This window comes from Roseococcus sp. (assembly GCF_965227005.1).
Lineage (GTDB): Bacteria > Pseudomonadota > Alphaproteobacteria > Acetobacterales > Acetobacteraceae > Roseococcus.
Genome location: NZ_CBDDFJ010000021.1, coordinates 1 through 224900, shown reverse-complemented (window position 1 = coordinate 224900; position 224900 = coordinate 1). Strand labels below are relative to the sequence as shown.

The following is a 224900-nucleotide window of genomic DNA, read 5'->3' as shown; positions in this document are numbered from 1 at the left end:
ATTCTCGGGCGCGTGGCGGGCCAGATCCTGCAGGAGGCCCTGGGCCAACCCTTCGTCATCGAGAACCGTCCCGGCGCCGGCTCCAACATCGCCGCCCAGGCCGTGCTCCGCAGCCCCGCCGATGGCTACACCCTGCTGCTGGGCTCGCCGGGCACCAATGCCATCAACCCGCATCTCTACAGCAATTCCGGCTACGACCCGCGCACGGACTTCTTGCCGATCGGCCAGATCGCGGAGGTGCCCAACCTCATCGCCGCGCATCCCAGCCTGGGCGTGCGCGACGCGGCGGGGCTGATCGCTCTGGCCAAGCAGCGGCGGCTTTCCTACGGCGAGACCAGCGTCGGCGGCTCCACCCATCTCTCGGCCGAGCTCTTCCGGCTGATGGCGGGGATCGAGGCGACCCACGTCCCCTATCGCGGCAGCGCGCCGATGATGGTGGACCTGCTGCCCGGCCGCATCGATTTCGGCTGCGACAACCTGCCCTCCATCCTGCCGCATATCCGCTCCGGCGCGCTGGTGCCGATCGGCGTGACCTCGACGGGCCGCTGGTCCGGCGCGCGCGAGATCGCCGCGATCGGCGAGACGCTGCCGGGCTACGAGGTCACCGCCTGGTTCGGAATCGTGGCGCCCAAGGGCACGCCGCCCGAGGTGATCCAGCGCGCCAATGCGGCGCTGCGCGCGGGCCTCTCCAGGCCGGAGACGGCGTCGCGCCTGCAGGAGCTGGGCGCGACGCCGCTGCCCGGCACGCCGGAGGAGTACCAGGCGCGCAACGTCGCCCAATACGACCGGATGGGCGAGCTGATCCGCCGCGCCGGCATCCGCGCGGAATAGGCAGGGCGCGCGGGACTTCGCGTCCCGCGCTTTCCCGTGCAGTCTTCGCCCGCTTTCACGGAGGAATCATCATGAAGCTGCTTCGCTACGGCCCCAAGGGCCAGGAAAAGCCCGGCCTGCTCGACGCGTCCGGCACCATTCGCGACCTTTCGGCGCTGGTCCCCGACATCAACGGCGATGCGCTCTCGCCCGGCGCGCTGAAGAAGCTCGCTTCCGTCGATCCCTCCACCCTTCCCGCCGTCAGCGGCAGCCCGCGCCTCGGCTCGTCCGTCACGGGCATGAAGAACCTGATCTGCATCGGCCTGAACTACGCCGACCATGCGGCGGAGACGGGCTCGGCCCTGCCGAAGGAGCCGATCGTCTTCATCAAGTCGCTCGGCGCGCTGAACGGCCCCTTCGACGACATCATCATCCCCAAGGGTTCGGTGAAGACCGATTGGGAATGCGAGCTCTGCATCGTCATCGGCACCACCGCCCGCTACGTGACGGAAGAGGCCGCGATGGACCATGTGGCCGGCTATTCCGTCGGCAACGACGTCTCCGAGCGCGAATGGCAGGCCGAGCGCGGCCCGACCTGGGACAAGGGCAAGGGCTTCGAGACCTTTGGCCCGCTGGGCCCCTACATGGTCACGAAGGATGAGGTCGCCGATCCGCAGAACCTCAAGATGTGGACCGATGTCGACGGCGTCCGCCAGCAGGACGGCAGCACGAAGACGATGATCTTCGGCGTGAAGCAGCTGGTGAGCTATGTCAGCCAGTGCATCACGCTCTTCCCCGGCGACGTGATCTTCACCGGCACGCCCCCGGGCGTGGGCCTCGGCAAGAAGCCGACCCCGTGGTTCCTCAAGGCCGGCCAGCAGCTCAAGGTCGGTATCGAGGGCCTGGGCGAGCAGGTCTCCAACACGGTCGCCTATAAGGGCTGATCGACGCGACCGGTCCGGCGGGATCCCCGCCGGACCGGATTCGAGACGGGAGCGGCCTGAGTTCATGGAAACGCCCGAGGGGCTGCTGGCCCGCCTCGCCGCGGCCGGCATCGAGATCCGCCACGTGGCGCACCAGGCGGTCTTCACCGTTGCCGAATCCGAATCCGTCCGCGACGGGATGCCCGGCGCGCATTCGAAGAACCTCTTCCTCGCTCCGGCAAAGGGGGAGGGCCCCTATGCGCTTGCCGTGCTGGAGGCCGAGCGGAAGGTGTCCGTGAACGCCCTGGCCCGGGCGGCCGGCTGGGGCAAGGTGAGCATGGCCCCGGCCGAGGCGCTGGTCGGGACCCTCGGCGTCACCCCCGGCAGCGTCACGCCCTTCGGGCTGGTGAACGCGCCGCCCGGCTCGGTCCGGGTGGTGCTGGACGCCGCCTTGGCCGAGGCGCCCGATCTCGCCTGGTTCCATCCGCTGGTGAACACGGCGTCGGTCGGTCTGCGCCCCGCCGATTTATTGCGATTCCTCAACGGTTTGGGCCATGACGTGGCCGTTCTTCGGCTGGACCCTTGAAGCGCGAGACAAGTCGCACGGCTTGTCTTATGCCCGCCCCCACAACATCTCTCTGCTTTCGCCAGGACCGAGCCCGATGGACGTGATCTTCGACCCCAACAAGCCAAATGCCCCCGCTGGCGCCCCCGGCGGCGTGGATCCCGTGAGCGACGGCGACCAGAAGACCTTCATGCAGGATGTGATCGAGGCCTCGCGCGAGGTCCCCATCCTGGTGGACTTCTGGGCGACCTGGTGCGGCCCCTGCAAGACGCTGACGCCGACGATCGAGAAGGTGGTCCGCGCCTCGGGCGGGCGCGTGCGCCTCGTGAAGATCGACATCGACAAGAACCGCCAGCTCGTCCAGCAGCTCACCCAGATGGGCCTGCCGCTGCAGTCGGTACCGACCGTGGCCGCCTTCTGGCAGGGCCAGATCGCCGACCTCTTCCAGGGCGCCCTGCCCGAGAGCGAGGTGAAGAAGTTCATCGAGAACCTGCTGAAAGTCGCCGGCGGCCAGATGCCCTCCGACGACCTCATCGGCGAGGCCAAGGAGCTCTTCGAGGCGCAGGACTTCACTGGCGCGCTCGAGGTCTATGCCGCCCTGGCCCAGCAGGAGCCCGAGAACGCCGAGGCCCTTGCCGGCCTCGCCCGCTGCCTCCTCGCGCTGGATGAGGAGGCCCAGGCCAAGGAGATGATCGAGGGCCTCGACGCCAAGCTCCAGGCGCATCCCGAGATTTCCGCTCTCCGCGCGCAGATCGAGCTGGCCGAGGCCGGGCGCATCGCCCAGTCGAAGTTCGGCATCTTCGAGGCGCGGCTGGCCCAGGACCCCGATGACCACGAGGCTCGCATCGAGCTCGCCGTGGCCCTCAACGCCGCCGAGAAGCGCGTCGAGGCCGCCCAGGAACTGCTGGAAGCCATCAAGCGCGACCGCGCCTGGAACGAGGAGGCCGCCCGCAAGCAGCTGCTGAAGTTCTTCGAGGCCTGGGGCTTCGACGACCCCGCGACGCTGAAGGCCCGCCGCGGCCTCTCGGCGCTGCTGTTCCGCTGAGGGCATTCGCCCGCCCGCCTGGACGAGGAGAGCTGAAGTGAGCATCCGCGAAAGCAAAAGGCTCTGACGATGAACCCCTTCCAGCCCGCACCGGAGCAGCTGCCGGCCGAGATCGCGGTCTTCCCGCTCTCGGGCGCGCTGCTCCTGCCGGGCGGAAAGCTGCCGCTCAACATCTTCGAGCCGCGCTATCTGGCCCTGGTGCTGGACAGCCTGGCCCAGGGGCGGATGTTCGGCATGATCCAGGCCGACCCCAATGGCGCCGGGGACGGGCTCTATCACGTGGGTTGCCTCGGCCGGCTGTCCTCCTTCGCCGAGACGGAGGATGGGCGCCTTCTCATCACGCTCTCAGGCCTGATCCGCTTCCGGGTTACCGAGGAACTGACCGCCTGCCGGGGCTATCGCCGTGTGCGGGCCGACTACACGCTCTATCTCGACGATCTTGACCCCCCCGAGCCCGGCGATTTGCCGCGCGAGGGCATCCTGGCGGCGCTGAAGCCCTATTTCACCGCCAAGGGCATCGACGCGAATTGGTCGGCGGTGGAGCAGATGAGCTGCCCCTCGCTGGTCACCACCCTTTCCATGGTCTGCCCCTTCGCGGTGGCCGAGAAGCAGGCGTTGCTGGAGGCGGCGAGCCCCGCCGAGCGCGCCCAGGACCTGATCGCCCTGCTGCGGATGGCCGCACTGGGCGGCGGGGAGCTTCCGCCCGGCGGGCGACCGAGCTAGGACTTCCCCATGACCGATACGCCCAGCAAAGCCGGCGCCGTGGATCCCCAGCTCCTGGAGATCCTCGTCTGCCCCGTGACCAAGCAGCCCCTCCGCTACGACCGCGAGGCGGGCGAGCTGGTGAGCGAGGCGGCGGGCCTCGCCTATCCCGTGCGCGACGGCATTCCCATCATGCTGCCCGACCAGGCCCGCAAGCTCGATTGATGGCGGTCACGGTCACCGAGCTGCGCTACCGCTCGGCGGACAGGACCCTGGATGTCGGCTTCGACGACGGCAGCCATTTCGCCCTGCCGGCGGAATTTCTGCGCGTGGAAAGCCCCTCGGCCGAAGTGCAGGGGCACGGGCCGGGGCAGAAGAAGCTCGTCGCCGGGCGACGGCATGTGGGCATCATGAAGATCGAGTCCGTGGGCAATTACGCGGTGCGGATCTTCTTCGACGACCTGCACGACACCGGGCTCTACACCTGGGAGACGCTGCACCGGCTGGGCCTGGAGCGGGACCGGCTCTGGGCGGAGTACGAACAGGCCCTTGCGGGCAAGGGCCTGTCGCGCGATCCGCCGCGCCGCTGAAAGTGCCGTGAGACCGCTTCACGGCTTTGGCGGAGACGCCTCCGCCGATCGGGCTCAGTAGCCGGCGGAGAAATCCACCAGATTGATGAGCTCGCGCCCCTCGCGGGCCCGGCGCAGATTATCCACCACCTGCGGCGCGGCGCTGGAGGGGATGGTGATGGCCGCCGCATGCGGCCAGACCAGCACGCGCGGATGGCTCCACAGCGGGTGCTCCGCCGGCAGGGGCTCCGGCTCGAAGACGTCGAGCGCGGCGGCTGCGATATGCCCTGAATCCAGCGCCGCCAGCAGGTCCTCGGCGACCAGATGCCCGCCGCGGGCCGAGTTGATGACGAAGGCGCCGCGCGGCATGAGGGCCAGGGTGCGGGCGTTGATCACGCCGCGCGTCTGGGGCGTCAGCGGCAGCAGGCAGCAGAGGATGTCCGTCTGGCGCAGCATCGCGTCCAGGCCATCCTCGCCGTGGAAGTTCGTCACGCCCTCGACCTCGCGCGGGGTGCGCGTCCAGCCCATCACGGGGAAGCCGAAGGACACCAGCGCGCGGGCCGAGGCGGCGCCCAGCTCGCCCAGGCCGAGGATGCCGATACGTCGCTCGGCCGTGACCGGCGCGGGCAGCTCGTTCCAGACGCGCGCGGCCTGCTGCGCGCGGTAGTCCAGGTCCTGCCGGTGGAAGCGCAGCACGTTCAGCACGACGAATTCGGTCATGCCCGTCGTGAGCATATGGTCCTTCAGCCGGGCCACCGGAATGCCCGGCGGCGGGCCGGGCTGGCGCAGCAGATGGTCCACGCCCGCGCCCATGGAGACGATGAGCTTCAGGTTCGGATAGCGCCGCAGCTCGCCCATGTCGTGCTGGTTCCAGCAGACGGCGGCCTCGATGTCGGCCGGATCGCCCGCTTCGGGGAAGAGGCGGATGTCCAGCGCTGGGTCCACGGCGAGCAGCGCGTCGCGCCAGTCGTTCATGGCGGTGGTCTTGGTGCAGAGAAGGATGGCCATCAGAAAATTCCGTAGAGGGAGCGAACGAAGACGCGCCAGTCGTCGCGATAGGCCGCGGCGCGCTCGGTGCCGTCGGGCAGCTTGGCGTAGAGGCTGAGCATGGCCCGACCCCACATCTGGTCGAAGTTGCGGTCGCTCTCGAGCACATAGGCCGAGGAGCGCAGGAACACCGCCTCGCGGATCTGCGGGAGGATCTTCCACACCCACCAGGTGCAGCCGACGGCCAGGATCACGGCGCCGACATAGAAATGCAGGAAGGCCGTCGCCGCGAAGGAGGCGATGAGGATACCGGCGGCGGGCACGACGTTCTCGGAGCTGCGGTACACCGGGCTGCCGGGCGAGTTCATCTTGCGGATATGGACGCCGAGCTTCACATGCTCCGCATCCATCAGCTCCTGCAGTTTCTGCCGCTCCTGGCCGGCCCAGGGATGGTCTTCGGTCTCGCTCAAGGCGCGCCATTCTCCTTGGCCGCGCGGAGTTCGAAGGCAGCGGCCATCAGGGCCCGCGTATAAGGCTCGCGGGGGTTTTGGGTAAGGGCTTCGGCCTCGCCGGCCTCCACGATGCGGCCGTTCCTCATCACGATGATGCGATGCGCCATGGCGCGCACCACGCGCAGGTCGTGGCTGATGAAGAGATAGGCGAGGCGATGGCGCTCCTGCAGGCCGCGCAGCAGTTCCACCACCTGCGCCTGCACGCTGACGTCGAGCGCGCTGGTGGGCTCGTCCAGTACGACGAGGCGCGGCTTCAGCACCAAGGCGCGCGCGATGGCGATGCGCTGGCGCTGGCCGCCGGAGAATTCATGCGGGTAGCGCTCGGCCATGGCGGCATCCAGGCCCACCTCCTCCAGCGCGGTGCCGACGCGAAGCGCGCGGCCGGCGGCGTTGAGGCCGGGCTCATGCACGGTAAGGCCCTCGCCCACGATCTCGCCGGCATTCATGCGCGGCGAGAGCGAGCCGTAGGGGTCCTGGAAGACGATCTGCATGCGGGCGCGCAACGGCCGCAGCTCGCCGCGCGAGAGGCCCTGGATGTCGCGCCCCTCGAAGCGGATGACGCCCTCGCTGCCCTCCATGCGGATGAGCGCGAGGCCGAGCGTGGTCTTGCCGCTGCCGCTTTCGCCGACGAGGCCGAGCGTCTCGCCCTCGCGCACGGAGACGTCCACGCCATCCACCGCCTTCACCACGGCGACGGTGCGGCGCAGGAAGCCCTTGCGGATGGGGAAGTGGACGCGGATCTGATCGCCCTCCAGAACCTCTACGGCATCGGGCGCGACGGGGGCGGGGCGGCCGCGTGGCTCGGTGGCCAGCAGCATGCGCGTATAGGGATGCTTGGGGTCGGTGAAGACGGTCTCGACCGTGCCCTGTTCGACCACGGCGCCGTCCTTCATCACGACCACGCGATCGGCGTGGCGGCGCACGATCTGCAGATCATGGGTGATGAGCAGCATGCCCATGCCGAGCCGCTTCTTGAGGTCGGCCAGCAGTTCCAGGATCTGCGCCTGGATGGTGACGTCGAGCGCGGTGGTGGGTTCGTCGGCGATGAGCAGCCTGGGCTCGTTGGCCAGGGCCGCGCCGATCATCACGCGCTGCCGCTGCCCGCCGGAGAGCTGGTGCGGATAGGCGGAAAGCCGCTCCTGCGCATTGGACAGGCCGGCGCGGACCAGCGTGTCGATCACCGCCTTGCGCAGCGCCGCGCCCCGCAGCGGGCGATGGAGGGTGATGGCCTCACTCACCTGACGCCCGACGCTGTGCAGCGGGTTGAGCGAGGTCATGGGTTCCTGGAAGATCATGCCCGCCGTGCCGCCGCGCAGGCGGCGAAGCTCCTCGCCGCTCGCCTTCAGAACGTCCACGCCGTCGAGGGTAATGCTGCCTTCGGGGTTGGAGCCGGTATTGGCCAGCAATTGCAGGATGGAGAGCGCGGTGACGGACTTGCCCGAACCGCTCTCGCCGACGAGGGCCACGACCTCGCCCGGATCGACGTGGAAGGAGACGCCCTGCACCACGCGCTTGCCGCGGAAGGCGACGGAGAGGTTCTGGACTTCGAGGAGGCTCATCTCCCGCCTCCCGGAAGTTTTCTCGGATCGAAGGCATCGCGCACCGCCTCGCCGATGAAGATCAGCAAAGTCAGCACGCCACCCAGCACCGCGAAGCCGGTGAAGGCCAGCCAGGGCGCCTGGAGGTTGTTCTTCCCCTGGCTCAGCAGCTCGCCCAGCGAGGCGGAGCCGGGCGGCAGGCCGAAGCCGAGAAAATCCAGCGTGGAGAGCACCGTGACGGATCCCGAGAGGATGAAGGGCAGGAAGGTCAGCGTCGCCACCATGGCATTGGGCAGGATGTGCTGGAACATCAGCCGCCCGTCGGCCACGCCCAGGGCACGGGCCGCGCGCACGTAATCGAGGTTGCGGCCGCGCAGGAATTCCGCGCGCACGACGCCGACCAGGCCCATCCAGGAAAAGAGCAGGAGGAAGATCAGCAGCGTCCAGAATCCCGGCTCGATCACGCTGCTCAGGATGATAAGCAGGAAGAGCTGCGGCATGCCCGACCAGATCTCGATGAAGCGCTGGAAGAGCAGGTCGGTCCAGCCGCCGTAATAGCCCTGCACCGCGCCGGCGAGGATGCCGATGGCCGAGGCGAAGATGGTCAGCGTGAAGCCGAAGAGCACGGAGATGCGGAAGCCGTAGATCACCCGCGCCATCACGTCGCGCGACTGGTCGTCGGTGCCGAGGATGTTCTTCCAGCTGGGCGGCGAGGGCGCGGGCACGCTGAGCCCCGTCACCAGCGTCGCGTGGCTGTAGCGGATGGGCGGCCAGAGGACCCAGCCGCGGCCTTCGACCTCGCGCAGGAATTCCGGATCGTGCCAATTGGCCTCGACGGGCAGGCCGTCGGGAACGATGTCCTCCTCGGCGTAATGGACGAGGACGGGGAAGCGCCAATGGCCGTCGATATGGCCGATCAGGGGGCGGTCATTGGCCAGCAGCTCGGCGAAGAGGGTCAGCACGAAAAGGATCGCGAAGATCACGAGCGAGATGGAGCCGCGCTTATTGGCGCGGAAATTCGCGGTGCGGCGGCGGTTCAGCGGACTCATGCGGGCGTCAGCCGGAAGCGCAGCGGGAAGCGGGGAGCATGGGCCAGGCCGCCATGCATGTCGCCCGCATCGGCGTAGCGGGACGGCAGGCGCAGCGCCTCCGTCTCCAGCGTGATCTCCGGCACGGCGAGCGGCCAGGGATCGAGGGTGGCCTCGAAGGGCGAGACGCGCTTCAGCTTCGCCTGGCCGCAGTCGAAGGCATCGCGGCCCCAGCACAGCCCCAGGGCGATGGCATCGACCAGCGCGATCTTCTTCGCGTTCGCGGCCACCTGCGCCTCACTGACTCCGAGTTTTTCCGCCAGCAGCGTGCTCCAGGCCTTCTCGCGGTCGATATAGCCCTGCATGGCGAGGAGGCTTTCGTCGCCGGGCGCCATGCGCTGATGCTCGATGCCGAGACGATAGATGAAGCTGCCATGGCGCAGGACCAGCAGGCCCGCCCAAAGCCCCCAATTCGCCAGAGCGAGGCGCACGCCCGCCTCCCACATGGGCACGTGCTTGGCGCCGGAGAGGGCATTGAAGGCGCGCGGCAGGCCGGTGTCGCCGTCGAATTCGGGGTCGGCCTCCCAGCGCATCCAGCCGCAGTCGTGCTGGGCGGCGGCGGTCACGACGGGCTCGAAGGGAACGGGCGGATCGGCCAGCACGCGCATGAGCTGGCCCGAAAGAATCGCATGCGCGGGCTGCGGCGTGGCGATGACGCTGCCGTCTTGCTGGGGCCAGAGGATCATGTCGCGTCCTGCCCGACGAGCGGAGCGAGGAGGATCAGCGGGCCGCGCATCATGCGTCCTGCCTCCGAAGCGGAGCGAAGGAGATCGGCAGGTCGCGCATCAGCGCCTTGCCTCGAAATCGATGCGCGGATCGACGAGCGTATAGGTGAAGTCGCTCACGATCTGCATCACCAGCCCGAGCAGGGTGAAGATGTAGAGCGTGCCGAACATCACGGTGTAGTCGCGCCGGATCGCGGATTCAAAGCCCAGCAGTCCGAGCCCGTCGAGCGAGAAGATGATCTCCACCAGCAGCGCGCCGGTGAAGAGGATGCTGATGAAGGCGGAGGGAAAGCCCGCGATGATGATGAGCATCGCGTTGCGGAAGACATGGCCGTAGAGCACCCGCCCTTCGCCCGCGCCCTTGGCCCGCGCGGTCAGCACATATTGCTTGTTGATCTCCTCCAGGAAGGAGTTCTTCGTCAGCATGGTCAGCCCCGCGAAGCCGCCGATGACCAGGGTGATCGTGGGCAGGACCATGTGCCAGGCGTAGTCGAGCGCGCGCTCCCAGAAGGGCCAGGATTCGCTGCCCGAGCTGGTCAGCCCCCGCAGCGGGAACCACTGGAAGAAGCTGCCGCCGGCGAAGAGCACGACGAGCATGATGGCGAAGAGAAAGCCCGGGATCGCATAGCCTACCAGCAGCACCGCGCTGGTCGCGACGTCGAAGCGCGAGCCGTCGCGCACCGCCTTGCGGATGCCGAGTGGGATCGAGATCAGATAGATGATCAGCGTCGACCACAGGCCGAGCGAGATGGAGACCGGCAGCTTCTCCAGCATCATCGTCCAGACCGGGCGATCCTGGAACAGTGATCGCCCGAAATCGAAGCGCAGATAGCCCCAGAGCATCTCGCCGAAGCGCACATGGGCCGGCTTGTCGAAGCCGAAGGCGCGCTCGATCTCGCGCACCACGGCGGGATCGAGGCCGCGCGCGCCGCGATAGGTGGAGCCGCCGCCCTCGGTTCTGGAAGGCGCCTGCCGGACCTCGCCGCCGCCCTCGCCCGTGAGGCGGCCCAGCGTCTGACCCTGGCCGCGGATCTCGGCGATCATCTGCTCGACCGGGCCGCCGGGAGCGAATTGCACCACGGCGAAGTTGATGAGGATGATGCCGAACAAGGTCGGCACGATCAGCAGCAATCGCCGGAAAAGATAAGCGGTCACTTCGGGCTACGTCACAGGCTGCGCTTGGCCTCGGCGAGCGCCCGGTCGAGCGCCGGATCGACCCACCAGGTGTCGAAGCCCAGGCCGAATCTCGGATTGCGCGCCGGCCGGCCGAAGCGGTTCCAATAGGCGATCCAGAAGGCGCGCAGATGCCATTGCGGGATCACGAAGGCGCCGTTCAGCAGCACCCGGTCCAGCGCCCGCGAGCGTGCGATCAACTCCTCGCGGTCGGGCGCGTTGATCACCAGCTCCACCAGCGCGTCGATCACCGGCGCGCAGATGCCCGCGATGTTCTGCGACCCGTTCTCCTGGGCCTTCGCGCAGGTGAAGAAGTCGCGCTGCTCGTTGCCGGGCGAGAGCGACTGCGGGATCACGTCCACCGTCATGTCGTAGTCGAAGGCGTCGGTGCGGACCTGGTACTGCGCCGGATCGACCGTGCGCACCCGCGCCTCCACGCCCAGGCGCTGCAGCCACTGCACATAGGGCAGCGCGATGCGCTCGAAGGTCGCGCCGTTGAGCAGGATCTCGAATTCGAAGCGCTGGCCCTGGGCGTTGACCAGCCGCCGGTCGCGAATGGTCCAGCCGGCCTCGCGCATCAGGCCGAGCGCGCGGCGCAGCCCGTCGCGGTTGTTGCCGCTGCCGTCGGTCGTGGGCAGGCGCGATTCGGCGGTGAAGACCGTGTCGGGCAGCTGCGCGCGGAAGGGCTCCAGCACCGCGAGCTCCTTGCCCGTGGGCAGGCCGGAGGAGGCGAGCTCGCTATTGGAGAAGAAGCTCGTCGTGCGCGTGTAGAGGCCGTTGAAGATATTGGCGTTCAGCCATTCGAAGTCGAAGACCTGGCCCAGCGCCTCGCGCACCCGCGCATCCTGGAAGAGCGGGCGGCGCAGGTTCATCACGAAGGCCTGCATGCCGGTCGGCCGCTCGTGGCGGATCTCGTCGCGCTTCACGAGGCCGCGGCGCACGGCGGGAAAGTCGTAGCCCGTGGCCCAGTTGCGCGCCTGGTTTTCGGTGCGGAAATCGATCTGGCCGGCCTTGAACGCCTCGAAATCGACGGTGGTGTCGCGGAAATATTCGTAGCGCAGGGCGTCGAAATTGTTGAAGCCGCGCTTCGTGGGCAGGTCGCGCGCCCAATAGTCCTCCACCCGGCGGTAGACGACGCTGCGCCCCGGCTCGAAGCGTTCCAGCCGGTAGGGGCCGGAGCCGAGCGGAACATCGAGCGACGGGCGCGAGAAATCGCGCCCGTCCCACCAATGCTTCGGCATCACGGCGAGCTGGCCGAGGATCAGCGCGAGTTCGCGATTCTCGTTGCTCTTGAAGCGGAAGACGGCGCGGCGCGGGCCATCGGCCACCACCTCGGACACATCGGCCCAATAGGCGCGGTAGAAGGGCCGGCCCTGGGTGCGGAGCGTGTTGAAGGTCCAGACCACGTCCTCGGCCGTGATGGGCTGGCCGTCATGCCAGCGCGCGCCCTCGCGGATCTCGAAAGTGACGCCCATGCGGTCGGCGGGCAGCTCCACCATCGAGGCGAGATGCGCGTATTCCGTGCTCGCCTCGTCCGGGCTGTCCATCAGCAGGGTGTCGTAGATGTTCATGACCCCCGGATCCGCGGTGCCGCGCAGGATGAAGGGGTTGAAGCTGTCGAAGCTGCCGAGCCGCGTCAGCGCCACCTCGCCGCCCTTGGGGGCCTCGGGGTTCGCCCAGGGGAAATGGGGGAAATCCGCCGGCAGGGCCGGCACGCCGAGCAGCGACAGCGCGTGGGTGCGCACGACCCCCAGCGGTTGCTGGGCAGAAGCGGCGAAGGACACGAGGCCGAAGCCGGCGGCGAAGAGGTCACGGCGTTGCATGGAAGGAGATTGGGCGCAGGCCGCGCCCAGGACAACCTTCGTCAGCGCAGCAGGCCCACGATCTCCGGCAGCAGCGCGGGATCGCCCACCGCGATCACGTCGCCGGGGCTCTCCAGGGTCAGGGTCTTGCCCTGCCAATCGGTCATGCGGCCGCCGGCGCCCTCGATGACGGGGACCAAGGCGGCCCAGTCCCAGGGCTTCAGCGTGGTCTCGACCACGGCATCCACGAGTCCGAGCGGGATCAGGCCATAGCCATAGCAATCGCCGCCCCAGCTCACCCGGCGGGCCGCCCTGCGGACCTTTTCGAAGCGGGCGGCCTCGGCGGGCGGGAAAATATCGGGCGAGGTGCAGGCCAGCTCCGCCACCGAGAGCGACTCGCAGGCGCGCGGGCCGATCGTACCGCCCAGCGGGCCGGTGAAGCGGGTGCCTTCGCCGGACACGCCCAGCCAGCGCTCGCGCGTGATGGGCTGGTCGATGAGGCCCAGCACCGGCCGGCCGCGATGCAGCAGGCCGATCAGCGTCCCGAAGAGCGGACGGCCGGTCAGGAAGGCGCGGGTGCCGTCGATCGGGTCCAGGACCCAGAGGTATTCGGCGTCGCCGCGCTCGGTGCCGTATTCCTCGCCCATGATGCCATGGGTGGGGAAACGCTCGCCCAGGAAGGCGCGCAGCGCGCGTTCGGCGGCGCGGTCGGCCTCGGTGACGGGGGAGGCGTCGCCCTTGGCCTCCACGAGGAGGGCCGAGCGGAACAGCGGTCGGATGATGCCGCCCGCGAGGTCGGCGGCGGCTTCGGCCGCCGCGACGAAGGCCGGGTCGATCAGGGGAGCGGCGCCGGGGTGCTGGCCAGGCTGCGCAGGAACGCAATCAGGTCGGCGCGCTGGGCGGTGCTGTTCATGCCGCCATAGGCCATGCGGGTGCCGGGGATGGCGCGGGCCGGGCCGGCGATGAAGGTGTTGAGCGCCTCGTAGTCCCAGGGCTGGCCTTCCTTGGCCTTCATGCCGGCACTGTAGTTGAAGCCCGCCATATGGGCATGGTGGTTGCCCACGATGCCATAGAGGTTCGGACCCACGCCGGCGCGGCCGCCGTCGGTGAAGGTGTGGCACGAGCCACAGACCCGCCCGGCGATGACGCGGCCGTTATCGGCACTGGCCGCGGCCAGCAGCGGGCCGATGGGCTCCAGCGCCGCGGGAGCGGCGGCCGGCACCGCGGTCGGCGCGACGGCACCCAGCGCGATCGCCGGCTCATGCAGGCGATGCGGCTTCACCAGCTGCGTGCCGATGACACCGGCGGCCATGAAGGCGATACCCGCGGTCAGCACCGCCGCGAACGCCTTGTTGAACTCCAAGCTCATGCCGAGCGGACCCTTCCGAGCGAGGGGCGCGGCGAGCGCGTTTGCGCGAAGCCGGACCCTGACTTATTCGTCCTTGTCCCATACAGGCGCCCGTGCGCTGCATCAACCGCCCCCACGTGAACGAAGCCCTGGATTTCAAACAGTGAACCCCATCGTCATCATTCCCGCGCGCATGACCGCGACCCGCCTGCCCGGCAAGCCGCTGGCCGATATCGCGGGCCGGCCGATGATCGTCCATGTGCTGGACCGCGCCCGGGAGGCCGGAATCGGCCCCGTGGCGGTGGCGGCCGGGGAGGCGGAGATCGTTGCGGCCGTGGAGCGGGCGGGCGGCCGGGCCGTCCTCGTCGCCGAGGACCTCCCCAGCGGCACCGACCGGGTCCATCGCTCCCTGGCCGAGCTCGACCCCCTCGGCGCGCATGACGTGGTGGTAAATCTGCAGGGCGACGTGCCGACCCTGGACCCCGAGCTGCTGAAGGCCGTGCTCCGGCCGCTGGCCGATCCCCAGGTCGATATCGCCACCCTCGTCTGTCCCATCGCCGACGAGCATGAGGCGACGACCTCTTCCTTCGTGAAGGCCGCCTGCGCCTTTGAGGGCGAGTCGGAGGTCGCGCCGGCCCTGTATTTCAGCCGCAACCCGATCCCTTGGGGCGAAGGGCCGCGCTGGCACCATATCGGCGTCTACGCCTTCCGCCGCAGCGCCCTGGAGCGATTCGTGACGCTGAAGGAATCCCCGCTGGAGCGGCGCGAGAAGCTGGAGCAGCTTCGCGCCCTGGAGGCGGGAATGCGGATTTCAGTCACCCGCGTCGCCCATGGCCCCTTTGGTGTGGACACCCCCGCCGACCTCGAGCGCGCCCGCCAGTTGCTGAGTTGAGAAGATAAAGAACATGTCCCAGACCATCGCTTTCCAGGGCGTCCCCGGCGCCTATTCCGACCTGGCCTGCCGCCACGCCTATCCCGGCTTCACGACGCTGCCCTCGCCCAGCTTCGAGGCGGCGATGAGCGCCGTGCGCGAGGGCCGGGCCGATATGGCCATGCTCCCTTGCGAGAACAGCCTCGCGGGCAGGGTGCCCGACATCCATCGCCTGCTGCCGGATTCGGGCCTTTCGGTCGTCGGCGAGCATTTCGAGCGGGTGGAGCACTGCCTGCTGGCCCGCAAGGGCGCCACGCTGCAGACCATCCGCCGCGCGCACAGCCATCCGGTGGCGCTGGGCCAGGTGCTCAACGTGCTGAAGGAGCTGAACCTCACCCCCGTCATCCAGGCCGACACGGCCGGCGCGGCGGAGATGATCGCCAAGGACGGCACCCCCGAGGACGCCGCCATCGCCAGTGAGCTGGCCGCCGAGATCTATGGGCTGGAAATCCTGCGCCGCAACGTCGAGGACGCGCTGCACAATACCACGCGCTTCTACGTCATGACCAGGGAGCCTCGGCGCGCGGCCCTCAGCGAGATGCTGAACCCCGTCACCACCTTCGTCTTCCGGGTCCGCAACATGCCGGCCGCGCTCTACAAGGCGCTGGGCGGCTTCGCGACCAACGGCGTGAACATGACCAAGCTGGAGAGCTACATGCTCGACGGCAACTTCACCGCCACCCAGTTCCTCTGCGACGTGGACGGCCATCCGGACGAGCCGCATCTGTTCCGCGCGCTGGAGGAGCTGCGGTTCTTCTCGCGCGAGCTGCGGGTGCTGGGCACCTATCCGGCGAGCCCCTTCCGCCTGGCGCGCGAAGGGGTCTGACCGGCCCCGTTCAGGCTGGCCCCGTTAGGCTGGCAGGACCGTCCGCTTGGGGAGAAGCATCTCGCAGACGAGCCCTTCCGGCCGCCAGTCGAATTCCGCCTGACCTCCATCAATCTCGTCATGGCCGATTTTCTCGATCAGCCTGACGCCTAGTCCCAGGCGGGTCGGCGCCTTCACCGGTGGGCCGCCCGTCTCTTCCCATCGCCAGGCCAGCCGGCCGTCGCTCCAGGCCCAGTGGATGGCGACGCGGCCGGCCGCGACGGAGAGCGCGCCGTATTTCGCCGAATTGGTGGCCAGCTCATGCAGCCCCAGCGCGAAGGATTGCGCGGCGCCAGGCTCGATCAGCACCCTGGGGCCGCTCATCGTCACGCGCGCCTCGCCGGAGAGCTGGAAGCCGGCAAGATCCAGCTCGATCAGCCGCCTCAGGTCTGCGCCGCGACCCGCCGCGGCCTCGACCAGATGCTGGGAATTGCCGAGGGCGGTGAGGCGCGACACCAGCTCGGCCCGGTAGGCCTCCACACTCTCCGCCTGGGACAGCTGCGCGAGGCTGGAGACGACGGCCAGCGTGTTCTTCGCGCGATGCGCCATCTCCGAGGCCAGGACGCGCAGGCGTTCCTCGGTCTGACGCCGCTCGGTGATGTCGTCGAAGACGATGGCCACCCGGTGCTGCGCCGGCGCCTCGACGCGAAAGGCGAAGACGTCGTACCAACGCTCCAGCGCGGCCGCCGGCGCCTGGAAGCGCGTCGGCTCGCCGGTCTTCGCCACCTTGCCGTAGATGTCGAACCAATGCTGCTCGTGGTCCGCCTTCAGTTCGCGCATGGACCGGCCGACGGCATCGGTCAGGCCGGTCTGCGTCACGAAGGCGGGATTGACCTCGAGGAAGCGGTAGTCGCGCGCCATGCCCTCGGCGTCGAAGGCCACCTCGACGACGCAGATCCCCTGATCGATCATCCGGACGATGTCATCATGGGTGGAGAAGGGTGGAGGGCCGCCCTGCGGCGAGTCGGTGTCCATCAGTCGCCGGTGATCGCAACCTCGCCGTTCGGCAGACCGTGCTCCATGGTCAGCGCCGGGAGCCCGCGGTGGCGGCCGACCTCGCGAGCGGGGACGCCGACCACCGTGGTGAAAGGCGCGACATCCGCCAGCACGACGCTGCCGGCGCCGACCTTGGCGCCCTCGCCGATGCGGATATTGCCCAGGATCTGCGCGCCCGCGCCGATCAGCACGCCGCGCTCGACCTGGGGGTGGCGCTGGCCGCATTCCTTGCCCGTGCCGCCCAGGGTCACGCCCTGGAGAATCGACACGTCATCGCCCACCGAGGCCGTCTCGCCCACCACCAGCCCGGTCGCGTGATCGAGCATCACCCGGCAGCCGAATCGCGCGGCGGGGTGGATGTCCACGGCGAAGACCTCGGACATCCGGGCCTGGATATGCCGCGCCAGATGCGCGCGCCCCGCGAGCCACAGCCCGTGCGACACGCGATGGGCCTGCAGCGCCAGATAGCCCTTGAAGTGCAGGAACGGGGTGAGGAGGTCCGGGCAGGCCGGGTCGCGATCCTGGACGGCGAGCAGGTCGGCGGCGGCCGAACTCACCAGCTCCGGCCGGTCGAGGAAAATTTCGCGGGCCACGTCGCGCAGGGCGGCGGCATCGAGCTCGGCATCGCCCAGGCGGGTCGCGATCCGGGCGGCCAGCGCTTCGGCCAGGCAGCCATGGGACAGCACGGCCCGGCTCACCGGCCCGGCCATGAGGCGGTCGGTGGTCGAAAGGGCCGTCGCCTCCGCGACCATGCGGTCCCACAGGCGGATGGCGGGCATCGAAGCCGCGGTGCAGGGGTGCCGAAGGATGGTTCCGGAGGGAACGGCCGTCCGGTTCGTGGTCTGGGGCATGTCTCGCTCCTCCGCCCTCGTCAGATGGCGCCCCGAGGGGATTTCACCAGGGGCGTTCGTCTAATTGGTCCGCAGGACCGGCTCCACCCCGCCGCCGAAGGGCCGGCCATGGGCCCGCATGCAGGTCTCGTAGACCTCGCGCAGCGCCGTGTTCCGGTCGGATTGGACCTGCCGCATATTGGCATAATTGTCGGAATTCGCCTCGCGCGAGACGAGGCGCACGTCGCGCGAGCTCGTCGCCTCGGCGCGGCACTGATCGTCCGTCATGATCGGGGGCGGGGCGATGGGGACCAGGCCGCCGCAGCCGATTGCCATGAGCGGGGCCAGGAAAATCAAACGCTTCATGCCGCCAGCCAATCCTCAATCAGGCGCCGCGCGATCGAGTCGACACGCGGCAAAGCGAAGCCATGGGCCGCGGGGTCGCGCAGTTCGGCGCGGCTGAACCAGCGGGCATCCTGCAATTCCTCGGGGTCGATCACGATCTGCTCGGTCAGGCCCTCGCCGTAGAAGCCGAGCATGATCGAGGCCGGGAAGGGCCAGGGCTGGGAGGAATGATAGCGCACGAGGCCGACGGAGATGCCGGCCTCCTCCATCACCTCGCGGCGGACGGCCTCCTCGAGGCTCTCGCCCGGCTCCACGAAGCCGGCCAGTGTCGAATACATCTTCACATTGGGGAAGCGCGTGGAATGGCCGAGCAGGCAATGGTCGCCGCGCACGACGAGCATGATGACGGCGGGGTCGGTGCGGGGGAAATGCTGGGCGGCGCAGCTGGGGCAGGCCAAAGCGTTGCCGGCGCTGCGCGGCTCGGTGCCCGTGCCGCAGACGCCGCAGAAGCGATGCTTCACCCGCCAGTGCATCAGCCCGCGCGCATGGGCGAGCACGCTGGCCTCGCCCTCCGGCAGCAGGCCGGCCACGCCGCGCAGGTCGCTGAAGGCGCCCATCTCGGGGGGCAGGAGGGGGAGGGGGTCGTCGGTGTGGGAGCAGTCCACCGCGAAGATCGGGCGCTTTTCCCACAGGCCGAGGAAGGCCCAGGGGCCGCCGGCCATGCGAACCGCCTCGGCGCCGGAGCGCGAGAGCAGCACCGCCTCGGGCTGGCCCTGCTCCACGCCGCGCATAAGGCTGCGCGAGCGCCAGACGGGCACGAAGAGCGCGGCCTCGTCGGCCAGCTGGGCTTCGATGAAGGCGGCGTCGTCGCGCTGGCCGGACAACCGGTCGAGCGGGCTGCCCGTATAGACGTTCTCGCGGCTGGCAGGGATCATGAGCATGGCCGCAACCTGCCATGCCCGCGCCGGGCCGCCAACTGAGGGGGCGTGCGGTTCAGCCGGCGGTCAGATACCAGGCGACGCCCAGGGCCGGAATCACCAGGACCAGTCCCCCGATCAGGACCCATCGGACGATGTTCGGGGTCGTTCCCTGGCGGGCCTCGGTCGCGGTAAGGACGTGCTTGTCTTCGGTCATGGGAATGGAACGCCCCCGGATCGTGCGGGTTTCGCCCGCACCGCGCCGGAGCCGCTTTGGGTTCCGGTCAGCCATTCGCATGGCGCGACGTTAACCTGCCCCACCCCCCATGCAACGGACGAGCGGGCATGCTATATGCACCCCCGGAAGGTCGGCGCGGACGGGCTCCTCGCCAAACCGGTCAGGTCCGGAAGGAAGCAGCCGCAACGGGTTCTTGCTCGGGTCGATGCCGGCCTTCCACCTCATGGCTCCCTCTTCGGTGCGGACGATGCCCAGCGATCTGATCGGCGACATCGGCCCAGAGGGGGCAGCAGGCGACGGGGCGAAGGTGCTCCCCTGGGAGGACATTCCCGAGCCGCCGGCCCCCGAGGGACCGGGCCTTTTCGGATTCGACGATCCGCCGCCCGCGCCGGTTCTCGCCGCGTCCATCCCCGCGGCCCCCATTCCAACGGCCCCCGTCGCCGCGAAGCCCATGCCCTATCGCGTCCTGGCCCGGAAATACCGGCCGCAGACGCTCGACGACCTGATCGGCCAGGAGGCGCTGGTCCGCACGCTGCGCAACGCCTTCGCGCGCGGCCGGGTCCACCATGCCTTCCTGCTGACCGGCGTGCGCGGCGTGGGCAAGACGACCACCGCGCGCATCATCGCCCGCGCGCTCAACTGCATCGGCGTGGACGGCAAGGGCGGTCCCACGGCCGACCCCTGTGGCGTCTGCCCGGAATGCGTGGCCATCCTCGCCGATCGCCACCCCGACGTGATCGAGATGGACGCCGCCTCGAATCGCGGCATCGACGATGTGCGCGAGCTGCGCGAGGCGCTGCGCTTCCGCCCTGCCCAGGGGCGCCAGAAGGTCTTCATCCTGGACGAGGTCCATATGCTGACGGAGCAGGCGTTCAACGCCCTGCTCAAGTCGCTTGAGGAACCGCCGCCCAGCATCACCTTCATCCTGGCCACGACGGAATTGCGGAAGGTGCCCATCACCATCCGCAGCCGCTGCCAGGTCTTCTCGCTGAAGCGCGTTCCCGAGGAGCGCCTGCGCGACCACTTCCGCGGCATCTCGGGGAAAGAGGGCGCCGAGATCGAGGAGGGCGCGCTGGCGATGCTGGCCCGCGCCGCCGATGGCTCGGTGCGCGATGGCCTTTCGCTGCTGGACCAGGCGATCGCGCTGGCGGGCGAAGGCGGCGGCGTCGCGGCCGAGAGCGTGCGCGACATGCTGGGCCTCGCCGACCGCGCTTTGGTCTTCGACGTGCTGGACGCGGTGCTTTCCGCCGACCTGCCGACCGCGCTGCGCCGGATGGACGAGGCGCATGAGCGCGGCGCGGACCCCGCGACCATCATGAACGACCTGCTGGAGCAGGTGCATATGCTGACGCGCTTCGCGGCCATCCCCGCGCTGCGCGAGGATGCCGGCATTCCCGAGACGGAGCGCGTGCGCGGCGCGGCCCTGGCGACGAAGCTCTCGGTGCCGATGCTCACGCGCGCCTGGCAGATGCTGCTCAAGGGCATCGAGGAGGTGCTGATCGCCCCCGATCGCCGCGCGGCGGCCGAGATGGTGCTGATCCGCCTCGCCCATGTCGCCGAGATGCCGACGCCCGGCGATATCCTCAAGCGCCTCGAATCGGGTGGCTCCGTGGCTTCCGGCTCGCCCGGTCCCGCGCCGAACGGCGGCGGCCTCCGGGCCATGGGTGGTGGCGGCGCGATGATGGCCGCCGAGCCCGCGCCTTTCGTCGAGACGCGCCCGCAGCCCACCGCCTGGCGCGAAGTCGTGGCGCTCGCCTCCGGCACCCATGCCCTGCTGCACGCGCATCTGCTGCATGACGTGCATCCCGTGCGCGTGGCCAAGCGCCAGGTCGAGATCCGCGTGCGGCCCCAGGCCCCGCGCGACCTCGGCGCGCAGCTTTCCGCCCTGCTCGAGGCCAAGACCGGCGAGCGCTGGACCATCGCGCTCTCCAATGCCGAGGGCGAGCCGACCATCGCCGAGCAGTCGCGCAGCGCCGAGACCGACCGGCGGACCGCGGCGCTCAACCATCCGCTCGTGCAGATGATCCTGCAGGAGTTTCCCGGCGCCACCCTCGATGCGGTGCGCGACGAAAACGTCGATGCCTACGGGCTGCTGCCGGTCCAGGCGCAGGACGAGCCGGATTTCCCGGACTTCGCCCCGCCCGAGGCCGAGCCGGCGGGCTTCGACCCCGATATCCCAGAGGAGGATTGATTGAAGAATCTCGGCAATATGCTGAAGCAGGCCCAGCAGATGCAGTCCCGCATGGCGGAGATGCAGGCCAAGCTGGAATCCACGGAAGTGCAGGGCCAGGCCGGCGCCGGCATGGTGAAGGTCCGGCTGACTGGCAAGGGCGACCTGCGCGGCATCTCCATCGACCCCTCGCTGATGACGGCCGAGGATCGCGAGGTCCTGGAGGATCTCATCGTCGCCGCCCATGCCGATGCGAAGCAGAAGGTCGAGGCCACGATGGCCGAGGCGATGTCGCAGGCCACGGCCGGCATGTCGCTCCCGCCCGGGCTGAAACTTCCCTTCTGAGGCGATGCGGCCCAACGATCCCGTCGAGCACCTGATCGCGCTTCTGGCGAAGCTGCCCGGCCTTGGCCGGCGCAGCGCGCGCCGGGCAGCGCTGCGGATGCTGATGGAGCCGGAAAGCCGCATGCTCCCTCTCGCGGAGGCGATGCGCGTGGCGGCGGCGGCGGTGAAGCCCTGCTCCAACTGCGGCAATCTCGACGCCAGCAACCCTTGCCACATCTGCTCGGACAACCAGCGCGACCAGGGCCTGATCTGCGTGGTCGAGGGCGTGGCCGAGCTCTGGGCGCTGGAGCGGGCGCAGGCGCATCACGGCGCCTATCACGTGCTGGGCGGCACGCTCTCGGCGCTGGGCGGGGTGGGGCCGGACGACCTCGCCATCCCGCAACTGCTGGCCCGCGCGTTGGGCGCGCGCGAGATCATCCTGGCGCTGCCCGCGACCGTCGAGGGCGCGAGCACGGCGCATTACCTCGCCGACCGGCTGGAATCCACGAAGGTGCCGGTGACGCGCCTCGCCCAGGGCGTGCCCATGGGCGGGGCGCTCGACGTGCTGGACGACGGCACGCTGGCCGCCGCCTTCAAGGCGCGGCGCTGAATCAGCCGGCCAGCGCGGCCTCCACCGCGTCGCCGAAGCGCTCGACGATCATCTCCACCTCGGCGGCCGTCACCGTATAGGGCGGCGCGAGGATCACGTGGTCGCCCTGCAGCCCGTCGATCGTGCCGCCCATCGGGTAGCAGCCCAGGCCGCGGTCATAGGCTTCCTTCTTCACGCGCTCGTTCATCTTGAGCTTGGGGTCGAAGACGGCCTTGGTGCCGCGGTCCTGCACCAGCTCGATGGCCCAGAAGAGACCGCGGCCGCGGATGTCGCCGATGTTGCGGTGATTGCCGAGGCGCTCGGTCAGCCGCTGCTCCAGCAGCGCGCCCATCGCCTGGACGTTGCCCAGCAGGTTCTCCTGGGCGATCACCTCCTGCACGGCCAGCGCGGCGGCGCAGGCCATGGGATGCGCCTGGTAGGTGTGGCCGTGCATGAAGCCGCCCGAGCCGGTGCGGATCGCCTCGATGACCTTGCCCTGCGCCAGGATGCCGCCGATCGGCTGGTAGCCGCCGCCGAGGCCCTTCGCGATGACCTGGATGTCGGGGACGATGCCCTCCTGCTCCCAGGAATGCATGGTGCCGCATCGGCCCATGCCCGACATCACCTCGTCGAGGATCAGCAGCGCGCCATGCCGGTCGCAGACCGCGCGCATCGCCGGGAAATAGCCGGGGAGGGCGGCGACGCAGCCGAGCGTGGCGCCGACGACCGTCTCCGCGCAGAAGGCGATGACGTTCTGGGGGCCGAGCCGCTGGAACTCGGCCTCCAGTTCGTCGGCGAGACGCTGGACGTAGTCGGCGTCGCTCTCGTGGTCGGCGCGGTCGCGATAGGCGTAGCAGGCCGAGACATGGCTGAAGGCCGGGCTCAGGATCGGCGCATAGGGCGCGCGGCGCATGGCGTTGCCGCCGGCCGAGAGCGCGCCGAGCGTGTTGCCGTGATAGCTCTGCCGGCGCGCGATGTAGTGCTTGCGCTGCGGCTGGCCGATCTCGACGAAATACTGCCGCGCCATCTTGATCGCGGCCTCCATCCCCTCGCTGCCGGAGGAGACGAAATAGGCATGGGTCAACCCGCCCGGCGCGTGGCCGACCAGCATGTCCGCGAGCTTCTCCGCGCTCTCGCAGGAGAAGAGCGCCGTGTGGGCATAGGTCAGCTGTTCCAGCTGCGCGCGCATGGCGGCGAGCACATGCGGATGGCCATGGCCCAGGCAGGCGACGGCCGCGCCGCCTGAACCGTCGATCACCTCATGGCCCGAGGACTCGCGCAGCCAGATGCCCTTGCCCGAGACGGCGATGGGCGGGGCCACGTTGAGATTGCGGTGAACGAGGTTGGACATATCGCGCTCCGGCTGATGCGCGAGCCTATCGCGATGCTAGGGCGGCGTCAGCACCCCGACCGCCGCGCCGAGCATGCAGCAGGCAACGGTGCCCGCCGCCAGCGCCGGCAGGCCGAGGGCCACGATCTCCGGCCGACGCTCCGGGCAGAGGGTGCACATCCCGCCCAGCATGATCCCGACCGAGCCGAAATTGGCGAAGCCGCAAAGCGCATAGGAGAGGATCAGCCGCGTGCGGGGAGCCAGCGCCTCGCCGCTGCCGCGCGCGAAGTCGAGATAGGCGACGAACTCGTTGATCACGAGCTTGATGCCGAGCGACTGGCCCACCGTCTGCGCCTCCGCGACCGGCACGCCCATGGCCCAGGCCAGCGGCCAGAGGAGCCAGCCCGCGATCTGCTGGAGCGTGAGGCCGAGGATCGGCTGCGCGATCTCGTTGACCAGCGCCACCAGCGCCACGAAGACGACCAGCGCGGCCATGATGCCGAGGAGGAGCTGCAGCCCGTCGGCGATGCCCTGGACCAGCGCCTCCATGCTGCTGGAATAGAGGCGCGGCGCCTCGGCCTCGCCCTGGGTGATGCCCGTCGAGGGGATCATGAGCTGCGCGGCCAGCACCGCCGCCGGCGCGCCCATGAGCGAGGCGGTGAGCAGATGCCCCGCCGCATCCGGCACGAGCGAGGAGATCATCAGCACATAGACCACCAGCATATTGCCGGAGATGGTCGCGAGGCCGGCGACCATGACGACGAAGAGCTCGGCGCGGGTGAGGCGACTCAGCCAGGGCCGGATGAGCAGCGGCGCCTCCACCATGCCCACGAAGACGTTCGCCGCGACCGAGAAGCCCGCCGCGCCGCCGAGGCCGAGCAGCCGGTTCAGCGCCACGGCCAGCACGCGCACCACGAAGGGCAGGACGCGCCAGTGATAGAGCAGCGCCGAGAGCGCGCCGACCAGCAGCACGATGGGCAGCGCCTGGAAGAAGAGGATGAAGCTCGCGCCCGGCGCCGTCTCGGCATAGGGCAGCGGCGCGCCGCCGAGATAGCCGAAGACGAGCGAGGTGCCCGCCTGGGTGGAGCGCGCCAGCGCGTCCACCATGCGGCCGAAGAGGGAGAAGAGCGCGCGCAGGGGCGGTACGTTCAGCAGCAGCGCGGCCACGCCGATCGTGCAAACCAACCCGCCGATCACGACGCGCCAGGAGACGTGGCGTTTGCAGCCGCCCATGACCCAGCACAGCAGGCACAGCAGGACGAGGCCCAGCGCCGACTGAAGCTGGGGGAGGCTCATGCTTCTTCGTCCTCGGCGATCTCCTGTTCGATCTCGAAGATCTGGTCGACGCGCTCGCCCGGCAGCGCGTCCATCCCGCGCAGCTTGCGCGTGATGGCCCGTGTGCGGACCTGCGCCTTGCCGATGGTATTGGCCACGGTGCCCACCTGCTTGCCGAGCGAGCTCAGCACGCCGTCCATCTTGCCCATCTCGGCCTTGGTCGCGGAGAGAAGTTCACGCACCGATTCCGCGTTCTTCGACAACGCCAGGGTGACATGGCCGAGCTGGATGGTCCGCAGCAGCGCCGGCAGCAGCGTCGGCCCGAGGATGAGCACGCGATGCACGCGGCCCACGTCGTCGATGAGGCCGGGGATGCGCGCCACCTCGGCGTAGAGACCCTCGGTCGGCAAGTACATCACGCCGAATTCCACCGTGCGCGGCGGGCAGATGTACTTCTGGGCGATCTTCTGGGCCTCGCCGCGAATGCGGTTCTCGAGGCCCTTGCGCGCCAGCGCCTCGGCGATCGGGTCCGCGGCCTCCCACGCCGTGAGCAGGCGCTCGTAATCCTCGATGGGGAATTTCGCATCCACCGGGAGCAGCACGCGCTCGCTGCCAGACATGGGCATGACCACGCAGAACTCGACCGAGTCCGAGCTGCCCTCGCGCAGGCGCACATTGGTCTCGTAGGAGCCCTCGGGGAGGATGTCGTCCAGCAGCGCCTTCACCTGGGTTTCGCCCCAGCCGCCGCGCGTCTTCACATTGCCGAAGAGCCGCTTGATGTCGCCGATCTGCGCGGTGACGGCCTGCACGTCCCCCATCGCCTTCTGCACGGCGGTGAACTGGTCGATGACGCGGTTGAAGCTCTCGTTCATCTGCTTCTCGACCGCGCCGGCGAGCTGCTCGTTCACGCTCTTCTGGATCTCGGCGAGACGCTTCTCGCTGTTCTCGCGCATCTCGGTGAGCTTCTTGTCGAGCACGTCGCGCGAGCGCGCCGTCTCGGCGCTCATCGCCTCCTGCGTGGATTTCGCATCGGCGGTCAGGCGCTCCAGCAGCGAGGTCTGCATGGTGGTGAGCGATTCCGCCTGCTTCAGCATCGCCGCGTTGACGGCCTTGGTCTGCGCGGCGGTCGTTTCCTGCGTGAGCGTCGCGCCGGTCGCGAGACGCTCGAGCAGCGCCTTCTCGGTCGCTGCCAGGGATTCCGCCTGCTTGAGCATGGCGGCGCTGACGGCCTTGGTCTGCGCGGCCGAGGCCTCCTGCGCGAGCGTCGCGCCGGCGGCGAGGCGCTCCAGCAGCGCCTTCTCCGTCGCGCCCAGGGATTCCGTCTGACGGAGCATCGCGGCGCCGAGTGCGCGGGTCTGCTCGGCGGTGAAGCCGGAGAGTTCCAGCGAAAGCTCGGTCTTCTGGCGGGCGATGTCGCCGGCCAGCGCTTCCTTCATCGTCGCCAGCGCCGTGGCCTGGCGCTCCTGTCCGAGCTGGAGCAGCGGCAGCAGGGGATCGGCGGGCGGGCGCCGCGTCAGCAGCACGGCGAGCACCGCCAGCAGGAGAAGGACCACCAGGCCCAGCAGCACCACTTCGACCGTCATCGCTCAGATTCCATCCGCGACCCGATTCTCGCGGGGGTCGCGGCGGCAGATGAACACCAATTGCGGCGTCGTGCGAACCCGTTCCGGGCCGAAGGCTCAGTGCCGGAAGTGGCGCATCCCGGTGAAGACCATGGCGAGCCCGGCCGCATCGGCGGCGGCGATCACCTCGGCGTCGCGGATGGAGCCGCCCGGCTGGATCACGGCCGTCACCCCAGCCGCCGCCGCCGTCTCCAGGCCGTCGGCGAAGGGGAAGAAGGCGTCCGACGCCACGACGCTGCCCTTGGCGAGCGGCTCGGACAGGCCGGCCGCCTTGGCCGCGGCCTCGGACTTCCAGGCGGCGATGCGGCTGCTCTCCACGCGGTTCATCTGGCCCGCGCCGATGCCGACCGTCGCCATGCCCTTGGCATAGATGATCGCATTGGACTTCACGTGCTTGCAGACGCGGAAGGCGAAGAGGAGATCGGCGATCTCGGCCTCGGTCGGCGCGCGCTGGGTCACGATCTTCAGCGTCTCGGCCGTCACGCGGCCGGCGTCACGCGACTGAGCGAGGAAGCCGCCCGCCACGCTCTTGAAGAACAGGCCGGGGGAGACCGGGTCGGGCAGCCCGCCGGTCAGCAGCAGGCGCAGGTTCTTCTTCTTGGCGAAGATGGCCATGGCGGCCTCATCGGCGTCGGGCGCGATCACCACCTCGGTGAAGATGGCCGCGATCTTCTCGGCCGCGGCCGCATCCAGCTTGCGGTTGGCCGCCACGATGCCGCCAAAGGCCGAGACGGGGTCGCAGAGCAGCGCCTTGTCCCAGGCGGAGGCGAGGTCCGCGCCCTCGGCCACGCCGCAGGGATTGGCGTGCTTCACGATGACGATGGCGGGCTTGTCGAATTCGGCGACGCATTCATAGGCGGCGTCGGTGTCGTTCAGGTTGTTGTAGGACAGCTCCTTGCCCTGCACCTGGCGCGCCGTGGCGATGCCCGCGCGGCTCGCGCCGCTCAGGTAGAAGCCGGCCTGCTGATGCGGGTTCTCACCGTAGCGCAGCGTCTGCTTGAGGATGCCCGCCACCGCGAGGCGCGGCGGGAATTCCTGGCCGAGCTGCCCGGCGAACCAGCCGGAGATGGCGGCGTCATAGGCCGCCGTGCGGGCGTAAGCCGCCGCCGCGAGCTCCTTGCGGAGCGCCAGCGACGTGCCGCCCTCGGCCTGGATCTCGGCGGTGACGCGGGCGAGGTGCGCGGGCTCCGTGCAGACCACGACGCCGGAAAAGTTCTTGGCGGCGCTGCGGATCATCGCCGGGCCGCCGATGTCGATATTCTCAATGCAGTCCTCGAAGGCGGCGCCCTTCGCGACCGTCGCCTCGAAGGGATAGAGGTTCACCGCCACCAGATCGATCGGGGCGATGGCGTGCTCGTCCATCTGCGCGAGATGCGAGGCTTCGTCGCGCCGGCCGAGGATGCCGCCATGGACCTGCGGCACCAGGGTCTTCACCCGGCCGTCGAGGATCTCGGGGAAGCCGGTGTGCTCGCTGACGTCCTTCACCGGGATGCCGGCGTCGCGGATGGCCTTGGCCGTCCCGCCCGTCGAGAGGATCTCCGCGCCGCGATCGGCGAGGAAGCGGGCGAATTCCACGATGCCCGTCTTGTCGGAGACGGAGAGAAGGGCGCGGCGGATCGGAAGGGATTCGGTCATGCAGACCTCCATCATAGCCCAAGGAGGTCGAGGGTGCGGTCCACCACGACCTGCTCGGTGAAAAGGGAGCGGGCGCGGGCCAGGCCCGCTGCGCCCATCCTCTGCCGCAGCGGGGCGTCGCCCGCCAGCCGTGCCAGCGCATCGGCGAGGCCCGAAACCTGCATGGGCGGCACCAGATAGCCGGTCTCGCCCGTTACCACCTGCTCGCGGCAGCCGCTGATATCGGTGGCGACGACGGGCAGGCCGGTCAGCATCGCCTCGATGACGGACATGGGCAGGCCCTCGAAATGGCTCGGCAAGGCGAAGATGTCGGCGGCCTGGAGCCAGCGCGGCACGTCGTGGCGGTAGCCCAACATCTTCAGGCGCGGGCCCATGATCTCGGCGGCACGGGCGAAATGGGGGGCCATGTCCTCGCCGTGGTCCGAGGCGAGCCGTTCGCCCACCACCCACAGATGCGCGTTCGGCACCCGTTCCATGGCCTGGAGCAGCTCCGGCCAGCCCTTGTGGCGGACGAGGCGGGAAATGCCGATGACGACGCAATCCGTCTCACCGACGCCCATCTCGGCCCGCAGCGCGGCGCGGGCCCCGGCATCGGGATGGAAGATCGCCGGGTCGCGCCCGTTGCGCGTGGCGGTCGCGCCGCGATGGATGAAGAGCCGTCGCGCATCGCGCGCCTCCTCCTCGGAAACCGTCAGGAAGGTGTCGGTCATCCGCCCGCCCAGCCATTCCACCCCCAGCGACAGCCCCCGGCGCCACCAGGGCCCGGGCTGGTTGAAGAGGAAGCCGTGGCAGGTATAGGCGATGTGGGGCACGCCCTCGGCCTTGGCGGCCGCGCGGGCCAGGATGCCGGCAATGGGCATATGCGCGTGGACGAGGTCGAATTTCTCCTCGCGGATGATCCGCCGCAGCTCGCGGAAGGCCGGCACGTGCCGGCGGGGGTCGTAGCTGCGCGCCATGGGCACGGGGATGATCCGGAAGCCCTCGGCGCGGGGGATGTCGAGCAGCGGGCCCTCGGCGCAGATGCCCACCACCTCATGCCCGCGCGCGCGGGCGCCCCGCATCACCGGCAGAAGGAAGTGCCGGAGCGAGAAATCGACATTGGTGAGCTGGAGGACCTTCACGGCGAGGCTCAGCCGTCCGTCGGCGTCTCGCTGGCTGGCGTGCCGCCCGAAATGACACGGCTGACGGCCCATTGCACCGTCTCGGCCTCGCCATCCGAGGTCAGGACGATCTGGCTCGTCCGGCGGGGATCGGCGGCGAGGTAGACGCTTTCCTCCAGCGCCACCCGCGCGCCGCGCGCCCGGAAGCGCCAGCCCTGGCCGCCCGGCAGGCGCATGAGCACGCCGCCCTCCTCCTCCTGCAGCACGGCGGTCACGCCCGGATGCAGGTGGAAGCGCAGGGCCCAGGGGACGGCCGGGCCGGGGAAGGGCTCCAGCGCATCCTCGCCGCGGAGGTCGTCGCCCGATTCCGACAGATAGAGGCGGCGGCGGTGGATCACGCCATGGGTGCGGCGGTAGCCGTCATGCCCGGCTTCGAGCCATTGGGCGCCATTGGCCTCCTGGCGCTCCAGCTCCACGCGCTCGGGACGCCGGCCGAGGCCTTCTTCCTTGAGCTCGCTGCTGTTGGTGTCGGACAGGATGAGCGTCGAATGGGCGGCCGTGCCGCGCATCGCGTCGCGCCAGCCGGCCTCGGCGGCCGGGGCCGCGCCGCAATTCACGATGAGGCGATCCCGCCCGATCGACATCTCGAAGGACAGGGTGCCGGCATGCGCCCCGCGATCGGCCCCGCGCGGCAGGCCTGAGGCGGGGTCCGGCGCGCGGCCGGGCGGCGGCGCGCCGCAATCGGCGATGATGAGGGTGCGGCCGGCGGCGAGGCGGTGAAAGCCGGTCTCCTCCAGCAGCATGGGCGCGCGGCCCTTGGCCTGGCCCTGGGTGAGGACGACGTCGACCAGAGCCGGCGCCTCCTCGCGGGTGCCGTTGAACAGCGCCAGCGCCATGTCCCCGTGGCGGAAGAGGCGCAGGGCCTGGCCGGCGCGGTCCAGCGCGGTGGAGAGCTGCGGGGGCGAGTTCACGCCGCAGCCGTTCAGCAGGTTGCGGATCTCGATGAGGTCCTGCAGGGCCAGCATCTGCACGGCCGGGCTGCGCTCGACATGGCCGCCATCGGTGTGGAACTGGCGCTCCAGCTCGCCGGGCAGGAAGCGCAGGGCGCGGGTGAGCCAGGCCTCTTCTTCCAGCGCGACAGCGGCGGCGATGGTGCCCTTGAGCACGACCAGCGCGCCGCGATGCGCGGCCTCGGCCGGCAGCGAGCCCGAGATGGCGCGCCCGTCCAGGGCCATGCGCTGGAGCAAGGCGCGGCGGAAGCCGTCCTCGGCCGTGGCGGCGAGGAAGTCCCAATGGCCGAGCCAGGAGGAGATGCGCGCGGCGGCGACCTCGGGCGCCAGGGCCATCGGCTCGGCGGTGCCGCGGGCCAGCCAGTCCTCGGCGAGGTCGCGCGCCTTCACCCGGGCGGCGTCGGTGCCCAGCATGCGCAGGTCCCGCAGCCAGGCGAAGCTGTGGGCAGCTTGGCGCCAGGGCGTCGGGCCGGAGGCGGGGCCCCAGCTGTCGAGCTGGCGGACGCTGCCCGCCACCTCGAATTCGCCGCGCAGCAGCCGCGCGCCGCGATTGGCGTCACCGGGCCAGAGGTCGCGGAAAACCCGTGCCGGGGCGTCGGGCACGCGGATGGGCTTGAGCTTGGAGAAGAGCTTTCGGGCGTTGCGCATCATGTCGGACATCAACGCACTCCCTTCAAAGAAGTGATCGCCGCCGCGTAATCCGGCGCGCCGAAGACGGCCGTGCCCGCCACCAGGACGTCCGCGCCGGCCGCGATGCAGTCGGGCGCGGTCTTCACGGTGACGCCGCCATCCACCTGGAGCGCGATGTCCCGGCCGGAGGCCGTGATCATCTGCCGCAGCGTGGCGATCTTGCTGAGCTGGCTCGTGATGAAGGACTGCCCGCCGAAGCCCGGATTGACCGACATCACCAGGATGAGGTCCACCAGGTCCATCAGATGGGCCAGCACATCGACCGGCGTGCCGGGATTGAGCACCACCCCCGCCTTCTTCCCCAGCGCCCGGATGGTCTGGAGGCTGCGGTGGATGTGCGGGCCGGCCTCGGGATGCAGGCTGATGAGGTCGGCCCCGGCCTCGGCGAAGGCGGCGAGGTAGGGGTCCGCCGGTGCGATCATCAGATGCACGTCGAAGGGCATTTTGCTGTGCGGCCGCAGGGCCTTGATGAGGCTCGGGCCGAAGCTGATGTTCGGGACGAAGTGCCCGTCCATGATGTCGAGGTGCAGCCAGTCCGCGCCGGCCTGCTCGATCGCGCGCACTTCCTCGCCCAGGCGGGAGAAATCGGCGGCGAGCAGGGAGGGGGCTATACGGATATCTGGCATCGGTCCTTGGGGGAAGATGTGACCCTTGGACCTAAACCATTCCCCTCCCCCTGCAAACCTGTAGGTCTCCCTGAATGTCCGGTCCTTCTCTTATTCCAGGGCTCGGCGTCACCGATTGCGCCGCCGGCCTCGCCTCTGATGCGGGTTTCGCCATGATCGAGATCGAGGAGGCGACAGTTCCTGGGACAGGATCCGGACGGCCAACTGATCCGTTTTGCCCAGGAGATGGACAGGTATCGGTCCAATCCGGGGTATTTCCCAACTCTTGTCCAGAATTCGGTGACTTCCGCATGCTTTCCCTGATGCTAGGCCGCGCCTAGTTTCCGGCCGCTTCACTGGAAAGACTCCGTTATATGTTTCGTCGCACCGCCCTTCTCGCCGGACTCGCGCTGCCGGCCGTCGCCCGCGCGCAGGACTGGCCGTCACGCCCCATTCGCGTGGTGCTGCCCTTCGCGGCGGGCGGTTCCTCCGACGTGGCGGCGCGCATGCTGGCGCCGCGGATCTCGGCCCTGCTCGGCCAGCAGCTTGTGATCGAGAACCGGGGCGGAGCCGGGGGCAATATCGCTGCCGATGCCGTCGCCCGCGCCACGCCCGACGGCTACACGATCTTCCAGGGCAATGCCGGCGTGATGACGGTCAATCCCACGCTCTTCCGCTCGCTGACCTTCGACCCGATGACGAGCTTCGCGCCGATCTCCCATGTCATGACGGTGGCCAATCTCTTGGTCTGCCCGGCGGACCGGCCCTGGCGCAGCGTGGCGGACCTGCGCGCCGCCCTCCTGCGGGATCCGGAATCCATCCGCGCCGGCAATTCCGGCACCGGCTCGATCGGCCATCTGGCGACGGTTCTCTTCGACCATCTGGCCGGAACCAAGACGTTGCATGTGCCCTATCGCGGCGGCGGCCCGCTCGCGACCGACCTCCTGGCCGGCCATGTCGATTACGGCTTCGCGACCACGCCCACCGTGCAGTCGGCCATCGAGGCCGGGCGGCTGCGGGCGCTTGCCATCGGCACCGCCACGCGCAGCCCGCTGATGCCCCATCTTCCGACGGTGGCCGAGGCCGGCCTCGAGGGCTACAGCGTCAGCAACTGGGATTCCTGGCTCTTCCCGGCCGGCACGCCCGAGCCGGTGGTCCAGCGCATGACCGCGGCGCTGACCCAGGTGCTGAAGGCGCCGGAGCTGCAGGCCGAGTTCGCCCGGCGCGGCCTGGAGGCCTATCCCTCCTCGCCGGCGGAGCTCGCGGCCTCGATCCGGACCGACACCCAGCGCTGGGCGCCGCTGGTCCGCGCGAGCGGCGCGACACCCGAGGGGTAAGACGGCGGGGGTAGCCGCAAGCGGGGCGCGGTCCTATGTCGGTCACAGGAGTGACCGACATGAATGCCCTGACCGACGACACCGCCACGCTGCTCGACACCGCCGCCCGCGCCGCCCGCGCGGCGGCCGTCCCGCTCGCGCGGGCGGATCGACCGGCCAAGGACGCGGCGCTGCATTTCGCCGCCGCCGCGCTGCGGGCGCGCGCCGATGAGATCCTTGCCGCGAACGCGGCGGATCTCGCTGGCGCGCCCGGCCTCTCCTCCTCCTTCCTGGACCGCGCCACGCTCACCCCCGCGCGCGTCGAGGCCATGGCCCTGGGCCTGGACGAGATCGCCGAGCTGCCCGATCCCGTGGGCCGCGTCCTCTCCGAATGGACGCGCCCGAACGGGCTGCACATCGCCCGCGTGGCCCAGCCGCTCGGCGTGATCGGCATGATCTTCGAGAGCCGCCCCAACGTCACCGCCGATGCCGGCGCGCTCTGCCTCAAGGCGGGCTCGGCCGTGATCCTGCGCGGCGGCAGCGAGAGCGCGCGTTCCGCCCATGCCATCGCGGACTGCCTGCGCGCCGGCCTGCGCCAGGCGGGCCTGCCCGAGGATGCCGTGCAGCTCGCCCCCACGCAGGACCGCGCCTTCGTCGGCGCCATGCTGCGCGCGGCGGGGCTGATCGACCTCATCATCCCGCGCGGCGGCAAGGGCCTCGTGAACCGCGTGATGGAGGAGGCGCGGGTTCCCGTCCTCGCCCATGCCGAGGGGCTTTGCCACACCTACATCCACAAGGCCGCCGAGCCGGAGATGGCGCGGCGCATCCTGATGGACGCGAAGCTGCGCCGGACCGGCGTCTGCGGCGCGACCGAGACGCTGCTGATCGACGCCGAGATCGCGCCCAGCCTGCTGCCGCTGCTGCTGGGCGACCTCGCCGCCGCCGGCTGCGCCTTCCATGCCGATGCCCGGGCGCGGGCGATCATGCCCGTCCTGCCGGCCGCCACCGAGGCGGATTTCTCCACCGAGTGGCTGGACGCGATCCTGAACGTGGCCGTGGTGGATGGCGTCGACGGCGCGCTGGCGCATATCCGCCGGCATGGCAGCGAGCACACCGAGTGCATCGTCACCGGGGACGCCGCGGCGGCGGAGCGGTTCCTGGGCGGCATCGATTCCGCCGTGGGGCTGTGGAACGCCTCCACCCAGTTCTGCGACGGCGGCGAATTCGGCTTCGGCGCCGAGATCGGCATCGCCACGGGGCGGATGCACGCGCGCGGCCCGGTCGGCCTCGAGCAGCTCTGCACCTTCCGCTACCGGATCACGGGGAACGGGCAGGTTCGCGGCTAGGATGCGGGGCGGATTTCCATGTTCACGCGGCGCGGCGAGGGATTAGGCTCACCCGAAACACGGGAGAGAACCATCATGCGCACCTTGCTCCTCGCCGCGGCGGCCAGCCTGGCGACCTTCGGCCCGGCGCTCGCCGCCTGTCCCTCGGCGGAGACGATGCAGGCGCTCTCGCGCTCCATCCTCGCCAATACGCCGGTGCCGGCGCTGACCGGCATGACGGGGCTGGCCGACGGGCAATGCGCGCAGGACATCCTGGTGCCGCTGATGGTGCCGCATCTGGGCCAGCCGGTCGGCTACAAGGTCGGGCTGACCAACGCCGCCGCCCAGCAGCGCTTCGGCGTGCCGCAGCCCGTGGTGGGAACGATCTATCAGCAGACCATCGCCCTGCGCTCGGGCGGCGAGGTGCCGGCGCGCTTCGGCGCGGTTCCCAACATCGAGGCTGATCTTCTGGTCCGCGTGAGCAGCGACGCGATCAATCAGGCGCGCACGCATCTCGACGTGCTGCGCGCCATCGACCTCGTGATCCCCTTCATCGAGATGCCCGACCTCGTGCTCTCCGGCGGGATGGACGGGCCGAACCTGCTCGCCATCAATGTCGGCGCGCGACTGGGCGTGGTGGGCGAGGCCATCCCCGTCCAGGCGACGGAGGACTTCGCTGCGCGGCTCGGCACCATGACCGTGACGCTGGCCAGCGACCAGCGGGAGCTGGCGCGCGCGCCGGGGACGGCGCTGCTGGGCCATCCGCTGAACGTGATCCCCTGGCTCGCCGAGGATCTCGCGCGGCGGGGCCTGCGCATGCAGGTGGGGCAGTATATCTCGCTCGGCGGTTTCTCGCCGGCCGTCGCGGCCGAGGCGGGCCGCAGCTATACCGTGCGCTATGACGGCCTGCTGGCCCAGCCGGTCGATGTGAGCATCCGAACGCGTTGAATCATGGACCGGGACGATACGGTGACGGGCGCCGGCGGCGCATCGGTCTCCTGGGCGGCAGCTTCAACCCCGCCCATCACGGCCATGTGCATGTCGCGCGCGCGGCGCGGCGCGCGCTTGGCCTGGACGAGGTCTGGCTGATGGTCTCGCCGGGCAATCCGCTGAAGCCCGCCAAGGGCATGGCGCCCTTCGCCGAACGCCTGGCGAGCGCGCGGAAGGCGGCGGATGGCGTGCGCGTGATCGCGACCGATATCGAGCGGAAGCTGGGTTCTCGCTACACGCACCGGACCCTGTCGCTGCTGCAGAAGCGGTTCCGGCGCGCGCGCTTCGTGCTGATCCTGGGGGCGGACAACCTCATCCAGCTGCCGCGCTGGCGGCGCTGGCGGCAGATGCTGCGCCATGTTCCGCTGGCGGTCTTGCCTCGGCCGGGCTACAGCAGGGCCGCATTGCACGGGCAGGCGGCTTCGACGTTGCGGCATCGCCGCCGACGCGCAGCTTCCCTGCTCAATTCGCGGTGGACGGCGGGGGCCCCCTGGTGCTTCGTGCCGGCCGCGGAGCGGGCCATTTCGGCCACTGCCATCCGGGCAGCCTCCAGCCCCATTGAATAGAAGAAAGATTTCGGCGCATGGCGCGGACCCCAGACGACACGAAGAAGCCGGCCCGCAAGGCCCCCGCACGGACCACGGCGGCGAAGCCCGCCCCGAAGAGCCGCGCCGCCGCCGCGAAGCCCGCCGCCCCCCGCTCGCGCGCCGCGGCTGAACCGGAAGCCAAGCCGGCCCGCGCCCGCACCGCCGCGCCGGTTGCGACGCCGACCCGTGGGCGCACCGCCGCGCCGCGTTCGCGCGCTGCCGCCGAGCCGGAAGTGAAGCCGGCCCGCGGACGCACCGCCGCTCCTCGCTCGCGCGCTGCCGCCGAGCCGGAAGCGAAGCCGGCCCGCGGACGCACTGCCGCTCCCCGCTCGCGCGCTGCCGCCGAGCCGGTTGCGACGCCGACCCGTGGGCGCACTGCTGCGCCCCGCTCGCGCGCTGCCGCTGAACCGGAAGTGAAGCCGACCCGCGGACGCACCGCCGCTCCTCGCTCGCGCGCTGCCGCTGAGCCGGAAGTGAAGCCGACCCGCGGCCGCACCGCCGCTCCCCGCTCGCGCGCTGCCGCCGAGCCGGTTGCGACGCTGACCCGTGGGCGCACTGCCGCGCCGCGTTCGCGCGCTGCCGCTGAGCCTGCCGCGAGGCCGACCCGCGCCTCTGCCGCCGCGACGCCTTCGCGCGCCCGCACCGCCGCGCCGAAGTCTCGCGCGACCGCGTCCGAGGATCGGCCGACCCGTCCCCGTGCGGCCGCCAAGCCGACGACGACCAAGACGCGTGCCTTCGCCAAGCCTGCCGCCGCCCCGGCCAAGCCGGCGCCGCGCACGACGGCCACGGTTCGCGCCGCCCCCAAGGCAGCGGCGAAGGCCGCCAAGCCGGTTGTCGCCAAGGTCAAGGCCGCTCCCAAGCGGCGTTCGGTCAAGACCGATCCGGATCGGCTGCTGCGTCTCGTCGAGGCCGCCCGCAAGAGCCTGGATGACGACAAGGCCGAGGACATCGTCGTCCTCGATGTCCGCACGCGCGCCAGCTATGCCGATTGGCTGATCATCGCCACCGGCCAGGTGGACCGCCAGATCCAGGCGATGGCCTCGCATATCGACCAGGCGCTGGGCGAGGAGGGGCTGAAGCTCCGCCGCGACTCCGTGCAGTCCAGCGAGGACTGGGTGCTGATCGATTGCGGCGACCTCATCATCCATCTCTTCAAGCCGGAAGCGCGCCTGAAGTTCGACCTGGAGAAGATGTGGGGTCCCGACAGCCCGGTGGGCGAGGCCGGACCGGGCGAGCAGTCGCCCATTTGAAGGCACGGCTCCTCGCCGTCGGGCGCTTCAAATCCGGCGCCGAGGGCGCGCTCTTCGCACAATACAATGCCCGGCTGCGGCCGCCGCTCGACCTCGTCGAGCTGGCGGATGCGGCCGGCAGCCCGCCGGAGATCCGCCGGCGGGAGGGTGCTTCGATCCTCGCGGCCTTGCCCGCCAACGCGCTGCTGGTCGCGCTGGACCTGGGCGGCGCCGCGCCGTCGAGCGAGGCTCTCGCCGCACTGACCAGTCGCTGGGAAGAGGCCGCGCGGCCCGTCTGCTTCGCCATCGGCGGCGCCGAGGGGCTGGATGAGGCCGTCACCCGCCGTGCCGAGCATCGCCTGTCGCTCGGCCCGCTGACCTGGCCGCATCTGCTGGTCCGCGCGCTGCTGACGGAGCAGCTGTTCCGGGCGCAGTGCATCCGGACGAACCACCCCTACCACCGCGCCTGGCGGCCCTGAGTCGTTTCGTCCGGAGCCAGGTGGACCGCGGCGAGATCCCGGCCCTCGTCCGGATCCTCGGCCCGATCGCCTGACTGGCCCTCCGACGGGGGCTTGATGCCGCGCCGCAGCGCGGTCATTCCTGTCCGAAATATGGAGAATCGGACATGCAGGAAGCGCTCACGGCGGAACACGCCGGCGACGATATCCGTTCGCGCGTGGCGCGCCTCGTCCTCTCGCCGAGGTTCCAGTACGTCATCACCGGGCTGATCCTGCTGAACGCGGTCACCCTCGGCCTCGAGACGAGCGCGACGGCAATGGCCAGCATCGGCCCGGCGCTGAGTCTGATTGACGACGTGCTGCTCTGGCTTTTCACCGCCGAGATCGGTCTGCGCATCTACGCCTTCCGTGGCCGCTTCTTCCGCGACCCCTGGGGTCTCTTCGATCTGGCGGTGGTCGGCGTCGCCTGGCTGCCGGGCAGCGGACCTCTCTCGGTGCTGCGGGCGCTTCGCGTGCTCCGGGTGCTGCGGCTGATCTCGGTGGTGCCCTCGCTGCGCCACGTGGTCGAGGCGATGCTCGGCGCGCTGCCGGGCATGGGTAGCATCGTGCTGCTGATGGCGCTGATCTTCTATGTCTTCGCGGTGATGGCGACCAAGCTCTTCGGCGAGGCCATGCCCGAGCAGTTCGGCGCGCTGGGCGAGAGCCTCTTCACGCTCTTCCAACTCATGACGCTGGACGATTGGGCCAATATCGTGAAGCCGGCCATGGAGGCCGTGCCCCTCGCCCTGGTCTTCTTCCTGCCCTTCATCATCCTCTCGACCTTCGTTGTGCTGAACCTTTTCATCGGCGTGATCGTGGACAGCATCCAGACGCTGCGCGAGGACCGCGATCGCGGCGAGATCGTGGCCGAGGAGGTTGCCAAGGGCGAGGAGCGACGGGAGATCCGCCTCCTCGTGCAGGAGGTGCGGGCGCTGCGGCAGGAGGTCGCGGCGCTGCGGGTGCGTTAGAGTCTTCTTCGTTCGCAAGGGCTCACTTCGAAGTCTCTAACTCTTTGTTTTTTCGATCATCTTTACCCGGCCAGACGATTTCGTCTGATCGGGTGATGCTCTTGCGCGGCCTCAGCCGCGCATCAGGTACTGCACGCGCTTGCCATTGCGCGGATCGACCGCCTCGCCGACAGGCTGGAAGCCCAGGCGCGCATGAAAGGCCTGGCCGGCGGGATTGGGCGGGTCGAGATTCACCTCGCAGGCCAGCGTCAGGCCGCGTGCGGCGAGGTCTTCGTAGAGCGAACGCGCCACGCCCTGCCCGCGTGCCTGGAGCGCGACGACGATGCGGTCGATATAGGCGAAACCCTCGCCCCGCCCGACGAACCAGGCATGGTTTGGTCCCTGGATGGGCGTCTCGGCACCGAAGGCCACGAGGAAGCCCGAACCATCGGCCGTCATTCGCGCCGAGAGGGCGAGGGCGACCTGTGCCGTCAACTCCGCCAGCGTGAGCTCGTTCACCGCCGCCGCCTCGGAGTTGTTGAGCGCGAGCAGGGCCGGCAGATCGGCCGCCTCGATGTCGCGGATCATGGCCTGCGCCAGGCCTCGGGCACGTGGCGGAAGGGCAGGGCCAGCAGGTCGAGCGCGGCCGGCCCCGGCGCGTCGCATTCCACGATGGCGCTGCAGCGTGATGCGAAGGCGGCGCGGAAGTGGTTCTTGGCCTTGTTGGCCAGCAGCCGCACCTGCGTCAGATCGATGCCGTGCACCTCGAAGAAGGCAGGGTCCACCGCCGCCTCCTTGCGGCTCGTCACCACCACGCGGAGCTTGCCCGAGCGCAGCAGCGCGGTCGCGCCCAGATCGACGGGCGCGCCGTGCTCCATTGGGCCGGTGTTCAGGAAGCGGCCATTGGTCAGCGCCTCGACCGTGCCGGAGAAGGGCACGGGCGGGCCGAAATCCGCCGTGGTCCGCCCGGCCAGCGGTCGCGCGAAGCTGCCGCCCAGGCCCGCCTGCTGCGCGGCCGCCACGGCGTCGGGGTCGTGCAGGAAGCAATAGACGCATTCGACGTCGAGCCTGGCGGCCACCAGCACCCGCAGCAGCCCGGGCGTGTCCGCCGCCCCGCCGGAGAGCGGGTTGTCCGCCGGATCGAGCAGCGCCACGAGGCCGGGGGGGGCGGCCAGCGCGGTTTGCAGCGCAACCTCGGGCGTCGGCAGGGTCACGGCGAAGCGCGCGCGCCGCACCTGGATCTCGCCGACGAGTTGGCGCGCGAGCGCGCGGGCCGGCGCATGCTCCTCCGCCCAGACCATGGCCGAGGGCCCGGCCGTCGGCGTGTCGCCCCAGGCGAAGCCGCCGAAGAGCGAGGCGTCCAGGATCGGCGCCTTCTCCGCCGCCCAGGCCTCGGCCCAGACCTCGGCCATCGGCCCTTCGGCGTCGCGCATGTGGAAGGAGTGCAGCACCACCGGCAGCTTCGCGATGGCCCCATGCACCGGCTTGCCCGCCAGCCCGCGCTCCAGCAGGCGCAAGGCGCGCATCGCGGCGCGGTCCATGTCGATATGCGGATAGGTGCGATAGACCGAGGCGCCGTCCAGCAGCCCGACCACCTGGGGCGAGATATTGCCGTGGAAGTCGAAGCTGGCCACCAGCTTCACCCTCGGGCCGATCAGCGCGCGCACGCGGCGGATTGTGGTGAGGTCGGCCTCGGGGTCGCTCTGCGTCAGGCAGGCGCCGTGCAGCGAGAGGTAGACGCCGTCATAGATCCCGGCCTTCAGCCCGGATTCCACCTCGGCGATCCAGGTGTCGTAGGCCTCGTCGGTCATGGGGCCGCCGGGCTGGGCCGCCGTGCAGCGCAGCACCGTCGCGCTCCAGCCGGGCCGCTCGGCCAGGAAGGCGTCCACGGCGCCGAGCTCGGTCGCCGTGCCGCGATAGCGCTCCAGCGCCTCGGGGCCCGCGACCCATTCGCGGCCCTGGAAGGCCGAAAGGGGTGTGGGCTCGGGCGCGAAGCTGTTTCCCTCGAACCAGAGGCGGGCGACGGCGATATGCGGCATGCGAGTCCTTGGTGAAGCGGCCGGGATGGCATCTAATCCCCAGACCCCAGCCCAGGATAGATGACGGATGATCATGCGCCGCAGCCTGCTCGCCACGCCCGCCGCTCTCGGTCTTGCCGAGGCGGCCCGTGCACAGGGCCATCCGGCCCTTGCCATCCACACGGCCGGGCAAGGCAGCCCTTTCGTCACCTATGGCCAGGCCATCGCGGCCCTGCTCTCGCGGCAGGGCATCACCGCCACGGTCGAGGCGAGCACCGGCTCGCTGCAGAACCTCACCGCCGTCGAGGACAATGCCCATGCCCTGGGCACGGCCTTCCTCGGCTCGGCCTGGGATGCGGTGCAGGGCACGCCGGCCGCCGGCAATCGCAAGCATGTGAACGTACGCGCGCTCTGGCCCATGTATGAGACGAGCTTCCAGGTCGCGGCGCTGACCTCCAGCGGGCTCACGAATTTCGCGCAGCTGAATGGCAAGCGCGTCGGCGCCGGCCCCGCGCGCGGCCCGGCCGAGACCTTCCTCCTCGCCGCCGCCGAGGCCGCAGGCATCCGCGTCGAGGTGGTGAGCGGCAGCCCGGCCGAAATGTCGGAGAGGCTGCTGAGCGGGGGCATGGACGCGCTCTGGCAGGGCGCGATCGTGCCGATCCCCTCGATCATGGAGGCGCTGTCGCGCGCGCCGGGCGTGGTCTTCGGCCCCGGCGCCGAGACGGTCGGCCGGGTCACGCAGCGCCTGCCCATGCTGGCGCCGACGATCCTGCCGCCGGGCACCTATCCGGGCCAGACGGCGCCGATCGAAAGCTTCGCGGCCTGGAACTTCATCGTCGCCAACAAGGCGCTGCCGGAGGAGACGGCCTATGCCATCACCAAGGCCGTGCTGACGGTGGCGGACCCGGCGCGCGACATCGGCCAGGTCGCCGCCACGAGCCGCAAGGAGGCCGCGGCGAACAACCGCGTCCTGCCCTTCCACCCGGGCGCGGCGCGTTTCTACCGCGAGGCGGGCGTGACGCTCAGCGCGCCCGCGGCGAATTAGGCTGCGGCGCGGAGGTCGGACGCCCGGTACCGCTGAAGTTCTGGCCGTGCTGCCGTTGGCGTTCGGCCCGCGCGGCGCGGTCGCCGGCCAGGGTGCCGGGCTGCGCCGCGGTGTTGCGGTTGTTGCTGAGGTCCTGACCCATGGTCCAGTTCTGGCCATGGATGGCGCCGCTGCCGCCGGGGCCCGATGCCGATTGGGCGAAAGCAGGGGCCGAGATACCGGCCAGGAGGGCGGTGGTGATGGCAAGGGCGCGCATGGATCTTCCCGTTGATGGGCGCCCTGTGGGGCGCACGTCCATCGCGACCCTAACGCGGCCCTCCAGAGCTTACCACCGAAGGATGCTCAGCGGCCGGCCTGGCGGATGGGCGCGCCCGAATAATGCTGGTTGAACTGGGCCTGGCGGCTGGCGCGGGCGGCGCGGTCGCGGGCCAAGGGCGAGTTCAGGCGGGTCATTGCATCCAGGCTGCTCAGGTTCTGGCCCATGTTCCAGGCCTGGCCGTGGATGGCGCCCCCGGAGGTCACCTGCTGGGCGGAGGCGGGGCTGGCGGCCAGGGCCAAGGCCAGGATCAGAGCCAGCGCGGGGAAAGCGATGCGGATCATGGCGGGGTGTCCTTCGTCTCGGGTGGCGGGGCCCTGTGCCCCGCCGCTGAGAGAAGGATTACCTGTTGCCTCGCCATAGGCGTGAGACCGAGAAATCTATCCCGGTCTTAGGCAGCACCTATCGTCAGACGGTCTGCAACAGCCCAGCGAGAAGCTTGGCGCGCGGCACCATGCTGCTCACCTGCACATGCTCTTCCAGCGTATGCGCCAGCGCGCCGATGATGCCGAGGCCATCCAGCGTCGGGATGCCCATCGCGCCCGTGAAATTGCCATCCGAGCCGCCGCCGGCGGACTGGTGCGGCAGCGCGAAGCCGAGGCGCCTGGCGATGGATTCCGCGGTCGCGTGCAGCGCCATGCCGCGCGCATCCGGCTCCCAGACCGGCCGGGTGACGCCGCGCTTCACCTCGAGCGACACGTCGTTGCCGCTGGCCTTCAGCGAAAGCATCGTCTGGACCGCCGCGTCGAGATCCTCCTGGCGCTTGGCCATGGAGAGGCTCTCGGCATCGCAATAGGTCGAGACGCAGTTCACCCACTGCCCGGCATGGATCACGCCGACCGAATAGGTGCAGGCCTCCGTGGTCAGGTCCTCGATGGCGACGATCTGCTTGGCCATCTCGCGGATGGCGCTGCGGCCCTCGCCGAGGCGCGCGCCGGCATGGCTCGGACGGCCCGTGGTGCGCAGGTTGAAGCGCGCGATGGCATAGCGGCCGGTGACCACGCCGCCATCGGGGCGCGCGGGCTCGGGCACCAGCACGACGGAGTGGCGCGAAGCCTCGGCCTCGATCAGGTCGCGCGTGGAGGGGCTGCCGATCTCCTCGTCGGAGGTCAGCAGCACGGTGACGGGCTTGGAGGTCGCGATGCCGGCGATGACGAGCTGGCGGATGGCCTCGATGGCGAGATAGGTGCCGCCCTTCATGTCCTGGATGCCGGGGCCATAGGCCTTGTCGCCCTCGCGCCGGAAATGCAGGCCGTTCTGCAGCGTGCCGACCGGATGCACCGTGTCGAGATGCGCCATCACGAGGATGCCCGGCTCCTTGCTCGGATGCGGGAAGCGGGCGCGGACGCAGTCGCCGAGGCCCATGCGGCCGGGAATCGTCTCGACCGAAGCGCCCATGATCGCGAGGTGGCGCGCGGCCAGGGCCATCATGCGGTTCACCGCCGCGGCGTCATGCGTCGGGCTTTCGCACTCGACCCAGGTTCGGAGGCCGGCGAGCATCTCCTCGGCGTCGAAGGGCAGGTCGAGCTTGGCTTCCATGGAATCCTCGTTTGGTATGGCAGAATCGTCAGGGGATTATCGTCAGGGGATTGAGGATGCGTCTGCTCGTCGCCAATGCCAACACCACGGAAGCTATCACGCAACGCTGTGCGGCATCGGCGCGCGCCGCCGCCGCGCCCGGCACGCAGATCATCCCCGCCACGCCGCGCTTCGGCGCGGAGGTGATTTCGACGCGCGCGGAGAACATCGTGGCGGGCCACGCGCTGCTCGAACTGCTCGCCGCGCATGCGGGCGAGGTCGACGCCGTGCTGCTGGCGGTGAGCCACGACACGGCGCTGGAGGCCGCCCGCCAGATGATGCCCTGCCCGGTCGTCGCCATGACGGAGGCCGCCTGCTTCGCCGCCTGCCTGCTGGGCGGGCGCTTCGGCCTCGTGACCTTCGGCGGCACGGAGACCTATCGCGAGCGCATCGCCGCGCACGGACTGTCCTCGCGCCTGGCCTCGCTGGTGGGGCTGGATGCGACGCCGCAGGAATCGGTGCGCGACCCCGAGGGCGTGGCGCGCAAGGTCGAGGGGGGCATCGCCCAGGTCGTGGCGGAGGGCGCGGATGCGGTAATCCTTGGTGGCGCGGCTCTGGCAGGCATGGCCGACCGGTTGCAGGCCGGGGCGCAGGTGCCGCTGCTCGACGGCATCGCCTGCGGCGTGAAGCTCTGCGAGATGCTGGTGTCGCTGAAGCTGCCCAAGCCGAAGGTGGGGAGCTACGCCGCGCCTTCGGGACGCCACACCACCGGCCTCTCGCCGGAGCTCGCCGCGCTGCTCAGCGCGACGCGCGCAGGTTGAACAGCCCCGCGCCGACCACCAGCGCCGCGCCCGCGACCGTCATGGGCTGGAGGTGCTCGCCGAAGACGATCACCCCGGCCGCCGAGGCGAAGATCAGTTGGAAATAGGCGAGCGGCTGCAGCCGGCTCGCCTCGGAGATCGAGAGCGCGCGAATGAGCAGGTAGTGGCCCATCGAGCCGGAGACGCAGAGCAGCCCCATCCAGAACCAGTCCTGGACGGCGATGGGCGTCCAGATCCAGGGCGTCGCCAAGGTGATCGCGATGGCACCTGCCATGCCGGTGTAGAAGAAGCTCGTCTCCGGCGTGTCGTGCAGGCCGACCACGCGGGTCAGCAGGCCATAGGCCGCGAAGTTCAGCGCGGCGAGCAGCACCAGCAGCGAGGCCGGCGCGAACAGCCCCGCGCCCGGCCGCAGGATGAGCAGCACGCCGAGCGCGCCCGCGCCGATGGCGAGCCAGCGCCGCATGGTCACATGCTCGCCGAGGACGGGGCCGGCCAGGGCCGCGATGATCAGCGGGTAGCAGGCGAAGATCGCATGCGCCTCGACCAGGCCGATCAGGGTGAAGGACGTCACCATCATCCAGACCTGCACCACCAGCATCACGCCGCGCAGCGATTGCAGGACCGGCCGGTTGCTGCGGACGACCTGGCGCCACCCGCCCGGCGCGCGTAGGGCGCGCACCACCACGAAGCCCGCGAAGAACCAGTAGCGGATGAGCAGCACGCCGAGGACCGAATAGCTTCCGGCCAGATAGCGCGAGAGCGCGTCCTGCGTGCCGAAGACGAACATGGCGCCGACCATCAGCACCATGCCGAGTGTGGATGGCTTCAACGCCTCATGCCGGCGCGGTCGGTTTCCAATTCGGGGAGAATCATGGGGGCGGCCATGCGCACGACCCTAGGAAGCAGGCAGGCGGGGCGCAACGGAGGAGGCGGCGGTGAAAACCGACGTGGCGCCGGCCTCGACGGGCTTCTGCACCGTCTCGCGCCATCTCGATCCGCTGCCCCCATTTCGCTTGAAAATTGATGACAACGCCTCCATGTTTTCGCGGCATGATGGAATTCAGACCAAATCGCAGACGCAAGGCGATCGGCATCGGTTGCCTCGCCCTCGGGCCCGTTGGCCTCATCCTGCCGATCCTGCCGGGCTTCATCTTCGTCGCCCTGGGGACCTTCATCCTGCGCGACCAATATGCCTGGGCCCAACGTGGCGTGGGCGTCGTGGATCGCCGCTGGCCGCATCTCCTGCCGATGGTCGAGGCGCGCGAGCACACGGCCATGGAATGGGGCAACCGCAGGATCGACCAGCTTCGCGGCTGGCTACCTCGCTTTCCGGGCCGATAACCGCCTCTGCCTCACCAAGCTGAAACTGCAACCATAAGGCGAAATTCCCGCGCGGAACTTCTTGTCTGAGTGTGGGGGCGGCGGTTAGCTTGCAACTGCAAGAGGTGGGATCAGCGGAATGTGTCGGGCGTTGTCGGCCGTGCTTTCGCTTGTTCAGGTCTGCCTGATCGTGTTGTGGGCCACCTCTCCCGCATCGGCGCAGGCCCTGGGCGGTCACCCGCAGGATCCCGAATGGCGCGCCTTCCGGAACCGGTATCTGGCGGCCGATGGCCGCGTCATCGACACGGCCAATAACGGCATCTCCCACAGCGAGAGCCAGGGCTATGGCATGTTCTTCGCCGCCCATTTCGCCGACCGGCCCAATTTCGAGCGCCTCTGGGGCTGGACGCAGCACAACCTTTCGCGCGCGCAGGACGGGCTTTTCGCCTGGCGCTACGATCCGCGCGGCAACTCCCCCGTGACCGACCAGAACAACGCCACGGATGGCGACATCTTCATCGCCTGGGCCCTGTTTGCGGCTGCCGAGCGCTGGGACATTCCCGAATATCGCGCCGCCGCGACGCGCATCGCCGAGGATCTCCTGCGATGCTGCGTGACGGAGGTGAACGGCCGGATGATCCTGCTGCCCGGGACCGCCGGATTCCGCAGCGCGGAAGGCACCGTCGTGAACCTCTCCTACTACGTCTTCCCCGCCTTCCGCGCGCTCTCGCGCCTCGTGAGCGACCGGCGCTGGGCGCGGCTGGAGCGCGACGGGCTGGAGCTGATCCGCGAAGCGGCCTTCGGCCGCTGGCGCCTGCCGCCGGATTGGCTGCTGCTGCCCGCGCGGGGCGGGCCGGTGGTGCCCGCGCCGTCCTGGCCCGCCCGCTTTTCGTGGGATGCGCTGCGCATCCCACTGAACCTGGCCTGGGGGCGGATGGACCACGAGGCGCTCGAGGCGGCGCGCCGATTCTGGAGCGATCCCGGCCATCCCCGGCGCCCGCCCGCCTGGGTCGACCTGCGCCAGAATCAGATTCCACCCTATGCCGGCCATGCCGGGGTGCGCGCGGTTCACGCCCTGATCCTTCTGCGCGAAGGCGAGGCGTCCGGCATCTCGATCCGCGTCGCGGATGCGCCGGATTATTTCGGGGCCGCCATCGTGCTTCAGGTCCGCATCGCGGCAACCGCGCCGGAAGAGCCGCCCGCGGAGGAGCCGGTGGAGGCGGCCCGGCGTCTGCCGTTACGGGACAGGATCGCGGAGATCGGGAGTTCGATCCTGGCCCGGATCCCCAAACGCGAGCGCGAGAAGACCGAATCTCCTCCTTGGGAGGAATCCCAGCAGGTCCGAGGCGTGGCGCCCGGCCTGCGTGGCCTGGTGCCGCCCCGGTGAGCGGGTCGTGTCGCCGCGCGCTGCTGGCCAGCGCCCTGGCCCTGCCCACGCTGCCTCTGGCCGGCTGGGCCGTGGCGCGGAGCGAGCCCCGGCGCATGCGCGTCTCGATCCCGCTCGAGCGCCTGACGGACTTCCTGCCGATCCTGCGCGCCTTCACGGCCTCGCAGCCCGATTTGTTCTTCGAGACGCTGGTCCGCGACGACGACAACAGCCTGGCCGTCTCGGAGATCCGGGAGGCGGTCCAGGCCAGGCGGCCCTATCCGGATGCGGCGCTGGCCGATGCCGGCAGCGTCGCCTGGGGGACGGAGCGCGGCGCCTGGCGGCGCCTGCCGGCTTCGTTGCGCGAGGCCGGCGCGGCCTCCGGGGGGCATCTGGCGCAGTTGATGCAGCCGTTGACGGGCGAGGAGGCGATGCTCGTCTCACCCGATCCCGGCGGGCCGGTTCTGCTGCACCGCGCCTCCGTCCTGCCCGATCCGCCCCGCAGCGCCGCCGCGCTGCTGGACTACGCCCGGCAGAATCCCCGCCGCTTCCTGTATCCGCGCCCGTCCGAATCCGCGCTCGGCCGGCAATTCCTGATGGCCCTGCCGCATCTGCTGAGGGACAGCGATCCGTCGGACCCGCAGCTCGGCTGGACCCGAAGCTGGGCCTGGCTGAAGGAAGTGGATTCCTTCATCGACTATTATCCGAGCGACGACGCGGCCGCCTTCGAGGAATTCGCCACCGACGGCATCGCCCTGATGCCGGCCTCGCTCACCGCCTATCTGCGCGGCCGCAAGGATGCGCTCCTGCCGGATGAGGCCAGCTTCGCGCTCTTCGAAGGTGCGCCCCTCATCCCCCAGGGCGTGTTCCTGGTCATGCCGCGCGACGCCACGGAGGAGAGCCTCGCGCTCGTCGAGACCTTCGCGCGGTTTCTCCTGCGCCCGGAGATCCAGTCCGGCGCCTTCGGACGTGGTTTCCTTCCGGGCTTCGCCGTGAACCAGCCTGCCCCGAGGACCGAGGCGGAGCGATCCGCCTGGAACCGGATCCTACCGGCGGAGATGGCGGCCCGTGTCGCCGCCGCCCCCCTGGCGCCGCCGCTGGGCCCCCAGCAGCTGGCCCTGATGCTGCGCCGCTGGGACGAGGAGATCGCGGCCCGGCACGGCGGGCGCCGCTGAGCGCCCCCGGCAGTGTCGGTGGCCGGCAGCGTCAGTGGAAGGTGCGGCCGGAATCGATGACCACGGTCTGGCCCGTCATCGTCTCGGTACGGCACATGGTCACCACCATATCGGCGCAGTCGTCCTTGTCGGCCGGCTTGCGGAGCAGCGAGCTGGCGGCCGAGCGCTCCACCTGCTCCGGCCGCAGGTTCGAGGTCGCACGCGTGCCCTCCAGCAGGCCGGGCGAGACGCAATTCACCAGTACCTCGGGCGCCAGCGCCACGGCCATGCACTTGGTCAGATGGATCAGCCCGGCCTTGGAGACGGCATAGGCGATGGAGGAGCCCGTCGGCCCCATGCCCGCGACGGAGGCGATGTTCACGATCCGCCCGCCGCCCTGCGCCTTCATCGCGGGGCCGGCCGCCTTGAGCAGGCGCATCGGCCCGGTCAGGTTCACGTCGATGATCTTGTCCCATTCCTCCATGGTCATGGCATCGAGGTCGGGGAAGGGGATCGACTTGTTGTAGGCCGCGTCGTTGATGAGGAGGTCGATGCGGCCGAAGCGCGCCACCACATCGGCGACCAGCTTCTGCACGGCCGCGCCGTCCGTGAGGTCGCAGGCGAAGGTCGCGGCATTCACCTGGTGGCTGGAGGTCAGCTCGCGCGCGACGCCCTCGGCCTGATCCTTGCTGCGCGCATAGACCACGGCGATATGCGCGCCCTCGCGGGCCAGCGCGTGGCAGATGCGTTGCCCCAGCCCGCCATTGCCGCCCGTCACCAGCGCGACCTTGCCTCTGAGATCCATGGATTTCCCTCCCGTTTTGAGGGCGGAAGAGTGCTCTTCAATCCGAAGCCTCGGCAAGACGGCCTATTTAAACCAACCGCCGCCATCCACGTCGATGACGGTGCCGGCGAGATAGCCGCCGCGGGGCGAGGCGCCGAAGACGGCGAGCTCCGCGATCTCCTTCGGCTCGATGGCGCGGCCGAGCGGCAGGCCGGTCAGCGTCTCTTCCCAGCGATTGGCATCGCCCAGCGTCACCTCGGCGCGCTGGCGGGCCATCGTCACCATGCGCTCGGTCCGCGTGGCGGCCGGGTTGATGCCGAAGACGCGCACGCCATCCGCCTGCGCCTCGCCGCCTACCGCCGAGGTGAAGGCGATGATCGCGGCATTGCCCGCCGTGCCGGCGATGTAGTTGTGCCGCCAGGCGCGCCCCGCCATGCCGACGACGTTCACGATCACGCCGGATTTGCGCGCGCGCATATCGGCCACGAAGAGCTTCGTCAGGTGGAAATAGCCGAAGACCTTGAGCGCCCAGGCCTGCTCCCAGGTCTCCATGTCGATCGAGGCGAGGCTGCCGGAGGGGATGGCGCCGGCGTTGTTCACCAGGATATCGGCGCCCAGCGTCGCCGCATGCAGCTTCACGCGATCAGCGGATTTCGACAGGTCGAGCGCCAGGGCCTCGACCCGCACCTGGTACTTCCGGCGCAGCGTGGCGGCCGCCTCATCGGGCGTGCGCGCGGCCAGCACGACATCGCAGCCCTCGGCCGCGAAGGCCTCGGCGCAGGCATAGCCGATGCCCTTGGACGCGCCGGTGATCACGACGCGCTTGCCCGCCAGTTCCATGTCCATCGATGTCAGCCCCCATCCCGTGCGGCGCGCATCGAGCGGGCCAGCGCCGCATCCTCGGGGCCCAGTCCGTCCAGCGCGCCTTTCCGATCCGCTTCGTTGCGGTTCTGGGAGAGTTTGCGCTTTCCGGTGAGGCTTTCAATGGTCAGCACCACGCCGACGATCCCCTTGAGCTGGCTTGCGATGAACTCGGCCGGCGCGTCGTCCACGGACCAGGGGGCGGCGGACTTCGCCTCATGCTGGTCGGTCAGGGCGGTCACGATCTCGCGCAGCCGCGCGGCATCCTCGACGATCTCGACCGGCCCCTCGGCATGGACGGCCTCGTAGTTCCACGTCGGCACCACGCGATGCGTCTCGGCCTTGGTGGGGTAGCTGTTGGGCGAGATATAGCCTTCGGGCCCGGGGAAGACCGCGATGGCGCGCCCGGCTTCGCGCAGCGCCTTCCAATGCGGATTGGCGCGCGCCAGATGGCCGACGACGCGCTTGCCGTCAGTTTGCAGCGGAATGTGGGAGATGTCCGGCACGCCGCCCGCGCCATTGCTGACCAGCAGGCAGAGGCGCGCCTCGCGCATCAGGCGGAGGACGACCTCGGGCCGTTCCTCCTTGAACAATGCGGGGGTGTAGAGCGTCATGGAACAACCTCGGCGATACCGCGCCGAGGCTAGTCCATCATTCCCGGTAGAACAAAGTCAGAGCGCGCCGCCCTTGCGGCCCGCCATCGCGCCGAGACGCAGCCGCAGCGCGTTCAGCTTGATGAAGCCCTGGGCGTCGAACTGGTCATAGGCGCCCTGGTCCTCGTCGAAGGTCACGTGCTTCATCGAGTAGAGGCTGTGCGGCGACTTGCGGCCGGTCACGATCACATTGCCCTTGTAGAGCTTCATGCGGACCGTGCCCTCCACGCTCGCCTGGCTGGCGTCGATCAGGGCCTGCAGCATGCGGCGCTCGGGCGAGAACCAGAAGCCGTTATAGATGACCTCGGCATAGCGCGGCATCACGCTGTCCTTCAGATGCGCGGCCTCGCGGTCGAGCGTGATGCTCTCGATCGCGCGGTGCGCCTGCAGCAGGATGGTGCCGCCCGGGGTCTCGTAGCAGCCGCGGCTCTTCATGCCGACGAAGCGGTTCTCGACCAGGTCGAGGCGGCCGATGCCGTTCGCCTTGCCGAGCTCGTTGAGCCTGGTGAGCAGGGTGGCCGGGCTCAGCGCCTCGCCGTTGATGCCGACCGCGTCGCCGTTCTTGAAGTCGATGGTGATCTCGGTCGCCACGTCGGGCGCGTCCATCGGGCTGATGGTGCGCTGCCAGACGATCTCGTCGGGCGCATCCCAGGGCTCCTCGAGGATCTTACCCTCGGAGCTGCTGTGCAGCATGTTCGCGTCGACGGAGAAGGGGGCCTCGCCGCGCTTGTCCTTGGCGATGGGGATCTGGTTCGCCTCGGCGAATTCGATGAGCTTGGTGCGGCTCGTCAGGTCCCATTCGCGCCAGGGGGCGATGATCTTCACGTCCGGCTTCAGCGCGTAATAGCCGAGCTCGAAGCGGACCTGGTCGTTGCCCTTGCCGGTCGCGCCATGGGACACGGCATCGGCGCCAACCTGCTCGGCGATCTCGATCTGGCGCTGGGCGATCAGCGGGCGGGCGATGGAGGTGCCCAGCAGGTACTGGCCCTCGTAAACCGTGTTCGCGCGGAACATCGGGAAGACGAAGTCCTTCACGAAGGTCTCGCGCAGGTCGTCGACGAAGATGTTCTCGGGCTTGATGCCGAGCAGCAGCGCCTTGTCGCGGGCCGGGCCCAACTCCTCGCCCTGGCCGAGATCGGCCGTGAAGGTGACGACCTCGCAGTTATAGCTGGTCTGGAGCCACTTCAGGATCACGGAGGTGTCGAGACCACCGGAATAGGCCAGCACGACCTTCTTGACGTCTTTGACCCGCATGTCCGGCACCTTTCGGGAATTCTTTCGAGAGGCTGGCTGGATGCCAGCGGATCGTAAGCCCTGCAAGCCCGGTGGGTTCTCCGATCGCGAATCCCCCGGCGGGACGGGGTTTTTCCATCACCCGGCATGTCATGGGCGCCGATCGGGTGAATCGATCCATCCGATAGGAACTGACGGATTGTCGGGCGGGCGGAAATTCCCGAATTTTCAACCATCAGGTGTCGGCGCCGGGCCCCGGACGGGCCGGCAGGGTTGAGGGAGAAGCACATGGCGAAAGTCTGGGTCTATTGCTGGGATCACGTCCGCGGCGGGGAGGGCGCCTCCTGGGGCCATTCCTCCGTCCAGGTCGAGGGGGGCGCCTACATCTCCTGGTGGCCTTCGGCCGACGAAGATCGCAACTACACGGTCAACGCCAAGAAGAGCCCCTTCCTGGCGAGCATGATGCGAAAGATCATCGGCACCACCAACGTCTACAAGGTGAAGCATCGCTGCAATACGACGCTCCAGGCCGATGTCACGCAGGAGGGTCGGCCGGCGGACAATGTGATCGAGATCGCCAACGGCGTGCTCGACACGAACAAGATCAGCCTGTGGTGGCGCGGCTATGCCTATGAGACGGCGAGCTACCACACGATCAAGAAGAATTGCTCGACGACGGTGATCCGCGCGCTGCGCGCCGGCGGCTCGGACAAGCTGCTGGGCAAGAAGACCATCGACTTCTTCTCCAAGCAGTCCGGCTGGGAGCCGACAGACATCATGGCCTATCTGCGCCTGCTGAACCGGAGCCAGGGCGATACCAAGGTGAACCTGACGGGTACGCCGGCCACCACGCCGCCGCGTCGGAACACGATGGTGGAGGGGACGGGGGTGGCGATGTGCGAGGAGCATGGCGAGCCGCTGCTGACCTGCGGGTCCTGCTGATCCGTGCCGTGGCCGGCGACGGGATCGCGCCGGCCCGCCCGGGAAGCGCCGAAGGCCTGATGCCGTTCGGCCGCTACTTCACGTTCCGCATCCACACGGCGAAGGCCACCATGCCGGCCGCCGCCAGCCCGAAGCACATGCGATAGCCGCCCCCGGCGATCACGCCGGCGAAGACCAGCGAGCCCGCCGTCTGCCCGAGGAAGAGGGACATCGCGAAGCAGGAAACCGAGGTCCCCCGCGCCTCCGGCAGGGCTTCGGTCGCCCGCGCCTGCAGCACCCCATGGAAGCTGTAGAAGCAGAAGCCCAGCATGAGCTGCAGGACCAGCACCATGCCCCAGACCGGGGCGGCCGCCGTCAGGCCCAGCCCCGCCGCGAGGCCGAGCCCGCCGCCCAGCAGCAGCCCGCGCTCGCCGAAGCGCCGCACCATCCGCCGGGCCAGCCGCGTGTAGAAGATCGCCCCCACGCCGAAGAAGGCCACGACCAGCCCCGCCTCACCGGCGCTCAGGAAAAAATCCTCGATCAGGTAGGAGGCGATGAAGGGAAAGGCGCCGCCGAAGAGCAGCGCGCCGTCCAGGAAGGCGGCGAACATCAGCCGCCGCGCCGAGGGGCTCTTCAGGATCTTCGCATAGGCCATCAGCCCGCTCTGCCCGCGCGGGCCCTCGGGCAGAGCCTGGAACATCCGCGGCCCCAGCAGGCTCGCCATGATCACGCCCACGCCGAGGGTGAAGGCGCCGAAGGCCATGTAGCTGGCCTGCCAGCCGTAATGCTGCCCGATCACGCCCGAGATCGGGCCCGTCATCAGCTGCGCCATCACATTGCCGATGAGGAACTGGCCGATCACCGCCTGGCGGTCGGCATAGGGCACGGTGTCGCCGATATGGGCGAGCAGCAGGGGAATGATCGCCCCGGCCACCAGCCCGCTTGCCGCCCGCAGCACCGCCAGCTGGGTCACGGTGGTGGCGAATTCCGCGAGGACGGTCAGCAGGCCGAAGAGAATCAGCGCGACCGCCACGACGCGCAGCTTGCCCAGCCGGTCGCCGAGCGGCCCCGTCGCGACCTGGCCGCTGCCGTAGAACAGCATGAAGATCGCGACGACGACGGCGATGTTCGAGACGGTGACGCCGAAATCCGCGGCCACCATGGGCATCAGCGGATCCATGATCCGCATGCCGGCGGCCGAGCCGAAGGCCGCCAGGGAGAGCAGCCAGATGGCCACCTGCGGGGGATTGCCGGCGCGACCTTCGGTCATTTGGATTCAGTTCTCGGACGGGGTGGTGTGGGGATATTCCGGTCGGCCAGGGCGGCCACGGGAACATCCGCGCCTCACGCGGCGGTGGTGCGCCGCGCGCGCTCGCTTTCGGTCTTGAGCTGACCGCAGGCGGCGAAGATGTCACGCCCGCGCGGCCGGCGGATTGGGCTGGAATAACCCGCATCGTTGAGGATCGCGGCAAAGCGCCGCACGGCCTCGGGCGTCGAGGTCAGGTAGCTGCTGCCCGGCCAGGGGTTGAACGGGATCAGGTTCACCTTGGCCGGCAGGTCGCGCAGCAGGCGGACGAGCTCATGCGCCTCGGCCTCGCTGTCGTTCACGCCGCGCAGCATCACGTATTCGAAGGTGATGCGCCGCGCGTTGGAGGCGCCGGGATAGCGCTTGCAGGCCGCCAGCAGCTCCGCGATGGGATATTTGCGGTTCAGCGGCACCAGCTCGTCGCGCAGGTCGTCGCGCACGGCGTGCAGCGAGACGGCCAGGTTCACGCCGAGCTCCTCGCCGCATTTGTCCATCATCGGCACGACGCCCGAGGTGCTGAGCGTGATGCGACGGCGCGAGAGGGCGATGCCCTCATGGTCCATGATGATGGTCAGGGCGCGGGCCGTGGCCTCGTAATTGTAGAGCGGCTCGCCCATCCCCATCACGACGATGTTGGAGACGCGCCGGCCTTCCTCGCCCTTGGGCGTGGGCCATTCGCCGTAGCTGTCCCGCGCGGCCATGAACTGGCCGACGATCTCGGCCGTGCCGAGGTTGCGCACCAGCTTCTGCGTGCCCGTATGGCAGAAGGAGCAGCTGAGCGTGCAGCCCACCTGGGTCGAGATGCACAGCGCCCCGCGATCGTCCTCGGGGATGTAGACGGTCTCGACCTCCTGCCCGTCGCGCCACTTGAACAGCCACTTGCGGGTGCCGTCGGTGGAGGTCTGCTCGGTGGTGATGCCGGGGCGGCCGATGGAGAAGCGATCGGCCAGCTTTGCCTGGAGCGGCTTGGCGATGGTGTTCATCACCGAGAAGTCGCGCGCGCCCTGGTGGTAGATCCAGTGCCAGAGCTGCTTGGCGCGGAAGGGCTTCTCGCCGATCGCGAGCATTTCCTCGGCCAGCTGATCGCGGGTGAGCCCGACCAGCTCGCGCCGGCCTTCCTCATCCGTCATCGGCGGCGGCGCGAAGATCGCGGATTTGGCGAGGATGCGCAGGCGCTCGGCCTCGGTCAGGCCGTCCGGCGGCTGCGCCACGCGCGTGGAGGGCTGAAAGGCGTTGCTCACCTGCGGGCCGCCGGGCATTCGCGCGAGATGGCGTCATAGGCCTGGCCGAAGCCGTTCAGCCCGAAGGTATCCGTCGCCTGGCCGCGGCCGTTCGGGCCCGGGCCGCGGCCCAGCGCCTCGCGCCCGCCGCGCAGGGCGGCGACCACGGCGCGGCCGTCGCGGGCGAAGGCGGTGTCGCCGGAGGTGTAGAAGGGCAGCTCGGTCGAGCCGACGAAGAGGCGAGCCTCGGCGTTGCGCGGGAAGGCATAGGCGGCGCGGAAGGCCACCTGGTCGCGGCCGCCGGGGCGGTGCGTGACCACGAGCATGACGTTGTTCTGCTCGCGTCCGGGCACGCCCTCGATGCTGCGCGCGCGGGTGAAGGCATAGCAGACCTTCTGGCCGCCCTCCATGTGGGTGGCGGCCGTCCAGGCCTGGAAGGCGCCGAGCTGCGCCGGCCTGGCGCCGGGCGCGCGGGCGGGCTGCGCCTGGGCGGCGGGCAAAGCGAGCGTCAGCAGGATGGCCAGGGAGGGGGCAAGGGCAAGACCGCGCATGCCGCTAGATACGAGCGCTGGGCCCGCACCGCAACAGCAGCCCCACGCAAGGCTGCCCGGCAGGGCGCACTTATGGGGGCCACAAGCCCCATCGACGGGCCACAGGCCCGGCGCTTCAGCAGATCGTCAGCGCGGGATCGCGCGGCCGAGGGCGAAAGTCAGCCCTCTTCCTCGCGGTCGGTCTCGACCTCGATCTCGTCGGCGATGGCCTCGTCCTCGTCCTCGAGGTCGTCGGCATCCTCGACGCCGGCATCGGCCTCGACGTCCTCCAGCTCGACATCGTCGCCATCGGCCTCCGTCGTGGCCGTGGCGCGCTTCTTCAGCTTCTCGTCCGGGACGATATTCGCCGAGCGGCGGGGGCGGGGCTGCTCCGCCGGCTGCTCCGTCCCGCATTTGGGGCAGACGGCCGGCTGCTTGCCCATGTCATAGAACTTCGCGCCGCACGAGACGCAGACGCGCTTCAAACCGAGATCCGGCTTTGCCATGGGGGCCCTCTGATTCCTTCTGCCCCGTTGGGCAGCGGCGCGCATTGCCACGGGGCGCGCGTCGGTGTCAAACGGGGCCTCCATGTCGCACGATCCAAATCCCACTCCCCTGCGCTCCAGCCCGGCCCCGAAAGGGCTCTCCGGCCGGCTCACCGTGCCCGGTGACAAGTCGATCAGCCACCGCGCGCTGATGTTCGGCGCCCTGGCCGTCGGCACCACCGAGATCGAGGGATTGCTCGAAGGCGAGGACGTCCTGCGCACCGCGGCCGCCATGCGCCTGCTGGGCGCGACCGTCGATCACCTCGCCCCCGGCCGCTGGCGCGTGTCCGGGCGTGGCATCGGCGGGTTGACCGAGCCGGAGGATGTCCTGGACATGGGCAATTCCGGCACGGCCGCCCGGCTGATCTGCGGGCTGCTGGCCGGCCATCCCATCTTCGCGGTCATGACGGGCGACGGCAGCCTCCGCCGCCGGCCGATGCGCCGCGTCACCGACCCGCTGGCCGCCTGCGGCGCCCGATTCTCCTCCCGCGAGGGCGGCCGCCTGCCCCTCGCCATCGAGGGGGCGCGCAACCCGCTGCCGCTGGACTACACCCTCCCCGTCGCCTCGGCGCAGGTGAAGAGCGCCTGCCTGCTGGCCGGGCTCTGCGCCTCGGGCATCACCCGCGTCGTGGAGCACGAGGCGACGCGCGACCATTCGGAGAACATGCTCCGCCACTTCGGCGCGACGGTGCATGTCGAGACCAAGGGCCATGGCCGGATCATCGAGCTGGTCGGCCAGCCGGAGCTGCGCGCGGCGGCGGTGAACGTGCCGGGCGACCCCTCCTCGGCCGGATTCTTCCTGGTCGCGGCGCTGGTCGTGCCTGGCTCGCGCCTCGTGATCGGCAATGTCGGGCTGAACCCGCTACGGACCGGCCTCTTCGATTCGCTGCGGGAGATGGGCGCGAAGCTCGAGGTCGGCGATCCGCGGCTGGAGGGCGGCGAGCCGGTGGGCGACCTGACCGTCGAATTCACCGGGCTGCGCGCCGTCGATGTCCCGGCCGAGCGCGCGCCGAGCATGATCGACGAATATCCGATTCTTGCCGTCGCGGCGGCCTGCGCCACGGGAATCAGCCGCTTCCGCGGCCTCGCCGAGCTGCGCGTGAAGGAAAGCGACCGCCTCATCGGCACCGCCGAGCTGCTGCGCCAGGCCGGCGTGCGCTGCGAGATCGAGGGCGACGACCTGATCGTCCATGGCTGCGGCGGGCCGCCGCCCGGGGGCGGCCTCGTCGCCACGCAGATGGATCATCGCCTGGCGATGAGCGCGCTGGTGCTGGGCCTGGCCTGCAAGGCGCCGGTCTGCATCGACGACGGCAGCTTCATCGCCACCAGCTTCCCCAACTTCCTGCCGCTGATGCATGGCGCCCTCGGCGCCGAGACCATGGTTCCGGCGTGACCCCGCCTCTGGTCATCGCGGTGGACGGCCCTGCCGCGGCCGGCAAGGGCACGCTCGCCCGGCGGCTGGCCGCGCATCTGGGGCTGCCCTATCTCGATACGGGGCTGCTCTACCGCGCGACGGGGCGCCGCGTGCTGGACGCGGGGGGCGATCCCGCCGACCCGGCCGCCGCGCAGCAGGCCGCGCGCGGCCTGACGCCCGCGGACTTCACCCGCGCCGATCTGCGCGACGCCGCGGCCGATGCCGCCGCCAGCAAGGTCGCGGCGATCCCCGCCGTGCGCGCCGCCCTGCTCGACTTCCAGCGCAACTTCGGCGCGGCGCATGGCGCGGTGCTGGACGGGCGCGATATCGGGACGGTCGTCTTCCCCGAGGCGCCGGTGAAGCTCTTCGTCACCGCCAGCCCCGAGGAGCGCGCGCGCCGGCGCCATGCGGAGCTCGCGGCGCGCGGCGCCTCGCCGGGACTCGACGAGGTGGCGGCCGAGATGGCCGCGCGCGACGCGCGCGATGCGGCGCGCGATGTGGCGCCGCTGGTGCCGGCCGGGGATGCCGTGCAGCTCGACACCACCGGCCTCGATGCCGATCTGGCCTTCGCGGCGGCGCTGCGAATCGTCGAATCCATACAGGGCAAGTGATTTCCGCTTGACGGTCGGGGCATCAAGGCAGATGTAACGCGCGCCGCTTTGTGCGGCCGGATCGGTGCGGACCGTACGCGCGCCAATGACCGGCGGATCTCTCCGCAAGCCGTGATCGCCTGGACTCCGGGAGATGGCGCAAGACCCGGAATGCGGGGCCATCGCCCCGCGCTCGACTCAGGACAACATCGCCACATGGCATTTGCCAACAGCCCCGCCACGAGCGGCGGCTCCGAAGATTTCGCCACGCTTCTCGATGAGATGCTCGGCGCCAACACCGGCTTCGCCGGCTCCGTCGTCTCGGGCAAGATCATCCGCATCGATGATGACTTCGCCGTCGTGGACGTGGGCCTCAAGAGCGAAGGCCGCGTCCCCCTCAAGGAATTCGCCCCCCAGGGCATGAAGCCTGAGATCAAGCCGGGCGACGTCGTCGACCTCTTCGTGGAACGCTACGAGGACCGTGACGGCTCGATCGTGCTGTCGCGCGAGAAGGCTCGCCGCGAGGAAGCCTGGACGAATCTCGAGAAGGCCTTCGCCGCCAACCAGCGCGTCAACGGCGTTCTCTTCGGCCGGGTCAAGGGCGGCTTCACCGTCGACCTCGGCGGCGCCGTGGCCTTCCTGCCCGGCTCGCAGGTCGATATCCGCCCCGTGCGCGACGTCGGCCCCCTGATGGGTCAGTCGCAGCCCTTCCAGATCCTCAAGATGGACCGCGCCCGCGGCAACATCGTTGTCAGCCGCCGCGCCGTGCTCGAAGAGACGCGCGCCGAGCAGCGCGCCGAGCTGGTGCAGGGCCTCAAGGAAGGCATGGTTCTCGACGGCGTCGTCAAGAACATCACCGACTACGGCGCCTTCGTGGATCTGGGCGGCGTGGACGGCCTGCTGCACGTCACCGACATCGCCTGGCGCCGCATCAACCACCCGAGCGAGGCCCTGACGATCGGTCAGGCCGTGAAGGTGCAGGTCATCCGCTTCAACAGCGACACGCAGCGCATCAGCCTCGGCATGAAGCAGCTGATGTCCGATCCGTGGGATGGCGTGGCGATCAAGTACCCGGTCAACGCCAAGTTCTCCGGCCGCGTGACCAACATCACCGACTACGGCGCCTTCGTGGAGCTGGAGCCGGGCGTCGAGGGTCTCGTGCACGTGAGCGAGATGTCCTGGACGAAGAAGAACGTCCACCCGGGCAAGATCGTCGCGACCTCCGAGCAGGTGGACGTGCTGATCCTGGATGTGGACGAGCCCAAGCGCCGCATCTCGCTGGGCCTCAAGCAGGCTCAGGGCAATCCGTGGGAGGTCTTCCTGCAGGATCATCCGCTGGGCAGCGAGATCGAAGGCGAGATCCGGAACATCACCGAGTTCGGTCTGTTCATCGGCGTCGGCCCGGATGTGGATGGCATGGTCCATCTCTCCGACCTCAGCTGGGATCTGCCGGGCGAGTCTGCCATCGGCGCCTACAAGAAGGGCGACATGGTGAAGGCGAAGGTTCTCGACGTCGACGTCGAGAAGGAGCGCATCTCGCTGGGCATCAAGCAGCTCGAGGCCGATCCGGCCGCCGAGGTGCTGGACAACGTGAAGAAGGGCGACATCGTCACCTGCACCGTCACCAAGATCGAGGCCAATGGCATCGAGGTGAAGGTCAATGACGTGCTGACCGGCTTCATCCGCCGTGCGGAACTGGCGCGTGACCGCCAGGATCAGCGCCCCGACAAGTTCGCCATCGGCGAGAAGGTCGATGCGAAGATCACCGCCGTGGACCGCGCCGCCCGCCGCCTCTCCCTGACCGTCAAGGGCAAGGAGATCGAGGAGGAGCGCGAGGCCGTGAAGGAATACGGCACGGCCGATTCCGGCGCGTCGCTGGGCGACATTCTCGGTGCGGCCATTCGCCGCCGCCGCGAGCAAGCCACCGAAGAGTGAGATCTCAGGCCGGCTTCGGCCGGCCTGGTTCTGAAGGAAGGGGCGCGCCTGTTCAGGGCGCGCCCCTTTTTCGTTGCGGAGGAACGCCTCAAATGGCGATGCGATTCCCCTGGTGTGAGATTTTTGCGGCGACGGATCGGATTTTCGTCACGATCGCAAGGATCGGATGAATTCGGGGGCTTCAACCGCCAAAGGTGCTGCAAATTGCCGCGTTAAGTCGTGATTAATGACTATTATTTTTTTAAATACACATCAATCACTGAAAATTCCTTGGGAGACACACGCAGGAGTGGTATTCCTCCACACGCAAAACGTGTGTTGGAGAGCCCCCCGATGCGTATCCTCCTGGTCGAAGATGATCGCTCCGCCGCCCGCGGCATCGCCTTTCAGCTGCAGCAACACCGGATGGTGGTGGATTTGGCCGATTGCGGGGCCGAAGCGCTGGAGCTGGCCCGCCTCTACGACTACGACGCCGTCGTGGTGGACCTCATGCTGCCGGATATGGAGGGCTATGAGGTGGTCTCCAAGCTCCGCGCCTCGCGCGTCGAGTGCCCGGTGCTGATGCTCTCGGCCGTCTCGCGCACCCAGGCCAAGGTGCGCGGCCTCTCCGTCGGTGCCGACGACTACCTCTCCAAGCCCTTCGAGCCCGATGAGCTGGTGGCGCGCCTGCAGGCCATGATCCGCCGCTCCAAGGGCTTCTCCCAGCCGCGCATCCAGCTCGGCGCGCTCTCGCTGGATCTCGGCGCCAAGGAGGTGGCGGTGCAGGGCCAGGCGGTGCACCTCACGGGGAAGGAATATGCCATCCTCGAGCTGCTGCTGATGCGCCGCGGTACCGTGCTGTCGAAGGAGAATTTCCTCGACCACCTCTATGGCGGCATGGACGAGCCGGACAGCAAGATCATCGACGTCTTCGTCTGCAAGCTCCGCAAGAAGCTGCAAGTCGCCGGTGCGGCCAATGTGATCGGCACCGTCTGGGGGCGCGGCTACATCGTCCGCGACGGCAGCGGCCCTGCGGCCCATCGCGCGATCTTGCCCGAGATGCGGCTCAGCGCCGCCTGATCGGAGAGGAGGTCAGGCGGCTTTGACCGCGCTGCCATCGGAGAGGTGGACGCCACCTTTCCGCAACCCGGCCTGAAGCTCCCCGATCGGCACTGCGCGCGGGGCGATACCCCGGTTGGCTGCGATGGCCGCCGCCACGCCGGCCGCCTGGCCGGTGAGCCAGCATTGCGGGATCTCCCGCAGGAAGGAGTGGCTGTTGGTGTCGCAGCTCAGATGGCGGCCCGGCGCGAGCAGCCCATCCAGCGTCTCCGGCACCAGCGCGCCATAGGGCACGGAGACATTGGCGAATTTCGGCGCGAGGCTCGGGGAGACGCCGATTTCGTCCGTCCTGACGCGCCCGTCCCAGTCCGAGCGCAGCACGCTGCCTATCCCGCGAAGGCGGCGGGCATGGCGGATGCCGATCTGGGGGGCGGAGAGCATCATCCAGGCGTTCTGGAAGCCGGGCGCTTCGGACCGGTAGTGATCGAGATGCTGCGCCATCAGGCGATGGCTCTGGATTTCGACGGCGGTGAGGTCGTCGACGTCCACGGCCGAATAACCGGAGAGGCGAGGGCCCAGAAACAGCGCCACGTCCTCGCGCCAGGAGGCGAAGGCGCGCTCGAAATAGCGGAACCGCTCGCGGCCGCGCTGCATGAAGGCGCCGAAGGCCTCCGGCTCCTCGGCGCGCCAACGCTGGTAGGCCGGCATGTTCACGCCGCCGAAGAGCCAGCTCGTATTCATGCAATGGTGGATGTCGGCCTCGTCGATATCCGCGTCATAGGCCGCGCCGGCGCGGGCGAAGAGGTCGCCATCGCCGGTCGCGTCCACCACGCAGGCGGCGCGGATGGCGCGGCGGCCCTGCTTGGACTCGAAGAAGGCGCCGCGCACGGCGCCGCTCTCGAGGATTGGCTCGGCGCCCCAGGCGTGGAAGAGGATTTCCGCGCCGGATTCCAGCACCATCTCCATGGCGGCGAGCTTCATCACCTCGGGATCGCAGGTCGGCGAATGGGTCACCACGCCATGAAAGGCGGCGGTGCGGAGCTGCCACCAGGCGGCGGTCGCGGCATCGCGGCTGCCCCAGGCGGCGGGCGGAGGGCCGGCGACGGCCTCGCGGGGGAGGCGGTCCAGGAACTCCTCGGCGAAACCGCGGATCACCTTGCGGCCGGACCAGTCCGTCATCCGGTCGATCCAGACCACCAGCCCGCCGGTCGAAAGCCCGCCCAGATGATTGTACCGCTCCAGCAGGATGGTCCGCGCGCCTTGGCGGCCGGCAGCCACCGCCGCGGCCACGCCCGCCGGGCCGCCGCCGACCACCAGCACGTCGCAGTTCGCATGGACCGGGATGCCGCGCGCGGCTTCGGTTACCGTCTCGCCCGTCGGCGGGCGGCGGTGACGCCTGGTGTCCCCCGCGAAGGTTTCGCTGCGGAAGAAGAGGCGACCGCCATCGGTCTCGGAGTTCGTGCCCATGGCTGAAGAAATAGACCGTCTTGCGGCGGATGCCAGCCTTTGGCAGACAGGCCGACGTGTTGCGCCTCCTGTCTTTGCTCCTGTTGCTGGCCGGTTGCGCGGCCCAGCCCCAGGTCGCAACCATCCCGCCGCCGCTGAGCTATCCGCCAGCGGCCCGCGAACGCATGATCCGCCTGGCGCTCGGCGAATGGCGCGACTGGGGCTGCGTCGTCACCGGCCTCCCCACGCCCAGCGTCGCCACCTGCGAGAACCCCGGCATCCCGCGCCCCGAAAGCGCGATCGAGAATTTCCCGCGCGTTCTCGCCTATTGGCGTGTCGTTCCGAACGCGGAAGGGGCCATTCCCGCCAATCGCGGCCGTTATGCCGCCGCCCTGCGCGGCGAGGCGACGGCGCCCGCCCTCTGGGCCGAGCCCTATTGGTCGGCCGCCTTCATCTCCTGGGTTCTGGCCGCCGCCGGGGTGGACGCGCCGGAATTCGCGCCCAACGCCGCGCATTCCGGCTATCTCGACCATCTCGACGCCCTGGCCGCCGCCTGGCCGCGCCTCGCGCCCTTCCTGCCGCGCGATCCGGCGGCCTATGCGCCCCAGCCCGGCGACCTCGTCTGCCGCGACCGTTCGCGTCGCCCGCTCACCTCCTGGGCGGAGCGCGCCGGCGAACGCGGGCAGTTCCGCCCCATGCATTGCGACATCGTGGTCGCGGTCGGCGCCGGGGTGGTCGAGGCCGTGGGCGGCAATGTGTCCGACAGCGTGACCCTCTCGCGCTGGGCCGCCGACGAAAGCGGGCGGCTGGTGCCCGGCGAGCCCCGGGCCCTCGTCATCATGGAAAGCCGGCTCGGCCGCACACCCCCCTGGTTCCCGGAGACGCGTTCATGACCGACCTGTTCAGCCCCCTCACCCTTCGCGGGGTCACCTTCCGCAACCGCATCGGCGTCTCGCCCATGTGCATGTACTCCTGCGCGGAGGACGGGCTGCCGACCGACTGGCATCTGGCGCATCTCGTCTCCCGCGCCGTGGCAGGTCCCGGCATGACGATGGTCGAGGCTTCGGCCGTGGTGCCCGAGGGCCGTATCACGCCGCGCGACGTCGGTATCTGGAGCGATGCGCATACCGCCCCGCATGCCCGCCTCGCGGCCGCGATCGCGGCGATGGGCTCGGTTCCGGCCGTGCAGATCGCCCATGCCGGCCGCAAGGCCAGCCGCGCCCGCCCCTGGGACGCGCCGGCGCCGGCCGAGAATGGCTGGCAGACCTATGGCCCCAGCGCCGCGGCCTTCGGCGATTTCCTCGCGCCCCAGGCCATGAGCGAGGCCGATATCCGGGCCGTCATCGACGCCTTCGTGGCCGCGGCGAAGCGTTCGGTCACGGCGGGCTACAAGCTCATCGAGATCCACGGCGCGCATGGCTACCTGATCCACCAGTTCCTCTCGCCCCTTTCCAACCAGCGCAATGACGGCTGGGGCGGCGATTTCGACGGCCGGACCCGCCTGGCCCGCGAGGTCACCCAGGCGGTGCGCGCCGCCATCCCCGACGAACTCGCGCTGTCCATCCGCATCTCGCACACGGACTGGGCCGAGGGCGGCTGGAACACCGAGGAGAGCGTCGGACTGTCGAAGATCCTGAAGGGTCTGGGCGTGGACATCGTCGATGTCAGCTCGGGCGGGCTCGATGCCGGCCAGAAGATCCCGATGGGTCCGGGCTATCAGGTGCCCGGCGCGGCGGCAGTGAAATCCGGCGCGGCGGTGCCGGTCATGGCGGTCGGCCTCATCACTGAGCCGGCGCAGGCGCAGCAGATCCTCGACGAGGGCAAGGCAGATATGATCCTGCTGGCCCGCGCCTTCCTGCGCGATCCCTACTGGACCTTCAACGCGGCCGTTGCGCTGGGTAAGACGGCCTCGGTGCGGATTCCGCCGCAATACGACCGCTCCTGGAGCTCGGGTGGGGTCGGCCGGCTGGTGCTGGACCAGAAGATCGGCGACCCGCTCCCCGCGCTGTAAGGCGATTCCCGCCGCGCTGCAGGGGGTTATCCAGGACGAGGGCTTGGAAAGCCTGCGACGGCAGCCGACCATGGCGTCTATGGAATCCGTGGATCTGGCCCTCGTGCTGGCGATCGACGTCTCGGCGAGCGTCGATTACGACGAATTCGCCCTGATGGTGAACGGCCTCGGCCGTGCCTTCCTCGATCCGGACGTGATCGCCGCCGCGACTGGCGGGCCGCGCGGCGCAGTGGCCGTCTGTGCCCTCTTCTGGTCGGAGGGGCAGGACGTGGCCGTGCCCTGGCAGCGCATCGCGGGGGCCGGGGACGGCGCGCGCGTCGCCGAGGCGCTGGAGGCCGCGCCCCGCCTGCCGCGCCCTGGCGCCACCGCGCTGGGCGAGGGCCTGGTCGCCGCGCTCCGGCTGCTGGCGCAATGCCCGGCCGAGGCGACGCGGCTGGTGGTGGATGTCTCCGGCGACGGCGCCAGCAATCGCGGCCGCGCGCCGGGGCCGGTCCGCGACGTGGCGGTATCGGGCGGGGCAACGATCAACGGACTCGCGGTGCTGAACGAGGAGCCCGATCTGATGGACCATTACCGCGAGGCGGTGATCGGCGGCCCCGGCGCCTTCGTCATGGACTGCGCGGACTACGCGGATTTCGCGGAGGCCATCGGGCGCAAGCTGGTGCGGGAGATGCGCGGGACCTTCGGAACCGTCTGATCTCAATCCAGCCGTGCGCCGGCGAATTCCACGATGCCGCGCCACCGCACCAGCTCCGCCTGGATGAAATCCGCGAAACGCTCGCGCGAGACGCCGATCAGCCGCCCGCTGTCCGTTCGCGCGGCCCAGCGCTCGGCCTCCGGCTCGGCCAGGATGGTCTCGATCGTATCGGCCAGTCGGTCGACGATCGCCGTGGGCACCCCGGCCGGAAGAAAGAGGCCGGACCACACGTCCAGCACCGCATCCGGATAGCCGGCCTCGCCCACGGTCGGCACGTTCGGCAGTTGCGGGAGGCGCCGCTGCCCCGTCACCGCGAGGGGGCGGATCTGCCCGGCCTCGATCAGGGGCATGCTGGTGACGGCGTAGTCGAACATCAGGTCAATTCGCCCTGCCGCGAGGTCGGCCAGGGAGGCGGTGGTGCCGCGATAGGGCACGTGCAGGATGTCGAGGCCCGCGACCTTCTGGAACTGCGCCCCCGCCAGATGCACCCCCGATCCGACGCCGCCCGAGCCGAAGGTCAGCTTGCCCGGGTTCGCGCGGGCATAGGCCACGATGTCCGCGAGGCTGCGGAAGGGGCTGCGCGTGCTGGTGACGGCGATGTTGTTGTCGGCGAAGAGCGCATGCACGGGCGTGAAGTCGCGCACCACGTCATAGGGCGTGCTGCGATAGATCGCGGGATTGGAGCCATGGGTGCCCATGGTGCCGAAGAGCAGGGTGTAGCCATCCGGCCGGGCGCGGGCGACGGCCTCGCTGCCGATGGCGCCATTGGCGCCGGGCCGGTTCTCGATCACCACGGGCTGGCCGAGCTTTTCCGCCAGTTTCTGGGCGATGAAGCGGGCGTTGGTATCGGGCAGCCCGCCGGGGACATAGGGAACGATGACGGTGATCGGCCGGCTGGGCCAGGCCGGGGTTTGGGCCTGGGCCGCGAAGGGGGTGATGGCCGCCGCCCCGAGCAGGGTCCGCCGTTGAAGCGTCATCGCGCGATCCTCCGGGCGGTCCTTCTTCGGGCTGCCTTGGGAGGGATGCTCCCACCGGTGCCTGTCCGATGGCAAGCGCGAGGCTCAGGCCGGCAGCTGGTAGCCGGCCTTGGCCTCGATCTCGATCGTCTTTCGCACGGCATCGCGCGCCATCATGCGGTCGTGATGCGCCTCGAGGGCCGGGAAGGTGCCCGGCGGCTGCTCCAGCGAACCGCGGAAGCGCCAGAACAGTCGGAAAAGGTGGATATCGGCGATGGAATAGGACCCCACGCACCAGTCCCGCCCGGCCAGCTTCCGCTCGACGATGCGATACACGCTCACCGCGTGCTCCACGCCCTGGCGCCGGGCCGGATGCACGGTGGAGGCACAGAAGGACATCCAGGAGACGACCTGGGCCTGCGCCTCGATATCCTCCGGCAGCAGCCCCGCGGCCGGGAAGCGGCGCGCGAGGTAGAAGAGGATGCCCGCGACCTCCGTCAGCGGCCGGCCGTCGATCAGCAGCGTCGGTACCTTGCCGGCCGGGTTGATCGCCAGGAATTCCGGCGTCTGCGTCTCCTTGCGGTCGAAGGAGAGCGGGATGGTCGTGAACGCCGCGCCGGCCTCGTGCAGCGCGATATGCGCCGCCATCGAGCTGGAGCCGGGGGAGAGGTAGAGGGTCAGGGTCATCAGGCGTCCGCGCGGATGTCGTGGGCGCGAACCAGCTCGCCCCAGCGGTTGTAATCGACGGCCATCATGCGGGCCATCTCGTCGGGCGTACCGCCACCGGGCTCGTCGCCACGACTGGTGACACGGCCGCGCAGCCCGGCCTCGGCCATCACGGTGTTCAGCGCCGCGTTCAGCCGCGTCAGAACCGGAGCCGGCGTCTTGCGCGGGGCGAAGAGACCGATCCAGGAGGTGAAGGTGAAGTTCTCCAGCGCCTGCTCCTGCGCGGTCGCGATCTGCGGGAAGGCGGGGCAGCGGTTGGCGCCCGTCGCCATCAGCCCGGTCAGCGCCCGGGCGCGCAGCGCCGGCGCCACGAAGGAGACGGCATCGAACATCAGCTCGGCGCGCCCGGCGAGAAGTTCCTGCAGGGCCGCCGCCGAGCCGCGGCAGGGAATGTGCGTCATGGGCGGGCCGCTCAGCCGGTCGTGCAGCAGCTCCATGGCCAGGTGCGGCAGGCTGCCCGTGCCGGGCGAGACATAGGAGAAGGGGCGCCCCTTCCGGTCCAGGATCCAGCGTCGCAGGCCGGCGAAGTCGCTCAGACCGAGCGAGGGATGGGCGCAGAGGAGGAGCGAGGCTTTCCCGACCAGGCCGACGGGCGCCAGCTCGCGCGGGTCGATCGACATGCCCTCGATGATGTGGGGGTTGATCGCCATCGGCCCGATGCTGCCGAAGAGGAGGGTGTAGCCGTCATGCCGGGCGGACATCACCGCCTCGGTGCCGAGATTGCCGGAATCGCCGCTGCGATTGTCGATCTCGATGGGCACGCCGAGCGCGGCCTGGAGGCTGGGAACCAGCATGCGGCAGGCGACGTCGGTGCGGCCGCCCTGGGGGAAGCCCACCACCAGGGTGATGGGGCGGGTCGGATTCCACACGCCCTGCGCCAGGGCAGGTGAAGCGAGGCTCCCGGTCATGAGGGCCAGGGCCGAACGGCGCGAGATCGCGCTCATCAGGGCGGTTCCTCCCGCATCAACGGGATGTAGCGCAGACACGGGGGCAACTCCAAGGCATCGGGCGTCCGGTTTGACCGACCGATCAGGCTTCGATGTCGGAACAGCGGGGGGCCGATGCGAAGCGGAGATGCTAGGCCCTTTACCGTTTCCGAGGGATGTCATCACTGTAACAAAGCAGGGAAGAGCTTCAGGAACAACGTATTCATTAGAAGGTAATTTTGCCTTGGTTCAGGCGCCGGTCACGCGCCAGATCACGTCGCCCACGTCATCGGCCATCAGCAGCGAGCCGTCCGGCCCGAGCGTCACGCCGACCGGCCGCCCGTAGGACACCTTCTCGTCGGGCGCCAGGAATCCCGTGAGAATGTCGCGCGAGGGGCCGGAGGGCCGGCCATTCTCGAAGGGGATGAAGGCGAGCTTGTAGCCGCTGAGCTTGCTGCGATTCCACGACCCGTGCTGGCCGATTGCCATGCCCTCGGGGAAGCCCGGCAGCGTTCCGGCGGGCACCCAGCACAGGCCGAGCGAGGCGGTGTGGCCGCCCAGTGCATAGTCGGGCGTGAACGCGCTCGCGACCATGGCGGCGTCCTGCGGCACGCGGTCGTCCACCACGCGGTCCCAATAGCAATAGGGCCAGCCGTAGAAGGCACCGTCGCGGACGGAGGTGAGGTAGTCGGGCGGCGTCTCGTCGCCGAGGCCGTCCCGCTCGTTCACCACGGTCCAGAGCATCTCCGTCCGCGGTTCCCAGGCAAGGCCGACGGCATTGCGCAGCCCACCGGCGAAGACGCGGTTGATCCCCGTCTCGAGGTCGAGCTCCCAGACGGCGGCGCGGCCTTCCTCGTCGGCCATGCCGTTATCGGCGATGTTGGTGAGCGAGCCGACGCCGGCATAGAGCTTCCGGCCGTCCGGGCTGGGCAGCAGGCTGCGCGTCCAGTGGCCGCCGGGCTTGAAGTCGACGATCTTGCGGCCCGCCGCCGTGATGCGGTCCGCCCCGGCCTCATAGGGGAAGACGACCACGCCGTCCGTGTTGCCGACATAGAACCGGTCGCCGAGCAGGGCCATGCCGAAGGGCTGGTTCAGCCCTTCCATGAAGACGTCCTGCACCTCGGCGACGCCATCGCCGTCGCGGTCGCGCAGCAGGGTGATGCGGTTCGCGCTTTCGCCCACGGCCCCGGCGCGGCGCATGGTGCTGACCATCGCGTAGTCGAAGACGCTGCGCATCTCCGTGCGCGGCACGACGCGCGCCTCGGCGACCAGCACGTCGCCATTGGGCAGGACGTGGATCCAGCGGGGATGTTTCAGCCCGCGCGCGAAGGCGTTGACCTTGAGGCCGGGCGCGGCGATGGGGAGCTGGCCCTCGGCCCAGCCCTGGGCGGTCGGCATCTTGAGGGTCGGGATGGCGCCCTGGGGCTTACCGGCCGGAATGGCAGGTGTCTCGCCCCAGGCCGGGGTCGGATTTCCGTCGCGCAGGCGGCGCAGGCGCAGCGCCGTGCCGCCGACGAGAGCGACACCGCGCGCGAAGATGCTGGAAAAACTCAAGATGTCTCCTCCGCTGGCAAAAGCTTGCCCCGAAGGGACCCAGACCGGCAGGGTGACTCGTCACGCCCGATCACGCCAGACGGCATGATCGGGATGAGGTTCAGCTCCGCCCGTGGCAGTGCTTGTACTTCTTGCCGGAGCCGCAGGGGCAGGCCCCGTTGCGCGGCGTGGCGGACCAGGTCGTGGGGTCGTTGGGATCGACCTCCTCGGCCAGGAGGCGCGTCTCGCCGGCCAGCGCCACGCCGTAATCCGCGTTCGGCGCGTCGATCGGGGCATAGCTCTCGGTCGGAAGCGGATCGTGGCGCATGTCGGTGACGCGGATGGGCTCGGGCTCGGGCAGCGGCGCGTTGGGCTGCAGCTCGATGCGCAGCAGCAGGGCCGTCGTGCGCTCGCGCAAGTCCACCAGCATGTTGTTGAACAGCGCGAAGGCCTCGCGCTTGTACTCGTTCAGCGGGTCGCGCTGGCCATAGGCGCGCAGGCCGATGCCCTGGCGCAGGTGGTCGAGCGCCAGGAGGTGCTCCTTCCAGACCTGGTCGAAGATCTGCAGCAGCAGCGACTTCTCGACCATCCGCATGAAGTCCGGGCCGAGATTGGCGGCCTTGGCGGCGGCGACCTGGTCGGCGGCGGCCATGATCCGCTCGCGGATCTGGACCTCGTCGATGCCCTCCTCCTTGCCCCAGGCGATGACCGGCAGCTCGACGCCGATCATGTCCTGCGCGCGCTTCTCCAGGCCGGGGAGGTCCCACTGCTCGGGATAGGCGTTCTCGGGGATGGCCTTGTCGACCATGCCGTCGATGGTCTCCTGCCGCATCTCCTGGATGGTCTCGGAGAGGTCGCTGGATTCCATGAAGGCGCGGCGCTGCGCGTACACTTCGCGGCGCTGGTCGTTCATCACGTCGTCGTATTTCAGGAGGTTCTTGCGCGTGTCGAAGTTGCGCGCCTCCACCTTCTTCTGGGCCTTCTCCAGCGCCTTGTTGATCCAAGGGTGGATGATGGCCTCGCCTTCCTTGAGGCCGAGCTTGGTGAGCATGCCGCCCATCCGCTCGGACCCGAAGATGCGCATCAGGTCGTCTTCCAGCGAGAGGAAGAACCGGCTGCCGCCGGGGTCGCCCTGGCGGCCGGAGCGGCCGCGCAGCTGGTTGTCGATACGGCGACTCTCATGCCGCTCCGTGCCGATGACGAAGAGGCCGCCGGAGGCCTTCACGGCCGGGCGGATGGCCTCGACCTCGCGCTTGTGGCGGGCCAGGGCCGCCTGATAGTCCTCGCCGAAGCCCTCGGGCACATCGGCGCGCGCCAGCATGTCGGCATTGCCGCCGAGCTGGATGTCCGTGCCGCGGCCGGCCATGTTGGTGGCGATGGTGACCGCGCCCGGCCGGCCGGCCTGGGCGACGATGCCGGCCTCCTGCTCGTGGTAGCGCGCGTTCAGCACCTGGTGGGCGACGCCGCGCTGCGTGAGCAGGCTGGAGATCAGCTCGGACTTCTCGATGCTCGTGGTGCCGACCAGGCAGGGCTGGCCGCGCTCCTTGCACTCGCCGATGAGCTTGATGACGGCCTCGTACTTCTCCATGGCGGAGCGGTAGACCTCGTCATCCTCGTCCAGGCGCGCGACGGGCACGTTGGTCGGGATCTCGACGACTTCGAGCTTGTAGATCTCGGCGAATTCGTCGGCCTCGGTGGAGGCCGTGCCGGTCATGCCGGAGAGCTTGGGGTAGAGGCGGAAATAGTTCTGGAAGGTGATGCTGGCGAGCGTCTGGTTCTCGGGCTGGACCGTGACGTGCTCCTTGGCCTCCAGCGCCTGGTGCAGCCCGTCGGAGTAGCGGCGGCCCTCCATCATGCGGCCCGTGAACTCGTCGATGATGACGATCTTGTCGTTGCGGACGACGTATTCGACGTCGAGCTTGAACAGCACATGCGCCCGCAGCGACTGGTTCACATGGTGCACGATCGAGACGTTGTGGCTGTCATAGAGGTTGCCCTCCACCAGCACGCCCGCCTCGGTCAGCAGGCGCTCGATATCCTCGCCGCCCTTCTCCGTCATGGAGGCGGTGCGCTGCTTCTCGTCCTTGTCGAAGCGCTCCGGGTCGGTGACGAAATCGACCATCACCAGGTCCACCCGGCGATAGAGGTCCGAGGTGTCGTCGGTCGGGCCGGAGATGATGAGGGGCGTGCGCGCCTCGTCCACCAGGATGGAGTCCACCTCGTCGACGATGGCATAGGCGAAGGGCCGCTGGACCATCTCGTCCAGGCGATACTTCATGTTGTCGCGCAGATAGTCGAAGCCGTATTCGTTGTTGGTGCCGTAGGTGATGTCGCAGGCATAGGCCTCGCGGCGCTGGTCGTCGCTGAGGCCCTGGACGATGCAGCCCGTGGTCAGCCCCAGGAAGCCATAGACCTGGGCCATCCACTCGCTGTCGCGGGTGGCCAGGTAGTCGTTGACCGTGACGACATGCACGCCTTTGGCGGGCAGCGCGTTCAGATAGACGGGCAGGGTGGCGACCAGGGTCTTGCCCTCGCCGGTCTTCATCTCGGCGATCTTGCCGTCGTTGAGGACCATGCCGCCGATCATCTGCACGTCGAAATGGCGCATGCCCATGACGCGCTTGGCGGCCTCGCGCACGGTGGCGAAGGCCTCCTCGAGGATGTCGTCCAGCTCCTCGCCGGCCGCGAGGCGGCCGCGGAATTCGGCGGTCTTGCCCTTCAGCTCCTCGTCGGAGAGGGCGGCGAGCTTGGGTTCGAAGGCGGCGATGGCGGGGATGCGCGCCTCGTACCGCTTCAGCGAGCGCTGGTTCGCGGAACCGAAAAGGGCACGGGCAAGACGGGCGAACATGGGTGGTGGAACTCTCCGGGCGCCGCACACGGGGCGCGGATAGGGGGCGGGTGACAGGTAGGCGCGGCATGCCCCCCGGTCAACGTGTCTCGATATGACGGTGGGGAATTGCTGCCTGTAACCCCGCCGGAGGCCGCGGGTTGTGGGGCGCATAGGCATCCGCCATTGTTCGCCCAACGAATGGACCCTGACCCATGATCCGCACCTCCCTTGCCGCCCTGCTTCTCGCGACCGTCGCTTTTGGCGCCGGCGCGCAGACCGTGGCGCCCGTCCCGACCGCGCCGGCCCCGGCCGCCCCTCCCGCCGTCGTCGTGACCCCCGGCGAGGATCAGAATCCGGTTCTCGCTAGGGTGAACGGCGACGAGATCCGCCTCGACGAGGTGATCGCCACGGCTGCCGAGGCCATGCCGGCCGAGCTGCGCCAGGTTCCGCCGCACCTGCTGCGCTCGATGCTGCCGCCCCAGGTCTTCGCCCAGCTGGTCGACCGGGCCATCACCGATCGCGTCATGGTCCAGGCCGCCCGCGCCGCCGGCCTCGACCGCGATCCGGACGTCGTCCGCCGCCTGCGCCTCGCCGAGGAGGGCGAGCTGCGCGACCAGATGCTTCGCCGCGAGGTCCTGCCCCGCGTGACGGACGAGTCGGTCCGCGCCCGCTACGACCGCGACGCCGCCGGCCGCCCGGCGGAGGAAGAGGTCCATGCCCGCCATATCCTGGTGCCCAACGAGGCCGATGCGCGGGCCATCCTCGCCGAGATCCAGCGCGGCGCGAGCTTCGAGGAGGTGGCACGCCGCCGCTCGACCGACCCCGCCGCCCGCAACGGCGGCGACCTCGGCTTCTTCCGCCGGGGCGACATGGTGCCGGAATTCGCCAACGCCGCCTTCGGCCTGCAGGCGGGCCAGCTGGCCCCGAATCCGGTCCACACCCAGTTCGGCTGGCATGTGATCAAGGTGGAGGAGCGCCGCAGCTCGGCCGGCCCGAGCTTCGAGGACAGCAAGGACACGCTGCGCCAGACCATGATCGAGGAGGAGGTCCAGGCCGCCGTCCAGCGCCTGCGCGCCGGCGCGCGGATCGAGCGGCTCGACGCGCCGCCGCCCCCGCCCGCCCCGGTCGGCGTCCAGGCCGAGCCCCCCGCGCCCGCCACGCCGCCCGCCGGCCGGGCTCAGCCCCGGCGGTGAAGGTCCTCGCCATCTGCGGCAGCCTCCGGAAGGGCAGCTACAACCGCAGCCTCCTGCGCGCCGCCGCGGGCGCCGCGCCGGCCGGCATGGAGGTCGAGATCGTCGGGATCGAGGGCATCCCCGTCTTCAGCGAGGACCTGGAGAAGGAGGGCATGCCCGAGGCCGTGGCCGCGCTCCGCCTCAAGGGCAAGGCGGCGGACGGGATCCTCTTCGGCTGCCCCGAATATAATTACGGCATCGCCGGGCCGCTGAAGAACGCCGTCGACTGGCTCTCGCGGGCGCATGGGGAACCCAAGACGCCCTTCGTCGGCCGGCCGGTCGCCATGATGGGCGCCTCGCTGAGCATGATGGGGACCGCCCGCGCCCAGCTCCAGCTCCGCCAGACGCTGCAGGCCTGCGGCGCCCTGACGATGCCCACGCCCGAGGTCTATGTGATGCGCGCGCAGGACAAGTTCGACGCCGAGGGCCAGCTGACCGACAAGCCGACGCATGACGCGGTGGCCCGGCTGATGACCGCCTTCGACGCCTGGATCGCCAAGCTTAAAGGCTGAGAGAAACTCCATATGAGCATTCCCGTTTCCCCCCTGGCCCTTCCTTTGCCGGAGATGCCGCCGATCGCCGGCGTCGCCTGCGCGAGCCATGCCGCGGGCATCCGATACAAGACGCGCGACGACCTCACGGTCTTCCGCTTCGTTCCCGGCACGACGGTCGCGGGCGTGTTCACGCGCAACCTGTGCCCCGGCGCCCCGGTGGACTGGTGCCGCGCCGCGCTCAAGGGCGGCAAGGCCCAGGCGCTGGTGGTGAATGCCGGCAATGCCAATGTCTTCACCGGCCGCGCCGGCCGCGAGGCCTGCGAGCGCACGGCCGCCGAGACGGCGAAGCTGCTGGGCTGCAAGCCGAAGGAGGTCTTCATCGCCTCCACGGGCGTGATCGGCGAGCGCCTGCCGACGGACGTGCTGGTGGGCGCGCTTCCCGCCGCCCTCGCCAAGCTCGACGCGGATGCCTGGGCCTCGGCCGCCAGCTCGATCATGACCACCGACACCTTCCCCAAGGGCGCGACGCGCACGGCGAAGATCGGCGAGGCGACGGTCACCATCTGCGGCATCGCCAAGGGCAGCGGCATGATCGCGCCCGATATGGCGACCATGCTCTCCTTCGTCGCGACCGATGCGAAGATCCCCGCCGCGGCCCTGCAGAAGCTGCTGTCCAAGGGCACGGCCAAGAGCTTCAACTGCGTCACGGTGGACAGCGACACCTCCACCTCCGACACGCTGCTGCTCTTCGCCACGGGCCAGGTGAAGCATCCGCGCGTGCCGGCCGAGGGCGGCGCGATCCTGAAGGACTTCGCCCGCGCTTTGGGCGAGGTGCTACATGAGCTCGCGCTGATGGTCGCGCGCGACGGCGAGGGTGCGCAGAAGCTCATCACCATCGACGTGACCGGCGCGGTCAGCGCGAAGTCGGCCTATCGGATCGCCATGGCGGTCGCGAATTCGCCGCTGGTGAAGACTGCCATCGCCGGCGAGGACGCCAATTGGGGCCGCATCGTCATGGCCGTCGGCAAGGCGGGCGAGCCGGCCGATCGCGACAAGCTGTCCATCGCCGTGGGCGGCACCTGGATGGCGCGCGAGGGCGGCGTGATCCCGGGCTACGACGAAACCCCCGTCGTCGCGCATATGAAGGGGCGTGAGGTGGAGATCACCGTCGATATCGGCCTGGGCACCGGCAAGGCCCGCGTCTGGACCTGCGACCTCACGCATGGGTACATCGACATCAACGGGTCGTATCGATCCTAGCGACGCAAGACTGGCCGACGCAGGTCCGCCGTCGCCCAAAAGCGGACCGGCGGGACTGTTTTTGCCGCCATTCCAGGACTATCTAGGCAGCTTCGGTGCGTCGGCGTGATGGGCGCATCCCTCGCCGAGAGATGTCATGGAAAACAGTGCCCGCTCCGAAAGAACGCGCAACGCCGCCATCCAGGCGGCGCTGACCATCATCGCGCGTGATGGCCCGGGGCGCCTCACCCTCGACGCGATCGCGCGCGAGGGCGGGCTGAGCAAGGGTGCCCTCATGCATCAGTTCCGCACCAAGGAGGCGGTGCTGAAGGCGCTGCTCGAATACCAGAACGACTACCTCGAGAAGTTCTCCGAGCATTATCTCGCGACGACCGGCGTCGGAAAATCGGAACCGCAGCTCTCGGCGCAGATCGAGACCATGCGCGAGGCCACCACCAATCCCATCACCGTGGCCTCGGCCTTCCTCGGCGTGGTCGCCGAGGATCCGGCCCTCTTTGCCAAGGTTCGCGAGATCGACGCGCAAAAGGTCGAGCTGCTGAAGGCCGAAGCTGCCGATCCGGATCTCGCGACATTGCGCTGGGCCGCCGCGCGCGGCTTGGCCGTGACCGCGATGCTCGGCTTTTGCCCGTTGTCGGAGGAGGTGCGGACGCGCCTCTTCGATCGCCTGCTGGACAGCGAGCGATGGCCGGCTCCCGCGAAGGCCGGGAAGACGGTTTCGGATCGAAAGCGCGCCAAAGGGTGAAGGCGCCTTCGGCGCATGGATAAAAATAAACCGACTAGACGGTTTGTAAATACCCTAACATCTGGCTAGATGCCCCCGGCGCATGGAGCGTCGGGGGTTGGACATGGCGTCGCTCACTCCAGCATCGGCGCTGGACCACGGCATCGGCGGCACCGGGGCACGGCTGAACCGGCCGCGTGGGGCCCCGTGCTGAACGCCGCGACGTTCGGCGCGCGGTGCCGCGACGCAGCGCCTGCGGCACTGGCGTTCCGTGGCGGCTTCCGGGCCGGCCTCTGGATCGCGGTGCTGCTGGTGCTGCTCGCCGGTCCGCCGCTCTGCGCCCTCATCCTGACCATCCCGCTCACGGATCTGCCGGACGCCCCGTCGTGACTGCGGCGCTGGGGCGCCGCGGCCGGCCGAGCGCCTTTTACGAACTCATGAACAACGGAGACTGAAATGCATCGCTCGATCAAAGTCCGTGCCTTGCCCACCCTCGCCTTCGGCGCGGCGCTCACCGCCGTCTGCGCGGGACTCACCGCCTGCGGCACGGCGGAACCCGTCGCCTATTCCGCCATCGCGTCCTCGGCGCAGCTGGCGCCGAACACCCAGGGCGATGCCGCGCGCATTCCCTTCCGCTATTCCGCCGCATCGGATCTGCGGAGCTACAATCGCGCCATCATCGAGCCCGTGGCGATCTATCGCGGCCCCGACCATCAGTTCGGCGACCTCTCGGAGAGCGACAAGGCCGCGCTCGCCGCCTACATGCAGGCGCAATTCGCGGAGCGGCTGAGAACGCGCTTCGCGATCGCGAGCGATCCCGCGCCGAACACGCTGCGCGTGCGCCTGACCTTGACCGGCGCGGCCACCAGCACGCCGGTTCTCGCCCCGCTGTCGCGCGTCGACCTGGCGGGCGGCATCTACAACGGCGTGCAGAGTCTGCGCGGCGGCGAGGGAACGCTGACCGGCGCCGTGATCTATGCCGTCGAGATCTACGACGCGCCGAGCAATCGTCTCCTCCGGGCCTTCGTCTCGAAGCAGTATCCGAATGCGTTGAACATCATGGCCAGCATGGGCAGCCTCGCCGCCGCCCGGGCCGGGATCGAGAAGGGCGCCGATGCCCTCATCGCCCAACTGCGCTGAGCGGTCCGGTCGCTCCGGGTTACCCGGTGGGGCGCCGTGGAGTATCCTCGATTCGCGAGTGGAGCTCGAAGGGACCGCAGCAGCAGGCGGTGCGATCCCGGGCTGCGACCGCGCTCTCGTGCAAGGGTACATCGACATCCATGGCCGTCACCGCAGCTGATCTTCCCATCGCCACGGCGCGGCTGGTGCTGCGCCGGCTGGTGCCGGGAGATGCGCCCGCCGTCACGCGGCTGGTGAACGACTACTCGGTCGCGGGCAATCTGGCCCGCGTGCCCTTTCCCTATCGCGAGGAGCTCGCGCTCGACTGGATCGGCTCGGCGGGGGAGCAGATCGATTCGGGCGATGCCTATCACCTCGCGATCACGCGGGAGGGCGCGCTGGTCGGCTGCATCGGCCTCACGCTGAAGCGCAACGCCCTGCCCGAGATCGGCTATTGGATCGGCCGCAAGTTCTGGGGCGAGCGCCTCGCGCGCGAGGCGGCCCAGGCCCTGCTGGACTGGGCGGAGCGGAAGCTCGGCCTCACCGAGATCGAGGCCAGCGCGCTGACCGATAATATCGCCTCCCAGGCCGTGCTGCGGCATTTGGGCTTCGTCGAGACGGGGCCGGGCTCGCAGCAATTCCTCTCGCGCAACCGCCACATGCCGGTGGTGATGTTCCGCCGCGTCGCAGGCCCGCCGCCGCCGCCCGCGCCCAAGCCCATCCTGCTCGTCGTCGCCTGCGCGCTGGTCGATCCGGAGGGACGCATCCTTCTGGCGCAGCGTCCGGAGGGAAAGAGCCTTGCCGGGCTGTGGGAATTCCCCGGCGGCAAGCTCGACGAAGGCGAGACGCCCGAGGCCGCGCTGATCCGCGAATTGCGCGAGGAACTCGGCATCGAGACGCGCGAATCCTGCCTCTCGCCGCTCTTCTTCGCGAGCCATTCCTACGAGAAGTTCCATCTGCTCATGCCGCTGTTCATCTGCCGCAAGTGGGAGGGGCGCGTGGTCTCGGCCGAGGGGCAGGCGCTGGCCTGGGTGCGGCCCGACAAGCTCGCCGACTACCCCATGCCGCCGGCGGACGTGCCGCTGGTCGCGCTGCTGCGCGACTTCCTGTAGCCTGACGCCGATCGCGCAAGAGAGATGGCCATGAATCCCACCGCCTGCCTGCTCATCATCGGCAACGAGGTGCTCTCGGGCCGCACGCGCGACGCCAATCTGCAATTCCTCGCGACCCGCCTCGGCGAGATGGGCATCCCGCTGCGCGAGGTGCGCGTCATTCCCGACGTGACCGAGACCATCGTGGACACGGTCAATGAGGTCCGCGCGAAATACGACCATGTCTTCACCACGGGCGGCATCGGCCCGACGCATGACGACATCACCAGCGAATGCGTCGCCCTGGCCTTCGGCGTGCCATGGACCGTGCATGAGGAATCCCGCGCGAAGATGGCTGCCGACTACGCCCGCCGCGACCCGCCGGTCGAGATGAACGCCGCGCGGCTGCGCATGGCGACGCTGCCGCTGGGCGCCGTGCCCATCGTCTGCCCCATGACCAGCGCGCCGGGCTTCTCGATGGGCAATGTGCATGTGATGGCCGGCGTGCCGCGCATCATGCAGGCCATGTTCGACGCGCTGGCGCCGTCGCTCACGCGCGGCGTGCCGGTGGTGTCGCGCGCCGTGCACGCGATCGGCGTCTTCGAGGGCAATATCGCCGAGGGGCTGGAGGCGGTGCAGAAGCGCTACCCCGATCTGGATATCGGCAGCTACCCCTTCTATCGGCAGAACACGGGCGCGGCGGGCTTTCCCGGCGGCGGGGTGTCGCTGGTGTCGAAGGGCGTGTCGCTCACGGACGTCGAGGCCGCGACGGCGGAGATCACGGCGATGCTGGTCGCCATGGGCGCCTCGCCGATCCAGGGCGAGCCGCCCGTCTAAACCGGATCGAGCCTCGCCAGGCGGACCGCCGTCTGGCCTGGCTGCGACAGCAGCATCGGCATCACCAGCAGGCAATCCGCGTGCGGCGTGCGGACCTGTGCCTCGCCATCCATCGCCAGGAGCGTGCCCGCCTTCGGGATCACCGCGCCGCCGCGCCAGGCCTGCACGAAAGCGAAATCCACGCTGCGGGCCGTGACGCGATGCGTCACCTGGGCGAAGCGGGGCGCGGGCACGGGCGGCGCCACGCCCGGCGTCACGCCGGTGAGCATCAGGAGCCGTCGCGCGGTCTGCTCCATGCGCGTCACGGTCTCGGGTTCCCAATGCCAGCCGGCTTCCATGAGCAGCGCCCTGGCGCCGCGTTGGGCGGCATAGTCGATCAGCCGTGGGCCGGCCTCATGCCCCGCATCGGCGATGACCATCGGCACCACCCGCCGAGGCAGGCGGCAAGCGGTGCGGAGGCGCTGCCCTCGCCCATCAGGAAGAGCGGGTCGGCGGGCCAGAGCATCGAATGCAGGTCCAGCACCACATCGGCCGAATCGATGATCGGGCGCAGCGCGCGCGCGCGGCGCAGCTCGCTGGAGCGGCGCGGGCCCTCGAGCACGGCGGGATCCCAGACGCGGTTCAGATCCTCTTCCAGGAAGCGCGAGGCGGTGGGGTCCTCCGGCTCGAAGCGCGAGAAGGCGTCGAGATTGGCGAAGACCAGGGTGAGTCGCCCGCGCGTGGGCCGCAGTCCCTCGCGCAGCAGCCGGTCCAGCAGGATGGCGCCGGCGATCTCATTGCCATGCGTCAGCGCGACGAGGCAGGCATGGGAACCGGGCAGGCCGCTGTCGAAGCTCCAGACGCCGGGCAGGACATTGCCCGCGCGCCAGCGGGTGAGATCCGGTGCGGGCGAGCCGCATGGTGGGCCAGACGGTGCCCGCATCGCGCAGCAGGGCGTCCAGCGAGGGCGGCAGCCGCAGCCTCATCCCGCGCCTCGTCCCCCGTCGCGTTCCTGGTTCTCGATGAGGCGCGCGAGAAAGTCGCAGCAGGCCTCGATCTGGGAGAGGGCGATCCATTCCTCGGGCTGATGCGCCTGGGCGATATGGCCGGGGCCGCAGACGATCGAAGGGATGCCGGCGCGCTGGTAGAAGCCCGCCTCCGTGCCGTAGCTGACGACGCCGAAGGAGTTGCTGCCCGAGGCGCGCTGCGTCAGCTCCAGCAGCGGATTCGCGGGATCGAGCGCCAAAGCGGGCGCGACGGTGCGCGGCGAGACGGTCATCGCGCTGTCCGGATGCACGGCGCGCAGCTCCGGCAGGATCGCGGTTTCCACATGCGCCACGAATCGCGCGAGGAGATCTCATCGGCCAGATCGCCGGGCACGCTGCGGACCTCGAAGGAGAATTCCGCGCGCGCGCGGGCACGATGTTCAACACGCTGCCGCTGCGGAAGGTGCCGGCATGCACGGTGGTATAGGCCGGGATGAAGCCCTCGACCCGGCGGCCTTGCGTGGCGAAGCGGCGCGCCTCGGCCTTCAGCCAGGCCACGGCCTCGGCGGCGGCCATCAGCGCATTGGCCGTCTCGTCCGCGCGCGAGGAATGGCCCGAGAGGCCGGTGATCGCGACGTCCCCAACTCGCATAGCCCTTATGGGCGATGATGGGCTCCATGCCGCTCGGCTCGCCGACGATGCAGAGCGCGGGCGGCGGGCCTTCCACGCCGAGCTCGTCCATCAGCCGGTCCGCGCCGCGGAAGGTCGTTTCCTCGTCATGGGTGAGGCAGAGGTGGAAGGGGCGTGCGAGATCGGCCGCCAGCATCGTCGGCAGCATCGCGAGGATGCAGGCGAGGAAGCCCTTCATGTCCGTGGCGCCGCGGCCGATCAGGCGGCCATCTTCCTGGCGCAGCACGAAGGGGTCGGCCAGCCAGTCCTGGCCTTCCACCGGCACGACGTCCACATGCGCCGAAAGCGCGATGCCTCCGGCCACGCGCGGGCCGATGATGGCGTGCAGATTGGCCTTGTCACCCTCCATCATCACGCGCGAGGGGACGCCATGGGCGGCCAGCTCCGCGCGCACGAATTCGATGAGCGGGGCGTTGCTTCGCGCGCTCGTCGTGTCGAAGCCGACCAGGCGTTCCAGGAGCGAGACGGCGCGGGCGGTTGACGTCATGGGACGGGAGCTTATCCACTCACCGCTTCGCGTCCATCCGGGGGGATTGTTCATTGAGTCGAGCGCCGCGCATTGCCGTACTGGGCCTGCATCTGGAGGCCAATGCCTTCGCGCCCGTCACGCAGTTCGACGATTTTTCCCGCCAGTGCATCGCACGCGGCGCGGAGATGACGCGCATGGCCCGGGCCGAGGCCTCGCCCATGCCCGCCGAGATCGGCGGCTTCTACCGCCGCATGGACGCCACCGGGGCCTGGACGCCCTGTCCCGTCCTGGTCGCCGCCGCGCCGCCGGGCGGGCCGATCGACCAGGCGCTGTTCCTGAGCTTCCTCGACGAGATGCGCCGGGGCCTTGCCGCCGCCCTGCCGCTGGACGGCGTGTACGTCGCGAGCCACGGCGCCAGCAGCGCGACGGGCGACGAGGACAGCGACGGCACCCTGCTGAAGATGGTGCGGCAGGTCGTGGGCATGGCCGTGCCGGTCGTCGTCACGCATGACCTGCACTGCAATGTGAGCGAGACGCTCATCGACAATTGCGATGTCTTCATCGCCTATCGCACCAACCCGCATGTCGACATGGCGGCGCGCGCGGCCGAGGCCGCGGATGCGATGCGCGAGCTGCTCGGCGGGATGCGGACGGCCAAGGCCTTCCTGCGCCTGCCCCTGACGCCGCCCAGCGTGACGCTCCTCACCGATGAGGGGCCTTATGCGGACCTGGTCCGCGACGCCGAGGCGATCATGGCGGCCGAGCCGGCCATCCTGAACGCCAGCGTCACCGGCGGCTTCACGTTCAGCGACCTGCCCAAATGCGGCATCACCGTCACCGTCACCGCGCGCGACGGCGACGAGGGCGCGGCCAGGCGGGCCTGCGCGAAGCTCGCCCGGCGCGGCTGGGCGGAGCGCACGCGCCACACGCGGCGCCTGCTGAGCCTGGACGAGGCGGCGGCGCTCTCGGTCTCGGCCGGGAAAGGCGAGGTGGCGCCGGTGATCTTCTCGGATGCCGGCGACAATCCCGGCGGCGGCGGGCGCGGCAGCACGGCCTATACCTTGCGGGCGCTGCACGAGGCGCGGGCGCAGGGCGTGGTGCTCGGCCTCTTCGTCGATCCCGCGTTGGCGGCCGAGGCGCAGGCGCTGGGCGAGGGCGCGCATTTCCACGCCGTCTTCAACCGCGAGGAGAGCGAGTTCTCCCGGCGCTTCGAGAGCGGCGCGCGGGTGGTGAAGCTCACCGACGGCAAGGGCCAGGGCCGGCGCGGCACGATGGCCGGCCGTCTCTTCGACCTCGGCCCGACGGCGCTGCTGGAGCTCGACGATTCCGGCATGCGAATCGTGGTGATCAGCCTGCGCCGGCAGTGCCACGAGCCGCGCACGCTGGAGATGCACGGCATCGACATCGCCGCGGCGAAGACCGTCGTGGTGAAGTCACGCGGGCATTTCCGCGCGGGCTTCGACGAGTTCTTCCCGAACGGGCGGATCTTCGAGGTGAACAGCCCCGGACTTACCAGCCCGGTGCTGACCAATTTCTCCTGGAAGCGGCTGCCGCGGCCGACCTACCCGCTGGATCCGGATGCGACCTGGACGGATCCCGGCTGGAACTGATCCGCAGGGCCAGGGTCGTGGGATCCAGGCCCACCTGCCAGATGCGGGCCGGCGAGCGCGCCGACCAGACTTCCACCATGGGCGCGCTCTTCATCCACTGTGGCGAGGCCCAGGCCCGGAGCCTGGCGAGAAGCCGCGTTCCGAGCCCGTGCGAGGCGCGGTCCGCCGGCGCCGGGACCCAGGGACGTCCGCCCTCGACGTTGCCTCGTGCTGTGCTGCGGATGGCCATGATCTGCTCCTGCGGGAGGGGAATGCCCCTCCATCGCAGGCGCCACTGCAGGCGGCGTGCCAGTCGCCCTTGCGCCAGTCGCCCTCAGGTCCGGGCGGCGGCGATCAGTCCCTTCATCCGCGCGATGGCGGCGGGCAGCCCCTCGAAGACCGAGGTGGAGATGAGGAAGTGGCCGATGGAGACCTCGCTGATCTCGGCGATGGCGGCGATGGGCGCGATCGTCTCGTAGCTCAGCCCATGGCCCGCATGGCATTGCAGACCGAGCGACTTCGCGAAGCGGGCCGCCTCGGCATGCTTCGCCGCCAGAGCCGCGCGGGCCGCGGCCGGGGCTTCGGCATAGGTGCCGGTGTGAAGCTCGATGGCCTGGGCGCCCAGCTCGGCCGTTCTTGCAATTTGCGACGCATCCGGCTCCACAAAAAGCGAGACCTCGATGCCGAGCCCGGACAGGCGGCGGATGGCCTCGGCCAGATAGGGGCCGGCCTTGATGGCGTCGAGGCCGCCTTCGGTGGTCAGCTCGGCGCGCTTCTCGGGGACGATGCAGCAGGCGGGCGGGCGCAGGCGCTCGCAGAGGGCGACCATCTCCTCGGTGGCGGCCATCTCGAAGTTGAGGCGGGTGTCCACCTCGGCGGCGACGCGTTCGATGTCGCGGTCGCGGATGTGGCGGCGATCCTCGCGCAGATGCATGGTCACGCCGTCGGCGCCGGCGGCCATGGCCACCTTCGCGGCCTCGACCGGGCAGGGGAAATGGCCGCCGCGGGCATTCCGCAGGGTGGCGACGTGATCCACATTCACCGAGAGGCGCATCAGGCCTTTTTCCTTCGATTGTCAGCGAGTTGAGCAGCCAGGCGGATCGCCGCGATCAGGCTGGCCGGGCTGGCCACGCCCCGGCCGGCGATGTCCAGCGCGGTGCCGTGATCCGGGCTGGTCCGGATGATCGACAGGCCCAGCGTCACGTTCACGCCGCCCTCCATGTCCAGCGTCTTGATCGGGATGAGCGCCTGGTCGTGATAAAGACAGATGGCCGCGTCATAGGTCGGGCGGGCATGCGCGGTGAACAGGGTGTCCGGCGGATAGGGGCCCGTGGCGTTGATCCCCTGATCCCGCAGCATCTTCACCGCCGGGGCGACGATGGCGTCATCCTCCTTGCCGAGCGTCCCGGCCTCCCCGGCATGGGGATTCAGCCCGGCGATGGCGAGGCGGGGCTGGGCGATCCCGAAGTCGCGGACCAGCGCCGCATGGGTGATGGCCGCATGTTCCACGATGAGCTCGGGCGTCAGCCGGGCGATGGCGTGGGCCAGAGGCTCATGCACGGTGACCGGCACGACCCGCAGTTGCGGCGAGGCCAGCATCATGACGGGCGGGACGCCGGTGCCTGCCAGCTCGCCCAGGAATTCCGTGTGGCCGGGATGCGGGAAGCCCGCCGCGGTGAGCACGGATTTCTGAATGGGATTGGTGACCATCCCGCTGATCTCGCCGGATTTCGCGAGCGCCACGGCCTCCTCGATGGCGGCCAGGACGGCGGCCGCGGTGGCCGTGCTGGGATGCCCCGGAGTGGCCTGGACGGGGAGGGGGCGATGCAGCACCGGAAGGGCGCGGGGGAAGACCTCGCCTGCCTCGGCGGCCGAGGCGATGCGGATGACGGGCACGCCGGAAATCCGGTCCGCGTCGTCGATCAGGAAGAAGGCCGGGCCGCCGTCGCGCAGCGCCTGCCAGGCCTTCGCGGCGATTTCGGCGCCGATCCCGGCGGGCTCACCCATCGTCAATGCCAACATGGCGCGAATCTAGCAGAGCACGCCTTGTCGCACGATAGGCGCCGCCTGGGCTTCGCACTGAAAGCATCGATTGGCGCGACGACGCGCCCCGGAGCAAATCCTGGGCGACGAGAAGGAGCTAATCCATGGCCAATCTGTTTCCCGTGATCGCGATCTGTGTGACCGCCGCGGCGACGAGCCTGGGTGCGGGTGTTCTCGCCGCTGCCGCCCCCAGTAACGGCCGTGCGTGCCAGCCCGAGGAGCTCATGGCGGAGCGATTCTTCGCCATCGCCACACCGGATGACGACGGGGGGCGTCGGGTGTCCTATTTCGTGGAACTCGCCAATCCGCAGGCCCGCCCGCAGGTCTTCAACCTTGCCTTCGACCTCGCCGATGCGCCGGACCGCCGGACCGGCGACCGGGCGGTGAGCCTCACGGGCGGACAGACCATGCCGATGCTGCTCGGCCAGCAGAAGCTGGAAGGCCATGCCGCGCCCTTGCCGGCGGAGGCTATCGCCGAGGCCGTCCGGATGACCTGCCGCGGCTGGTAGCCTCGCCGGCCTTTATCCTTTCTTCATCATCGCCGGAGCAGTCTGCGGCCACGACCAAAACGGCCGGGAACGATGCGATGACCATACTGGTGACGGGCTCGATACCGGGCCTCATCAATGAGAACACGCCGCTGTGGGAATGGATGGGGCAGCTCCGGCTCACGATGGATCCCGGACTGATCCGCTATGTGGACATCACCGGCATGGGCGGCAATTTCTTCGATGCCACGCTCAACCGCAGCACGGGCATGATCGCGATCACGCCGATCGCGGTGCTGGATTACGAGTGGCTGGCCGCGAACCGCATCTCCCCCGTGCTCGACCTCACCCTTCGCTTCTTCATGATGGACGGCACGATCGAGACGAGCAGCAGCAGCTACAGTGTCCAGGTGCTCGATCTCGACGACACGCCGCCGCAATCGCTGACCTTCTCCTCCGGCGGGAAGATCGAGGCGGGCAAGGCCGGCGCCGTCATCGGCAACCTGCTCGTCGCCGATCCGGACACGGCCTCGGGCTTCACCTTCACGGTGCGCGAGGACGATCAATGGGTCTTCGAGGTGGTGAACGGCGCGCTCAAGCTGAAAGCCGGCGTGTCGCTGTCGCTGAGCGACGGCCCGACCCGTTCCGTCGTGATCGAGGTTTTGGACGGAAGGCAGTCCTCGGCCTTCATGCTGGACGTGACCGTCCTGCTGCCGGGCTCGACCGACGGCCGGGGAGTTGATCTCTTCGAGCCGCATGAGCGCCAGGGCGGCTTCTACTGGTCGAGCCAGACGGTGCTGGTCGGCGACCACATGTCCTATGAGATCGCATCGCTAAAGCATCAGGGGCAGTTCCAGACCCTGGTGATGCGCGACGGCATGGAGCTGATCTTCAACACGCCCAATACGCTCCAGCTGCTGGACGGCACCGTCTATTACGGCGCCCTGACCCAGGCGAGCTGGATCTGGAACGCCTATCAGGCCGCGCTTCACCGCGACCCGAGCAATTCAGAGATGTTCGCCGTCAGCCAGATCCTGGACAGGTCCTATTCGCAGGCGACCTTCTTCAGGAATCTGGTCGAATCCTCGGAGTTCACGCAGAAATATGGCGTGCTGGACAACCGGCATTTCGTGGAACGGCTCTATCTGAATTCGAGCGGCGTCCTCAACGCTTCCGGCATCGAGTTCCACACCGGCCGACTCGATGCGGGCTATGCGCGCGCCGATCTGCTGAAGGACTTCATGTTCTGGCGGATGGACACGCTCGGCCTCATGAAAATCCGGGCGGAAGACGGCATTTTCGTCCCGCGCGCCAATGCCCACATCGTGGACCTGCTGTATCACGTGGGCGGCGGCTACGACCCCATCGGCGACTTCGCCTGGTGGAGCAATGCGATCACCTCCGGCATCACCACGCCCGCCACCCTCGCTCAGGCGATCTACGCCTCGCCCGGCTATGCGGCGCGTTGGGGACAGGCGGATAATCGCACCTTCGTGACGCAGTTCTTCACCGACGCGATCGGCAAGGCGCCCGATGTCTCCCTGGTCGACTTCTTCACCCACGCCCTCGATGGGGGCGCCTATTCGCGCGTGGCCTATATGCAGCAGGTCGCCGCCAATGTGACCGACGCTGAAAGCTATATCTTCCAGCGTCCGGACGGCGCGGCTTTCGCCAATCCCTGGTAGCCGTCAGGCGGGCAGGGGCGTGAAGAGCTGCTTCAGGCAGCGCAGGCCGAAGGCGGTGCGCGTGTGGCGCACGCCGGGAAGGCGGTAGATCTTCTCACGCAGCAGCCGTTCGTAGCCGGCGGTGCCGCTCACCGCGGCTTTCAGGATGTAGTCGTACTCGCCGGTGGCGAGCCAAGCCTCGATCACCTCCGGCATTTCGGCGATGGCCTGCTCGAAGCGCTTCAGCTGCTCCTCGTCATGCTTCTCGGTCATCACCTCGATGATCACGGTGTCGGGGAAGCCGAGCTTCGCCTGGTCCAGCTCGGCACGGTAGCCCCGGATGATGCCGGACTGCTCCAGCCGCCGCACGCGCGACCAGCAGGGCGAGGGAGACAGGCCGACGCGCTCGGCCAGCTCGGCATTGGTGAGACGTGCTTCCTGGTGCAGAGCACGGAGGATACGGCGGTCGATGGCGTCCATCGCGGAAGATCCTTCTGCCATTTCGGCGGTGCACAACAGAATGCGGCAGGAACTCTTGCGCAATCCGGCTCAAGCTTCCAGCCTATCATCCGACTTCCGGAGGCGTCTCAATGAACAGCATTATCCGGCCCGATATCTCCATCGAGGAGCGCTGGGACGCGGCCGGGCGCGAGACGCTGCTGACCGGCACGCAGGCGCTGGTCCGCCTGCCCCTGATGCGACGAATGCTGGACGACGCGCAGGGGCTGGACACCGCGGGCTACATCACCGGCTATCGCGGCTCTCCGCTGGGTGGCTACGACAAGGAGCTCTGGAAGCAGAAGGCGCGGCTGCGCGCGGCCAATATCGTCTTCGATCCGGGCCTGAACGAGGACCTCGCCGCGACCGCCTGCTGGGGCACGCAGCAGGTGGCGCTGCTCCCGGGCGCGAAGCAGCAGGGTGTCTTCGCCATCTGGTACGGCAAGGGTCCGGGCGTGGACCGCAGCGGCGACGTCCTGCGCCATGCCAACGGCGCCGGCACGGCCCCGCAAGGCGGCGTGCTGGCCCTGGCGGGCGATGATCCGGCCGCGAAATCCTCGACCGTCACGAGCGGTTCCGAATACGCCTTCGCCGATCTCGAAATGCCGATGCTCGACCCCGCCGATGTGGGCGAGGTGCTGGAATACGGCGTGAAGGCCATCGCGCTCTCGCGCTTCAGCGGCCTCTGGGTCGGCATGAAATGCGTTGCCGAGACCATGGATGCGACGATGAGCCTCACCGTCGATCCGGCGGCCTTCGCGACGCTGATACCCAACGGCGTCGAGATGCCACCGGCCGGCCTGCACATCCGCCTGCGCGACACGGCGCTGGCCATCGAGGAGCGGGTGCGCCGCTACAAGATTCCGGCCGCGCTGGCCTTTGCGCGGATCAACGGCTTCAACCGCATCGTGCAGGAGGCGCCGAATGCGCGCCTGGGCATCGCGGTCCGCGGCAAGGCCTGGTCGACGCTGCGGCAGGCGCTGGCCGATGCCGGCATCTCGCCGGAGCTGGCGCGGATGGGCGGGCTGCGCATCTGGAAGGTCGGCATGGCCTGGCCGCTCGATATCGAGGGCGCGCGCGAGTTCACCCGCGGGCTGGAGAAGGTGCTGGTGGTCGAGGACCGCCGCTCCTTCCTGGAGATGCAGCTGCGCGAGGCGCTCTACGCCGATGCCGTCCGCCCCGAGATCCACGGCAAGGACGTGCTGAGCGATGTGTCGGAGCTCGACGCCGCCATGATCCTGCGCGGCCTCGCGCGCGTGCTGCCTGAGGCGCTGCGGACGGAGAGGCTCGCCGCGCGAATCGCCGAACTGGACGCGCTGGCCGCCTCCGCCGCCGAGCCCCTTGCGCTGCGCCAGCCCTATTTCTGCCCGGGCTGCCCGCACAACACCTCGACCCACCTTCCCGAGGGCAGCCACGCGCTGGCCGGCATCGGCTGCCACTATCTCGTGAAGGACATGAATCGCGAGAGCGAGCTGTTCAGCCATATGGGCGGCGAGGGCGCGGCCTGGATCGGCCAGCGGCACTTCACCGGGACGACGCATGTCTTCGCCAATATGGGCGACGGCACCTATGCGCATTCGGGCGCGATGGCGATCCGCGCGGCGATCGCAGCCAAGGCGAACATCACCTACAAGATCCTCGTGAACTCCGCCGTCGCCATGACGGGCGGCCAGCCCGCCGAGGGCGAGGTGACGGTGCCGCGCATCGCGGCGCAGGTCTGGGCCGAGGGCGCGCAGCGCGTGGTCATCGTCGGCGACGATCCGGAGCGCCATCAGGGCGATCCGCTGATCCCCGTCGGCACCAGCTTCTTCCCGCGCGCCGAGCTGGACGAGGTGCAGCGCATGCTGCGCGAGATCCCGGGCGTGACGGCGCTGATCTACGACCAGCAATGCGCGACCGAGCGCCGCCGCCAGCGCAAGCGCGACCTCGCGCCCAAGGCGAGGAAGCGCGCCGTCATCAACCCGCGCGTGTGCGAGGATTGCGGCGATTGCTCGCGCGCCTCGAACTGCATCGCCGTGGAGCCGGTGGAGACCGAATGGGGCCGCAAGCGCCGCATCGACCAGTCCGCCTGCAACCAGGATTTCTCCTGCGTCGAGGGCTTCTGCCCCTCCTTCCTCACGCTGGAGGGCGCGGAGCCCGTGAAGCCGGCGACACCCATCATCGCGATCGAGGCCACGTTGCCGGTCCTGCCGGAGCCCGTGGCCGGCGAGGCCTGGAACATCCTGCTGGCCGGCGTGGGCGGGCAGGGCGTGACGGCGCTGTCGGCCATCCTCGCCATGGCGGCCCATCTGGAGGGGCGGCCGGTCCGCACGCTGGACATGCTCGGCCTCGCGCAGAAGGGCGGCGGCGTCTATGCGCAGCTGCGCGTCGGCCGCCCGGGCGAGGAGGTGTCGAGCCCGCGCATCGGCCAGGGCCAGGCCGATGCGATGATCGCCGCCGACCTGGTCGGCGCGCATGGCCGAACGGCGCGGCCGCTGCTCGGGCCGGGGCGCTCGCGCGTGGTGGTGAGCACGGAGGTCATGCCGACCGGCCGCTTCGTGCTCGACCCGGAGACGCGCGAGAATCCCGCGGGCATGCTCGCCAGCCTGAAGGCGGCGGCGCATGACGTGGTGGCCTTCGACGCCGCGCATGAGGTGGAGCGCGATTTCGGCGACCTCATCTTCCTGAACATCTTTCTGCTGGGCGCGGCCTTCCAGCGCGGCCTGATCCCCATGTCGCACGACGCGCTGCGCCGGGCGATCGAGCTCAACGATGCGGCGGTGCCGAAGAACCTCGCGGCCTTCGAGGCGGGGCGGCTTGCGGTAGAGGCCAGGCCCGCCGCGCCGGAAACGCTGGACGCGCTCATCGCGCGGCGCGTCGACGACCTGCGCGGCTACCAGAATGCACGCTACGCCTCGCGCTATGCCGATTTCGTCGCGCGGGTACGCGCGGCGGAAGAGTCGGTGATGCCGGGCGAAGCCCGCCTCACGAAGGCCGTGGCGACGCAGCTCTACCGGCTCATGGCCTATAAGGACGAATACGAGGTCGCGCGGCTGCACGCCGATACGGAATGGCAGCAAAAACTCCAGGCCGGCTTCGCGGGGACGACGCGGATCAACATGCATCTCGCCCCGCCGCTGCTGACGCGCGAGGGCCGCGACGGCCGTCCGCAAAAGATGACCTTCGGCCCGTGGATGCTGAAGGCCATGGGCGGGCTTCGCCACGGCAAGGTGCTGCGCGGCACCTTCCTCGATCCCTTCGGTCGCACCGAGGAGCGACGCACCGAGCGTGCCCTGATCGGCGAATACCGCGCGGGCATCGAGCGTCTCATGGCCGCCCTGCATCCCACCAACCACGCGAAGGTCTGCGACTGGGCCGAGGCGGCGGCCGGCATCAAGGGCTTCGGGCCGATCAAGGCCCGTAACATCGTGGCGACCCGCGCGCGCTGGGCGATGCTGGACTCCGCCGCGGCGGCGGAGTGACATCGCGCGCATGTTCGACCTGACGCCCGACACCAAGGCCCTGCGCGAGACGGCGCAGGACTTCGCCCGCGAACGCATCGCGCCGCACGCCCTCGAATGGGACCGCGACCGGCACTTCCCGCTCGACGTCTTTCGCGAGGCGGCGGCGCTCGGCATGGCCGGGCTCTATGTTCGCGAGGAGAGCGGCGGCGCCGGGCTCTCGCGCCTGGACGCGGCCGTGGTCTTCGAGGCGCTGGCGACGGGCTGCCCGACCATCAGCGCCTTCCTCTCCATCCACAACATGGTCGCCTGGATGACCGATCGCTGGGGCACCGACGCGCAGCGCGCGCAATGGCTGCCCGCGCTGCTGACCATGGAGAAGATCGCCTCCTACGCCCTCACCGAGCCGGGCGCCGGCAGCGACGCGGTGGCCCTGGCGACCAGGGCCCGCCGGGACAACGAGGGCTATGTGCTGGACGGGGCGAAGCAGTTCATCAGCGGCGCCGGCGTGTCGGACCTGTATCTGACCATGGCGCGCACGGGCGGCCCCGGCGCGGATGGCGTCTCGGCCCTGCTCATCCCGAAGGAGACGCCGGGCCTCAGCTTCGGCGTGAATGAGCGCAAGATGGGCTGGAACGCCCAGCCCACCCGTCAGGTCGTCTTCGAGGCGGCCCGCGTCCCGGCCGGGGCGCTGCTCGGCGAGGAGGGGCAGGGCTTCCGCTATGCCATGGCCGGGCTGGATGGCGGGCGGCTGAACATCGCGGCCTGTTCCCTGGGCGGGGCGCAGGCGGCGCTCGACATCGCGCTGGACTACGTGAAGTCGCGTCGCGCCTTCGGCAAGGCGGTGGTGGAATTCCAGGCCACCCAGTTCCGCCTGGCCGACATGGCCACGGAGCTCGAGGCCGCGCGCAGCTTCCTCTGGCGCGCCTGCGCCAAGCTCGACGAGCGCGCGCCCGACGCCACCACCTTCTGCGCCATGGCCAAGCGCTTCGTGACGGACACCTGCCACCGCATCGCCGACGAGGCGCTCCAGCTGCTCGGCGGCTATGGCTACCTGGCCGATTACGGGATCGAGAAGATCGTGCGCGACCTCCGCGTCCACCGGATCCTGGAGGGGACCAATGAGATCATGCGGGTCATCATCGCCCGCCAGATCATCGGCAAGCCGGGCTGATGTCGTTTCACCTTGCCGCCATGGCAGGGATACGCCATCGTGAAACGATGCGGTGCGTCGTCATCACGCTTTTCGCCTTTGTGGCGAGCCAGCTCGTCTCGGGCCCGGCCTTGGCGCAGCAGCGCGTGGTCGTTGTGCCGGCCGGCGTCGATGTCGTGGTGCCGGCCCGCGGCGCGGCCGGGCCTCGGATGGTGAATGCGCCGCGCCCCCGGATCCCGTCACGCAACGCCCCCCGGCCGATGCTGGAAAGCGGCAGCTCGCTTGGCGGCTCGGGCCTGGCGGCCCCCGCACTGATCGCGCTGCCCCTCGCTGCCATCGCGGCGGTGGCGGCGGGCGTCCCTGGCAGTGGCGGCGGCGGCAGCAGCACCTCGGCGCCCGCGCGCACGCGCTGATTCCCTTAAGCCTCGCGAAAGCCTTTCCCGCCAGACTTCGCGAATGGCGTCTCTCGACCCAATCCATGCCCACACCCACTCCGCCTTCCGCGGCCCGCTGGCGGAACGGATGGCCCTGGCTCGGCAATGGGATACGGCGCCGGAACTGCTGGTCCTGCTCGCGACCGACGAGGTGGAGGCCGTGCGTTGCGCGGTTGCCGGGAATCCCGGGGCTCCCTCCCATGCGGACCGGCTGCTGGCGCAGGACGCGGACGCCCCCATCCGGACCTGTCTGGCCCGGAAACTCGCCGCCCGGGCGGGCGAACTGGCGCTGAGCCTGGCCGACCGCCGGGGCCGGCTGGCCTGGGACGCGCTCCTGCTTCTCGCCCAGGATCCGCGGAACGAGGTGCGCCACGCGGTGGCCGATACCCTCGCCGATCTCACCGACGCGCCGCACGACCTTGTGCTCGCCCTGGCACGGGATGCGGTGCTGCTGGTCTGCGAGCCGCTGATCCGCCTGTCCCTCGCCTTGACCCCGGAGGACCTGCTGGCCCTGGTGCGCGAGCCGCCGGGCGTGGGCTCGCGCCTGGCCGTCGCGCGGCGGCTGCGGCTCAGCGCGTCGCTCTGCGAGGCGGTGGTCGAGAGCGGAGATCTCGCGGCCATGGCCGCCCTGCTGCGCAACCCGACGGCGCAGATTCCGCTCGTCACGCTCGAGGCGCTGATCGGGATGGCGGCCCGGCACCTGGCCTTGCAGGAGCCTCTGGTCTGCCGGCCGGGGCTGCCGTCGGCGCTGATCCCCTTGATGGCGGCGATGCTGGCCGACGAAACCTTGTCACAAATCGCGACGCAGCCGGAGATGCAGCCGCTTGTGGAGGCCCTATCGCGAGCCCGGGACCCTGCCTGGAACCTCCACCGCACAGAGGCGCACCGTACGATGTGACCGACAAGTTAGCTGAAAGGTCGGTGTCATATAAGCTTCACAAATCTGAAACTCCGGTGTCTTCCTGGCCGCCTATCCGCTGCTCCCAGAAGTGATCCGGCTTCCCTGCCGGCGCTTGAGTACCGATGGAGACGCTAGTGAACCGACGCAATCTTTTGGCCCTCGCCGCCGGCGTGGCCGCTACCCCGCTACTCTCTCGCCCCGGTTTCGCGCAGCTCGCGCCCCTCACCGGCGCCGGCGCCAGCTTCCCCCGCCCCGTCTATGAGCGTTGGGGCCAGGCCGCCCGCGAGGGCGCCGGCGTGCAGCTGAACTACCAGTCCATCGGCTCGGGCGGCGGCATCAACCAGATCACCAACCGTACCGTCGATTTCGGCGCCTCCGACGCCCCGCTGGCGGCCGCGCAGCTCACCGAGCGCAACCTGCTCCAGTTCCCGACGGTGATGGGCTCGGTCGTGCTGATCGTGAACCTGCCGGGCGTGGCCGACAATGCGCTGAAGCTGACGCCGGAAGTGGTCGTCGACCTCTTCATGGGCCGCATCACGCGCTGGAACGACGCGAAGATCGTCGAACTCAACCGCGATCTGCGCCTGCCGAACCTGCCCGTCTCGCCGGCCTATCGCGCCGATGCCTCGGGCACGACCTTCGTCTTCACCACCTATCTCTCGCGCGTGTCCGAGGCCTGGAAGTCCGGCCCGGGTGCCGCGACCTCCGTTCAGTGGCCGGTCGGCAACGGCGCCCGCGGCAATGAGGGTGTCTCCAACGCGGTCCGCAACACGCCCGGCGCCATCGGCTACACCGAGAACGCCTATGCCACGGTGAACCGCCTGATCACGACGCAGCTGCGCAACAAGGCCGGCAACTTCGTGCGCCCGACGATGGAGGCCTTCCAGGCCGCCGCCGCCGCCGCCGACTGGTCCGCGCCGAACTTCGCCGCCGACATGGTGGACCTGGGTGGCGCGACCGTGTGGCCCATCGTCTCGCCGACCTTCATCCTGCTGCCGACCAACCCGGTCGCGGACCGGGTGGCGGGCAGCGCGAATGCGCTGAAGTTCTTCGACTGGGCCTTCAAGAACGGCGGCGATGCGGCCCGCCGCCTGGAGTACATTCCGCTGCCGGATGCGGTACACACCGCGATCCGTGCGGCCTGGAGCGCGGTGAAGAACCCCTCCGGCGCGCCGATCTGGACCGCCTGAACTTTGGCTTAAACCGGGGGTGGGCCAGCGCCCGCCCCCCTTCGTGAGGTTCCGGCGTGCAGCAACCCGTCACGTCCCAAGCCGCCCGCACCAGTGGCGCCTTCGGCGACAAGCTCTTCGAATGGCTTTGCCGCGGCGCGGGCCTCCTCGTCCTCGCGCTTCTCGGCGCCATCATCCTGACGCTCTTCATCGGCGGCCTGCCCGCCTTCCGGGAGTTCGGCCTTCCCTTCCTCTGGTCCACCGACTGGAACCCCGTCGAGGGGCGTGAGAGCTACGGCGCGGCCGTGCCGGTCATCGGCACCATCGTCACCGCGATCCTGGCCATCCTGATCGCCGTGCCGGCCGCCTTCGGCATCGCCTTCTACCTGACCGAGCTCGCGCCCGAATGGATCCGCGGGCCCGTCGGAACCGCCATCGAACTGCTGGCCGCCATACCCTCGATCATCTTCGGCATGTGGGGCCTCTTCATCCTGGTGCCGATCATCCAGAACTACATCCAGCTCCCCTTCGGCGAAGTTCTCGGCAGCATCCCGCTCATCGGCGTCATCTTCGACAGCAACAACTTCGCCGGCACCTCGCTCTTCGCCGCCGCCGTCGTGCTCGCGATCATGATCCTGCCCTTCATCGCGGCCACCATGCGCGACGTCTTCATGACCGTCCCCGCCGTCTACAAGGAGAGCGCCTACGGCCTCGGCTGCACGCGCTGGGAGGTGATGAACAAGGTCGTCATTCCCTATACCCGCATCTCGGTGGTGGGCGGCATCATGCTGGGCCTCGGCCGCGCGCTGGGCGAGACCATGGCGGTGACCTTCGTCATCGGCAACGCGAACCGCATCGCGACCTCGATCTTCGATCCCTCGACCACCATCGCCTCGGTGGTCGCCATGGAGTTCCCCGAGAGCCTGATGGGCAGCCTGAAGCAGTCCTCGCTGCTGGCGCTCGGCTTCCTGCTCTTCGTGATCTCCTTCATCGTGCTGGCGACCTCTCGCTGGCTCCTCCGCTCGCGGCTGAAGTGAGGCGCCCCCAATGAGCTCCACGACCTTCGACATGGCGACCGCGCCAGCGCGCGACGAGGCGATCGCCCGGGCGCTGGGCCGCCGCCGCAGGATGGTGGACCGCATGGTCCGCTGGGCCTGCGTCGGATCGACCATCATCGGCCTGATCTTCCTGGCCTCGATCCTGATCACGCTGATCTATCGCGGCTTCGCCGCGCTGGATCTCACCACGCTCACCAAGGAATTCGAGCCGACCACCTATGGCGACCCCGACGCGCTGCGCGGTGGCCTCTACCATGCCATCGTGGGCTCGCTGATCCAGACGGGGATCGCCACGGCCTTCGGCACGCCGATCGGCCTTCTGGTGGGCACCTATCTCGCGGAATATGCGCGCGGCTCCAAGCTGGGCGAGGCGGTGCGCTTCGTCTCCGACGTGCTGCTCTCCGCGCCGTCGATCCTGATCGGCCTCTTCATCTACCAGATGGTGGTGCTGCCGATGGGCGGCTTCTCGGGCCTCGCCGGCTCGCTGGCGCTGGCCATCATCGTCATCCCCGTCGTCGTCCGCACGACGGAGGACATGCTGACGCTCATCCCCAACACGCTGCGCGAAGCGGTCGTCGCCCTTGGCGCGCCGAAGTGGAAGATGATCACCCTCGTGACCTGGCGCGCCGCCCTCTCGGGCATCGTGACGGGCGTGCTGCTCGCCTTCGCCCGCATCACCGGCGAGACGGCGCCGCTGCTGCTGACCAGCTTCGGCAACAGCGTGACCAACTGGAATCTCGGCCAGTCGATGGCCAGCCTGCCGATCGCCATCTACCAGCAGGCCAATTCCGGCTTTCCGGACCTCGTCAACATTGCCTGGGCGGGAGCGCTGCTCGTGACCCTGGGTGTCCTCTCCGTCAACGTCGTCGCGCGGGTCCTCCTGCGCAAGCGCAAGTAAGCCAGGGGGAAGACCCATGAATTCCGAAACCCAGACGAGCCTCGACACCAGCGGGAGCTTTGGCGGCATGCAGGTGCGGTCCGATGCCACGCTGAACACGCGCAACCGCATCGAGATCCGCGATCTCAACTTCTTCTACGGCCCGAATTTGCCCAAGGCCCTGAAGGGCATCAGCCTCAATTTCCCGGATCGTCAGGTGACGGGCCTGATCGGCCCTTCGGGCTGCGGCAAGTCCACGCTGCTGCGCGTGATGAACCGCATGTACAGCCTCTATCCCGGCCAGCGCGCCGAGGGTCAGGTGCTGCTCGACGGCCGCAATCTGATCGACGGCGAGATGGACCTGAACGAGCTGCGCGCGAAGGTCGGCATGGTCTTCCAGAAGCCCACGCCCTTCCCGATGACCATCTATGAGAACATCGCCTTCGGCGTGCGCCTGCACGAGAAGCTCTCCAAGGCGGAGATGGACCAGCGCGTGGAATGGGCGCTGACGCGCGCCGCCATCTGGACCGAGGTGAAGGACCGGCTGAACGCCTCCGCCATGGGGTTGTCCGGCGGGCAGCAGCAGCGCCTGTGCATCGCGCGCACCATCGCGGTGCGGCCGGAAGTCATCCTCCTCGACGAGCCGACCTCCGCGCTCGACCCGATCTCCACGCTCAAGATCGAGGAGCTGATCGACGAGTTGAAGCGCGACTTCACCATCGCCATCGTGACGCACAACATGCAGCAGGCCGCGCGTTGCGCCGACCAGGTGGCCTTCTTCTATCTGGGCGAGCTCATCGAGGTGGCGCCGGCCGCGACCATGTTCACGGCGCCGAAGCATTCCAAGACGCAAGAGTACATCACCGGCCGGTTCGGCTGAGGAGCGGCGAGATGTCCACCAACACGCGAACCCATATCGTCACCAGCTTCGGCGAGGACCTCAAGCGCCTGCGCGAGATGATCGCGCGGATGGGCGGGCTGGCGGAACGCCAGGTGGCCGATTCCGCCCTCGCGCTGGTGCGTCGCGACAGCGTTCTCGCCGCCGAGGTCGTGGCGCGCGACGCGCAGCTCGACGCCATGGAGCGCGAGGTCGAGCAATACAGCGTCCGCCTGCTGGCGCTGCGCCAGCCGATGGCGGCCGACCTGCGTCTCATCATCGCCTGCATGAAGATCAGCCAGGATCTGGAGCGCATCGGCGACTACGCCCGCAACGGCGCGAAGCGCGCGATCGTCATCGCGCAGCAGCCGGTGCTGGGCAGCCTGAACGGCTTCGAGCGCATGGCCGAGCTGGTGCAGGAGAATCTCAAGGGCGCGATCGACGCGCTGGTCGAGGACGATGCCGCCAAGGCCGACGAGGTCTGGGGCAATGACGAGCCGATCGACGGCATCTACAACGGCATCTTCCGCGAGATGCTGACCTTCATGATGGAGGATCCGCGCAACATCACCGCGGCGACGCACCTCCTCTTCATCGCGAAGAATCTCGAGCGCATCGGCGACCACGCCACCAACATCGCCGAGCGCGTCCACTTCGCCGTCCTCGGCGAGCCGCTGACGGAGGAGCGTCCCAAGGCGGACACTTCCTCTTCGGCCGTGGTCAACCCACCGAGCTGAGGAGGCGATGGCCATGCCCGAAGGCTTCAACGGCGGCGGCAAGCCGACCATCCTCATCGTCGAGGACGAGGCGGCGCTGCTTGCGCTGCTGCGCTACAATCTCGAACGCCAGGGCTTCAACGTTGAAGAGGCGACGGACGGACAGGAGGCGCTGCTGCGGATCGCGGAAGCCAAGCCGGATCTCGTCCTGCTCGACTGGATGCTGCCCGCCATGTCGGGCATCGAGGTCTGCCGCCAGATCCGCCGCCGTCCCGCGACGCGCGACCTGCCGGTCATCATGGTCACGGCCCGCACCGAGGACCAGGACGCCGTGCGCGCCTTGGATACGGGCGCGGACGACTACATCGCCAAGCCCTTCGCGATCGAGGCGCTGCTGGCCCGCATCCGCGCGCTGCTGCGCCGGGCGTCCAACGTCTCGGCCAAGGGCAGCATCTCCTACCTGGATCTCGCGATGGACCAGGACGCGCATCGCGTGACGCGCAACGGCCGCGCGCTTCACCTGGGCCCGACCGAATACCGGCTGCTGGAGTTCTTCCTGTCGCATCCGCGCCGCGTCTTCACGCGCGAGCAGCTCCTGGACGCCGTGTGGGGACGCGACATCCATGTGGAGCTGCGGACGGTGGACGTGCACATCCGCCGGCTGCGCAAGGCGATCAACAACGAAGGCGAGGTCGACCTGATCCGCACCGTGCGCTCGGCCGGCTATGCGATGGATGCCGATAACGGCTGACCGGCATCGGGCGCTTCAGTCGAGCGTCGCGCCGGAAGCCTGGATCACCTCCACCCAGCGGGGAATCTCCCGCGCCACGAAGGCGCGGAATTCCTCGGGGCCGAGCCCGCTCGGCCGCAGGCCCTGGGCGGCGAGGGAGGGCTTCACCTCCGGCGAATCCAGCGCAGCGCGCGCGGCGGCGAAGATCCGCTGGGCGATCGGGGCCGGCAGGCGCGCGGGGCCGAAGAGGCCGATCCAGGGTTCGACGATGAAATCGCCCAACCCCTGCTCGCCGGCCGTCGGCACGTCGGGCAGCTCGGGCACGCGGGATTGGGAGAGCAGCGCCAAGGCGCGCATTCGCCCATCGCGCAGATGCGGCAGCACGCCGGTCACGCCATAGACCAGCATGGGCACCTGGCCCGCCAGCACGCCCGTCAAAGCCTGGGCGGCATCGCGATAGGGCACGTGGTTGAGCTGCGCGCCCGTCTTCACGCGCAGCAGCTCGCCCGCCAGATGGCTGGAGCTGCCATTGCCCACCGAGGCGTAGTTCACCCCTCCCGGCTGGCTCTTCGTATAGGCGACGAACTCCGCGAGATTCCGTGCCGGGACGGAGGGATGCACCACCAGCACATTGGGCAGGCTGGCGGCGAGCATGATCGGCGTGAAGTCGCGCAGCACGTCATAGGGCGCAGTGCGCACCAGCGAAGGCACGATGGCGTGGGAGGCGATGCTGCCCATCACCAACGTGTGGCCATCGGGCACGGATTTCGCGACGAAGTCGGAGCCCACGATCCCGGTTGCGCCGGACCGGTTCTCGACGACCACCGGCTGACCGAGCGCCTGGGCCATGGCAGGTGCCAGCAGCCGCGACAGGATGTCGGTCGCATTGCCGGCGGCATAGGGCACGACCATGCGGATGGGCTGGCTCGGAAAGGCCTGGGCGCGTCCGGTGCGGGTATGCAGCAGCGGCAAGGCCGCCAGCCCAGCCAGGGCGCGGCGTCCGGGATATCGGGTCTCGTTCATTCGCTTGTCCTCGTTCCACCCAGTTTTTATCGTCGTTGTTATTCGGCGAGCCCGCGGCTCTCTGGCTCGCCCAGGCGCGGCGCGGCGCCGCTGATGCGCGGCCGCTCCCCCTCGAAGGAGATCGGCATGGCCACCAGGGAGAAATCCTCGCCCGGCACGGGCTGGAACATCCCCGAGGCGACCATCTGCTCGTCCTCCATCAGCTCCGCGATGCTGTTGATCGGCGCGCAGGGCACGCCCGCACCGGTGAGGCGCGCCAGCCAGTCGGCGCGTGGCCCGGCGGCCAGGATTTCGGCGATCATCGGAAGCAGCGTGGCCTGGTTGGTCAGCCGCGCGCGGTTGGTGGCGAAGCGCGGGTCGGTCGTCCATTCCATCCGGCCGAACTGCCCGCAGAGCTTGGCGAAGAGCCGGTCATTGCCGCAGCAGATCAGCAGCGGCCCGTCCGCCGTCTCGAAGCCCTGATAGGGCACGAAGGCGTGATGCCCGGAGGCGTGGCGCCGCGGCTCGCGTCCCTCATTGGCGAATTCGTTGATCTTCTGCCCGGCCCAGAGCACCGCCGTTTCGAAGAGCGAGGTCGTGACGACGCCGCCGCGCCCGGTCTGCTCGCGCCGCCGCAGCGCGGCCAGCGCGCCGATCACCGTCCACATGCCGGTGCCCTGGTCGACGACGGAGGCGCCCATGCGTATGGGCGGCCCCCCCGGTTCGCCCGTGATCGAGGAGAGGCCGCAATAGGCCTGCAGCAAAGGCTCGTAGCCGGGCCGGTCCCGCAGGGGGCCGAACTCGCCGAAGGCCGAGATGGCGCAATAGATCAGCCGGGGATGCCGCGCGCAGACCGCCTCCGAGCCGATCCCCAGGGCCTCGGGCACGCCGGCGCGCAGATTGTGCAGCAGGATGTCGGCGTCTTCGAGCAGGCCATGCAGCGCGGCGATGCCGTCGGGCGATTTCAGATCCAGGATCACCGAGCGCTTGCCGCGGTTGAAGTCGTGGAACATCAGCGCGTCGCCGTGGCGGAAGGGCTGGCCCATCTGGCGCGCGTCGTCGCCGCCTTCGGGCTTCTCCACCTTGATGACCGTGGCGCCCAGATCGGAGAGAATGACGCCGGCGAAGGGCCCCGCCAGCACCTGGCCGAGTTCCACCACGCGAAGGCCGGCGAGGATGCCGCTCATGCCGCGCGGCTCCCGGCGGCGCGCCAGGCGGCGAGGGAGCCGGCATGCATCAGCCGGCCGTTGAGCCGCCGGCCGAGGATGCGCTCGGCCAGCTGCGCCGCCTCCACGAGCCGCTCCAGGTCGATGCCGGTCTCGATGCCGAGCTCGTGGCAGAGAAAGACCATGTCCTCGGTGCAGATATTGCCCGCCGCGCCGCGATCGCCATGCTCGGCGAAGGGGCAGCCGCCCAGGCCGGCGACCGAGCTGTCGAAGCGGTCCACCCCCATCTCCAGCGCGGCCATCACGTTGGCCGCACCCAGGCCGCGCGTGTCGTGCAGGTGCAGGCCGATGGCGATGTCGGGCAGGGCCTCGCGCACGAGGCCAACGAGCCGTCGGACCGCCAGGGGATTCGCCCAGCCGACCGTGTCGGCCAGGGTGATCTCGGGAAGGCGCTGACCGCGCTCGCGGCAGAGGCGCTCGATCGCCACCGCGGTCTGTACCGTGCGTTCCGGCGCGATCTCGCCCTCGAAGCAACAGCCGAAGGCGGTGACCAGGATGGCGCGGGAGAGGGGCACGCCCGCCTCGGCATATAGGTCGATCCAATGCGCCTGGCGCGCCAGCATCTCGGCGGCGGAGCAGTCGTTGTTGCGGCGCGCGAAGGCGTCGGAGACGTAGGCCAGCAAGGTGCCCGCGAGATCGACGCCCTGCGCCGCGCGGGCGCGGGAAAAGCCCCGCTCGTTCAGCCAGAGCCCGTCGTAATGCACGCCCGGCCGGCGGCGGATGGCGGCGAAGAGCGCCTCGGCATCGGCCATCTGCGGCACCTTCTTCGGATGCACGAAGGACGAGACCTGGATGCTGGCGAGGCCGGAATCGGCCAGGGCCTCGACGAGGGCGGCGCGGTCGGCGAGCGGAAACAGCTGGCTCTCGATCTGGAAGCCCTCGCGCGGGCCTTCCTCGCGAAAGGTGACGCGCTTGGGGCGGTCGCCGCTCATGTCTGTTCCTCCTCGAGCGCCCCTAAGGGGCTTGTCATTGGCGCCGTGTTTCCGGTATCCGGAATAACATCCGCTATCCGAATAACCGTAGGAAAGGGGCCTTGCCCTGTCAACGCGCTATGCCGGGCTGCACGACGACCTGCTGCAATCCCTGGCGAAGGGGCTGGCGGTCATCGAGGCCTTCGGTCCCGACACGCCCCGCATGACCCTGAGCGAGGTCGCCCGCCGCATCGGCGTGACGCCGGGCTCCGCGCATCGCGTGCTGCGGACGCTGCTGCATCTGGGCTATGTGGGGCAGGAGGGGCAGCAGTTCTCGCTCCGTCCGCGCGCGCTGATGCTGGGCTACGCCTATCTCTCCTCGCAGCCTTTCACGGCCGTCGTGCAGCCGATGCTGAGCGCGCTGACGGAACGCACGGGCGAATCCTGCTCGCTTGCGCTGCTGGACGGCGCGGACGTGGTCTATGTCGGCCGCGCCGCCTCCAAGCGCCTGCGCCGCGACTACGTGTCGGTCGGCTCGCGCATCCCGGCGCACACGACCTCGGTCGGCAAGGTGTTGCTGGCGGCGCTGCCGGAGCCCGAGCTGGACGCCTGGCTGGCGCGCACCTCGCTCCAGCGAGTCACGCCCCATGCCATCGCTGATGCGGAGGTCCTGCGGGCGGCATTGCGCGAGGTCCGCGCGCAGGGCTTCGGCGTGAACGACCAGGAAACCATCATGGGCATTCGCTCCATCGCCGTGCCCTTGCCCTTCGGCGACCGCGTGGAGGCATCGCTTGGCATGAGCAGCGAGGTGAGCCGGATGGAGATGGGCGAAATGACGGAGCGGCTGGTGCCTGTGCTGCGTGAGGCCGCGGTGGCGATCGGCGCCACCATGGCGGCCCGCGAGCGCGGCGAAAGCCTCGGCATCGCCTTCTGGCGCGGCTAGGCCCGACCTTCCGGTCGGTCGGGCATCGTGACGAGGCGGGCCTTTTAGCTGGGTTTCCGGCCCTCCTCTCAAATTGCCGGCCTCCGGGCCGTGCCGAGCCGTTGACAGCGACGTTGCCCCGGCAGGAAAGTCGACCCAACGAAGTTTTAGAACGAGGAAGCCGGTTCATGGCCGAAGAGCGCTTTGTCGAACACGCGCGCGACGGGGATATCCACATCCTTCGCATCGCGAATCCGCCCGTCAACACGCTGCGGACCGGGGTGCGCGAAGGCCTGCACCTGGGCATCCGGGCGGCGGTCAAGGAAGGCGCGCGCGCCATCGTCCTGATCGGCGACGGGCGCATGTTCTCCGCCGGCGCGGAGATGACCGAATTCGGCAAGCCACGTCAGCCGCCGAGCCTCCCGGAGGTCTTCGACGAGATCGAGAACTGCAAGGTTCCCGTCATCGCCGCCATCCACGGCTCGGCGCTGGGCGGCGGGCTGGAGCTCGCGCTCGCCTGCCATGCTCGCGTGGCCCTGGCCTCGGCGCAGGTCGGCCTGCCCGAGGTGAAGCGCGGCTTCGTGCCCGGCGCCGGCGGCACGCAGCGTCTGCCGCGCCTGATCGGCGGTGAGGCGGCGCTCAAGATCATCGTGACGGGCGAGCCCATCTCGGCCGGCGAGGCGGTGAAGCTCGGCTTCATCAATGCGATCGTGGACGAGCCGCTTGAGGCCTCGGCCGTGGCCTGGGCGCGCGCCCATGCGGGCGACACCTTCGTGCTCGCCCATCACCGCACCGACAAGATCAAGGGCGCCGACATGGCGGCCTTCGACGCCGCCGCGGCCGCGCTGCTGAAGCGCGCGCGTGGCCAGGAAAGCCCGAAGGGTTGCGTGACGGCGGTTCGCGCCGCGCTCACGCACAGCTTCGACGAGGGCCTCGCCGTCGAGCGCGAGCAGTTCACCCGCCTCGTCTCCGGCGAGCAGAGCCAGGCGCTCCGCCACGTCTTCTTCGGCGAGCGCGAGGCGCAGCGCATCCCCGGCATGCCCGAAGGCACGAAGTCCCTGCCGGTGAAGAACGCGGTCGTGATCGGCGGCGGCACCATGGGCGGCGGCATCGCGATGAACTTCGCGAACAACTACATCCCCGTCACCATCGTGGAGACGACGCAGGAGGGGCTCGACAAGGGCCTCGCCCGTTGCGACGCCAATTGGCAGCGCACGCTCAAGAGCGGCCGCCTGACCCAGGCCGAATACGAAAAGCGCCGCTCCTTCCTCAAGGGCAGCATCGACCTCAACGTGGTCAAGGACGCCGACCTCGTGATCGAGGCGGTCTTCGAGAACATGGAGGTGAAGAAGGAGATTTTTGCGAAGCTCGACAAGCTGGCTCGCCCAGGCGTCGTGCTCGCCTCGAATACCTCCACGCTCTCCATCGACGAGATCGCCTCGGCCACGAACCGGCCCGAGCTGGTGATCGGGATGCACTTCTTCTCGCCGGCGAACGTCATGCGCCTGCTGGAAAATGTGCGTGGCGCGAAGACCAATTACGACGCCATCGCGACGGCGACGGAAGTGGGCAAGCGCATCGGCAAGCTGCCGGTACTGGTCGGCAATTGCGACGGCTTCGTCGGCAACCGCATGACCGGCAAGCGCACGCCGCAGGTGGAGAAGCTGCTGCTGGAAGGCTGCCTCCCGCAGGACATCGACCGCGTGATGGAGACCTATGGCATGGCCATGGGCCCGCTCGCGACCGGTGATCTCGCCGGCCTCGACATCGGCGCCGCGGTCCGCAAGGCGCGCGGCACGGTAGCCCCCATCGCCGACGTCCTCGTCGCGCGCGGCCGCTTCGGCCAGAAGACCAGCAAGGGCTGGTACATGTACGACGAGAAGCGCACGCGCCTTCCCGACCCCGAGGTCGAGGCCGTCATCCTCGACGTCGCGGAGAAGATGCAGGTCCGCCGCCGCAAGATCGAGGATCAGGAGATCCTCGAGCGCATGCTGCTGCCCATGGTGAACGAGGGCGCGCGCATCCTGGAGGAGGGCGTGGCCTTCCGCGCCATCGATATCGACATCGTCTTCTGCAACGGCTTCGGCTGGCCCGCCTGGCGCGGCGGCCCGATGTTCTGGGCCGACCGTATGGGGCTGAAGAACGTCCGCGACCGGCTCCAGCATTATGCCGAGCTGACCAACGACGCCAATCTGATGCCCGCCAAACTCATCGAACAGCTCGCGGCCGAAGGGGGCACCTTCGCGGCCCTCGGCGTCAAGCGCGCGGCCTAGGAGACGCCCCCATGGAACTCCGCTTCACCGACGCCGAGGTCGCCTTTCGCGCGGAGGTTCGCGCCTTCCTCGCTGCCCAGCTGCCGGACGCCGTGCGCCAGCACCTCATCTCCGGCAAGACGCCGACCAAGGAGATGGTCGTCGACTGGCAGCGCAAGCTGAACAAGCGCGGCTGGGCCGCCCCGGAATGGCCGGTGGCCTACGGCGGCCCCGGCTGGTCGCCCGCGCAGAAGTACATCTTCCGCGAGGAGCTGCAGATGTGGCCGGCGCCCTCGCCGCTCGGCTTCAACATCAACATGTGCGGCCCCGTGGTGATTCAGTTCGGCACGGAGGAGCAGAAGAAGCGTTTCCTGCCGCGCATGCTCAACCTCGACGATTGGTGGTGCCAGGGCTTCTCCGAGCCGGGCGCGGGTTCCGATCTCGCGGGCCTCAAGACCAAGGCCGTCCTCGAGAACGGCGAATGGGTCATCAACGGCCAGAAGACCTGGACCACGCTGGCGCAGCATGCCGACTGGATCTTCGTCCTCGCCCGCACCGATTTCACGGCGAAGAAGCAGGAGGGCATCTCCTTCTTCCTCGTCGACATGAAGACGCCCGGCATCACCGTGCGCCCGATCATCACGATCGAGGGCGGCCATGAGGTGAACGAGGTCTTCTTCGACGACGTGAAGGTTCCCGCGAACCTGCTCGTCGGCGAGGTCAACAAGGGCTGGGATTGCGGCAAGTACCTGCTGGGCAACGAGCGCTTCGGCCAGGCCCGCGTCGGCGCCTCGCGCGAGCGCATCCGTCGCCTCAAGGCCATCGCCAAGGAGACGATGGATGGCGGGCGCCCGCTCAGCGAGGACCCCGAATTCCGCCGCCAGGTGACGGAGATGGAGGTCGAGCTCAAGGCCCTGGAGATGACCGTCATGCGCGTCATCGCCAACGAGACCAAGCGCGCCGGATCGGGCAAGCCCGACCCCACGACCTCCGTGCTCAAGATCAAGGGCACCGAGATCCAGCAGGGCGTGTCCGAGCTGCTGATGAAGGCCGCCGGCCCCTATGCCTGGGTCGATGGCGACCCCGATGCCGAGGGCAGCAACGAGTGGGACGTGGCGCCGGACTGGGCCTTCGGCCTCGCCGGGATCTACTTCAACTGGCGCAAGCAGAGCATCTACGGTGGGTCCAACGAGATCCAGCGGAACATCATGGCAAAAGCGTTCCTGGGGCTCTGAGCACACATGGATTTTGATCTCAACGAGTCCCAGGCCCTCCTGCAGGACAGCGTCCGCAAGAGCCTGACCGCGAAATACGGCTTCGAGAACCGCAAGGCCTATATGGCCAGCGAAACCGGCTGGAGCCGCGAGCTCTGGGCGCAGTATGCCGATCTCGGCCTGCTGGGCCTGCCCTTCTCCGAGGAGGATGGCGGCTTCGGCGGCGGTCCCGAGGAGACGATGCTCGTCGCCGAACAGATGGGCCGGCACATCACGCTGGAGCCCTGGTTCAGCACGGTCGTGCTGGGCGGCGGCCTGCTGCGTCACGGCGCCGATGCGGCGCTGCGCGGCGAGCTGGTCCCGGCCATCGCCTCGGGCGAGGCGCTGATGGCGTTGGCCCAGGTCGAACGCCAGTCGCGCTACGATCTCTTCGACGTGACCACCACTGCGAAGAAGGACGGCACGGGCTATGTCATCACCGGCCGCAAGGGCATGGTGCTGCATGGCGACACGGCCGACTGGTTCGTCGTCTCCGCCCGCGTCTCGGGCGGCCAGCGCGACAAGGGCGGCATCGGCCTCTTCCTCGTCTCGGCCAAGACGCCGGGCGTCGAGGTCCGCGGCTTCCGCACCGTCGATGGCGGCCGCGCGGCCGAGGTGGACTTCACCAATGCCCGCAGCCATGCCGTGCTCGGTGCGCCGGAGGGCGGCCTGCCCATCCTCGACCGCGTGGTGGACGAGGCCATCGCGGCCCTCGCCGCCGAGGCGGTGGGCGCGATGGAAGTCGTCCACAACATGACGCTGGACTACATGAAGACGCGCCAGCAGTTCGGGAAGGTCATCGGCACCTTCCAGGCGCTGCAGCACCGCGCGGCGGACATGCTGGTGGCGCTCGAGCAGTCGCGCAGCATGGCCTTCTTCGCGACCATGGCGGCCCAGGGCGACAACGCCGTGGAGCGGCGCAACAACATGCACGCGGTGAAGGCCCAGATCGGCCGCTCGCAGCGCTTCGTGGGGCAGCAGAGCATCCAGCTTCACGGCGGCATCGCCATGACGATGGAATACGGCGCGGGTCACTACTTCAAGCGCCTGACGGTGAACGAGGCGATGTTCGGCGATACCGACCATCACCTCCGCGCCCTGGCCGATGCCGGGGGCCTCATCCAGGCGGCGTGATCCGAAGCCCGCTATCGCCGGCGGGAGGCTTCGGGCCTTCCGCCGCGTCGGATCGGTAAGAGACCATGCCTAAAGTGCTGATTTTCGGCATTTAACATTGCAGCATGGACCGGCTCTTGCTTGGATGCGCCCGCCAGCCATCCGGAGCCTCGTCATGAATTTCGCCCTTCCCCGTCGCACCGCCCTCCTGGGCGCCGCGGCCACGCTGGCCACGCCGGCCATCGCGCAGGAGGGGCCGATCCGCATTGGCGAGGTCAATTCCTACTCCTCCCAGCCCGCCTTCCTCGCTCCCTATCGCAACGCCTGGATGCTGGTACAGGACGAGGTGAACGCGGCCGGCGGCATCAACGGCCGCCGCATCGAGACCATCTTCCGCGACGATGCCGGCAAGCCCGAGGACGCCGTGCGCCACGCCGGCGAGCTCCTGAACAATGAGCGCGTGCACCTGCTGGCCGGCGGCTTCCTCTCCAATGTCGGCCTGGCGCTGGCGGATTTCGCCAATCAGAACCGCCGGCTCTTCGTGGCCTCCGAGCCGCTGACCGATGCGCTCGTCTGGGCGCGGGGCAATCGCTACACCTTCCGGCTGCGCTGCAGCACCTACATGCAGGCGGCGATGCTGGTGGAGGAGGCGGCCAAGCTGCCGCCGATGCGCTGGGCCACCGTCGCGCCGAACTACGAATACGGCCAGTCCGCCGTCCGCTGGTTCAAGGAGCTGCTGCTGCGCGCGAAGCCCGGCACCACCTTCGTCGCCGAGCAGTTCCCCGCGCTGGGCCGCATCGATGCGGGGGCGACCGTGCAGGCCCTGGCCAGCGCCAATCCGCAGGCGATCTTCAACGTCACCTTCGCCCAGGACCTCACCAATTTCGTGCGCCAGGGCAGCACGCGCGGGTTGTTCGAGCGCCGCACCGTCGTCTCCATGCTGACCGGCGAGCCGGAATACCTGGACGCGCTGGGCGACGAGGCGCCGGAGGGCTGGATCGTCACCGGCTATCCGTCGGCCGATATCGCCAATCCTGGCCATGTGCGCTTCCGCGAGGCTTATCGCCGCCGCTTCAACGAATTGCCCAAGCTTGGCAGCATCGTCGCGGCGGATACCGTGGCCGCGATCGTCGCCATGCTGAAGAAGGCCAATTCCACCGAGACGGATCCGATGGTCGCCGCCATGTCCGGCCTCACCTTCGCGGGCCATTTCGGCGAGGCCGAGACCGAGTTCCGCGCGATCGACCACCAGGCCACCATGGGCGCCTATGTCGGCAAGACGGCGCTGCGCAACGGCCGCGGCGTGATGGTCGACTGGCGCTACGCCGACGGGCGCAACTACTTGCCGACCGACGAGGTGGTGCGGACGCTGCGGCCCCAAGGTTAGGCGAAGGGCTGACGCGCGCTTGCTGGAGAACCTACTGGTCCAGGGATTGAGCGGGTTGGCCTCGGCCTCCTCGCTCTTTCTCGTGGCCTCCGGCCTGACGGTCATCTTCGGCGTCACGCGCATCGTGAACTTCGCGCATGGCAGCCTCTACATGCTGGGCGCCTATCTCTCCTGGATGCTGGTGACGAACCTGCCGCGCGGCCATCTCGGCTTCTGGGGCGGGGTGCTCGCGGCGGCGCTGATCGTGGGCGCCATCGGCGTGCTGATCGAGCTGCTGCTGCTGCGCCGGATCTACAAGGCACCTGAGCTGTTCCAGCTTCTCGCCACCTTCGGCGTGGTGCTGATCGTGCAGGATCTCGCGCTGTTGACCTGGGGCGCGCAGGATCTGCTCGGTCCGCGCGCGCCCGGCCTGCGCGGCGCGACCGAGATCCTGGGCGTCCGCTTCCCGCTTTACGATCTCTTCCTCATCGGCGTCGGGCCGGTGGTGCTGGGCCTTCTCTGGCTGCTCTTCCACCGCACGCGCTGGGGCACGCTCGTGCGCGCCGCGACCGCCGATCGCGAGATGGTCGGCGCGCTGGGCGTGAACCAACGCATGCTCTTCACCACCGTTTTCTTCCTGGGCTCGGTGCTGGCCGGCCTGGGCGGGGCGCTGCAACTCCCGCGCGAGAGCGTGAACCTTCAGATGGACCTCGCCGTCATCGCGGAGGCCTTCGTGGTGGTGGTGGTGGGCGGCCTCGGCTCGCTGCCCGGCGCCTTTCTCGCGGCCCTGCTGATCGGCGAGCTCCAGGCCTTCGGCATCCTCATCTTCCCGCGGATCACGCTGGTCCTGGCCTTCCTCGTGATGGCCGTGGTTCTGGTGATCCGCCCGCATGGGCTGCTCGGCCGCGCGCCCGCGACGGCGCATGGCGCGGCGGCGATCGAGCCGCCCTATCCGCCGCCTTCGGCCTGGATGCGCCGTCTCGGCCTCGTCGCGCTGGCGCTGGCGGTGGTCGTCCCGCCCTTCCTTGGCGACTATGCGCTGATCGTCTTCACCGAGATCGCGATCATGGTACTCTTCGCGGCCAGCCTGCACTTCATCATGGGCCCGGGCGGCATGGCGAGCTTCGGCCACGCGGCCTATTTCGGCTTCGGCGCCTATGGCGCGGCGCTGCTGCTGTCGCACTTCGCCGCGCCCATGGAGCTCGGCCTGCTCGCCGCGCCCTTCGCCGCCGGGCTGGGGGGCGTGGTCTTCGGCTGGTTCTGCGTGCGGCTTTCGGGCGTCTATGCCGCGATGCTGACGCTGGCCTTCGCGCAGATCGCCTGGTCCACCGCCTTCCAATGGGTGGAGCTGACCGGCGGCGACAACGGCATCCTCGGCGTCTGGCCGAGCGCCTGGGCGCAGTCGAAGCTGGTCTATTACTACCTCGCTCTGACGCTCTGCACGGGGGCGACGCTGCTGCTGCGCCGGGCGATCTTCGCGCCCTTCGGCTATGCGCTGCGGGCCGGGCGCGACAGCCCGTTGCGCGCCGAGGCCATCGGCATGGACGGCTTTCGCATCCGTTGGGTGGCCTTCATCCTGGCCGCGATGGCGGCGGGCATCGCGGGCGGGCTCTTTGCCTATGCCAAGGGCAGCGTCTTCCCGACCTATATGAGCCTCTCGCGCTCGGTGGACGCGCTGCTGATGGTGCTGCTCGGCGGCGTTCAGACGGTGATCGGCCCCATCCTCGGCGCGCTGGCCTATACCTGGATGCACGAGCAGCTGATGCGCGCCTTCGATCTGTGGCGGCTGTTCCTGGGCGTGATCATCCTGGTGCTGGTGCTGTTCTTCCCGCGGGGGCTCGCGGGGGCTTTGCAGCGCGGGGAGAAGCGGACGTGACGCTGGAAGTCCGCGACCTGCACAAATCCTTCGGCGGCGTGGACGCCGTCTCCGGCGTGTCGCTCTCGGTGGCGGCGGGCGAGCTTCTCGCGCTGATCGGCCCCAACGGCGCGGGGAAATCCACCTGCTTCAACATGCTGAACGGCCAGCTCCGCCCCGATCGCGGTTCGGTGAAGCTGGGCGGGCGGGAGATCACCGGCCTTGCGCCGCGGCAGATCTGGCGAATGGGCGTCGGCCGCACCTTTCAGATCACCGCCACCTTCGGCTCCATGACCGTGGTGGAGAACGTGCAGATGGCGCTGCTCAGCCACGCGCGGCGCCTCTTCGACGTCTGGAATCCGGTCGCGAAGGAAGACCCGGCGCGCGCCATGGCGCTGCTCGACCGCGTGGGCATGTCCGCGCAGGCCGCGCGGCCCTGCGGCGTGCTGGCCTATGGCGATCTCAAGCGCGTCGAGCTCGCCATCGCTTTGGCCAATGACCCCGCCCTGCTCCTCATGGACGAGCCCACCGCCGGCATGGCCCCCGCCGAGCGCGTGGCGCTGATGGAGCTCACGGCGAGGATCGCGCGCGAGGGCGGCATCGCCGTGCTCTTCACCGAGCACGACATGGATGTCGTCTTCGCCCATGCCGACCGCATCCTGGTGTTGGACCGCGGCAAGCCCATCGCCGAGGGCATCCCCGACGAGGTCCGGCGCGACCCGCGCGTGCGCGAGGTCTATCTCGGCACCGGCGCCACGCACGGCTACAGCTGATGCTCGACGTCACGAATCTCCACGCCCATTACGGCCGCGCCCACATCCTCCAGGGCGTCACCCTGGCGCTGCGCGAGGGCGAGGTCCTGGCGCTGCTGGGCCGCAACGGCGCGGGCAAGAGCACGACCATGAAATCCGTGATGGGCCTGGTCCGCCCGACCTCCGGCACGGTGCGCTTCTGCGGCGACCAGCTGGCCGGCCGCGAGCCCTTCGAGATCGCCCGCCGGGGCATCGGCTACGTGCCGGAAGAGCGCCGCATCTTCACCGAACTTACCGTGATGGAGAATCTGGAGGTCGGCCGCAGGCCCCCGCGCCAGGGCATCCAACCCTGGACGCCCGAGCGTGTCTTCACCCTCTTCCCCAGCCTCGGCGCCATGCGCGGCCGGGCCGGCGGACGCATGAGCGGCGGCGAGCAGCAGATGCTCACCATCGGCCGCACCCTCATGGGCAATCCGCTCCTCATCCTGCTCGATGAGCCGAGCGAGGGCCTCGCCCCCGTCCTCCTCGAGCGCATGGCCGAGGCCATCCTCGCGCTCAAGCGCGAGGGCATGACCGTCCTCCTGAGCGAGCAGAACCTGCACTTCGCGCGACTGGTCTCCGACCGCGCCTGCGTGCTGGAGAAGGGCGCGATCCGCTGGGAGGGCAGCATGGCATCGCTGATGACGGATGAGGCGGTGCGGGCCCAATACCTCACGGTCTGACCTCCAGCACCTTGCCCGTGAAATGCGTGATGCCGTGCTGCCAGGCCCAGGCGATGGCGGCGGGAGTATCGGCGCCGAGCAGGATCACCCGCGCGCGATCTTCCGGCAGCGCCGCATCCCAGGCCGCGCGGGCGGCGCCGTCGCCCGACAGCAGCGCCGACCGGAAGCGCAGCCGCAGCATCGGCAGGTCCAGCCTTCGCGCCGGTAGCAGCGGCAGCAAGACGGGCTCCATCTCGTCCAGGCCGAGCCGCCAGCCGCGCCGCTGCGACAGGCCGCGCGCGAGCGTGAAGCCCGCGGGATCGGCGAGGAGTTCGTCCACGCCCACGCAGACCAGCAGATGGCTCCGGCCCTGCGCGCCCAGCACGGCCTCGAGCCGCAGGAACTCGACCTCCGTGATGGAGCCCAGGCCGAGGAGGAGGCAGGCCTCCCCCAGGTTCCGCGCCTCCTGCGGGCGAGCCAGATCCGCCAGCATCCGGCGCTCCGCGGCGTGGCGGAAGCGCCGCGCATAGCCTGGCGCGCCGGCGAGCGAACGACCCGGCAGCAGGGCCGCCGCGATATCGGCCATATGCGGCCGGAGCTCGGTCCAGACCGGTTGGGCCTGCTCGTCGCCCGAGGCCAGCCGCCACACCGTCTGGCGCCGCAGATAGGAGGCCAGATTGGCCGTCGCCATCGCCCGCAGGGCGGCATCCATCTCGGCTCCCGAGGGGGGCGGCAGGCGGGGAGCGCGATCCGGCAGTGGCGTCGGGAGACCGTCGACCCCAAGCGCGCCCTCGACCAGCGTGAGCAGCCGCGCCGCCTCGGCCGGCAGGCGCAGGGTGGGTAGGAGCCGATCCGCCGCGATCTCCGGCAGCAGGCGGGCGAGGCTGCGCCGCACCTCGTCCAGATGCTCGCCGGGCGGGGGCGACAGCACGACGAGATCCCCGCCGGGCAGCTCGTAGAGGCGCGCGCGCGTGGGGCGGAGCACGGGCGCCAGGGCCTCGCGGACCAGGCGCAGATGGCGCGGCTCGCGCAGATGCGCGGGCAGGAGCGACAGCCGCAGATACAGCGCGCGCCGCTCGACGCCGGAGGTGACGCATTCGCGCGCCAGGGTCGCGAGCGCCTGGGCGTCGCGCATGGGCTGGCTGCCGTCCCATCCCAGCTCCGCCGTGGCGAGGCTCATGGCGCGATGCCCTCGTGCAGGACGCCCGGCGCGCGGCACCAGCCCGGCACGTCCCGTCCGAGCGCGACCAGCAGGTCCGGCCGGTGCCGGGGCGGTTCCGCGCTGATGGGCGCGGCCCAGGCCAGTCCCCGCACCTCCACCCAGTCCAGCGCCCGCGCCTCGGCCGTGAGGAGCCCCACGGCCCAGCCGGCGGCGCGCAACCCGGCCTCCAGCGCGGCGAAGCGCGCGGGATCGGCGCGCGAGGAGAGAGGCAGCAGCGCGAGGGGCCGGTTTGGGTCGTCCTGCGCCGCGCCGCGCAAAGGCGCCCCGCTCGGCAGGCCACCCAGCGGCAGGTCGAGGATCAGCCGAAGGCCGGGCCGCAGCGGGGGGAGGGCGCCGCGCTGCGAGGGATCGGCGAGGGCGGCCAGGAGCCGGCCGCAGAGCCACTCGCGCGCCAGGGCCTCCAGTCCCGGATCGGAGAGTCCCAGCGGGGTTGGCCCGAGCCGTTGCGCCACCGCGCTTTGACCGGCCCCCTCGGCAAAGAGCGTGAGGCAAGCGAGATCCGGCACGGCCATGGCGGCGCAGCGCGCCTCCAGCTCGGCAAGGCTTGGTGTCGCGGCCTCGGCCATCGCGTCGCGGCAGCGGGCCGCGGCCGACTCGCGCCCGAGGGGCAGGGTCCAGGATTCGGGCATCCGACCCGTGATCTCGGCGATCATCCGGCCGGCGCGTTGGCCCGGCGCGGCCTGCGCGCCCAGCAGAAGGTCGCCGCCGGGCAAGGTGAGCACCTGGCCACCGCCGAGCACCGCGGCCTCGTCCATCATGGCGCGCGCAATTCTCCGCGATGGCAGGGGCCCGCGCGCCGGGCTGAACAGGGCCAGCCCACCCTCCGGCACGGCGGCCAGGGCCGCATGCCAATCCATCGAAACCGGTTGCCCCATGATCGTCGCGGCCCTTCCTGCGCCACGCGGCATCCTGGATCGGCGATGGTTAATGAATCTCTACGATTGCGACGATGAAGGCCCTGCGCTACGCCATCAACGATGCCAGCGAGCCCCCCTTTGCCTGTCCACGATGCGGCGACCCCCGCCCAATTGTCTGAAGCGGTTCGGGGTTTTGCGCGCGGCGCCGTCCTCGTCGTCGGTGACGCGATGGTGGACCGTTATGTCTATGGCACCGTGAACCGGGTGAGCCCCGAGGCTCCGGTGCCCATCCTGACCGTCGAGCGCGAGGTCGCGCTGCCGGGCGGGGCGGGCAATGTGGTGCGCAACCTCACCGCCCTTGGCGCGGCGGTGGCCTTCGTCTCCGTGGTCGGCGACGACCAGGCCGGCAGCGACCTCACCGGGCTGATCGGCGGACAGCCGCGCGTCGAGCCCTGGCTGCTCGTCCAGGGCGGCCGCACCACCACGATGAAGACGCGCTTCCTCTCCGGCGGCCAGCACCTGCTGCGCACCGATCGCGAGCAATCCGCGCCCATCCATCCGCGCCTCGCGGATCGGCTGGTGAAGATCGCCTCCGACGCCGTGGCCGCGACCACGACCCTGGTGCTCTCCGACTACCGCAAGGGCGTGCTGGCGGGCGACATCCCGGCCCGGCTGATCGCCTCGGCCCAGGCCGCCGGCCGCCGCGTCGTGGTGGACCCCAAGGGCGGTGATCACGGCCGCTTCGCGGGCGCCGACCTCATCATCCCCGAGCCGGCCGAGCTCGCCGGCGCCACCGGCCTGCCCGTGCATGACGAGGCCAGCGTCGCCGCCGCCGCCAGCGTCTTGCGGCGGATGCACAATTTCGGCGCCGTGCTGGTGCCCCGCGCGCCCGACGGGCTGACCCTGCTCGAGGTCGAGGCCGATGGCAGCGAGACCATCCGCCACTTCCGCGCCGAGGCCTCCGAGGTCCATGACCCGGCCGGCGGCGGCGATGCCGTCGTGGCGGTCGTGGCCGCGGGCATCGCGACCGGGCTGTCGCTGGCCTCCGTTGCGCGGCTGGCGGCGCTGGCGCTGGGCATCGTCAGCCGCAAATCCGGCATCGCGCCGGTCCGTGCCGAGGAGTTGCTGGAGGGTCTGACGCCCGGGCGCAGCGCCGCGCGCAAGCTCGTCTCCCTGCCGCTCGCGGCCGAGGTGATCGAGCGCTGGAAGCATCGCGGCTGGCGCATCGGCCTGCTGCAGGTGAACGGCAAGGCCTGCCCGCCCGCCCTGACGGAACAGGCGCGTCGCTGGTGCGACCGGCTTCTGGTCGGCGTGGCGGGGGAGGGCGAGGCGGCCGACCGCCTGGCCGAGCGCCCCGAGGTCGATCTCGTCGCGATCGGCGCGGATCAGGGCGGCGAGGAATTGCTGCGGCTGCTGCGGCCGGACGTGCTGGTCGCGAACGACGCGGATGCCGAGCTGACCGCGCTGCTGCGCGAATGGGGCGGCGAGGTTCGCGCCGCCGTCTGACGACCGGCGGGATCGGATCCCGCCGGGTTCTCCGAAGAGCTAGTCCGGCGAGACCACGTTGCAGCCGTTGCGGCTGCGCAGCCGGTCGCAGGCCTGCGACGCCCCGCCCTGGCTGAGGCCGACGACGCGGGCGCGGAACAACGTGGCGCGCCCCACCGAAACGGGCATCACGACCACGCGGCCACCGACGGTGCTTTGCGCGCCCTGGGCTGCCGAACGTGCCTGATCGGGCGAGGTGAAGGCGCCGACCTGGACGCCCCAGGCGCCGTTCGAGGCCACCGCCGGTCGAACGCTGGCCGAGGAGAGGCTGCTGGCCTGGGCCGTCCCGATGAAGCCGAAGCGCGAAGCGCTGGGCGTCGGCGGGCGGCTGGCGACCAGTTGCGGCGGTGCGGCGGCGCGGCTGGGGACGAAGGGCGCCGGCGTTTCGGACCGCGCGGCGCTTTCGGCCAGGCGCGCGGCGCCCTCCGGCGTGGAGCCGTCGGGAATGGGGTCCATGCGGCCGACGATGATCCGGTCGCCCATGATCTCGCCGCCGCTCGCGCCATAGCTCCGCCCGCCGCTCTCGGCGAGGCGAGCCGCGCCCTCGGGGGTGGAGCCGTCGGGGATCGGCATCATCGCGACCACGCCGGGGCCGCCGGGGACCAGACCGCCGCCCGTGGAGGCGAGGCTGCTCATGTTGACCGGCGCGGCCGAGGCCATACGGACCGGGGCGGAGCTCGACTCGGCCGGCGGCAGCGAGGCGTATTGCGCGTTCTGCTCGCGGATGGAGCGGGCGTCGGCCAGGGCGGCGCGCATGGAGGCGTCCATGCGGCGGGGGCCCTGGGGCACGTTCAGCGGGATCTCAGCGGCCGCATAAACTTCGGCGGGCGCGCGGCGCGTCGGACTCGAGCGGATCACATTGGGTCCGACGCGGGCGACGTAGTTGCGCGTCTCGGCCGGCAATCCGCGATTGTTGTAGAGGTAGTCCTCCAGGCGGCGCGGGCCGGCGTTATAGGCGGCCAGGAAGGCGGGCGAGCCGTAGAGGTCATACATCTCGCGCAGATAGGCGGCGCCGGCCATCAGGTTGTCATAGGGGTGATAGGGGTCGTCGCCGAGGGTGTGGCGGCGCTGCAGCTCACGATAGGTGCCGGGCATCACCTGCATCAGGCCCATGGCCCCGACCGGCGAGGTGGCCCCGGCGCGACCGCCGGATTCCTGCCGCATCACGCTGCGGATCCAGGTCTCGGGGACGTCGAAGCGGCGCGAAGCCTCGCGGATCCAGGGGCCCCAGGGATCGCTGGCGGGACCGGGCGGATTGTAGCTGCGGGAGGCCGAGCGATAGGTGGAGGTCGTCGGGCTGCCACTTTGGGGCGAACTGCCGCAGGCGGCCAGCAGGGCCAGGACTCCGAGCGCGGCCAAAGGTCGCACCAGCCGAGACCCTCGGCGCAGGACGATAACGTGCATTCCCCAGAAACTCCCCCTGTCGCCGCGAAAATGGCGACCAGAACCACCCCCATGGAACTGGCCACCGCAGCGAGATATCGAGCCGCGCAGTGGGCATGGCTGAACCAGACCCTAGCGTCGACCCATCCAATCGAGCAAGCAAAGAAGTCCAATCTATGGCATGCGTCGCTTCTCTGTTGGTGGAATCCGGAAAGTTGCGGCATCATGGCCACATGCATCCTTTCCTCCGCAGCGGCGCGCGCATCGCGGTCCTGGCGCTCGCCATGGGCGCGGCCAGCTGCGGCCCCTCCAACACGCCCCGATCCGGCGCGACGCCCGATGAGCTCGCCGCACCGCTGGTCGTGCCGACGACGGAGCGCGGCGTGGTGGTGGGGCTGCGTCCCCTTGCCGCGACGACCGCCTCGGAGTCGCGGCAGCGGGCGATGGCGCAGATGCTGCGCGTCTCGACCAGCGGCGGGACTTCGGGCAGGGGGCCGGCCGTGGAAGTCGTCGTGCGGCTGGAGCGCGGCAACCGCGACGTGGCCTTCGTGCGCGGCGGCGACGAAGGCTTCCGCCTCGGCCAGCGCGTGACGCTGACCGGGGGCGATCACCCGGAGCTGCAGCGCGGCGGCTAGAGCCTTCTTCGTTCGCAAGGGCTCACTTCGAAGTCTCTAACTCTTTGTTTTTTCGAGCACATTTACCCGACCAGACGATTCCGTCTGATCGGGTGATGCTCTAAGCGGCGAGCCGCCGGGCGATCTCGAAGAGCGCCGGCTCGGTTCCATACCGCCCGACCAGCTGCACGCCGATCGGCCGCCCATCCGGATGCGGCCGTCCCGGCACGTTCAATCCCGGCCAGCCCATCGCATTCACCCAGGTGGAGAAGACGTTCATCGCGCGCGGATGGCCCGGTTTGCCGTCAATCTCGCGCGGGAACTCGTCCTCGGCGGGCCAGGCGGGGGCCGCGGCGCTGGGCAGGAGCAGCGCGTCGTAATCGCCCCAGCCGGCCGAGACATCGGCGCGGAAGGCGTTGAGGCGATCCATCGCATCCACCAGCTCGGGAATGCCCAGAGCGCGGCCGCGCTCGGCCATCGGGCGGAGCGACTCGGAGGAATCCGTGGCCCAGCGCTCGGGGAAGCGGCTCGCCATGCGGGCGACCCCGGCGGCGGGGATGATGCCCCAGATGTCGCGAATGGCGCCGAGGTCATAGGGCGGCGCGGCAGGCGCGACCTCGCAATCCAGCCCGGCGAGGCGCTGTGCGGCCTCCTCCACGGCGCGGCGCACATGCGGGTCCACGAGTTCCTCGCCATAGGTGTTCAGCCAGCCGATGCGGAACTTCCGGCCGGCGGCGACCGGCGGATCGGGCGGAAGGCGCTCCGAGGTCGGGTCGCGCGGATCGGCGCCGCTCAGCGCGGCATAGAGCAGCTCCACATCCTCCAGCGTCCCGGCGATGAGGCCCAGGGCCTGGAAATCCGCGGCCATGGGCGGGAAGCCGTGGCGGCGCGGGATGCGGCCGTTGGAGGGGCGCAGGCCGACGAGGCCGGTATAGCTCGCGGGCAGGCGGGTGGAGCCGCCGGCATCGGTCGCGACGGCGAGCGGGACCATGCCCGAGCTCACCGCCGCCGTGGCGCCGCCGCTGGAGCCGCCGGGCGTCAGGCGTGGGTCCATGGGGTGGCGCGTGTGGCCGGTGATCGGGCTGTAGGTGCGGCCAGAGAGCGCGAATTCCGGCGTGCTCGTCTTGCCCATGATCACCGCGCCGGCCGCGCGCAGCCGCTCCACCACGATGTCGTCGCGGTCGGGCACGTGGTCGCGGAAGAAGGTGCTGCCCCAGCGTGCAGGCATGTCCTTCACGAAGAGATTGTCCTTCACGCCGACGGGGATGCCGTCCAGCGGGCCGAGGCGCCGGCCCGCCTTCTGCCGCGCATCGGCCTGGGCCGCCGCGGCGCGCGCCTGGTCGGCGGCGACATGCGCCCAGGCGTGGAGCTCGCCGTCCAGCGCGGCGATGCGGCCCAGGCTCTCCTCCAGCAGCGCGCCGGGCGTGGTGGCGCCGGCGGCGAGGCGCGCGGCCATGTGGGCGGCGCTTTCGCGCGGATAGGTCTTCATCACCAATGTCCTGTGGGCTCGGGAGGGGGTTGGGTCGCCAGAAGGGCAGTGAGGGTGGCGGCCTCGCGGACCAGCAGGGCCAGTATGCGATCCTGCCGCTCGGGCTTGAGGCGCTCGGAGATGGCGATGATGCAGAGCGAGGCTGCGGGAACCTCGCCGCCGCCGAAGGGCACGGCCACGCCGCGATAGCGCGCGACGAAGCGTCCGGTGCTGACGGCATGGCCGCGCGCGCGCGTCGCCTCCAGCTCCCTGGCCACGCGCTCGGCCGTGAGCCGGTAGCGCGGATAGCGCGCGGCATTGGCGGCGACGGCCGCATCGCCCTCGGCGCGCGGCATCGCGGCGATGACGGCGAGCGCGCCGGCGCCGACGCCGAGCGGGCGGCGGTTGCCGATGTCGAGCGGCAGGGCCTTGATCGGGAAGCTGCCCTCGCAGCGGTCGAGGCTGAGCGCGTCTCCGCCGCTGCGGATGGTGAGATAGGCGGTGTCGCCGGTGCCCTCGGCCAGGCGCTGCAGGCTGGGCTGGCAGAGCTTTCGCAGGTCGAGCTGGGGCGCCGCGGCGAGGCCGAGCTCATAGAGCAGAGGGCCGGGGCGATAGGTACGGCTCGCCGGATCCTTCGCCAGCAGCTCCTCGTCGACGAGGGCCTGGAGCATGCGGTGGGCGGTGGAGGGGGCGAGCCCCGTCGCCGCCGCGAGCCGGTTGAGCGGCGCGCCGCCGCCGCGCGCGGCGGCGATCTCACGCAGCAAAGCGGCGGTGCGGTGGATGGTCTGGGCGCCGTCGCGGGAGCGTGGCGGTTCGGTCCCGCTAGATTCCGTCATGTGAAAGCGTCACTCGCATTCCGGAACGCAGCCTCGACGGTTTTTCGACGCACATCGCGCCGTCATTCTTGGCGTCAGTGGATGACCAGGAACCATCCGGCGCAAGGAATCTCTCGAAGATAATCCACAATGCGGAACTTAGGCTTGTCGGAACACGTGCCAGGGCAGTCCCTTGAGGGAAAGCGACCACGCGTCATGGAACTCGCGGAATGTCTTTCCGCGCGCTCCGCGACAGCCCGGGGCCGGCCATCCGGCCCCTGCAGGAGAAGATGTGATGCCCTTCGAGTCCCATGCGGCGCCTGGCCGCCGTCGCCTGATCCTCGGCGCGAGTGGTCTTCTCGCCGTCCCTGCTCTGGCGCCCGAGGCCCGCGCGCAGGCCCTGGCCTATCCGACGCGTCCGCTGCGCCTGATCGTGCCCTTCCCGCCGGCCGGCGCCGCGGATGTGCTCGGTCGCGTCCTCGCCGAGGCGGCGCGTCCGCTGCTCGGCCAGACCATCGTGGTGGAGAACCGCGCCGGCGGCGGCGGCTCCATCGGCACCGAGGCGACGACGCGCGCGGCGGCCGATGGCTACACCGTCCTGCTCGGCAACCAGTCGACCAACGCCATCAACCCCGAGATCAAGCGCCTCACCTACGACCCGGCGACGGCGCTGGCGCCCCTCGCGGCCGTCGGCAACGTGTCCAACGTGCTCTACGCGCGCAAGGACCTGCCGGCCCGCAACCTGGCCGAGCTGGTGGCGCTGGCCAAGGCGCGTCCCGGCGCGCTGACCTATGGCACGGCGGGCATGGGATCGAGCACGCATCTGGCGATGTTGCTGCTGGAGAGCCAGGCCGGGATCGAGCTGACGCACGTGCCCTATCAGGGGACGTCCCCGGCCACGGCGGCCGTGCTGGCGGGCCAGATCGACATGATGTTCGACACGGTGCCGACCGCCATTCCGCATATCCAGGGCGGCAGCGTCACGCCCATCGCCGTCACCTCGCGCGGCCGGCATGCGCGCCTGCCGAACGTGCCGTCCTTCGCGGAGTCCGGCTATCCGGATTACGAGGCCGTCCTCTTCTACGTGCTCTTCGCCCCGGCCGGGCTGCCCGAGCCCGTGCTGGAGCGTCTGGCCGATGCGCTGGAGGCCACGGTGGCCCTGCCGGCCGTGCGCGCGAAGCTGGCCGATATCGGTGCCGATCCCCTGCCGGTCCGCCGCCAGGATCTCGCCGCCCATATCGCCGCCGACCGCGCGCGCTGGGCCGGCGTCATCCGCCGCGCGGGCCTGACGCTCGAATAGTCCCGCTTTCCCGAATCTTCAGGAGGATCCCCCATGGAATTCGTCGATCTCAGCCGCGAGCTCTTCCACCGCACGCAGGCCCATCCCTCGCATCCGCCCGTCGTCATGACGGTGTGGAACGACCACTCCGAGCCGAAGAAGGCGGGCAACACCACCTTCTCCAGCAAGGCGCTGTCCATCGCCTTCTCGGACCATGCGGGCACGCATGTGGACGCGCCGGTGCATTTCGACCCGCGCCCCGAGGCGCAGTCGATCGAGCAGATGCCGCTCGAGAAGTTCTACACCTCCGCCTTCTGCATCGATCTCTCGCACGTTCCGCTGAAGACCGCGGCGACGCTCGAGGAGACGCAGGAGGCCGTCCGCAAGTCCGGCCAGACCATCCAGAAGGGCGACACGGTGCTGATCTACTTCGGCACCACGAAGCTGCTCGGCACGCCGGCCTATCAGCATGACTTCGCGGGTCTTTCGATCGAGGCGATCCGCTGGCTGGCGGCGCAGGGAATCGGCATGTTCGGCGTGGAGGCGATCAGCCCCTCGCCCGAGGGCGAGCTGAACTTCCAGGCGCACAAGGCCTGCGCCGAGCTCGGCATCACGCATATGGAATGCCTGACCAACCTCGACGCGCTGCTCGGCCGTGGACGCTTCACCTTCATCGGCTTCCCGCTGAAGATCCGGGGCGGCACCGCCAGCCCGATCCGCGCGGTGGCGATGTTCGCCTGATCACCCTGGCGGGACACCGCGTTTCATAGCCCAATGGGACGGTCAGGAGGCCGTCCCATGCATCTGCTGCAACCTGAATTCGCCATCCCGCGCGACGAGGCCCTTGCGCTGGCCGCGCAGCGCGGCTTCGGCCTGCTCACCGCCTTCGACGGGGCGCGACCCATCGGCTCGCATATCCCCTTCGTGATCCGCGACGGCGTCGTCCAGGCGCATGTCACCAAGGCCAATCCGCTCGCCGCGCTGGCCGATGGGCGGGACCTCCTGCTCGCCGTCACCGGGCCCGACACCTACATCTCCAACGACTGGTACGCGACGCCGGACAACGTCTCGACCTGGCTCTACGAGGCGGTCCATCTGACCGGTCCCGCGCGCCGGCGGGAGCTGACGCTGAACCGCGCGCATGGCGATGCGCTGCTCGCCACCGCCGAGGCGCGCGTCGCACCCAAGCCGCCCTGGGACCTAGCGATCATGGAGCCCGGCAAGCGCGAGGCCATGCTCGCCCATATCGTGACCCTCGAGATCGCGATCACGCGCGTCGAGGGGCAGCGCAAGCACAACCAGCTCAAATCCGACGCCGATCACCTCGCCATCATCCGCATGCTGGAGAGTCGGGGGGAGTCCAATGGCTGCGCCATCGCGGCGCGGATGCGCGCCGCGCGGCCGCATCTGCGGGACCGGGGCTCGGGCGGCTAAAAATCCTGTCGCGACCCTCTTGCCGCAATTGCGAATTAGTTGCAATCAAGCCGCGCCGGGGATAGGGGTCTCGGCAAGGACCAACCGGGGGCCTCAGGCGAGGCCCATCCCTTCGCGACTGTTGCAGGCAGCTCCCGCCGCTCGTGATCGCGTCGCTCGCCCGCCCCCGGTGGCCCTGCTCGAACCGTCCCTGAGGGAAGAGACGACTCGTGATCTTGGGTGCCACCGCCGCCATATCGAGCCGACGGATGTCCGGCGCCCCTTCGGCTTCCCGCCGCGATGTCGCGCGCCTGGGCCGCGGCATCCGGGCGACCCGGGCCCGCCCGTGGTAGTCGCGACAGCTTCCGCCTTGCCGGGTGCACGGCGCCTGTGGTCGCGCCTGCGCGACTGGCGCTGGCCGGGCGTCGCCATGCGGGCCGTCGCGGCGATCGGCGGCGGATATGCGATGGCCGCGCTCGCGGCGATCGTCTGCGCGACGCTGCTGCCGACCGAGCGCGGCGAGGCGGTGTTCACCGGCATGCTGCTCAGCTTCGCCGTCTATACCGGCGTGGTGATCTGGGTCTTCGCCGCCGCCACGGCGCTGCGCGCCTGGATCGGCATGCTCGTCCCCATGGCCGTGCTGGGCGCGGCCGCCTGGTTCTCGATGCCCGGAGCGGCCCCATGAAGAACGGCTTCCGGCAGTCGATGGCCTGGCTGCACACGTGGTCGGGCCTGCTGGTCGGCTGGATCCTGTTCGCCGTCTTCCTCACCGGGACCGCGAGCTATTTCAAGGGCGAGATCTCGCAGTGGATGCAGCCCGAGCTGCGCGCCTATTCGGCCGGTCCCGAGTCGGCGGCGGAGCTGGCCATCGGCACGCTGCAGCGCGTCGCGCCCCAGTCGCCGGCCTGGTTCATCAACCTGCCGCAGGAGCGCGACCCGTTCATCCGCGTCTTCTGGCGCGGCAATGGCCCGCGCCGCTTCCAGAGCGCCACGCTCGACCCCGTCAGCGGCGAGCCGGTGACCTCGCGCAAGACCATGGGCGGCGAGTTCTTCTACCGCTTCCATTTCGAGCTCCACATGCAGCCCATCTGGGGCCGCTGGGTGGTGAGCTTCTGCGCGATGATGATGCTGGTCGCGATCATCAGCGGCATCATCACGCACCGGCGCATCTTCGCGGATTTCTTCACCTTCAGGCCCGGCAAGGCGCCGCAACGATCCTGGCTGGACGCGCATAACGCGCTCGCCGTGCTCGCGCTGCCCTACCACCTGATGATCACCTATACGGGGCTCATCACGCTGATGCTGATGACGATGCCCTGGGGCGCGCAGGTGGCCTATCGCGGCAACGTGCAAGCCTTCTTCGCCGAGACGGTCGGGGTTCCCGCCCCGCCGCGTGCCGCGGGACGGCCCGGCGAACTCGTTCCCATGCGCCCGCTGCTCGCCGAGGCGATGCGGCATTGGGGCACGCAGGAGATCAGCCGCATCAATGTCCAGAACCCGTCCGACGCCAATTCGGTGATCCAGATCAGCCGGGGCGAGCGCGGGCGGCTGTCCATGAACCCGCAGACCCTGGTCTTCCAGGGGACGAGCGGCGAGCGCACCTATGAGACGAACAGCGACCGCCCCGCCGCCGCCACGCGTGGCGTGACCTATGGCCTGCATCTGGGCCGCTTCGCCGGGCCGCTGCTGCGCGCGCTGTTCTTCCTCTCGGGCCTCGCGGGAACGGCGATGGTCGCGACCGGCCTCGTGCTCTGGGCGGCCAAGCATCGGCAAAAGCGCGCCGCCCTCGGCAAGCCCGGCTTCGGGATGCGGCTGGTGGACATGCTGAACGTCGGCACCGTCGCTGGCCTGCCGATCGCCATGGCGGGCTTCTTCTGGGCCAACCGGCTGCTTCCGGTCGATATCGCCCTGCGCGCGGAGTGGGAGATCCGGATCTTCTTCGGGCTCTGGGTCGCGGCGCTGCTGCATGCGCTGCTCCGCCCGGTGCGGCGCGCCTGGATCGAGCAATTCGCCTTCGCGGCGCTGCTCGGCCTCGCGATCCCCCTGCTCAGCGCGCTGACGACGAACCGTCACCTCGGCGTCTCGATCCCCGAGGGCGACTGGGCCCTGGCGGGGATGGATCTCGGCCTCGCGGGGATGGGCGCGCTGCTGGGCGTCATCGCCTGGAAGCTGGCCCGCCGGCCGGAGACGGTGGCCTTCCAGCGCCGCAAGCGCGACGCGGCGATGCCCGCCCTGGCGGAGAGCGCCTGATGGCCATCCTGGCCTTCGCCCTGGCCTATGCCGGCTTCCTCGCGCTCTGCCTGTCGATGGACCGCCACCATCAGGATCTGATGGGCCGCCGGCCCAAGCCGCCGCGCCGCCATGCGCTGCGCGTCATGGGCTGGGCGCTGGTGGCGCTCTCCACCTGGCCCTGCATCGCCGCCTGGGGCTGGTTCATCGGCCCGGTGGGCTGGTGGGGCGTGCTGACGGCGGCGGCGATGCCGATCGTCTTCCTCATCCCCTATGCGCCGCGCGTGGCCCTCGCGCTCGGCCCTGCACTTCCCCTCGTCGCGGGGGGCGCGCTGCTCCTGTCCGGCGCGGTCTGAAAAAAGGAGAATTCCATGCGCAACGGTCTTTCCATGCTCTTGGCCACGGCGATGATGACGCTGGCCTCCACGGCCATCGCCCATCAGCTCTGGCTGGAGCGCGACGGCGATACGGCCCGGCTCTACTTCGGCGAGCCGGTCGACAATGTGCGGGAGCGCACGGGCGCCCTGCTGGACCGCATCACCGGCCCGCGCATCTTCGCGACCGATCCCGCGGCGGCCCTGCCGCTGACGCGCCGCGAGGACCACATCGCCGCCGCGCTGCCCGCCGGCACGCGCGACGTGCGCATGATCGAGGACACGCTCGCGCCCTTCGGCCGCCCCGGCGCGCCGGACCGCCTCCGCGCCGTGATGCTGGCGCGCGAAGGTCGCAGCGAGACCCGCGCGGCGATGGACCTCGAATTCGTGCCCGTGAGCGCCAATGGCAATGAGTTCACGCTGATGCTGCGCGGCCAGCCTTTGCCTGCCACCGAGGTCACGCTCGTCGCGCCGCCGCGCTGGGAGCGCAAGCTGCGCACCGACGCGCAGGGCCGCGTGAGTTTCGAGACGCCCTGGGCCGGCCGCTACGTGGCCGAGGTGATCCACACCGAGAACACGCCCGGCGGCACGGGCGACGGCGCCTATGCGCGTCTGCGCCAGGTCTCCACGCTGTCCTTCACGGTCAGCGACGGCATCGCCTGGACGGCGCGGTAATCCGCGCCTTCGAAGGAGGGCTCAGGCCCTCCTTCAAGGGGTGTCGCTGGAGCCGCGCTTGCCGACCAGCCGCTTCAGCGTCGCCACCTGCCGCAGGAAGAGCGAGGCGGGCTGCGCCGGGCTTCCGAGCAGGCGGGAATTGGGCGGCACATCGGCGATGACGCCGGCCTGCGCGCCGATCTGCGATCCCTTGCCAATGGTCAGGTGCCCCGCCATGCCGACCTGGCCGCCGACCTGTACGAAGTCCTCCACCGTCGTCGAGCCCGAGATGCCGACCTGGGCGACGATCACGCAGTAGCGGCCGAGCTCCACGTTGTGGCCGATCTGCGCGAGGTTATCGATCCGCGTTCCCTGGCCGATGCGGGTGTCGCGCGAGGAGCCGCGGTCGACCGTGGAGTTCGCGCCGATCTCGACATCGTCCTCGATGATCACCTGGCCCAGATGGGGGATGCTGAGGAAGCCCGTCGCGGTCTTGGCGAAGCTGAAGCCTTCCTGCCCGATGCGCGCTCCAGGGCAGATGTAGACCCGCGCGCCGATCCGGGCATGGCTGATGCTGGCCTGCGCCCCGATCCGGCAATCCGGCCCTAGCGTCACGCCCTCGCCCAGCACGGCGCCGGCGGCGATGCAGCAATGCGCGCCGACTTCGGCACGGGCGCCGATCGAGACGAAGGCGGCGATCGATGCCGTGGGATGGATCGCGGCCGTCGGATCGACCGAGGCCATGGGATGGATGCCGCCTTCCAGCGGCGCCGGCGGATGGAACAGCGCGGCGACGCGCGCCCAGGAGCCATAGACCGAGGGGGTCAGAATCGGCACGGTCCCCTTGGGCACATGCTCCGCGAGATCGGGATGCACGAGCACGGCGCCGGCACGCGTGTGTTCCAGCGCGGGCAGGTAGCGGCGGTTGTCGAGGAAGCTGACCTGGTCCGGGCCCGCCTCGTGCAGGGGCGCGACCCCGCGGAACAGGATGTCCCGCGAGCAGGCCGTGCCTTCCGCGGCTGCGGCGATGGAGGCCAGGGAATGCGGCCCCGAGCGCGCGAAGAAACGCGGGTCGCCGAGATTGGAAGTCACGTTCACGCCTTCGCTGTCGTACGGGAGGTAGTTTCGCATGCATGGCGGTTGGAAGCGATTCGCCTTTCCGGCGCTCCCGACGCAGACCTTCCCCGAAGCCTCGAGGCCGCTACCCGAGCGTGATCCCCGCCGAGCGCACCACCTCCACCGCCGTTCGCCGCTGGCCCTCCAGCCAGGTCGCGAAGACCTCCGGGGAACTTCCGGACATGATCGCGCCCGCCGGGTCCATGCGCGCGCGAACCGGGGCGGCGCGGGCGGAGACGGCGGCCGCGGCGGCGATGCGCAGGATCGGGCCCATCGGCGTGCCCGTCGCGGCGAAGACGCCGTTCCAGTCGTTCATGTCGTAGCCGGGGAAGCCGGACTCGGCGATCGTCGGCACGTCGGGCAAAGTGGGAATGCGCTCGAGGCTGGTGACGGCCAGGATGCGCGCCTTGCCGGACATGACCGGGGGGCGCACCGAATTGGTGGTGATGAGCACCGCGTCGATGCTGCCCGACATGATGTCGCGCGCGGCATCCGCCCCGCCCCGATAGGGCGCGTGGACCAGGCGCACGCCGGCCCGCTGCTCGAAGGCGGCGAGGGCCAGGTGGGCCATGCCCGCGGCCGGCGGCGTGCCCACGCTGACCGTGTTCGGGTTCGCCTTCGCGTATTGAATGAACTCGGCGAGGGTGCGTGCGGGGAAATCGGTCTTCACCGCGATCACCTGCGGGAAGGAGCAGATCTGCGTCACGGGCTGAAAATCCCGCTGATAGTCGAAGCCGAGGTCACGCATCAGCACCGGGTTGGTGAGCTGGTTCGCGGCATCCACCAGGAAGGTGTAGCCGTCGCGCGGCGATTGCAGCGTGGCATTGGCGGCGATGGTCGCGTTGCCGCCCGTGCGGTTCTCGATCACGATGTTCTGGCCGAGGGCTTCCTGCATATCCGCGGCGATGGAGCGCGCGGCGGTGTCGGCCGCGCCCCCGGCCGCGAAAGCGACGATGAAGCGGATCGGCCGGCTCGGCCAATGGTCCTGCGCGCGCGCGATCATGGGCGCCGCGAGGGCCGCGCCGAGGACGGCGCGGCGGCTGGTGATGATTTTCATTGTTGTTTCTCCCTGCAGGCGTGGTCCGGTTCAGTGGGTCAGGCGGGCGATCTCCCGGGCGACGGCATCGCCCATGGCATCGGTGCCGAGGAGGGTGGCGCCCTCCTCCATGATGTCGGCCGTGCGGTAGCCCTCGGCGAGGACGCGGCGCACCGCGGCCTCCACGTGATCGGCCATCTCGGGCTTGTTCAGCGAATGGCGCAGCAGCATCGCGGCCGAAAGGATCGAGGCGAGCGGATTGGCGATGTCCTTGCCCGCGATATCCGGGGCGGAGCCGTGCACCGGCTCATAGAGCCCGCGTGATTCCGCGTTCAGCGAGGCGGAGGGCAGCATGCCGATGGAGCCCGTCAGCATCGCCGCCGCATCGGAGAGGATGTCGCCGAAGATATTGCCGGTGACGATCACGTCGAATTCACGCGGCTTGCGGACGAGGAGCATCGCCATCGCGTCCACATATTCGTGCTTGAGTTCCACGTCCGGATAGTCGCGGCCGACTTCCGTGACGACTTCGCGCCAGAGCTGGCTGGTCTCCAGCACATTGGCCTTGTCCACGGAGCAGAGCTTCTTGCGCCGCTTGCGCGCGGCCTCGAAGCCGGCGCGGGCGATGCGGCGGACCTCGCTTTCGCTGTAGCGCATGGTGTTGATGCCGACACGCTCGCCGTTCTCCACATGGATGCCGCGCGGGGTGCCGAAATAGATGTCGCCGGTGAGCTCGCGCAGGACCACGAGGTCCACGCCCTCGATCGCCTCGCGCCGAAGGGTGGAGGCGCCGAGCAGCTCGGGGAAGGCGAAGACCGGGCGGAAATTCGCGAAGAGGTCCATGCGCTTGCGCAGGCGAAGCAGGCCGTGGCCGCCGCGCTGATGGGCCGGGCGCAGATCGCTCCCATAGGTGCCGGCGGCGCCGAAGAGGATGGCGTCGGATCTTTCGGCAAGCACGGCGGTGGCTTCCGGCAGCGGATCGCCGGTGGTGTCATAGGCGGCGTCGCCGATCTTGCCTTCCGTCATCTCGAATTGCGGGCCGTTGGCGGCGACGGCGCGCAGCGCCTTCACGGCCTGCGCCGTGACCTCGGGCCCGATACCGTCGCCGCCCAGGACTGCGATATGCATGTGTTCGTTGCTCCCTAAAGATTATGACGGCCGAGACGACGCTCGAAGGCCGCGATGTCCTCGGAATGGGTGAGGGTGAAGGCCAGCTCGTCGAGGCCTTCCAGAAGGCTGCGCTTGGCGAAGGGATCGATATCGAAGTGCCAGATCTTTCCTGTCGCCGAGGTGATCGTCTGCGAGGGCAGGTCGATGGCGATTTCGGCGCCGGGGGTGGCTTCCGCTTCCGTCATGAGCTCGGCCACGGCCTCGGCCGACAATGTGACCGCGAGCATCCCGTTCTTCACCGAATTGTTGGAGAAGATGTCGCCGAAGCTCGGCGCGATCACCGCGCGGACGCCGTGGTCGTACAGCGTCCAGACCGCGTTCTCGCGCGAGGAGCCGCAGGCGAAATTCTGACCCCCGAGGACGATGCGCGCCTCGCGCCAATGCGGCTGGTTCAACGGGAAATCCGCCACCTCGCTGCCATCGGGATTGAGCCGCAGGTCGCGGAAGAGGAAGGGCGCCTGATCCTCGTCGCGTGGCTTGGCGAGGTAGCGCGCGGGCAGGATCTGGTCCGTGTCGATATTCGCGCGTCGGAAGGGAACGGCGCAGGAGGTGAGGCGGATGAAGGGGTCCATCACACCTCTCCCATCAGGCGTCGCACATCGGTGAGATGACCTTCGACGGCGGCGGCGGCGGCCATGGCCGGCCCCATCAGATGCGTGCGCACGCCGGGCCCTTGCCGTCCCCGGAAATTGCGATTGGAGGTGGAGGCGACGCGCTCGCCCGGCACGCCGATCTCGCCATTGGTGCCGAGGCACATGGAGCAGCCGGCCTCGCGCCAGTCGAAGCCGGCTTCGCGGAAGATCCGGTCCAGCCCTTCCTCCTCGGCCTGCTTCTTCACGGGGGCGGAGCCGGGCACCACCCAGGCCGTCACGCCCGCGGCGACATGGCGGCCGAGTGCGACGGCGGCCGCGGCGCGGAGGTCTTCGATGCGGCCATTGGTGCAGGAGCCGATGAAGACGCGGTTCACCGCGAGGCTTTCCAGCGGCGTATCCGGCGTCAGGCCCATATACGAAAAATTATCGGCCATGACGGCGCGGCGACCGGCATCCGGCTCGTGCTGCGGATCGGGGATGCGCGCGTCGATGGGCAAGGCATCCTCGGGGCTGTTGCCCCAGGTGACCATGGGCGCGATGGCGCTTCCATCCAGCGTCACCTCGCGGTCGAAGCGCGCGCCGGGGTCGCTCGGCAGGCGTTTCCATCGCGCGACGGCGTCTTCCCATTCGATGCCTTGCGGGGCGTAGTCGCGGCCGGCGATATAGGCGAAGGTCGTCTCGTCCGGCGCCACCATGCCGGCGCGGCCGCCGGCCTCGATGGACATGTTGCAGAGGGTGAGCCGCCCCTCCATCGAGAGCCCCCGGATCGCGCTGCCGGCATATTCGATGACATGGCCCGTCGCGCCCGCCGTGCCGATCTTCGCGATGATGGCGAGGATCACGTCCTTCGCCGTCACGCCGAAGCCCAGCTCGCCCTCCACATTGATGCGCATGTTGAGCGGCTTGCGCTGCCACAGGGTCTGCGAGCCCAACACGTGCGCGACCTCGGTGGCGCCGATGCCGAAGGCGAGCGCACCGAGCGCGCCATGGGTGGAGGTATGGCTGTCACCGCAGACGATGAGCAGGCCAGGCTGGCTCAACCCCGTCTCGGGACCGACGACGTGCACGATGCCCTCATGCCCGCTCTTCAGGCCGAAGAGCTGGAAGCCGGATTCCGCCGCATTGCGCTCCAGTGATTCGACCATGAAGCGGTTCTCGTCATTGGTCATGGCCGCGCGCTCGACGGTGTCGGTCGAGACGTAGTGATCGGGCGTGGCGAAGGTGCGCTCGGGCGCGCGTGGCAGCATTCCGCGCTTCCTCAGCATCTCGAAGGCGGGTGCCGATCCGTCATGCACGAGGTGGCGGTCGACATAGAGAAGCGTCTGGCCATCCTCGCGCTCCAGCACGCGATGCGCGGCCCAGATCTTGTCGAACATCGTGCGGGGCTCGGTGGTGTCCGACATGCGTCAGTCTCCGGCATGGGCGGCGCGCAGCAAGGCGAGATATTCGTCGCGCGTGGCACGCCGTGGGTTGGTCAGATGGTGATGGTCGAGCATCGCGGCATCGGCGATGGCGGGCAGGATATCGGCCGGCACGCCGATCTCGCCGAGCGTCGCCGGCAGGCCGATCGCGCGGGACAGTTCGGCAATGGCATCGGCGATCAGCCCCGCATCCGCGGGCTCGTCCATCGCGGCGGCGAGGAGGGGCAGCACGCCCTCGATGGCCGATGCGTTGAAGCGCAGCACATGGGGCAGCAGCACCGCATTGAGCGTCCCGTGATGCAGCGGCACTGAAAGCCCGCCGAGCGGGTGCGACAGCGCATGCACCGCGCCCAGCCCCTTCTGAAAGGCCAGCGCGCCCTGCATGGAGGCGAGCATCATCGCCTCGCGCGCGGTCACGTCCGAGCCGTCGGCCACGGCTCGCGGCAGCGCCATCCAGGCACGTGCCAGCCCGTCGCGCGCGATGGCGTCTGCGATGGGGTTCATGCGGGGCGAGCACAGCGTCTCCACGCAGTGCGCTAGCGCGTCCATGCCCGTGCCGGCGGTAAGCATGGGCGGCAGGCCCAGCGTCATCTCCGGGTCGCAGATCGCCGCGCGCGGGATCAGATGCGGGCTGCCGATGGAGAGCTTCCGGCCGTCGCCGAGCACGATCAGCGCGCCGCGGCTCACCTCGCTGCCGGTGCCCGAGGTGGTCGGCACGGCCACGACCGGCGCGGCCCGCGCGGTGATCCGCGCCAGGCCGCCCTCGATCACCGCATACTGGGACAGCGGCCCATCATGCGTCGCCAACAAGGCGACGGCCTTGGCCAGATCCAGCGGCGAGCCGCCGCCGAGGCCGATCACGCCGTCCGCACGATGGTCCTTATAGGCTTTTACGGCGGCCAGGACGGCGGCCTCCGTCGGGTTGGGGGGCACGTCGTCGAAGACGGCAACCGCCATGCCGTCGGGCAGAACGGCGCGAAGCCGGTCCAGCAAGCCGGCCGCGATCACCCCTCGATCCGTCACCAGCAAGGGCCGCGCGATGCCCGCCAGCGCGAGCTCTTCCGCAAGGCATGCGACTGCGCCTCGCGCGAACTGCACGCGATTCAGATAAGTCATCAGCGCCAAACGGGTTTGCTCCCATGCATTGGCTTTTCTCCCCAGGCGCGGAGGATGGGCCAGATCGCCAGGCTCGGAAAGGTACCATCTGGTTTGGCAACGGAGCTTGTGATGCCAGAGGAGCTGACGGCCGCCACGCGCCGATTCTCCTGACGGACAACCGGATGGGCGCTCCAGCGTTCCACACCGGTCAGGAGATCCGAGGCATGGCGCAACGGCCGAGCTGGGAAGGTCATTTGCGGTTATCGCTCGTGGCCTGCCCCGTGTCGCTTTATCCCGCGACCAGCTACGCGAGGGACATCCACTTCCACCTCATCAACCCGGAGACGGGCAATCGCATTCGCCAGGTGGTTGTGGACCCCGAGGCGGGCGAGGTGGAGCGCAAGAACCTTGTCCGAGGCTTCGAATACGAGAAGGACCAATATGTCCTGCTCACGGAGGAGGAGATCCGATCCGTCCGGCTGGAGAGCACGCGCACCATCGATATCGAGCGCTTCGTGGACCAGAAGGAGATCGACCGGATCTGGTGGGATTCGCCCTATTATCTGGTCCCGGACGGCAAGGCGGGCCTCGACGCCTTTACCGTGATCCGAAGCGCCATGGAGGATGCCGGCAAGGTTGCTCTGGCGCGGGTCGTGATCGGTACGCGGGAACGCGTCGTGGCGATCGAGCCGCGCGGCAAGGGCATGCTGCTGACGACGCTGCGCAGCCATGACGAGCTTCGCGACGAGGATGTGCTCTTCGACGAGATTCCGAACGCCAAGCCCGATCGGCGCATGATCGAGATCGCCGACAAGATCATCGCGCAGCAGGCCGGCGCCTTCGATCCCCGGCAGTTCAACGATCGCTACGAGGATGCGCTGCGCGCGCTCATCGAAAGCAAGAAGGGCGGCGACGATGGCGGCGTGACGGCGCCCCCGCCCCGCAACGACAATGTCATCGACCTGATGGAGGCGCTCCGGAAGAGCCTGGAGCAGGGCGGCAAGCCCGCCGGCGGCACGCGCAAGGTTGCGGCCGTGAAGAAGGCGCCGGCGAAGAAGCCGGCGGCGAAGAAGGCCGCGCCTGCCAAGCGGCGTCGCTCGGGCTGAGGCGGTGGCAGTCGCGCCGCGCAAGCTTGAGACCTATCGCGCCAAGCGAGACTTCGCGCGCTCGCCCGAGCCGCAGGGCGGCGAGTCGGCTAGCGAGGGCCTCGCCTTCGTCATCCAGCAGCATGATGCGACGCGGCTGCACTATGATTTCCGGCTCGAATGGGAAGGTGTCCTGAAGTCCTGGGCCGTGACGCGCGGCCCCTCGCTGGATCCGGCCGATAAGCGCCTGGCGGTGGAGGTGGAGGATCATCCGCTCGACTACGGCGGCTTCGAGGGCGTCATTCCCGAGCCCGGCTACGGCGCCGGCACGGTGATGCTGTGGGACCGCGGTTTCTGGGCGCCGCTCGATCCCGAGAATGTCGATCGCGACCTCGCCAAGGGCGAGCTGAAGTTCGTGGTGTCCGGCGAGCGCCTGAAAGGCGGTTTCGTTCTGATCCGCCTGAAGCCCAAGCCCGGCGAGAAGTCCAAGCGGCACAACTGGCTGCTCATCAAGGAGAAGGACAGCATGGCGACGCCGGGCCAGGGCGATGCCGTGCTGAAGGCGGATAAATCCGTGAAGTCCGGCCGCACCATGGCCCAGATCGCGAAGAGCGCGCCGGGCAAGGACGAGGTCTGGCACTCCGCCCCGAAAGAGCAGCCCAAGCGCGCAGCGGTCCGGGCCGACAAGGCCGCGTCCATGCCGGATTTCATCGCGCCGCAGCTCTGCCGGCTCGTCGCCACGCCGCCGCAGGGCAAGGACTGGCTGCACGAGTTGAAACTTGACGGCTACCGGCTTCAGCTCCGCGTCGAGAAGGGCCAGGCGAGCCTGCGCACGCGCACGGGCCTGGACTGGACGAAGCGCTTCTCGACCATCGCGAAGGAAGCGGCCGGACTTCCCGACGGCATCATCGACGGCGAGGCGATCGCCCTCGACGCCGACAACCAGCCCAGCTTCGCCACGCTCCAGGCCGTGCTCGCCGGGGAGCGCAAGGCGCCCATCCTCTATTGGGCCTTCGACCTGCTGCATGACGGCAGGCGGGACCTGCGCGGCGAGACCCAGCTGGCGCGCAAGACGGCGCTGAAGGCGCATCTCGGCGACCAGGGAAAGGCGATCCTCTACCTCGACCACTTCACGCAGCCGGGCGAGGCCGTCCTGGCGAATGCCTGCAAGCTGCACATGGAGGGCATCGTCTCCAAACGGGCCGACGCGCCCTATGCCGCCGGGCGCGGCACCGCCTGGACGAAGGCCAAGTGCCGTGGCCGCGATGAATTCGTCATCGGCGGCTGGTCGCTCGACAAGAAGGGAAGGGGTCTTGGCTCGCTGCTGATGGGCGCGATGCGGGAGGGCAAGCTGGCCTATCTCGGTCGCGTCGGCACGGGCTTCTCGGGCGCGATGGGCGAGAGCCTGAAGAAGAAGCTGGAACCCCTGAAGCGCAAGACCTCTCCCTTCATCGGTGCGCAGCCCGCACGGCTCGTCGACGCGATCTGGGCGACTCCCAAGCTGGTCGCGGAAATCGCCTATGGCGGCTTCACCGAGGAGGGCATCCTGCGCCATGCGAGCTTCCAGGGCCTGCGCGAGGACAAGCCGCCCCAGGAGGTCACGCTCCCCCAGACACCGGCGCCGCCGCCCGCCGCGACGTCGAGGCGCGCCAGGCCATCCCTCTCGCTGACCCATCCCGAAAAGGTGCTCTGGCCCGCGACGGAGCACACGCCCGCCGTCACCAAGGGCGATCTCGGTGCCTATTATGCGCGCCTGGCCGACCGCATTCTCGCCGAGGTGGCGGGGCGGCCCATCTCGGTGCTGCGCGCTCCCGACGGGATCGAGCATCAGCTCTTTTTCCAGCGCCACGCCCTGCCCGGCCAATCGCCGCTGATCCGCGCCGTGCCGGTCGAGGGCCAGCCCAAGCCCTATATGCGCATCGACGATGCGGCCGGCCTCGCCGCGCTGGCGCAGGTCTCCGTCGTGGAGATCCATCCCTGGGGCGCCCAGGCCGACCGGCCGGAAACGCCGGATCGCCTCATCTTCGACCTCGACCCGGCGCCGGATCTCGATTTCGACGCGGTGGTGAAGGGTGGGCTGGAGCTGCGCCAGAGGCTGATCGCGCTCGGCCTCGCCCCCTTTGCCCGCGTCACCGGCGGCAAGGGCCTGCATCTGGTCGTGCCCATCGCTGTGCCGAAGCGCGGGGCGGCACCGGATTGGAGCCAGGCGAAGCAATTCGCGCGCCTCGTCTGCGCGATGATGGAGAAGGACGCGCCGAAGCTCTACACCACCACCCTCGCGAAGAAGGCGCGCACGGGTCGCATCTTCCTCGACTATCTGCGCAATGACCGCCTTTCGACCGCCATCGCCAATTGGTCGCCGCGCGGGCGTCCTGGGGCGCCGGTGGCGCATCCTGTCGCATGGTCGGAGGTGAAGCCGGGGCTCGACCCGGCGAAGCTGCGTCTGCCCGCGCTGCTCGACGCGCCGCTTCCCAAGGATCCGTGGAAGAATTTCGAGGCCTCGGCCGGCGCGCTGCGCGAGGCGATGGAGAAGGCCACGCGCTGATCTTCGCCGCCGGAACGGCTCGACAAAAGCCGACATGACGCGACACGACCACTGACACGCTTTGCGGGATAACGCGATCCGGATTGCACTCTGGGAGGTAGCCCTGACCCTCAATGCTTCATGGATGAAAGACATGCCCGCCACCGCGCTTGGCGCCTTCGAGCGCCGCCGGGACCCTTCGCTGTCCCGCTTCCCTCAGGTGACCCGATGGGTCCGCGACGGGCTGGCCCAGCATGTCGCGGCGGCCCGGCGGATCATGGCGGAGGCCGCCTGGGTGGAATCGGGATGGACCGGGCCGATGCTGGCGGACGACAACCTCCCCTCCTCTCGCTGAGCGCTCCCCACTTCCGTTTCCAGCTCCGCATGCGGCGATCCGTTGCCGGAACTGACGGGTTGATGCGGATTTATTGACTCCAGGTCACGGGGGTCAATAATCCGGGCCTTCACGAGGAGGCCCGACGGGCAGCCAGCGTGGCCCGTCCATGGCGCCTCCCGGCAGGGAGAGGCCATCTCATGCGTCGCTTCATCTTCGCGAGGCTTGCCCTCGCTTCCGGACTGGGGCTGGCTTCGGTCGCGGCCTATGGCCAGCCGGCCGAAGCGCCCGCGCCGCACCGGACGCTCGGCATGGTCAACTTCCCGGTGACCTGCAGTCCGGCGGCCCAGGCCGATTTCAACCATGGCATGCTGCTGCAGCACTCCTTCTGGTACCAGGTCGCCGGCGCGGCCTTCCGGCAGGTGCGCCAGCAGGATCCGGGTTGCACCATGTCCTATTGGGGCGAGGCGCTGACCTTGCTCACCAATCCCTACAGCCTGCCCCTGCCGCAGAACCTGCGCCAGGGCCGTGCGCTGCTGGAGGAGGCGGCGCGCCTCGGTGCGCGCAGCCCGCGCGAGGGGGCCTATATCGAGGCCCTCGCGCTTGTCTTCGCCGGCGATAACCCGCCGGGCCATCGCGCCCGGCTCGCGGCCTATCGCGATGCGATGGGGCGCCTGCACGAGCGCTTCCCCGACGACAAGGAAGCGATGATCCAATACGCGCTGCTGCTCGGCGTGGCCGCCGCGCCGAACGACCGCAGCCATGCCGATCCGCTGCGCGGCGCCACCCTGCTGGAACGCGAATTGCCGCTCCAGCCCGAGCATCCGGGAATCGTGCACTACCTCATCCATCTCTACGATTATCCCGCCCTCGCCGATCGCGGCGTGAGCGCCGCCGAACGCTACGGCTCGCTCGCGGCCGACGCGCCGCATGCGCTGCATATGCCTTCGCACATCTACACGCGCGTGGGCCGCTGGGCGGATTCGATCGAGAGCAACAGCCGCGCGGCGGAGGTGGCGCTGCGCAGCGGCGAGGCCGACGACACGCTGCACGCCTATGACTACATGGTCTACGCCTATCTCCAGACCGGACGCGACGAGGCGGCGCGCGCGGCGATGGAACGAGCCCTCGCCGCGCCATTCAGCGGCCCGACACGCAACGCCTATGCCTTCGCCATGGCCGCGATGCCGGCGCGCTATGTGCTGGAGCGCGGCGCCTGGGCCGAGGCCGCCGCTCTCCGGCCGCGCCCCGAGGCCAATTTCCTCTACACGGAGGCGCTGACCCATTTCGCGCGCGCGATCGGCCTCGCCCGCGCCGGCCGGCCGGGCGAAGCGGGGGACGACATCGCCGCGCTCAACCGCATCGCCCATGCCCTGGAGGGGCGCGACGCCTATTGGGCGGAGCAGGTGGCGATTCAGCGCGACGCGGCCGCGGGCCTGCGGGAATTCATGGCCGGACGGCAGGAGGAGGGGCTCGCCGCCCTGCGCGCGGCCGCCGATCGGGAGGGCCGCACCGACAAGCACGTCGTGACGCCCGGGCCGCTCGCGCCGGCGCGCGAGATCTATGCCGAGGCGCTGCTGGAGGCGGGCCAGGCCGGGGCCGCTCTCGCCGAGTTCGAGGCGGTGCAGCGGACCGAGCCGCGCCGCTTCCGCGCCATCGCCGGGGCGGCGCGCGCGGCGATGGCGGCAGGGCGCCCCGATCAGGCCAGGCAGCATTACGCGACGCTGCTCGATCTGGCGGAGGCCGGCTCATCGCGCGCCGAGGTGGTGGCGGCGAGGGCCTATCTGGGGCGGTGAAGGAGGGCTATCCTGCACCCAGGATACTCGCTGTCTGATAGGTCACGAAGGCGGCGAGATAGGCCAGCGCGAGCATGTAGCCGAAGGTGAACCAGGCCCAGCCCCGGCTGCCCGTCTCGCGCCGGATCACCGCCAGGGTCGCCGCGCATTGCGGCGCGAAGACGTACCAGGCAAGGAAGGCCAGGGCCGTCGCCAGCGACCATTTCCCGGCGAGCGCGGATCCAAGCTCCGAGGAATCGTCTTCCGAGGCCTCGATCGCATAGACGGTGCCGAGGGCCGCCACCGCCACCTCGCGCGCCGCCATGCCCGGGATCAGCGCCACGCCGATCTGCCAGTTGAAGCCGATGGGCCGCAGCACGGGCTCCACCGCATGGCCGATGGTGAAGGCGAAGCTGTATTCGATGGCCGGCTCGGTCGCGCCTTCGGGCGGGCGGGGCACGGAGGAGAGGAACCAGATCACCATCGTCATCGCCAGGATGATGGTGCCCGCGCGGCGCAGGAAGGCGCGCGCGCGCTGCCAGAGGCCGATCGCCACGTCGCGCACGCGCGGCCACTTGTAGTCCGGCAGCTCGAGCATGAAGGGATCGCTCGGCACGTTGCGCCAGAGCAGCCGGCGGAAGACGAAGGACATGCCCAGCGCGCTGACGATGCCGACCGCGTAGAGACCGAACATCACCAGCCCCTGCAGGCCGATCCAGCCCCAGAGGGTCTCGTCCGGGATGAAGGCGGCGATGATCAGCGTATAGACCGGGATGCGGGCCGAGCAGGTCATCAGCGGCGCCACCAGGATGGTCGCGAGCCGGTCGCGCCGGTTGTCGATCACGCGCGTCGACATGATGCCGGGGATGGCGCAGGCGAAGCTCGACAGCAGCGGGATGAAGGCGCGGCCGTGGAGGCCCGCGCCGCCCATGATGCGGTCCATCAGGAAGGCGGCGCGGGCCATGTAGCCGAAATCCTCCAGCAGGAGGATGAACAGGAACAGGATCAGGATCTGCGGCAGGAAGACGAGCACGCCGCCGACGCCGCCGATCAGCCCGTCCTGCAGGAAACTGCGCAGCAGGCCGAGCCAGCCTTCCTCCGGCAGCAGGGAGCCCACCACGGCCCCCAGGGCGGAGAAGCCACCGTCGATGAGCTCCATGACGGGCGCGGCCCAGGCGAAGACGGCCTGGAACATCAGGAACAGCACGGCCATCAGCACCAGCATGCCGCCCACCGGATGCAGCACCACCGCATCCAGCCTGCGCGTCAGCCCATCGCGCCGGTCGGGCACGCGGACGGTGGCGGCCACGATGCGGTCGGCCTCGCGCTGCAGGGCGCGCAGCCCGGCCGCGTCGGGTGCCATCCAGGCGGAGGTGGTGGCCGCGGGCGCATGCGCCTCTCGCCGGTCGATCTCGGCCAGCAGGGCGTCGGTGCCCCCGCGCCGCACGGCGACGGAGGTGACCACCGGCAGGCCGAGCTCGGCCGAGAGGCGTTCGAGGTCGATCTCGATGCCGCGATGGCGGGCGATGTCGATCATGTTGAGCGAGAGCATCAGCGGCAGGCCGGTCTGCTTGAGCTCCAGCACCAGGCGCAGGCCGAGCCGCAGATTGGTCGCATCGGCGACGCAGACCAGCAGGTCGGGCCGCGGCTCGCCCTTGCGATGTCCCAGGACGATGTCGCGCGCGATGGCCTCGTCGGGGCTGCGGGCGCGCAGCGAATAGGTGCCGGGCAGATCCGTCACGTTCACCTGGCGCCCGGCGGGGGTGGCCAGATGGCCGACCTTCCGCTCGATCGTGACGCCGGGATAGTTCGCGGCGCGCTGGTGGCTGCCGGTGAGGGCGTTGAAGAGCGCCGTCTTGCCGCAGTTCGGATTGCCGACCAGGGCGACCGCGAGGTTGCGCTGGGCGGGAAGAAGCTCGTTCATGACAGGGGCTCGACGAGAATGGCGGCGGCCTCGCGCCGGCGCAGGGCGATGGTGGCCGATTGCAGGCGGACGGCGATGGGGTCGCGGCCGAAAAGCCCCTGATGCAGGATCTCGACCAGGGCGCCTTCGACGAAGCCCAGTTCGATGAGCCGCCGTTCTAATTCCTCAGGCGCAACGGCACCGGCTTCGGGGGGCCGCAGGCCAAGGATGCGGCCACGAAAGCCGCGCGGCGCGGCGCCAAGATCGGCGGGGGTGGAAAGGGACATGCTGGACCCGCTTTGCGAGCCCGCCTTTTAGATGCGAATGCCATTCGATTGCAATTCGCCGCAGGCGCCGCCGTCTAACCGGGGGCCAAGGCTGCGGGAGCGAGGAGGAGGTCGGCGAGCGCGGCCAGCCGCTCATCCAGGGCCTTCTCCTCGTCCAGGGACCGCCGGAGGAGTCCGGCCGCCTCGGGTTTGCCCAATGCGGCGGCCCAGGCCGCCAGGGCCGCGTAGCGTGAAATCCGATGGTGCGCGGCGGCCTGGCCGCAAGCGATCAGCGCCGCATCCTGGATCGGACCGGGCTCGATGGCCGCATCGAGGAATTCCTCGCAGTCCTGCAGGAGGCCCAGAATCGCACTGGAGGTCTCGGCCCGTGGACGGCGGCCAAACAGCCGGAATACCTCGCCCAGCCGCTCCTGCCGGGACCGCTCTGCCGTGCCGTGATGGGAAAGGGCATCGCGCAGGGGTGCGCTGTTCGCGGCGCGGGCCATGCGAGGCAGGGCTTTCTCGAATTGCCGTTCGGCGAAGGTCATTTCCCGAAGGAGGTCGATAAAAAGGTCACTCATCGAGGGCATGATAAGTCCTGGGCATCGGGCCGATCCGGCGGCCACCCGAAAGGACGCAATTCACGAAAAAACAGGCCGACGGAATTTCCGCCGGCCTGTTCTCTGGAATGACGGGGACGCTTAGTGCGAGTCGTCGCGGAGACCGCCGCCATAAGCCGCGCCAACCGCCGCCATGAAGGCGCCGATCAGCAGGGAAAGGGCGGTGAACAGGGACAGCTGCGCCGCCGCCTTGCGGGCCGTTTCCGCCGCCTCGCGCGCCGCCTGGGCTGCCTCGCGAGCCTTGGTCACGGCCTGATCCACGCGAGCTCGCGCATCGTCCTGCGAGATGCCGGCGCGGGATGCCACCAGCTGCGCCAGATAGTCGCGATCCGCCGCCGGAAGCTGGCCCGCGGAGATCGCGTTACCAACGATGACCATGACCTCCTGGGCTGCCTGCTCGTTGCTCTCGCCGTTCGGATTAGCGGCGCCGGGGTTGGCCGAGCGGAACAGGCTGTCCATCTGGTATTGCGAGACGGACTCGACCGCGCTGGCCGCCGTCTGGCCGGCCGCGCCGGCCACCTGTCCGGCCGTGCCGATCGCACCCGTCACGGCGGAGGTCAGAATGCCCACGGTGAGAAGCGTGGCGACCGCCCAGGCCAGCATCCCGTGCGCGGTATCCCGGAAGAAGACCTCGTCACGATGGACGGAAATCCAGCGCGTGCGAAGGCGCCCGGCGACGTAGCCGCCCAGCGCCGAGGCAATCCATTGCACGACGATCAGCCAGACGACCGCCATGATCCCGAGGGTGGTGGCGGACACGCCTTCGTCATGCCAGGGCGAGATCGAGGAGAAGCCGAGGCCCGCCCCCACCGCCAGCAGGATCAGCGTGGCCGAGCAGGCGACGACCGCGCCCGCGAAGATGGCGGCCCAGGAGACGGCCGATTGCTCGGCCGGCACATGGTCCAGCATGGCAGCGCCTGGTCGGACGGGCGCTGCATCATAGGTGCTGTTCACCATGGCTTAGCGCCAGATTAGAGCGAGGAGGATGATGATCGGAATGGGGATTCCCAGAAGCCAGAGAAGAATGCCGCGGCCCATGTTTGCCTCCTGTGACGTGTTGTGATGAAGGGGCAAACGGCGAGAGGCGCCAGGGAGTTGCATGGCGTCGCGCCAAGCTGATCAACCTGTTGCGCGCAAGCCTCAGCTCCACCGCACGGCCGGCAATGTGCGGCCGGCAATGGTTCGGCCGAAAGGGCTTTGCCGTGATCCGTTCTGGGATCAGCATGACGCGACCCAGGACAAGGCTTCCTCCCCATGACTCAGACGATCGAGCCCTTTCCCCTCATCGAGCTCACGGGCGGCCCTGAGGCGCGCGGGCGGCTCTATGGCCGCATGGCCAAGGCGCGGGTCCACAAGTCGCTGTCGCATTACGGCACGCAGCTTGCCGGCCAGGGCCGCGATGCCGGCGCCGTTCGCGCCATGGCGCGCGACTTCGTCCCCCGCATCGAGGCCTTCGAGCCCGATTTCGTCGCCGAGATGCGCGGCATCGCCGAGGGCGCGGATGTGGCCTTCGAGGATATCGTGCTCATCAACTGCCGCACCGAGGTGCTGCAGCTCGCCAAGCGCGCCGAGGCGCTGGCGGCGATCCGCAAGGAGCCGGATGGCTGCACCGGCGCCATTCTCCTGCCCGAGGCGACGGCCGATGGCAGCGTCATCCACGGCCAGAACTGGGACTGGAAGAGCGAATGCGCCGAGACCGGCGTAGTGCTCCGCATCCGCCGCGAGGACGGGCCGGACGTGCTGACCTTCGTGGAGGCCGGCGGCCTCGCGCGCTGCGGTCTCAACGCTGCCGGCATCGCCATCACCGCGAACTACCTGGAGAGCGACCGCGACTACACGCAGGAGGGCATTCCGCTCTCGCTGCTGCGGCGCCAGGCGCTCAACCAGGAGCAGGTCGCGCTGGCGTTCCGCTCGCTCTACAGCACGCCGAAATCGGGTTCGAACAACCTGATGCTCAGCCATGCCAGCGGCTATGGCGTGGACATCGAATGCGCGCCGGACGAATCCTTCCTCGTCCAGGCGGAGGGCGGGATCCTTGTCCATTCCAACCATTGGCAGAGCCCGGTGGCGCTCGCCAAGCTCAAGGACATGGGCCTCGTCAGCACGCCCGACAGCGCCTATCGCGACCGACGTGTGCGCGACGCGCTGACGGCCAGGCGCGGCAAGCTCACTATGGATGACCTGCGCGCGGCCTTCTTCGACGACTGGCAGTCGCCCTGGTCGGTCTGCCGTCCGCCGCGGATGAATCTGGGCGGCAATCTCTCCGCGACGGTCGCGATGATCCTGATGAAGCCGGCCGAAGGGCTGATGGAGATCGCGCCGCTGCCCGCGTTGAACCGCAATTTCACGCGTTACACCCTGGCGGCGGAGGGAGCGGCGGTACGGGCGGCATGACCTTAAAATTCGCCGGCCTGTAACCGCGGTCGCCCGGATTTGTTGACAAGGCAGGAGGTAACTTCGACCGGTCCCCGGGCGAAGACGGCCTTGAACGGCTTGGAGAGACCCATGACAGGCGCGGCCGCATCCCTCCCCGACGCGACCGGCGTCTGATCGGCTTGACCGGCCCGACCCTTCGCCTTCTGGGCGTCGGCCTGGCGATCCTCGCTCTGGTCCTGGCCGGGCCTGTCGTGCATCGGCAGCTGGGCGACCTCGCCTTCGGCGCGCTCGCCATCGGGCAGGGGGCGCTGGTCATCTGGGCCATCCGGCTAGCGGCGCGCGCGCCCGAACGCCGCGCTTTGCTGATCATCCTGGGCATCGGGATCGCGCTGCGCCTCGCCTTGCTCTTCGTCGCGCCGCATCTGTCGAGCGACGCCTTCCGCTATGTCTGGGACGGGCGGGTGCAGGGCGAGTGGATCAATCCCTATCGCTATGTTCCCGCCGCGCCCGAGCTCGCCTTCCTGCGCGACGCGGCGATCTACCCCTTCATCAACCGCGCCGATTATGCGGTGACCATCTACCCGCCGGCCGCGGAAATCCTCTTCTTCCTGGTCGGTCGCATCGCCGACGGGCTGGTGCCGCTGAAGCTCGCCTATTTCGCGCTGGAGGTGGTCACGGTCGCCGTCCTGCTCGACCTACTGCGGCGGATCGGCCAGCCCGTGACGCGCATCGTCGCCTATGCCTGGCACCCGCTGGTGATCTGGGAGATCGCGGGCAGCGCGCATATCGATGCGGCGATGCTCTCGGTGATGGCGCTCGGCGTCTGGCTCGCCGTGGTGAAGCGCCGCCTGGTCCTGGCGGCCGGGGTGATCGCGGTCGCGACCTTGATGAAGCCGCTCGCCGCCCTGGCCCTGCCGATCGCCTGGAAGCCCTGGGGCTGGCGCGCGCCAGCCGTGGCGCTGGGCGTCGTGGCCTTGCTCTATATTCCCTATCTCTCGGTGGGGACGGGCATGTTCGCCTTCGTCCACGGTTATGTGCAGGAAGAGGCGCTGGAATCCGGCGAGGCCTTCTGGCTGGTCTGGCTCGTCACCAGGCTGTTCGGCCCGGTCCCGGGGCTGAGGACGATCTATATCGTGGCGGCCGCCGCGCTGCTGCTCGTCCTGGCGCTGCGCCTGTCCTTCGCGTCGGAGGAGGATGCGGAAAGCCGTCTGCGCCGGCTCTCCTGGCTCGTCTTCGCGGGGGTCTTCGCGCTCTCGCCGGGATACCCCTGGTACTACCTCTGCCTGATGCCGTTCGTGGTGCTCTTCGGCTCGCCGCATCTCTGGGCGGCCACGATCGCCGGATACCTTCTCTACAATGAGGTCCAGGGCGATCCGGAAGTCGCTTTCTGGATTCGAGACGGCGCGATGAACCTCGCCGTCTTCGGCGCGTTGGTGTGGACGGCGCTGCGGGCGAGAACCGGGCGCCCAGGCGAGGGAGCGGGCTGAATGGACGCGATCACATCGAGGAAGGGCCGCGCCATGGGGAAGGTCGCCGTCGCCATCATCTGCAAGACCCCCGCGCCGGGAAAGTCCAAGACCCGGCTCTCGCCGCCGCTACGTCCCGAGGAATGCGCGGCGATATCCGCCTGCTTCATCCAGGATCTGGCCCGCACCATCGGCGCGCTGGATCCTGCCACCGCGGCCGGCTACGCCGTCTATACGCCCGAGGGTTCGGAAGCGGAGCTGCGCCGCCTTCTGCCGTCCGGCTTTGGCCTGACGCTGCAAGGCGAGGGCGACCTCGGCGCCCGGCTGCACAAGGGCATCGCGGATCTGCTGGAGGAGGGCCATTCGGGCGCGATCCTGGTCAATTCGGACAGCCCCACTTTGCCGCCCGCCATCCTCCAGGCCGCCGTCGACGCCACGGCCGGAGGCGACCGCGTGGTGCTCTGCCCCGCCGTCGATGGCGGCTACACGCTGATCGGCCTGTCGGTCGCGCACCGGCGGCTCTTCGAGGACATTCCCTGGAGCACCGAGGTCGTCTTCCGCCTGACGCTGGAGCGCGCGACGGAGCTCGGCCTGCCGGTGGTGATCCTCGATCCCTGGTACGATATCGACGACGCCGCCTCCTATGCGACGCTCGAGGACGAGATGGCCGGCAACCGCCCTGACTTCGCCAGCTGGTCCGTGCCGCTGCACGACGCGCCCGCCACGCGCCGCTTCCTTGCCCAGCGCCGCGCCGGTACGGCCGCGTGACGCTGAGCCAGGTCTCCGTCGTCATCCCCTGCCTCAACGAGGAGGAGCCGATCGGCGAGGTCGTGCGCGAGGTCCTGGCGCAGGGAGTGGGCGAGGTGATCGTGGTGGATAACGGCTCCACCGACCGCACCGCCGAGCGCGCCGCCGCCTCCGGTGCGCGCGTGGTGAGCCAGCCGCGGCGCGGCTATGGACGGGCCTGCGCTTCGGGCGTTGCGGCGGCGAAGGGCGAGATCCTCTGCTTCATGGATGGCGACGGCAGTGACGTGCCGGAGTTCATCGCGGCGGTCGTCGGACCTGTCGCGGAGGGCCGCGCGGATTTTACGATGGGCTCGCGCCTGCGCGGTCGTCGCGAGCCGGGCAGCATGACGCCGCAGCAGGTTCTCGCTGGCCGAATCTCGGGCATGCTGCTGCGCGCGACCTATGGCGCCGCCTTCACCGACATGTCGCCGCTGCGGGCGATGCGCGCCGATCGTCTCGCCGCGCTGGGGATGCGCGAGGAGACCTATGGATGGAACCTCGAGATGCAGATGCGCGTCGCCGCGGCCGGGCTGCGCTGCCTGGAGATTCCCGTCGACCATCGCTGCCGGCGCGGCGGCGAGTCCAAGGTCTCCGGCAATCTCGTCGCCGGGGTGAAGGCGGGCTGGAAGATCACCACGACCTTCCTGCGTCTCGCCTGGGCCTTGCGGAAACACTGATCCGGAGAATCGCATGCGCGTCCTGCTGACCGGAGGGGCCGGCTTCATCGGCCAGCACGTCCTGGCCCGGCTGCTCCAGCGTGGCCACGAGGTCCGCGTCCTGGATTCCCTGCGTCCCGACGTGCATCGCGATGGCCGAGACTGGGCGCCGCCACCCGGGGTGGAATTGCAGCGCGGCGACGTGCGCGACGCGCGGGCCTGCGACGCGGCGCTGGCCGGGGTGGAAGCCGTGGTGCATCTCGCGGCCAAGGTGGGTCTCGGCGTCGATATCGCCGACATGCCCGACTACGCCTCTTCCAACGATGCCGGCACGGGCGAGCTGCTGGCCGGCATGGCGCGGCACGGCGTGTCGCGGCTGACGATCGCAAGCTCCATGGTGGTCTATGGCGAGGGCCTGGGCCTTTGCCCGGAGCATGGCGCCGTCTCGCCCGGGCCGCGCCTGGAGGCCTCGCTCGCGGCCGGCGATTTCGAGCCGCCCTGTCCCATCTGCGGGCAGCGTCTCGGCACCGCGCTGGTCGGCGAGTCCGTGGCGCTCGATCCGCGCAATGCCTATGCGACGAGCAAGATGGCGCAGGAATTCTACGCGGCGAACTGGGCGCGGGTGGTGGGCGGATCGGTGGCCGCGATGCGCTACCACAACGTCTATGGACCGGGCATGCCGCGCGACACGCCCTATGCCGGCGTGGCGGCCATCTTCACTTCGGCGCTGCGGGCCGGACAGGCGCCGCGCGTCTTCGAGGATGGCGGGCAGCGGCGCGACTTCGTGCATGTGCGCGACATCGCCTCGGCGACGGTGGCGGCCTGCGAGCAGGTGACCGAGGGCGTGCGGGCCTTCAATGTCGGCTCGGGCACGCCGCGCAGCGTGGGCGAGATGGCGCGGGCGCTGGCCCTGGCGCTGGACGGGCCGGCGCCCGTGGTCACGGGCCAGTACCGGCTGGGCGATGTGCGGCACATCACCGCGGATTCCGCGAAGCTGCGACGCGAGCTGGGCTGGGAGCCCTCCGTGGATTTCACGGAGGGCATGACGGAACTGGCCCGCCAGCCGGCCGGCTGACATCGCGGCAAAACTTGATCTTCCTCTTTGTCGGACCCGACCTTAACGTCGCGCGGATGATGCGCGGGCGCACCATGGTGGAGGTCTCTTGACGCAGCCAATGTGGGACGTGGGAACGGATATCGGCGGAACTTTCACCGATATCGTCGCCATCCGTTCCGGATCGACGGAAACCCGCACCGCGAAGGTGCCCTCCCGCCCCAAGGATCCCGTCCGCGCCATGCTGGAGGCGATCGCCGCCGTGGGGCTGGAGCAGAGCGAGATCCGGCGCTTCGTGCATGGGACGACGCGTGTCACCAACGCCATCGTCGAGAACCGGCTGCCGAGGGTCGCGCTGATCGCCACCGCCGGCTTCGAGGACGTGCTGGAGATCGGCCGCTACCGCCGCCGCGATCTCTATCGCCTCGACATCGCGCCCAAGGCGCCGCCGCTGGTGCCGCCGGAGCTCTGCTTCGGCCTGCACGAGCGCGTGGACCACGAAGGCCGGATGCTGACGCCGCTGGACCCCGCCGAGCTGGAGCGCCTGGCCGCCTGGCTGAAGACGGCGGATGTCGGCAGCGTCGCCGTCAGCCTGCTGCACGCCTATGCCAATCCCGCGCATGAGCGGCAGGTGCGCGAGCGCATCGCGGCGCTGGTCCCGCATCTCTGCCTCTCGCACGAGGTGAATCCGGAGGCGCGGGAATATGAGCGCGCCTCCTCCACCGCCTTCAACGCGGCCACCATGCCCATCGCGGTGGAATATCTGTCCGAACTGGAGGAGCGCCTGCCGCTGGGCCCCGGGCTGCAGGTCTTTCACTCGGCCGGTGGCATGGTGCCGGTGCCGGCGGCCAAGGCGCGGCCGCTGGTGATGGCCATGTCCGGCCCGGCGGCGGGCGTTTCGGCCTCGGCGCGCATCGCGCGGGATCTCGGCCTGCCGCGCATCATCACCTTCGATATGGGCGGCACGACCACCGATGTCTGCCTCATCGTCGACGGCATCGCCGAGATGTCGGACGCGCGCATGATGGGCGACCGCCCGCTGCGCCAGCCCATGCTGGCCGTGCATTCCATCGGCGCAGGCGGCGGCTCCATCGTGAAGATGGGGCCAGGCGGGCTCTCCGTCGGCCCCGAGAGCGCGGGCGCCGAGCCGGGGCCGGCCTGCTACGGGCTGGGCGGCGCGAAGGCCACCATCACCGACGCGAATGCGCTGCTGGGCTATCTCGACCCCGAGGCGCGGCTCGGCGAGCGCATCGCGCTCGACCTCGATCGCGCGCGGGCGGTGATCGAGCCCATCGCGTGGGAGCTCGGCCTCGGTCTTACCGCCACCGCGCTCGGTATCCTGCGCGTGGCCAATGCCACCATGGCCCGCGCCCTGCGCCGCGTGACGGTGGAGCGCGGCATCGACGGGCGCGACTGCACGCTGCTGGCCTTCGGCGGCGGCGGGCCCATGCATGCGGCCGGCATCGCGGAGATCTACGGCATCGCGCAGATCATCGTGCCCACGGCCTCCAGCGCCTTTTCCGCGCTGGGCTGCCTGACGGCGGATGTCAGCTTCCTGCAGCAGCGCACGGTGCGCCTGCCGCTCGCGGGCTTCGATGCCGCCGCCTTCGCCGCGCATCTGGAGGGCCTCACGCAGAACGCGATGGAGCCGCTCGTCTCGCACGACGTGCCGGCGACCTCGATCGGCAGGGAGCACACCGCGCTCATGCGCTATGCCGCGCAGAGCGACGCGCTGCCCGTGCCCTTCACCCTGCCCTTCGACCCTGCCGCGCTCGAGGCTGATTTCCACGCCCGTCATCACGAGCTCTTCGGCTATTCGACGAAGGAGGACTGCGTGATGGAATCCCTGCGCGTGCAGGCGCGCCAGCCTTCCAGCATGCGCATCGCGCGTCCCTCGGCGGGCGGCACGCCGCGCGCGGAAGGCACGCGCCTTTGCAGCTTCGACAGCGCCCTCGATGTCGAGACGACGATCCTCGATCGCGACAAGCTCGCCGGCGCCGTTGCGGGTCCCTCCATCATCCAGGACGCCTGGTCCACGATCATCGTCCCGCCGGGTTGGAGCGCGCGGCCGGACGACTTCGGAAACCTCTTCCTGTCGAAGGTGGCGGCATGACCCCCGATCTCGATCCCTTCGCCGTCGAGGTTATCCGCCACGGCCTTTCCGCCGCCGCGGAGGAGATGAGCCTGGTCATGACCCGCTCGGCGCGCTCGCCGCTGCTGCGCGAGGCCGGCGACCTCTCCTCCGCCATCATGGATGCCGAGGGCGGGCTGGTGGGGCAGGGGCGCGACATCCCCATTCATCTCGGCGCGATGGCCTATACGATCCGCGAATTGCTGAAGGTCTATCCGGCCGGGCGCCTGCGCGAGGGCGATGCGCTGATCTACAATCTCGGCATCCTCGGCGGGAACCATCTCAACGACGTGAAGGTGGCGCGGCCCATCTATGTGGACGGCCGGCTGATCGCCTTCGCGCTGAGCCTCGCGCATTGGCCCGATGTCGGCGGCACCTGGCCCGGCAGCTATTATGCCACGGCGATGGACACCTATCAGGACGGCATGCGCATCCCGCCCGTGCTGATCGCGACGCGCGACGGCGTGCAGCCCGGCGCGATGGCGATGATCCTCCACAACGTCCGCGATCCCGTCTCCTGCGAGGGCGACATGCTGGCGCAGATCGCCTCCACCGCCGCCGCCGAGCGCCGCGTCCGCGATCTCTGCGCGCAGCACGGGACGGAGACCTTCATCGCCGCCATGTCGCGCCTGCATGACCTCTCCGAGGCGGAGATGCGCGCGGCCATCGCCTCCCTCCCGGACGGCAGCTGGGAGGGCGAGGACTGGGTGGATGGCGGCGACCCCGGCACCGGGCCCGCGCGCATCCATGTCCGCCTGACCATCGCCGGCGATGAGGCGACCATCGACCTCTCCGGCAGCTGCGACCGGGTGAACAGTTTCTGCAACTGCACGCCCTATATCGCGCGCTCCGCCGTCATCTATGCGATGCGCGTGCTGAGCGGACGGGAGATGCAGCAGAACGAGGGTGCGTTGCGGCCGCTGACCATCGTCACGCGGCCGGGCTCGATCTTCGAGCCGGGGTGGAACGCGGCCGTCGCGGCCGGCAATCACGAGACCTCGGGCCGCATCGTGGATGCGATGTTCAAGGCGATGGAGCATGTGATCCCGCGCAACGTCTCGGCGGGCGGCGGCACCACGGCGGGCATGCTCACCTTCTCCGAGCGCATGCCCGATGCCAGCTGGCGGATGCTCTACGAGGTGCATGCGGGCGGCGAGGGCGCGCGCCACGATCGCGCCGGCAGCCCCGCGGTGCGCGTGCACCTGACCAACACCGCCAATACCCCAGCCGAGATGATCGAGGCGACCTATGCGATTCGCGTGGAGCGCCAGGCGATTCGCCGCGGCTCCGGCGGCGCGGGCGAGCATGCGGGCGGCGACGGGCTCGTGCGCGCCTATCGCGTGCTGGCGAAGGAGATGCTGCTCACCACCTGCTGCGAGCGGATGGTGGTGCCGCCCTATGGCATGAAGGGCGGGGCGGAGGGTATGCCCTTCGCCATCACGCTGGAGCGCGACGGGCGCACGGAGGCGCTGCCCGGAAAGGGCAATCTGGTGCTGCGCCAGGGCGACCTGGTGACCATCGAGACCTGCGGCGGCGGGGGCTTCGGCCGGGTGGCCTGATCGTCGGCCGGCAGACCTATCGTGGCGCGGTCGTTTGAATCGCGGTCAACGCCGGTGCGGCGGCCAGGGTTCGCAAGCCCAGCCGTCCCGATCGCGATCGAGGTGGCGCCAATAGCCCGGATCGCCGCGACGAGCTGGCGCCAGCCCGACCTGGCGCGCGGCGCCACAATTCGGCATGGCCCAGAAATGCCGCAGCGTTGCGCCTGGTGGCCAAGGACTGAACTGCAGGACGGCGAGATAGATCCAGAGCCCGGTAGACCCCGCACACAGCAGCCAGAATGCCCCGAACTTGAGGATATCGCGCATATTGTTCTCCCCGATCGACAGGAGAGTGGCGCGTCAGTTGTGCAAGGCCAAGGTCAGATCTTCGTCAGTCGCACCCTTGTGACGCAGGCACCGTGCAGGTCTTCGATACATTGTTCTGAAAGGGTGATGGTGGAGCTGAGCGGAATAGAAGTAATGAGTCCGGGCGTTCTGGACTAACCAAGGGCTTCCTCTAAGTTAGTCATAATTTCAATAGGTTGACGGAAGCACTGTTCGCGATCATTCTCAGTTGATCCGAGCCAGCCGGACCCTTTTGTTGGGTCGAATGTTGGGTCAGGAATTGGGTCAACGAGTTCGGTGGAGAACAGATGTGGCACTGACTACCAAGGCTGTTGAAGCGCTCGCCAAGAAGGGGAGCCATAAGCCTGGGCGTCACACGGATGGTCAGGGGATGCACCTCTTCGTGCGCCCGGACGGCGCGACAACCTGGGTGTTGAGGTTCCGGCTCCACGATCGCCAGCGCGACTTCGTCATCGGCGCCTTCCCCGAGATCTCTCTCAAGGAAGCCCGTGACCTCGCATATAATGCGCGTCAGCTGGTGAAGGCCGGCAAGGATCCGATCCTTGAGCGCCGGCGGGTGGAGCAGGAGGCAGCATTAGCCGCCAACGTCGATCACAGCTTCAAGGCCGCGACCGAGGAATTGATAGAGGCTCGCGCGGCGACCTGGCGCAACGAGAAGCACAAGTGGCAGTGGAAGCAGACGCTCGAGACGCACGCCTTCCCGATCCTGGGGAAGATGCAGGTGCAGGACATCGAGACGGACCATGTGCTCAGGGTGCTCAAGCCCCTCTGGGCCCGGATCCCCGAGACCGCCTCCCGTGTGCGTGGCCGCATCGAAGCGATCCTCGACTACGCTCGAGCCAGTGGATGGAGGCGTTCGGACGTGCTCAACCCGGCGCGCTGGAAGGGAAACCTCGCCGACCTCCTGCCGCGCATCGACAAGATCGCCAAGGAGAAGCACTACCCGGCTCTCCCCTGGCATCGTGTCCCGGCCTTCATGCAGGCGCTGCGGGCGCGGCCGGGTATGACGCCCGACGCCCTGCAGTTCTGCATCCTCGCCGCGGTGCGCTCCAACGAGCTCCGCGGCATGCGCTGGGGTGAGCTGGATGGTGATACCCGCACCTGGATTATCCCAGCCGATCGCATGAAGACCAAGGAGATCCACCGCGTCCCGGTCACCGACCAGATGCAGGCGATCCTCGACAAGGTGCGCGTGGGCAAGCCTCGCCGCGACGATCTGGTGTTCCACGGCCGCGACCTGAAGGCGCCACTCTCCGCGATGTCCATGGTCATGCTGGTTCGAGGGATGGCGTCCGATGGACTCGAGGAAGGTGACCTGCCGCGCTGGGCCGACCTCGAGGGCCGCGTCATCGTGCCACACGGCTTCCGATCCAGCTTCCGCGACTGGGCCGGCGAGACCCGCTCTGAAGGGCGTGAGGTGGCCGAGCGCGCCCTTGCGCACGTCGTATCGGGAGTTGAAGGCGCCTATGCCCGCAGTGACCTCTTGGAGCGCCGACGGCCGCTCATGCAAGCGTGGAGCACCTTCGCAACCGGGCCGACGAGCGCCGTCGTCGTGCCCTTCTCTTCCCCCCGCGTCGCCTAAAGGACCAATGTCATGTCGAACAACGAACCGATCGAATATCTGACCGTCAACGAGGCGATGGAGAAGGCCAAGGTTGGCCGAACCAAGCTCTACCGGCTGCTGTCCGAGGGGAGTCTGCGCGCTCGTAAGTCCGGCGCGCGGACGCTGATCGAGACTGAGAGTTTGGCGGCCTGGTCAAAGACGCTGCCGGTGGCGACCTTCAAGAAGGCGGCCTGAATTGGTACGGGAGGCGTAAGCGCGCCTTGCTGCATGGTTCACCATGCCCCGTCTTGAGACTGCCAGGCCCTAGGGCTTCACAGCCAGGCAGAATGAAAAAGGGCCGGAGGATCATCCTCCGGCCCCGCGCAATGTGCTCCTGATCTGGGGGCATCAGGCATTGCAAGCTGGTCTATGGTCGTCAGGCAGCCGCCGGCGCCATCCTATTCAGGATGAATCACCGTGATGTCCTTGGCTGGAGCTGGGGGAGGTTGCTCACCCCTCTCGAACCAGAGGATGAGCACGACGATAACGCCGGCGGCGGCAATATAGGGAGCCAGGGCAACGACAACCGCAGAGGCGACCAGAACTGCGGCGAAGGCCAGGATCCCCATGATGAGAACCCTGGCCATGATCGTCAGGTGCCTTGCGGGCGCTTCAGGCCCCTGAAGAGCGAGCGGCGCTCACCCTCAGCCGGCGCCGCAGCGGGCTCGGCAACCACCTCACCGGCCTCGGCGGCGACGGTCGTGCCGCCTTCGAAGGGCGGATCGCCGGCGATCGCCTCTTCACCGACCTCGGGCGCTGCAGGGGCTGCCGGGGTCACCAGCTGGGGGCGCGCGAAGATCTTCGGCGTGCGCGTGGGAGCTGCGGCCGGTTTCGTCGCGGGAGCTGCGGCGCTGGGCGTCTCGGGCTCAGCCGCAGGCGGCGTCTCCGGGACCGGCGCGGGCTCGGGAGCCGCGGCGGAAAGCGCAGGGGCGGAAGGCGTCTCGACCGGAGCGGACACCGGGATGCAAGGCTGCAGCCGGGTGCTCGGGAAGAGGTCTTCGTGGGCGATGTCGATCGTGGCGCGGAAGCCATCGCTGCCACGGGTGGCCGCCAGCTCGATGGCCATCGCGGTGTCGGGCTCGATGTTGAAGCGGCGGCAAAGATGCGAGCGGATGGCCGCGTCGATCTCAGCCTGGACGAGTATGATTTGCATGGGGTTCGCGTTCCCTGGCTCCGTAGAGCCGATGGAGGTTCTTGAAAGTTGGGGTGAGGACGCCGGCATGGATCGCTCCGACGGCGTCAGCTACGTGTTCGGCTCGGGACTGGAGGTCACCCTTCTTGTACCCTTTCCCGTTCTGTGTGTGCCGAGGCCACTCTGAGTCGGGATAAAGAGCCACTGCGGCCTCAATCTGCTGAGTTTTAGTGGCGTTCTTCATCCCAGACAAGGCAAGTTTAACCTCGCTCGCCGTGACTTCAATGATCTGAACCCCCTCAGAGCGCAATGCGGCAAGTATACCGACGCAAATTCCATAGCTACACATGGCTCTTGCGGATTGTGATCCCACTGGAACCTCAACGAAGGCGACATCGGCCTCTCTACCAGTCCGAAACGCAGCGTCAGCCAGCTGCTCAGCCACATGAAGGTCTTCGGAGTTCTGCCGAACCTGCTTGTGGTTGATCTTGGTGGGTTCGATGACACGCAGACGGGGCGTAGATAGATACCCCGTCTGCATATCGAGCTCGGCTTCGGCAATGCCCCAGTGGGTGAGACTGGGGTCAAAGCCTACAACCTTCAGGCTCACGCCGCCTTCTTGGCGCCGAACAGGCTCGGACGGGTCGCGCCCGCCTGGCCGCCGGCAACCGGGGCCCCGTTGCTCGACTTCGTGGCCACGGGAGCACCCGCGGCGCCGCCCTGGCCGTCCTTGATGGTGCGCTTGTCGCGCTCCTTGCCCTTGTTGCGCTCGAGCCAGGCATCCCAGAAGACGCCTTCGGACAGACCCTGGCGGGCCTCGGCGCAGGTCATCTTGGTCTCCGTGTGGAAGACCTTCTCGATGACGTTGGAGCTGCGCTCCTCGGCCGTCGGCACGTACTCGTTGCCCTCGAGCTTGGTCTTGTTCTCGAGCAGCTTGCCGATGCCGAGCGAGACCGTCAGGCCCAGCAGCTCGACGAGCACGGGGACGGACTTGGGCACTTCCTTCTTCTGGTCCGGGTCATAGACCTTGACCATCTTGGCCTCGGTGTCCTGCTCGGCCAGGCCCTTGCCGGACGTGACGGTGCAGATGTCATCCATCACGGTGAAGCCGGGCAGGGCGACGCGCTTCGTGGGGTCGTCCTTGTTGACGAACCAGTTCTCGCCCTTCTTGTTGGTGATGTAGATCGTCTCGCGGTACTCGCTGCCGCCGGGCAGGTCGAGGATCAGCGTCACGTTCTGGGCGCCGCCCTTCGAGGAGCCGGCGTAGGCCATCTTGATCGGGCCCGTGTAGATGTCGGTCTCGCGGACCTGGAAGCCGCCCAGACGATCCTGGGTCTCCTCGAAGCCATCGGACTTGAGCTTGGCGAAAATGCTCATGGCACTCTCTTTCATGATTTGGTGGAGGAAAGGGTGTGGAACGCAGATCACCACTGGTTCAATCAAAGACAGCCTGAGCTGACCCTCGATCCCAACCAGAAAACGCCTGCAGTCCGGTGATCAGGCGCCGTAGAAGGCCCGGATGTGGTTCATCAGGCGCATGGCGTCGTTGTCGATGTAGGTCATGGCCTTGGGGAACATGCCCATCGGCGCACGGATGCGCTCGCCGACCGTGTCCTTGGTGATGCGCGTCTGGAAGACGTGCTTGAAGCCGAGGTCCAGCTCCTCATCGGTGATCACGAGAAGGTCGTTCTCGAAGCCCTTCAGCTTCTTGAGGTCGAGCCGTTTCGCGGAGACGACGGTCGAGAAGTAGGCCTCGATGCCGTTGTTCTTCAGCGAGCCCTTCACCGGCACGCTGCGCCGGATGATGCCGGCTGCCTCGTCGAACTCGTCCTTGACGTGGCCGAGAATGATGACGGGCTTGTTCACCGCCGCCACCTTCTGCTGCATCAGGTTCTTCCAGAACTGGGCGTAGTTGGCCCAGCCCTTCATGGTGTCCGCGGCGCCGACGATGTAGCGGCTCTCGAACATCTCCATGAGCATGGTGGCGGTGTCGATGATGACGCCGTCGATCTCGGGGTTGCCGGTCGCGAAGTCGAGCGCCTCGTGGACCTGGAAGGGGTCCGTGATCACCGAGCCGCGGGTCTCGCCGCCATACCACGTCGCCTTGAAGGGTGGACGCTTGCCGGCCTCGCAGTTGGCGTAGATCCAGCGCTCCTTGTCGGGGATGTCCTTCAGCGAGGCGGACTTCCCCATCCCGCTTTCGCCGGAGATCAGCACGAGCAGGTCGTTCTGGACGTCGAGGGTGTCGCCCGCGCCGCCCACATTCATGTCAGGCATTGGTGTTCTCCATCTGCTCAGGGACGCCCCGAACCAGAGAAAGGCTCATTAAAAATGAATGGCCCGAGACCGCTATTACAGCGACCTCGGGCCGCGGCATTCTCTGCTTTGTCTGCAGACAGTAGCCGTAACTGAAGGGGTCAGCCCATTTATGCGGTTGGTCTATCCCTCATACGTCTTTCCACCTCTTAGGCCGCCAGCTTGAGCGAGCGCGACTGGATCCGCTTCGCCGCCGTGACCATGATGGTCTGAGCAATGCGATCGGCATCCATCGGGTTCGGGATCTTGCTGTTCAGCCCGTGGACCATCTGGTCCACGCTGGCCAAGTCGAGGCCGCTATCCACGAGGATGAGGGCGTACTTGAGCAGGGTGTTGTTGCGGTCCCCCTGCACCATGCGCCCGGCGAACCAGCGCTCGAGGTTGTCCATCGACGCCACCTCCTTCATCTCCTTCTTGAACACCTCGTTCTGCGAGGTCTTCGGGATGAAGGGGAGGATGTTGAAGAGCGCGCCCTCCTCGTTGATGTGGTAGCTGCCCTTCTCGTTGGTCAGCCACTTCTTACTGCGCTGGTTCGAGGAGACGTCCACGTCGGCCGAGGCCTCGAAAGGCAGCCAGGCGATGATGTCCGTGATCATCTCCTTGTACTCGTCGCGGTCGAGCTTCAGCTCGTAGTTGGTCGGGATCATCAGGCGGAACCGATCCACCCCGACCTCCTCGTTGCCGCTCTCGTCGAACACCGGAACCCGGTGGCGCTTCGTCGTGTAGGTCATGAACTTGATCTCCCGCAGGAGCTCATGGACCACGTCGAGCGAGATGCCGCCGTCCACGTCGATCACGATCATATTGAAGCCGGGGATGACGTTGTCCTCCGACCGGTGATCGTGCTGGAAGGCGTGGTTGGCCCAGTTCATGTCCGGCGCCTGGGTCATCTGGTGCAGCTCCGTGAAGGGCACCCGCTCCTGCGCGTAGTTGTAGGCATAGTGGTCGCTGTACGAGACGAGGATCTCATCCAGGTTGGTCGCCTTCAGCATCTCGCCCGAGAAGAACTCGATGTTGTTGGCGCCATAGGCCTTCTTGATGATGATGTTGTTCTTGTAGCCCCACGCGACGGCGTGGCTCATCATCGTCGCCTTGTCCTGCGGCCGGCCCTTGTAGAAGGGCAGGGAGGCCATCAGGTCCGGCTGGGTCAGCTCCGCGCCGGAGCCGGCGATGAACTTGGCCAGGCGCTCGTAGGGGCGCTCACGGGTCAGGATCTTCTCGAAGGCCTTGCCGGACTCCTCGACCATCAGGATGGCCTGCATCAGGTGATCCATCTCGACCTCGATCGAGCGATCGACGAAGGCGAATGCGCCGGCAAGCTTCAGGGCCTTGTCGTAGCGGTGCGCGATCTCGGCCGCTTTGATCTCGTTGGTGTCCTTGATCTCGATTGAAGCCTTGATGCAGGCCTGCTGGTACTCGATCAGCCGGATGGAGACGTCGCGCGGCACCTCAGAGGTCCAGCCGAACATCGCCGGGTCGGCCAGGTCATGGAAGATCGCTGACCAGTGCGCGATCGCCGCGTCGTTATTGGGTGCGATCGCGAGCTCGAAGATCTCCTCGGCCGTCAGGCCCGAAGACTCCTTGCCCACATGCCCGAGGCCGAAGAAACAGCGCCGCGCGTAGCCGGTCTCGAGGAGCGAGTAGAATTGATCCTCGGTGTCGCCGCCGTCGAACACCTTGGAGGGCACGCCGAAGAGGAGGCAATTCGCCGGCGTCTGGCCGCGCAGATCCTCCGTCCGGGTGTTCTCCTTGGTGTTCTTCACCAGCTTCGGCTTCAGGTAGCCGCGGTCATAGAGCTCGAGGAGCACCGCGAGGGCGGGGGCTGCGGCCGACAAGTTGAGGCCGATCTCGTCCACCTGCAGGTTCATCGCGCCGCACTCGGAGAGCAGGAGCTTGTTGCGCAGCTGGTCGATCGCCGCCGGCGTCGCCTCGTCGAAGGTGAAGAGGTAGTTGCCCTCGCGCTTATAGACGACTTCCATCGCGTCGCGCTCGACCTGGGGATCGGTGTTGTCCCGCAGGGCGCGTTCGTTGGCGATGCGCCAGAGGTTCTTGTCGGCCATGGCCGGCAATGTGTCGATCATGAAGCGCTCGGTGAAGCCGTGCAGGAACTCGTTCTCGATGATGTTCATCGAGGTGCCCTTGCCGAAGCCGGAGTCCGCGAGCGCCACGCCGTAGATGTTCACCGGCACGATGCCGCGGTCCATGGTCTTGATCCGGACGCGCATCGAGCTGGCCATCTTGCCGAGGAAATAGGCCGCCGCCGTGTTGAAGAAGCTGCGGTCCTTGGTTCGAGTCTTGCTGCAGACCACGTCCACGATGTCGGAGATCGCGGGGTGGTGAGTAACGCCGGTCAGGTCGATCATTGGAAGTTAAATCCATCTTTCTGACTGCAGATCGAGAACACGTTGCAGTAGCCGCAACGCTTGGGGACGGGCTGCGTCGTGATGATCACGCCCTTGCCGCCCTTCTCGCTCTGGAAGTTGCGGGCATCGCTCATGCTATCGAAGTTCTTCGTCGAGCGGCCGGAGGTCTTGGCCGGATCGGCGTAGTACTTGAAGGTCGGGTCGCTGAGCCAGAGCTCCTCATCCGTGCAGAGAGGGAGCTTGTCCTCCGGGGTGTTCCGGTGGCGCTGGATCAACTGGAGCTTGTCATGAACCCACGCCTCGGTCTCCTTGAGGGAGAGCAGGGGGATCTCTTTGTACTCGACCCGCTTCTGTGGGTACTTCGGGTTCTGGCGGGCCTGAGCGCGCTGCCAGTCCGTGAAGATGAAGTTGATGCGCCCCACGTCCTCCGTGATCTTGGGGAAGGGCTGGGCGCTGTCGATCCAGCGGTAGAGGCTCATCTGCAGCTGGTAGTCGTCATCCTTGCCGCCGAAGACCCAGGAATAGGCGCTGGTGCTCTTCGCGTCCTGGACGATGCCCTCGGTCACCAGGTCGAACTTGCCGCCGATGGTGAAGCCCTCGAACTCGCGGAACATGCGCTGCTCGAGGAAGACCGGGATCATCGAGTTGGAGCCGCGGCGCTCCTCGTCGGTGGGGTTGATCTTGACGCGCTCAATGACGTCGTGGCCGTAGCCCATCTTCGCGAGCGAGGTCGCGTAGCTGGTGGTCCAGGCCTTCTCGATGCTGTCGTGGAGGCTCTTGCCGAGCGCGGTGGGGATGAAGTCCTCGACGTCGATCTTCTGGCTCGTGGGTGGCACGCGGGGGCCCAGAACCAGGTGACGGATCGGCTTCATCATGGAGGTCGCCGAGATGTAGTTCGGGATGTCCTGATGGTCGTATTCGTCGTGCAACAGCCACACGGCGAGCGCGAGAGAAATATCGGAATGATTGGTGATCACCGGGGATCTCCGCGATGCTGGATGAAATGAGGAAGAGTCGCGGACACGACCCCAAAGAAAGCCGTGCCCGCTACTCTATTCACCCAGAGGAGAGATCCTTCTGGGTGTCAGGCGTTCCCGCCCGGCGCGATGCTGATGCCCGCGGCCTTGAGCATGTCCTGCAGCTCGTCCTCGGTGCGCGCGACCTGCGGTTGCACGACCTGGCCTTCGGGAGCTGCGTTGAACTCCTCCGGCGTGAACTGGCCGAGCGGCATGATCCCCTGGATGATGCAGTCCAGGACATCGAGGGTCTGGCCCTCCATGCGCCGATGGAACTGCGCCTGCAGGGCCTGCTGGGCACGAGCGATCTGCAGCACGGCGAAGCGGCCGTCGGGGCTGATGACCGTCGTGTTGATCAGGATCGCGGCGGGTGCGCCGTCCTCCTCGCCGGTGGCCCGGAAGACGATCTGGCCGCAGACCAGGTAGTAGGTCTGGCGCTCGATGGACTGCTCGACGCGAGCGTCAAACTCCACGACCTTCAGCGCAGCCCGCATGTCATAGGCCAGCTGGCGGTTGGTGTTCGCCTTGATGTCGCCATCCGGCGTGTCCTTGGCGGCGTGCTGCTCCGCATAGAGGTCGAACTGCCGAGCGGCTCGCTCGACCATGCCGCGCAAGAGCACCTGATTTTCTTTCTGGCTCATGTGAGCTCCTTGGTTCGGGTGGTGGTCAGGCTGCCAGGGCCTTCTCGACGACCGCTGCGATCTCGTTCTCGTTGGCGCCATTGGGGATCGTGATCTCGTGAGCCCAGTTGGGCCAAAAGATCGAGACCTGGCCGCCAAGCGGTACGAGCTCATCGCGGATGTCGGGATGGTCCTGCCAATTCACCGCGGTGACCAGGTGCTCGTTGGTGTAGGCGAGCGCCCGCGTGTCATCGCGGATGAGGTAATACTGGGCATCGTGGATGTGGCAGCACGGCCGGATGTCGAGCTGGAACTCCTCTTCGCGCACCCGCCCCATGAACTCGGAGCAGGCACGGGAATTGAGCAGGCCCCAGCTCTGGCCGAAGGCATTGCCAGCCGATCGCCCCTCGGCCGTGGCCTCGTAGGGCGTGGAGCGGTTGCCGGCGATCACCTGAGCCAGGAGAGGCGTCCGCACGCGCAGCCCGAAGGCGACGGTGATGTAGCCATCCTTCTCGGCCTGCTTGAGCTTGGCCTTCACCCACTGATCGCTGACGAAATAGAGCTCGTGATAGCCCTTCTCGATGGCGATCGCTTCGTCCTTCGGCAGGCCGGTCTGCTGGGTCATGCCCATCCAGGTGCCGCCGTAGGTGAGGAGGAAGGTGGGCACCTTCGACTTCTGCCTCAGCGGCTTGTACTTCTTCGCGATGGAGTTGATGGACTCCACCGTGTCGATGATGTCGGGCATCTGGCTCTTGAAGTAAGCGAATGCCCGCAAGCAATGCCCGTCGTAGCCGTCGGTATAGACCTTCAGCTTGTTCGGATCCCGCGTGGTCTTGGCCGAGATTTTGTCCTCGAGGGAGTCGAAGTCGAGCCCCACGAAAAGCCATCCCTCGGGCGCTTCGACGCACATCTTGATGAGCTTGCCGAGCCGTCCCTTCAGGGTGTCCTCGCCCTCGGCGCCGGCGGGCAGGTTCTGCAGGTTCGGGTTCGACGAGCTCAGCCGGCCCGAGATGGTGCCGCCCAGGTTGAAGCCGCCGAAGAGGTAGTGCCAGCCATCCGGCCCCTGCACGGCGTTCAGGAACGACGGCATGAAGGTCGAGAGGATGGTCCCGATCGAGGCGTAGTCGAGGAGCGTGCGCAGCAGCTCCTTCAGCTCGGGCTTCGTGGTGTGGTTGATCAGCTTCTCGATGGTCTTCGCGCCGGCCGCCGGCAGCTTCGTGTCGGTGAGGTCAATCACCGGCATGGCCAGCACCTCGTAGAGGAGCCGGCGCATCTGCGGATCGGAGTCCGGATTGAAGACCTCCTTGGCATCAGCCAGGGAGACCCGCTTCACCTTGAGCTCCGAGTTCCGCTTCTCCACCCAGTCCTCATTGAGCTGGTGGGTGAAGGCCTGGATGATCGGCGTGGCGTGGATCTTGGCCAGCGCCGCGGCGTAGTCGGTCTCGAGCTGGGCGTTGGCCTCGATGACCTTCGCCATGTTCACCGGCAGGCCGGTCAGCTGCATCTGCACGATGTCGAGCGTGGCCGGCTTGAAGATGGTCTCGTACACCTCGACCTGCTGGTCGGCGACGACGGTCCCCCAGTGCTTGTTGTGGACATACCAGGTGGAGCAGGTGTCCACGAGATTGTACCGCAGCAGCTTGGGCAGGGGGATCTTGGTGATATCCTTGATGTCGTCGTCCATCGAGTAGTTGCCGGCGAACTCCTGGCTCTGCACCTTCAGGCCCAGCTGGTTCCCCGCGGCGGAATTGGTCGCGAAATACGAGATGAGCTTGGTGCAGTCCCAGTCCCGCAGCAGGACGCTCATCCCATCGAGCAGCCCCTCGGTGTCGAGGATGTCCTTCATGAAGAGCTGGTAGATCAGGACGTAGGCGTCGTAGGCGATGTGGTGGTAGATCGCCTTCTGCTTGAGCGCCCGGAAGAACTTCCGGAGCATCTCGCGCCGCGCCTCGTTGCGCACCTGCTTGCCGTATGGCGCCTCGGCCGCCCAGCTGTCCGGCACATAGTCCACCGGGAAGGCGATGCCTTCATGCTGGTTCCAGGCGAAGCTGATGGTCCCGATGCCCGCCTCCGTGTGACGCAGGCTGAAGCCCTCGATGTCGATCGCGAGCGGGCAGTTCATGGCCAGCAGTTGATCGAGCCAGGCCTGGATCTCCTCGTCCTTGAGCGGGTAGTGCTCGCTCTTGAGGACGTCGGTGCCTGGCGGCTGGTAAGTGCCCTGGCGGTGCGCCTGGAGGGCTTCCAGACCCTGTGCGATCTTCGCCTTCACCTTGTCGGGGTCGTAGAAGATGGTTTGGAAGTTCGGGATATAGACGACCTTCTGGTCGCCGAAGATCGAGGGGAGCACGTAGCCGAGGTTCGGATCCACCTGGCTCGTCTTCGTCAGCGTCTTGAAGTGCGCCGCATCCGTGACGACGATGTATTCCACGGCGAAGTCCGTGAAGACCGGCATCAGCTCCTGCTCGATGTAGGAGACCACCTCCTTCTTCGAGGCGGCCTTCTTGCCCGCGGGCGCCGAGAGGGTGCTGAGCACGAGCACCTCGTTGGGGTCCACGCCATGCGGCCGCAGGTAGGACGCTTCGATGTCCTTGCCGGCGATGCGCGGAACCAGGAAGCACACGGGATAGGCCGGCTTGGTGTCCGGGGTGTAGTGGAGATACCGCATGCGAAAGCGCCTTCTGCTCAACAGAACAGCTTCTGGATGATCGTGTAGAGGCCCATCCGGGCGACGGAGTTCTCGAACTGTCGCGCTGCTCTGGGGTTGTTCTTCAGGGTAAAGCCGGCCTGCTCCGTCCTGGGGAGTTCACTGATCTCCTCGGGAAGGAAGCGGACCAGGCACTCGGGCAAGGCGTTGCGGATGTCGCTGCTATTCGTGCAGGGGAGGAGCACGGTCCCGAGCATCTGCTGGATGCTTCGCCGGTCGTCAGCTACCACTTCGGCAGCCGCAACGTGCTCTTCCATCCGCTCACGCAGCCGTGGATGGAGCGAGATCCGGCGAGCCGGGCCTCTTCGTGTGCCGGGAGCAGGTGCTGGGGTGTGCGCGGAGGTGACGTGCTTGCCGCGGAACATGAAGCCATCGGCATCCCAGGTGCCCTGGAACTCGTTGTTCTTGCCGATGATCTCACAGAGTTCGCGGTTCTGCCTCTCCTCCTCCTCGGCAAAGAGGGCTCCGGTCAGTGCAACCGCTAGGTCACGCTGGGACATGATAGGGTTCCTTCTATGCGGCGATCCCCCCGTACTTCTCAGCCAGGGTGCCGTGGAGACAGACGCGGTGACGCGCCCTGCCGAAGGCGACGTTCAGCAGCCGCGCAGCCGTCAGGGGCTGGTGGCAGGTGCTCAGGTTGTCCAGGTCGATGAAGACGCTGTCGTAGGTCGAGCCCTGCGCCTTGTGGACCGTCGCGGCGTCGCGCGGCCGCAGATCGGGGATGTTCTCGCGGAGGTGGTAGTGCCGCTCCCACTTCTTCTGCTGCCCGTAGTATTTGATCAGGGCCAGGTGGTGCTCCCGATCGACCGGCACGGGGACGGACTCGAGGAGCCCTCCCAGCTTGGTTCGGAGCGACGTCCGGCGGACCTCGAGCGTGACCTCGGGCCCCTGGAAGGGCGTCTCCACCAGGTACTGCTCGGTGCAGGGCGCCTGGTCGATGATTTCGACCTCTTCCTCGATCCGCATCCGCTGGGTCTCGCCGCCCCGCCGCTGGGCGAAGGCGCTGACGTTGATCAGCCACTCGCCGGTGGTGAACTCGTCGGGCAGGGCGCGCAGGTCGCGGATGTGCGTGTTGAATTCGATCACCCGTTGGTTCGTGTAGGCGAGGATGCGACTGTTCTGGTTATGCGAGAGGAAGGTGTCCGCGATCTCGATCTGCGCCGCGCCATCATCGAGGTGGTCGATCACCCCAGGAACCAGCTGGATCGGCTGGAAGATCCCGGTCTCGACGGTGTTGCGCAGCTGGCGGCACACGCGCACCAGGGCCGGCTGGCCGGCGTTGCGCACAGGCTCGGTGAGCACGAAGGTGGGAAGGCCGAGGGCGTAGATCGGCGAGATCGACTCGTTGACCGGGCCCAGCTGGCAGTGGTCGCCGACGAAGACGATCTTGCAGTTGAGCGTGGCCTCCTGGATCTCGCCCAGCAGATCCGAGTCCACCATCGAGCACTCGTCGATGAAGATGATCTTGTTGGTGTGGACCTTCCACTGGCGCGTCTTCTGCAGGTAGGTTCGGCCGGTGGTGTAGTTCACCTTCGGCGTCAGGTTGAGGAAGGAGTAGATGGTCATTGCAGGGCGTCGGATCGCCTCGCTGGTCACCGCCGCGGCCTTGTTGGTGGTCGCCGTCACGACGACCTCCTCATAGACGGCCTTCTCGCCCATCACGGCGCACACCTTTTGGTAGTGCGGGATGGTTCGGTCGATCAGCCGGCCGGTCAGCCAGGACTTCCCCACCCCGCCATCGCCGCTGATGATCATCATCTGCTGCTTGTCGTCGAGCAGGAACTCGAAGAAGCCGTCCTCAGCAGCTTGTTGGCCAGCATTGGGGGTGAAATCGTTGAGGGGGGTGAGGGCGTTCATGGGGTTTCCCAAAAGAAAAGGCCCATCCAGGTAGGATGAGGCCTCTTCAATTCGTGTTGTCAGAGGGTTGTCAGGCGAGGACGCCCGAAGAACCGACATAGGGACCGAGATCGGCCGGGGTATAGAGCGGCCCCTTCTTGATCTTCTGGTTCTCGTCGAAGAACGGCTGCCCATCGACGAACTTGGTCCAGTTGGAGCGATCCACCTCGTCGAGACCGCCCTCAATATCCATGCCGAGCATATGGGCGACGCCGCTGAGCGTGACCGCCTGATCACACAGCGCATCCAGGAGGTGGATCCGCTGGCCAGGAATGACGGCGATAACCTGGCCCTTGGCGCTCTTGAGGTGCAGGGCGAGGCCGTGCATCGAGATCATGGCCGCGGTCAGCATGGACTGCGTCACCCGATCGTCGCCACGGATGCTCTCCAGCATCTCCGCGACCTCCTCGAAATGCACGCCGATCTGCACCTGGGCGCTCTTGTTGCCCGGCTTCGGGACAGCAGCGCGAAACCAGCTCAGGATTGAGGTAATCGTATTGCGCATCGGGCAAATTCTTTCGTCGGTTGGTCACAACAAAAGACCCGACCTCCATGAGGAGATCGGGCCTAACGCGGTGATGTGTGCTTGAGGTGCAAGTCTGGTTTTCGAGAATGCGCTCTGGTTTGCCCGCACCTCGTGACCTATGGGCGGGCTCTGCGCAGAAAAGAATGCCTTCGCATGCAGACCCCGCCCACGGCTGCTCTATTCCCCTACGGCGCGGGCCGGCTCGACAGGCGGCATATTGGGCGCGTTGTCGTTAATGGCGGACTCTTCCACCAGGGGAATGCCGCGGATGCGACGGCAGAGAACGTCCTTGATGAGGAGCTCCCGAATGTAAGTCTTGATCGGCTTGGGCCGACCTGAAGCATCGCTCATCACGATATTCGCCAGCTCTTCGACCATATCGGGGTCTATCTGGCTGAGAACGTCCTCCATAAAGCCGCGTCGCGTGTCTGCGGGAGCCTCATTAAGGGACTTCAGTCGCAACGTAACTGAGGTCGCGTGGCAGTTCAGCTTCTCTCCAATGGAGGTCAGTGACATGCCGATGGCATTGTAGCGGAGAATATCCTCGTTAGAGGCCTTACGGTTGCGACGAAGAGCAGGAGTCATGGACGGCATCCCTGGTTTAGCGGCTTCCGTCTATCTACAACTTGAGAAAGATACAGATCAAGTTGCCCTAACTACAAGTTGTAAATAGTTTAGGTCGCTTTCGAGGTCATACAAAGCCAGATAAGCTCGATTGAGCCGAACTGATACATAACCCAGCTAGTCCTTCATGAGGATCAATGCGCTTCGATGCGCCTTCCAAATCGTTTTCCTGCTGGAATGTGATCTATCCGTCCCGCTCGATGACGTTTCCGACCGGAGGAACAGCCGCGAAGTACGATTCGACGCGACTGGAGCGCCTACTCAGCGCGTGTCTAGTGCTGGCGAGCCACGTTGAAGGAGCCTTTCTCCTGCAACTGCTCGCGCTGACAGCCGGTGGCGATCAGGTAAGGACGTGGGGCTGAGCAGCCCAAGTGAACCATCGACTCTAGGTACTCGGTGAGCAGAGCGCCCTTGCGGGCGTCTAACCGGACCCACCTTTCCGTACACCTTATCTATTCCGTCCTCACTGAGACTATCTCCCGTTAACGATCCTTACTCGGTCAAAGGATAGGACAAGAATTGCGCGTCCGCCCGGTGCAGCGTGATTGTCAGTCGTCAATTCGACCGCTTACGTCCCCAACTCCCCCCTTGCAGGGATCTTGCGTAACAGCTCCGCTACCTCGTTTCGGTGGCTGCGCTAGAGCAATCTACTCATCCACCTAGCTTCTGCTTCATCGCTGGATACGGGGACTTCCGTGGCTAAAAACACCTCCGCGGAACATCTGGGTCGATGGTTCACTGGGACTGCCCAGCGGTAGTTCAGGCTATTGGCATTCGCCGGCGAGCATCTTCCGATATTGGCGCCAGCCGTCGAAGTTGCCGTGCTCCTTGAGGTGATGCCACATACCGAGCTCCCCTTCTGCATGGACGCTTATCCACGTATCAGGGGTAGCCTGGTGCTCGGCCGGCGAGGCGTGCAGGGGCACCTGAGCCAGAAGGCGCTTGCAGAGCTCCACCTCCTCCTCATGCTCGGCGATGCGCCCGTCATGGGTCCGGTAGGAGACCCTGGCGCAGCGCGCGACCGAGATTGAGCGGGCCTCCTCGAGCGAGGCGCCGTGGATGTCGTATTCGACGTCATCCTGCTTGCCGTAGGGTTCCCAGTAGCCGTCCTCATAGTAGGGGAGGTGCCAACAGCCGGGGATCAGGAGGTGGTTGGCCTCGCTGCCGGCCATGGCCTTCTTCATCTCCTGAGCCAGGAGCTGGATCTCCGGCTGAGCATCCGGGTGGTCGCGCAGCGTGAAGAAGTTCGAGAAGTTCGTCGAGGTACACACCACGTTGATGTGGCTGAAGGGCTCGAGCAGCCGGTTCACGATCTGCTTGTGGTAACCGGCCGCGTCGAACGCCCGGGCGAACTCGATCGCTTTGAGCATGGCATTGTGCCACGCCTCCTGTGGAGGCATGTGCATGTTGCAGTCGGTCTCGTGATCGTAGCAGTGGACAGGAAGGTCGTGCTCTTCCCGCGCCTGCATGCCCGACTGGTTCTTGCCCCAGTGCATCGGGATGGCTGGGTCGCTCTCGATGTCCTGGATCAGGCGCTTCACCGGGATCGCCCGCGAGCTGCTGGCGTTCCGCGAGAACATCCGGTGCGTCATGAACTCCGCGTGGATGAACCGCGGATAGCGGAGCTGGAAGGTGGTCAGCCGGATGCCCTGCGGGCTTATGGAGTCGGCGATGATCATGGCGCTGATGGTCATGGGGTTTCCTCGTCGGGTTCCCAGCAGCGCTCCGGGCACTCATTGCGCCCGAAGCACATGGTGCAGCTCTCGTCCGCGGGCTCATCCGGATCGCATTCCGGACATTCCCGCGTGTCGCTGCACATGCTGCAGTTGATGAAAAGGCGCGGCATTAGGCCGCCTGGCTCATGTCGAGCTCCGAGCGCAGGCCCAGGTATTGCGGGTGTCGCGGACGCTCCTTCACGCCAACTGGGAAGAACTTGAACTTCACCAGCTGGCCGATCAGTGAAGGGCCCATGGCCCACAGTCGGACACGCTCCGCATCCGTGAGCCCCGGACCACCGCCGATGTCGAAGTCGATCTCCTCGAACTGCGTTCCCGGCAGGCCCACACATTCGAGGGCGCCCAGCGTGTTGAGGCCCGTCTTGTTCGCCTGATGGGAAGAGCGGGCAGTACGGCCGAGCTCGTTCGTGAAGGCCTCGTTGGCATTGTGCATGCGTTCCTTGACGCCGGTAATCCGGGCTTCGGCGTCTTCGTACCGCTTGACCTTGAGCAGCTCCTGGGAGCGCGTCGAGGCGCGGCCTTGCTTGTAGTGACCCATGGGATCACGGGTCATGATGCCCTCGTAGCCGTGCTCGAGGCACATGGCCTCGTAGGCGTCGAGGGTGGAGAGGTTGTGGATGGTCTGCTGCCCGAGGAGCACGACCCATTCCGGGGCGTCCGCCATGCGACGCTGCAGCTCAGCCTGGCGCGCGGCCGCGGGAAGCCCCGGCAGATCCCAGAGGTCGAAGACGAAGAACCGGAACTCCGGCTGCTTGTCATCGGACATCACCTGACTGACCGTGTTGCGATAGACGTCGTGGTCGGTGGGCTCGCCGACGATGAGCTCGCCGTCGAAGCCCTCAATGAGGCTCGCCCAGGCGAGAAAGAGCTCGCGGATGCGCAGGTTCGGCAGCACCTTCATCGAACGCGACATCGGCTGGCCGGACATGGCCATGCACCGGATGCCGTCGAGCTTCGGCGAGGCGTCGAGGGGGAAGCGAAGAGTCGCGGGATCGGCCTTGCCCGCGAGCATGGGCTTGAAATTCGACATGGGGTGGTCTCCGGAAAGTGGGCTGAAGGCCGCGAAAGCGACCCCCAAACACCCACTTTCCGGACCTATTTCCCTCGGTTGACCGCCTGGCGCGGCAGAGACGGCTTCCCGATCTTGGGTGCCGCCGGCGCCGGCCGGTTGGTGTCGCGTGGCCGCGGGAACTCGGTGCTAGGACGCCGGCCCCCATCCCCGCTGAAGAAGGTCGGGATCCAGAGGCGGTAGCCGGCGAAGAAGCTGTGATGCCAGCTCAACGGAAGAGGTCCGTCAGCGCCTTCGGCTTGAAAGCCACCAGCGCCTGGTAGCCGCCGATCCGGCTGGTCTCGCCGCCGACGTCGGTGATCATGACCTGCGGGACAGTGCGGTCAGCGCCCACGAGCTCCAGACGATCGTAGAGGGCATTGCGCTCCACAGGCCCCAGATACTCCACGGTGAAGGGTATCTGATGCTCGGTGAGCCAAGCTTTGGCCTGGTCGCAGTAGGGGCAAGGCCCCGTGCCATCGTCTGCTTTCGCATAGACGTGGATTTTCTCGCTCATTTCACCCTCCCACCTGCGTCGAGCTTTTCGCGCCCCTCGCGGTACATGATCTGCAGCGCGCGCCTCATGCTGGGCAGCAACCCGAGCATCCGAACTGCGCGATCAACCAGCCAGAATGCAGCCTCAAGCAGCCCGACAAAGGCCGAGAGCCCTATGGCGATGGCACCAACCCACCAGATAATCTGGTCGATCATGGGCTGCTCCCCTTCAGAGATTTGACCTTCACCGCCTTCACGGCCTTGTAGAGGTCGATGATGTCACCGTTCGAGTCAGGGAACGTGTCGTAGAACCCCACCTCATTGCTGACTCTGGACCGCACGTCCTTGATGACGGCGCGGGTGGGGAAGCCCATCGGCACACGAACATGCACCTCGAGCCTCACCACCTTGGTTGCGCGCCGGCTCATGAGTTGTTCCTACAGAATGGGCCGCAGTCCTCGGTGCGCCGGCAGCCGTCTGCAGAGCAGATGTCCTTGACGGGTCGCTCCTCCATCAGCTTGCAGGCGCTGTCCTCGATCGAGCGGTCGATCTCCATCATATCCTCGGGATCGTCCGCTTCGCCGGCGATCTCCAAGGCCTCTTCAGCCGTGTTCGCCTCGATCTCGAGGTAGCCTTGGCAGACCACGCGCGAGACGGTGGTCACGCGAATGCGATGCTTCATGCCGCGGCGCTCCCTGCGTTGGCCTCGTTGGCTGCGATCGCCTCGACGGGCCGATCTTCCTGGTTCTGGTAGCGACCGGCATAGACCGCCAGCTCCTGGACCTTGTGGAAGAGCACCTGGGCGATGCCGGAGCCAGCCGATATGTGGAGGACGTCGTTGCCGTGATAGACCAGCTCGAGCGTCAGGAAGCCCCGCCAGCCCGGCTCGATCACGGTGTTCAGGACGGATAGCCCCTTGCGGGCCCAGCTCGACTTGTCATGTACGACGCCGAGCAAGTTCGGCGGCATGTCGAACTCTTCGATCGCCGAGGCGATGACGAAGCGGCCTGGCTGGATCAGTGCCATCTCCTCGCCCTCGGGATCCCGGCCGACGCGCGTGACGGTGCGTTTGCCGTAGAGGTCGCGGCCGAAGGTGATGTCCTGCTTGATCCGGATGTCGTAGCCGGCTTCGGTCAAGCCGTGCGAGACGCCGTGGGCGTACCGCTTCTCGAGCAGCATGCCGCGGATCGGCGCTGACCTGTACAACTGCCTGCCGTTGTTGACCATGTGAACCTCTCAGCTGATGTGGATGACGCGCCCGAACTTGACGGGGATGTCCCTGTTGCGGATCGCGACCCAGATGACGGGGATGTTGAACGGCAGCGGCTCCATCGGCGCACATTCGAGGTCCGAGAAGATGATCGCCGCCGTCGGCTGGTGCTTGATGATGTGCTCGCGCACGGGGCTCAGCTTCGTCCCTCCCCGGCCGACGACCTTGATGCCGAGCATCTCGTCGCCTTCCCGGTAGGTGTCGTGCTTGACGATCCTCGTGTCGAACTGGATCAGGTCCATCTGCATGGGCCGGAACACGTCCCACACGTACTTGACCTCGGAGTTGAAGCGCTGGGAGTCCTCGTAGGAGATCGAGCCCGACGTGTCCTCGTAGTAGAAGAGCTTCTCGAGGCGCCCTTCGTCCCTGACGCGGGAGGGGAGGTAGAAGTCCTGGAAGCGCCGGTTCGGCCGCGACCAGGTGTAGTCTTCCTCGGCCAGGTCGCTCATGAAGGCCGAGAGCTCCTGCTCCCACGGGATGATGGGCTTGAGGAACGTGTTGATGATGTCCTCGAGGTCGCCAGGGATGGTGCCAGGGGCTCCGGCGGCCTTGGCCTGGTGGACAGCCCGCACGGCGTTGTTGACGACCTGGGCGTTCGTCTCCTTGTCCGCTGGCCGCATGTCCGGCACGTAGTTGGCCGGCACCTTGCAGGCGTTCTTGACCAGGTCGTCGTAGATGTCCTCTTCGACCCAGCCGGCATACTTCATGTCGCAGCAGATCCAGCTCGCGATCTCGCCGAAGTCGTAGCCATCGGCCACCAGGTCGGTGTTGATGCGGTGGTCGCAGGCGACGTTCCAGAGCCGCGGGTCACGCTTGCCCTGGCGCGGGCCGTGGATGCGGGCCGGGTGCCAGAGCTCGTGAACCAGGACGGCCTTGCGCACGGGCTTCTCGAGACCCAGGAAGAACCTCGGATCCCACCAGAGCCTGACGCCGTCGGTGGCGGCCGTGCCCATCCCCTCTTCCCAGAGGAACTCCATCGAGCACATCAGCGGCGCCATGAAGGCCGCGTTGTTGCCGATGAAGACCTCGCTCTTGGTTCGGTCGAGCTCGCGCTGCAGGAACTGCGGGTCGATGTCGCCCGTGATCCGGGCCCGGATGTCAGCGACGCTGGCCATTAGAGCTTCAGCGCCCGGACGCGCTCCCGCAGATGGAAGAAGGCGTCGTTCCGATGAGGCGAGTTGTCCGGCATGTTCTCGATGAACCACCAGAGCGCGCTGGTGATGTGCATCTTGCCGAGCCGCTTGATGACCGACTCCGAAGGCGTCAGGGGAGTCACCATCGTCGCGACGTGGGTGACGTTGCAGGGCTCCTGGTTGAGGCAGGAGTACCAGCGCCGATCGGCAGGCGCTGCTTCATACCAGCCGGAGAACACCACCTCGGGGTCGTCCTTGTGGCAGAGCAGCATGATTTCGCCCGTCTGGTGCTGCAGCCCGAGGGCCTCCCAGCCGGCGTCGATGAGGTCAGCCATCCTTCGTGATCCCTGTGATTGGCGCTTCCCAGACGCGTGGGTTGTGCTTGATGCCGGCCGCGATGAGCTTGGCCTTGTCCAAGGCCTCTGCGATTTCCAGGGCTTCGACGAAGTGCGTGGTGACGCGCTCTCCGGCAGCCTTCTGGTCCTCGGACTGGCCGGCGCCGGTGGAGAAGGGCCAGGTCTCGATGGTGATGCACCAGCGGCTCATGCGACCGCCTTCGCCCAGATGAGCGTCCGGTCCTTCTTCTTGGGCCGGAAGTGCTCGAGGGCTTTCTGCCGCGCCGCGCCCAGCGAAGGGGCGTAGCAGCGGACCTTGTTGGCGCTGAGCCCGATCTCGTACTCGCCGTCGATCGGGCCCCGCTTGGGGCTGATGTTGATGATGTGCGGCTCGGAGCGCACGCGGCGCAGCGAGTCCAGCGAGATGCTGTGGCTCATTGCGCGTTCAACCGGATGTCGGGGATGAGCACCGTCGGGTTGAAGGTCACCCGGTAGCGGTAGGTGCTCGCCGGCGCCGGATCCATCTGCTCGCTGATGTAGGAGACGGTCGTGCCCAGGCCGAGATGATGGCGCTTGAACTCGCTTCGGCCGGTTTTGCAGATGACGACGAGGGCGGTGCTGCGGATCTCGAGCGAGCAGTAGCCCTCGATCACCAGCATCGACTGGTTCGTCATGCCGTTGATGAAGGTGATGCGCCGATTGATCTCGAAGTTGTCGGCCGCACGAGACAGGTTCTCACTCGCCACGCGGGCGGGATCATCGCAGGCAGCCAGGAGCACGGTGCTGGACAGAGCCAGCACGCTGAGAAGACGCTTCATGGTGTGTCCTTTTCGTAGGCGCCGGTCGGCACCTGCTGGTCGTAGGGCCTGAGCGTCCACCCATTGGCGTCGAGCCAGGGATAGAGGTCAGCAAGGGAGGTGAAGATCGGGGAGATGGGTTCCCAGCGCGGGTGTCCGCCGAACTTCGCGAGGAACGTGCCGGTCTCTCCTGAGACAGCCCGGCACTGGATGACGACATGCCCGATGAGCATCAGTCGTTCAGGTATTTGGCGAGCTTCAGCTTCGCCTGGCGCATGGCCGGGTGCGTCTTCAGGTGCGGAAGGCGGCTGCCGACAGCGCGGAAGAACAGGACCGTGAAGTCCATCGGGAAGCGGCTCATGTAGGTCGAGATCTTCTCGAAGTTCGAGGCCTCGACCTTGTCCATGAGGTGGGTGACGGTCGCCCACATCAGGGTGTTGTCGTTCGGAACCGCCGTGCCGGTGGGGTCTTTGACCACCTCCTTCACGTCGATGAGGGTGGTATAGACCTTGGCGAACTGCACGAAGTCCACGGCCACGCCGGAGGTGATCGTGCCGGCGTAGAGGGCCACCTTGCTCTCGGGGATGTCCTTGCCCTTGACCAGGCGGTTCATGAACTCCCAGGTGCGCGGGCAGCAGAACGTCTTGTCCTGATGGTCGGGCTTGAAGTCCATGAGCTTGCCGGGATAGCGGCTGAGGTAGCCGATGATCCGGTGGTCCCAGCCCTGCTTGAGGGCGATGTCCTGGATGAACTCTTCCTCGTGGCCGTCGAGGGTCATCTCGAGCCAGATCACGCGGGACTGCAGCGCCGTCGAGATCGAGTTCACGATCGCGCGATCGGTGGCCAGGTTGCCCGCGGCCGCGAGGACGGTGTTCGGATGCAGCGGGTGCTGGCCCGTCTTCTTGTCGAGCAGCAGCTTGTAGAGAGCCGCCTGGACGGCGCGGCCGGTCGAGTTGATCTCGTCGAGGAAGAGGTAGAAGCCGTCCTTGCCGTCGGGCACGGGCGTGCTGGCGATCGGGAAGACGTCCTGGAACGGGGCGAAGGTCGCCACGCCGCCGGACACGTCGGGGATGCCGTTGTAGTCGGCCGGGTCGGAGCCCGCGGCGCGGTGGTCGATCAGGTGCAGGTTCAGCTCGTCGCAGATCGAATGGTTGATCGCGGACTTGCCGATGCCCGGTGAGCCGAGCACGCACGGAATGAGCCCCTCGTAGAGGCACTCGACCATGAACTCGCGCACCTGCCGCGGCGAGCAGCGGTACATATTGGTGGCGCCGACGTTCTGGGCGCTTACGGCTGCACTCATGCGGGGACTCTTCCTGGGTTGGAGAAAAGAAAAGGCCCGCTCCCTTGCGGGAGCGGGCCTCTGATGGGTCGGTCTGTGGAAGTTGAGCTATCCTTGGGAGGCTCTCACGTCAGCTCGGAGATCCATCCGGACGCCGAGCGCCAAACAAAGAGCTGCCAAGGGCAGGTACGCGCGATAGCCTTTCCCCCGGAGCATGTTGAGCACCTGGGTGCGCGGCACCTGCAGCATGTCGGCGAGCTGTTCCTCGGAGATCCCGCGCTCGGCCATGGCGAGCAGGAGCAGGCCTCCCGTCCGCAAAGCGAACCGCTTCGCCTCGGCCTCGACCCCATCCGGGGTGACCTCGATCGTGGTGATGGTCAGAGCGTCGCTGCTCATGTTGCTGGTTCCTCGTCCGGCAGGGCCTCGGCCTCGAACTCCATCTCACCATGTTGGTCACCGCACTCCCAGTCGTGGATCGGATCGCAGGCCTCAAACTTGTTGCTGGTGAGCATGTCCTGAACCTGGCTGATGGCCTGCTCTTCGGTGTCGGCCTCGACGGTGGTCGCGGTGTGCTCCCAGGCCAGGCGGGAGACGATCACATTGAATTTCGGCATGGTCTATCTCCCGAGGATCTTGATCGCCATGACGATCAGAAGGGATGGAAAGGGAAGGAAGAGAGAGGCCGCGACCAGTGCCATCGCCGCGCGCTCGCGCAGCGATAAGAGGCCCATCATGGGGCTTTGTTCGGCATCATATTCCCCTGCAAAAACAACCACAAAAAGGCTGAGCCATCTTGGAGTCACTGCAGGAAAAAATAGGCCCAGATCACCAGCTGGATGCCGGTGATCTGGGCCTTTGGTTCAGCTCAATGCGTATTCGGTCTCGAGGATCTCGGGCGCGAGGTTCGCGTCGAGCTTGGCGTCATCCCACCTGTCGCCGGTGATCTGGCTGAGGAGGTCCGCGAGCAGGGAGCTCGAGGCGATCTCGCTCAGCAGGTTGTTGTACTGGCGCCGCAGGTCGTTGCCATAGTTGGGCAGGCACCTGAAGCAGTCGTGCGTGGTGAGCACGTTGAAGGGCTTCACCGGCAGGCTGGCCAGCAGCCGCTCGATCGCGATCGGATCGACGAGCTTGATGGTGTCGCTGTCGATGTGCGCGAGGATGCGCGCCGAGAGGAAGCCGGTGCGCTGGTAGTGAGCCCAGAGGATGGGAACCAGGTGGAGCGCCTCCTTCTTCTCCTCGGCCTGCAGGTAGTGGTCGCTGTCGCCGGCGAGCATGTCGCGCAGCAGCTGGATCCACTGGGGATCGTAGGCGCAGCGGCGCACCATCTCACGCACCAGCATGCCATCGACCGAGTGCGTGGCGTTGGCGCCCAGGCTGCGGCCGCGTTCCTTGGGCTCATTGACCTTGCGGAAGGCGGTGAAGCCCTCCTCGAGGAAGCTGAAGCCCATCTCGACGGTGTTCATGACCTTCACGCGGACGTGGAAGTTGTCCGGCAGCACCCAGTTGTGCTCGGTGGCCTTCGGATCCCAGAGCTCGAGGAACATCTTGTTGAGGATCCACACGCCTGGCGCCTCCTCTTCCATGGTCTCGAGGAAGATCTCGTAGAGGTCGCCCTCACCGAACACTTCCTTGGGCACCTCAGAGGAGCCGTAGCAGGAGGTCATCACGGCACGCTTCAGCTCCTCCGCGTCGATCACCGAGGTGTCGATGCCGGCGGCCTTGGCCCGCTCCACCATCTTCTCGTAGATGACGGTGTAGGCGTTCTCGCGGTCGCCCGAGCTGACGACGTTGCAGAGTAGTGCAGCTCGCCGATCGCCGGTGAGTGCCGAGAGGATCTGGATGCCCGAGGCGGTGGCGTCCAGGGAGATGGGGTAGCCCGAGGCCTCACCGCGCTTGGTGGCCTCGTAGGCGCGCACGCCGGCGAAGTAGAGCGCCGGGTCTTTGGCCTTTGTCTGCAGGGCCATGAGCGCGTCCTCGTTCTGGTCGAACCAGGCGAGGCGATCTGCCCAGGGCTTCTTGTCCAGCCCGAAGCTGCTCGCGACGTCGATCTTGAGGTATTCCAGGCCGGTGAAGAGCTGCATGTGATCGCTTTCCTTGGTTCAGGGATGTGTGAGGCCGAGGGCGCTCAGGATGGTGATGGTGGTGGCGCCGGCCATGAAGAGCCGGATGAACATGAGGGTCAGGTGCAGTGGCACTTCAGCTGCTCGAGGTAACTCTGCAGCTCCTCGATGCGCTTCTTGGTGGCCTTGCCGAGGCTCACCCGTTCCAGCACCTTCCCGACGAAGGCGCGCTGCACGACGAGCTCGCCATCGGCGTTGATGCTGATGTCGGAGTCTCGGCCGATCGTGATCCAGACGCTACTCATCCTTCGACGACCCCCGTGGTGTGATACATGGCGGCTGAGCCCACCTTCTGATGTCCCAGTCCGCGGATCAGGTGAAAGCCACTCTCCTGATGCTTGAGGACGACACCGTAGGTATCGAAAGGGCCTCCGATAATGACGTGCTCGCCTGGGTTCGCTTTCGTCTTCAGCTGGTAGAGATTACCCATCGACGACCTCCTTATCGGCGAACTCGATGACGGCCTTGTTCCAGGGATTGCCTTGGTAGTTGACGTGATATCCCTGGCTATAGGTGCGTCCTCGCTTGCAGTATTTGTGGGTGAGGTAGAATACGTTGCCGTGCTCGGTGAGCAGATCCATAACGTCGTGCGCCACGCGATCGTATTTGAGAAAGGCCCGCTTTCGCTGGATGAACTTTTCCTGCGTCTCGTCGGTCTTCCTCTTGTCCAGGTTCTTCCACTTGTTGTGGAGCATCTGGGCGCATTCCGTGTTGATGCTCAACGGCACCTGGTTCACCACGTTGAGGTGGTCCAAGCACACGTCCTCGTCGTGGTGGTTGTCCTTCAGGATCACCGACGAGTTGTGGATGAGATAGCCGGAGGTCCGGTTGTTCCGGACGGCCTGCGGCTGCGTCACCATGGGCAGCGGGTACTGGTAGCGATCGAGGTCGAGCTGCACATGCGGCGCGACGCCGAACACGGTGGTGAGCATCTTCAGGCGCGGCGACCAGTCCACCAGGTCCGCATCGACGGCCTTGAGGATCATGTCCGCGGTGAGCTGCGCGTCGCTGAAGTGGTGGTAAAGCAGGCCCACGATGGTGGGCAGGTCGGCCTGCTTGTGGAGAGCCATCTGGACCAGCAGGTCCAGGCCGAACTGGCCAGGGATGCCGAGCTCCTCGAAGGTCTTGAGGAAGTCCACGCTCGGCTCGCTGATGAACTCCTCGCGCAGCCGCTTCAGCAGCTGGTTCTTAGAGTAGAGCTTCTCGAGCTCCACCTGGCGGGTGGTGAGCGCCTGGTCGTGCGTCTTCATATCCGTGTCAATCATGACCGTGATCTCCTGCTTCTGGTTCGATGTTGGGTAGGCTGGTGGGCTAGGCGGTCTCGAGCTTATCGGCCGTCGCGAGGATGCCTTCGATCAGGGCATCGTCATCGGAGATGTGGATGCCTTCGTTCGAGAGGGACTCCATGAGGAGGGTCTTCAGGGTCTGCACGTCGCGGAAGGTGAGCTTCTTGATCCGGCCGCCGATCTCACGCAGCGCGGGATTGGCTGGAGTGGTGGTCATGGGCTGAGCCTGCCGGCCCGTTTGGGTGTCGCGCATTGTGCAGCTTCCTTGGTTCAAAATGATTGGGGATGTGGCTCAGCAATCAGCCACGAAAAGGACTGAGCTCAAGTTGTGCTGAGTAAATGATATCTACAGTTCTGAGGGTATGTTTGATGTAGCCCCCTACACTGCGCGCGGTATAGCTCTTGACTACCCGTCATGACTGAACAGGGAATCAAGATATGTCTGTAACCTTTCCGCGCCGCTCGGTAATTGACGTCCTTGAGGACATCGCCAACGGGATCAAGATGGACCTGCCTGATGGTGCCAGTGGCTTCCCGGTGGTGGGGCCCGTCACCGATGAGCAGCTCCGGGCTACGCCGGTGCCTGTTGCTGGTCCCCTCACGGATGCTCAGCTGCGCGCGGCGGCTGTTGCTGTGTCGCTCACGGGCTCCGCGACCTCAGCTCTCCAGACTACGGGCAACACCTCTCTCGCCTCTCTCTTGGCGGCTGGACCTGCTGTGGTGGTGGGAAACGCCATCACGCGCGTGGCGGACGTGCTCCCGTATCTCGCAGGCGATCTCATCGCCAACAACCTGACGGCTGGGAGCGTGACTCCCATCACCCTTGGCGCGGCGCGCGCTTCCAATCTGCCTGTCCAGCTGCGCCGGGCCCGCCTCACGGTGTCGGGTGCTGCTTCGCCCTGGGCTGGTGCCACGGTGCGCGCGCACTTCTACTCGTCTTCGCCGGTCTCGGCCGTGGGTGATAACGGCGTCTTCCAGACCCCCGTGGCTGGGTATCTCGGCTACATGGACATCACGCTGGATCAGACGCGCAGCGATGGTGTGTTCGGTGCTGGTGCGCCTGGCGCCGGCGGCGAGATCACGACCCTCCCCGTGGCGAGCGGTGTGAACGTCTTCGCCCTGCTGGAGACGCGATCGGCTGTCACGCCGGCCTCGGCCAGCATCTTCACGCTGACCCTCGAAGTGTGGCGCGGCTGAGATGATCCCCTCCCTCTGCGCGCCGATACTGAGCCTGCGGCGTAAGGCGTTCCCGCTGAGTGCGGATGGCTATCTCTCGCCAGGCTTCACCTTCAGCCGCGCCACAGCGGCCACCTTCGTCGATAGGTCGGGCGTCGTCAGCTTGGTGGGCCCCAATGTCCCGCGCTTCCAGGATGGCCGGCTTCTTATGGAGGGCGATCGGGTGAACCTCTGGACCAACTCGCAGCAGCTCCCCGCAGCAGCTGGTCTCGGAACTGGTTACAGCACAGCCGCCGTCGAGGCAGCTTTCACCTATGCCTATGGTGCTCAGACTGACTATGCAGGGCGCGGAGTGCTGGGGAAGGCCATCCGCTTCAACGGTGCCCCGGCGGCGGCGGGCGTCACGCGCCCTATGTCCTACACCATGGCTGCGGCCTCCATGGCAGCTGACACCGAGTACGCCATCTCTCGGTATGCTGCATGGACGGGCGTCGGCACACCCACAGGGGTGACCACTATCCTGCGGTCTCTCGGGGCCTTGTCCAATCCCACCGGGCCGAGCTTCGACTACAGCGACACAGCTCTCCGGCGGTATGTGATCCAACGGGTCACGACATCGGTCCCCGACGCCATCAGCATCCAGCAGAACAGCAACTATCTCGCCGGCGCCAACGATCTCGAGCAGTTCATCGGTGGGGACCAATTCGAGGCGGGTCTCTTTCCGTCCTCGTTGATACCCACGACGGGTGGGGCGGCAACCCGCTCGCGCGACATTTGCGCGGGTCCGCTCATTGGTCTTGGGCTGCCAGCCATGGGCTTCACGCTGTACGGCTCCACGGTCTTCGTGGGCGCAGGACAATCCTCAATCCACCAACCCATCTTCACGGTGGATGCGGGTGCGACGACGGCTCGTTGGTCTCTCTATGCTGATGGAACTGGCGTCCGCATTCGCAAGGACGGGGGTGGCAATACGGCAATCCCGATTGGCACCATGACGCCAGGGGTTGTGCTGCGCTGGGCCGCGTCGTTCGATCTGATCAACATGGTCATGAGCGCCTGCGTTGCTGGTGGTGCTGTCGGAACACAGGGCAGTCCTGGCGTTGCGATGACTCATCTTCGTATCGGGAACTCCGCCAGCACAGCCGCGCCTGGGTTCAACGCTTCGGCTATCTGGGCGCTGCCCTACGCTGCGACCGCTATGCAACTTCCCTCCATCGCCGCAGGTGCTCCATGAGCTGGACCTATACGTTCCACCGTTTCGAGGACCGCACGGTCTTCGAGAAGGCTCTGGCCACCAAGGGATGGATTGAGGGCGTGCCCGAGCACCTGGTAGCCCTTGATGTGCTGGGCACCCTCTTCAGACAGGGTGAGGCAACTGGCTCTGATCCGGAGACGGGAGAGCCTGTTTACTCGCGGATCGAACGGTCGGGATGGCACGTCAATGCCGCCTGGAACGGTGAGGATATGCCTCCCGAGTTCAAGGCTGCGGAGGTCTTCCCGGTGACCCCTAACCAGGTCTTCTTCACAGGTTGATAGGTAGAGAGGCCGAGGGTGTGATGCCCTCGGCCGCCTTTGTATTCAGAGCCCCTGAAGATGGTCGTGGATCCAGGCTAGGCGCGCCTGGTTCTGCCAGGTCGCCTGCCTGGTCTTTTCATCCCAGAAGTGCAGGTGGTTCCCCTCGTTGAAGGGGAAGGTAATGCACAGCCCCGCGGCCTTGAACTGTCGCTTCATCTCGAAATAGAGGCTACTGCTCTCGGGATGTCCGGCGCTGCCGCCCATGTAGGCCATGAGCATGCCGCAGAGGCACGTCTGGTTGCGGAGGAAGCGCCCATTCGAGGGCTCTATCCCTTGGGTGAGGTAGCGGTGGACCGAGGAATAGAACTCGGTGAGCTCTGGGCTCTGCACGCAGAGCGGATACTTCAGGAGCATCGGACGTGAGCCTTCTATGGCGCTGAGGGTGTCGGTCCTCAGCGCCTTGGTTCGGGTGAATTGTCGGGGTGGAGTGCGGCTCAGGCGGCGTAGAAGATGTCTTCGGTCGAGATGTAGGCGCGCTTGCCGCCGAAGTTCACGTAACCGACGGTGGGCACGAGTTGCTCGTCGGCGATGCCGCAGCTGTCACTCGCCTGGTCCTCGAGCATGGCCAGGTTGGCCAGCAGGCGGGTCATGTAGGGTGGCGAGACGAAGTGGATCTCGCGGCGCTCGTCCAGCTCATCGAAGATCAGGGCGTCCACGGCACGCTGCCAGGGCAGCATCCCATTGGCTCGGTCCCAGCGGTCATCGTCTTCGCGATACCCATCCTCGATGTGGCTCCAGCGGGTCGTGCGCTTGTGCCAGAGACCCTCGGCGAGGTAGCTGGGCAGGCTCTCCTGCTGCTCGCGGTCGAGTGCCCGCGCCTCCTCGGGCGTCTCGTAGTCGGGCATGGGCGGGTTCAGGCGGTTGGGTGTGGCTCGGTGGTAGCCCACGACGCACATGGGGCAGCTGCAGGGCCGGTTGTGGGTGCTGGTGTTCTTGCCCACCCGGCGCAGGTCGCTGAGGTATTCGACGACGAACTCACTGCGCATGCCCATGGACATGATCCGCTTGGTTCGGGCCTTCAGGCGCGCATTGTGGGCCCGGCGATCGGCTCGGCTGTGGCGCGGCGTAGGGTTGCTGGTGAACAGGAAGAAGGTGGTCTTGATCTTCTTGGCGCGGCGCTTGGGCATGAAAATGCTCTCCTCGTTCCAGGTTCTTAAGCTAACGCTTGGTTTTAGGTGCGGTCCCTCCAATAAAGCATGAATATGGATGCTTAGGTTTTAGAGGGTTGGATGGGAAAGTTGGCGGCTGCTCAACTTGGTCTATCTTGTGAGACAAGCCCCTGGGCAGCCTCCATGCCCTCGAAAGGATCATGATGACTGCCCAGGTGGTGGCCTACTCGATCAGGCGAAGGCCTTGACCAGGTAGGCATTGTCGGCCGGCGCGACGGAGGTCTCGGTGGCCACCTTGCGCAGCTGCACGCGCAGGTTCAGCACCACCTCGGTCTCGCCCGGCGCCATCTGGGTCGCGTGCTCCATGAGCTGGCGCCAGAGGTCCAGCTGCGCCTGCACGTAGGGCGAGTTGGAAGCGGCGCTGGGCAGCTTCAGCTGGTCCAGTGCGATGCCGCGACCGGGCAGGCTGAGGAAGTCCTCGACCGTTTCCGACTGGCCATCCGGGCCGGGACGCTGCACCTGCAAGGGGATGCCCACGTTCATCCAGATGTCGGCCGGGACGAAGTTGTCCTCCATCGCCGGGCCACCGTTGTGACCGCGGTTGCCGAAGGGCATCGCGCGACGGTTCTGGGTGATGCCACCCGGCTGAGCGCCGCGGCCCTGATAGGTGGGACGCGAGGCGCCGTAGTCCTGCTCGAAACGCGACATGGTGGTTCCAATCATCGAAGGTGGGCTGATGCGCCGCGCGCATGATCAGACCGGGTTTGCAAGAACAAGAGGACCATTCCTCCCATCCTCAAAGGCCAGAGGCCGAACAGCCTCCAGCAAAGAGAAGAGCAATAAAGAAAGGGAGAGGACGCCCGACGTGTAACTGATGGGCGATCGGTTGAAGTGCTACTGTATCCAACCGATGTGGTAGCGCTGGCCACTGTAGCTGCAGTAGGCCGTGACCTTCCCCGTCGCGCCGATACGCGCCTGCGACAGATAGTTCTCCGCGCAGAAGTTCTGCACGGCCCGGTCACCGGAGAACCGATGAACGATGCCACCCTGCTCGAAGTGAACAGGCGTGGCCTCATCCGCGATGAAGTCGGCCAGGCCCTCCTCGAGATCAACGACCTCGTCGAGATGGGCGAAGGCACGGTCGAGGATCGCGTCGAGATCCCCGTCGGTGGGCTCGAGATAGGAGAGGTGCTGGGACATGGTTCAGCCCACCTTCTTCATGGGCTGCCCGGCAGGCAGGCCGTAGTAGGGACCACCATCGTCGATCCGGTCTTCGAGATAGGACGCCCTTGAACGGGAGAACTGTCTCGCTCTCACCGTAGGCCGAGACAGGGATCGAGCCGCGCAGACGCTCCTGGCCCGGTAGCAGAGGCTGCTCGTCCTGCGGATACAGGCCAGGCACCGTGCTCAAGCGCGCCATATACCCCTCGTAGGTGGAGATCTGCTCGGGCTTGGGGCCGGGCTCGTAGGACTTGGCCAGGGCATGCAGCAGCCAGAACATGGTGAAGCTCACCGAGCTACCGCTGAACAACGTGATGCGAGTGATCCCGCCCATGTCCGACCAGAAGATGCCGAGCAGAACCCCGAGGTTGAGGCCTAAGAACAGAAAGAGAACAGAGCAGGCGTAGAAGATCGTGCGCAGCATGTGCGGCTCCTATGGTTCAGGTTGTTGGGGAAGGGTTCTCGGAACTAGTCCGAGTGGACGATGAAGCAGTCGCGCTTATGCAGGCGCGAACGTACTTCGGCAGGAAGGTTACTTCCTGGTTCCTTGATGGGATCTACGAGCTCGAGCGCTGCGTTGTTGGAGTAGCGCAGCTCTTCGGCATGCTCGGTGCCTGGGACTATGGAGTTGAGGCGCCCGTCAGGTGTCTTACGCTCGCCTGTGCCCCAGGGAATGATCGGAGTCCGCGCATGAGGGATCCTGCTCATGGTCAGTTCCCTCCCGCGAGCTGGCGGCAGAGGTTGAGATGGCACTCCTCCAACCACGGCTCCTCTTCGCCGTAGGGAATGTACTCGTCGGTGATGATGAGCTTGATCTCGAGCAGGTTGTCCTCGAATGGGTGCAACCAGCCACCGTCACGATCGTCCTCATACTGAGCAAGTGTGAACGGGTTCTCTACGTCCGGTTGGACATCACACAATGACTTGAGGGGCATCCGACTCTCCTTGGTTCAGAGGGCCTGATTGCCCTCATCCACAAAGGCCGGAGGCCAGCAAGTTGAACTTTATGAGACGTGCCCAAGGGACAGGTGCAATGGACCTATCCTTTAGGTGCTGCTTCGTTTGGGTGAGCATCAAGATAGGATGCAGAGTTGGCAGACCATCAGACACAGCTACTAGTTTGGTGCATCTCAACCATCACTCTCTCGTGTAGAGCTACCCATCGGGATAAGTTTAACTACACGGCTACACGGTGCTCATGATGGGACTGATGAGCGTAATGCCTCACCTTCGGTTCGGCTTGGGTAATACCCATCTCATACTCTGCCCATCATGAAGCAAGCTACTTCCCTGCCCGGAGCTGGTGTCCAGGAAGGGAAGCACGTAGTTCAGCCGAAGCGCTTGTTCGCGCCGTGGATTATATAGACGAGGAACAGGTTCGCGAGAGCGAGACCGGCAGCGAGGCAGGCGAGTTCCGTGTAACCCATGGTGAGGTTCTCCTTGTGTGATGTCTGATGGTTGGGAGTGCCCACTCAGCCGGAACTGAGTGAGCTGGTAGTTAGGCGTTGGCCGTCTTGAGGCGCCGTGCCTTGCCGTCTTCGACAGCCTTGGCGATGGCGTCGTAGCTGGTCTTGTAGTGCGTGTGGTGCTGCTCGGACTGCGCGCAGAACCGATCGACCTCGATCTTGGTCGCGGTGAGATCCTGTGCCGTCTCGGCCAGGAGACGCTGGGTGAAGATGGAGTTGTCCGCGTCGATGCGTTCCGCCTGGTGCTCGAGAGCGCTGGAGACGTAGTTGTCGAGCATGGAGATGCCCTTGGTAGCTGCGCCGAAGACAGAGCCGACGGTGTTGGCAGCGGTGGCAATGGTGCCGAGCAGCGAGCCCGTGGTGGTGCGGATGGAAGCGACCTGCATGGTGTGGATCCCCTGGATCAAGGTGGGGGCCCTATTACCCCCACAAAGGCCGGAGGCCGGGGGGTGGTTTTGTTCACGCGTGTAGTGGGCGTGTAAACTACTCGCAGACGTCAGTACGAGAAATCCTAGAACCCTTCCTAAAATATATGCAGAATTTCTCTACTACTGCTCTTCCTAAGTTTAATACCTAACTTCGCCGTTTAGTCTAACTCTATAGGGTTAAAGTTAAGAATAAGAAGACAAGTAAGAAAGAGAAGAGATCTAGGCATAGCTTCGCCCTGACCATCCCATCCTTCGTTTGAAAGTGGAGTGGCTGACCCTTGGAAGGGTAGGCTGGAGTACCTGCGCTGGTGAGTCGAGACTTAGGGGAGGGTTTCGCCGGCGGGAAGGGGAAAAGCTGGTTCGCTTGGCTCAAATTAGAAAGAGCCCACCAACCTCCCCTGCTGGGCGAAGTCGGTGAGCTCGTTCGTGTCCGGCGCTGCTGCTTGCTTTTGCTCTGCTTTTCTCTTCGGGCGGATGGTCTCTCAACCACCATCGGGGAGTGGGCACTCCTCTGCTGGATCGTTGCCCGCGCACCCAGGCCGTACTCGGCGGGGAACCAGGGGCAGCTCGATCTGGCTCCATCAAACTTACACAGGAGAGGGAAGGTTGCAAGCTTAAACCTATGGATATGTTGAAGAAAAAACGGGGCGTAGATCGAGGCCATCCACGACTCCTGTTCGCACGCCATCCAACAAGTCCTGTTCAAGTAATGCTGATTAGTAGGTACGATAAGTAGCGCCACACGATACACCACCTAAAGCACATATCCCGTTGCGAAGGTGGTTAGTCATGGACGTTACTGAGGCTATGTTAGAGGAACGCGCCAAGGCGCCCCGCGTGACCTTGCAGCAGGTGAATGACTTCATCTCCTCGGAGCACTACTTCACAGCCCGCGACGGCGCGCTCGGTGCGTTCCTCATCGAGGCCGGTGCGATCACCAAGGAGGGCGAGACACCGCTCGAACCCGGCACCGAGATGGGGATGTTCATCCCCGCGCCCCTCGAGCTGCTGACCTTCTGCGTGCTGGTGCTGGCCAACGGCTTCACCGTGACGGGCCAGGGCGTCTGTGCCGATCCGGCGAACTTCGACGCGCAGATGGGCCGCGACCTCGCGCGCAAGGACGCGGTCAACAAGATCTGGCCGCTGCTCGGCTTCGAGCTGCGCACCAAGCTGGCTGCCTTCGAGCAGGCGGCCGCCCTCTCGGGGGAGACCTCGGAGCGGCTGCAGTGAACGCCGCCAAGCCGGATGACGTTCGGCCCCTCGAGATCGGTGATCGGCTGCGAGACAATGACCCGCGAATGCCCGGCCGCATCCTCACGGTCGTGGACTTCGTCGATGTCAGCGGCATTCGTATGGCCGCCTGCCGCACCGGCGCGCGCAACGTGAAGGTTTCGCTCACGCGGATCTTCCTCGACGACAAGGAGCGGCGCACCGGCTTCTCGCGGGTGAACCCGTCGTGACCCGACCCACGATCGAGGAGATCGTCGCGGTCTATGAGCGCCTTGGTTCGGTCGCTGCCACAGCGCGCGAGTTGAACGTCGCTCGCTCCACCCTACGCGACCGACTGGCCGCGGCGAACGTGTCGCTCCCCGCCCAGGGGTTCGAGGTCGCGAACGAGACCAAGACCTTCGATAAGCACGGCGAGCTGATCCGCCAGAGCATCCGGACGAAGGCGGCGCCCGGCGCGAAGCACGAGATCCCCGAAGGTCACAGCGTCAAGGGCGAGTCCGCCCTGTTGGACCCGAAGGGGAACGTGGTCCTGAAGTGGGTCAAGACCCGAGAGGACGCGCTGGGCGCCGGGCTGGTCGAGGCAATGACCTCGGCCATGGAGAAGTTCACGGGGGCCGCGCCCCTCGTCGCCCCGCCAGCCGACGCCCGTGACGACATCCACACCCTCTACCCGCTCGCGGACCTGCACATGGGGATGTACTCCTGGGCGGCCGAGACGGGTGGCGACTACGACGTCGAGATCGCGAGCAAGCGAGCCAAGGACGCCTACCGCTCCCTGGTCTCACTGGCTCCGCGCAGCCGCAGCTGCACCCTGCTCAACCTCGGCGACTTCTTCCACGCGAACGACCAGAAGAACGTCACGCCCGGCCACGGTCACCAGCTCGACGTGGACGGCCGGCACGCGCGGGTGCTCGAGGCCGGCGCTGATCTCCTGCTCGAGGTGATCGGCATGTTGCTCGAGCACCACTACGACGTGGAGTTCGTCTGCCTCGCGGGGAACCATGATCCCACGGTGGCCGACGCCTTGCGCGTGGCGATGCGCCTCTACTACCGCGGCCATGGCCGGGTGACCGTGGACGGCTCGCCGGCGATCGCCTGGTACAAGCGCTTCGGCACCAACCTCATCGGCGCGACCCACGGCCACACCATCAAGCAGGCGGATCTGCCCGGCATGATGGCGTTCGATCGTGCCGTGGACTGGGGCAAGACCAAGCACCGCCAGTTCTTCACGGCGCACATCCACCACGAGCGCGCGGTCGAGAAGGCTGGCGTGCGTGTGGAGTCCTTCCAGACCCTCGCGAGCCGGGACGCCTATGCGGCCGCCGGCGGCTGGCGGTCAGGCCAATCCATCCAAGCCATCACCCTCCACCACGAACGCGGCGAGATCGCCCGGTCGCGCGTGAACGTCAACGAGAAGGTCTGAACCATGCACGCAACAGTTGACCGCCACGGCGTCTGGACCCCTGTTCCCGACAACGCCGAGCGTGACCCCACCGGCCGCGACGCCCACGCCCCCGGAGCGAAGCTCGACGCCGGCAAGATGCGTCCCTCCCTGGTTCTGGGTGGGTTCTCCCGCGCCTTGGCCGAGGTGACCAAGGTCGGCACCTACGGCGCGAACAAGTACAGCGACAATGGGTGGATGGAGGTGCCCAACGGCCTCGCGCGGTACAGCGACGCGCAGCTGCGCCACCAGCTTTCCGAGATGTCGGGCGAGCGCTGCGACAAGGACACCGGCCTGCTGCACGCGGCGCACGCGGCCTGGAATGCCCTAGCCCGCCTCGAGTTGCTGGTGCGTGACGCGGCTGAGCCGAAACTCTCAGGCGAAGCGAAGCAGTTGCAGGTTTCCGATATGGAGGTCGTGCTCTCCTCGGCTCTGCCGCCCTCGTGCATCACCTCGGCCGAGATCCGCCGCGCCTCCGATCGCCACGACCAGGCGCTCGGCATCCACGGACTCAGCTTCACCGATGCGCGCTCGAGCACGACCATTGGCGGCCCAGACACGCGCTTGCCGTTCCCGATCAACCTCGTCGGGGGTGCCGGCCGATGAGCGCCTCGGTCCACATCTCCACACCCCCCTGGTTCAACCGCCTGGTCGAGGAGGAGGCCCAGCTCAACGACAAGATCACGAAGCTCAAGGGCTTTCTGCGCGCGGAGCCGGGCCCGTCGCACCTGAAGCTCAACGACATCGAGCATCGGGATCTCCTCGAGCAGCTGCAGGCCATGAAGAGCTACCTGCACATCCTGCAGCGGCGGATCGCGCGTCTCGGCGCCACCTTCTCCCTCAAGGCGTAACCCGATGCTCACGCAGGATCAGATCGCCCAGGCTCTGCCTGCGAACCTGAAGTCGGCCGCGACACCCAGCTTCACCGCCATGGTGAATGGGATCGTGTCCGATCCTCTGATCGCTGAGCAGGTGCGCGAGAACTTCATCTCCTACTCGCGCGTGCTCAGCGAAGGGAAGTTCAAGACCGAGGACTACCTGCACGCGGTCACCTACGTGAGCTTCAAGCTCATGGGGATGACGAACCTCGAGGCCTACTGCCGCACCTTCCCGGCGCGGCACGCAGCTCTTGCCGCCAAGGGCACCAGCTCCAAGGACATCTCGGCCTACGTCGCCGCATACCACCGCGGCAAGCTGGTCAACCTCATCATGGAGCAGAGCCTGGTGCCCAGTTGGGTGCTGAACCAGGACATCCACCAGAAGGCCATCAACCACCTGGCCACGCTGATGACCTCGGCCTCGAGCGAGAAGGTGCAGGCCGAGGCGGCGATCGGACTCCTCACCCACCTGGCCAAGCCCAAGGAGGCCGGCCCCCTGGTGTCGATCGACATGCGCGAGACCTCGGGCACCACGGAGCTGCGGGGCTTGCTGAAGGAGCTGGCTCAGCAGCAGCAGGCAGCCATCGCCGCGGGGATCTCGCCGGCGGTCATCGCAGCGCAGCGGATCATTGACGTCGCGCCGGAGCCAGTGCCGTGAGCTCGGGACTCTTCACCCGGCCGGCGATGGCCGGGGTCGTGCCCCCTCCGCTGCCCGTTCCTCCGCAGATCGCCCTGGCTACCGCAGTCGCGGCCGCGGCACCCATCCCGGATCTCCTCCAGCCGGACGCGCCCGCGCGGCTGCAACAGGATCTCGATCGCTGGCTCGACACGGTGAACTACACCGGCCTGTCCGAAGCCAGCTACATGCCATCCGAGTTCGCGCTCACCTTCATGAACTTCATCAAGCTGGTGAATGGAACCGAGGGAGAGTCCCATAAGACGCCGCCTGTCCACCTGAAGATGTTGGACAAGATCGCCGGCGCGGGAAAGCGCGCCTACATCGCCAATCTCTGCTTCCGTGGTTCGGCGAAGACCACCCTCTTCATGGAGTATCTGTGCCTCTTCCTCGCTGTGTTCGGCTACCTGCCGGGCCTGGGGAAAGTCACCGGCATGATCTACGTGTCGGACTCCATGGAGAACGGCGTCAAGTCGGCGCGCAAGAACATCGAGTTCCGATGGAAGAACAGCGAGTTCCTCCAGGAGTGGCTCCCTCCGGACAACGTCGTCTTCACCGACAAGGAGCTCAGCTTCGTCTCGAAGGATGGCCACCGGCTGACGGTGAAGATGTTCGGTGCCAAGACCGGGCTCCGCGGCACCAAGATCGACGGCAAGCGCCCGAAGCTCGCGGTCCTCGACGACCTGGTGAGCGACGACGACGCGCGCTCCGGCGCGGCCATGCTCTCCATCAAGGACACCGTGCATAAAGGCGTGAACCACGCGCTCGACCCGGTCAACCGGATGGTGCTGTTCAACGGAACGCCCTTCAACAAGGATGACATCCTCATCGAGGTCATCGAGTCCGGCGCCTACGACGTCAACGTCTGGCCGGTCTGCGAGCGCTTCCCCTGCACGCGCGAGGAGTTCGTCGGCGCCTGGCCCGATCGGTTCGACTACGACTATGTCAAAGAGCAGTACGACATGGCCGTGAAGCTGGGAAAGCTGGCCGGCTTCAATCAAGAGCTGATGCTGCGCCTGACCTCGGAAGGCGAGCGCCTGATCCAGGATGCCGAGATGAACTGGTATTCTCGCCAGCGTCTGCTCCAGAACAAGCACGCCTTCAACTACTACATCACGACCGACTTCGCGACTTCGGACAAGAAGACCGCAGACTTCAGCGTGATCTCGGTGTGGGCCTACAACCATATCGGCCAGTGGTTCTGGGTGGATGGGATCTGCGAGCGCCAGACGATCGACATCACCTTCAAGGATCTCTTCCGCCTGGTTCAGAAGTACGCGCCGCAGCAGGTGGGTATCGAGGTCTCCGGCCAGCAGCAGGCGTATATCAAGCTGCTCCAGAACGAGATGCTCACCCGGAACATCTGGTTCAACTTCGCCAGCTCCGAGAAGTCCGGCGACCCCGGTATCCGCCCGATGGTGGACAAACTCGCCCGCCTCAACCTGGTGGTCCCCTGGTTCAAGTCGGGGATGATGCACTTCCCCGAGGAGTTGAAGACCTCGGTGATCATGGGCCGCTTCGTCCAGCAGATGCAGCTCGCCACCATCGTCGGACTCAAAGGCAAGGACGACTGCCTCGATACCATCTCCATGCTCGGATACCTGAACCCTTGGAAGCCAGCCCAGGCAAAGGTGCCGCTCATGGGCCACAACGGCGGCCCGGACTGGGATGAAGATGAGGAAGAGTCCAGCTCACACGCCCTAGACTCCTACACCGTCTGACCTAACGCCGAGAGGTGCTCCCATGAAGCTCGTTGATTTCTTCGCCAAGCTCAGCTTCGGCGAACTCCGTAACCTCGCTCTAGCCAATGAAGGCGACGGAACGATCACGGAAGCCGGTCAACCGACGATTGTTCACTTCCTCAACGAGGGATTGAAGGCGATCTATGGGGACTTCCTCCTGATCCAGAAGGATCTCCTGGTCCTCATGCGCGAGGACATCACCAATTACCACCTGCTCCCGCGCTTCGCCGTCCAGTATGAGCCTCTTGGTTCCAGGGACAACGAGCCATTCCGCTACATCCTCGATCTCCCGGACGAACCGTTCCTCGGTGACGTTGTGCGGATCCTCGCGGCCTTCGACTCCTACGGGGAGAAGCTACCGCTCAACGACCAGGCGCTTCCGGACTCCCTGTTCACGCCGCAGCTGCGAACTCTTCAAGTCCCGCGGCCTGTGGATGGAGCAGCGCTGAGCGTTCTCTACCAGGCGGCGCACCCGAAGATTGTGGGTGATTTGGAGGAAGAAGTAGAAATTCCGGATAACCTTGAGGAAGCGTTGCTGGAGTTCGTCGCCTATAAGGTCTTCAGCAGCATGAACACTGCCGTCTCCACCGCCAAGGGGATCGAGCACTTCCAGCGATACACCGCCATCTGCGCGGGAGTTGTCTCGAAGGACTTGGTCAGCACCAGCATCGTGACGACGAACACACGCTTCGAGCAGAGAGGCTTCGTCTGATGCGAACCGCTTTTGATCCCGCCGGCGGCCCCGCCGGCCTGGTGGACAAGATGATCGGGAGCGCCTTCGACACGGTGCTCAAGGTCGCGCGCGAGCTGGCCACCATCAAGTACGTCGCTGCCCACATGGGCCTGGTCTCCTCGGTCGCCCAGACCATGCAGACGACGATGCCCGAACGGACTCTCACCATCACCGGGCGCACTGGTTCCCTAGGGGAGATGGTCGAGCTCGAGATGCCGGCCGCTGTCACGGTGACGAACATTCGCGCGATCGACGTGCTGCTCATCACGCCCGAGGGCGACGTCTATGGCGCGAACAGTGGGCATTTCGTGGCCGGCCTCCAGGACGGTTACCTGTCGCTCACGCTCAATCAGGCCGCTCCAATCACCTTGGTTCAGGCCGAGATCCGCTGGCGCCTCATCTACGACGCGACGGTCACCTGAGCTGTGACCAACGTCTTCTATCTGCCGCGGACGGTGTTCAACGAACGCCTCCCCGTCAAGAACCACTCGAGCCGCGTCTATGGCTTCGATGTGGACCCTCTGCAGGTTGATCCCCTGCAGATCAGCTTCCCGGACACGGTTGTCGGATCCACGAGTGAAGGGACGCTGACCCTCACCAACGGGGGGACGGAGCCGATCGAGATCACCGCTCTCCAACTGACCGGCGACTTCGCCTCCTCCTCCTGAAGGAAATATCCCCATGGCCAACGCCATCTACCCCAAGTTCAAGGAAGCCCTGCTCTCCCCAGGCATCGACCTGGTGAACGGCTACCTTGGTTCCGGCTCCGGCGCGGCGCCTTCCGCTGTCGTGCTGAAGGCCGTCCTGGTGACCAGCGCCTACACCTACAATGCGGCCCACCAGTTCGCCTCCTCGCTGGCAGGCCAAGTGGGAACGCCGCAGGCGCTCGCCTCCAAGACCGTTGCCGGTGGTGTGCTGAATGCGGCCTCGATCGTCTTCCCCACGGTCGCGACCGGCTCCACCGCCGTGGGCATCGCGCTCTACCTCGACACCGGCACGCCCAGCACGTCGCGCCTGGTGGCCTTCATCGACACGCTGACCGGCTCGACCGCGATGAGCATCGTCACCAACGGTGGCGACGTCACGATCAACTGGGACACCGGCGCACCAAAGATCTTCGCGCTCTGATCCAAGGACTCCGGGGATCTTCGGCTCCCCGGATGCCTTCTCTTGAAGTAGCGTAAGGATCACGACCATGGCCATTGCAGTAGTTAACCGGGTAAGCATTAACGGCGATTACGCCTATGCCAACTCGACTATCCCTTTTGCCCTGAACTGCAATGGCGCCACCCTGCTGGTGATCGGTATATTCACGACGGATGGGTCCGTCACATCGATGACCTACGGCGGCGCGGCAATGACCCAGATCGGGTCGGCGGTGCTGCAGTCCGGCCTCGGTGGCTATATCCAGAACTTCTACCTGAAGAACCCCGCCACAGGGACCAACGACATCGTCGGTGCCGTCACCAGCTCGGCCGGCTACTGCATTGGTGAGGCCGTCTGCCTCACTGGCGAAGATGCGACCACGCCGATCGGCGCCTCGGTGCGCGGCGGCACGTCGGGCGTCAACTACACCCTGCCGGCTGCGACGATCACCTCGGCGAGCTCGCTGCTGCTGGGTTTCGTGACGGGCTACTACCCGACCAGCACGACCACCGTGATACCGCCTTCGGGCTGGACCATGGACCACACCACAACCACTTTCGCCGATAGCTGGTGCGCCGCCATCTCGAAGAACCCCTCTGGTGCCACTGGCTCCTACGCGCTGCCTTGGCAGCTCGACCAGTACAGCCACATGGGCACCAGCCTGGTCGAGATCATCCCGGCGACCGGCGGCAGCTCTGGCCAGTCGGTCACCCTGCTGGGCATCACTTCGACTGCGGTCCTGGGGCTGCCCGCCATAGTTCCCGGTGATGTCAGCCGCACGGCTCAGGGGATTGGCTCGACGAGCGCGCTGGGTCTGCCCGGTGTCGGCATCGGCGGGATCTCGGTGACCCTTCAGGGGATCCCCTCCTCGAGCGCCGCGGGCCTCCCCTACATCGGCGCGCTGCAGAACCAGGGCTTCGAGGTCAAGGGCATCGCCTCCCAGGCGCAACTCGGCAATCCGGTAATCACGGCGAACGTCGCCCTCAGCATCCTGGGTATCCCCTCGGAGGAGCGCGTCGGCCTGGCGTCCATACCCTGGCCGCAGGAGTTCCTCATCCTGGGCTCCGAACCAGTTTCCGAGGTGGGTCTGCCGGTGGCCTACGTGAACCAGACGTTCGCGGTCACTTCCATCGAGAACCTCTCGAAGGTGGGGCTGCCTGCGGCGAGCTGGCCTCATTACTTCACCGCAGCCGGCGTGCCGAAGTCCTCGCGCCTGGGTCGCCCGAGGATCCGCGGCGTCATTGCCTACCCGCTGGTGATCCAGCCCGGTGAGACCAGGGTGATCAAGGTGACCTTCAAGCCGGCGGGTTTGGGTCAGCGGACAGGTTCGCTGATGATCGCGGCCACCGATCGCGCTCGCTCACCTATTCCCCTGCGCGGCCGCGGTACGGGCTTCACCCTGCTGTCGATCGGTGAGTACGCGACGTTCGAGGGAAGCAATGACGGGTCCGAGGAAGCGGACGGCAACGTCGTGTCGGTCCAGGGTATTCAATCGAGCTCTGTGGTGGGCAAGCCCAGCGCAGGCCTCATGCCCGAGCTGAGCTGGCTGACCACGCAGGGTCGCCTGATGCTCGACGAGCAGGGCCGCGAAGTGCTGCTTCGGAGCTGCAATTATTACGGTCTGGAGCAGGCCGGCGTCCCTTATGGCGTGTGGACCGCGCCTTACCGCACCATCACGGTGGGTGGAGTGACCACTGAGGGTATCCTCGACAAGATCAAGCGGGCTGGCTTCAACTCCATCCGCCAGCTGGTCAGCGTGGACATGACCATGAAGGACGCCGAGGGCAAGTTCTACACCGCCCGGACCTTCCCCCAGCCCAGTGCGTGGAACTCGACCTTCGTCAATGCCGCGCTCAATCCGGATCTGATCGCGTCGCAGGACTCGATGACGGGCAACAACATTCCGGTGGACGTGATCACCATGCTCGATCGCCTCGTGGACCATTGCGAGAAGATCGGCCTCCGTATGATCCTCGACATGCACTGCCTCGCTGCGGACAACGACAACATCGCCGCGACTCAGGGCAAGTGGTACACGACCGACAGCCCCGGTGGTGCGCCCGCCGGTGCGCGCTGGGATCGCTGGATCGACGGCGCGCGACGCAACGAGCCCCAGTACATCGCGGCCTGGAAGTTCTACGCCGACCGCTACAAGAACCGCCCTGTCGTCTGCGGCTTCGACCTCATCAACGAGCCGCACAACTCCACCTGGGATCGCAACGCGACGTCGGGTCTGGTTGGGATCTACGAACGCGTGGGCAAGGAGATCCATGCGATCAACCCCAACGTGCTCCTGATCTGCGAGGGCAGCTCCACGCCTCCCGAGGACGCCTGGAACTTCGACCCGTCCGAGACGACTGGCGAGGCTACGTGGGGCTCGATCTGGTCGGGCTACCTGTCCAAGGCGCGCGGCATGCTGGTGGGTTCCGGTGAAGCCGGCGTCATGCCCAACAAGACCGTCTATTCGCCTCACGAGTACGGCGCCGAAGCCGGACCCACTGGGCCCTCCTGGTTCACCAAGCCCCTCTTCGGCAAGAACTTCCCGCAGAACCTGCGGGAGGTCTGGCGTCAGCAGTGGGGCTACCTGGCCGAGGAAGACATCGCACCCGTCTGGATCGGCGAGTACGGCTCCACCTGGCGCGTGGGCGATCACGGCTACACCCAGGACCAGCATGACAAGGATGCTGCCTGGCTCGCGCGCCTCGCCGACTACTGCCACACCTTCCGCATTGGCACGGCCTTCTGGGGTTTCGTGCCCGACTTCATCGGCGGCTTGGTCGAGACGGACTACACCACCCTGCGCACCGATAAGCTCGAGGGCTTCCTCACGCGCTTCATGGACCCCAAGCAGCCGCTCATCGAGCCGATGCCGGTAGTCGGCGCCGGAGGCACGGGCGGGCCCGGAGGGGACGGTGGCGGTGGTTCCGTCGAGACCATGCAATGGCTGAAGGCCAACGGCGGTCACCTTGTCACGGAGGACAACACCCCATTCCGCGTGAAGGGCACCAATTGGTACGGCTTCGACAGCGTGCTCATGCCGGGCGGGCTGTGGACCCGTGCCTACAAGACGATCGTGATCGGCGGCGCCACACATAAGGGCATCCTGGATCAGATCGCCGAGCTCGGCTTCAACACCATCCGCCTACCTGTCTGTCAGGACATCACCTGGCCAGGCCGGAAGATCTACGGCACCAACACGATCGACGCCTCGAAGAACCCGGATTTCATCTCGAGCTCGATGTCGAGCGGCGCGGCCGGCTCGGCTGATGTGCTGCCTTCGCTCGTCGTGCTCGACAAGATCATCGCCTACGCGAAGAGCCTCGGCCTGCGGGTTATCCTGGACATGCACTGCGCCGCACCGAACACCGACAACGAGGCCGGCTTCGGGGGCAAGTGGTACACCACGGCCACGCCCGGCGGTGCTGGTTCGACCGCCGGCGTCATGGGCGAGCCGCGCAACGAGGAGCAGTGGATCAGGGCCTGGGAGTTCCTGGCCAACCGCTACAAGAACGAGCCGGCGGTCTGCGGCTTCGATCTTCTGAACGAGCCCTTCAACTGCACATGGGACAACAACGCGCTGACGGGTCTTCCCGCGGCCCTCGAGCGCTGCGCGACGCGGATCCAGGCGATCAATACCAAGGCTCTGATCATCTGCGAGGGCATCCAGGACCAGAGCCCGTCCTACCCTTCGGGGTGGACGAGCTGGTCTGGCTACTCGTCTGGTCTTAACGGTGTCGCCACGCGGCCGATCGCAATCCCCGTGCAGAACAAGCTCGTCTATTCGCCGCACGAGTATCCCAACGCACTCTTCGAGTGGTTCAACGATCCCGCCTTCCCGGATACCCTGACTGAGGTCTGGGATACGCTCTGGGGCTTCATTCCCAAGACCGGTATTGCGCCGATCATCCTGGGCGAGATCGGCGGGAACTTCCTCCCCAGCTCCACGAAGAACCTGGCCTGGGCCGCAAAGCTCAACACCTACACCGCGACCAATGACATCTCCTGGATGTACTGGGCGATCAACGGTGGCGGCCTGAACACCGATGTGACCGAGGGGATCATCGGCAGCGACTACAACACGGTGAACGCCGAAGTGATGGCCATCCTGCAGCCCATGCTCGACGCACCCTGAAAGAGATCCACCATGCCCCGCACCGCTAATTTCACAGTCTCCCTCTCCGGCCCGAGCTCGATCCCCGTCTCGGTGGACTATGCGACTCACGACGTCTCCGCGACAGGCGGGTCGATCCTGGGTCCAGCCGACTACATCAACAGCCGCGGCACGCTGGTCTTCGCGCCCGGTGAGGTCAGCAAGGTGGTGAAGGTGCGCGTGCGCGCGGATACGCCGACGGCCCCGCAGGAACGCTTCATCATGGTGCTCACCAACCCGGTGAATGGGACGCTGGCGAGCGGGACCACGACGGGCACAGCCATCCTCGCCGGCACGACGGGCCCGGCGATCGGCTGGGAGCTCACGGTGAGCTTCGACGGGATGACGGACATACCCGCTTCGCCGGTGCTCAAGGCCCTCTCCGCGGACGGGAACCAGTACAAGGACTCCGATGGCGCGGTCGTGCGGCTGCAGGGCATCAACTGGTACGGCCAGGATGGTTCCACCATGGTGCCGAACGGCCTCTACAACAGCATCTCCTTCAAGGAGATCCTCGACCAGGTGAGGGCGCTCGGCTTCAACTGCCTGCGTCTGCCCTTCTCCGACGATATGGTCTATTCGACCGCGCTTCTTAACGCGGACTCCGGGCCCCAGTTCGTCGGCCTGGCCAACCCCGAGTTGATCGGCAAGACGCCGCTGCAGGGCCTGGACGTCATCGCCGCCTACTGCGCGGAGATCGGCCTGCGGATCATCCTTGACCACCACCGCATCAGCAAGGACGCGGCGCGGCTCGGCGACCCCTCTTTCGGGACCGACGGTTGGCCGAAGCCGAACCTCGCCACCGCTGAGTGGCTCTATCACGGCTCCTCTACGGCGCGGGCCTATAACGAGACGACCTGGCAGACGCTCTGGACGGACCTGGCCACCCACTGCACCACGGGCGTCTGGGCCAGCAACCCCGCGATGAAGAACGTCATCGCCGGCTTCGAGCCTCACAATGAGCCGCATAACGTCAGCTGGGCGACCTGGGCCGGCATGTGCGAGCGGCTCTTCCCGATCGTCAACGCGATCGCACCCGACTGGATGATGTTCGTCGATGGCGTGGGTGCCTCGGCCGACGGCACTGACACCTATTGGTGGGGCGGCTATCTGAAGGACGCCGCCACGCGCCCGATCGACCTGGGCTCCAAGCAGAACAAGCTCGCCTACGTCGCACACGACTACGCGCATTCCGTGTCGGACCAGGTCTGGCTGTCCTCGCTGGCGAACACGGTGGGTGCCCCTTATCCGCCGCTGCCGAACCTGACAGTCGCAGGGTATCCGAGCAACCTCGAAGCGCTATGGGATGCCAACTGGGGCTTCATCTATCGGGAGAATATCGCCCCTCTATGGGTCAATGAATTTGGCGGTGGCTTCGGTCTCGATGCTGATACGGGACTTCCTGACGCGAACCAGAACAACGCATCCCTTGAGAAGCAGTGGGGTCGCGCGCTGGTGCGCTATCTCAACGGTCAGCGCAACGACAACACCTCCATGGTTCCTTCCGGCGGTGCTGCACTCTCCTTCGCCTACTTCGCACTGAACCCTGAGAGCGGAAACCCTCTCGGTGGGTTGGTCATCAATGCCGACTACGCCACGGTCCAGCGCGACAAGATGGACATCATCCTGCCTCTTCTGGGGGACTAAGCCATGTCTCAGCTCGCCAACTTCACCGTCACGCTCAGCACCCCAAGCGATGTTCCGGTCACCGTGGATTATGTGACCGTGGATATGACCGCGCTCGCATATCGCGACTACATCTTCAACTCGGGCACGCTCACCTTCCCACCTGGCCAGACGACACGCGCCGTCGAGGTCAAGGTGATTGGCAGTCCCTCGAGCCTGATCTCCCGGAAGTTCAAGCTGCTGCTTTCCAACCCCCAGGCCGCGGTGCTCGGGGTGCCCGCGAGCGTCGAGTGTGCGATCTCTGGCCCGCCCTCCTATGCCTCGGTCCCCTTCCCCGGCCGGCGCCTGGCGGCACTGGGCGACTCGATCACCTATGCGAACAACCTCTACAACCCGCTCTCGCTGGGCTCTGACCAGGGGCCGACCCCGAAGATGCGCAACGAGTATTACTCGACTGGCGCCTCGGGCTACATCGCTATCGCGAACCAGCTGCTGAACAACGCTCTCAGCCTGCAGGCCGCGCTCCAGCCGAACACCAATCCCGGCGCGGACTCCACGGCGCCGCATGTCGGCTACAACTTCGCGATCTACAGCTCGCGCGTGTCGCAGTGGATGCTGCCCGACTTCGACCCGGCCCCGATCCCGCCGACGGTCTCGCACAACATCGGCCCGATGCTCAACGCCCTGAACTACCTCGACAAGTTCGACATGGCGGTGATCCTGGGCGGCACGAATGATGCGTCCGGTAAGGTGCGCGCGCGGGCCATTCTGCAGGATCTGATGTCCTACTCGGTCCAGCTGGCTCAGGCCGGCAAGTGGGTATTCCTCAGCACGCTCACCCCGCGCACCGCGGATCTGCTCCAGCTCTCGCCGACCGGCGCCGGCTACAACCAGATCGAGGTGCAGCAGATCATGCAGACGCTGCTCGATGTGAACCAGGGGCTGCGTGATTGGCTGACGCCGGCCGAGGGGCGCACGATCCCGAACAACATCTTCCTGGTCGATGCATGGGACAAGCTGGTCGGGCCCACGGCCTCGATCATCCCCGGCATCCCGACGGACCCCGCCGGCCTGCTCTCCCCGAGCTCGGGCATCGTTAAGGGCGCGCTGATCCCCTCGACGCCGGGCAACTATCGCACCGACGCGCCCAACCTGCGCTTCATGTACGACGGGCTCCACATGGCCCAGCCGGCCGCTTACGTGCAGGCCAAGGAGCTGGTCCGCGTCATGAAGGCGGTGGGTGTGCCCAAACCCGTCTCGAAAGACCAGGAGGGCGGTTCCACGGTCGCCGGTGCCGCGCCGCTGACCTTCGGGCCCAACCTCATGGCCAACAAGACCATGGCCCGTTCCACCAACGGCTCGCGCGCCGTAGGCACCAAGGTCTTCACGGGACGCGCGATCGGCTTGGGCTCGCCTATCCCGGTGGCCGGCTTCTCGGCGCCCACGAACGACGCCTTCACCAACCAGGGCGCGGGCTACACGCACGGGCATGTCCCTGACTACTGGTTCGTCTATCGCGCCAGTAACGCGGATAGCGAGTCCTTCTCCAACTTCAACGGCTATACCTATGTCGCGCTCAACTCGAAGCCTGACCCGGCGCCGATGAGCTACCAGGCGAACGCCACATGGGCGGATGGGTGCCTGAAGACGGCGCTGGTCAACGAGACCTTCGAGCTCAACGGGGAGTCCTTCGTCAACGAGCCGGGCTTCGCCCTGACCTTCACCCGGCCCGCCGGCGTGATCGGATCCGACACGGTCGTCAACAATGCCGCGTTCCAGGTCCGCTACATCCTTGGCGAGGGGCAATACGGGCCCATGAACAGCTGGGGCTACGAGGAGTACCCGCGCCCTGCGCCGGTTGCACCGCCTTACTCTCCCAGCGATGCGATGATGATGGACTGTATTCTCAAGTTCAGCGGGCTCTCGCCGAACCTTTCCGCGGCGCGTGTCGTCGCGAACTTCCTCTGCATCGACTACGACAACGGCAATACCAACCCGGCGGTGATCTCGGCGATTGCGAACTCGGAGAGCTGGTTCCCCTTCAAGAACATCGCCAATTGCCGGCAGCACACAGAGGACCGCTATGTCGCGGTGCGCTGCCCGATCGTCCGTGCTCCGTCTCCCGCCACGGGCGAGACGGCCTCCTACGCCCAGATGTGCTGGCAGTTCTCCTTTGACTGTCAGGCTCTTGCGGCAGCAGGGACCATCACAATTCTGCGTCCACGCATGTGCAAGGTGACTGTTCCTTCCGGGATGTGACGACAACCCTGAGATCATGACGAATAGGGTGGAGGAGTTATCCTCCACCCTGCTTTTAGTCTCCTTGAGCGTCACTCAAGGAGTATTCCAATGCACGGCGGCCCCTTTGGTCCCAATGCGACCGTGTTCACGGATGCCTGCTTGGGTGGCTCTCTCCAATTCTATTCGGGTGAGGGGCCTCTGTAATGGACCTCAGCATCTTCGAGCGCATCATTGCCAGCTCTCCAGCGATAGTCGGTATCCTCTTCGGCGCCTGTGTCATCCTCTGGCGCAAGCTCGAGGCCAAGGATGCGACCATTGAGGCGCTCCAGCGCGAGGTTCTGACCGCCGTTGCCGGCGTCACCTCGGCCGTCGTTGACCTTCAGCATGCCATCGAGCGCATCGAGCGCCGGTAAAGGACACCCCACCCATGGTTTCCATGATACTCGAGCAGGTCATCCCTGGCATCCTCTGGGTCGGCCAGAACCTCGACACCGTGGCTGCGGCTGGTGCTGCGGTCGCAGCAGGCTTCGCTTGGATCAAGCGCCTGCAAGTGCTGAATCACGGCGATCGGCTGGCCACTCTGCGCGACGCGGCTGGCACGGCTGCCGGCCGTATTCTCCTCGAGGCCAACAAGTTCGCTCTGAGTGCGGCCTCGGGTGAAAGCCTGCACGACTTCGTGCAGCGTCGTATCCGTGAGGAAGGATCCTCGGTCTCGGACGAGTTCCAGCATACCGGCGCCCAGGTCGGTCTCGATGCCGACAAGATGTCCAGCATGATCACGGGCGAGCTCGGCAAGGTCGCTTCCTCTCTGGTTCAGGGGATTGGTCGATGATCATCGCCCCCCCGAACCTGGGGCGGCGCGTCCTGCGCGTTGCACGGCCTCTTATGATCGGGCTCGACGTGGCCTGGCTGCAGGAGCAGCTCGGCGTGTCGCTGGCGGACGGCAAGTTCGGCCCGCTCACGGCCTCGGCCGTCGTGGCCTGGCAGATTGAGCAGGGGATCCTCGGTGACGGCATTGTCGGGCCGGCTACGTGGCGCAAGCTGGGGGTAGGGGCTCCGCTGGCTCCCGCCGTATTCATTCCGCCGACCTCCACCTCTGGCCTAGTATCGCTCATCGAGCGCGCCCTACGTGCCGTCAAGGCATTCGATCCGGCCGGCTGGGCAGCGATCCTCGCTCCCGACATGCAGCGGATGGGGATCATCACTGCCGCGCGCATCGCCGTCTTCCTCTCGAACGTCACCCACGAGACGGGCGGGCTGACGCGCCTGGTCGAGAACCTGACCTACACCACGCCCGGCAAGCTGATGGAGACCTGGCCGTCCCGCTTCCCCGACTTGGCCAGCGAGAAGCCGTTCCTGCGCAACCCGCAGGCTCTGGCCGAGAAGGTCTATTTCGGGCGCATGGGCAACGTGAACCCCGGAGACGGGTGGAAGTTCCGCGGCCGCGCGCTCTACCAGACCACTGGCTCCAACAACTACACGGCCCTGGGCAAGAAGACCGGCGACTCCATCGAGGCGATGACGAACGCCACCTCGGTGCTCGAGCAGCGCCCCGGCGCCGTGCGGTCGGCCGTCATCTTCTGGGACTCCATGGGCGGCAACGCGCTGGCCGACGCCGGCAACAGCCGTGAGGCGCGGCGTCGCGGCAACGGAGGCTATATCGGCCTCGACGACGTGCTTGCGCGAGAAGCCACCATTCGGAGGGCTTCCGCGTGAGCGAGTCCAAGACGGTCCAGTTCACGCTGAAGACAGACCAGGCCGGCGCGAAGCTGACCACCTGGGCGAACGAGCCCAAGATCGCGACGCTGAAGCAGGATCTCGAGGCCGCAAAGCCGAGCCAGCAGATCCGTGTCCGCAACATGGACCGCTGGCAGAACCTGCTCAGCATCACCGGCGAGGCGAAGATCCCCAAGGTCCGGGGCCGCTCGAGCGTGCAGCCGAAGCTGGTCCGCCGGCAGGCCGAGTGGCGCTATGCCGCGCTGAGCGAGCCCTTCCTCAGCTCCGAGAAGCTCTTCAAGATCGACCCGGTCACCTTCGAGGACGAGCTCGGCGCCAAGCAGAACTCGCTGGTGCTCAACTGGCAGTTCCGCACCAAGCTCAACCGCGTCCAGCTGATCGACAACTACGTCCGTTCGACGGTGGATGAGGGCACCTCCGTGCTGCGCGTGGGCTGGTGCCGCACGACGACGCCGGTGAAGCAGAAGGTGCCGATCTGGACCCACTACGAGATCCAGTCCGAAGACCAGCTCAAGGCGCTGCAGGCCGCGATCGAGGCGAAGCAGTCGAACCCCCGCGGCTTCAATGAGCAGGCCCCGCCCGAGCTGATCGAGGCGGTGAAGCTCTACGAGGAGACGCAGCAGGCGACCGTGGCCGTCCAGACGGGCGAGCAGGAGGTCACCGTCCAGAAGGTGATCGAGAACTACCCCACGGTGGAAGTGCTCAACCCGCGCAACGTCTATCTCGACCCCTCGTGCCAAGGCGATCTCGATAAGGCGCTCTTCGGCGTCATCTCCTTCGAGACCAACCAGGCGGCCCTCAAGAAGGAGGGCAAGCGGTACAAGAACCTGCATCTCGTGGACTGGGCCGGCAATACACCGCTGACCGATCCCGACCACGAGACCAAGACGCCGCAGGACTTCAACTACAACGACCCGCTGCGCAAGAAGGTCATCGCCTACGAATGGTGGGGCTTCTTCGACATCCATGGCACCGGTACGCTGGTTCCGATCGTCGCCACCTGGATCGGCGCGGTGCTCATTCGCCTCGAGGAGAACCCCTTCCCGGACGGCAAGATCCCGCTGGTCATGGTCCCCTACCTGCCGGTCAAGCGCGACCTCTACGGCGAGACCGATGCCGAGCTGCTCGAGGACAACCAGAAGATCCTGGGCGCGGTGACGCGCGGCATGATCGACCTCATGGGTCGCTCGGCCAACGGTCAGCAGGGCTTTGCCAAGGGCATGCTCGATCCGCTCAACAAGAAGCGGTACGAGGAGGGGAAGGACTACGAGTACAACCCCTCCATCACACCCGGCGCGGGCCTGATGGAGCACAAGTACCCCGAGCTCCCGCAGTCCGGCCTGGCCATGGTCGCCATGCAGAACCAGGATGCCGAAGCTCTCTCGGGCGTAAAGGCATTCTCCGGCGGCTTGTCCGGCGAGGCCTATGGCCAGGTGGCGACGGCGATCCGCGGCGTGCTCGATGCCTCTTCCAAGCGCGAGACGGCCATCCTGCGTCGCCTGGCTCAGGGCATGTCCGAGGTTGGCGAGAAGATCATCGCCATGAACGCCGTCTTCCTCACCGAGGAAGAGACCATCCGCGTCACCAACGAGCAGTTCGTGAAGGTTCGGCGAGAGGATCTGAAGGGCAACTTCGACCTCATCACCGACATCTCCACGGCCGAGGTGGACAACGCCAAGGCCCAGGATCTCGGCTTCATGCTGCAGACGATCGGGCCCAACGCCTCACCTGAGATCGTGATGCGGATCCTCGCGGAGATCGCCGAGCTGAAGCGCATGCCCGGCCTGGCCGAGGAACTGCGCACCTTCAAGCCCCAGCCCACGCCCGAGCAAGTCGAGATGCAGCGTCTCGAGATCGAGAAGGCGCGCAAGGAAGTCGAGCTGCTCGACAGCGAGATCGCCCTGAACATGGCGAGGGCTGCTGAGTCCAAGGCCATCAAGGACAAGACCAACCTCGACTACGTGGAGCAGGAGACTGGCACCTCGCACGAGCGAGATATGGAGAAGCAGCGTGGCCAAGCAGAGGGTAACCAGGCCCTTGAAGTGACGAAGGCCATGGTAAAGCCTCTCAAAGAAAAGGAGAAGAAGGGAGATGTTCAGCGAGCAATTGGTTTCAACGCAATTAGTAGCAAGCTCAAGCTGAATGATCCGCTATCAGCGGGAGTAGTTCCAATGGGGCGTCCGGACTTCACCGGCTTTCCCTCTTCTCTCGCCGCCTAAGCCAAGGACCAATCAGCATGTCTGACGTCACCAAGACCCCGCTCGAGCAGCAGCTCGAGGCCGCCAAGGCCATCGTCGATCGTCGGCAGACGGCCATGCGCCTCGTCGATAACCGCGACTTCCGCAAGCTGATCCTCGAGGGTTTCTGTCTCGAGGACGCCGCGCGCTATGCCCAGGAGTCGGGTGACCCCATCCTGGCGCCCGAACAGCGAGCCGATGCGCTCTGCATGGCCCAGGCCTCCGGCCACCTGAAGCGCTTCATCAACATCACCATCCAGATGGGCGCGCACGCCGAGCGCGAGCTGCCGCATCTCGAGGAGGCCGTCGCCGATGAGCGCGCCGCCCCCGAGGGTGACGAGGAGGTGGGCTGATGTCCGAGACCACCAACCCCCTCGCCATGTCGGATGACGACTTCCTCAAGCTCGTCGAGCCGGTCGTTGTCGAACCTGCGCCGATCGAGCCCCCGGCCGCAGTCGCCGAAGTGGTCACTCCGGAGCCCGAAGCGGTCGTCGTCCCCGAGGTGAAGGAGCCGGAAGGCACCGAAGCCTTGACGGAAGCAGAGCTCGCCGCGGCGAAGGAGGGCGAAGAGCCCGCTAAGCCCGAGGAGAAGACCGTCGAGGGTGAGAGCAAGCTGGCGGACCCGGCAGCTCACACACCCGAGGCCGCGCCCGCCGCGAAAGTGGAGGCGCAAGCCCCCGCTGAGCCGGTGAACTACGAGGAGCTCTACACCAAGATCTTGAAGCCGTTCCGCGCGAATGGCCGCGACGTCGAGGTGAAGAACGCCGACGAGGCCATCCAGCTCATGCAGATGGGGGCCAACTACACCCGGAAGATGCAGGAGCTGGCTCCGCATCGGAAGGTGCTCATGATGCTGGAGAAGAACGGTCTCCTGGACGAGGGCAAGCTCGGCTTCTTGATCGACATCGAGAAGCGAGACCCCGCGGCGATCCAGAAGCTCGTGAAGGACTCCGGCCTGGACCCGATGGACATCGACGTGTCCGCGGAGTCGAAGTATCGCGCCGGCGCCCACCAGGTCGGTGATGACGAAGTCAAGTTCATGGCCGTTCTGGAGGATCTCAAATCCAGCCCGGAAGGCCAGGAAACGATCAAGGTCATCGACTCCGGCTGGGATGAGGCGAGCAAGAACCACCTCTGGGCGAACCCCGAGGCGATGACGACCATCCACCAGCACCGCGCATCCGGCGTGTACGACCGGATCAACGCGGAGGTGGGGCGCCAGCGCACCCTGGGCACGATCGCCGCAGACGTGCCCTACCTCCAGGCCTATCGGGCCCTCGGGGAGAAGATGGCCGACGATAAGGCCTTCGACGACCTGCTCACGCCCACAGCCCCCGCAGCTCCTCCTGCTCCCGAGCCGAAGGTCGTTGCCGTTCGTGTCGCCACTCCGCAGCCCGAGGTCGCCAACAGCGACAAGGCCGCGGCCGCCGCATCGAGCCGCACCACCCCGGCCACGGCCAAGGCCTTCGTCAACCCGCTTGCCATGAGCGACGACGACTTCCTGAAGCAGTTCGAGGGCCGCGTCTAAGCAATCCCTCTTGGTTCCCCCGAAAGGAACAGCAGTCATGCTCAACTACAACTCGCCGGGTAGCACGCCGAGCGGCACCCGGTCCGACATCGACGCCACCAGCTCGAGCCAGATGAACACCTATCACTGGTTCAAGAACGCGATCATCACCGCGCGCAAGGAGCAGTATTTCATGCCCCTCGCCTCGGCGATCAACATGCCGAAGCACTACGGCAAGACCGTGAAGGTGTACGAGTACGTGCCGCTGCTCGACCAGCGGAACGTCAACTCGCAGGGCATCGACGCCGCCGGCGCCACGATCTCCGGCTCGGGCAACCTCTACGGCTCCAGCCGCGACATCGGCACGATCACCTCCAAGCTGCCGGTGCTGGGCGAGAACGGCGGCCGCGTGAACCGCGTGGGCTTCACCCGCCTGCAGCGCGAGGGGTCGATCCACAAGTTCGGCTTCTTCCACGAGTTCAACCAGGAGAGCATGGACTTCGACTCCGACGAAGGCCTGATGGACCACCTGAGCCGCGAGCTCATGTCGGGTGCCGTCCAGCTGACCGAGGCGGTGCTGCAGAAGGACATCCTGGCCGCGGCCGGCACGGTTCTCTACGCCGGCGCCGCGACGAGCCCGTCAACCGTTTCCGGTCAGATCGTGCCGGCGACCACGGGTGGCAGCCCGACCCCGGAAATCCCGGCGTCGATCGTCAGCTACAAGAACCTGATGCGTCTGGACCAGATCCTGACGGACAACCGCACGCCCAAGCAGACCACGGTGATCTCGGGCTCGCGCCTGATCGACACGAAGACCCTTCCGTCCGCGCGCGTCATGTTCGTGGGCTCCGAGCTGGTGCCGCTGCTGAAGGCCATGACCGACCTGTTCGGCAACAAGGCCTTCATCGCGGTCCAGCACTACGCCGACGCGGGCACGATCCTCAACGGGGAAATCGGCACGATCGACGCCTTCCGCATCGTCCAGGTGCCGGAGATGCTGAACTGGGCGGGTGCGGGTGCGCCGGCGACGGCCAACCCCGGCTTCCGGACGACCACGGTCAGCGGCACGGAGCGCTACGACGTGTTCCCGATGCTGGTCATCGGCGACGACAGCTTCTCGACGATCGGCTTCCAGACCGACGGCAAGACGCTGAAGTTCGCGGTCATGACGAAGATGCCCGGTCGCGAGACCGCGCATGCCGCCACCGATCCCTTCGGTGAGACCGGGTTCAGCTCGATCAAGTGGTACTACGGTATCCTGATCAAGCGCCCCGAGCGCATCGCGGTGGTGAAGACCGTCGCTCCGATCTGAGCCTAGCCAGGTCGAATGGGGGAGAGGGCAACCTCTCCCCCAACTCTTCTTCACCCCCACACACCTGACATCGAGAACCTCATGACCGACCAATCCAACGACGCCGGAGCTGCCTCCCCCGAGGAGCCGACCGCCGACGAGATGACCGTCCTCAAGGGCCGCGCCAAGATGATGGGCATCGCCTTCTCCAACAACATCGGCCTCGAGGCGCTGCGCGCGAAGGTGCTCGCCAAGCAGAACGAGGAGGAAGCCGCTCCCGAGCCGGAACCCGCCGTCACGCCCGAGATGGGCGCGGCCTGGGTGGAGGGCCTGATCGGCGCTGCGCCGGTTGCTCCCGCTGCCCCGGCCGTCCGCATGCCCACGCTGCGCGAGCACCTGATCAAGGAGGAGATGCGCCTGGTTCGCCTGCGGATCACCAACCTGGATCCGAAGAAGAAGGAGCTCCCCGGCGAGATCATCACGGTCGCCAATGAGCACCTCGGCACCGTGCGCAAGTACATCCCTTTCGGCGAGGTGACGGACGACGGCTACCACGTCCCCTACTGCCTCTACCGCATGCTCGAAGAGCGCAAGTTCCTCGACATCCGCACGCGCCGCGGCTCGAACGGCCAGCCCATCGTGTCGCAGCGCTGGGTGCGTGAGTTCTCCCTCGAGGTGCTGCCGCCGCTGACCCCGGAGGAGCTGCGGTCTCTTGCCGCGTCCCAGGCCGCCGCGGGTCTCTTCGCCGACGACTGAGGCCTGATCGCCTCGTCCAAGCAGCCGCCAGGTTCCGGACATCCGGCCTGGCGGCCTTTTGCGTAGAACCAGCCGAAGGACTCTTCCGATGAGCGGAACCATTGATCAGGCCCTCGTCGCCGCGGCGACCTCCACCGCGCCCTTCGTCACGCCCACGCTGCCGCTGAACGACCCGCTCCTGCAGGTGCCGGCGATCGTCAGCGACGAGATGTATGCCCACCTCAAGGGCCCCGAGCTGCCCGACCTCACCACGAAGGTCGTGAATGGCGCCGGCGCGTTCGACGGCATCATGGTCGCCCTGAAGGCGCATCTGCGCGAGGAGTTCGAGAAGAACCGCATCACCGGGGCCGAGTACACCAAGGCATATCTTGAGACCGTGCAGATGGGCCTCAGCGGCGCCATCCAGTTCCTCCTCGGCAAGGAGCAGGCCTTCTGGCAGGCTCAGCGCGCGCAGATCGACGCCGTCGCCGGTCGAGTGGAGCTCGAGACCAAGCGCGTGCAGCTCAACCGTGCCCAGCTCGATGCGATGGCTGCCCAGTTCACCCTGAGCCAGCTGCTCCCCAAGCAGCGGGATCTCCTGGTGGCGCAAATCGCTGGCGCCACGCTCGACAACCAGATCAAGACCTACAACGTCAGCTACATCCTGCCGGCCCAGCGCACGCTGCTCCTCGAGCAGGGTGAAGCGCAGCGCGGCCAGACTTCGGACTACCGCAGCGACGGGTCGATGGTGGCCGGCGTCATGGGCTCGCAAAAGGCGCTCTATGCTCAGCAGGTTGTCTCCTACAAGCGGGACGGCCAGCTCAAGGTGGCCAAGCTCTTCGCCGATGCGTGGACGATCCAGAAGACCGTGGACGAAGGTCTCGATCCGCCGGCAAACTTCACCAACGACCAGGTGAACTCCGTGATGGGTGTGCTGCGCAACGTCAACGAGCTGGGTTGATGCGCCGTGGGCCTCTTCAGCAGCAAGAAGACGATCACGGTCTCGTCGGTCGTCTATAACCTGGCAGGCGACATCAACCTGCGGCCTGACTTCCTGAAGACGGTCGCGCAGGGCTACATCCTCGTGCCGAAGGGGAACAGCTTCTCGGAGGAGCTCTCCTACGACTACCTGAACGGGCCGGGTATGAAGCTGCGGTCCTTCGCGCGGTGGGCACGCACGTCCGGCTACAGCACCTCCCTGGGACTGTCGGCGGGCCAGCTGAACCTCTCGGTGGATGTGGACGTCGGGATCCTTACGTCGCAGCTGCCGGTGAGTCCCGGCGCGACCATCCAGGTGCTGGCTGCCACGATAGGGAGCGCGGATTACAGCCGCTGGGCCGACCAGTTCATGCTGGCCAACTTCCCCGATGAGATCGACACGGCCTTCACCACGGACTTCGACGAGGGCAGCGCGATCATCACCATCCACCGGCTTGGCGGATCGGTGCATACCTTCTCTCCGGTGGGCTTCCTCGCCGGGGCGCAGTACCTCTACGCCTCCTACTTCGAGACCACCGGCGGCGAGCTGGGCCCGACCACCTTCGGACCGCTCATCTCCCTTGGCTCGACCGGATCGTTCCCCAGTACCGCGGGCTGGTCCAACCTCTCTTCGGTGACGACGCCGCTATCAGCGACGTTGAACACCACCTCGACGGCGGTGAGCACCTATTCCGATGGGCGTCCGGACGAGACAGTGGTGACGCCGACGAACACGCTGACGCCCTACAACAACATCGCCAGCTCCTGGGAGCGCACCACCTTCCTTGGAACGGGTGGGGGCGGTGGTGGGGCTGGTTCGACCCAATCGCGCTACGATGTCCAGTACCGGAACACGGTCGGAGTGGTGGGCAGCACCACGACCTCGAGCACGGTCACGACGACGATCGCCGGTGTCACCAAGACGACGGTCACCACAACCGTGACGGAGGCGCTCTCCTTCACGCGCAGCTACCACACCGACTCCCGCATCGACACGGTGAAGGCCTGGGGCCCCGGCCAGATGCTGATCTACCGGCAGGGCTCGGGCAACGGCGCGCTCGACAGCCTCTTCCGGACGTCCAGCAACACCGGCGAGTTCTTCCCCTGTATCCCGATCTACCTCAACTCCGTCTGGGTCGAACCCGGCACGGTCTGGGATGGCACGGCGAAGAGCAACGTGAAGGCGGTCAAGCGAGCCATGGGCGCGAGCTACACCGAGCTCGTGCAGAAGGTGAAGGACAACCCGAACGTCCGAGACCTCGACTACGTCTATGTCAGCTTCGGCGTCGCCTTGAACACCAAGGAAAACGCCGGCAAGCGCTACATCTACGAGTTCTTCCAGGAGATCATGGTCGGCCAGGATCTCACCGGCGCGGGCTACGACGCCTGGTGGACGAACTACAACGTCATCCGGCCGCAGGTGGACACCTGGAACGCCTGGCGCGCGGCGCAGGACGATAGCGCCAACCCGCTCTTCGGGACGCCCGAGCCGCCGCTGCCGACCTTCGTCGAGCCTCCCTCTGGCTCGATCCGGCATGCCTCGAATGGCGGCGTCAACTACGACATGACGGTGAATTGGAGCTCGATCAAGGAGACGATCCACTCGGGCCAAGCCTGGGGCGGGGCTCGCGCAGGCGAGCTGCAGATCACCACGGCCGCCGGCGACGACGCCTCGGGCTGGAGCTGGAACGGGACCGGGGGCACGATCTTCGATCAGCTCGACCTGGGGATCACGCGCATCCAGTGGCAGGAGGACGCCGACACCTGGCGCCGGCTGGAGATCCGCGGCCTCAACCACGTCAACATGGTTTACGCCGGCAAGAGCGTGAACATCAGCGCGGCCGAGGCTCTGGGGAACAGCGAGGAGTCGGGGTTCCTGATCCCGCTGCACGAGGGCATCTACAAGCGGATGCCGCTCATCCACAGCACGCAGCTCAGTACGAGCTGCTGCTATCTGGTCTTCAACTGCTACCAGATCGTGAAGCAGAAGTGGTATCAGACCGCCTGGTTCAAGATCCTGCTGGTCGTCGTCATCATCGTGATCACCGTCGTCACGGGTGGAGCGGGTGCAGGGTCGGTCGGACTGCTCGGCGCGAACGGCGCAGTGGGTGCTTCCCTGGGCTTCAGCGGCATTGTGGCCACGGTTGTCGGTGCGGTCGCAAATGCAGTGGCCGCTATGTTGGTCGTCCAGATCATCACGCGCGTCTCGACCGCCATCTTCGGTGACAAGATCGGGGCGATCATCGGTGCGGTCGCCAGCGTCGTCGCCATTCAGGTCGGCACGGCCATCATGTCCGGAGGGCTCAGCAGCGTCACGGCCAGTTTCGGCGACCTGATGCGCGCAGACAACCTGATGAAACTCTCCATCGCAGCAGGCAACGGGTATAGCGCATACCTCCGTGCCGACACGCAGGAGATGATCACCGCTGGTCAAGCGGAGTTGCGCGCATTGAGCGACCAATCCAAGGAACTCTCGGCCAAGTTTGAGCAAGAGTTTGGGGCAGGTCATGAGATAACGATGCAGCAAGTGCTCCTCAACTCCCAGAACCCTGGAGTGCAAGAGTCCTTGGACAGCTTCCTGGGGCGAACCCTGATGACTGGGGACGACATTGCCGACCTCTCTCTCGGTATGGTTTCCAGTTTCACGGACATCACCCTGCAGACCGAACCTCCTACCTGAGAACAAGGGATCTTCATCATGGGTGAGACCATTACTCCCACGCCCTACACGGCCGATCAGGTCGGCTTCCAGGGACTGGGCCCCGTCATGGGGAACAGCGGTTATGCCGGCGGCATGAACCTGGGATCCATTGGCCGCACGCTCGGCTTCAATGGGGCAACCCCGCCTGGAAGCAGCTTCTCCCTGGGTGGTAATCCCGGTGATGGAACCGCAGCAGGGGCAGTGGCTGGGGCGGGAGGCGGCTTCGGTCTCAACGTGCCCACGGCGCAGCTGGCTCTCGGTGGCCTTGGCACGCTCTCCAACCTCTGGAATGGCTTCCAGGCGAATAGCCTGGCGCGAGACCAGCTAGGTTTCATGAAGACGATCGGCAATGCGAACCTCAACAACCAGATCAAGACGCTAAACACGCGCCTCGAGGATCGGGCCAAGTCGCGCGGTGTCGCCGAGGGTCAGAGCCAGGGGCAGATTGATGACTACATCGCCCGCAACCGGCTGAGCCGATAAGGGAGCACGACCATGGCCAATCCGATCACCTGGCAGAACGTCGCTGCCCCCGACTTCCGCGGCTCGCTGGAAGGGCTACGTATCGCCGGCAATTCATTCGACCGTGCCTTCTCGGGTATGGGTGACGCGCTCACCAAGTTCGACACCGGCCGCCACGACGAGGCCGCCTCGGCGCTCATCAACAACTCGCTGAATTATGGTACTCCCGAGGAGTTGCGGGCAGCCCAAGCTTCCGGCGCGCTCTTCAATGGCGTGAACCGGGGTCTCATCAATCCGGCGGCCGCGACCGCGCTCGACAACCGCGCGACCTCATTGCTCAACCAGGCCACGGGTCAGCAGCAGCTCGACCAGCGCCGGGCAATGGCGCCTCTGGATCAGCAGTTCCGCGAGGGGCAGGTCCGTGGGCAGACCCAGGACTTTGATCAGAGTGCGGCGCGGTTCCCTGTGGAACAGGAGGGACGTCTCCTCGGAAATGCCGCGGGCCGCCTGAGCCTGACGAACGGTGTCGAGGCGCGCAACACCAGGCTCGAGACCGAGGCGGATGTCCGCAATGGCCGGGCCCTGTCGCAGTCCCTTGAGAGCGCGCCCGACGCAACGACGGCCTTCGCCCTACTCGACCAGAACCGGAATATCTCGGACGGTGCGCGTGAGGCGGCCCAGGCTCGCCTTGCCGCGCGCTGGGGTGTGTCGCCGCAGCAGGTCCGCACCGCGCCGGGCTACGCCGAGATCCTGTCCTCGCTCCCTGCTGCGCCGCCTGGTGCTGCTTCCGCCACGCCGGTGCGTTCGACGACACCCTTCACCCCTGGTTCTTTCTATCAGCATCTTCGGGGTGCCGACGGCAACGCGCCGACGGAGATCCAGCGTCGCACGCGCACGGACGCCCAGTTCTCGCAGGAGTTCGGGCCGGCTGCAGAAATGGTGGCGCGGCGCCTGGGCACGTCGCCCGAGGCGGTGCTCGCGCATTGGTCCCTCGAGACGCACAATGGGTCGAAGTTCGCCGGCCGCAACAATCTCGGCAACATGACGGCGCTCGCGAGCCAGGATGCGACGGAGGGCGGCGATCGGGATGCGAACGGCACTCCCATCCGGCAGCGCTTCCTGAACTTCAGCTCGCCCGAGGAGTTCGCCAATCGGTACGCCTCCTGGGTCGAACGCCGGCCGGAGGTGGCTGCGCGCATTCGAGGAACCGACGCCCAGGGCTTCGCGGCTGGGCTGCAGAGTGGTGGGTATGCAACGAGTCCGACCTTCGTCAGCTCCGTGTCCGATCGGGCCGGCAGTTTTCAGCCGAGTGGCGCCGCTGCTCGCACGGGTGGGTCGGACTTTGCCGGGCCTGGTGCTCCCCCGTCGCCCGCACCTGTTGGGGCTGGGCCGGCTCTTGCCGCAGCTGCTGGCGCAGATCGACGGCCGACTTCGGCGAACCCGAACTATCGCCCCGATGCAGCTCCCCCGGCCCAGACCGATGGGCCGGCGCCGGCTGGCACGGCAGCCGCAGCTCCTGGTCAGCCTGGTTCCATGCCGAGTCATCTCATCGCGGCGGCCCTACAGACCCCGGCGGACTTCCGCGTCGCGGAGCGGGCACGCACGACAGAGGTGTCCGCCATACTTAACCGGGTGACCGAGCGCCAGGCCGAGGACATCACGCCGGGCATCGCCGCGGACTATGCGGAACTGGCAGCGGCGCCGTCGAGCCGGGAAGCGGTCCTCACCGGCCTGCGAGCTCAGGGTCAGCGCTTCGCCTCGGCGCCGGAAGCGCAGATCAACACCGAGCTCCAGCGCATTGTGCAAGAGCTGCCCACGCGCAACTACGCGCTGGCCGGCCGACTGCTTCGTGAGTACGGGACGGCAAGTCCCTCTGGCCCGATCGGTCGCTTCTTCGGCAGTCCCGAGTTCTCGATGAACCGCGACGGCCTGAACCAGGAGATCGCGGCCATCCGGGCGAATACGCGCCGCGATGGTTCGCTGATCAACAGCAACCGCTCGTCGGTGGCCAACACCCTGAACACGGCCAACGAAGCGGTTGGAGCGGCGAGCCAGGCTCTCGAGCAGGCGCGTGCTCGAGCAGCTGCTATCCCCGGCGCTGATCGGTATGTCCCGGTGATGGAGGCCCGCTACAACGCAGCTGCGGCCGCCCTTCAGCGCGCGGTCACCGCAGCCGAGCGGCCCGCGAACCGGCCGAACTACACACCCTCCCCGCCGGCGGGTGGGAACCAGACGGGCAGCAAGATCGGCTCGAAGCTCGAGGATATGATCGCCGTCGGTGTGCCGCGTGCGCCCAGCGATCCGAACATCCCCGATAGTTTCGACTACGGGCGAGACTACGGGCCGGGCATTCCGATCCCCGGCCGCTCGAGCCCGGCAGCGGTGCCGCCGGCGAGCGCCGCAGTTGCTGCGCGGATACGTGCTGCTCGCGAAGCACGGGACCGGCCTCTGGGGTTCTGAGGCTTCCTCCTTCTTATATTTGAGAGAATAGAGACAATACTAGGACGTATAGGAGGGCCGTGCAGTCGCACGGTCCTTCTGTTTACTGGTCCCGAACAGTAAGTTGCCCGGCAACTCCCACAGTTTGCCGAGGTACATATGTCGTTCAGCGCCAGCGATATTCTCCGTGATGCTGCTTCGGCACCTGTTTCGGTCGCGGTCGAGAAGCAAGCAGAGGTAGAGTCGGCCTCGGCCGCCATTCGCCAGGAGCTGGGAGGGATCAACTTCCGCAATGCCGCGGTGTCGCGCATCACGGGCGCGGGTGTCACCTCTGCTCCGGCTGCTGAGCAGGATCTCGCGACCAGCTCCTACGACGATGTGACCGACCCGGACGCGCGGGCGAACCTGATCTCCGCGGAGAACGCCTATCGCCGCGATCTCTCTGGCTCGCGCACGACGGGCCAGGCCCTGGGTGACACCGCCATCGACGTCGGCTCGGGGCTCATGGGCGGCCTGGGCGGTGTCGTCTCGCTTGGCGCGGGGCTCCTCAACAACGAGGCCGGTGTCGCCGTGGCGCGTGGTGTGCGCGAAGGGACCAACTGGCTGGCCGGGAACCAGTCCGAGGATCTTCAGGCGCGGCGCCGGGCCTTCGAGAGCCGCAATGAACTTGCCACGCGGGACAATGCGCTCCTCGAGTCCCGTGAAGCCCCGAACGACAACTCGGACGGCCTCATCGCCGGCGGTCGCCGCATTCTCCGTGACGCGCGGGACGTGGGCCTCAGCGCCCTGTCCGATCCGACCGTTGCCTCGAGCGTCATCGCGAATGCCGTCGGCTCCTTTGGTTCAGCTGGCGCGGTGGGCAAGGGTCTTCAGGTGCTCGGCCGGGCAGCTCCTATTCTGGCTCGGAACGCGGGAACCCTTGGCATCGGCCTGACGGAAGCCGCCGGCGCTCATCAGCAGACCGCGGCCGAGATCTCCGACATGACGGAGTCCCAGCTGCAGGCGAACTCCCCGGCCTACCGCGCGCTGCGGGATAGCGGCATGGGCCACACCGAGGCGCGCAACGCGATCGCGAACAACACGGGCCTGGCCGCAGCGGCGATCACCGCGCCTGCGGCTCTGGCGGCCGGTCGCCTGGTGGAACGCTTCCAGATGAACCCGATGCGGGTGCCCAACCTGATGACGGGCCTGGGGAACATCGGCAAGGAGATGGTCGAGGAGGCGCTGCAGGGCGGTGCCGGCCAGATCTCCCAGAACCTCGCGACGCAGATGATCGCCGACCAGTCTCGCTCCCTGGCTCAGGGTGTCGGCGAGCAGGTGTCCTTGGGTGCGCTCGGCGGCTTCGGTGCCGCGGGGGCAATGCAGGCGCCGGGCATCGCGCGAGAAGGCCTGGCTTCGGGTGCCCGTGCTGTCGGCCGCGCCGCTGTCCGCCGGGTGGATGCCCTGCTGGCTAGTAACGAGAACAGCTCGCCGGTCTCCGATGCTGCGACGCGCGAAGCCACGAACCAGGTGGTCACCCAGCTGCAGGCCCCCGAGACGATCCCGGAGATCCGCCAGGCCATCGAGCAGGCGCCGAACGCGACGCCGGCGAGCGTGGAGAAGGGCAACACCCTCGTGGATCGGCTGCAGGGTGCGCTGCTCTACAACCACCAGGAGCTCGTGGACACCGGCGCTCCGGCTTCGGTGGTCTCCCTGGGCGATGGCTCGACCGACAAACTGGACCTCATCGAGCGGCTGCACGGCATGCTCGAGGGCGGGGCAGCGCAGGGGAACCAGGTCTCCCAGGAGGATCGGCTCTTCGCCGCGCAGCTCATGGTGGGCGTGCAGGACGAGATCGCCCAGCTCAGCTTCACCAATCCGGCCGACCTGCAGCTCGAGAAGGGCACGCCGGGCAAGGAGATGGTGGACCGCTTCCTCGGCCTGGTCACCCAGACGCGCTCGAGCCCAGGCTTCCAGCGCGCGGTGCAGCTCGGTGAGCAGATGCTGACCCAGGCCCAGGAGAAGGGCGAGCTCACCCAGGACATCACGCCCGAGAACCTGGACACGGCTGAGGGTCAGCGTCAGGCGCAGGTGGCTGCGGCCGCGGCGATCGTCGATCCCGAGCATGCGAACATCAAGACCGTCGTGCAGATGCTGGCCCATTCGGTCACTCCGTCGGACGGAGCAGCACCTCGGCTGAAGATCACGCCGGCTCAGCGCAACTCTCTGCTGGCTGTAAAGGCGCTCCTCGAGGGGAACCAGCGCGCAGTGGACCGCCATGACGCGCTCGGTCACAGCAAGCCGCTGGATCGCGTGTCGAAGGGCATCCTCACCGACGAGAAGACCCACTCCGGTGCGCCTGTCTCCGCCTTGAGCCAGGCCAAGGCGGTTGCTGCGGCCATGCGTGCGGGTGATGTGCCCCAGGCCAAGCGTGAGCTGCGGATGCTGCAGCTGCTCGTGAAGCACATGAAGAACAAGGTGGGCGCCTTCAACCAGCACTTCGAGCAGGGTGGTGGGCGTAATGTCCCCTACGAGGCGCTCAGCCTGTTCCGCAAGGGTGTGCAGGAGAACAACTGGTACACCAATGCCAGCGGCCACGCCGTCCACCCGACCAACGCCAACTCCATCGAGATGGCCCAGCGCACGGCGATCGAGGCGCAGCGCCTGGTGGACATCTACAACGGCCTTCGCGAGGGCTTCCCCGATCTCGGTGGAGCGCCGGCGCTCGACGTGAAGCTGAACCCGCTGCTCGAGGGCAAGCCGGCGACGGTCGCCGCGGAGTTCCAGTCGGGCAAGCGCGTGCGTCCCCTGCAGGGTTCTGCTCCTGCGGCGAAGCCGGCAGAATCTTCTGCTGCTCCGACTGTGCCTCCGCAGGGTGTGCCGCCAGAACCAACCGGGAACGCGGCTGACCCGGATCTGGAAGCTCGCCTCGATAAGCTGAAGGTCGAGAAGGAGAACCTATACAAGCTCGCTGATCGTCGAGGTGGTTTCTCTAAGCTGAAGCCCGATGAGAAGAAGCTCTTCGATGCTCTACGGGATATTCTTCAGGATCCAGGGAACCAGCAAGAAGCTGATGCCCTGATCGCCGGTGTCGAATATGTGGCTTCCAACGGGCGGCTCGACATCGTTGAGACGGTGCTCGCGCACATGGAGGACTCCGCCAAGACGGCCTCCAAGGCCCAGATGGAGAGCGGAGATGCGGTCCTGGTAAAGGCTGCGAAGGATATTCGCGCCAATTACCAGGAGATGGCGAGCCGCATTCAGGCGATCGTTAAGGCCACGAATAAGGCCGAGCCAACCGAGGAAGAAGACGACGCGGCTGAGACCAAGGCCGAGCCCACGACGATCGACGAGGCCTTCCCGAACCTCCTTGGCTCGGCGGAAGGGACCACCGTCGTCAACCAGCTGAAGCGCGCCTTCAAGCTGCCGAAGGAGAAGCTGAGCCGGCTTATGGGTGCGAAGTCCCCTCTCACCCTGCTTCGCGGTGCGCTGACCTCGCCCGAAGCGCTGGCTGAGTTCCTCGCTGGCAAGGGCAACCGCCGCACGATCACGCCGGACATGGCTTCCGCCTATCAGGACCACCTGGCTCTCGCGCCGAAGATCCTCGCCACGATGCAGAGCAACCTCGATGCCTTCTTCCAGACGGAGAAGCGCTTCAAGGGTGATGTGGCGAACCTCGAGAAGGATGCTCGCTTCACCTCCTTCCCGAACATGAAGCTGCTCAACATCACCGAGATCGTGGACGGCAAGCTGGTGCTGAACCAGGAGCTCGCGGAGTCCGCGGTACTCGCCGGTCTGCAGTGGCTGCTCACCGGGCAGCAGATGGGCGGCCGCATTCTGGACGAGGAGGATCTGAAGGACATCGTCGGCCTGCCCGAGGACCAGATGACGGGCCTGGGCGACGTGCTCAACCACCTCAACAGCACGCTCTCGCTGTCCGAGGGCACGGGCGCGTTGCGCGACAAGATCGTCAGCTTCTGGGGCCTGCGCGGCGATCGCACGGTGGACGATGCGCTGGTGCGTGGCATCCCCGAGGCGGTGGCCAAGGAGGTCATTCGCGCCATGGTCGAGCACGATCTGCTCGTGCCCTCGGTCGTGACGGTGGCGAAGACCACGGACCAGGACACGGCTGAGCTGGTCGCCGCGGTCATTGAGGAGGGTAGCGATCCCAAGGAGATGAAGCTGCTCGGCGACGACGAGGCGAAGGCCGTGGCCCAGTGGGAGCTGCTGCAGGCGCACCGCAAGGCGCACAAGTCCGCCGGTGTCACGAGCTACACCCGCCTCACGCTTCCCGATCTCCGGGCCCAGGACGAGAGCCAGGCGGACAGCGCGATGACGCAGGATCTGAGCCTCATCGAGCGTGTGGTCCTGACGCAGCCGAAGGATGTCAACTACATCGGGCAGCTCGGCGAGGTGCCTCCTCTGGCTCCGACCCAGATGAACAACCCCATGGTGGATAACACCAAGGACGACCTGGCTCAGATGAAGGAGCATGCGAAGGTCGAGTTCAAGGTCAACGAGCCCCTGGTCGATCTCTTCACGGCGATGGACGAGATGGGCGCGGTGGAGCTGCTCGCCTTCGGGGATCTCGAGGGGAAGAGTCTCAACGCCAACCACCAGCAGTCCATGAAGGGCAAGAACCTCTCGATCCAGTCGGCCTTCATCCAGATGCGGACCTACGTCGAGGAGGCCAAGGCCGCTGCGGCGTCGTTGGGCGAGGAGACCAAGCTCTCCGACATCGCCTTCCACTTCGCCTTCAACGTGTCGAAGGTGGGTCGTCTGCAGATGCTGGGCCGCTACACCCCGCAGTCCAGCAAGCTGATGCGCGAGCTGCTGGTCGCGACCTGGGCGAACCTCGATCTGAGCGGCGCGAACCTCAAGCACACCCGTGCTTTCCAGCTGGCCATGGGCCAGGCGCTGGGCGTGAAGGTCCACGAGCTTCCCTATGCCGTCGCCTCCGAGAAGGCGGACGAACGCATCGACGCGCTGCGGCCGGTCATCAACCTCCTTGGCTCCTATCTGGACTCGCGCAAGCTGCCGATGAACGCGGTGAGCGTCATCAAGGAGACCTTCGCCGACGCCAAGATCGAGCTGAGCCCCATCGCAATCCATGCTCTCATGGAGTTCGCGCGCATGGAGCGGGCGGAAGACCTCACCAACTTCCGGACCGGCCTCTCTCTGGAAGCCGACGGCGTGACGAACGGCGTCATCAACGCCATCAACCTCATGTCCGTGGGCGAGTTCACCGAGCAGCAGGTGCTCAACATGGCCAAGGGTGGCCGGCTGATGAACGCCGACGGTCCCCAGACCATGAATGAGCAGCGTGCTGGCCGGCCCGGTGAGTTCCAGGGCGACGGCGCCGATATGTACCGGGTGGGCACGGACGGCTTCACCAGCTTCATGAAGATGCTGCGCAGCGGGCTCGAGCAGGATGCCTCTGGCTCCGACAAACGGGTCTCCTTCAAGGCGCAGCAGGTGCTCGGCCTGTTGGGCGCCCTCGAGGATCTCACCGAGATCATGTTCCCCGAGGGCTACGTCACCTTCGACGAGGAGAAGGGTGAGCTAGTCTTCGGCCGCGGCGTCATGAAGAACCCCATGACGATCTCGATCTACGGCTCGGGCAACGCAGGTATCGCGCAGAAGCTGGTCGGCATGATCGCCGAGACGCTCTACGAGCGCATGTCCAACGTCGCCGGTCGTGAGCGGGCGGGGCTGAACTCCGCGCTTCGCTTCGCGACCTTCGCCAATCTCTCCCAGGATGACGACGCGGCCGCGGCCACCTTCGACAGGTTCGTGACCGCCTTCAACACGCTGACGACGCGCACGGTCCACGTCTCGAAGGACGGGTCCATGTACACCAAGGAGCAGGAGAAGCCGGGCCGCCTGGTGCTCGATGCCAATCTGGATCCGACCAAGTTCACACTCTCGCCGCGGCAGCTCGCCAACCTCAAGCAGAACATGCTCGTGCTCTTCGTGGGTCCGATGGGTCAGGCGATCCAGCAGGCCCTGGGCAAGTCCGTCTTCGACGCTGGGCAGCTCATCATCAAGTCCACCCAGGCGATGGCGACCTTCGCTGAGGCTGCCTACGACCAGGCCGTCGAGTACCGTCTCGACCAGCTGAAGGAGTCCGATCCGACCCGCACGGAGGACAGCTACCTCTCGGCAAAGGAGCAGGAGGAGCTGCACAAGGACGTGCTTCGCCTGGCTCCGCTCATCACGACCGAGCACCAGGCCTTCTACCCCTCGGGCAAGATCAAGACCGACGACGATAAGCGGCAGTTCTCGACCGATCTACTGGGCCGCCAGAGTACGCCGGCCTTCCACTACGGCCCCGGCCCGGTGGGTGTCGCGGCCATGCCGGGCCTGAATATCGGCTTCGGCGACGGGCGCGCGATCCAGGCCGCTTTGACGACGGGCAAGTTCGGACGCAGCCTGGCCATCTTCGACGGCGTACATGGTCCTCTCGACACGATCGACGAGGACAGCCAGGCGCTGAACCAGGCGGTCCACACCAGCTGGCAGGGCAATCCCCTTGCCGCGCTCCAGAGGGCCTATGCCAGCTTCCTGGAAGCCTCGGTTGAGGAGTCGATCTCGGATAAAATGCGGGTGACCCTGTCGCGGATTTTCCGCGGAACGCTCGAGCCCAAGGATCTGATCCTCGACGAGGCATCGATCCGGCAGCGCATGGCCAACCTGGGTCAGACCCTGATCGAGAGCGCCGCCAGCGTCGAGGCGCGGCACAAGGCCATGGACACGGTGCAACAGAGCGTGGACCAGATGGCGGCCGCTGGCGCCCCCTTCCAGCTCGTTGGTGAGCGCCTGGTCGGTGACCATGCCACGATCGCGGCCGCCCTCGAAGTGAAGCGCCTGGCTCTCGAGCCCAAGCCGACCCCGGCGGCAACGACCGAACCAACTCCGGCCACCAAGAAGAAGGCCGCGCTGGGCCGCATCGACAAGGCCTCGGGCGCGCGAGTGATCGCCGGCCTGGCCCTGACCAAGGCCATGCAGGGCATCGGACCCGAGATCCTCGACCTGATCCGGCGCAGCCGCTCGATCTCGGGCTACACGGTGGTCCACGGCACGCTCGAGCAACTGCACGCCTACAGCCAGGCGAACGGCTACGAGCTCCCTGAGTTCGGCACCAACACGCGCGGCCTGACCTCGCCGAGCGAGAGCATCATCTACATCCTCAACCGGGGGAACCCGGACGCCGAGGTGGAGACGGTCATCCATGAGGTGATCCACGCCGCCACCTTCGAGAAGGTGCTCGAGATCTCCCAGCAGCTGCAGGACGGCACGACGCCGGCGACGGAAGCGGGCAAGGCGGTGCTGCGCCTGCGCGAGCTGATGAGCCAGTTCCTGAACCTGGACCCGAAGGAAATGACCGCCGCGGCGCAGCGTCCCTACCAGGATGCGGTGGATGCGATCCGCGGGCACCTGCAGACGAGCCAGGATGTCCCGACGCGCACGGCTCTGGCCCTCAACGAGTTCATGGCCTGGACCCTCTCCAACCGCAGTCTCGCGCGTCAGCTGAACCAGACCACGGCGAACCCCTTCGTGAAGCTGACGAAGGAGGCACTCGCCTGGATTAAGCGGGTGGTCTTCGGCCGTGTGGAGGTCTCTGAGCCGGGACAGCACATGTTCAGCCACATTCAGTTCAACACGGCGGTCATTGTCCGCAGCAACCCGACGCTGCAGCAGAACCGAGCGCGCCTGACCCTGGCTCATACATCCTCGGGTGTCGCGGACTCGCGTCTCACCGAGATCAAGGAAGCCTTCGATCGTGTTGTGGGCACGCATCTCGACGCCAACCCGACGAATAAGCCGGCGAACGAGGGTATCGTGCAGAAGGCCATCACGGTGGCGCATGACCATGCCCAGTCGGCGATGGACAACGGCTTCCAGCATATGAGCCAGCAGGCTCGCAGCACCTTCGTCTCGATCGTCACGGCGCTTGCCACCCAGGCGACCATCGACGGGCCGGCGCTGGCCGTGGCCCAGGCCCTCTACACGCACGTCCTAACCAACCACACCTTCCGCGATCTGATGGTCGATCCGAAGTCCACGGACCCGAACCAGGAGGCCAAGGCCGAGGCGCAGTGGGATCTCGTGATGGGGCAGGGCAGGGGTCTCACCACCGATGATCGCTTCGGCCGGTCGTCGCGGCTGCCGGTCTTCCTGGCTCTGGCCACGGTCGATGATGGCTTCCGCGCGGCGCTGTCGAAGATGGGTCTGCCCAAGGGCACCAAGAACAAGGAACGCGGCCTCGACGCGACGCTCGAGAACCAGGCCAGTGAGCTGCTGCTGAAGCTCTCGGCGCGCCTGTCCGGCACCTCGAAGAGCCGCAACGTGCAGGCCGCGGTGGATGCGCTGTCCAAGCAGATCCAGAAGACCAGCCTCGAAGAGCTCTCCCTCCTGGATCATGTGATGACGCCGGCGGGCTCGCTCGTGGACAAGACCAACGAGAAGGTGACCACGGGCCTGCAGGGGCTGGCAGCCAAGGCGAGCCGCGCCGCGGAGAAGGCCGAGCGGGCGAACTCCACCCGCTGGACCAAGGCCGTGACCGCTTTCGCGCACACGACCGAGGCGCTCGTGAACGAGAACCGCGCCGACAAGGTGGGTGTGGGCATCCTGCAGCTGATGAATGACGTGCAGGGCTGGACGCCGGTGCGTGAGCTGATCGGCGATCTCGTCGGTCGGGTGTCGAGCAACGCCGGCGTCTATGACCTGATCAAGAAGGTGCGCTCGATGGTCTCTCAGACCCGCCAGCGCTATCGCGAGGAGGTGCCGTCCACGATCGCGAAGAGCTTCAGCCGCAAGCTGACGAACCTCGAGTGGTCGGACCTCTTCCACGGCCTGGGCAAGACGGACCTGGCGGCGCTGGTCGGCAAGATGCCGATGAGCGAGGTTCTCAAGCTGTTCGGCAAGGGCAAGGAGTTGGGCCAGGCGATCGGACAGCTGGAGCGTGAGCTGGCGCCGCAGGCCGGCAAGGACTGGACACAGATGAACGAGAAGGCGAAGCAGCTCGCCCATCACATGAACACCGGCGTGACGGGCACCTTCCTGCTACGCAACGCCTCGGCCGTGTCGCAGCTCATGGGATTGGCCAGTGGCCGCCGGCCCGCTGCCTCCAAGAACCCGGCCTTCGTCGAGGGCATGGACCGGCTGATCTCGCTCTACGCTGTGCAGGGCCTGGACCAGTCCGTGCGGGACAGCGTGAGCTCTCTGGCTCAGGGGCAGGCCAAGGGCATGGAGTTCACGCTCGCCTACCTGGTGGGCCAGCGGAAGGACGAGATGGCCAAGGCCACCGGCCGCGCCGAGGTAAACCACTACAAGGGGAGCATCCCGAGCCTGCAGAAGCCGGGCTCGAGCCTGATCGTGGCGCCGGTCACGCAGCACGCCGAGCTGCTGGCGAAGAGCTATGTGAAGGTGGCCGACTACGCTGGGTCGGACCTGGATTACACCGGGCCGAACGCGGTGCCGCGCGCCTATTACATGGCCTCGGTGTCCGGACGCTCGCCCTTCAACCAGGGCATCCTGCAGAACGTCGTGCAGACGGCCTCCGGCGTCGAGATCGAGACGGGCTTCACCGAGGGGACGCTGGTCGCCGGCCGGGTGCTCAGCAAGAAGGGCGTGTTCCGGATCACCAAGGATCTCTTCGCCTACGGGGAGAGCTCGCCCAACAACGAGAACATGATGCCCATCTTCAACGAGGCGGGCCGGGTGGTCGCCTACGAGAAGGCGGTGGATCCCAAGATCGCGGCCAAGGTGGAGCGGGACACCCACCTGGCGCGCATGATCGGTGTGTGGCGCGGCCGGCAGGTGGAAGAGGGCTTCGCCACGGAGCAGAACCACATCTCGATCAACCAGATCCATGAGCAGTGGGTCGAGGACATGAAGACGCCGGCAACGAGCCGTAAGCACTACATCAACCTCCTGGATCCATATGAAGTGGGTAAAGATCCGGTATTGGCGGATGCTGTGGCCCTTCTATCGAAGGATACCAAGGACTACGCAGTCGGGAAGTTCGGGGAGGAGGCGTTCTATGTGCGCCGAGACATGCTCAACGACGTTCTCGGCTACCGGAACGCTTCGATAGGAGATGCCTGGACTGGGGTGACCCGGTGGGAGCCCAAGACGCAGGACGCGGTTCGGAAGCTGACGATGTCCGTGATGGGCAATAACGCCTACCGCTGGTTGGTGAACGCCGAGCGCGGGGTGCAGGGCGTGGTGAAGGATCTGAAGGTGCTGGTGGTGGTGAAGAGCGTGGTCGTGCCGGCCATGAACTTCGCCTCGAACATGCATCACCTGCTGATGACGGGCGTCCCGGTGATGGACATCGTCCGCGGCATGCCTCGCAAGCTGGTCGAGGTGCAGAGCTACACCACCAACCGGGCGCGAGAGGTCGAGCTTGAGGCGAACCTGCGCGTCGCGGAGCTCACGCCGGGCTCGACGGCCGCGAACGAGATCCGGGCCGAGATGCGCTCGATCGCCGATGCCAACCGGCGGCTGTCCATCTGGCCGCTGATCGAGGCCGGCGAGTTCACGGCCATCTCAGACGCCGGCATCAGCCGCGACGAGATCCTGCTCACCTCGGGCAAGCTCAGCGAGTACATCGAGAAGAAGGTCAGCGAGTTGCCGGGCCCCTTCGAGACCCTGGCTCGCTACGGTATGATCACCCGCGACACAGCACTCTTCCAGGGCCTGCAGAAGGCCGTGGACTATGGCGACTTCCTGGCCAAGGCGATGCTCTACGACCACCTGACCAAGAAGAAGGGGGAGAGCCAGGAGCTTGC

General features: G+C 67.8%; 219 protein-coding genes, 1 other RNA gene and 2 pseudogenes (1 of these 222 running past the window's edge). 114 read left to right on the top strand and 108 right to left on the bottom strand.

Annotation, left to right across the window (positions count from 1 at the left end; genetic code table 11):
- The 7 genes from ACO057_RS12230 to ACO057_RS12200 all read left to right on the top strand — a co-directional run.
- Window positions 1-831, top strand: the 3' portion of a protein-coding gene (locus ACO057_RS12230; protein WP_421992052.1) for a Bug family tripartite tricarboxylate transporter substrate binding protein. The gene continues 132 nt to the left of window position 1, outside the view; the window shows 831 of its 963 coding nt (coding positions 133-963); the start codon falls outside the window, past its left edge; its stop codon occupies window positions 829-831.
- A gap of 71 nt (window positions 832-902) precedes the next feature.
- Window positions 903-1754 (top strand): fumarylacetoacetate hydrolase family protein, encoded by an 852-nt coding sequence (locus ACO057_RS12225; protein WP_421992050.1) that lies wholly within the window; start codon window positions 903-905, stop codon window positions 1752-1754.
- Between the two features lie 64 nt (window positions 1755-1818).
- On the top strand, window positions 1819-2319 hold the full coding sequence (locus ACO057_RS12220) for a prolyl-tRNA synthetase associated domain-containing protein (RefSeq protein ID WP_421992048.1): 501 nt from the start codon (window positions 1819-1821) through the stop codon (window positions 2317-2319).
- Window positions 2320-2395: 76 nt separating this feature from the next.
- Window positions 2396-3343 carry a tetratricopeptide repeat protein gene (locus ACO057_RS12215; protein WP_421992046.1) on the top strand — a complete coding sequence of 316 codons (948 nt, stop codon included), beginning with the start codon at window positions 2396-2398 and terminating at the stop codon, window positions 3341-3343.
- A 69-nt stretch (window positions 3344-3412) separates the two neighbouring features.
- Window positions 3413-4066 (top strand): LON peptidase substrate-binding domain-containing protein, encoded by a 654-nt coding sequence (locus ACO057_RS12210; protein WP_421992044.1) that lies wholly within the window; start codon window positions 3413-3415, stop codon window positions 4064-4066.
- Between the two features lie 9 nt (window positions 4067-4075).
- Window positions 4076-4270 carry a Trm112 family protein gene (locus ACO057_RS12205; RefSeq protein WP_421992042.1) on the top strand — a complete coding sequence of 65 codons (195 nt, stop codon included), beginning with the start codon at window positions 4076-4078 and terminating at the stop codon, window positions 4268-4270.
- Window positions 4270-4635, top strand: coding sequence for a gamma-butyrobetaine hydroxylase-like domain-containing protein (locus ACO057_RS12200; RefSeq protein WP_421992040.1), 366 nt, complete (start codon window positions 4270-4272; stop codon window positions 4633-4635). The genes ACO057_RS12205 and ACO057_RS12200 overlap by 1 nt, the downstream gene beginning before the upstream one ends.
- A 54-nt stretch (window positions 4636-4689) precedes the next feature.
- On the opposite strand, the gene ACO057_RS12195 is transcribed toward ACO057_RS12200, so the two are convergent.
- The 9 genes from ACO057_RS12195 to ACO057_RS12155 all read right to left on the bottom strand — a co-directional run bounded on the left by ACO057_RS12195 (window position 4690) and on the right by ACO057_RS12155 (window position 13808).
- The gene (locus tag ACO057_RS12195) at window positions 4690-5622 is read right to left on the bottom strand and encodes a 2-hydroxyacid dehydrogenase (RefSeq protein WP_421992038.1); all 933 of its coding nucleotides are present in this window, start codon (window positions 5620-5622) and stop codon (window positions 4690-4692) included.
- On the bottom strand, window positions 5622-6071 hold the full coding sequence (locus tag ACO057_RS12190) for a hypothetical protein (RefSeq protein WP_421992036.1): 450 nt from the start codon (window positions 6069-6071) through the stop codon (window positions 5622-5624). The genes ACO057_RS12195 and ACO057_RS12190 overlap by 1 nt, the downstream gene beginning before the upstream one ends.
- A complete protein-coding gene (locus ACO057_RS12185) occupies window positions 6068-7672 on the bottom strand; it encodes an ABC transporter ATP-binding protein (protein WP_421992034.1) in 1605 nt (534 codons plus the stop codon). Before ACO057_RS12185 ends, ACO057_RS12190 begins: the two co-directional genes overlap by 4 nt.
- Window positions 7669-8700 (bottom strand): ABC transporter permease, encoded by a 1032-nt coding sequence (locus ACO057_RS12180; RefSeq protein ID WP_421992032.1) that lies wholly within the window; start codon window positions 8698-8700, stop codon window positions 7669-7671. The genes ACO057_RS12185 and ACO057_RS12180 overlap by 4 nt, the downstream gene beginning before the upstream one ends.
- Entirely contained in the window at window positions 8697-9425 is a 729-nt protein-coding gene (locus tag ACO057_RS12175) for a DUF3891 family protein (RefSeq protein ID WP_421992030.1), read from the bottom strand. The genes ACO057_RS12180 and ACO057_RS12175 overlap by 4 nt, the downstream gene beginning before the upstream one ends.
- 99 nt (window positions 9426-9524) lie before the next feature.
- On the bottom strand, window positions 9525-10619 hold the full coding sequence (locus tag ACO057_RS12170; RefSeq protein WP_421992028.1) for a microcin C ABC transporter permease YejB: 1095 nt from the start codon (window positions 10617-10619) through the stop codon (window positions 9525-9527).
- An 11-nt stretch (window positions 10620-10630) separates the two neighbouring features.
- A complete protein-coding gene (locus tag ACO057_RS12165; protein WP_421992026.1) occupies window positions 10631-12460 on the bottom strand; it encodes an extracellular solute-binding protein in 1830 nt (609 codons plus the stop codon).
- Window positions 12461-12501: 41 nt separating this feature from the next.
- A complete protein-coding gene (locus ACO057_RS12160; RefSeq protein WP_421992192.1) occupies window positions 12502-13278 on the bottom strand; it encodes an inositol monophosphatase family protein in 777 nt (258 codons plus the stop codon).
- On the bottom strand, window positions 13275-13808 hold the full coding sequence (locus ACO057_RS12155; RefSeq protein WP_421992024.1) for a c-type cytochrome: 534 nt from the start codon (window positions 13806-13808) through the stop codon (window positions 13275-13277). The genes ACO057_RS12160 and ACO057_RS12155 overlap by 4 nt, the downstream gene beginning before the upstream one ends.
- Before the next feature lie 142 nt (window positions 13809-13950).
- Here ACO057_RS12155 and ACO057_RS12150 point away from each other — a divergent pair, with 142 nt between their 5' ends.
- Window positions 13951-14679, top strand: a complete 729-nt coding sequence (locus tag ACO057_RS12150) for a 3-deoxy-manno-octulosonate cytidylyltransferase (protein ID WP_421992022.1) — start codon at window positions 13951-13953, stop codon at window positions 14677-14679.
- 13 nt (window positions 14680-14692) lie between these two features.
- Window positions 14693-15544: a prephenate dehydratase gene (locus ACO057_RS12145; protein WP_421992020.1), complete on the top strand. Its 852-nt coding sequence runs from the start codon at window positions 14693-14695 to the stop codon at window positions 15542-15544.
- Between the two features lie 24 nt (window positions 15545-15568).
- Here the strand turns inward: ACO057_RS12145 and ACO057_RS12140 are convergent, their stop codons facing one another.
- Genes ACO057_RS12140 through ACO057_RS12120 form a run of 5 tightly spaced genes read right to left on the bottom strand, consistent with a single transcriptional unit; the run spans window position 15569 to window position 18888 of the window.
- Window positions 15569-16558, bottom strand: coding sequence for an HWE histidine kinase domain-containing protein (locus ACO057_RS12140; protein ID WP_421992018.1), 990 nt, complete (start codon window positions 16556-16558; stop codon window positions 15569-15571).
- On the bottom strand, window positions 16558-17430 hold the full coding sequence (gene cysE / locus ACO057_RS12135; RefSeq protein ID WP_421992016.1) for a serine O-acetyltransferase: 873 nt from the start codon (window positions 17428-17430) through the stop codon (window positions 16558-16560). Before cysE ends, ACO057_RS12140 begins: the two co-directional genes overlap by 1 nt.
- Window positions 17431-17490: 60 nt before the next feature.
- Window positions 17491-17775: a hypothetical protein gene (locus ACO057_RS12130; RefSeq protein WP_421992014.1), complete on the bottom strand. Its 285-nt coding sequence runs from the start codon at window positions 17773-17775 to the stop codon at window positions 17491-17493.
- Window positions 17772-18695 (bottom strand): NAD(+) diphosphatase, encoded by a 924-nt coding sequence (nudC, locus tag ACO057_RS12125; RefSeq protein ID WP_421992012.1) that lies wholly within the window; start codon window positions 18693-18695, stop codon window positions 17772-17774. Before nudC ends, ACO057_RS12130 begins: the two co-directional genes overlap by 4 nt.
- Before the next feature lie 52 nt (window positions 18696-18747).
- Window positions 18748-18888, bottom strand: a complete 141-nt coding sequence (locus tag ACO057_RS12120; protein ID WP_421992010.1) for a hypothetical protein — start codon at window positions 18886-18888, stop codon at window positions 18748-18750.
- Between the two features lie 145 nt (window positions 18889-19033).
- Here ACO057_RS12120 and ffs point away from each other — a divergent pair.
- From ffs to recR, 4 genes are all read left to right on the top strand, one after another.
- An RNA gene (gene ffs / locus ACO057_RS12115) (signal recognition particle sRNA small type) lies at window positions 19034-19130 on the top strand.
- Between the two features lie 26 nt (window positions 19131-19156).
- Window positions 19157-21100 carry a DNA polymerase III subunit gamma/tau gene (locus ACO057_RS12110; protein ID WP_421992008.1) on the top strand — a complete coding sequence of 648 codons (1944 nt, stop codon included), beginning with the start codon at window positions 19157-19159 and terminating at the stop codon, window positions 21098-21100.
- Complete coding sequence (locus ACO057_RS12105) at window positions 21101-21424, top strand: YbaB/EbfC family nucleoid-associated protein (RefSeq protein ID WP_421992006.1); 324 nt, start codon at window positions 21101-21103, stop codon at window positions 21422-21424.
- Between the two features lie 4 nt (window positions 21425-21428).
- Complete coding sequence (gene recR, locus ACO057_RS12100; protein WP_421992004.1) at window positions 21429-22013, top strand: recombination mediator RecR; 585 nt, start codon at window positions 21429-21431, stop codon at window positions 22011-22013.
- A gap of 1 nt (window position 22014) precedes the next feature.
- On the opposite strand, the gene ACO057_RS12095 is transcribed toward recR, so the two are convergent.
- The 7 genes from ACO057_RS12095 to rpe all read right to left on the bottom strand — a co-directional run bounded on the left by ACO057_RS12095 (window position 22015) and on the right by rpe (window position 31280).
- On the bottom strand, window positions 22015-23343 hold the full coding sequence (locus ACO057_RS12095) for an aspartate aminotransferase family protein (protein ID WP_421992002.1): 1329 nt from the start codon (window positions 23341-23343) through the stop codon (window positions 22015-22017).
- 36 nt (window positions 23344-23379) lie between these two features.
- Window positions 23380-24618, bottom strand: coding sequence for a NupC/NupG family nucleoside CNT transporter (locus ACO057_RS12090; protein WP_421992000.1), 1239 nt, complete (start codon window positions 24616-24618; stop codon window positions 23380-23382).
- A complete protein-coding gene (rmuC, locus tag ACO057_RS12085) occupies window positions 24615-26180 on the bottom strand; it encodes a DNA recombination protein RmuC (RefSeq protein WP_421991998.1) in 1566 nt (521 codons plus the stop codon). Before rmuC ends, ACO057_RS12090 begins: the two co-directional genes overlap by 4 nt.
- Window positions 26181-26276: 96 nt before the next feature.
- The gene (purH, locus tag ACO057_RS12080) at window positions 26277-27854 is read right to left on the bottom strand and encodes a bifunctional phosphoribosylaminoimidazolecarboxamide formyltransferase/IMP cyclohydrolase (protein ID WP_421991996.1); all 1578 of its coding nucleotides are present in this window, start codon (window positions 27852-27854) and stop codon (window positions 26277-26279) included.
- Window positions 27855-27865: 11 nt separating this feature from the next.
- Entirely contained in the window at window positions 27866-28975 is a 1110-nt protein-coding gene (locus ACO057_RS12075; protein WP_421991994.1) for a glycosyltransferase family 4 protein, read from the bottom strand.
- An 8-nt stretch (window positions 28976-28983) separates the two neighbouring features.
- Window positions 28984-30624, bottom strand: a complete 1641-nt coding sequence (locus ACO057_RS12070; protein ID WP_421991992.1) for a heparinase II/III family protein — start codon at window positions 30622-30624, stop codon at window positions 28984-28986.
- Window positions 30624-31280, bottom strand: a complete 657-nt coding sequence (rpe, locus tag ACO057_RS12065; RefSeq protein WP_421991990.1) for a ribulose-phosphate 3-epimerase — start codon at window positions 31278-31280, stop codon at window positions 30624-30626. Before rpe ends, ACO057_RS12070 begins: the two co-directional genes overlap by 1 nt.
- 353 nt (window positions 31281-31633) lie before the next feature.
- Here rpe and ACO057_RS12060 point away from each other — a divergent pair, with 353 nt between their 5' ends.
- The 7 genes from ACO057_RS12060 to ACO057_RS12030 all read left to right on the top strand — a co-directional run bounded on the left by ACO057_RS12060 (window position 31634) and on the right by ACO057_RS12030 (window position 38171).
- On the top strand, window positions 31634-32596 hold the full coding sequence (locus ACO057_RS12060) for a Bug family tripartite tricarboxylate transporter substrate binding protein (RefSeq protein ID WP_421991988.1): 963 nt from the start codon (window positions 31634-31636) through the stop codon (window positions 32594-32596).
- A 59-nt stretch (window positions 32597-32655) separates the two neighbouring features.
- Window positions 32656-33921: a glutamate-5-semialdehyde dehydrogenase gene (locus tag ACO057_RS12055; protein WP_421991986.1), complete on the top strand. Its 1266-nt coding sequence runs from the start codon at window positions 32656-32658 to the stop codon at window positions 33919-33921.
- Window positions 33922-33996: 75 nt separating this feature from the next.
- Entirely contained in the window at window positions 33997-34848 is an 852-nt protein-coding gene (locus ACO057_RS12050; protein WP_421991984.1) for a 2-keto-4-pentenoate hydratase, read from the top strand.
- Window positions 34845-35456, top strand: coding sequence for a nicotinate-nucleotide adenylyltransferase (locus ACO057_RS12045; RefSeq protein ID WP_421991982.1), 612 nt, complete (start codon window positions 34845-34847; stop codon window positions 35454-35456). The genes ACO057_RS12050 and ACO057_RS12045 overlap by 4 nt, the downstream gene beginning before the upstream one ends.
- A gap of 17 nt (window positions 35457-35473) precedes the next feature.
- Window positions 35474-36727, top strand: coding sequence for a ribosome silencing factor (gene rsfS, locus ACO057_RS12040; RefSeq protein ID WP_421991980.1), 1254 nt, complete (start codon window positions 35474-35476; stop codon window positions 36725-36727).
- Window positions 36724-37185: a 23S rRNA (pseudouridine(1915)-N(3))-methyltransferase RlmH gene (locus ACO057_RS12035; RefSeq protein WP_421991978.1), complete on the top strand. Its 462-nt coding sequence runs from the start codon at window positions 36724-36726 to the stop codon at window positions 37183-37185. The genes rsfS and ACO057_RS12035 overlap by 4 nt, the downstream gene beginning before the upstream one ends.
- Before the next feature lie 146 nt (window positions 37186-37331).
- A complete protein-coding gene (locus ACO057_RS12030) occupies window positions 37332-38171 on the top strand; it encodes an ion transporter (RefSeq protein ID WP_421991976.1) in 840 nt (279 codons plus the stop codon).
- Between the two features lie 111 nt (window positions 38172-38282).
- On the opposite strand, the gene ACO057_RS12025 is transcribed toward ACO057_RS12030, so the two are convergent.
- Together ACO057_RS12025 and ACO057_RS12020 are read right to left on the bottom strand one after the other, a co-directional pair.
- A complete protein-coding gene (locus ACO057_RS12025; RefSeq protein WP_421991974.1) occupies window positions 38283-38738 on the bottom strand; it encodes a GNAT family N-acetyltransferase in 456 nt (151 codons plus the stop codon).
- Window positions 38735-40189 carry a M81 family metallopeptidase gene (locus ACO057_RS12020; RefSeq protein WP_421991972.1) on the bottom strand — a complete coding sequence of 485 codons (1455 nt, stop codon included), beginning with the start codon at window positions 40187-40189 and terminating at the stop codon, window positions 38735-38737. The genes ACO057_RS12025 and ACO057_RS12020 overlap by 4 nt, the downstream gene beginning before the upstream one ends.
- A 67-nt stretch (window positions 40190-40256) precedes the next feature.
- Here ACO057_RS12020 and ACO057_RS12015 point away from each other — a divergent pair, with 67 nt between their 5' ends.
- Window positions 40257-41213 carry a TAXI family TRAP transporter solute-binding subunit gene (locus ACO057_RS12015; RefSeq protein WP_421991970.1) on the top strand — a complete coding sequence of 319 codons (957 nt, stop codon included), beginning with the start codon at window positions 40257-40259 and terminating at the stop codon, window positions 41211-41213.
- On the opposite strand, the gene ACO057_RS12010 is transcribed toward ACO057_RS12015, so the two are convergent.
- From ACO057_RS12010 to ACO057_RS12000, 3 genes are all read right to left on the bottom strand, one after another.
- On the bottom strand, window positions 41191-41469 hold the full coding sequence (locus tag ACO057_RS12010; protein ID WP_421991968.1) for a hypothetical protein: 279 nt from the start codon (window positions 41467-41469) through the stop codon (window positions 41191-41193). The genes ACO057_RS12015 and ACO057_RS12010 overlap by 23 nt on opposite strands.
- An 86-nt stretch (window positions 41470-41555) precedes the next feature.
- Window positions 41556-41813 (bottom strand): hypothetical protein, encoded by a 258-nt coding sequence (locus tag ACO057_RS12005; protein ID WP_421991966.1) that lies wholly within the window; start codon window positions 41811-41813, stop codon window positions 41556-41558.
- 124 nt (window positions 41814-41937) lie between these two features.
- Complete coding sequence (locus ACO057_RS12000) at window positions 41938-43068, bottom strand: M20/M25/M40 family metallo-hydrolase (RefSeq protein ID WP_421991964.1); 1131 nt, start codon at window positions 43066-43068, stop codon at window positions 41938-41940.
- Window positions 43069-43124: 56 nt separating this feature from the next.
- On the opposite strand from ACO057_RS12000, the gene ACO057_RS11995 reads away from it, so the two are divergent.
- The gene (locus tag ACO057_RS11995) at window positions 43125-43868 is read left to right on the top strand and encodes an aspartate/glutamate racemase family protein (protein ID WP_421991962.1); all 744 of its coding nucleotides are present in this window, start codon (window positions 43125-43127) and stop codon (window positions 43866-43868) included.
- Here the strand turns inward: ACO057_RS11995 and ACO057_RS11990 are convergent.
- Window positions 43846-44697 carry a DMT family transporter gene (locus ACO057_RS11990; protein ID WP_421991960.1) on the bottom strand — a complete coding sequence of 284 codons (852 nt, stop codon included), beginning with the start codon at window positions 44695-44697 and terminating at the stop codon, window positions 43846-43848. The two genes, ACO057_RS11995 and ACO057_RS11990, sit on opposite strands and share 23 nt — an antisense overlap.
- Window positions 44698-44918: 221 nt before the next feature.
- Here ACO057_RS11990 and ACO057_RS11985 point away from each other — a divergent pair, with 221 nt between their 5' ends.
- The 3 genes from ACO057_RS11985 (at window position 44919) to ACO057_RS11975 (ending at window position 47729) form a co-directional block, all read left to right on the top strand.
- A complete protein-coding gene (locus ACO057_RS11985) occupies window positions 44919-45209 on the top strand; it encodes a hypothetical protein (protein ID WP_421991958.1) in 291 nt (96 codons plus the stop codon).
- A 139-nt stretch (window positions 45210-45348) separates the two neighbouring features.
- On the top strand, window positions 45349-46575 hold the full coding sequence (locus ACO057_RS11980; RefSeq protein WP_421991956.1) for a glycosyl hydrolase family 8: 1227 nt from the start codon (window positions 45349-45351) through the stop codon (window positions 46573-46575).
- Window positions 46572-47729: an extracellular solute-binding protein gene (locus ACO057_RS11975; RefSeq protein WP_421991954.1), complete on the top strand. Its 1158-nt coding sequence runs from the start codon at window positions 46572-46574 to the stop codon at window positions 47727-47729. Before ACO057_RS11980 ends, ACO057_RS11975 begins: the two co-directional genes overlap by 4 nt.
- 31 nt (window positions 47730-47760) lie before the next feature.
- Here ACO057_RS11975 and ACO057_RS11970 read toward each other — a convergent pair whose 3' ends face one another.
- The 4 genes from ACO057_RS11970 to ACO057_RS11955 all read right to left on the bottom strand — a co-directional run bounded on the left by ACO057_RS11970 (window position 47761) and on the right by ACO057_RS11955 (window position 51260).
- On the bottom strand, window positions 47761-48513 hold the full coding sequence (locus ACO057_RS11970; RefSeq protein ID WP_421991952.1) for an SDR family NAD(P)-dependent oxidoreductase: 753 nt from the start codon (window positions 48511-48513) through the stop codon (window positions 47761-47763).
- 63 nt (window positions 48514-48576) lie between these two features.
- Window positions 48577-49338, bottom strand: coding sequence for a short-chain dehydrogenase/reductase (locus ACO057_RS11965; RefSeq protein WP_421991950.1), 762 nt, complete (start codon window positions 49336-49338; stop codon window positions 48577-48579).
- 5 nt (window positions 49339-49343) lie between these two features.
- A complete protein-coding gene (locus ACO057_RS11960) occupies window positions 49344-49967 on the bottom strand; it encodes an FMN-binding negative transcriptional regulator (protein WP_421991948.1) in 624 nt (207 codons plus the stop codon).
- A 57-nt stretch (window positions 49968-50024) separates the two neighbouring features.
- Window positions 50025-51260 (bottom strand): argininosuccinate synthase, encoded by a 1236-nt coding sequence (locus tag ACO057_RS11955; protein ID WP_421991946.1) that lies wholly within the window; start codon window positions 51258-51260, stop codon window positions 50025-50027.
- A gap of 267 nt (window positions 51261-51527) precedes the next feature.
- Here ACO057_RS11955 and ACO057_RS11950 point away from each other — a divergent pair, with 267 nt between their 5' ends.
- Complete coding sequence (locus ACO057_RS11950; RefSeq protein ID WP_421991944.1) at window positions 51528-52181, top strand: hypothetical protein; 654 nt, start codon at window positions 51528-51530, stop codon at window positions 52179-52181.
- Between the two features lie 73 nt (window positions 52182-52254).
- Here ACO057_RS11950 and ACO057_RS11945 read toward each other — a convergent pair whose 3' ends face one another.
- From ACO057_RS11945 to ACO057_RS11930, 4 genes are all read right to left on the bottom strand, one after another.
- Window positions 52255-53430: an MFS transporter gene (locus ACO057_RS11945; protein ID WP_421991942.1), complete on the bottom strand. Its 1176-nt coding sequence runs from the start codon at window positions 53428-53430 to the stop codon at window positions 52255-52257.
- Window positions 53431-53504: 74 nt separating this feature from the next.
- Window positions 53505-54707, bottom strand: coding sequence for a 23S rRNA (adenine(2503)-C(2))-methyltransferase RlmN (gene rlmN / locus ACO057_RS11940; protein WP_421991940.1), 1203 nt, complete (start codon window positions 54705-54707; stop codon window positions 53505-53507).
- A complete protein-coding gene (locus ACO057_RS11935) occupies window positions 54704-55237 on the bottom strand; it encodes a hypothetical protein (protein ID WP_421991938.1) in 534 nt (177 codons plus the stop codon). The genes rlmN and ACO057_RS11935 overlap by 4 nt, the downstream gene beginning before the upstream one ends.
- 158 nt (window positions 55238-55395) lie before the next feature.
- On the bottom strand, window positions 55396-55722 hold the full coding sequence (locus ACO057_RS11930) for a TIGR02300 family protein (protein ID WP_421991936.1): 327 nt from the start codon (window positions 55720-55722) through the stop codon (window positions 55396-55398).
- 82 nt (window positions 55723-55804) lie between these two features.
- Between ACO057_RS11930 and aroA the strand changes: the two genes are divergently transcribed.
- The 4 genes from aroA (at window position 55805) to ACO057_RS11910 (ending at window position 60759) form a co-directional block, all read left to right on the top strand.
- Window positions 55805-57154 (top strand): 3-phosphoshikimate 1-carboxyvinyltransferase, encoded by a 1350-nt coding sequence (gene aroA, locus ACO057_RS11925; protein ID WP_421991934.1) that lies wholly within the window; start codon window positions 55805-55807, stop codon window positions 57152-57154.
- Window positions 57151-57786, top strand: a complete 636-nt coding sequence (cmk, locus tag ACO057_RS11920) for a (d)CMP kinase (RefSeq protein ID WP_421991932.1) — start codon at window positions 57151-57153, stop codon at window positions 57784-57786. Before aroA ends, cmk begins: the two co-directional genes overlap by 4 nt.
- A gap of 195 nt (window positions 57787-57981) precedes the next feature.
- On the top strand, window positions 57982-59700 hold the full coding sequence (rpsA, locus tag ACO057_RS11915) for a 30S ribosomal protein S1 (protein ID WP_421991930.1): 1719 nt from the start codon (window positions 57982-57984) through the stop codon (window positions 59698-59700).
- Window positions 59701-60033: 333 nt separating this feature from the next.
- Complete coding sequence (locus tag ACO057_RS11910; protein WP_421991928.1) at window positions 60034-60759, top strand: response regulator transcription factor; 726 nt, start codon at window positions 60034-60036, stop codon at window positions 60757-60759.
- 12 nt (window positions 60760-60771) lie between these two features.
- Here ACO057_RS11910 and ACO057_RS11905 read toward each other — a convergent pair whose 3' ends face one another.
- Window positions 60772-62205, bottom strand: coding sequence for an FAD-dependent oxidoreductase (locus ACO057_RS11905; RefSeq protein WP_421991926.1), 1434 nt, complete (start codon window positions 62203-62205; stop codon window positions 60772-60774).
- A gap of 56 nt (window positions 62206-62261) precedes the next feature.
- On the opposite strand from ACO057_RS11905, the gene ACO057_RS11900 reads away from it, so the two are divergent.
- Genes ACO057_RS11900 through ACO057_RS11890 form a run of 3 tightly spaced genes read left to right on the top strand, consistent with a single transcriptional unit; the run spans window position 62262 to window position 64892 of the window.
- Window positions 62262-63077, top strand: coding sequence for a DUF2272 domain-containing protein (locus ACO057_RS11900; RefSeq protein ID WP_421991924.1), 816 nt, complete (start codon window positions 62262-62264; stop codon window positions 63075-63077).
- On the top strand, window positions 63074-64195 hold the full coding sequence (locus ACO057_RS11895; protein ID WP_421991922.1) for an NADH:flavin oxidoreductase/NADH oxidase: 1122 nt from the start codon (window positions 63074-63076) through the stop codon (window positions 64193-64195). Before ACO057_RS11900 ends, ACO057_RS11895 begins: the two co-directional genes overlap by 4 nt.
- A gap of 43 nt (window positions 64196-64238) precedes the next feature.
- Window positions 64239-64892 (top strand): DUF1194 domain-containing protein, encoded by a 654-nt coding sequence (locus ACO057_RS11890; RefSeq protein ID WP_421991920.1) that lies wholly within the window; start codon window positions 64239-64241, stop codon window positions 64890-64892.
- Between the two features lie 2 nt (window positions 64893-64894).
- Here the strand turns inward: ACO057_RS11890 and ACO057_RS11885 are convergent, their stop codons facing one another.
- The 5 genes from ACO057_RS11885 to secA form a co-directional block, all read right to left on the bottom strand.
- Window positions 64895-65869 carry a Bug family tripartite tricarboxylate transporter substrate binding protein gene (locus ACO057_RS11885; RefSeq protein WP_421991918.1) on the bottom strand — a complete coding sequence of 325 codons (975 nt, stop codon included), beginning with the start codon at window positions 65867-65869 and terminating at the stop codon, window positions 64895-64897.
- Between the two features lie 84 nt (window positions 65870-65953).
- Window positions 65954-66535, bottom strand: a complete 582-nt coding sequence (locus tag ACO057_RS11880) for a glutathione S-transferase family protein (protein WP_421991916.1) — start codon at window positions 66533-66535, stop codon at window positions 65954-65956.
- Window positions 66535-67518 (bottom strand): Bug family tripartite tricarboxylate transporter substrate binding protein, encoded by a 984-nt coding sequence (locus tag ACO057_RS11875; RefSeq protein WP_421991914.1) that lies wholly within the window; start codon window positions 67516-67518, stop codon window positions 66535-66537. Before ACO057_RS11875 ends, ACO057_RS11880 begins: the two co-directional genes overlap by 1 nt.
- Before the next feature lie 231 nt (window positions 67519-67749).
- Window positions 67750-69054: a PQQ-dependent sugar dehydrogenase gene (locus ACO057_RS11870; protein ID WP_421991912.1), complete on the bottom strand. Its 1305-nt coding sequence runs from the start codon at window positions 69052-69054 to the stop codon at window positions 67750-67752.
- Window positions 69055-69154: 100 nt separating this feature from the next.
- Window positions 69155-71881 carry a preprotein translocase subunit SecA gene (gene secA, locus ACO057_RS11865; protein ID WP_421991910.1) on the bottom strand — a complete coding sequence of 909 codons (2727 nt, stop codon included), beginning with the start codon at window positions 71879-71881 and terminating at the stop codon, window positions 69155-69157.
- Between the two features lie 194 nt (window positions 71882-72075).
- On the opposite strand from secA, the gene ACO057_RS11860 reads away from it, so the two are divergent.
- From ACO057_RS11860 to ACO057_RS11825, 8 genes are all read left to right on the top strand, one after another.
- Window positions 72076-73056, top strand: coding sequence for a peptidylprolyl isomerase (locus tag ACO057_RS11860; RefSeq protein WP_421991908.1), 981 nt, complete (start codon window positions 72076-72078; stop codon window positions 73054-73056).
- On the top strand, window positions 73053-73607 hold the full coding sequence (locus ACO057_RS11855) for an NADPH-dependent FMN reductase (RefSeq protein ID WP_421991906.1): 555 nt from the start codon (window positions 73053-73055) through the stop codon (window positions 73605-73607). Before ACO057_RS11860 ends, ACO057_RS11855 begins: the two co-directional genes overlap by 4 nt.
- Before the next feature lie 12 nt (window positions 73608-73619).
- Window positions 73620-74849 carry a bifunctional glutamate N-acetyltransferase/amino-acid acetyltransferase ArgJ gene (argJ, locus tag ACO057_RS11850; RefSeq protein WP_421991904.1) on the top strand — a complete coding sequence of 410 codons (1230 nt, stop codon included), beginning with the start codon at window positions 73620-73622 and terminating at the stop codon, window positions 74847-74849.
- A gap of 136 nt (window positions 74850-74985) precedes the next feature.
- Window positions 74986-75591 (top strand): TetR family transcriptional regulator, encoded by a 606-nt coding sequence (locus ACO057_RS11845; protein ID WP_421991902.1) that lies wholly within the window; start codon window positions 74986-74988, stop codon window positions 75589-75591.
- 186 nt (window positions 75592-75777) lie between these two features.
- Window positions 75778-75960 carry a hypothetical protein gene (locus tag ACO057_RS11840; RefSeq protein WP_421991900.1) on the top strand — a complete coding sequence of 61 codons (183 nt, stop codon included), beginning with the start codon at window positions 75778-75780 and terminating at the stop codon, window positions 75958-75960.
- A gap of 66 nt (window positions 75961-76026) precedes the next feature.
- Entirely contained in the window at window positions 76027-76710 is a 684-nt protein-coding gene (locus ACO057_RS11835; protein ID WP_421991898.1) for a DUF3313 domain-containing protein, read from the top strand.
- 140 nt (window positions 76711-76850) lie between these two features.
- A complete protein-coding gene (locus ACO057_RS11830; protein WP_421991896.1) occupies window positions 76851-77801 on the top strand; it encodes a bifunctional GNAT family N-acetyltransferase/(deoxy)nucleoside triphosphate pyrophosphohydrolase in 951 nt (316 codons plus the stop codon).
- Window positions 77802-77831: 30 nt separating this feature from the next.
- Window positions 77832-78617 (top strand): competence/damage-inducible protein A, encoded by a 786-nt coding sequence (locus tag ACO057_RS11825; RefSeq protein WP_421991894.1) that lies wholly within the window; start codon window positions 77832-77834, stop codon window positions 78615-78617.
- Here ACO057_RS11825 and ACO057_RS11820 read toward each other — a convergent pair.
- The 5 genes and pseudogenes from ACO057_RS11820 to ACO057_RS11800 form a co-directional block, all read right to left on the bottom strand.
- The gene (locus tag ACO057_RS11820) at window positions 78614-79042 is read right to left on the bottom strand and encodes a hypothetical protein (protein ID WP_421991892.1); all 429 of its coding nucleotides are present in this window, start codon (window positions 79040-79042) and stop codon (window positions 78614-78616) included. The genes ACO057_RS11825 and ACO057_RS11820 overlap by 4 nt on opposite strands.
- Window positions 78994-79539, bottom strand: a complete 546-nt coding sequence (locus ACO057_RS11815) for a hypothetical protein (protein WP_421991890.1) — start codon at window positions 79537-79539, stop codon at window positions 78994-78996. Before ACO057_RS11815 ends, ACO057_RS11820 begins: the two co-directional genes overlap by 49 nt.
- Window positions 79540-79578: 39 nt before the next feature.
- Window positions 79579-79926 (bottom strand): M20/M25/M40 family metallo-hydrolase, encoded by a 348-nt coding sequence (locus tag ACO057_RS11810; RefSeq protein WP_421991888.1) that lies wholly within the window; start codon window positions 79924-79926, stop codon window positions 79579-79581.
- A 133-nt stretch (window positions 79927-80059) separates the two neighbouring features.
- A pseudogene (locus tag ACO057_RS11805) lies at window positions 80060-80233 on the bottom strand (acetylornithine deacetylase); the annotation flags it as partial.
- Between the two features lie 79 nt (window positions 80234-80312).
- Window positions 80313-80621, bottom strand: a pseudogene (locus ACO057_RS11800) (M20/M25/M40 family metallo-hydrolase); the annotation flags it as partial.
- A gap of 191 nt (window positions 80622-80812) precedes the next feature.
- On the opposite strand from ACO057_RS11800, the gene ACO057_RS11795 reads away from it, so the two are divergent.
- Window positions 80813-82351: a M81 family metallopeptidase gene (locus tag ACO057_RS11795; protein WP_421991886.1), complete on the top strand. Its 1539-nt coding sequence runs from the start codon at window positions 80813-80815 to the stop codon at window positions 82349-82351.
- A 313-nt stretch (window positions 82352-82664) separates the two neighbouring features.
- Here the strand turns inward: ACO057_RS11795 and ACO057_RS11790 are convergent, their stop codons facing one another.
- Together ACO057_RS11790 and pdxA are read right to left on the bottom strand one after the other, a co-directional pair.
- A complete protein-coding gene (locus ACO057_RS11790) occupies window positions 82665-83384 on the bottom strand; it encodes a pyridoxine 5'-phosphate synthase (protein ID WP_421991884.1) in 720 nt (239 codons plus the stop codon).
- The gene (pdxA, locus tag ACO057_RS11785; RefSeq protein ID WP_421991882.1) at window positions 83384-84352 is read right to left on the bottom strand and encodes a 4-hydroxythreonine-4-phosphate dehydrogenase PdxA; all 969 of its coding nucleotides are present in this window, start codon (window positions 84350-84352) and stop codon (window positions 83384-83386) included. Before pdxA ends, ACO057_RS11790 begins: the two co-directional genes overlap by 1 nt.
- 125 nt (window positions 84353-84477) lie before the next feature.
- Here pdxA and ACO057_RS11780 point away from each other — a divergent pair, with 125 nt between their 5' ends.
- Window positions 84478-84882 carry a hypothetical protein gene (locus ACO057_RS11780; RefSeq protein WP_421991880.1) on the top strand — a complete coding sequence of 135 codons (405 nt, stop codon included), beginning with the start codon at window positions 84478-84480 and terminating at the stop codon, window positions 84880-84882.
- 77 nt (window positions 84883-84959) lie between these two features.
- Window positions 84960-86546, top strand: coding sequence for a DUF4214 domain-containing protein (locus ACO057_RS11775; RefSeq protein WP_421991878.1), 1587 nt, complete (start codon window positions 84960-84962; stop codon window positions 86544-86546).
- A gap of 3 nt (window positions 86547-86549) precedes the next feature.
- Here the strand turns inward: ACO057_RS11775 and ACO057_RS11770 are convergent, their stop codons facing one another.
- Entirely contained in the window at window positions 86550-87005 is a 456-nt protein-coding gene (locus ACO057_RS11770; RefSeq protein ID WP_421991876.1) for an Lrp/AsnC family transcriptional regulator, read from the bottom strand.
- Between the two features lie 110 nt (window positions 87006-87115).
- Here ACO057_RS11770 and ACO057_RS11765 point away from each other — a divergent pair, with 110 nt between their 5' ends.
- The 10 genes from ACO057_RS11765 to phoB all read left to right on the top strand — a co-directional run bounded on the left by ACO057_RS11765 (window position 87116) and on the right by phoB (window position 98399).
- Window positions 87116-90484 (top strand): indolepyruvate ferredoxin oxidoreductase family protein, encoded by a 3369-nt coding sequence (locus ACO057_RS11765; protein WP_421991874.1) that lies wholly within the window; start codon window positions 87116-87118, stop codon window positions 90482-90484.
- 10 nt (window positions 90485-90494) lie between these two features.
- Window positions 90495-91637, top strand: coding sequence for an acyl-CoA dehydrogenase family protein (locus ACO057_RS11760; protein WP_421991872.1), 1143 nt, complete (start codon window positions 90495-90497; stop codon window positions 91635-91637).
- 47 nt (window positions 91638-91684) lie between these two features.
- Window positions 91685-92029, top strand: a complete 345-nt coding sequence (locus tag ACO057_RS11755) for a hypothetical protein (RefSeq protein WP_421991870.1) — start codon at window positions 91685-91687, stop codon at window positions 92027-92029.
- Between the two features lie 43 nt (window positions 92030-92072).
- Entirely contained in the window at window positions 92073-92948 is an 876-nt protein-coding gene (locus ACO057_RS11750; RefSeq protein ID WP_421991868.1) for a DUF2336 domain-containing protein, read from the top strand.
- Between the two features lie 137 nt (window positions 92949-93085).
- Window positions 93086-94141, top strand: a complete 1056-nt coding sequence (gene pstS / locus ACO057_RS11745; protein WP_421991866.1) for a phosphate ABC transporter substrate-binding protein PstS — start codon at window positions 93086-93088, stop codon at window positions 94139-94141.
- Window positions 94142-94197: 56 nt separating this feature from the next.
- A complete protein-coding gene (gene pstC / locus ACO057_RS11740; RefSeq protein ID WP_421991864.1) occupies window positions 94198-95157 on the top strand; it encodes a phosphate ABC transporter permease subunit PstC in 960 nt (319 codons plus the stop codon).
- A gap of 10 nt (window positions 95158-95167) precedes the next feature.
- The gene (gene pstA, locus ACO057_RS11735; protein WP_421991862.1) at window positions 95168-96076 is read left to right on the top strand and encodes a phosphate ABC transporter permease PstA; all 909 of its coding nucleotides are present in this window, start codon (window positions 95168-95170) and stop codon (window positions 96074-96076) included.
- Between the two features lie 67 nt (window positions 96077-96143).
- Window positions 96144-96935 carry a phosphate ABC transporter ATP-binding protein PstB gene (pstB, locus tag ACO057_RS11730; protein WP_421992190.1) on the top strand — a complete coding sequence of 264 codons (792 nt, stop codon included), beginning with the start codon at window positions 96144-96146 and terminating at the stop codon, window positions 96933-96935.
- Window positions 96936-96946: 11 nt separating this feature from the next.
- Window positions 96947-97669 carry a phosphate signaling complex protein PhoU gene (gene phoU / locus ACO057_RS11725; RefSeq protein WP_421991860.1) on the top strand — a complete coding sequence of 241 codons (723 nt, stop codon included), beginning with the start codon at window positions 96947-96949 and terminating at the stop codon, window positions 97667-97669.
- 7 nt (window positions 97670-97676) lie between these two features.
- Window positions 97677-98399 carry a phosphate regulon transcriptional regulator PhoB gene (gene phoB / locus ACO057_RS11720; protein ID WP_421991858.1) on the top strand — a complete coding sequence of 241 codons (723 nt, stop codon included), beginning with the start codon at window positions 97677-97679 and terminating at the stop codon, window positions 98397-98399.
- 15 nt (window positions 98400-98414) lie between these two features.
- On the opposite strand, the gene ACO057_RS11715 is transcribed toward phoB, so the two are convergent.
- The 3 genes from ACO057_RS11715 to ACO057_RS11705 are packed head-to-tail and all read right to left on the bottom strand — an operon-like array spanning window position 98415 to window position 101538.
- Complete coding sequence (locus tag ACO057_RS11715; protein WP_421991856.1) at window positions 98415-99401, bottom strand: Bug family tripartite tricarboxylate transporter substrate binding protein; 987 nt, start codon at window positions 99399-99401, stop codon at window positions 98415-98417.
- 38 nt (window positions 99402-99439) lie between these two features.
- The gene (locus ACO057_RS11710; RefSeq protein WP_421991854.1) at window positions 99440-100567 is read right to left on the bottom strand and encodes a CaiB/BaiF CoA transferase family protein; all 1128 of its coding nucleotides are present in this window, start codon (window positions 100565-100567) and stop codon (window positions 99440-99442) included.
- Entirely contained in the window at window positions 100564-101538 is a 975-nt protein-coding gene (locus ACO057_RS11705; RefSeq protein WP_421991852.1) for a hydroxymethylglutaryl-CoA lyase, read from the bottom strand. Before ACO057_RS11705 ends, ACO057_RS11710 begins: the two co-directional genes overlap by 4 nt.
- A gap of 106 nt (window positions 101539-101644) precedes the next feature.
- Between ACO057_RS11705 and ACO057_RS11700 the strand changes: the two genes are divergently transcribed.
- The 8 genes from ACO057_RS11700 to ACO057_RS11665 all read left to right on the top strand — a co-directional run bounded on the left by ACO057_RS11700 (window position 101645) and on the right by ACO057_RS11665 (window position 111752).
- Window positions 101645-102460, top strand: coding sequence for an IclR family transcriptional regulator domain-containing protein (locus tag ACO057_RS11700; protein WP_421992188.1), 816 nt, complete (start codon window positions 101645-101647; stop codon window positions 102458-102460).
- Between the two features lie 167 nt (window positions 102461-102627).
- Window positions 102628-104712, top strand: a complete 2085-nt coding sequence (locus tag ACO057_RS11695) for a 3-hydroxyacyl-CoA dehydrogenase NAD-binding domain-containing protein (RefSeq protein ID WP_421991850.1) — start codon at window positions 102628-102630, stop codon at window positions 104710-104712.
- Window positions 104713-104723: 11 nt separating this feature from the next.
- Window positions 104724-105926, top strand: a complete 1203-nt coding sequence (locus ACO057_RS11690; RefSeq protein WP_421991848.1) for an acyl-CoA dehydrogenase family protein — start codon at window positions 104724-104726, stop codon at window positions 105924-105926.
- A 6-nt stretch (window positions 105927-105932) separates the two neighbouring features.
- Entirely contained in the window at window positions 105933-107078 is a 1146-nt protein-coding gene (locus ACO057_RS11685) for an acyl-CoA dehydrogenase family protein (protein WP_421991846.1), read from the top strand.
- 154 nt (window positions 107079-107232) lie between these two features.
- Window positions 107233-108444 carry an ABC transporter substrate-binding protein gene (locus ACO057_RS11680; protein ID WP_421991844.1) on the top strand — a complete coding sequence of 404 codons (1212 nt, stop codon included), beginning with the start codon at window positions 107233-107235 and terminating at the stop codon, window positions 108442-108444.
- Window positions 108445-108463: 19 nt separating this feature from the next.
- Complete coding sequence (locus tag ACO057_RS11675) at window positions 108464-110299, top strand: ABC transporter permease (RefSeq protein ID WP_421991842.1); 1836 nt, start codon at window positions 108464-108466, stop codon at window positions 110297-110299.
- Window positions 110296-111051 (top strand): ABC transporter ATP-binding protein, encoded by a 756-nt coding sequence (locus ACO057_RS11670; RefSeq protein WP_421991840.1) that lies wholly within the window; start codon window positions 110296-110298, stop codon window positions 111049-111051. Before ACO057_RS11675 ends, ACO057_RS11670 begins: the two co-directional genes overlap by 4 nt.
- Window positions 111051-111752: an ABC transporter ATP-binding protein gene (locus ACO057_RS11665; RefSeq protein ID WP_421991838.1), complete on the top strand. Its 702-nt coding sequence runs from the start codon at window positions 111051-111053 to the stop codon at window positions 111750-111752. Before ACO057_RS11670 ends, ACO057_RS11665 begins: the two co-directional genes overlap by 1 nt.
- Here the strand turns inward: ACO057_RS11665 and ACO057_RS11660 are convergent.
- On the bottom strand, window positions 111742-112911 hold the full coding sequence (locus ACO057_RS11660; protein WP_421991836.1) for a hypothetical protein: 1170 nt from the start codon (window positions 112909-112911) through the stop codon (window positions 111742-111744). The genes ACO057_RS11665 and ACO057_RS11660 overlap by 11 nt on opposite strands.
- Window positions 112908-113828 carry a hypothetical protein gene (locus ACO057_RS11655; RefSeq protein ID WP_421991834.1) on the bottom strand — a complete coding sequence of 307 codons (921 nt, stop codon included), beginning with the start codon at window positions 113826-113828 and terminating at the stop codon, window positions 112908-112910. Before ACO057_RS11655 ends, ACO057_RS11660 begins: the two co-directional genes overlap by 4 nt.
- A 120-nt stretch (window positions 113829-113948) precedes the next feature.
- On the opposite strand from ACO057_RS11655, the gene ACO057_RS11650 reads away from it, so the two are divergent.
- Complete coding sequence (locus ACO057_RS11650) at window positions 113949-115316, top strand: bifunctional heptose 7-phosphate kinase/heptose 1-phosphate adenyltransferase (protein WP_421991832.1); 1368 nt, start codon at window positions 113949-113951, stop codon at window positions 115314-115316.
- A gap of 39 nt (window positions 115317-115355) precedes the next feature.
- Here ACO057_RS11650 and ACO057_RS11645 read toward each other — a convergent pair whose 3' ends face one another.
- Complete coding sequence (locus tag ACO057_RS11645) at window positions 115356-116759, bottom strand: transglycosylase SLT domain-containing protein (protein WP_421991830.1); 1404 nt, start codon at window positions 116757-116759, stop codon at window positions 115356-115358.
- A gap of 212 nt (window positions 116760-116971) precedes the next feature.
- Here ACO057_RS11645 and ACO057_RS11640 point away from each other — a divergent pair, with 212 nt between their 5' ends.
- On the top strand, window positions 116972-117373 hold the full coding sequence (locus ACO057_RS11640) for a hypothetical protein (RefSeq protein WP_421991828.1): 402 nt from the start codon (window positions 116972-116974) through the stop codon (window positions 117371-117373).
- 100 nt (window positions 117374-117473) lie between these two features.
- Here ACO057_RS11640 and ACO057_RS11635 read toward each other — a convergent pair whose 3' ends face one another.
- Together ACO057_RS11635 and ACO057_RS11630 are read right to left on the bottom strand one after the other, a co-directional pair.
- Window positions 117474-118841, bottom strand: a complete 1368-nt coding sequence (locus ACO057_RS11635; protein ID WP_421991826.1) for an amidase — start codon at window positions 118839-118841, stop codon at window positions 117474-117476.
- Window positions 118841-119656 carry an IclR family transcriptional regulator gene (locus ACO057_RS11630; RefSeq protein ID WP_421991824.1) on the bottom strand — a complete coding sequence of 272 codons (816 nt, stop codon included), beginning with the start codon at window positions 119654-119656 and terminating at the stop codon, window positions 118841-118843. Before ACO057_RS11630 ends, ACO057_RS11635 begins: the two co-directional genes overlap by 1 nt.
- A gap of 274 nt (window positions 119657-119930) precedes the next feature.
- Here ACO057_RS11630 and ACO057_RS11625 point away from each other — a divergent pair, with 274 nt between their 5' ends.
- The 7 genes from ACO057_RS11625 to ACO057_RS11595 all read left to right on the top strand — a co-directional run bounded on the left by ACO057_RS11625 (window position 119931) and on the right by ACO057_RS11595 (window position 125605).
- The gene (locus tag ACO057_RS11625; RefSeq protein WP_421991822.1) at window positions 119931-120935 is read left to right on the top strand and encodes a Bug family tripartite tricarboxylate transporter substrate binding protein; all 1005 of its coding nucleotides are present in this window, start codon (window positions 119931-119933) and stop codon (window positions 120933-120935) included.
- A 33-nt stretch (window positions 120936-120968) separates the two neighbouring features.
- Window positions 120969-121655 carry a cyclase family protein gene (locus ACO057_RS11620; RefSeq protein WP_421991820.1) on the top strand — a complete coding sequence of 229 codons (687 nt, stop codon included), beginning with the start codon at window positions 120969-120971 and terminating at the stop codon, window positions 121653-121655.
- 57 nt (window positions 121656-121712) lie between these two features.
- Entirely contained in the window at window positions 121713-122348 is a 636-nt protein-coding gene (locus tag ACO057_RS11615) for an FMN-binding negative transcriptional regulator (protein ID WP_421991818.1), read from the top strand.
- A gap of 325 nt (window positions 122349-122673) precedes the next feature.
- Entirely contained in the window at window positions 122674-123012 is a 339-nt protein-coding gene (locus ACO057_RS11610) for a DUF3649 domain-containing protein (protein WP_421991816.1), read from the top strand.
- On the top strand, window positions 123009-124577 hold the full coding sequence (locus tag ACO057_RS11605; protein WP_421991814.1) for a PepSY-associated TM helix domain-containing protein: 1569 nt from the start codon (window positions 123009-123011) through the stop codon (window positions 124575-124577). Before ACO057_RS11610 ends, ACO057_RS11605 begins: the two co-directional genes overlap by 4 nt.
- Window positions 124577-124912, top strand: coding sequence for a DUF3325 domain-containing protein (locus tag ACO057_RS11600; RefSeq protein ID WP_421991812.1), 336 nt, complete (start codon window positions 124577-124579; stop codon window positions 124910-124912). Before ACO057_RS11605 ends, ACO057_RS11600 begins: the two co-directional genes overlap by 1 nt.
- 15 nt (window positions 124913-124927) lie before the next feature.
- Window positions 124928-125605, top strand: a complete 678-nt coding sequence (locus tag ACO057_RS11595) for a DUF4198 domain-containing protein (RefSeq protein ID WP_421991810.1) — start codon at window positions 124928-124930, stop codon at window positions 125603-125605.
- Between the two features lie 33 nt (window positions 125606-125638).
- Here the strand turns inward: ACO057_RS11595 and lpxD are convergent, their stop codons facing one another.
- The 6 genes from lpxD to ACO057_RS11565 all read right to left on the bottom strand — a co-directional run bounded on the left by lpxD (window position 125639) and on the right by ACO057_RS11565 (window position 132036).
- Entirely contained in the window at window positions 125639-126715 is a 1077-nt protein-coding gene (gene lpxD, locus ACO057_RS11590; RefSeq protein ID WP_421991808.1) for a UDP-3-O-(3-hydroxymyristoyl)glucosamine N-acyltransferase, read from the bottom strand.
- A gap of 70 nt (window positions 126716-126785) precedes the next feature.
- Complete coding sequence (locus ACO057_RS11585) at window positions 126786-127757, bottom strand: Bug family tripartite tricarboxylate transporter substrate binding protein (RefSeq protein WP_421991806.1); 972 nt, start codon at window positions 127755-127757, stop codon at window positions 126786-126788.
- Window positions 127758-127787: 30 nt separating this feature from the next.
- Window positions 127788-128864 carry a 3-isopropylmalate dehydrogenase gene (gene leuB / locus ACO057_RS11580; RefSeq protein WP_421991804.1) on the bottom strand — a complete coding sequence of 359 codons (1077 nt, stop codon included), beginning with the start codon at window positions 128862-128864 and terminating at the stop codon, window positions 127788-127790.
- Window positions 128865-128878: 14 nt separating this feature from the next.
- Window positions 128879-129478 carry a 3-isopropylmalate dehydratase small subunit gene (gene leuD, locus ACO057_RS11575; protein ID WP_421991802.1) on the bottom strand — a complete coding sequence of 200 codons (600 nt, stop codon included), beginning with the start codon at window positions 129476-129478 and terminating at the stop codon, window positions 128879-128881.
- Window positions 129478-130902, bottom strand: coding sequence for a 3-isopropylmalate dehydratase large subunit (gene leuC, locus ACO057_RS11570; RefSeq protein WP_421991800.1), 1425 nt, complete (start codon window positions 130900-130902; stop codon window positions 129478-129480). Before leuC ends, leuD begins: the two co-directional genes overlap by 1 nt.
- 3 nt (window positions 130903-130905) lie before the next feature.
- Entirely contained in the window at window positions 130906-132036 is a 1131-nt protein-coding gene (locus ACO057_RS11565; RefSeq protein ID WP_421991798.1) for an iron-containing alcohol dehydrogenase, read from the bottom strand.
- On the opposite strand from ACO057_RS11565, the gene ACO057_RS11560 reads away from it, so the two are divergent.
- From ACO057_RS11560 to ACO057_RS11545, 4 genes are all read left to right on the top strand, one after another.
- The gene (locus tag ACO057_RS11560) at window positions 131991-133124 is read left to right on the top strand and encodes a Ku protein (protein WP_421991796.1); all 1134 of its coding nucleotides are present in this window, start codon (window positions 131991-131993) and stop codon (window positions 133122-133124) included. The genes ACO057_RS11565 and ACO057_RS11560 overlap by 46 nt on opposite strands.
- A gap of 4 nt (window positions 133125-133128) precedes the next feature.
- A complete protein-coding gene (gene ligD, locus ACO057_RS11555; protein WP_421991794.1) occupies window positions 133129-135648 on the top strand; it encodes a DNA ligase D in 2520 nt (839 codons plus the stop codon).
- Window positions 135649-135781: 133 nt separating this feature from the next.
- Entirely contained in the window at window positions 135782-135982 is a 201-nt protein-coding gene (locus ACO057_RS11550; protein ID WP_421991792.1) for a hypothetical protein, read from the top strand.
- 179 nt (window positions 135983-136161) lie between these two features.
- Window positions 136162-137757, top strand: a complete 1596-nt coding sequence (locus tag ACO057_RS11545) for a tetratricopeptide repeat protein (RefSeq protein ID WP_421991790.1) — start codon at window positions 136162-136164, stop codon at window positions 137755-137757.
- A gap of 7 nt (window positions 137758-137764) precedes the next feature.
- On the opposite strand, the gene feoB is transcribed toward ACO057_RS11545, so the two are convergent.
- The 4 genes from feoB to ACO057_RS11525 form a co-directional block, all read right to left on the bottom strand.
- Window positions 137765-139660, bottom strand: a complete 1896-nt coding sequence (feoB, locus tag ACO057_RS11540; protein WP_421991788.1) for a ferrous iron transport protein B — start codon at window positions 139658-139660, stop codon at window positions 137765-137767.
- Window positions 139657-139926: a FeoA family protein gene (locus ACO057_RS11535; RefSeq protein ID WP_421991786.1), complete on the bottom strand. Its 270-nt coding sequence runs from the start codon at window positions 139924-139926 to the stop codon at window positions 139657-139659. The genes feoB and ACO057_RS11535 overlap by 4 nt, the downstream gene beginning before the upstream one ends.
- A 74-nt stretch (window positions 139927-140000) precedes the next feature.
- Window positions 140001-140486 (bottom strand): ferritin-like domain-containing protein, encoded by a 486-nt coding sequence (locus ACO057_RS11530; protein ID WP_421991784.1) that lies wholly within the window; start codon window positions 140484-140486, stop codon window positions 140001-140003.
- Window positions 140487-140606: 120 nt separating this feature from the next.
- On the bottom strand, window positions 140607-141434 hold the full coding sequence (locus ACO057_RS11525; RefSeq protein ID WP_421991782.1) for a hypothetical protein: 828 nt from the start codon (window positions 141432-141434) through the stop codon (window positions 140607-140609).
- Between the two features lie 345 nt (window positions 141435-141779).
- On the opposite strand from ACO057_RS11525, the gene ACO057_RS11520 reads away from it, so the two are divergent.
- The 7 genes from ACO057_RS11520 (at window position 141780) to ACO057_RS11490 (ending at window position 150553) form a co-directional block, all read left to right on the top strand.
- A complete protein-coding gene (locus tag ACO057_RS11520; protein ID WP_421991780.1) occupies window positions 141780-142919 on the top strand; it encodes a C45 family autoproteolytic acyltransferase/hydolase in 1140 nt (379 codons plus the stop codon).
- Window positions 142920-143080: 161 nt separating this feature from the next.
- Window positions 143081-144388 carry a hypothetical protein gene (locus tag ACO057_RS11515; RefSeq protein WP_421991778.1) on the top strand — a complete coding sequence of 436 codons (1308 nt, stop codon included), beginning with the start codon at window positions 143081-143083 and terminating at the stop codon, window positions 144386-144388.
- Window positions 144389-145135 carry a TIGR04282 family arsenosugar biosynthesis glycosyltransferase gene (locus ACO057_RS11510; RefSeq protein ID WP_421991776.1) on the top strand — a complete coding sequence of 249 codons (747 nt, stop codon included), beginning with the start codon at window positions 144389-144391 and terminating at the stop codon, window positions 145133-145135.
- The gene (locus ACO057_RS11505; RefSeq protein ID WP_421991774.1) at window positions 145132-145830 is read left to right on the top strand and encodes a glycosyltransferase family 2 protein; all 699 of its coding nucleotides are present in this window, start codon (window positions 145132-145134) and stop codon (window positions 145828-145830) included. Before ACO057_RS11510 ends, ACO057_RS11505 begins: the two co-directional genes overlap by 4 nt.
- Before the next feature lie 13 nt (window positions 145831-145843).
- A complete protein-coding gene (locus ACO057_RS11500; protein WP_421991772.1) occupies window positions 145844-146884 on the top strand; it encodes an NAD-dependent epimerase/dehydratase family protein in 1041 nt (346 codons plus the stop codon).
- An 88-nt stretch (window positions 146885-146972) separates the two neighbouring features.
- A complete protein-coding gene (locus tag ACO057_RS11495; RefSeq protein WP_421991770.1) occupies window positions 146973-148976 on the top strand; it encodes a hydantoinase/oxoprolinase family protein in 2004 nt (667 codons plus the stop codon).
- Entirely contained in the window at window positions 148973-150553 is a 1581-nt protein-coding gene (locus tag ACO057_RS11490; protein ID WP_421991768.1) for a hydantoinase B/oxoprolinase family protein, read from the top strand. The genes ACO057_RS11495 and ACO057_RS11490 overlap by 4 nt, the downstream gene beginning before the upstream one ends.
- A 45-nt stretch (window positions 150554-150598) precedes the next feature.
- Here the strand turns inward: ACO057_RS11490 and ACO057_RS11485 are convergent, their stop codons facing one another.
- On the bottom strand, window positions 150599-150859 hold the full coding sequence (locus ACO057_RS11485; protein WP_421991766.1) for an excalibur calcium-binding domain-containing protein: 261 nt from the start codon (window positions 150857-150859) through the stop codon (window positions 150599-150601).
- Between the two features lie 283 nt (window positions 150860-151142).
- Here ACO057_RS11485 and ACO057_RS11480 point away from each other — a divergent pair, with 283 nt between their 5' ends.
- Entirely contained in the window at window positions 151143-152480 is a 1338-nt protein-coding gene (locus ACO057_RS11480) for a tyrosine-type recombinase/integrase (RefSeq protein ID WP_421991764.1), read from the top strand.
- A 12-nt stretch (window positions 152481-152492) separates the two neighbouring features.
- Window positions 152493-152696 (top strand): helix-turn-helix domain-containing protein, encoded by a 204-nt coding sequence (locus ACO057_RS11475; RefSeq protein ID WP_421991762.1) that lies wholly within the window; start codon window positions 152493-152495, stop codon window positions 152694-152696.
- 203 nt (window positions 152697-152899) lie between these two features.
- Here ACO057_RS11475 and ACO057_RS11470 read toward each other — a convergent pair whose 3' ends face one another.
- From ACO057_RS11470 to ACO057_RS11305, 34 genes are all read right to left on the bottom strand, one after another.
- On the bottom strand, window positions 152900-153088 hold the full coding sequence (locus ACO057_RS11470; protein ID WP_421991760.1) for a hypothetical protein: 189 nt from the start codon (window positions 153086-153088) through the stop codon (window positions 152900-152902).
- Window positions 153089-153093: 5 nt separating this feature from the next.
- On the bottom strand, window positions 153094-153654 hold the full coding sequence (locus ACO057_RS11465) for a hypothetical protein (protein ID WP_421991758.1): 561 nt from the start codon (window positions 153652-153654) through the stop codon (window positions 153094-153096).
- Window positions 153629-154243 carry a hypothetical protein gene (locus ACO057_RS11460; protein ID WP_421991756.1) on the bottom strand — a complete coding sequence of 205 codons (615 nt, stop codon included), beginning with the start codon at window positions 154241-154243 and terminating at the stop codon, window positions 153629-153631. The genes ACO057_RS11465 and ACO057_RS11460 overlap by 26 nt, the downstream gene beginning before the upstream one ends.
- A complete protein-coding gene (locus tag ACO057_RS11455; protein ID WP_421991754.1) occupies window positions 154240-155010 on the bottom strand; it encodes a hypothetical protein in 771 nt (256 codons plus the stop codon). The genes ACO057_RS11460 and ACO057_RS11455 overlap by 4 nt, the downstream gene beginning before the upstream one ends.
- Window positions 155011-155130: 120 nt before the next feature.
- Complete coding sequence (locus ACO057_RS11450) at window positions 155131-155910, bottom strand: AAA family ATPase (RefSeq protein WP_421991752.1); 780 nt, start codon at window positions 155908-155910, stop codon at window positions 155131-155133.
- 188 nt (window positions 155911-156098) lie between these two features.
- A complete protein-coding gene (locus ACO057_RS11445; RefSeq protein WP_421991750.1) occupies window positions 156099-158312 on the bottom strand; it encodes a primase C-terminal domain-containing protein in 2214 nt (737 codons plus the stop codon).
- On the bottom strand, window positions 158309-159289 hold the full coding sequence (locus ACO057_RS11440; protein ID WP_421991748.1) for a PD-(D/E)XK nuclease family protein: 981 nt from the start codon (window positions 159287-159289) through the stop codon (window positions 158309-158311). Before ACO057_RS11440 ends, ACO057_RS11445 begins: the two co-directional genes overlap by 4 nt.
- Window positions 159290-159396: 107 nt before the next feature.
- Complete coding sequence (locus ACO057_RS11435) at window positions 159397-159969, bottom strand: hypothetical protein (RefSeq protein WP_421991746.1); 573 nt, start codon at window positions 159967-159969, stop codon at window positions 159397-159399.
- A gap of 25 nt (window positions 159970-159994) precedes the next feature.
- On the bottom strand, window positions 159995-162613 hold the full coding sequence (locus ACO057_RS11430; RefSeq protein WP_421991744.1) for a DNA polymerase: 2619 nt from the start codon (window positions 162611-162613) through the stop codon (window positions 159995-159997).
- 17 nt (window positions 162614-162630) lie between these two features.
- Complete coding sequence (locus ACO057_RS11425) at window positions 162631-163152, bottom strand: hypothetical protein (protein ID WP_421991742.1); 522 nt, start codon at window positions 163150-163152, stop codon at window positions 162631-162633.
- A 13-nt stretch (window positions 163153-163165) separates the two neighbouring features.
- Window positions 163166-164509, bottom strand: a complete 1344-nt coding sequence (locus ACO057_RS11420) for an ATP-dependent DNA helicase (RefSeq protein WP_421991740.1) — start codon at window positions 164507-164509, stop codon at window positions 163166-163168.
- A 70-nt stretch (window positions 164510-164579) separates the two neighbouring features.
- A complete protein-coding gene (locus ACO057_RS11415; protein ID WP_421991738.1) occupies window positions 164580-165053 on the bottom strand; it encodes a hypothetical protein in 474 nt (157 codons plus the stop codon).
- Window positions 165054-165251: 198 nt separating this feature from the next.
- Complete coding sequence (locus tag ACO057_RS11410) at window positions 165252-165659, bottom strand: hypothetical protein (RefSeq protein ID WP_421991736.1); 408 nt, start codon at window positions 165657-165659, stop codon at window positions 165252-165254.
- 803 nt (window positions 165660-166462) lie between these two features.
- The gene (locus tag ACO057_RS11405; RefSeq protein WP_421991734.1) at window positions 166463-167392 is read right to left on the bottom strand and encodes an FAD-dependent thymidylate synthase; all 930 of its coding nucleotides are present in this window, start codon (window positions 167390-167392) and stop codon (window positions 166463-166465) included.
- A gap of 151 nt (window positions 167393-167543) precedes the next feature.
- Complete coding sequence (locus ACO057_RS11400; RefSeq protein ID WP_421991732.1) at window positions 167544-168446, bottom strand: hypothetical protein; 903 nt, start codon at window positions 168444-168446, stop codon at window positions 167544-167546.
- Between the two features lie 265 nt (window positions 168447-168711).
- Complete coding sequence (locus tag ACO057_RS11395; RefSeq protein ID WP_421991730.1) at window positions 168712-168999, bottom strand: glutaredoxin family protein; 288 nt, start codon at window positions 168997-168999, stop codon at window positions 168712-168714.
- Window positions 168996-169193 (bottom strand): hypothetical protein, encoded by a 198-nt coding sequence (locus ACO057_RS11390; protein ID WP_421991728.1) that lies wholly within the window; start codon window positions 169191-169193, stop codon window positions 168996-168998. Before ACO057_RS11390 ends, ACO057_RS11395 begins: the two co-directional genes overlap by 4 nt.
- Window positions 169190-169405 carry a hypothetical protein gene (locus ACO057_RS11385; protein WP_421991726.1) on the bottom strand — a complete coding sequence of 72 codons (216 nt, stop codon included), beginning with the start codon at window positions 169403-169405 and terminating at the stop codon, window positions 169190-169192. Before ACO057_RS11385 ends, ACO057_RS11390 begins: the two co-directional genes overlap by 4 nt.
- A complete protein-coding gene (locus ACO057_RS11380; RefSeq protein ID WP_421991724.1) occupies window positions 169402-169659 on the bottom strand; it encodes a hypothetical protein in 258 nt (85 codons plus the stop codon). The genes ACO057_RS11385 and ACO057_RS11380 overlap by 4 nt, the downstream gene beginning before the upstream one ends.
- Window positions 169656-170204 (bottom strand): dCTP deaminase, encoded by a 549-nt coding sequence (locus ACO057_RS11375; RefSeq protein ID WP_421991722.1) that lies wholly within the window; start codon window positions 170202-170204, stop codon window positions 169656-169658. Before ACO057_RS11375 ends, ACO057_RS11380 begins: the two co-directional genes overlap by 4 nt.
- Window positions 170205-170213: 9 nt before the next feature.
- Entirely contained in the window at window positions 170214-171362 is a 1149-nt protein-coding gene (locus ACO057_RS11370; RefSeq protein ID WP_421991720.1) for a DUF2201 family putative metallopeptidase, read from the bottom strand.
- Window positions 171362-171715, bottom strand: a complete 354-nt coding sequence (locus ACO057_RS11365) for a hypothetical protein (RefSeq protein ID WP_421991718.1) — start codon at window positions 171713-171715, stop codon at window positions 171362-171364. The genes ACO057_RS11370 and ACO057_RS11365 overlap by 1 nt, the downstream gene beginning before the upstream one ends.
- Window positions 171708-171926 carry a hypothetical protein gene (locus ACO057_RS11360; protein WP_421991716.1) on the bottom strand — a complete coding sequence of 73 codons (219 nt, stop codon included), beginning with the start codon at window positions 171924-171926 and terminating at the stop codon, window positions 171708-171710. The genes ACO057_RS11365 and ACO057_RS11360 overlap by 8 nt, the downstream gene beginning before the upstream one ends.
- The gene (locus ACO057_RS11355) at window positions 171923-172153 is read right to left on the bottom strand and encodes a hypothetical protein (RefSeq protein ID WP_421991714.1); all 231 of its coding nucleotides are present in this window, start codon (window positions 172151-172153) and stop codon (window positions 171923-171925) included. The genes ACO057_RS11360 and ACO057_RS11355 overlap by 4 nt, the downstream gene beginning before the upstream one ends.
- Complete coding sequence (locus ACO057_RS11350) at window positions 172150-172533, bottom strand: hypothetical protein (protein ID WP_421991712.1); 384 nt, start codon at window positions 172531-172533, stop codon at window positions 172150-172152. Before ACO057_RS11350 ends, ACO057_RS11355 begins: the two co-directional genes overlap by 4 nt.
- A complete protein-coding gene (locus ACO057_RS11345) occupies window positions 172530-172745 on the bottom strand; it encodes a hypothetical protein (protein WP_421991710.1) in 216 nt (71 codons plus the stop codon). The genes ACO057_RS11350 and ACO057_RS11345 overlap by 4 nt, the downstream gene beginning before the upstream one ends.
- Window positions 172745-173815: an ATP-binding protein gene (locus tag ACO057_RS11340; RefSeq protein ID WP_421991708.1), complete on the bottom strand. Its 1071-nt coding sequence runs from the start codon at window positions 173813-173815 to the stop codon at window positions 172745-172747. Before ACO057_RS11340 ends, ACO057_RS11345 begins: the two co-directional genes overlap by 1 nt.
- Window positions 173816-173902: 87 nt before the next feature.
- Window positions 173903-174190, bottom strand: coding sequence for a helix-turn-helix domain-containing protein (locus tag ACO057_RS11335; protein WP_421991706.1), 288 nt, complete (start codon window positions 174188-174190; stop codon window positions 173903-173905).
- Window positions 174187-174408 carry a hypothetical protein gene (locus ACO057_RS11330; RefSeq protein ID WP_421991704.1) on the bottom strand — a complete coding sequence of 74 codons (222 nt, stop codon included), beginning with the start codon at window positions 174406-174408 and terminating at the stop codon, window positions 174187-174189. Before ACO057_RS11330 ends, ACO057_RS11335 begins: the two co-directional genes overlap by 4 nt.
- 246 nt (window positions 174409-174654) lie before the next feature.
- The gene (locus ACO057_RS11325) at window positions 174655-175875 is read right to left on the bottom strand and encodes a DNA-directed RNA polymerase (RefSeq protein WP_421991702.1); all 1221 of its coding nucleotides are present in this window, start codon (window positions 175873-175875) and stop codon (window positions 174655-174657) included.
- 98 nt (window positions 175876-175973) lie between these two features.
- Complete coding sequence (locus ACO057_RS11320; protein ID WP_421991700.1) at window positions 175974-176159, bottom strand: hypothetical protein; 186 nt, start codon at window positions 176157-176159, stop codon at window positions 175974-175976.
- Window positions 176156-176344 carry a hypothetical protein gene (locus ACO057_RS11315; RefSeq protein WP_421991698.1) on the bottom strand — a complete coding sequence of 63 codons (189 nt, stop codon included), beginning with the start codon at window positions 176342-176344 and terminating at the stop codon, window positions 176156-176158. The genes ACO057_RS11320 and ACO057_RS11315 overlap by 4 nt, the downstream gene beginning before the upstream one ends.
- Complete coding sequence (locus tag ACO057_RS11310) at window positions 176337-177179, bottom strand: hypothetical protein (protein WP_421991696.1); 843 nt, start codon at window positions 177177-177179, stop codon at window positions 176337-176339. Before ACO057_RS11310 ends, ACO057_RS11315 begins: the two co-directional genes overlap by 8 nt.
- 46 nt (window positions 177180-177225) lie before the next feature.
- Window positions 177226-177453 carry a hypothetical protein gene (locus tag ACO057_RS11305; RefSeq protein ID WP_421991694.1) on the bottom strand — a complete coding sequence of 76 codons (228 nt, stop codon included), beginning with the start codon at window positions 177451-177453 and terminating at the stop codon, window positions 177226-177228.
- A 185-nt stretch (window positions 177454-177638) separates the two neighbouring features.
- Here ACO057_RS11305 and ACO057_RS11300 point away from each other — a divergent pair, with 185 nt between their 5' ends.
- The 3 genes from ACO057_RS11300 to ACO057_RS11290 are packed head-to-tail and all read left to right on the top strand — an operon-like array spanning window position 177639 to window position 179909.
- Window positions 177639-178397 carry a hypothetical protein gene (locus ACO057_RS11300; protein ID WP_421991692.1) on the top strand — a complete coding sequence of 253 codons (759 nt, stop codon included), beginning with the start codon at window positions 177639-177641 and terminating at the stop codon, window positions 178395-178397.
- A 1-nt stretch (window position 178398) separates the two neighbouring features.
- Window positions 178399-179610 (top strand): phage head spike fiber domain-containing protein, encoded by a 1212-nt coding sequence (locus ACO057_RS11295; RefSeq protein ID WP_421991690.1) that lies wholly within the window; start codon window positions 178399-178401, stop codon window positions 179608-179610.
- Window positions 179607-179909, top strand: a complete 303-nt coding sequence (locus ACO057_RS11290) for a hypothetical protein (protein WP_421991688.1) — start codon at window positions 179607-179609, stop codon at window positions 179907-179909. Before ACO057_RS11295 ends, ACO057_RS11290 begins: the two co-directional genes overlap by 4 nt.
- A gap of 45 nt (window positions 179910-179954) precedes the next feature.
- Here ACO057_RS11290 and ACO057_RS11285 read toward each other — a convergent pair whose 3' ends face one another.
- From ACO057_RS11285 to ACO057_RS11260, 6 genes are all read right to left on the bottom strand, one after another.
- Entirely contained in the window at window positions 179955-180305 is a 351-nt protein-coding gene (locus ACO057_RS11285) for a hypothetical protein (protein ID WP_421991687.1), read from the bottom strand.
- A gap of 80 nt (window positions 180306-180385) precedes the next feature.
- Window positions 180386-181078, bottom strand: a complete 693-nt coding sequence (locus tag ACO057_RS11280; RefSeq protein WP_421991685.1) for a hypothetical protein — start codon at window positions 181076-181078, stop codon at window positions 180386-180388.
- Window positions 181079-181291: 213 nt separating this feature from the next.
- Entirely contained in the window at window positions 181292-181768 is a 477-nt protein-coding gene (locus ACO057_RS11275) for a hypothetical protein (protein WP_421991683.1), read from the bottom strand.
- A 186-nt stretch (window positions 181769-181954) separates the two neighbouring features.
- A complete protein-coding gene (locus ACO057_RS11270) occupies window positions 181955-182260 on the bottom strand; it encodes a hypothetical protein (RefSeq protein WP_421991681.1) in 306 nt (101 codons plus the stop codon).
- Window positions 182261-182991: 731 nt separating this feature from the next.
- Window positions 182992-183216 carry a hypothetical protein gene (locus tag ACO057_RS11265; protein ID WP_421991679.1) on the bottom strand — a complete coding sequence of 75 codons (225 nt, stop codon included), beginning with the start codon at window positions 183214-183216 and terminating at the stop codon, window positions 182992-182994.
- 563 nt (window positions 183217-183779) lie between these two features.
- Window positions 183780-184133, bottom strand: coding sequence for a hypothetical protein (locus ACO057_RS11260; protein ID WP_421991677.1), 354 nt, complete (start codon window positions 184131-184133; stop codon window positions 183780-183782).
- 879 nt (window positions 184134-185012) lie between these two features.
- Between ACO057_RS11260 and ACO057_RS11255 the strand changes: the two genes are divergently transcribed.
- The 27 genes from ACO057_RS11255 to ACO057_RS11125 all read left to right on the top strand — a co-directional run.
- Window positions 185013-185405 carry a Gp49 family protein gene (locus ACO057_RS11255; RefSeq protein WP_421991675.1) on the top strand — a complete coding sequence of 131 codons (393 nt, stop codon included), beginning with the start codon at window positions 185013-185015 and terminating at the stop codon, window positions 185403-185405.
- Complete coding sequence (locus ACO057_RS11250; protein ID WP_421991673.1) at window positions 185402-185635, top strand: hypothetical protein; 234 nt, start codon at window positions 185402-185404, stop codon at window positions 185633-185635. The genes ACO057_RS11255 and ACO057_RS11250 overlap by 4 nt, the downstream gene beginning before the upstream one ends.
- Entirely contained in the window at window positions 185632-186828 is a 1197-nt protein-coding gene (locus tag ACO057_RS11245; protein WP_421991671.1) for a hypothetical protein, read from the top strand. Before ACO057_RS11250 ends, ACO057_RS11245 begins: the two co-directional genes overlap by 4 nt.
- A 3-nt stretch (window positions 186829-186831) precedes the next feature.
- On the top strand, window positions 186832-187452 hold the full coding sequence (locus ACO057_RS11240; RefSeq protein ID WP_421991669.1) for a dATP/dGTP diphosphohydrolase domain-containing protein: 621 nt from the start codon (window positions 186832-186834) through the stop codon (window positions 187450-187452).
- Window positions 187449-187697 carry a crAss001_48 related protein gene (locus tag ACO057_RS11235; protein ID WP_421991667.1) on the top strand — a complete coding sequence of 83 codons (249 nt, stop codon included), beginning with the start codon at window positions 187449-187451 and terminating at the stop codon, window positions 187695-187697. The genes ACO057_RS11240 and ACO057_RS11235 overlap by 4 nt, the downstream gene beginning before the upstream one ends.
- A gap of 4 nt (window positions 187698-187701) precedes the next feature.
- Complete coding sequence (locus ACO057_RS11230) at window positions 187702-188382, top strand: hypothetical protein (RefSeq protein ID WP_421991665.1); 681 nt, start codon at window positions 187702-187704, stop codon at window positions 188380-188382.
- On the top strand, window positions 188379-190121 hold the full coding sequence (locus ACO057_RS11225; protein WP_421991663.1) for a hypothetical protein: 1743 nt from the start codon (window positions 188379-188381) through the stop codon (window positions 190119-190121). The genes ACO057_RS11230 and ACO057_RS11225 overlap by 4 nt, the downstream gene beginning before the upstream one ends.
- A gap of 22 nt (window positions 190122-190143) precedes the next feature.
- Window positions 190144-190854, top strand: a complete 711-nt coding sequence (locus ACO057_RS11220) for a hypothetical protein (RefSeq protein WP_421991661.1) — start codon at window positions 190144-190146, stop codon at window positions 190852-190854.
- Window positions 190854-191297: a hypothetical protein gene (locus ACO057_RS11215; RefSeq protein ID WP_421991659.1), complete on the top strand. Its 444-nt coding sequence runs from the start codon at window positions 190854-190856 to the stop codon at window positions 191295-191297. Before ACO057_RS11220 ends, ACO057_RS11215 begins: the two co-directional genes overlap by 1 nt.
- A 3-nt stretch (window positions 191298-191300) precedes the next feature.
- A complete protein-coding gene (locus ACO057_RS11210; protein WP_421991657.1) occupies window positions 191301-191543 on the top strand; it encodes a hypothetical protein in 243 nt (80 codons plus the stop codon).
- A 13-nt stretch (window positions 191544-191556) separates the two neighbouring features.
- On the top strand, window positions 191557-192003 hold the full coding sequence (locus tag ACO057_RS11205) for a hypothetical protein (protein WP_421991655.1): 447 nt from the start codon (window positions 191557-191559) through the stop codon (window positions 192001-192003).
- Window positions 192004-192070: 67 nt separating this feature from the next.
- Complete coding sequence (locus tag ACO057_RS11200; RefSeq protein ID WP_421991653.1) at window positions 192071-196153, top strand: cellulase family glycosylhydrolase; 4083 nt, start codon at window positions 192071-192073, stop codon at window positions 196151-196153.
- A 12-nt stretch (window positions 196154-196165) separates the two neighbouring features.
- Window positions 196166-197818 carry a cellulase family glycosylhydrolase gene (locus tag ACO057_RS11195; protein ID WP_421991651.1) on the top strand — a complete coding sequence of 551 codons (1653 nt, stop codon included), beginning with the start codon at window positions 196166-196168 and terminating at the stop codon, window positions 197816-197818.
- Window positions 197819-197821: 3 nt separating this feature from the next.
- The gene (locus ACO057_RS11190; RefSeq protein ID WP_421991649.1) at window positions 197822-200056 is read left to right on the top strand and encodes a Calx-beta domain-containing protein; all 2235 of its coding nucleotides are present in this window, start codon (window positions 197822-197824) and stop codon (window positions 200054-200056) included.
- 185 nt (window positions 200057-200241) lie between these two features.
- Complete coding sequence (locus tag ACO057_RS11185; RefSeq protein WP_421991647.1) at window positions 200242-200451, top strand: hypothetical protein; 210 nt, start codon at window positions 200242-200244, stop codon at window positions 200449-200451.
- Window positions 200452-200474: 23 nt separating this feature from the next.
- On the top strand, window positions 200475-200870 hold the full coding sequence (locus ACO057_RS11180; protein ID WP_421991645.1) for a hypothetical protein: 396 nt from the start codon (window positions 200475-200477) through the stop codon (window positions 200868-200870).
- The gene (locus tag ACO057_RS11175) at window positions 200867-201754 is read left to right on the top strand and encodes a peptidoglycan-binding protein (RefSeq protein ID WP_421991643.1); all 888 of its coding nucleotides are present in this window, start codon (window positions 200867-200869) and stop codon (window positions 201752-201754) included. Before ACO057_RS11180 ends, ACO057_RS11175 begins: the two co-directional genes overlap by 4 nt.
- Window positions 201751-203994, top strand: coding sequence for a portal protein (locus tag ACO057_RS11170; protein WP_421991641.1), 2244 nt, complete (start codon window positions 201751-201753; stop codon window positions 203992-203994). Before ACO057_RS11175 ends, ACO057_RS11170 begins: the two co-directional genes overlap by 4 nt.
- 17 nt (window positions 203995-204011) lie before the next feature.
- Complete coding sequence (locus tag ACO057_RS11165; RefSeq protein WP_421991639.1) at window positions 204012-204365, top strand: hypothetical protein; 354 nt, start codon at window positions 204012-204014, stop codon at window positions 204363-204365.
- On the top strand, window positions 204365-205540 hold the full coding sequence (locus ACO057_RS11160) for a hypothetical protein (RefSeq protein ID WP_421991637.1): 1176 nt from the start codon (window positions 204365-204367) through the stop codon (window positions 205538-205540). The genes ACO057_RS11165 and ACO057_RS11160 overlap by 1 nt, the downstream gene beginning before the upstream one ends.
- 37 nt (window positions 205541-205577) lie before the next feature.
- On the top strand, window positions 205578-206831 hold the full coding sequence (locus ACO057_RS11155; protein WP_421991635.1) for a N4-gp56 family major capsid protein: 1254 nt from the start codon (window positions 205578-205580) through the stop codon (window positions 206829-206831).
- 81 nt (window positions 206832-206912) lie between these two features.
- Window positions 206913-207566, top strand: a complete 654-nt coding sequence (locus ACO057_RS11150; protein WP_421991633.1) for a hypothetical protein — start codon at window positions 206913-206915, stop codon at window positions 207564-207566.
- Window positions 207567-207654: 88 nt separating this feature from the next.
- Window positions 207655-208506 (top strand): hypothetical protein, encoded by an 852-nt coding sequence (locus tag ACO057_RS11145; protein WP_421991631.1) that lies wholly within the window; start codon window positions 207655-207657, stop codon window positions 208504-208506.
- 6 nt (window positions 208507-208512) lie between these two features.
- Window positions 208513-211203, top strand: coding sequence for a hypothetical protein (locus tag ACO057_RS11140; RefSeq protein ID WP_421991629.1), 2691 nt, complete (start codon window positions 208513-208515; stop codon window positions 211201-211203).
- Between the two features lie 18 nt (window positions 211204-211221).
- Window positions 211222-211707 carry a hypothetical protein gene (locus tag ACO057_RS11135; protein WP_421991627.1) on the top strand — a complete coding sequence of 162 codons (486 nt, stop codon included), beginning with the start codon at window positions 211222-211224 and terminating at the stop codon, window positions 211705-211707.
- Between the two features lie 12 nt (window positions 211708-211719).
- Complete coding sequence (locus ACO057_RS11130) at window positions 211720-214146, top strand: glucosaminidase domain-containing protein (protein ID WP_421991625.1); 2427 nt, start codon at window positions 211720-211722, stop codon at window positions 214144-214146.
- 279 nt (window positions 214147-214425) lie between these two features.
- A partial coding sequence (locus ACO057_RS11125) for a hypothetical protein (RefSeq protein WP_421991623.1) occupies window positions 214426-224900 on the top strand: 10475 nt, incomplete at its 3' end.

Coding starts and splice junctions, on each gene's coding strand:
- ACO057_RS11905 (WP_421991926.1), bottom strand. CDS start 62,205: ATGGGCACGAACTCCGAGACCGATGGCGGTCGCCTCTTCTTCCGCAGC.
- ACO057_RS11400 (WP_421991732.1), bottom strand. CDS start 168,446: ATGCTCGCGGGCAAGGCCGATCCCGCGACTCTTCGCTTCCCCCTCGAC.
- leuB (WP_421991804.1), bottom strand. CDS start 128,864: ATGCATATCGCAGTCCTGGGCGGCGACGGTATCGGGCCCGAGGTCACG.
- ACO057_RS11970 (WP_421991952.1), bottom strand. CDS start 48,513: ATGGATCTCAGAGGCAAGGTCGCGCTGGTGACGGGCGGCAATGGCGGG.
- aroA (WP_421991934.1), top strand. CDS start 55,805: ATGTCGCACGATCCAAATCCCACTCCCCTGCGCTCCAGCCCGGCCCCG.
- ACO057_RS11625 (WP_421991822.1), top strand. CDS start 119,931: ATGCCCTTCGAGTCCCATGCGGCGCCTGGCCGCCGTCGCCTGATCCTC.
- ACO057_RS12215 (WP_421992046.1), top strand. CDS start 2,396: ATGGACGTGATCTTCGACCCCAACAAGCCAAATGCCCCCGCTGGCGCC.
- ACO057_RS12055 (WP_421991986.1), top strand. CDS start 32,656: ATGAATGCCCTGACCGACGACACCGCCACGCTGCTCGACACCGCCGCC.
- ACO057_RS11135 (WP_421991627.1), top strand. CDS start 211,222: ATGGGTGAGACCATTACTCCCACGCCCTACACGGCCGATCAGGTCGGC.
- ACO057_RS11760 (WP_421991872.1), top strand. CDS start 90,495: ATGTTCGACCTGACGCCCGACACCAAGGCCCTGCGCGAGACGGCGCAG.
- ACO057_RS11390 (WP_421991728.1), bottom strand. CDS start 169,193: ATGATCGACCAGATTATCTGGTGGGTTGGTGCCATCGCCATAGGGCTC.
- ACO057_RS11485 (WP_421991766.1), bottom strand. CDS start 150,859: ATGCGCGATATCCTCAAGTTCGGGGCATTCTGGCTGCTGTGTGCGGGG.
- ACO057_RS11425 (WP_421991742.1), bottom strand. CDS start 163,152: ATGTCCCAGCGTGACCTAGCGGTTGCACTGACCGGAGCCCTCTTTGCC.
- ACO057_RS11335 (WP_421991706.1), bottom strand. CDS start 174,190: ATGAGCAGCGACGCTCTGACCATCACCACGATCGAGGTCACCCCGGAT.
- ACO057_RS11600 (WP_421991812.1), top strand. CDS start 124,577: ATGGCCATCCTGGCCTTCGCCCTGGCCTATGCCGGCTTCCTCGCGCTC.
- ACO057_RS11395 (WP_421991730.1), bottom strand. CDS start 168,999: ATGAGCGAGAAAATCCACGTCTATGCGAAAGCAGACGATGGCACGGGG.
- ACO057_RS11240 (WP_421991669.1), top strand. CDS start 186,832: ATGCACGCAACAGTTGACCGCCACGGCGTCTGGACCCCTGTTCCCGAC.
- ACO057_RS11215 (WP_421991659.1), top strand. CDS start 190,854: ATGCGAACCGCTTTTGATCCCGCCGGCGGCCCCGCCGGCCTGGTGGAC.
- ACO057_RS11430 (WP_421991744.1), bottom strand. CDS start 162,613: ATGCGGTATCTCCACTACACCCCGGACACCAAGCCGGCCTATCCCGTG.
- ACO057_RS11370 (WP_421991720.1), bottom strand. CDS start 171,362: ATGGCCAGCGTCGCTGACATCCGGGCCCGGATCACGGGCGACATCGAC.
- ACO057_RS11545 (WP_421991790.1), top strand. CDS start 136,162: ATGCGTCGCTTCATCTTCGCGAGGCTTGCCCTCGCTTCCGGACTGGGG.
- ACO057_RS11380 (WP_421991724.1), bottom strand. CDS start 169,659: ATGAAGCATCGCATTCGCGTGACCACCGTCTCGCGCGTGGTCTGCCAA.
- nudC (WP_421992012.1), bottom strand. CDS start 18,695: ATGCTCATGATCCCTGCCAGCCGCGAGAACGTCTATACGGGCAGCCCG.
- ACO057_RS11660 (WP_421991836.1), bottom strand. CDS start 112,911: ATGAGCCTCGCCACGGCGGAGCTGGGATGGGACGGCAGCCAGCCCATG.
- pstA (WP_421991862.1), top strand. CDS start 95,168: ATGAGCTCCACGACCTTCGACATGGCGACCGCGCCAGCGCGCGACGAG.
- ACO057_RS11160 (WP_421991637.1), top strand. CDS start 204,365: ATGTCCGAGACCACCAACCCCCTCGCCATGTCGGATGACGACTTCCTC.
- ACO057_RS11710 (WP_421991854.1), bottom strand. CDS start 100,567: ATGAGCGGCATCCTCGCCGGCCTTCGCGTGGTGGAACTCGGCCAGGTG.
- ACO057_RS11910 (WP_421991928.1), top strand. CDS start 60,034: ATGCGTATCCTCCTGGTCGAAGATGATCGCTCCGCCGCCCGCGGCATC.
- ACO057_RS11860 (WP_421991908.1), top strand. CDS start 72,076: ATGATCCGCACCTCCCTTGCCGCCCTGCTTCTCGCGACCGTCGCTTTT.
- ACO057_RS11775 (WP_421991878.1), top strand. CDS start 84,960: ATGACCATACTGGTGACGGGCTCGATACCGGGCCTCATCAATGAGAAC.
- ACO057_RS11680 (WP_421991844.1), top strand. CDS start 107,233: ATGAATTTCGCCCTTCCCCGTCGCACCGCCCTCCTGGGCGCCGCGGCC.
- ACO057_RS11265 (WP_421991679.1), bottom strand. CDS start 183,216: ATGCCCCTCAAGTCATTGTGTGATGTCCAACCGGACGTAGAGAACCCG.
- rpe (WP_421991990.1), bottom strand. CDS start 31,280: ATGCCAGATATCCGTATAGCCCCCTCCCTGCTCGCCGCCGATTTCTCC.
- lpxD (WP_421991808.1), bottom strand. CDS start 126,715: ATGCGAAACTACCTCCCGTACGACAGCGAAGGCGTGAACGTGACTTCC.
- ACO057_RS12205 (WP_421992042.1), top strand. CDS start 4,076: ATGACCGATACGCCCAGCAAAGCCGGCGCCGTGGATCCCCAGCTCCTG.
- ACO057_RS11320 (WP_421991700.1), bottom strand. CDS start 176,159: ATGAGTAGCGTCTGGATCACGATCGGCCGAGACTCCGACATCAGCATC.
- ACO057_RS11755 (WP_421991870.1), top strand. CDS start 91,685: ATGCGGTGCGTCGTCATCACGCTTTTCGCCTTTGTGGCGAGCCAGCTC.
- phoU (WP_421991860.1), top strand. CDS start 96,947: ATGTCCACCAACACGCGAACCCATATCGTCACCAGCTTCGGCGAGGAC.
- ACO057_RS11235 (WP_421991667.1), top strand. CDS start 187,449: ATGAGCGCCTCGGTCCACATCTCCACACCCCCCTGGTTCAACCGCCTG.
- ACO057_RS11715 (WP_421991856.1), bottom strand. CDS start 99,401: ATGAACGAGACCCGATATCCCGGACGCCGCGCCCTGGCTGGGCTGGCG.
- ACO057_RS12185 (WP_421992034.1), bottom strand. CDS start 7,672: ATGAGCCTCCTCGAAGTCCAGAACCTCTCCGTCGCCTTCCGCGGCAAG.
- ACO057_RS11200 (WP_421991653.1), top strand. CDS start 192,071: ATGGCCATTGCAGTAGTTAACCGGGTAAGCATTAACGGCGATTACGCC.
- ACO057_RS11685 (WP_421991846.1), top strand. CDS start 105,933: ATGGATTTTGATCTCAACGAGTCCCAGGCCCTCCTGCAGGACAGCGTC.
- ACO057_RS11315 (WP_421991698.1), bottom strand. CDS start 176,344: ATGGGTAATCTCTACCAGCTGAAGACGAAAGCGAACCCAGGCGAGCAC.
- ACO057_RS12220 (WP_421992048.1), top strand. CDS start 1,819: ATGGAAACGCCCGAGGGGCTGCTGGCCCGCCTCGCCGCGGCCGGCATC.
- ACO057_RS11790 (WP_421991884.1), bottom strand. CDS start 83,384: ATGCGCCTCTCGGTGAATGTGGATCACGTCGCCACCCTGCGGAATGCC.
- ACO057_RS12200 (WP_421992040.1), top strand. CDS start 4,270: ATGGCGGTCACGGTCACCGAGCTGCGCTACCGCTCGGCGGACAGGACC.
- ACO057_RS11480 (WP_421991764.1), top strand. CDS start 151,143: ATGTTGGGTCAGGAATTGGGTCAACGAGTTCGGTGGAGAACAGATGTG.
- ACO057_RS11640 (WP_421991828.1), top strand. CDS start 116,972: ATGCATCCTTTCCTCCGCAGCGGCGCGCGCATCGCGGTCCTGGCGCTC.
- ACO057_RS11830 (WP_421991896.1), top strand. CDS start 76,851: ATGGCCGTCACCGCAGCTGATCTTCCCATCGCCACGGCGCGGCTGGTG.
- ACO057_RS11565 (WP_421991798.1), bottom strand. CDS start 132,036: ATGACTTATCTGAATCGCGTGCAGTTCGCGCGAGGCGCAGTCGCATGC.
- ACO057_RS11385 (WP_421991726.1), bottom strand. CDS start 169,405: ATGAGCCGGCGCGCAACCAAGGTGGTGAGGCTCGAGGTGCATGTTCGT.
- ACO057_RS11645 (WP_421991830.1), bottom strand. CDS start 116,759: ATGCACGTTATCGTCCTGCGCCGAGGGTCTCGGCTGGTGCGACCTTTG.
- ACO057_RS11955 (WP_421991946.1), bottom strand. CDS start 51,260: ATGCGGGTCAAAGACGTCAAGAAGGTCGTGCTGGCCTATTCCGGTGGT.
- ACO057_RS12015 (WP_421991970.1), top strand. CDS start 40,257: ATGATCATGCGCCGCAGCCTGCTCGCCACGCCCGCCGCTCTCGGTCTT.
- ACO057_RS11185 (WP_421991647.1), top strand. CDS start 200,242: ATGGACCTCAGCATCTTCGAGCGCATCATTGCCAGCTCTCCAGCGATA.
- ACO057_RS11155 (WP_421991635.1), top strand. CDS start 205,578: ATGCTCAACTACAACTCGCCGGGTAGCACGCCGAGCGGCACCCGGTCC.
- ACO057_RS11270 (WP_421991681.1), bottom strand. CDS start 182,260: ATGTCCCAGCACCTCTCCTATCTCGAGCCCACCGACGGGGATCTCGAC.
- ACO057_RS12130 (WP_421992014.1), bottom strand. CDS start 17,775: ATGAAGCGTTTGATTTTCCTGGCCCCGCTCATGGCAATCGGCTGCGGC.
- ACO057_RS11330 (WP_421991704.1), bottom strand. CDS start 174,408: ATGCCGAAATTCAATGTGATCGTCTCCCGCCTGGCCTGGGAGCACACC.
- ACO057_RS12140 (WP_421992018.1), bottom strand. CDS start 16,558: ATGGACACCGACTCGCCGCAGGGCGGCCCTCCACCCTTCTCCACCCAT.
- ACO057_RS11535 (WP_421991786.1), bottom strand. CDS start 139,926: ATGTCCCTTTCCACCCCCGCCGATCTTGGCGCCGCGCCGCGCGGCTTT.
- ACO057_RS11665 (WP_421991838.1), top strand. CDS start 111,051: ATGCTCGACGTCACGAATCTCCACGCCCATTACGGCCGCGCCCACATC.
- ACO057_RS11180 (WP_421991645.1), top strand. CDS start 200,475: ATGATACTCGAGCAGGTCATCCCTGGCATCCTCTGGGTCGGCCAGAAC.
- purH (WP_421991996.1), bottom strand. CDS start 27,854: ATGACCGAATCCCTTCCGATCCGCCGCGCCCTTCTCTCCGTCTCCGAC.
- ACO057_RS11325 (WP_421991702.1), bottom strand. CDS start 175,875: ATGCAGCTCTTCACCGGCCTGGAATACCTCAAGATCGACGTCGCGAGC.
- ACO057_RS11150 (WP_421991633.1), top strand. CDS start 206,913: ATGACCGACCAATCCAACGACGCCGGAGCTGCCTCCCCCGAGGAGCCG.
- ACO057_RS12155 (WP_421992024.1), bottom strand. CDS start 13,808: ATGAGCTTGGAGTTCAACAAGGCGTTCGCGGCGGTGCTGACCGCGGGT.
- ACO057_RS11355 (WP_421991714.1), bottom strand. CDS start 172,153: ATGAGCCACAGCATCTCGCTGGACTCGCTGCGCCGCGTGCGCTCCGAG.
- ACO057_RS11815 (WP_421991890.1), bottom strand. CDS start 79,539: ATGCGGGCACCGTCTGGCCCACCATGCGGCTCGCCCGCACCGGATCTC.
- ACO057_RS12165 (WP_421992026.1), bottom strand. CDS start 12,460: ATGCAACGCCGTGACCTCTTCGCCGCCGGCTTCGGCCTCGTGTCCTTC.
- ACO057_RS11780 (WP_421991880.1), top strand. CDS start 84,478: ATGGCCAATCTGTTTCCCGTGATCGCGATCTGTGTGACCGCCGCGGCG.
- rsfS (WP_421991980.1), top strand. CDS start 35,474: ATGGCGCGGACCCCAGACGACACGAAGAAGCCGGCCCGCAAGGCCCCC.
- ACO057_RS11490 (WP_421991768.1), top strand. CDS start 148,973: ATGACCCCCGATCTCGATCCCTTCGCCGTCGAGGTTATCCGCCACGGC.
- ACO057_RS11620 (WP_421991820.1), top strand. CDS start 120,969: ATGGAATTCGTCGATCTCAGCCGCGAGCTCTTCCACCGCACGCAGGCC.
- ACO057_RS11880 (WP_421991916.1), bottom strand. CDS start 66,535: ATGACCCTGACCCTCTACCTCTCCCCCGGCTCCAGCTCGATGGCGGCG.
- ACO057_RS11585 (WP_421991806.1), bottom strand. CDS start 127,757: ATGAAAATCATCACCAGCCGCCGCGCCGTCCTCGGCGCGGCCCTCGCG.
- ACO057_RS11750 (WP_421991868.1), top strand. CDS start 92,073: ATGGCGTCTCTCGACCCAATCCATGCCCACACCCACTCCGCCTTCCGC.
- ACO057_RS11770 (WP_421991876.1), bottom strand. CDS start 87,005: ATGGACGCCATCGACCGCCGTATCCTCCGTGCTCTGCACCAGGAAGCA.
- phoB (WP_421991858.1), top strand. CDS start 97,677: ATGGCCATGCCCGAAGGCTTCAACGGCGGCGGCAAGCCGACCATCCTC.
- ACO057_RS12210 (WP_421992044.1), top strand. CDS start 3,413: ATGAACCCCTTCCAGCCCGCACCGGAGCAGCTGCCGGCCGAGATCGCG.
- feoB (WP_421991788.1), bottom strand. CDS start 139,660: ATGAACGAGCTTCTTCCCGCCCAGCGCAACCTCGCGGTCGCCCTGGTC.
- ACO057_RS11305 (WP_421991694.1), bottom strand. CDS start 177,453: ATGCGCGACACCCAAACGGGCCGGCAGGCTCAGCCCATGACCACCACT.
- ACO057_RS11765 (WP_421991874.1), top strand. CDS start 87,116: ATGAACAGCATTATCCGGCCCGATATCTCCATCGAGGAGCGCTGGGAC.
- ACO057_RS11895 (WP_421991922.1), top strand. CDS start 63,074: ATGACCGACCTGTTCAGCCCCCTCACCCTTCGCGGGGTCACCTTCCGC.
- ACO057_RS12225 (WP_421992050.1), top strand. CDS start 903: ATGAAGCTGCTTCGCTACGGCCCCAAGGGCCAGGAAAAGCCCGGCCTG.
- recR (WP_421992004.1), top strand. CDS start 21,429: ATGCGGCCCAACGATCCCGTCGAGCACCTGATCGCGCTTCTGGCGAAG.
- ACO057_RS11205 (WP_421991655.1), top strand. CDS start 191,557: ATGGCCAACGCCATCTACCCCAAGTTCAAGGAAGCCCTGCTCTCCCCA.
- ACO057_RS11550 (WP_421991792.1), top strand. CDS start 135,782: ATGCCCGCCACCGCGCTTGGCGCCTTCGAGCGCCGCCGGGACCCTTCG.
- ACO057_RS11845 (WP_421991902.1), top strand. CDS start 74,986: ATGGAAAACAGTGCCCGCTCCGAAAGAACGCGCAACGCCGCCATCCAG.
- ACO057_RS11195 (WP_421991651.1), top strand. CDS start 196,166: ATGCCCCGCACCGCTAATTTCACAGTCTCCCTCTCCGGCCCGAGCTCG.
- ACO057_RS11340 (WP_421991708.1), bottom strand. CDS start 173,815: ATGAGTGCAGCCGTAAGCGCCCAGAACGTCGGCGCCACCAATATGTAC.
- ACO057_RS11130 (WP_421991625.1), top strand. CDS start 211,720: ATGGCCAATCCGATCACCTGGCAGAACGTCGCTGCCCCCGACTTCCGC.
- ACO057_RS12000 (WP_421991964.1), bottom strand. CDS start 43,068: ATGGAAGCCAAGCTCGACCTGCCCTTCGACGCCGAGGAGATGCTCGCC.
- ACO057_RS11825 (WP_421991894.1), top strand. CDS start 77,832: ATGAATCCCACCGCCTGCCTGCTCATCATCGGCAACGAGGTGCTCTCG.
- ACO057_RS11220 (WP_421991661.1), top strand. CDS start 190,144: ATGAAGCTCGTTGATTTCTTCGCCAAGCTCAGCTTCGGCGAACTCCGT.
- ACO057_RS11310 (WP_421991696.1), bottom strand. CDS start 177,179: ATGATTGACACGGATATGAAGACGCACGACCAGGCGCTCACCACCCGC.
- ACO057_RS11365 (WP_421991718.1), bottom strand. CDS start 171,715: ATGGCTGACCTCATCGACGCCGGCTGGGAGGCCCTCGGGCTGCAGCAC.
- ACO057_RS11300 (WP_421991692.1), top strand. CDS start 177,639: ATGTCTGTAACCTTTCCGCGCCGCTCGGTAATTGACGTCCTTGAGGAC.
- rpsA (WP_421991930.1), top strand. CDS start 57,982: ATGGCATTTGCCAACAGCCCCGCCACGAGCGGCGGCTCCGAAGATTTC.
- cysE (WP_421992016.1), bottom strand. CDS start 17,430: ATGCCCCAGACCACGAACCGGACGGCCGTTCCCTCCGGAACCATCCTT.
- ACO057_RS11985 (WP_421991958.1), top strand. CDS start 44,919: ATGATGGAATTCAGACCAAATCGCAGACGCAAGGCGATCGGCATCGGT.
- ACO057_RS12020 (WP_421991972.1), bottom strand. CDS start 40,189: ATGCCGCATATCGCCGTCGCCCGCCTCTGGTTCGAGGGAAACAGCTTC.
- ACO057_RS11415 (WP_421991738.1), bottom strand. CDS start 165,053: ATGCGCAATACGATTACCTCAATCCTGAGCTGGTTTCGCGCTGCTGTC.
- ACO057_RS11525 (WP_421991782.1), bottom strand. CDS start 141,434: ATGCTGGACCATGTGCCGGCCGAGCAATCGGCCGTCTCCTGGGCCGCC.
- ACO057_RS11165 (WP_421991639.1), top strand. CDS start 204,012: ATGTCTGACGTCACCAAGACCCCGCTCGAGCAGCAGCTCGAGGCCGCC.
- ACO057_RS11950 (WP_421991944.1), top strand. CDS start 51,528: ATGGCGAAAGTCTGGGTCTATTGCTGGGATCACGTCCGCGGCGGGGAG.
- ACO057_RS11275 (WP_421991683.1), bottom strand. CDS start 181,768: ATGTCGCGTTTCGAGCAGGACTACGGCGCCTCGCGTCCCACCTATCAG.
- ACO057_RS11285 (WP_421991687.1), bottom strand. CDS start 180,305: ATGCTCCTGAAGTATCCGCTCTGCGTGCAGAGCCCAGAGCTCACCGAG.
- ACO057_RS11690 (WP_421991848.1), top strand. CDS start 104,724: ATGGAACTCCGCTTCACCGACGCCGAGGTCGCCTTTCGCGCGGAGGTT.
- ACO057_RS11885 (WP_421991918.1), bottom strand. CDS start 65,869: ATGACGCTTCAACGGCGGACCCTGCTCGGGGCGGCGGCCATCACCCCC.
- ACO057_RS11530 (WP_421991784.1), bottom strand. CDS start 140,486: ATGAGTGACCTTTTTATCGACCTCCTTCGGGAAATGACCTTCGCCGAA.
- ACO057_RS11145 (WP_421991631.1), top strand. CDS start 207,655: ATGAGCGGAACCATTGATCAGGCCCTCGTCGCCGCGGCGACCTCCACC.
- ACO057_RS11295 (WP_421991690.1), top strand. CDS start 178,399: ATGATCCCCTCCCTCTGCGCGCCGATACTGAGCCTGCGGCGTAAGGCG.
- ACO057_RS11475 (WP_421991762.1), top strand. CDS start 152,493: ATGTCGAACAACGAACCGATCGAATATCTGACCGTCAACGAGGCGATG.
- ACO057_RS11605 (WP_421991814.1), top strand. CDS start 123,009: ATGAAGAACGGCTTCCGGCAGTCGATGGCCTGGCTGCACACGTGGTCG.
- leuC (WP_421991800.1), bottom strand. CDS start 130,902: ATGTCGGACACCACCGAGCCCCGCACGATGTTCGACAAGATCTGGGCC.
- ACO057_RS11375 (WP_421991722.1), bottom strand. CDS start 170,204: ATGGTCAACAACGGCAGGCAGTTGTACAGGTCAGCGCCGATCCGCGGC.
- ACO057_RS11875 (WP_421991914.1), bottom strand. CDS start 67,518: ATGAGCGCGATCTCGCGCCGTTCGGCCCTGGCCCTCATGACCGGGAGC.
- rmuC (WP_421991998.1), bottom strand. CDS start 26,180: ATGACGGTCGAAGTGGTGCTGCTGGGCCTGGTGGTCCTTCTCCTGCTG.
- ACO057_RS11405 (WP_421991734.1), bottom strand. CDS start 167,392: ATGACCATCAGCGCCATGATCATCGCCGACTCCATAAGCCCGCAGGGC.
- secA (WP_421991910.1), bottom strand. CDS start 71,881: ATGTTCGCCCGTCTTGCCCGTGCCCTTTTCGGTTCCGCGAACCAGCGC.
- ACO057_RS11465 (WP_421991758.1), bottom strand. CDS start 153,654: ATGCAAATCATACTCGTCCAGGCTGAGATCGACGCGGCCATCCGCTCG.
- ACO057_RS11960 (WP_421991948.1), bottom strand. CDS start 49,967: ATGACGCTCTACACCCCCGCATTGTTCAAGGAGGAACGGCCCGAGGTC.
- ACO057_RS11945 (WP_421991942.1), bottom strand. CDS start 53,430: ATGACCGAAGGTCGCGCCGGCAATCCCCCGCAGGTGGCCATCTGGCTG.
- ACO057_RS11445 (WP_421991750.1), bottom strand. CDS start 158,312: ATGATCGACCTGACCGGCGTTACTCACCACCCCGCGATCTCCGACATC.
- ACO057_RS11595 (WP_421991810.1), top strand. CDS start 124,928: ATGCGCAACGGTCTTTCCATGCTCTTGGCCACGGCGATGATGACGCTG.
- ACO057_RS12180 (WP_421992032.1), bottom strand. CDS start 8,700: ATGAGTCCGCTGAACCGCCGCCGCACCGCGAATTTCCGCGCCAATAAG.
- ACO057_RS11350 (WP_421991712.1), bottom strand. CDS start 172,533: ATGAAGCGTCTTCTCAGCGTGCTGGCTCTGTCCAGCACCGTGCTCCTG.
- ACO057_RS12110 (WP_421992008.1), top strand. CDS start 19,157: ATGCCCAGCGATCTGATCGGCGACATCGGCCCAGAGGGGGCAGCAGGC.
- pdxA (WP_421991882.1), bottom strand. CDS start 84,352: ATGTTGGCATTGACGATGGGTGAGCCCGCCGGGATCGGCGCCGAAATC.
- argJ (WP_421991904.1), top strand. CDS start 73,620: ATGAGCATTCCCGTTTCCCCCCTGGCCCTTCCTTTGCCGGAGATGCCG.
- ACO057_RS11410 (WP_421991736.1), bottom strand. CDS start 165,659: ATGACTCCTGCTCTTCGTCGCAACCGTAAGGCCTCTAACGAGGATATT.
- ACO057_RS11615 (WP_421991818.1), top strand. CDS start 121,713: ATGCATCTGCTGCAACCTGAATTCGCCATCCCGCGCGACGAGGCCCTT.
- ACO057_RS11705 (WP_421991852.1), bottom strand. CDS start 101,538: ATGAGCGGCGACCGCCCCAAGCGCGTCACCTTTCGCGAGGAAGGCCCG.
- ACO057_RS11635 (WP_421991826.1), bottom strand. CDS start 118,841: ATGAAGACCTATCCGCGCGAAAGCGCCGCCCACATGGCCGCGCGCCTC.
- ACO057_RS11500 (WP_421991772.1), top strand. CDS start 145,844: ATGCGCGTCCTGCTGACCGGAGGGGCCGGCTTCATCGGCCAGCACGTC.
- ACO057_RS11470 (WP_421991760.1), bottom strand. CDS start 153,088: ATGGCCAGGGTTCTCATCATGGGGATCCTGGCCTTCGCCGCAGTTCTG.
- ACO057_RS11835 (WP_421991898.1), top strand. CDS start 76,027: ATGCATCGCTCGATCAAAGTCCGTGCCTTGCCCACCCTCGCCTTCGGC.
- ACO057_RS11695 (WP_421991850.1), top strand. CDS start 102,628: ATGGCCGAAGAGCGCTTTGTCGAACACGCGCGCGACGGGGATATCCAC.
- ACO057_RS11175 (WP_421991643.1), top strand. CDS start 200,867: ATGATCATCGCCCCCCCGAACCTGGGGCGGCGCGTCCTGCGCGTTGCA.
- ACO057_RS11360 (WP_421991716.1), bottom strand. CDS start 171,926: ATGAGCCGCTGGTGCATCACCATCGAGACCTGGCCCTTCTCCACCGGC.
- ACO057_RS11965 (WP_421991950.1), bottom strand. CDS start 49,338: ATGGACATGGAACTGGCGGGCAAGCGCGTCGTGATCACCGGCGCGTCC.
- ACO057_RS12195 (WP_421992038.1), bottom strand. CDS start 5,622: ATGGCCATCCTTCTCTGCACCAAGACCACCGCCATGAACGACTGGCGC.
- ACO057_RS12145 (WP_421992020.1), top strand. CDS start 14,693: ATGTCCCAGACCATCGCTTTCCAGGGCGTCCCCGGCGCCTATTCCGAC.
- ACO057_RS11260 (WP_421991677.1), bottom strand. CDS start 184,133: ATGCAGGTCGCTTCCATCCGCACCACCACGGGCTCGCTGCTCGGCACC.
- ACO057_RS12030 (WP_421991976.1), top strand. CDS start 37,332: ATGCAGGAAGCGCTCACGGCGGAACACGCCGGCGACGATATCCGTTCG.
- ACO057_RS12060 (WP_421991988.1), top strand. CDS start 31,634: ATGTTTCGTCGCACCGCCCTTCTCGCCGGACTCGCGCTGCCGGCCGTC.
- ACO057_RS11420 (WP_421991740.1), bottom strand. CDS start 164,509: ATGAACGCCCTCACCCCCCTCAACGATTTCACCCCCAATGCTGGCCAA.
- ACO057_RS11935 (WP_421991938.1), bottom strand. CDS start 55,237: ATGCGCGGTCTTGCCCTTGCCCCCTCCCTGGCCATCCTGCTGACGCTC.
- ACO057_RS12095 (WP_421992002.1), bottom strand. CDS start 23,343: ATGTCCAACCTCGTTCACCGCAATCTCAACGTGGCCCCGCCCATCGCC.
- ACO057_RS11450 (WP_421991752.1), bottom strand. CDS start 155,910: ATGCCTGACATGAATGTGGGCGGCGCGGGCGACACCCTCGACGTCCAG.
- ACO057_RS11435 (WP_421991746.1), bottom strand. CDS start 159,969: ATGAGCCAGAAAGAAAATCAGGTGCTCTTGCGCGGCATGGTCGAGCGA.
- pstB (WP_421992190.1), top strand. CDS start 96,144: ATGCAGGTGCGGTCCGATGCCACGCTGAACACGCGCAACCGCATCGAG.
- ACO057_RS11290 (WP_421991688.1), top strand. CDS start 179,607: ATGAGCTGGACCTATACGTTCCACCGTTTCGAGGACCGCACGGTCTTC.
- ACO057_RS11630 (WP_421991824.1), bottom strand. CDS start 119,656: ATGACGGAATCTAGCGGGACCGAACCGCCACGCTCCCGCGACGGCGCC.
- ACO057_RS11280 (WP_421991685.1), bottom strand. CDS start 181,078: ATGCCCAAGCGCCGCGCCAAGAAGATCAAGACCACCTTCTTCCTGTTC.
- ACO057_RS11520 (WP_421991780.1), top strand. CDS start 141,780: ATGACTCAGACGATCGAGCCCTTTCCCCTCATCGAGCTCACGGGCGGC.
- ACO057_RS12005 (WP_421991966.1), bottom strand. CDS start 41,813: ATGATCCGCATCGCTTTCCCCGCGCTGGCTCTGATCCTGGCCTTGGCC.
- ACO057_RS12070 (WP_421991992.1), bottom strand. CDS start 30,624: ATGTCCGACATGATGCGCAACGCCCGAAAGCTCTTCTCCAAGCTCAAG.
- ACO057_RS12120 (WP_421992010.1), bottom strand. CDS start 18,888: ATGACCGAAGACAAGCACGTCCTTACCGCGACCGAGGCCCGCCAGGGA.
- ACO057_RS12025 (WP_421991974.1), bottom strand. CDS start 38,738: ATGATCCGCGACATCGAGGCGGCCGATCTGCCGGCCCTGCTCGCGCTC.
- ACO057_RS11455 (WP_421991754.1), bottom strand. CDS start 155,010: ATGAGCATTTTCGCCAAGCTCAAGTCCGATGGCTTCGAGGAGACCCAG.
- ACO057_RS12050 (WP_421991984.1), top strand. CDS start 33,997: ATGCGCACCTTGCTCCTCGCCGCGGCGGCCAGCCTGGCGACCTTCGGC.
- ACO057_RS12175 (WP_421992030.1), bottom strand. CDS start 9,425: ATGATCCTCTGGCCCCAGCAAGACGGCAGCGTCATCGCCACGCCGCAG.
- ACO057_RS11930 (WP_421991936.1), bottom strand. CDS start 55,722: ATGGCAAAGCCGGATCTCGGTTTGAAGCGCGTCTGCGTCTCGTGCGGC.
- ACO057_RS12010 (WP_421991968.1), bottom strand. CDS start 41,469: ATGCGCGCCCTTGCCATCACCACCGCCCTCCTGGCCGGTATCTCGGCC.
- ACO057_RS11560 (WP_421991796.1), top strand. CDS start 131,991: ATGCGACTGCGCCTCGCGCGAACTGCACGCGATTCAGATAAGTCATCA.
- leuD (WP_421991802.1), bottom strand. CDS start 129,478: ATGGACCCCTTCATCCGCCTCACCTCCTGCGCCGTTCCCTTCCGACGC.
- ACO057_RS11510 (WP_421991776.1), top strand. CDS start 144,389: ATGGACGCGATCACATCGAGGAAGGGCCGCGCCATGGGGAAGGTCGCC.
- ACO057_RS11230 (WP_421991665.1), top strand. CDS start 187,702: ATGCTCACGCAGGATCAGATCGCCCAGGCTCTGCCTGCGAACCTGAAG.
- ACO057_RS11995 (WP_421991962.1), top strand. CDS start 43,125: ATGCGTCTGCTCGTCGCCAATGCCAACACCACGGAAGCTATCACGCAA.
- ACO057_RS11655 (WP_421991834.1), bottom strand. CDS start 113,828: ATGGGGCAACCGGTTTCGATGGATTGGCATGCGGCCCTGGCCGCCGTG.
- ACO057_RS12090 (WP_421992000.1), bottom strand. CDS start 24,618: ATGAGCCTCCCCCAGCTTCAGTCGGCGCTGGGCCTCGTCCTGCTGTGC.
- ACO057_RS11190 (WP_421991649.1), top strand. CDS start 197,822: ATGTCTCAGCTCGCCAACTTCACCGTCACGCTCAGCACCCCAAGCGAT.
- ACO057_RS11345 (WP_421991710.1), bottom strand. CDS start 172,745: ATGCTCATCGGGCATGTCGTCATCCAGTGCCGGGCTGTCTCAGGAGAG.